Raw genomic sequence first — 229,208 nt, 5'->3', positions numbered from 1 at the left:
GCGAACTTCTCCGGGTCGTCCGGGTTGAACCGGGCGATCTTCAGCGTCACCATCACCGCGCCGTCCGGGACCGGCGGCAGCGGGGGTTCGAGCGTTTGGACCTCTGGCTCGGCAGTCATCAGTACTTCCGCTCCTTCGGCTCATACCGGGTCTGCACCACCGGCTTGAAGTCCAGCCGGATGTCGCTGATCAGGTCGGCACCTTCTTTGTAGGCCATGGTGTGGCGCATGTAGTTGATGTCGTCGCGGTTGGGGTAGTCCTCGCGGGCGTGTCCGCCGCGCGACTCCTTGCGGTTCAGCGCACCCACCACGGTGACCTCGGCGAGCTCCAGCAGAAAGCCGAGCTCGATAGCCTCCAGCAGGTCGCTGTTGAACCGTTTCCCCTTGTCTTGCACGGTGATTCGGGAGTACCGCCCTTTGAGCGCATGGATGTCGGTGAGTGCCTGCTTGAGCGTTTCCTCGGTGCGGAACACCGCGGCGTTGTTGTCCATGGTCTGTTGCAGGGCACCGCGGATGTCGGCGACCCGCTCGTTGCCGTGCTCGGAGAGGATGTCGGCGACCCAGCCCTGCACCATCGCCGCGGGTTCGGGCGGCATGTCGGAGAAGTCATGCCCCCGCGCGTACGCGGCGGCGGCCAGGCCCGCGCGGCGCCCGAAGACGTTGATGTCCAGCAGCGAATTGGTGCCCAGCCGGTTGGCGCCGTGCACCGAGACGCACGCGCACTCGCCGGCCGCGAACAGTCCGGGCACGGTGTTGGTGTTGTCGCGCAGCACCTGGCCGGTGACCGTGGTCGGAATGCCGCCCATCACGTAGTGGCAGGTCGGGTAGACCGGGACCAGTTCGTGCACCGGGTCCACACCCAGGTAGGTGCGGGCGAACTCGGTGATGTCGGGCAGCTTGGCTTCCAGCACCTCCTCGCCGAGGTGACGGACGTCGATGTAGACGTAGTCCTTGTGCGGGCCGGCGCCCCGGCCTTCCAGCACCTCGAGCACCATCGACCGGGCGACGATGTCGCGCGGCGCCAGGTCGACGATGGTCGGGGCGTAGCGCTCCATGAAGCGTTCGCCCTCCCCGTTGAGCAACCGGCCGCCCTCGCCGCGCACCGCCTCGGAGATCAGGATGCCCAGACCGGCCAGGCCGGTCGGATGGAACTGGTGAAATTCCATGTCCTCCAACGGGAGTCCCTTGCGGAACACGATCCCGATGCCGTCCCCGGTCAGCGTGTGCGCATTGGAGGTGGTCTTGTACATCCGGCCGGATCCGCCGGTCGCCAGCACGACCGCCTTGGCGTGGAAGACGTGGATCTCACCGGTGGCCAGTTCGTAGGCCACCACCCCGGTGGCGACCGGCCCGGTGGGGGTCTGGGTGAGCACCAGGTCCAATGCGTAGAACTCGTTGAAGAACTGCACATCGTGCTTGACGCAGTTCTGGTACAGCGTCTGCAGGATCATGTGGCCGGTGCGGTCGGCGGCGTAACAGGCCCGCCGGACCGGGGCCTTGCCGTGGTCGCGGGTGTGCCCACCGAACCGGCGCTGGTCGATGCGGCCCTCCGGGGTGCGGTTGAACGGCATCCCCATCTTCTCCAGGTCCAGCACCGCGTCGATGGCCTCTTTGCACATGATCTCCACGGCGTCCTGGTCGGCGAGGTAGTCGCCGCCCTTGACGGTGTCGAAGGTGTGCCACTCCCAGTTGTCCTCTTCGACGTTGGCCAGCGCGGCGCACATGCCGCCCTGGGCGGCGCCGGTGTGGCTGCGGGTGGGGTAGAGCTTGGTCAGCACTGCGGTGCGGACGCGGGGGCCGGCCTCCACCGCGGCCCGCATCCCGGCTCCGCCCGCCCCGACGATCACCACGTCGTATCGGTGTTGCTGGATCAAGGCGCCCCTCTCAGGAGATGTTCGGGTTGAAGGTCACGATCACGTAGGTGCCCAGCACCAACGTGAACCCCATCGACAGCAGCAGGATGCTGTTCAGCCAGAAGCGGGTGACGTCCTTGCGGGTGTAGTCGTCGATGATGTTGCGCAGACCGTTGCCGCCGTGCAGTTGCGCCAGCCACAACAGGGCCAGATCCCAGAACTGCCAGAACGGCGACGCCCAGCGCTGGGCGACGAAGTTGAAGTCGATGCGGTAAACACCGTCGTCCCACATCAGCATGATGAACAGATGCCCGATCGCCAGGAGCACCAGCGCGATCCCGGAGAACCGCATGAACAGCCAGGCGAATTTCTCGAAGTTGGGGATGCCGGCGCGACGCCGCGGCGAGCGCGGGTTGTCCAGGCTGGCCGGCCGGTCGTAGCTGCGTTGCCGCACCGGGGCGACCTGGCCCGGGCCGAGCTGCAGATCGGGTGTGCTCATCGCAGGTGATCCCAGGCGTGAATGCCGATGACCACCCCGGCCATCACGAACGGCACCAGGAACCCGACGGCGACGATCCACAGCATGGTGCGCTGGTGGCGCGGACCTTCGGCCCAGAAGTCGATCAGGATGATCCGGATCCCGTTGAGCGCGTGGAAGAGCACCGCCGCCACCAGACCGAATTCCATCAGCCCGACGATCGGGGTCTTGTAGGTCGACAAGACCTCGTTGTAGGTCTGCGGGCTCACCCGGAGCACGGCGGCGTCCAGCACGTGCACGAACAGGAAGAAGAAGATCGTGGCGCCGCTGATGCGGTGCAACACCCACGCCCACATGCCGGGGTCGCCCCGGTACAGGGTCCGCGGCGGCCTTCGTTTGCGAGAGGATCCCAGCGGTGCCGGGTCCGCGGTCGTCGTCGTCTGAATCACCCGCCTTCGAAAGAGGCCTGGAAGCGGCCCGGGAAAAGCCTTGCAGAACCGCTACCAAACATAACGCCGCGAGGTGGCCCGTAGTCCCGAACCATCCGATCAGAATCGCATGTTGTTTTCAGGTTAGGGTGGCTTTACCTGAAGGCAGTCATTGGTTGAGCGGGGTTGCGCAGTGCCTGGCATTGATTGGAACATGTTGCGGGACAAAGCAATCGGTGCGGCCGCGCTGGCGTACGCCCCGTACTCGGGGTTCCCGGTGGGGGCGGCGGCGCTGGTGGACGACGGCCGGGTGGTCACCGGTTGCAATGTGGAGAATGTCTCATATGGCCTTGGTCTCTGCGCGGAATGCGGGCTGGTGTGCGCGCTGCACGCCACCGGTGGGGGCCGACTGATCGCGCTGGCCTGCGTCGACGGGCGCGGTGCGCCGCTGATGCCGTGCGGGCGTTGTCGCCAGGTGTTGCTCGAACACGGCGGTCCGCAACTGCTGATCGACCACCCGCGTGGGCCGCGACGCCTGGCGGAGCTGCTCCCGGACGCGTTCGGTCCCGACGATCTGGGTCGGGAATCGTCTTGACAGACTTCGCATTTGACGCACCGACGGTGATCCGCACCAAGCGGGACGGCGGCCGGCTCTCCGGGGCCGCGATCGACTGGGTGATCGACGGCTACACCGGCGGCCGGGTGGCCCCCGAACAGATGTCGGCGTTGTTGATGGCGATCTTCCTGCGCGGCATGGACCGCGGCGAGATCACCGATTGGACGGCGGCGATGCTGGCGTCGGGCCCACGACTGGATTTCACCGAGCTGGGCCGGGTGACTGTGGACAAGCATTCCAGCGGCGGTGTCGGCGACAAGATCACGCTGCCGCTGGTGCCCGTCGTCGTCGCCTGTGGCGGCACGGTGCCGCAGGCGGCCGGACGTGGGTTGGGCCACACCGGCGGCACCCTGGACAAACTGGAATCCATCCCCGGGTTCACCGCGGACCTGTCCGGTCAGCGGGTGCGCGAACAGCTGCGCGACGTCGGCGCCGCCATCTTCGCCGCCGGTGAACTGGCGCCGGCGGATGCCAAGCTGTACGCGCTGCGCGACGTCACCGGGACCGTCGAATCCCTGCCGTTGATCGCCAGTTCGGTGATGAGCAAGAAACTGGCCGAGGGTGCCGGCGCGCTGGTGCTGGACGTCAAGGTCGGTTCCGGGGCTTTCCTGAAGACCGAGGCGGAGTCCCGCGAGCTGGCGCACACCATGGTCGAGCTGGGGCTCGCGCACGGCGTCCCCACCCGCGCGCTGCTCACCGACATGCAGTGCCCACTGGGGCTGACCGTCGGCAACGCGCTGGAGGTGCAGGAGTCGCTGGAGGTGCTGGCCGGTGGCGGGCCGCCCGACGTGGTGGAACTGACCGTGCGGCTGGCCGCCGAGATGCTGGAGCTGGCCGGCCTGGACGGCCGCGATCCAGCACAGACCTTGCGCGACGGGACCGCGATGGACAGCTTCCGTCGGCTGGTCGCCGCGCAGGGCGGAGATTTGGCGAAACCGTTGCCGGTTGGTGGGCATTCGGAAACCGTCGCAGCCACCCGGGGCGGCACAATGGGCGACATTGACGCGATGGCGGTGGGGTTGGCGGCGTGGCGGCTCGGCGCGGGCAGGTCCCGGCCGGGTGCGCAGGTACAGCATGGCGCCGGGATCCGGATCCATCGCCGCCCGGGCGATCCGGTGGCTGCCGGCGAGACGTTGTTCACCCTGCACACCGAGACGCCCGGGCGGCTCGGTCCGGCGCTGGCCGAACTCGACGGCGCCTGGCACGTGGCCGACCACCCGCCCGAGCGCAGGCCATTGATTATCGATCGGATCACACCATGAACCTGGACCTGGAACAGATCCGCACGGCGCCCAAGGCGCTGCTGCACGATCACCTCGACGGCGGGCTGCGGCCGGCCACGGTGCTGGAGATCGCCGCTGAGATCGGCTACGACGGGCTGCCGGTCACCGACGCCGACGCGCTGGCGACGTGGTTTCGCACCCAGTCGCACAGCGGCTCGTTGGAGCGTTATCTGGAACCGTTCTCGCACACCGTGGCGGTGATGCAGACGCCCGACGCGCTGTATCGCGTGGCCCACGAATGCGTGGAAGATCTGGCCGCGGACTCGGTGGTGTACGCCGAGGTCCGGTTCGCCCCCGAGCTGCACATCAACCGCGGCCTGTCCTTCGACCAGGTGGTGGACGCGGTGCTGGAGGGCTTCGCGGCCGGCGAAAAAGCATGTGCCGCAACTGGTCACGGTATCAAGGTGCGCTGCCTGGTGACCGCGATGCGGCACGCCGCCATGTCCCGCGAGATCGCCGAGCTGGCGATCCGGTTCCGGGACAAGGGCGTAGTCGGATTCGACATCGCCGGAGCCGAGGCCGGCCACCCGCCGACCAGGCACCTGGATGCGTTCGAATACATGCGGGATAACAACGCGCGCTTCACAATCCACGCGGGGGAGGCATTCGGCCTGCCGTCCATCCATGAGGCGATCGCGTTCTGCGGCGCCGACCGGCTCGGTCACGGCGTGCGCATCGTCGACGACATCGAAATCGTCGATGGTGCGGTCAGGCTGGGTCGGCTGGCATCACTGTTGCGGGACAAGCGGATTCCGTTCGAGATGTGCCCCAGTTCCAACGTGCAGACCGGTGCGGTCGCCAGCATCGCCGAGCACCCGTTCGACCTGCTGGCCCGCAGCCGTTTCCGGGTGACCGTCAATACCGACAACCGGTTGATGAGCGACACCACGATGAGCGAGGAGATGTTCCGTCTGGTCGAGGCGTTCGGCTACGGCTGGAGCGATCTGCAGCGCTTCACCATCAATGCGATGAAATCCGCCTTCATCCCGTTCGACGAGCGGCTGGCCATCATCGATGACGTGATCAAGCCGCAGTACGCGGTGCTGATCGGCTGAATACGATCAATGGTGTGCAGCTGCCCGAGCGTGTTCGCGTCGACGAGGCGTCGACGTTCACCCTGCCCGACGGACGCAGCTTGGCCTATCTCGAGTACGGCGACACCGCGGGTTATCCCGCGTTCTACTTTCACGGCACCCCGAGTTGCCGGTTGGAGGGCGCCTTTGCCGACGGTGCTGCGCGCCGGCACGGCATCCGGCTGATCGCAGTGGACCGGCCCGGGTTCGGGCAGTCGACCTTGCAGCGTGGGCGCCGGTTCCGGGACTGGCCGGCCGACGTGTGTGCCCTGGCCGACGGGCTCGGACTGGGCGAGTTCGGCGTCGTCGGGCATTCCGGTGCCGGGCCGCACCTGTTCGCGTGCGGGGCGCTGATCCCGCCGGCGCGGCTGAAGTTCGTGGGAGCGCTGGCACCGTGGGGTCCGCTGGTGACACCGCGCATCCGGGCCAGTCTCAGTCGGACCGACGCGCTCTACTTCCGTGCCGCACAACGCGGTATCTGGATCTTCAACGCCGCGTACGTGCCGCTGGGCTGGTGTGCGCAATTCGCGTCGGGCCTGTTCGGCCGGCTGGTGACACTGTCACTGCCCGACATCGACCGGGACCACATGCGCGACGAGCTCTTCCTGCGGCACTTCGGCGCCGTCCAGCGTGAAGCGTTCCGGCAGGGCGGCCGGGGCGCCGCGTACGAGTCGTTTCTGATCTACCGGCCGTGGGGGTTCGAGGTCGGTCAGGTCGCGGTGCCGACGCATATCTGGCAGGGCGACGAGGACTCCTTCATCCCGCGGGCGATCGGCGAATATCTCGAGGACGCGATCCCCGAGGTGGATCTGCACTGGGCCCCCGGCAACGGTCATTTCGCACTCAAATACTGGGACGACATCCTGGCGGCGTGCGTCGCCGGTCTAGATCCCCAGTAGCGACCCCAGGTAGGCGAAGGGCAGATAGATCGCGAGCGCGGCGTAGATCGGGATCAGCATCAGGAACAACACGTAGTAGAGAGCGGCCGCGAGCTGGAAAAACAGCGACGTCACGTCGCCGATGATCGAGGTCACGACGTCGGTCAACGTGGCGGCGGGCAGCGGCTGCAGCGATGCCGCGCTGGCGGACTCGGCGCCCGCGTAGGCGCCGGCTGCCGCCCCGAGCTGCTGCACGAACTTCTCGTGATAGGCGGCAACCTGCCCGGCCACGCTCTGGTAATCCCGGCCGAATTCGGCGAACAGTTGCGCGACGGCGCCGGACACTTCGTCGGCGGCCGAGGGAACAATGCCCTGGGTGGGCGCCGTGGCGGTGAGGTGCGCTGCGCGCAGCGCCGAGTCGATGGCCGCCAGATCGGTCGCAGCCTGCGCGATGAGCTCCGGCGCCGCAACCACCACGTCAGCCATACCGGTCTCGTCCTATTCGCGCCGCAGCCGCGAATCCACGAAGGACTCCAGCTTTTCCCAGCCCCGCACCGCCGCGGCGTACGGTCCGGCGGGTTTGCTCACCGAGTCCGGCTCCAGCACGTAGGCGATCAGCTTGCCCAGCGGCTTGTTCGTCTCCAGCGCTTTGTCGACGGTGCTCTCCTCGGAATAGTCCCCGATGTCGCGCAGCAGCTCGACGGCGAGGTCGAGCTGTTCGCGGTCCACCGCTTCCGGTCCGTCGGTGAAGTCGTCGGCCAGTCCGCTGAGCACGTAGACGTTCTCGTCGGTGATGTCGACTTTCAGCGAGCCGTCGGTGGCGGCGGTCCGGATGTCGTCGTAGGTGCTCAGGTCCGACAGGTCGTGATCGTGCTCGTCGGCGAGGTAGCGCGCCAGCGCCCGCTCGGAGCCGAACACGCTGATCCGGCCGTTGCGGCCCAGGAAGATCGGCCGGTCGTCCAGATAACAGCGCAGGGTATAGAAGGTGCCCGAGCTGGTCATGATCTGGATCGGGTCGATGCCGACCTGCGTCCAGAAGTCGTCGGTGCCACCGAGCACCACGGTGTCGCCTTCGGCGCGGCCTTCTTCTTCTTCGTCGTCGTCGTCTTCTTCGGCTTCGTCTTCGTCTTCGTCTTCGTCGGCCGCAGCCTCGTCGGCCTCGTCTTCCGGCTCGGCGGCCTCGTCGGCGTCCTCCGTGACGGCCGGCTCTTCGTCTTCTTCGATCTCCTCGTCGAGTTCTGCAGCCGCCTTGGCCGAGAGGTCCTCGTCGACCTCGGGGACGGTGGCGATGTCGTCGACGGCCTCGAGCACGTCGTCCCAGCTACGTGCGATCACCTCTGCGATCGTGTTCCACCGCTTCTGACCGGCTTTCCCGGCGAAGTGGTCGATGCCGCCCGAGACCGTGCCCAGCATCGGGTTGCCGTTGAAGAACTTCGAGATCGCCGGCAACTCGCAGACCGACCCGATGGACGAGACGATGGCCAACGCTCCGGCCAGCGCCGTCACCGATTTCTCGGTCGGTTTCTCGGCGACCAGCTCCTCGACCGCCACCAGGTCGAACTGGTTGTCCTCGGCGGGTTCCAGCTTCTGGGCGTGCGCCTCGGTGACGCTCTGCCAGCCCGGGTGGTCGGTCAGGTCGTTGTCGGCGTCGCTGCGCACGAAAGCGACCAGGTCGGCGACGCTCTCGAAAACGTACAGGTCGTCGTCCTTGCCCAGAAACGCTTCCCACTCGTCCCCGGAGTCGCGCCAGCGGGGCGCCCACAGCGTGTAACGGTCCCCCTCGGACAGGCTCAGGCGGATGGGCACGAGGTCAGCAGCCATGCGGCACACAATAGCGACCCGGCCCGACCCGGCTTATCCGCCCCAAATAGTTGCGATGGGTGCGGCGGTGGCCGCCAGGCCCGTTTTGGGCAGCCCGTACATCTCCTCGAGCGTGGCCAGCAGGTTGTAGTGATTGATGGTCTCGTTGTAGCTGCCCGGCTGCACGTGCGCGCCGTAGAACACCGTCGGGATCTGGTTGCGGGGACCGCCGTCGTCCTCGTCCCACGTCACGATCAGCAGGCTGTTGTTGGTCCTGGCCCAGGTGGCGTACGCGGCGAGGTGGGTGTTCAGCCAGGCGTCGCCCTGGGCGATCGACCCGTCGTGCATGTTGTTGTCGTTGTTGGGGATGACGATCGAGAGGGTGGGTAGGTTCGCGTAGCCGCCCGGCTGCGGGAACGCCGAGAACGGCACCGAGACATTGGCCGGCACATTGCTGAAGTTCACCCACGGCACGTGCTTGCGGGCGTACTTGCCCGCGCTGCACACCGGCGAACCGACCGCGGGCAGGTCCTCGGAATAGCCGCCGAAGGTGCGGCCGGAGGCCAGCAACTCCGACGCCAGGTTCGGGGCGGCACCCGCGTTGAGCGGGCAGCTGTCCTTGGTGACGCCGAAGGTGCTGCCCGCGAACAGGGCCAGATAATTGGGTTCGCTGGGGTGGGTCTCGGCGAACGACTGCGCCATCATGGCGCCGCCGGCCGCAAGCGCGTTGAGGAACGGTGCCGCCTTGTTGCCGACGATGTCGGCCTGCGAGCGGTTCTCCTCGATCACCATCACCACGTGCGCATACCTGGGCAGGGTCGCGGCGGCCAGGCTCACCCGCGCCGCGGGCAGCGGCAGCGCGCAGAGCACCGCCATAGCACAGAAAAGGCTGGTCAGATGGCGTCGCACGCCCGGAGTATAGGGCTGGGAATGGCCGGCCGGCCGCACGACGACGCGCGTGTCAGCCGGCCTGCACCCGATCGTTATATAGGGTCGGGCCGATGGACGTGCACGTCATCGATCACCCGCTGGCCGCCGCCCGGCTGACCGTGCTGCGTGATGAGCGAACCGACAATGCCACGTTCCGCGCCGCGTTGCGCGAACTCACGGTGATGCTGGTCTACGAGGCGCTGCGTGAGGCGCCCAGTGTCCCGGTGCCGATCCGCACGCCACTCGCCGAGACGACGGGGTCCAAGCTGGCGCGTCCGCCGCTGCTGGTGCCGGTGCTGCGGGCCGGCCTGGGCATGGTCAACGAGGCACATGCCCTGCTGCCCGAAGCGCACGTCGGGTTCGTCGGTGTGGCCCGCGACGAGCAGACCGCCCAGCCGGTGCCCTACCTGGCGTCGCTGCCCGACGACCTGTCCGGGCTGCCGGTGCTGATCCTGGACCCGATGCTGGCCACCGGCGGCTCGATGGCGCACACCATCGAGCAGCTGCAGGAGCGTGGCGCCACCGACCTCACCGCGCTGTGCGTGGTGGCGGCGCCGGACGGGGTGGTGGCGATGGAAAAGGTGGCGCCGGACGCGCGCCTGTTCACCGCGGCCATCGACGACGGGCTCAACGAGATCGCCTACATCGTGCCCGGACTCGGAGACGCCGGCGATCGTCAGTTCGGTCCGCGCTGAGTCACCAGCGGGCTATCGCAGCCACCAGTTCGTCGCGCACCGAACGCGCGCGGATGCGGGCAGCCTCCAGGTCTGCGCTGGGTGTGCAGCGAATCTCGAGGTAGCACTTGAGTTTCGGCTCGGTACCCGACGGCCGGACCACCACCCGTACGGACGTCTGGTCGGCACCGCCGGTGAAGATCAGCGCGTCGGCGCTGGCGGTTCTGTCGAAGCCGGCCAGCTCGGGCGGCGGTGCCTCGCGCAGCCGACGCAGCAGCGCGGCGGCCTCGTCGGTGTCGGCGACCCGGCGCGGCACCGCGGCGACCTCGTGCACGCCGTGGCGACGGGCCAGGTCGTCGAGCGCGTCGGAGACCGTGCGGCCGCGCAGCGAGGCCACCAGATCGCAGCACAACACCGCGGCGCTGATGCCGTCCTTGTCGCGGACCGCGGCCGGGTCGACGCAGTGCCCGATCGCCTCCTCGTAGGCGTACACCAGGCTGCCCGGCTCATCGGCGTCGGCGCGGGCCAGCCACTTGAACCCGGTCAGGGTCTCGACGTGCCGCGCGCCACGGTGCGCGGCGATCGCGGCCAGCATCCGGGACGACACCACGGTGCTGGCCACCGTGGGAGGGTCGCCGCGGTGCCGGGACAGAATGTAATCGCCCAGCAGCCACCCGGTTTCGTCACCGGAAAGCATCCGCCAGCCACTCGGCCCGGGTATCCCGACAGCGCACCGGTCGGCGTCGGGGTCCAGCGCGATCGCAACGTCGGCGCCGACGTCGGCGGCCAGCGCGAGCAGCGCATCGGTGGCACCCGGCTCCTCCGGGTTGGGAAAGGCGACGGTGGGGAAGTCGGGGTCGGGGTCGAACTGCGCGGCGACGGTGTGCACATCTGCGAAGCCGGCCCGGCGCAGCGTCTCGACGGCCACCGCGCCGCCCACCCCGTGCATCGGCGTCAACGCCACCCGCACCGTGCCGTCGCCGCGCCGCACTGCGGCCGCCCGCCGGATGTAGCGCTCGACCAGATCGGTGTCGGCGGGCGGCACCGGGGTGCGGGCGATCTGGTCGGCCGGGGGAGCGTCGGCCATCGCGGCTTCGATCCGGCGGTCGGCGGGGGAGATGATCTGCACACCGCCGTCGAGGTACACCTTGTAGCCGTTGTCGCCCGCCGGGTTGTGCGAGGCGGTGATCTGCACGCCGGCGACCGCTCCAGTGGCGCGCACCGCGTAGGCGACCACCGGCGTAGGCACCGGAGCGCTGCATAGCAGCACTGAAAAACCCTGAGCGGCAAGCACTTCGGCGGCAGCAGTGGCGAACGTCGCCGAGCCGTGCCGGGCGTCGCGTCCCACGATCACGGTGCCGGGCCGGTCGAGCACCCGGGCCAGCGCCCAGGTCGCGCGCAGCACCACGGCCAGGTTCATCGCGTCGGGGCCGCCGCGCACCGGCCCGCGCAACCCGGCGGTGCCGAACCGCAGCGGTCGGGCGAAGCGCGCGGCCAGCTCGTCGGGATCCAGCGCGGCGAGTTCGGCGGCCGTCTGGGGGTCAGGGTCGTGCGCGATCCAGGTTTCCGGGGTCACGGCACCCGGCGGATCACGTCGGCCAGCAGCGACCCCATCCGGGCGGCGGCCGCGGCGCCGGTGGCCAGCACCTCGGCGTGACTCAACGGCGCACCGGAGATCCCGGCCGCCAGATTCGTCACCAGCGACACGCCCAGCACCTCCGCACCCGCCGCCCGCGCGGCGATCGTCTCGTGCACGGTGGACATCCCGACCAGGTCGGCGCCGAGCACCTGCAGCATCCGGATCTCGGCGGGGGTCTCGTAGTGCGGCCCCGGCAGGGCGGCGTAGACGCCTTGCGTGAGCTGCGGATCGCAGTCGCGGGCCAGCGCCCGCAGCCGCGGCGCGTAGGCGTCGGTGAGGTCGACGAAGTGCGCACCGACCAGGGGTGAGCGCGCGGTCAGATTCAGGTGGTCACTGATCAGCACCGGCTGGCCGACCGCCATGTCGGCCCGCAACCCGCCCGCCGCGTTGGTCAGCACCACGATCCGGGCCCCTGCGGCGCACGCTGCCCGCACCGGGTGCACGACGTGCTGCAGGTCGTGTCCTTCGTAAGGGTGGATGCGGCCGGCCAGCACCAGCACCCGGTGCGCGCCGACCGGCACCGACAGCAACTCACCCGCGTGACCGGCGGCCTGCGGCGGGGCGAAGCCGGGGATCTCGGCCTGGGGCAACACGGCGGTCGGGGCGCCCAGCGCGGTGACCGCCGGTGACCATCCCGACCCCAGCACCACCGCGACGTCGTGCCGGTCGATACCGGTGCGTTCGGCGATGACGCGAGCAGCCTGCGCCGCGATCTCGTCAGGACGGGGCGCCATGCTGGTCACATTGCGCGAGCCTAGCTCGTCGCGCCCCGCACTCCGGAGGTGTGTGATGATCGGCTCTGTGAGATTGCGCGAACCGTCCTGTGTTGTGCTGGCCGCCGTAATTTTCGCTGCCGTCCTCGCGCTGCTGATCGCCCCCCCGCCCCGCGCGATCGCCGACGAGTGCCCCGACGTCGAACTCGTCTTCGCCCGCGGCACCGCTGAACCGCCCGGCCTGGGCCGGGTCGGGGACGCGCTGCTGGCCGCGCTGGGCCCCGCCCTGGGCGGCCGCAGCCTGGGCGTGTACCCGATCAACTACGCGGCCAGCTACAACTTCCTCACCACTGGCGACGCGGCCAACGACGCCCGCGACCACATCGCCTTCATGGCCGAACAGTGCCCCAACACCAAGATCGCGCTCGGCGGCTTCTCCCAGGGTGCGGCCGCGATCTCGATGCTGGCGGGGGTGCCGCCGCTGGGTGAGCGGATCGGCACGTTCGGCTCGGCTGCGCCGCTGGATCCGTTCCTGACCGGGCGCGTCACCGCCGTCGCGGTGTTCGGCAACCCCGGCAACCGGTTCAACACCCCGCTGTCCACCTCCGGCGGGTTCGCGGGCCGGGCGATCGACCTGTGCAGCGAGAACGATCCGGTCTGCGTGGTCGGGGGTCGCGACCGCGAGGCGCATCACGCCTACGAGAACCCGCCCTGGCCGGGCCAGGCCGCGCAGTTCCTTGCCGCACGGGTCTGACCGATGGCATGGGCACCGATGAGATACTGCCGAGATGCCCGTAGCACTGGACCGCGTCGAAGAAGTGGTGCGCCGGCGCGGCGGTGACCTGGTAGCGCTTTCCCACGCCATCCACGCCGAGCCCGAGCTGGCGTTCGCCGAGCACCGCAGCTGTGCCAAGGCCAAAGAGCTGATCGCCCAGCGCGGGTTTCAGATCGGCCCGGTCGCCGGACTGGACACCGCGTTCCGGGCGGAGTTCGGCAGCGGCCCGCTGGTCGTCGGGGTGTGCGCGGAGTACGACGCGCTGCCCGAGATCGGGCACGCCTGCGGACACAACATCATTGCGGCCGCGGGGGTGGGCGCAGCGCTGGCGTTGGCCGACGTCGCCGATGAACTCGGCCTGACGGTGGCCCTGCTGGGCACGCCGGCCGAGGAATCGGGCGGCGGCAAGGCCTTGATGCTGCAAGCCGGGGCGTTCGACGACGTCGCGGTGGCGGTGATGGTGCATCCCGGGCCCACCGACATCGCCGGGGCGCGGTCGCTGGCCCTGTCCGAGGTGACCGTGCACTACCGGGGCAAGGAATCGCACGCCGCGGTCGCCCCGCAGCTGGGGGTCAATGCCGCCGATGCGGTCACCGTCGCGCAGGTCGCGGTCGGCCTGCTGCGCCAGCAGTTGGCGCCCGGACAGCTGTTGCACGGCATCGTCACCGACGGCGGACAGGCCGTGAACGTGATCCCCGGCCGCGCCGCGTTGCAGTACGCGATGCGCGCGATCGACTCCGATTCGCTGCGCGAGCTGGAAGGCCGCGCCTACGCGTGTTTTTCCGCGGGGGCGCTGGCCACGGGCTGTGAATACGAGATCGACGCGGCCGGCCCGGCGTACCTGGAGTTGCAGCCCGACGAGTGGCTGGCCAACGTGTTCCGTGCGGAGATGCGGCGGCTGGGTCGCGAGCCGGTGCCCGCCGCGGTCGAGGTGGGACTGCCGATGGGCAGCACCGACATGGGCAACGTGACGCAGGTGATGCCGGGCATTCATCCGGTGATCGGCGTCGACGCCGGCGGCGCCACCGTGCATCAGCGGGCCTTCGCCGCCGCGGCCGCGGGACCCAGCGCCGACCGGGCCGTCGTGGAGGGCGCGATCATGCTGGCGCGCACGGTGGTCGCGCTCGCATCCGACTCCGGTCAACGCGAGCGGGTGCTGGAGCTGCGGGAACGCCGGGTGGCGTCATGAGTCTGGTCGACAGCGCCGAATCCTGGCTGGCCGCGCACTACGACGACCTGGTGGACTGGCGCCGACACATCCACCGGTACCCCGAGCTGGGCCGACAAGAGTTCGCCACCACGCAGTTCGTCGCCGAGCGGCTGGCCAACGCCGGGCTGAACCCTAAGGTGCTGCCCGGCGGCACCGGCTTGACCTGCGATTTCGGCCCCGAGCACCAACCCAGGATCGCGTTGCGCGCCGATATGGACGCGTTGCCGATGGCCGAGCGGACCGGCGCGCCGTACGCCTCGACCGTCGCCGACGTCGCACATGCCTGCGGTCACGACGCGCACACCGCGATCCTGCTGGGCACCGCGCTGGCGCTGGCGTCGGTGCCTGAGCTGCCGGTGGGGGTGCGGCTGATCTTCCAGGCCGCCGAGGAGCTGATGCCCGGGGGTGCGATCGATGCGATCGCCGCCGGTGCGCTGACCGGGGTGTCGCGGATCTTCGCGCTGCACTGCGATCCCCGGCTCGAGGTGGGCAAGGTCGCAGTGCGGCTGGGGCCGATCACCTCGGCGGCCGACCAGCTCGAGATCACGCTGCATTCGCCCGGCGGGCACACCTCGCGCCCGCACCTGACCGCCGACCTGGTCTACGGGCTCGGCACGGTGATCACCGGCCTGCCGGGTGTGTTGTCGCGCCGCATCGACCCGCGCAACAGCACCGTGCTGGTGTGGGGGGCGGTGAACGCCGGCAACGCGCCCAACGCCATTCCGCAGTCCGGGGTGCTGGCGGGCACGGTGCGCACCGCCAGCCGGCAGACGTGGGTCGATCTCGAAGCGATCATCCGGGACGCCGTCGCGGGCCTGTTGTCGCCGCTGGCCATCGAGCACACGCTGCAGTACCGGCGCGGCGTGCCGCCGGTGGTCAACGAAGACGTCTCGACCCGCATCCTCACCCACGCGATCGAGGCCGTCGGCCCGGACGTGCTGGCCGACACCCGGCAGTCCGGCGGCGGCGAGGACTTTTCCTGGTACCTCGAGGAGATACCCGGGGCGATGGCCCGGTTGGGGGTCTGGTCGGGCGAGGGGCCGCAGCTCGACCTGCACCAGCCCACCTTCGACCTCGACGAGCGCGCCCTGGCCATCGGCGTGCGGGTGATGGCCAACATCATCGAGCAATCCGCTCCCTTCTGAGGTACTTCGGTCTGCTTGTTACTGCCGAGCGGCCCCATATGTGCGCGAAAACGGCTCTGCGACCGGCATTTTGAGGACGCTCGCGCGGTGAATTGTGGGTGCGTTACGTGGTGCCGAAGATGGGCCGCGTGCATGCCGGACTCGGTCAGCTGCTTAACGAACAACAGGGCGTCGTCACCGCGGCCCAGGCCTTGGGCATGGTCAGCCGCCGCAACCTGGAGACCTGCGTCCGGCGCGGCGAGCTGCGCCGGATCTGGCACGGCGTCTACGGCAGCGGCCGCGACACCGCTGCTCTGCGACTGCGCGGGCTCGACCTGTTGGCGGGCACGACGGTCGCCATCTGCCTGCACACGGCCGCGGCCGGTTACGGGTTTGCCACCGAACGCGACACCGACCTGCACGTGCTCAACCCCGACCAGGGCCACCTGCACTCCACGCGGGGTCTCGTGGTGCACCGCCGCGAGGACGCGCCACTGGTATCAGTGCGCGGCCGGCCGACGACGACGCCCGCGTGGACAGCGATCGAGGTGGCGCGCAGCCTGCGCCGGCCGCGTGCGCTGGCTACTCTGGACGCGGCCCTGCGCAGCGGTCGCTGCCGGCCCGACGAGCTGGCCGAAGCCGTCGAGTCGCAGGCCGGGCGTCGCGGCATCTGCACCGCCCGGGCGCTGCTTCCGCTGGCGTCACCGCTGGCCGAGTCGCCGATGGAGAGCGAAGCCCGCCTGGTCATGATCGACGGCGGACTGCCGGAACCGGTGCTGCAGTACAACATCGTCGACCTGACCGGGCGGCTGTGGCGGGTCGACTTCGCCTGGCCGGAATGTCGTGTCGTCGCCGAGTACGACGGCGTGGACTCGCACAGCAGTCCCGAAGCGTTCAGATACGACCGACTCCGGACCGCGGCGCTGCAGGATCTGGGCTTCATGGTCGTGGCGATGGTGGCCCAGGACGTCAGGTGTGAACCCTGGCATCTCGTGCACCGGCTCAGAACGCGACTGGACCGAGGTCGCGCGGCGGGACCGTCACCAGCGGCCTGAAAATGCCGTCACAACGGGCATTTCGCCGCACCTATGAGGACGCTCGGCGCACCAGGGCGCACCAGGGCGCACCAGGGCGCACCGGAAAGCCTCAGGCGCTGGTCCCCGGACCGATGTTGCGGGCCGGGCGGGTCCGCAGATCGTGCACGTAATCGGCTGGGGCGCCGGCCTTTTCGGCTGCATCGGCCATCACACCGAGGTAGCGCGCCGACGGCAGCCCGCCCTCCCAGGCATCCAGCACATAGAGCCACGCCAACACCGGGTCGATGTCGGTGTCGGAGGATTCCCGCTGCACGCGGCAGCGGATCTTCTTGTGCACGCCGAACTCCGAGCCCTCCCACCGGTCCAGGTTCATTTCGTCGGCCGGCGTCATGTCGTAGAGCACCACGAACACCTGCGAGGTGGGCTCCTCGACGACGGTGGCCAGCGCACCCTCCCAGCCGATGTCCTCCCCGCCGAACGTCAGCCGCCAGCCCGGCAACCAGCCGGTTCCGGCCATTGGCGAGTGCGGTGCGCGCTTGAGCATCTGCTCGGGATCCATGTTCGAGCCGTACGCGGCGTAGAGCGGCACGGGGAAAGCTTAGACGCTAGGTTTGGTGGCTGTGACGACGCGCATCGTGATCCTCGGCGGCGGCCCGGCCGGATACGAGGCGGCCCTGGTGGCCGCCAACTCGCGCCCCGATGCCGAAGTCACGGTCGTCGACTCCGAAGGCATCGGCGGCGCGGCCGTCCTCGACGACTGCGTGCCGTCCAAGACCTTCATCGCCTCGACCTGGCTGCGTACCGAGCTGCGCCGGGCGCCGCGACTCGGCTTCGAGATCGACATCGACGACGCCAAGATCGACCTGCCGCAGATCCACGCGCGGGTCAGGAACCTCGCCGTCGAGCAGTCCGAGGACATCGCGGCGCAACTGCGCGATGTGGGCGTGCACCTGGTGGCCGGGCGCGGTGAGCTGATCGACCCGGCCCCCAACCTGGCCCGGCACCGGATCAAAGCTACGGCCGCGGACGGGACCGTCACCGAGCACGACGCCGACGTCGTGCTGATCGCCACCGGCGCCAGCCCGCGTGTCCTGCCGTCGGCGCAGCCGGACGGCGAGCGCATCCTGACCTGGCGGCAGCTCTACGACCTCAAGGAGCTGCCCGAACACCTCGTCGTGGTGGGCTCGGGGGTGACCGGCGCGGAGTTCGTGCACGCCTACACCGAGCTCGGGGTGCCGGTGACGGTGGCGGCCAGCCGCGACCGGGTGCTGCCCTACGAAGACGCCGACGCCGCGGCGGTGCTCGAAGAGTCGTTCGCCGAGCGCGGCGTGAAGTTGTTCAAGAACGCGCGCGCCGAGTCGGTCAAGCGCACCGGCAACGGCGTCCTGGTCACCATGACCGACGGACGCACCGTCGAGGGCAGCCACGCGTTGATGACCATCGGGTCGGTCCCCAACACCAGTGGTCTCGGGCTGGAGCGGGTCGGCATCGAGCTGGGCCCCGGCGACTATCTGAAGGTGGACCGGGTGTCGCGGACGTCGGTGCCGGGCATCTACGCCGCGGGCGACTGCACCGGCCTGCTGTTGCTGGCGTCGGTGGCGGCGATGCAGGGCCGCATCGCGATGTATCACGCGCTGGGCGAAGGTGTCAGCCCGATCCGGCTGCGCACGGTCGCGGCGACGGTGTTCACCCGGCCGGAGATCGCCGCCGTCGGGGTCCCCCAGTCGGCGATCGACGACGGCGAGTTCAGCGCCCGGACCATCATGCTGCCGCTGCACACCAACGCCCGCGCCAAGATGTCGGGGCTGCGGCAGGGCTTCGTCAAGATCTTCTGCCGCAAATCCACCGGCGTGGTGATCGGTGGGGTGGTGGTGGCGCCGATCGCCTCGGAGCTGATCCTGCCGATCGCGGTCGCGGTGCAGAACCGGATCACGGTCAACGAGTTGGCCCAGACCCTGGCCGTCTATCCGTCGCTGTCCGGTTCGATCACCGAGGCCGCCCGGCGGCTGATGGCCCACGACGATCTGGACTGATCGTCGAATTCACAGAGTGAAGACCGACTCGAGGACCGGCAACCCACTAGCCTTGGCTGAGTACCGCTACTGACGAGTAACCGACAGGAGTCTGTGGTCGTGAGCAACCCGATCGAGAGCGAACCCGCCGCGTCGGCCCTGGGCCCCGAACAGCGGGCACTCGCCTGGGAGCGTCTCGGTACCGAGCAATTCGACGTCGTGGTGATCGGCGGCGGGGTGGTGGGCTCGGGCTGCGCCCTGGACGCGGCCACCCGCGGGCTGAAGGTGGCGCTGGTGGAGGCGCGTGACTTCGCCTCGGGCACCTCGAGTCGCTCCTCGAAGATGTTCCACGGCGGCCTGCGCTATCTGGAACAACTCGAGTTCGGCCTGGTGCGCGAGGCGCTGTTCGAACGCGAGCTGTCGCTGACCACGCTGGCGCCGCACCTGGTCAAGCCGCTGCCGTTCCTGTTCCCGCTGACCAAGCGACTGTGGGAACGGCCCTACATGGCTGCGGGCATCTTCCTCTACGACAGTCTGGGCGGCGCGAAATCGGTGCCGGCGCAGAAGCATATGACCCGCGCCGGGGCGTTGCGGCTGAGCCCGGGCCTCAAGCGCAACTCGCTGATCGGCGGCATCCGCTACTACGACACCGTGGTCGACGACGCCCGGCACACCATGATGGTGGCGCGCACCGCGGCGCACTACGGCGCGGTGGTGCGGTCGTCCACCCAGGTGGTGGCGCTGCTGCGGGAGGGCGACCGGGTCACCGGGGTGCGGGTGCGCGACTCCGAGGACGGCGAGATCACCGAGGTCCGCGCGCACGTGGTGATCAACGCGACCGGAGTCTGGACCGACGAGATCCAGGCGTTGTCCAAGCAACGCGGCCGGTTCAAGGTGCGCGCCTCCAAGGGCGTGCACGTGGTGGTGCCGCGGGACCGCATCGTCAGCGACGTCGCGATCATCCTGCGCACCGAGAAGTCGGTGATGTTCGTTATCCCGTGGGGCAGCCACTGGATCATCGGGACCACCGACACCGACTGGAACCTCGATCTGGCCCATCCAGCGGCCACCAAGGCCGACATCGACTACATCCTGGGCACGGTCAACACCGTGCTGGCCACCCCGTTGACGCACGCCGACATCGACGGTGTCTACGCCGGGCTGCGGCCGCTGCTGGCCGGGGAGAGTGAGGAGACCTCCAAGCTGTCCCGGGAGCACGCCGTGGCGGTGCCCGCGGCCGGCCTGGTCGCGATCGCCGGCGGCAAGTACACCACCTACCGGGTGATGGCGGCCGACGCGGTGGATGCCGCCGCCGAGTTCATTCCGGCCCGGGTCGCGCCGACGATCACCCAGAAGGTGCCGTTGATGGGCGCCGACGGCTACTTCGCCCTGATCAACCAGACCCAGAACGTCGGCGCGATGCGTGGCCTGCACCCCTACCGGGTGCGCCACCTGCTGGATCGCTACGGGTCGCTGATCGACGAGGTACTGGCGATGGCGGCCAAAGACCCCAGCTTGCTGGGGCCGATCACCGACGCGCCCGGGTACCTGAAAGTGGAAGCCCTCTACGCCGTCGCGGCTGAGGGGGCGCTGCACCTCGAGGACATCCTGGCGCGCCGGATGCGGATCTCGATCGAGTACTCCCACCGCGGCGTCGACTGCGCGCGCGAGGTGGCCGAGCTGGTGGCGCCGGTGCTGGGCTGGAGTGCGGCCGACGTGGATCGCGAGGTCGACAACTACAAGGCGCGGGTGACCGCCGAGATCCTGTCGCAGGCCCAGCCCGACGACGTGTCCGCCGACGAGTTGCGCGCCAGCGCACCCGAGGCGCGCGCGGAGATCCTCGAACCGGTGCCCCTGAATTGAGGGCCGCCCCGCTGCCGGTTCGCGACGGGCTGGGTCCGGCACGGGTCCGGATGTACGGCGGGCCGGTCCTGGCGGAGTTGACCGCGCGGTTCGGCGCGCCCGCGCGCGCCAAAGTCCTGGCCGGCGAAGTCGTCGACGCCGACGGCACGGTGATCGACGACGCGACCGTGCTGCCCGGCGGCGCGCACGTCTACCTGTACCGCGACCTGCCCGACGAGGTGCCGGTGCCGTTTGACATCCCGGTGCTCTACCGCGACGACAACATCGTCGTCGCCGACAAACCGCACTTCCTGTCGACCATGCCGCGCGGACGCCACGTCGCGCAGACCGCGCTGGTGCGGTTGCGGCGCTCGTTGGACCTACCCGAACTCAGCCCCGCGCACCGGCTGGACCGGCTGACGGCCGGCGTCCTGCTGTTCACCACCCGACGTGAGATCCGGGGCGCCTATCAGACGCTGTTCGCCCGGGGCGAGGTCAGCAAGGTCTATCTGGCCCGAGCGGCGGTCGACCCGGCGGTGACGCTGCCGCAGCTGGTGCGCACCCGCATCGTCAAGTATCGAGGCCAACTGCAGGCAGTCTGCGAACCGGGACCTGCCAACGCCGAGACACTGGTGGAGCTGCTGTCGCCCGACGGTCTCTACCGGCTCACGCCACGCACCGGACGCACCCACCAGTTGCGGGTGCACATGGCGTCGCTGGGGCTGCCGATCTTCGCAGATCCGTTGTACCCCAACGTCATAGCCGTCCCCGACGGCGACTTCACCACGCCGCTGCAGTTGCTGGCGCAGCGCATCGAATTCGACGATCCGGTGACGGGCGCGCACCGGGAGTTCGTCAGTCGCCGAGAGCTCCCGGCAACCCGGCAAGACCGTCCTTGATCCCTGCGCTGACCGGGTCCCCGGAGGCGATGGCCTCGCTCGGCACCACGTCGCACGTGCAACTGAGCTCGGTGAACATGTTGGGCTCGGCCTCATCTTCGGCGCCGACCGCGGTGGCGGTGACCAGGGCGGCGCACAGCGCGGCGACGACGACGGAGAACACTCTGCTGATCAGTTCGACTCCCGGTGAGGCGTATCGCCAGAGTGTATGTGTGCCGAGCCCGCGAATCCGAGACGGACACACAAACTTAATTTGACGCGTGATGCCTGGGGCAGAACGCGGCGATGCTCAAGCCGACGAAGAACCCCGCGTGATAGCCGTCGAGGTTGCTGCTGGTGGACACGTCGTTGGCGACGTCGCTCTTCTGCTTGCCCTGGTCGAGTTCGTTGCACACCTGATGGCCGGCGAGCAGAGCTGCTTGCGACGAGCCGAAATGGATGTCCTTGGACCGCATCGCGTTGAGGAACTGGTCGTCGACAGCGTCGGCGTGCGCGCGTGGGGCGGCTACGCCGGCACAGCTCAGCAGTCCCAGCAGCACGAGAAAGCTCGTACGCAGCCGGCGGATCGCCATCGCTGAACCCCCTCGCCTGTGCTGGTCGCGTCATGTCCTGCTGACATGCTGATCATTGCATGTGAAGTTGGTATGAGCTAACAGCTTAGGTGTCCGGACCGTGTACCCAAACGGAACTGTGGCTGAATTGGCGACCCCGGACCGCCGCAACGATGGCCGATCACATTTCCCTGCTGGATGATCTGTACCGGACCCGATGATCGTTGGGACGCCCACCACCTGCCGTCCGAGGAATCACCGTGAAAATTAGTCGGTTCGGTGCCCTCCTGAGCGCGCCCGCCCTCGCCGCCGCGGCGGTTTCGGCCTGCGGGACGCAGCAGCACCCGAGCCCGGCGTCGAGTGCGACCACGCGGTCGGCGAACGTCGCCTGCGGCGGCGAGCCGACCGTGCGCGCCAGCGGGTCCACCGCGCAGGAAAATGCCATGACCCTGTTCGTCAAGGCGTTCGAACAGGCATGTCCGGGCCAGACGCTGAAGTACACGACCAACGGATCCGGCGGCGGGATCAGCGATTTCCTGGACAACCGGACCGAGTTCGCCGGCTCCGACTCACCGCTGAGCAGGAGCGAGTACGACCGGGCCACGCAGCGCTGCGGGTCACCGGCGTGGAACCTGCCGGTGGTGTTCGGTCCGATCGCGATCGCGTTCAACATCAAGGGCCTGTCGTCGTTGAGTCTCGACGGCCCAACCGCGGCCAGAATCTTCAACGGCGCCATCACCACCTGGAACGATCCGGCGATCGCCGCGCTCAACGCCGGCGTCGCGCTGCCGGCGGCGCCCATCCGGGTGGTGTTCCGCAAGGACGAGTCCGGGACTTCGGACAACTTCCAGCGATACCTCGACACCGCCGCCAACGGCGCCTGGGGCAGGGGCGCCGGAAAACAGTTCAAGGGCGGTGTGGGCGACGGATTCGCCGGAAGCGACGGCGTTGCCGCCGCCGTCGGTGCCACCGAGGGGTCGATCACCTACCTGGAGTGGTCCTTCGCGCAGCGGCAACGGCTCAACACCGCCGGGATCATCACGTCGGCCGGTCCTGAACCGGTATCGATCAGCGGTGACTCGGTAGGCAAGACCATCGCCGGTGCCTGGTTCACCAGGGAGGGCAACGATCTGGCGCTGGACACGATTTCGTTCTACCGGCCGAACCAACCGGGCTCCTACCCGATCGTGCTGGCGACGTACGAGATCGTGTGCTCGAAGTACCCGGATGCCCAAGCGGGCCGCGCGGTCAAGGCATTTCTGCAAGCCACGATCGGTCCTGGTCAGGCCGGGCTGTCGGACAACGGCTACGTTCCCGTGCCGGCCGATTTCGGTTCTCGGTTGGCCGCCGCGGTGAGCGCCATCGCGTGATCGGGGCTTGGCCGACGCGCAATGTTTCGGGGTTCTTCCCGCTGCGGTCGACATAAAGTTTCCAAAAATTCCTTCACTACGTCATATAAAGGTGCTATGGAATACATAGGTCTGCCTCCCGAGGTCATCTCGGCGCTGATCCACGCCGGTCCCGGCGCCGGATCGCTGCTCGAGGCTTCCAGCGCGTGGCAGGCGCTCAGCACCGACCTGGATGAGACGGCCGGCAATTACTCCGCCGTGCTGTCGATGCTGGCCGCGGAATGGCGCGGCACCTCCACCCTGGCGATGATCCAGTCCGTCGCGCCTTATCTCACCTGGCTGCGCACCACTGCAGCGCAGTGTCACCAGCTGGCCGCCTCGGCGCAGGTCGCTGCCGCCGCGTTCGGATCCACTCTCGCCTCGGTGGTCCCTCCCGCAACGGTGGCGGCCAACCGCGCCCAACTCGCGCAACTGCTGGCCACCAACACCTTCGGCCACAATCTCGCGGCCATCGCCGCCACCGAGACCCAGTACGAGCGCATGTGGGTCAACAACGCGACAGCGATGTACAGCTACGAGTCGACCACCGCACAGGCCGCCGTGCGGCAGCTGTTCTCGACGCCGCCGTCCATCGCAGACCCGGGCAGCTCAGCGGCGCAGGCGCAGGCCGTATCGGTGGCGCAGGCGGAGGCCGTACCCGCCGCGGCGGCCGCCGCGACGCTGGTCCTGCCCGCCGATGCGGTCGCGCCGCCGGTGTCTCCGCTGGATGCGCTGCTGCAGGCGGTGGGCGTCACGTTCGACCCCAATCAGGGCTGGTTCGGCCTGACCAACACCTATCTGAACCAGTTCGTCTCGTCCGGGTTCCCGATCAACCTGCTCAGCTACTTTGCGCAGACCACCTCGGCCCAGGCGCTGCAGGGAATCGCTCCGGATGTTTTCTCCGGCCTGTCGGAAGGGGAGACGGCGCTGGGCGGTGCGGAGGCCAGTCTGGCCGAGGCAGTCGGAGCCTTCAGCGCGGCGGGGACCCCGACGGGAGCGATGGGCGTCGCAGTGTCGATGGGCAACCTGTCCGCGCCGCCCGCCGCGACGGGCGTGCTGACCGCCGCCCACCTGCCGGTGCAGCTCGCTTCGGCGGCATCGCCGCTGCCCGCAGGCGACGTCGACGCCGGATTCCCGATGCTGCCGCCGCTGATGGCGCCACCGATTGCCGCGGGCAGCGGCTGGCGTAAACGCAAGGACCAGAAGTACGAAGACCTGGCCATGGGTCTGGAGGTCGAGGGGAAGTTCATTCCACGCTCGCCGTCGGCGGGATGAGTGTTCACCCCGCCGCCGTACCGCTCCACTCGCTGCGATCGGTACTTTTGACTGATGCCTTGGGCGCGATTGCTCTCCCTGGCCGTTCTGCTGGTCTGTCTGGCCGGGTGCAGCGAACGGCAGGTGCAGGCCGCCGGTGCCCGGAATCAGGCCGGGATGCTCCAGTACGGCGGCCTGAACCGGACCTATGTGGTGCATGTGCCGCCCGGGCCGACCGTGGGCCTGGTGCTGAACCTGCACGGTGGCGGCGGCACGGGTGCCGGCCAGCGCGGGCTTACCGACTTCGACTCCGTCGCCGACGCCAACGGCCTGCTGGTCGTCTATCCCGACGGCTACGACAAGAGCTGGGCCGACGGCCGGGGGGCGGCTCCGGCGGACCGCCGCCGGCTCGACGACGTCGGTTTTCTGGTGACGCTGGTGACTAAATTGCGCGATGAATTCAATGTGCCCCCCGGGCACGTCTTCGCGACCGGCATGTCCAACGGCGGGTTCATGTCCAACCGGTTGGCCTGCGACCGCGCCGATGTGTTCGCCGCGATCGCGCCGATTTCGGGCACGTTGGGGGTAGGTGTGGCGTGCAATCCGTCGCGGCCGGTGTCGGTGCTGGAGGCGCACGGCACCAGCGATGCGGTGGTGCCGTACAACGGCGGCGATGTCCGTGGTCGCGGCGGACTGAGCCACGCGATCTCGGCCAACAGCATCGTCGACCGGTGGCGGGTCGTCGACCGCTGCCCGGGCAACCCCACCGTCGAGCAACTGCCCGACGTGGGCGACGGAACTGCCGTGCGCCGGTTCGATTCCCGCAACTGCGCCGACAACACCGAAGTGATCCACTACCAGATCGAGAAGGGTGGCCACACCTGGCCGGGCAGCAAGCAGTACCTGCCCAAGACGGTCATCGGGTCCACCACGCGGGCGTTCGACGGCTCGCAGGTGATCGCCCAGTTCTTCCTGTCCCACGGCCGGGACGGCTAGCGCTAGCGCTGGCAGGACGGGCACCAGTACTGCACCCGATCGGCGCTGCCCGGCGCCGGGTCCTGGGATGCGATGGGCGTGCCGCAGCGCCGGCAACCCTGCCCGGCGCGCCCGTAGACCCACATCAACCGGCCACCCCGGGTGTCGCCGGTGGTGCAGCGGTTCCAGCGAAACCTGTTGGCCCACAACATGTCCCGGGCCCGGGAGACGAGCCGCAGCGGGTCGGCGACAGCGCTGACCGGCGCGGTCGGCAGGTGTCCGCTGACGAAACACAGTTCGTTGGCGAAGACGTTTCCGACCCCGGCCATGACTCGCTGGTCCAGCAGCGCCTCGGCGACGGGACGGTCCGGGTCGGCGGTCAGGTTGGCGGCGGCGCGGTGCGGGTCCCAGTCGTCGCCCAGCAGGTCGGGTCCCAGATGCTCGACGGCAGCCGCATCGGTGGCTCGGTCGAGGATTTCCAGCACCCCCAGGTCGACTCCGACGGCGCGAGTGTCACCGGCTTCCAGGACGATCCGTGCCCGGTAGTCAATGCGCGGCTTCGGCCGGCTGCCGACTCGCCAGCTGCCGTCCATCTTCATGTGTGAGTGGATGCTGGCCCAGCCGACCCGGATGAACAGGTGCTTGCCGCGGCTGAGCACTTCATCCACCACCTGCCCGGTCAGGTCGATGGTGGCGTACCGCGGCACCCGGATATCGCAGCGCGTCAGCGTCTGCCCGGCCAACTGGCGGCGCAGCGCGTCCGCGGTGTGAAAGACCGTGTCCCCTTCAGGCATGGCTCAACGCAGTCGCAGTCCGCGTGGGGTCCGGGCGAATCCGGCTTCCACCAGCGCTGCCAGCACGTCCTGGGGTCCGTCGGGCTGCAGCACCGAGACGCCGTCGACCCGCTCGACCAGGATCGACGACACCCGCCGGCCGGCCACCAGATCGGCGAGCGCGGCGGCCGCCGCGCGCGCGGCCCCGGGGTCCTCGGTGAAGGTCAGCAGGGACCGGCCGCCCCGCTCGAGGAACCAGGCCAGCGCGCCGTCCACCAACACCACCAGTGCGCCGGCCTTGCGGCCGGGCCGTGCCCCGTCAGTACGCGCGGCGGGCCACGGCAGCGCCGCACCGTAGGGGTTGGCCGGGTCGGCGGCGGCCAGCACGACCGCGTGGTATTCGGGCCGTTGCGGATCGACACCGTCGAGGTAACTGCGCAGCCGGTCGACGGTTGAGGCGACCGCGAACTGGGCGCCACCCAGCGATTCGACGAAGTAACCGCGCTGGCAGCGACCGGCATCCTCGAACGCGCGCAACACTTTGTAGAGGGTGGCGAAACCGCCGGGCACGCTTTCGGCGGCCACCCCGCCTTTGGTCAGCACGCCGTGTCGATTCAACAGCAGCTCGGCCTGGAAGTGCGCCCGCAGGGTGGAGTCCGGCTCGGCCACCGGCAGCGCCGACCACCGTCCGGCCACGGAGGGGTCGTTGGGCCGGGTTTGCGCGTGCGCGACGCTGTAGCGGCTCAGCCGCGGCGCGCGTGGGGTGCGGTGCGCCGGAGCCGAGCGTTTGCGGGCACCCGCGCCGCCGCCCAGCAATGCCCGCACCGGCGCGAACGTGTCGCCGGTGACGCGGCCGGCCCAGATCAGTTCCCACAGCGCCGCTTTGAGCGCTGCCTCGGCGTGGCCACCCTGGGCGAGCTGGCGGAAGAAGTACGCGCCGCCACCGGCCAGAGTGTCCAGAATCGCCTGGTGGACGTCGGTGACTTCGATGGCGACCGGGGTGGCCAGCGTCAGGGCCGCGGAGTCCGCGACATGCAGTGCGATCCAGCCGTCGCTGCCCGAGATCGACCCCGCACCCGACCAGGTGACTTCGCCGGTGGCGAGCAGCTCGTCGAGCAGGGCGGGGGAGTAGTCGCGCACCCGGGGCGCCAGGACCAGCGGTTCCAGTGCGGAAGCGGGGATCCGCACCCCGGCGAGCTGATCGACGACGGACGCCAGGCCGTCCAGGCCGGCATGCCCCGACGACCTGTCCCCGACGTGGTGCCAGGCCGGCAGGAATCGACCGTAGGCGGCGGTGCTGACCGGTTCCACCTGCGCGCGCAGCGCTGCCAGCGACCGTCGCCGCAGGATGCGCAGCACGTCGGCATCGCACCACTGTTCGGCGCCGGCGCCCCCGGCGCTCTCGACGAACTCCCCGCGCACCAGCCGGCCGTCACCGGCCAACCGTCCGAGCACGTCGGCGCTGACCCGCAGGCCCAGACCGAACCGGGCGGCGGCCTCGGCGGTGGTGAACGGCGTGCGGGTGCGTGCGTAGCGGCCCAGCAGTTCGCCCAGCGGGTCGGCCACCTCCTCGGTGAAGCTCGCGGGCAGGCCCACCGGAACCGCCGCGCCGACACCGTCGCGCAACCGGCCGATGTCCTCCACGGCCACCCACCAGCTGCGTCCGGCGAACGACACGGTCAACGCGCGCCGGGCGGCGTGCAACCCCTCCAGCCAACCATTGAGGGCGGGGCCGTCGGGGGCCGTCGAGCGGGCGGCGATTTCCGCCGCGGTCAGCGGCCCCAGCAGTCGCAGCAAGTCGGCGACACCTTCGGCGTCGCGGGCGGCCCGGTCTTCCGACAGGTGCTGCAACTGGCGCCCGGTACCGGCGATCACTTCGGGGTCCAGCAGCTCGCGCAGCTCCACCCGGCCGAGCAGCTCAGCCAGCAGCGTGCTGTCCAGCGACAGTGCCGCGGCGCGGCGCTCGGCCAGCGGGACATCGCCCTCGTACATGAACGCGCCGACGTAACCGAACAACAGCGACGCCGCGAACGGCGAGGGTTTGGCGGTCTCCACCTCGATCACCCGCACCCGGCGCTGCGCGATCTGCGCCATCAGCCCGGTGAGGGTGGGGACGTCGTACACGTCCTGCAGGCATTCGCGGATCGTTTCCAACACGATGGGGAAGTCCGGGTATTTGCGTGCTACCTGCAGCAACTGCGCGGCGCGCTGGCGCTGCTGCCACAACGGCGAGCGACGTCCGGGATTGCGGCGGGGCAGCAGCAGGGCGCGGGCCGCCGACTCCCGGAACCGCGAAGCGAACAGGGCGGACTCGCCGACTTCAGCGGTGACGATCGGGTCGATCTCGTCGGGGTCGAACACGAACAGCTCGGCGCCCGGCGGGGCGTCGTCACCGGAGAAACCGGTGTCGGGCAACCGCACCACGATGCCGTCGTCGGAGGCGGTCGGTTTTTCGTCGAGGCCGTAGCGCTCGCGCAGCCGACGCCCCACGGCCAGCGCGAGCGGGCCGTGCACCTGCAACCCGTAGGGCGAATGCAGGATGATCCGCCAGTCGCCCAACTCGTCGCGAAAGCGCTCGATCAGCAGCGTGGTGTCGGTGGGCACCACCCGGGTTGCGGTGCGCTGTTCGTCGAGCAGCCGCCACAGGTTCTCGGCGGCGTAGTCGTCGAAACCCCAGTTCGCGCAACGGTTGCCGAACGCGTCGCGGTCCAGGCTGGCCAACTCGCCGGTCAGCGCGCCCAGCGCGGCCCCGAGTTCGGCGGGCCGGCCCACGTCGTCGCCACGCCAGAACGGCAACCGGGCGGGCTGGCCCGGAGCGGGAACCACCAGCACCCGGTCATGGGTGATCTCGACGATGCGCCAGCTGGTGGCGCCCAGCGAGATGACGTCGCCGGGCCGGGATTCGTAGACCATTTCCTCGTCCAGCTCGCCCACCCGCGACGGTTTCTCGGAATCGGTGGCCAGGTAGACGGTGAACAATCCGCGGTCGGGGATGGCCCCACCGGAGGTGACGGCCAGCCGTTGCGCGCCCGGCCGCCCGGTCAGGGTGCCGCGATCGCGGTCGTAGACCAGCCGCGGTCGCAGCTCGGCGAATTCGGTGGACGGATACTTGCCGGACAGCAGGTCCAGGGTTGCTTCGAACACGCTGCGCGGCAGGGTGGCGAATGGCGCGCTGCGGCGTACGGTGTCGAACCAGCGGTCGGCGTCGATCGGCTCGAGGGCCGCGGCCGCCACCGTGTGCTGGGCCAGGATGTCCAGCGGGTTGGCGGGCACCCGCATGGTCTCGATCTGGCCGGTGAGCATGCGCTGCACGCTGACCGCGCAGCCCAGCAGGTCGGTGCGGTGTTTGGGGAACAACACCCCGCGCGACACCTCGCCCACCTGGTGGCCCGCCCGCCCGATCCGCTGCAGGCCGCTGGCCACCGACGGGGGCGCCTCGACCTGGATCACCAGATCGACTGCGCCCATGTCGATGCCCAGTTCCAGGCTGGAGGTGGCGACCACGGCTTTGAGCCGCCCGCCTTTGAGATCCTCTTCGACCAGGGCGCGCTGCTCCTTGCTGACCGAGCCGTGGTGGGCCCGCGCCAGCAGCGTGGGCGCCCCGAAGGTCTGCCCGCTGGCCATCACGTAGGCCGGTGCGCCGCCGGGCACCGTCGGGTTGCCGTCCGGTGCCACCGCGACACCGGAGCGTTCGGCGTGGATCTCGTTGAGCCGTGCGGTCAAACGCTCGGCCAACCGCCGCGAATTGGCGAACACGATGGTGGAGTTGTGCGACTCGATCAAATCCACCAGCCGCGCCTCGACATCGGGCCAGATGGAGTTGTCGGCCAGATTGGTCATGTCCGGCACCGGCACCTGAACGGAGAGCTCGACGGTCTTGGTCGACGCCGGCGCCACGATGGTGGTCGGGGACCCGCCGGAAAGGAAGCGCGCCACCTCCTCGGGCGGACGCACGGTGGCCGACAACCCGATGCGCTGGGCCGGGCCCCGCTCGGACAGATCGCGCAGCCGTTCCAGCGACAGCGCCAGGTGTGCGCCGCGCTTGGTGGCCGCAATGGCGTGGATTTCGTCGACGATGACCGTCTGCACCCCGGCCAGTGTCTCCCGGGCTGCTGAGGTCAGCATCAGAAACAGTGACTCGGGAGTGGTGATCAGCACATCGGGCGGGTGGGTGATGAGTTGGCGGCGCAGTGCCGGCGGGGTGTCACCGGACCGGACGCCCACGCTGATCTGCGGTGCGGGCAGGCCGCGGACGTGCGCGAGGCGGGTCAGTCCGGCCAGCGGGGTGCGCAGGTTGCGTTCGACGTCGACGGCCAGCGCTTTGAGCGGCGAGACGTACAGCACCCGGGTGCCTGCCGGCCGGTCCGACGAGGCCAGTCTGGCCAGGTTGTCTAACGCCCACAGGAAGGCCGCCAGTGTCTTGCCGGACCCGGTGGGCGCCACCACGAGCGTGTGGTCACCGTCGGCGATGGCATTCCAGGCGGCGTCCTGCGCGTCGGTGGGCGCGGCGAAGGTGCTGGTGAACCAGTCACGCGTGACCGCACTGAACCGGGCCAGCGCCCCAGGTGGATTACTCACCACACCATCGTGCCAACAGGCACCGACAACACCGGTGGAGCCGTGTCAGGCCTGCGGCTTGAAGCGCGCGGTCGACATCGCCTCGGCCAACTCACCCGGGATGTCCGGGACCCGCGCGATCGCCTCGAGCAGCGTATGCGCGCAGGCGTCGGCCAGCCGGTCGGCCTCCAGGGTCATATCCATGATGCGCTGCCGGCAGATCTCGAAGGTGAACGCGAGCCAGCCGTGGATGATCACCCGCAGGTCGCGCTCGACGTCGGGTTCCAGCACCTGTGTGCCCGGCATGCCGCTGACGACCTCGCCGATCCGGGTCATGATGTGTTCCATCTGCCGGTTCTTGGCTTCGTCGTCGATACCCAGCAGAACCGGGTCGGACCGGCCCAGACCGACGTATGCCGCCCAGGCCGCCTCCGGGTTCTGCTCGTGGTAGGCCATGTAGGCCAGCACGCCGGTGCGGATCTCCTCGAACATCGTCATACCGGACGTCGGCTGGATGTTGGTTGCCGAGTAGAGCCGGTCCGCCTCGTCCTTGACGACCGCGGCGAAGAACGCCCGCTTGTCCGGGAAATAGTGGTACATCAGCGCGCGCGAGACACCGGCACGCTCGGCGATCTCGTCGATCCGCACCTCGTCATAGGGCCGCTTACCGAAGACTTCCGCCCCCAGGGCAAGCAGTTCCGCACGTCGATCCTCAGGCGATAACCGCCTCCTGGCTGTCGCCATAAGCAGTGATACTACTCACGGTCGGGGTGGGCTCCGCCATACCGGCGGGATAGCGGACTTGCCCGGGCCCGGTGGTCGGCCGGCGCGGGCGGGCGTTCTAGGTGCTCCAACCGGCCCCGCGACGGGTGTGAGCTGCGCTTCGAACCGGGCGCAGCGGTTTGCTGAGTGGTACCGCGGGGTACTGAACGACAACGGGTTCCAAGTTGGTTCAGCCAGCAGATACGAGGTGCTCCGATGCATACGGCAGACGAGAGGGTGCGTGGTGACCGCATAGGTCACGACGACAGGGAAGTCCACGTTGCCATCAAATTCGCCGTCCTGGCGACGCTGGCCGGCATCGGATTCGTGGTGATGGCCGCGATGTGGGTCAGCACATGCGGCGGGGGCAGCATCGACACGGTGGCGTGTGGTCCACCCGAACGCACCATGCTCGCGCTCGGCGGCCCCCTGATTCTGCTGCTGGCCGGCCTCTGGGCGTTCTTCCGCACCTACCGGGTCTGGCACGAGCAAGGGATCTGGTGGGGCTGGCACGGCGCTGGCTGGTTCCTGCTCACGTTGATGGTGATCACGGTGTCGATGGGAGTTCCGCCGATCGCCGGCCCGGTGCTGGGCCTGTAACGGCAACGCTTTTCCGCGGCGGTAAAGTTCGAGGCCGACGCGGGGGGTGCTGGCCATTGGTAACTCCGGATGTCGTAGTTTTACCCGCGCTGACGACTGGGTATCAGGAGGAGACCATGATGAGCACCGGCACGAGTCCAATAGCGTGTGCGCCGCATCATGCGGGACAGAATCACCAGCGCTACCACCCCCACTCCAACTGGAACCACGATCACCCCGACCTACCCCCCGGCAATCACCGCGATGCTCTGTTGTCAGCGCGCGCAAGTCGTGTCGGAACGGTCTGTCTCGCCGGCAACTGGCGGCGACCATGACCAACCGTCTCGATCCATTGGTCCACGGCGGGTCTCAACCCGGCGCCACAGGCCGTGACCATGCCAGGAGTAGTGTCGGTCGAATATTGCCGGGAGGCCACATGACCGATGCGGATCTACGCGCTGACGGGCGTCAACGCGGTTATCGCGCCGTCGAACTCAAGGTAGCTGCACGGCTGGAAAACTTGGCCATGCTACGCACCCTGGTCGGCACCATCGGCACCTTCGAAGACCTGGATTTCGACGCCGTGGCGGACCTGCGGCTGGCCGTCGACGAGGTGTGCACCCGACTGATCCGTTCGGCAACCCCCGGCGCCTCGCTCACCCTGGTGGTGGATCCGCGAGACGACGAGCTAGTGGTCGAGGCTTCCACGGCCTGCGACACCCACGACGTCGTGTCTCCTGGAAGCTTCAGTTGGCACGTGCTCACCTCGCTGGCCGATGACGTCCAGACGTTCCATGACGGTCGCGAGCCCGATGCCACGGGCAGTGTCTTCGGCATATCGTTGACCGCACGACGGGCGGCCCCCGGTAAGTGACGGCCAGTTGACACAGCAAACTGCCGGCGGTTCAAATTCTCGACCGAATGAATACGCCGATGTCCCGGACATGTTCCGCGAGCTGCGGGTCTTTGCTGCCGGCTCAGCGGAGTTCCAGCGTCACCAGGACAAGATCGTGGAACGCTGCCTGCCGTTGGCGGATCACATCGCGCGGCGCTTCGAGGGTCGCGGCGAACCACGCGACGACCTGATCCAGGTGGCGCGGGTCGGGCTGGTCAACGCGGTCGTCCGGTTCGACGTGGAAACCGGTTCGGACTTCGTCTCCTTCGCGGTGCCGACCATCATGGGTGAGGTCCGGCGGCACTTCCGCGACAACAGTTGGTCGGTCAAAGTGCCGCGCCGGCTCAAGGAACTGCACCTGCGGCTGGGTACCGCCACCGCCGAGTTGTCCCAGCGACTCGGCCGCGCTCCCACCGCCACCGAGCTGGCCGTCGAACTCGGCATGGACCGCGCCGAGGTGGTCGAGGGGCTGGTCGCCGGCAGCTCCTACAACACGTTGTCCATCGACAGCGGTGGCGGCAACGAGGACGACGACGCCCGCGCAATCGCCGACACCCTGGGCGACGTCGACTCCGGTCTGGACCGGATCGAAAATCGCGAGGCGCTGCGCCCGCTGCTGGAGGCGCTGCCGGAACGCGAACGCATGGTGCTCGTGCTGCGGTTCTTCGAGTCGATGACGCAGACCCAGATCGCCGAACGAGTCGGCATCTCGCAGATGCACGTGTCGCGCCTGCTGGCCAAATCGCTGGCCAGGCTGCGCGATCAGCTGGAGTGAACCCGCCTACTTGATTTCGGCGAGCACCGTGCCCTGAGTGATGGCGGCGCCCTGCTCGACCGCCAGGCCGGTGATCACACCGTCCTTGTGCGCGGTGACCGGGTTCTCCATCTTCATCGCCTCCAGGACCACCACGAGATCGCCGGCGGAAACCTCCTGGCCTTCTTCGACGGCGACCTTCACCACGGTCCCCTGCATGGGGGCGGTCACCGCGTCACCGGAGGCCGCAGCGCCGCCGTGGCCGCCGCGCTTGCGTGGCTTGGGCTTGCGGCGCACCACCCCGACCGCGTCGGGAGCGCCGCTGGCCAGCGCCAGATCGCCGGGCAGGGAGACCTCGACGCGACGGCCGTCCACCTCGACGACCACCTTCTGCCGGGGCCGGGTCTCCTCCTCGTCGATGGGCTCACCGCCGGTGAACGGCTCGACGGTGTTCTCCCACTCGGTCTCGATCCAGCGGGTGTGCACCGTAAAGCCGTTCTCGTCGCCGATGAAGGCCGGATCGGACACCACGGCGCGGTGGAACGGGATCACGGTGGCCAGACCTTCGACGTGGAACTCGTCCAACGCGCGCCGCGAGCGGGCCAGCGCCTCGTTGCGGTCGGCGCCGTAGACGATCAGCTTGGCCAGCATCGAGTCGAACTGGCCGCCGATCACCGAACCGGCGTGCACCCCGGAGTCCAGCCGCACCCCGGGCCCGCTGGGGGTGTCATACCGGGTGACCGGGCCCGGCGCGGGCAGGAAGCCGCGCCCGGCATCCTCGCCGTTGATCCGGAATTCGATGGCGTGTCCGCGCGGCGTGGGGTCTTCGGTGATGTCCAGTTTCTCGCCGTTGGCGATCTTGAACTGCTGCAGCACCAGGTCCAGGCCAGCGGTCTCCTCGGTGACCGGATGCTCGACCTGCAGGCGGGTGTTCACCTCCAGGAACGAGATCAGCCCATCCTGGCCGACCAGGTATTCGACGGTTCCGGCGCCGTAGTACTGGGCCTCTTTGCAGATCCGCTTGGCCGACTCGTGGATTTCCTTGCGCTGGGCGTCGGTGAGGAACGGCGCCGGGGCTTCTTCGACCAGTTTCTGGAACCGGCGCTGCAGCGAGCAGTCCCGGGTACCGGCCACGACGACGTTGCCGTGCTGGTCGGCGATCACCTGGGCCTCGACGTGGCGGGGCTTGTCCAGGTAACGCTCCACGAAGCACTCGCCGCGACCGAACGCGGCGACGGCCTCACGGGTAGCGGACTCGAACAACTCGGGTATCTCTTCGAGCGTGCGGGCCACCTTCATGCCGCGGCCGCCGCCGCCGAAAGCGGCCTTGATCGCGATCGGTACGCCGTGCTCCTTGGCGAAGGCCACCACCTCGTCGGCGTCCTTGACCGGGTCGGGGGTGCCGGGCACCAGCGGCGCCTGCGCGCGGGCCGCGATGTGGCGCGCAGTGACCTTGTCGCCGAGGTCGCGGATCGACTGCGGGCTGGGCCCGATCCAGATCAGCCCGGCGTCGATCACCGCTTGGGCGAAGTCGGCATTCTCCGACAGGAAGCCGTAGCCGGGGTGAATGGCGTTGGCGCCGGACTTGGCGGCCGCGTCGAGCAGCTTGCCGAAATCCAGGTACGACTCGGCCGAAGTCTGACCGCCCAGCGCGAACGCCTCGTCGGCCAGAGCGACGTGCGGAGCGTCGGCGTCAGGCTCGGCGTAGACGGCCACGCTGGCCAGGCCGGCGTCCTTGGCCGCCCGGATCACCCGGACTGCGATCTCGCCGCGGTTTGCGACCAGAACCTTGGCGATTCGCGAGCTGGCGTGACTGGGCACTGCGCCTCCTGTTTTAGGCTTGGTCGTCTCTAAGAGAATTTCTTACAAGTCTTGTGCGGGAAGTTTATGCGGCGCGCCGAAGCCGGTGGAAACCGGTCTACCGTCACGCGGATTCGCGCAGCCGGCGCTTGATCCTGGCGAGCATCGCCGACATGCCGCGCAGCCGCAACGGGCTGATCAATTCGCCCAGCCCGAGGTCGGTGTAGAAGTCCTCCGGCACCGCCAGGATGTCGGCGGCGGGCTGTTCGTCGAGTCCGGTCGCCAGGATCGAGGCGAAGCCACGGGTGGTCGGAGCCTCGGCCGGCGCGCTGAAGTGCAATCGCACCCGATCCGGATCGCTGGCGTCGACATGCAGAAACAACGGCGACTGGCACTCGGGCACCGGCTCCATCGCAGACTCGGCCAGGTGCGCCGGAAGCGCCGGGAGTTCATTGGCGAACTCCAACAACAGCTGCAGCTTGTCCTGACCGTGCACGTCGGCGAAGTCGGACACCACCTCCGCCAGGGGCGCAGGCATGCTCATCCGGCGGGCGTCGTTGCCGGAGCCCGCCCAGGCTCGGGACCGCCGACGATCGGCACCCGCACGGTGTTGCCCCACTCGGTCCACGAGCCGTCGTAGTTGCGGACACCCGACTTGCCCAGCAGGTAGGTGAGCACGAACCAGGTGTGGCTGGACCGTTCACCGATGCGGCAATAGACGATGGTCTGGTCGTCCGGGTTCAGGAAACCGTAGAGCTCCTGGAGTTCCTCCGGACTGCGGAAGCGGCCGTTGTCGTCGGCTGCCTTGCCCCACGGAATCGAGCGCGCCGTGGGGATGTGGCCGCCTCGCAACGCCCCCTCCTCCGGGTAGTCGGGCATGTGGGTGCGCTTGCCGGTGTACTCGTCGGGAGAGCGCACGTCAATCAGCGGCTGGCTGCCCAGCGCCGCGAGGACGTCCTCCTTGAAGGCCCGGATGGGTGCGTCGTTGCGTTGCACGACGGGGTAGCCGGTCGAGGTCTTGGTCGGCACGTCCAGGGTGGTGTCGCGGCGTTCGGCGAGCCAGAGGTCGCGGCCGCCGTTGAGCAGGCGGACGTCGGGATGACCGAACAGGGTGAACACCCACAGCGCGTAGGCGGCCCACCAGTTGCTCTTGTCGCCGTAGATCACCACGGTGTCGTCGCGGGCGATGCCTTTGCTGTCCATCAGCGCGGCGAACTGCTCGCCGTCGATGTAGTCCCGGACCCGGGGATCGTTGAGGTCGGTGTGCCAGTCGATCTTGACGGCTCCGGGAATATGCCCGACGTCGTAGAGCAGCACGTCCTCGTCGGATTCGACGATCGCCAGGCCGGGTGCGCCGATGTTGGCCGACAACCAGTCGGCGGTGACAAGCCGTTCGGGATGGGCGTAGCCCGACAGGGTGGGGCTGGGATCTGGGGGAAGTGGCACGTCATCGAGCCTACCCAGTGCCTGGCTACGACGGGTTGGCCGACCACAACGCAGCCACCGACACCCCGCACCGGGTCAGCAGGGTGCGCAGCAGCGGCAGGCTGACCCCGATCACCGTCGACGGGTCGCCGTCGACGCCGTCCACGAACCAGCCGCCGAGTCCGTCCACCGTGAAGGCGCCCGCGACCCGCAGCGGCTCCCCGCTGGCCAGGTACGCCTCCAGATCCGCACTCGTCGGGGTGCCGAAATGCACTGTGGTGACCGATGTTTGGGCCTCGATCTGCATGACGGCATGGTTGCGCAGCCGGACCAGGCAATGCCCGGTGTGCAGGTGCCCGGCACGCCCGGCCATCGACTGCCACTGTCGGCGGGCGTCCTGGACCGACGCGGGCTTGCCACACAGCCGACCGTCGAGGTAGAGCATCGAATCGCAGCCGATCACCACGCAATCCGCGGTCACCTCAGGGTCGGTGAGCCGCGTCGTGACGTGTTCGGCCTTGGCGGTCGCCAAGGCTCGCACCACCTCGTCGGGTGCGGCGGCCGGACCCAGCGCCGCGATCAGCGCGTCCTCGTCGATGCCGGAGACCACCACCAGCGGGTCAACGCCCGCCTGGCGAAGCACCTGCAGCCGGCCGGAGGAGGCCGACCCGAGCACCAGCCGGGTCATCGACGCATGTGCGTCAATTCCTGCAGGGTGATGCGTTGCCAGCTGAAGACGGGGTAGCGCAGCTTGTCCACCGGCAGGCCCCAGCGGGCCGGCTCGGGTTTCGGCGGCGCCGTCTGACCGCCGATGCTGCCCAGCAGGGCGATCAGCGCCGCCAACTCCTGGTCGGTGGGGTGGCCTTTGACGATCCGGATGTGCGGCTCGTGCAGCAGCTGCGGCGCCTCGGGTGCCTCGGTCACGTCGCTCACCTCGCTCACAGGGGGATGTTTCCGTGCTTCTTCGGCGGCAACTGCGCGATCTTGCGCTCCAGCAGCCGCAGCGCCGTGCCGATGTACCCGCGGGTGTACGACGGCGGGATCACCGCGTCGACGTAGCCGCGCTCGGCGGCGATGTACGGGTTCACCAGGGTGTCCTCGTACTCCTGCTGCAACTGCAGCCGCAACGCGTCCACGTCCTCACCGTTCTGGGCCGCTTCCTTCAGCTTCTGCCGGTAGACGAAGCCCACCGCGCCGGAGGCGCCCATCACCGCGATCTGCGCCGTCGGCCACGCCAGGTTGACGTCGCAACCCATGTCCTTGGAGCCCATCACGCAGTACGCGCCGCCGTAGGCCTTCCGGGTGATGACGGTGATCTTGGGTACGGTCGCCTCGCCGTAGGCGTACAGCAGCTTGGCGCCGCGGCGGATGATGCCGTTGTATTCCTGACCGGTGCCGGGCAGGAAGCCGGGAACGTCGACCAGCATCACGATGGGGATGTTGAAGCAATCGCAGGTCCGCACGAAGCGGGCCGCCTTCTCCGAAGCGTTGATGTCCAGGCAGCCGGCGAACTGGGTGGGCTGGTTGGCCACGATCCCGACCGGCCGGCCGTCGATGCGGCCGAACCCGACGATGATGTTCTGCGCGTAACCCGCCTGGACCTCGAGGAACTCGTCGTCGTCGAGGATCCGGACGATCACCTCGTGCATGTCGTAGGGCTGGTTCGGTGAGTCCGGGATCAGGGTGTCCAGCTCGAGGTCCTCGTCGGTGAGGTTGTCCTCGATGGCCCCGACCGGCAGCGGGGCCGGCTCCCGGGGGGCGTCGGTGGCATTGTTGGGCGGCAGGTAGCTCAGCAGGTCGCGGACATAGTCGAAGGCGTCGTGCTCACCGGACGCCACGTAGTGCAGCGTGCCCGATTTCGCCATGTGGGTGTGGGCGCCGCCGAGTTCCTCCATGGTGACGTCCTCGCCGGTGACGGTCTTGATGACGTCGGGCCCGGTGATGAACATCTGGCTGGTCTGGTCGACCATGATCACGAAGTCGGTCAGGGCGGGGGAGTAGACGTGGCCACCGGCCGCGGCGCCCATGATCAGTGAGATCTGCGGGATCACGCCGGACGCCAGGATGTTGTTGCGGAAGATCCGGCTGTACAGACCCAGCGAGACGACGCCTTCCTGGATGCGGGCGCCGGCGCCGTCGTTGATGCCGATCAGCGGCCGGCCCGTTTTGATCGCCAACTCCTGGACCTTGACGATCTTCTCGCCGTAGACCTCGCCGAGGCTGCCGCCGAACACCGTGGCGTCCTGGCTGAAGATGCACACGTCGCGGCCCTCGATGGTGCCGTAGCCGGTGACCACACCGTCGCCGACCGGACGGTTGGCTTCCAGGCCGAAGTTCTTGCTGCGGTGTTTGGCCAGGGCGTCGAGTTCGACGAAGGATTCATCGTCGAGCAGCGCCGTGATGCGTTCGCGCGCAGTGAGTTTGCCCTTGGCGTGCACCTTCTCCACGGCGGTCTCGCCGACCGGGTGCAGCGACTCTTCGCGGCGCTTGTGCAACTCCGCGAGCTTGCCGGCGGTGGTGTGGATGTCGATGACGTGCTCGGCGGCGGGCTCGGCAGTGTGGTCGGCAACGCTTGTCATGGGAGTCGATGCTATCGGCAGACTCAGCCCGCCCGGTGGGAGGCCCTTAATATGCCCTTAAGTAGTCTCCGCTGATGGGCGACCATGCGGCGATCGAGTGGGCAGCCGAGACCGACGTAGTGGTCGCGGGCTCCGGCGGCGGGGGAGTGACCGGCGCGTACACCGCCGCCCGCGAGGGCCTCGACGTGCTGCTGGTCGAGTCCACCGAGCGGTTCGGCGGCACCACCGCCTACTCCGGCGGCGGCGGGGTGTGGTTTCCGTGCAATCCGGTGCTGCAGCGCGCCGGAACGGACGACACCATCGAGGACGCGCTCGCCTACTACCGCGCCGTCGTCGGCGACCGGACCCCGGTCGAGCTGCAGGAGACCTATGTGCGCGGCGGTGCGCCGCTGATCGAGTATCTGGAGCAGGACCCCGCCATCACGTTCGTGCCGCTGCCGTGGCCCGACTACTACGGCAGGGCGCCCAAGGCCCGGTTGGACGGCCAGCGGCACATCGCGGCCAAGCCGCTGAAGGTGGCCGCCGCCCCGGAACTGCGCGACGCCATCCGCGGGCCGCTGGACACCGACCGGCTCGGGGCGGCTACCCCGGCGGACTACTACGTCGGGGGCCGGGCGTTGATCGCGCGGTTCCTGACGGCGATCAAGCAGTACCCGAACGCGTCGCTGCGACGCGACACGGCGCTGGTCGAACTCGTGGTGTCCGACGGTGAGGTGGTGGGGGCCATCGTGGACAGCTGGGGCGAACGCACGGCCATTCGCGCCCGGCGGGGAGTGTTGCTGGCCGCCGGTGGTTTCGAAGGTAACGACGAGCTGCGCCGCCGGTACGGCGTGCCCGGCCACGCCCGGGACACGATGGGCGGGCCCGGCAGCCTCGGGCAGGCGCTGCAGGCCGGCATCGCCGTCGGCGCCGACACCGACCTGCTGGACCAGGCCTGGTGGTCGCCGGGCATGACGCACCCCGACGGCCGTTCGGCGTTCGCGCTGTGGTTCACCGGCGGCATCTTCGTCAACCAGGACGGCAACCGCTTCGTCAACGAGTCCCGGGCCTACGACCGGGCCGGCCGGGAGATCATCGCCCAGTTGCAGGACGGCTCGATGACGCTGCCGTACTGGATGATCTACGACGATCGGGAAGGCGAGGTGCCGCCGGTCAAGGCGGCCAACGTGTCGATCGTCGAGACGCAGAAGTACGTCGCGGCCGGGTTGTGGCACAGCGCCGACACCCTGGCGGAGCTGGCCGCCAAGATCGGGGTGCCACCGGCCGCGCTGGTGGCGACGGTGGCCCGGTTCAACGAATTCGCCGCGGCGGGTGTCGACCAGGACTTCGGACGCGGTGACGAAGCGTTCGACCGCGCCTTCTCCGGCGGGGCCTCGCCCTTGGTGCCGATCGACACGCCGCCGTATCACGCTGCGGCCTTTGGCATCTCGGATCTGGGCACCAAGGGCGGGTTGCGCACCGATGCCGCCGCGCGGGTGCTCGACACGGCGGGCAACCCGATCCCGGGCCTGTACGCCGCCGGCAACACGATGGCCGCGCCGAGCGGCCTGGCCTACCCCGGCGGGGGTAACCCGATCGGGACCAGCATGCTGTTCAGTCACCTCGCGGTGCGGGACATGCTGCAGCGCAGCGGGAGCCTGCGGCGTTGAGCGTGAGCTCTGGGCGGCAATTTCACGTTTTTCCCGCCCAGGCTGCACCCGCGACGCCCACGATTCACACCAGATGGCGCGGTGCGGGACATGCTGCAGCGCGCCCGGAGCGGACCGGCCGCGTCTTAAGCTGAGCCGATGACCGACTCCGATCAGCCGGCCCTCGACGAAGCCGCCTTGCGCGCCGACGTGCTCGGCGACTCCTACTGGCGGCACCTCGACGTCGTCGCCCAGACCGGGTCCACCAACGCCGACCTGCTGGCCCGCGCGTCGTCAGGCACCGACATCGACGGCGCGGTGCTGATCGCCGAGCAGCAGACCTCCGGACGTGGCCGCCACGGCCGGCAATGGTCGGCCGCGCCGCGCGGACAGATCGCGCTGTCGGTGGGAGTGCGGGTGGACGACGTGCCCACCGCCGGGTGGGGTTGGTTGTCGCTGGCCACCGGGCTGGCGGTGGTTGATGCGGTGGCCTCCGTCAGCCCCGTGGAAGCGGGCCTGAAATGGCCGAATGACGTGCTGGCCGGCGGCGGCAAACTGGCCGGCATCCTGGTCGAGGTGACCCAGCCGTTCGCGGTGATCGGCATCGGCGTCAACGTGACCGAGGCGCCCCCGGACGTCGGGGCGACCTCACTGCGGGCTGAGGGCGTCGCGCAGCCCGACCGCGACCTCCTGGTCCGCCGGCTGCTGCGGGACCTCGGGGAGCGCATCGCCGCCTGGCGCGAAGCACGGGGAGCCGACCCCCGGCTGGCCATTGACTACCGGGCCCGCAGTCTCACGCTGGGATCCCGGGTGCGGGCCGAACTCCCCGGTGGCAGCGACGTCGTCGGGATCGCGCGGGATATCGACGACCACGGCCGGTTGATGCTGGAAACCTGGGACAGCAATTCCGGCAAATCGGGTCAGCTGGTCGTGGTGTCGGCCGGCGACGTCATCCATTTGCGCTGACGCAGCGATAGGTTTGTGCCATGGGCTATCCGGACAATGCACTGGCCAAGGGCGAGAAGGTGGTCCTGCACCGCCATCCGCATTGGAAGCGACTGATCCTCCCGGTGCTGGTGCTGATCCTGGTGACCGGCCTGGCCGCGCTGGGGTCCGGCGCCCTGGAGTCGACGCCGTGGCAGCCGCTGACCAAGAAAATCATCTACGGCGTCATCTGGGGCGGCTGGCTGATCATCGTCGGCTGGCTCACGGTGTGGCCGATCCTGACCTGGCTGACCACTCATTTCGTGGTGACCAACCGGCGGGTGATGTACCGGCACGGCGTGCTGACCCGAAGCGGTATCGACATTCCGCTGGCCCGGATCAACAGCGTGGAGTTCCGGGACAGGGTATTCGAGCGGATGTTCCGCACCGGGACGCTGATCATCGAGTCGGCGTCCCAGGACCCGTTGGAGTTCTACAACATTCCGCGGCTACGCGAGGTGCACGCGCTGCTGTATCACGAAGTCTTCGACACCCTGGGGTCCGAGGAATCGCCCAGCTGAGCTGTCCTCGACCGGCGGTTGCGCCACGACTTCAACAACGTGACGTTGCCGTCTTCCAGCTCGTCCTCGAACACTTCGGCGATCCCGCCCGCGGTCAGCGCCGACTCCAGCGCCTTCTCCGGGTCGCGGGCGAACGCGTCCGGGAACACCCAGCGCCGGAAAGCCCAGAACCGGAACGCCATCTGCAGCAGATTGCCGATGATGTACGCCGAGAGAAAGTCGGCGAGGTTCTCCATCGTCAGGGACACGTTCGGCACCCGCAGTTCCAGCACGTAGCTGGAGAACCACAGTGGCGCCATGCTGAGCAACACACCTACGCCGCTGAACGCGAAGAACAGCAGCGCCTCGTGGTGCCGTTCGCGCCCACCGCGGTTACGGAAGCTCCATTCGCGGTTCAAGATGTAGGACGCGATGACCGCTACGATGCCTGCGATCACTTTCGCCGTCACCGGCTTGGACTCGAGGATGGTCAGCTTCAGCGTGTAGAAGATCGCCGAGTCGATGATGAACGTGGTGCCGCCGACAATGGCAAATTTGATCAGCTCATGGTGGCGCATCGCAAAGGGCTGGACCACCCCGGGGAGGCGCGCAATTGTGGCATCGGCGAAGGACACAGCACGCCAGTCTACGGATGATCTCGAAATAGGCGCAAAATGATACATAACAATTTGGCACAACTCCCGGTAAACACGCCGGTCAGGTGCCATGACAACATGATGGCCGTGTCCAGACCCCGCACCCCGCTGGTAGCCATGGTCGGCGGTGGTCAACTTGCCCGGATGACGCACCAGGCCGCCATCGCGCTCGGACAGAGTTTGCGCGTGCTGGCTAATTCGGCGGACGACCCGGCCGCCCAGGTCAGCCCCGACGTGGTGATCGGTTCGCACACCGACCTGGCAGACCTGCGCCGGGTGGCCGCCGGCGCGGCCGCGCTGACGTTCGACCACGAACACGTGCCGAATGAGCTGCTGGAGAAGCTGGTCGCCGAGGGCGTGAACGTGGCGCCACCGCCGCAGGCCCTGATGCACGCCCAGGACAAGCTGGTGATGCGGCGACGGTTGGAGCTGCTGGGCGCGCCGGTGCCGCGGTACATCGGCATCGAGACCGCCGAGGGTCTGGCCGAGCTGGACCGGTTCGCCGCGCGGATCGGAGGTCCGCTGGTGGTGAAGGCGGCCCGCGGCGGTTATGACGGCCGCGGTGTGGCGATGGCGGCTGATCTTGCGCATGCCCGCGAGTTCGCCGCTGAGTACCTGGCCGGCGGGGTGCCGGTGCTGGTCGAGGAGCGGGTGGCGCTGCGCCGGGAACTGTCCGCGCTGGTGGCCCGCTCACCGTTCGGGCAGGGCGCGGCATGGCCGGTGGTGGAGACGGTGCAGCGCGACGGCATCTGCGTCCAGGTGATCGCGCCCGCGCCGGACCTGGCCACCGGCGTGGCGTCCGCCGCCCAGCAGTTGGCGCTGCGGTTGGCCGGGGAACTGGGTGTGGTCGGGGTGCTCGCGGTGGAGCTGTTCGAGACCACCGACGGTTCTCTGGTGGTCAACGAGCTGGCGATGCGGCCGCACAATTCCGGGCACTGGACCATGGACGGCTCCCTGACCAGCCAGTTCGAGCAGCATTTGCGGGCGGTGCTGGACTACCCGCTCGGTGACACCGACGCCGTGGCGCCGGTGACGGTGATGGCCAACGTGCTGGGGGCCGCCCAGACACCGGCCATGTCCATCGATGAGCGTCTGCATCACCTGTTCGCCCGGATGCCGGACGCGCAGGTGCATCTGTACGGCAAGGCCGAGCGCGCCGGCCGCAAGGTCGGGCACATCAACTTCGTCGGCCGGCGCGCGACCGGTCCCGATGGCGTGGCCGGCCTGCGGGAACGCGCCGAGCTGGCAGCACACTGGTTGGCGCACGCGCAGTGGACGGACGGATGGGATGGGCACGCCGATGACTGAGCAACCCCGGGCACCCAGGGTCGGGGTGATCATGGGCAGCGACAGCGACTGGACGGTCATGCAGGAGGCCGCCCAGGCGCTGGCCGAGTTCGACATCCCGCACGAGGTACGGGTGGTCTCGGCGCACCGCACGCCCGCGGTGATGTTCGATTACGCCCGGCAGGCCGCGGACCGCGGCATCGAGGTGATCGTCGCGGGTGCGGGCGGTGCCGCGCATCTGCCGGGCATGGTGGCCGCGGCCACGCCGCTGCCGGTGATCGGCGTCCCGGTGCCGCTGGCTCGGCTGGACGGGCTCGACTCGTTGCTGTCGATCGTGCAGATGCCGGCCGGGGTCCCGGTGGCGACGGTGTCGATCGGCGGCGCGCGTAACGCCGGGTTGTTGGCGGTGCGGATGCTGGGTGCAGCGGACCCGCAGCTGCGGGCGCGGGTGGTGGCGTTTCAGGATCAGCTGGCCGAGACGGTCGCGGCCAAGGATGCGGCGCTGCAGAGTAAAGTTACCGATCAGTAGCAAGAGGTCTTAGGAGGCTGGCGATGGCTGGATGGGCCGGAAATCCGTCGTTCGATCTGTTCCAACTACCCGAGGAGCACCAGGAGCTGCGCGCCGCGATCCGCGCGCTTGCGGAGAAGGAAATCGCTCCGCACGCCGCCGATGTGGACGAGAACTCCCGGTTCCCGCAGGAGGCGCTGGACGCGCTGAACGCCTCGGGCTTCAACGCCGTGCACGTCCCGGAGGAATACGGCGGTCAGGGCGCGGACTCGGTGGCGGCCTGCATCGTCATCGAGGAAGTCGCCCGCGTCGACGCGTCGGCGTCGCTGATCCCGGCGGTCAACAAGCTGGGCACCATGGGCTTGATCCTGCGTGGATCGGACGAGCTGAAGAAGCAGGTCCTGCCGTCCATCGCCGCCGGGGAGGCCATGGCGTCCTACGCGCTGAGCGAACGCGAGGCCGGCTCGGATGCCGCCTCGATGCGGACCCGGGCCAAGGCCGACGGCGACGACTGGATCCTCAACGGCGCCAAAGCGTGGATCACCAACGGCGGCAAGTCATCCTGGTACACCGTGATGGCCGTGACCGACCCGGACAAGGGGGCCAACGGCATCTCGGCGTTCATGGTGCACATCGACGACGAGGGCTTCGTCGTCGGCCCCAAGGAACGCAAGCTGGGCATCAAGGGCTCGCCGACCACCGAGTTGTACTTCGAGAACTGCCGCGTCCCCGGCGACCGGATGATCGGCGACCCGGGTACGGGATTCAAGACCGCGCTGGCCACCTTGGACCACACCCGTCCGACCATCGGCGCCCAGGCCGTGGGCATCGCGCAGGGCGCGCTGGACGCGGCCATCGCCTACACCAAGGACCGCAAGCAGTTCGGTCAGTCGATCAGCAGCTTCCAGGCCGTGCAGTTCATGATCGCCGACATGGCGATGAAGGTGGAGTCCGCGCGGCTGATGGTGTACAGCGCCGCCGCCCGCGCCGAGCGCGGCGAGGGAAATCTGGGTTTCATCTCCGCGGCGTCGAAGTGCCTGGCATCCGACGTGGCGATGGAGGTGACCACCGACGCCGTACAGCTTTTCGGCGGCGCCGGGTACACCGTCGACTTCCCGGTGGAACGGATGATGCGCGACGCCAAAATCACCCAGATCTATGAGGGCACCAACCAGATTCAGCGGGTTGTGATGTCCCGGGCGTTGCTGCGCTGAGCGTTATCCACCGGTGCGCATATAGTTTGTCCGAACTGGGCAGAAAGCCCGTCGCCATTGCATAGGATCCACTGACGATCGAGTCCACGCGATTGAGAAGCCAGTCGTGGTGGACGCGCCAACGTGTAGGCCTGTGTCGGCGCGCCGGCCGGGTGCCGATGCGTCGTACGACGACCACATGACGTGGTGCCACTGTTGCCCTGGGGAGCCGAATTTGGTGAGAAACGTAGGTCCGCGCCCGCCGGGGGCGGGGACTTGACGGTGCCGGGTTCCCTGCCGGGCTCTATGGTGCCGGCGGACAGCTGGCAGGCCCTGTCCCTGCTGCTGGTCGAAGACGACCGGGCCGACGCGGTACTGGTCGAAGAGCTGATCACCGATGCGGTCGCCGACATCGAAGTGGTGTGGGCCCAGTCGATGGCGCACGCCGAACGCGAGTTGGCCGCCGCCCGGCCCGACTGCGTGCTGCTGGATCTGAACCTGCCCGACGCCAACGGGATCGACGCGCTGGACCGCATCCTGCGCAGTGATGCCACCGTCCCGATCGTGGTGCTCACCGGACTGAACGACGAGTACTTCGGCGCCTCCGCGGTCGCCGCCGGCGCCCAGGACTACCTGGTCAAGGGGCGCGTTGAGCCGGAGATGCTGCGACGCGCGCTGCTCTATGCGATCGAGCGCAAACGCGCCGAGCTGATCGCCGCGGACCTGCACGCCAGCGAACTACGGGCGCGGGAGAACGCGCTGCTCGAACGCGGCTTGCTGCCGTCCCCGCTGCTGCTGGAGCGGCCCTGCGTGGAAATCGTGACCCGGTACCGGCCCAGCCGGGAGAACGCGTTGCTCTGCGGCGACTTCTACGACGTGGTCCAGACGCCCGACGGCGTCACCCACGTGCTGATCGGCGACGTCGCCGGGCATGGCCCGGATGAGGCGGCTCTGGGTGCGGCGCTGCGGATCGCTTGGCGCACATTGACTTTCACCGGCATTCACGGTGTGGACCAGATGCGCCAGCTGGAGCGGGTGCTGCACGCCGAGCGCGCCGAGAACGGTGTCTTCGCCACGGTGCTGAGCCTGGCGATACCGCCCGAGCCTGCACCGATCACCGCGGTCCGGGCCGGCCATCCGGGGATGCTGCTGCACGGCCCGGGATCGGTGGAGTGGATCGAGCCGCCCTACGGTCCCGCGCTGGGACTGCACAGCACCGACTGGCCCTTGCACGAATTGACCCTGCCCGCCGGGCACGGCCTGCTGCTGCTGACCGACGGCCTCTTCGAGGGCTATGCGGGGCCGGGCGGGCGGCGACTCGGCGAGGACGGCCTGCTGACGCTGGCGCGAGGACATGCGGGACTGTCGGGCCCGGAGTTCGTCGACGCCCTCATCGACGGTGCGGAAGAACTCGCCCGCAGCATGGGCGGCTTGAGCGACGACATCGCGGTGGTGCGCGTCGAACGGACGACCCGGTGACGGCCTCGTGAGGAACGACGCGCGGGGCACGCTGCCCAAGGCGCAGCTCACCGTCCGGGGCTGGCTGGTGTACGTGCTGGCCACGATGGGCGTGCTGGTGCTGGTGGGTGCCGTGATCGGCAGCTTGCTGCTGGACCGCACCGACGAGGTGTCGCGTTCGCTGCGCGACGACATCCAGCCGTCGCGGGTGGCGGCCGCCCAGTTGCAGTCGGCGTTGCGCGATCAGGAGACGGGCCTGCGGGGCTATCTGATCTCCGCCGATCCGCAGTTCCTCACCCCGTACTACGACGGGATACGCGCCGAACAGGCGGCCTCGCAGGACATTCGGCAGCGCCTGGTGCGACGGCCCGATCTGATCGCCGACCTGGAAGCCGTCGAGACGACCGCGGCCAGGTGGCGTCACGACTACGCGGAGCCACTGATTTCCCGGGTCACTCCGCACGTGGCGGCGGTGGTGCCCAATGCCACGGCGGCCCTGGGCAAGTCCGACTTCGACCACCTGCGCGCTCTCTTCGATGCGCAGAATGCCCATCTGACCGCGGCCCGCGACGGCGGCGCCGCCCGACTCGAGCGCATGAACGACTGGCGGGACCGGGTGCTGGGCGGGATGGTGCTGGTGTTCATCGCCACCGCCGCGTTGTTGGGCCTGCTGGTGCAGCGTGCGGTCACCCGTCCGCTGGCCGCGCTGGCCGCCTCGTGCCGGTCTATCACCGACGGCCATTTCACCGAGACCATCGAGCCGCCGCGTCGGCCCGCCGACATCCGCGGCATGGCCGTCGATGTGGAGAACATGCGGCAGGGAATCGTGCTCGCGTTGGAAGATTCCCAGATCGCCCAGGCCCAGCTGGACGAGCAGGCCAGCGATCTGCGCCGGTCGAACGCCGAACTGGAGCAGTTCGCCTATGTCGCGTCCCACGATCTGCAGGAACCGCTGCGAAAGGTCGCCTCGTTCTGTCAGTTGCTCGAGCGGCGGTATGCGGACAAGCTCGACGCCCGCGGTGTGGAATACATCAACTTCGCTGTGGACGGCGCCAAGCGCATGCAGGTGCTGATCAACGACCTGCTCAGCTTCTCCCGGGTGGGCCGGCTCAACACCAAGTACACCGCCGTCGAGCTCGACACCGCACTTGATTCGGCGGTGGCCAACCTCGCGGTCGCGATCGAGGAATCGCAGGCCGAGATCGTCCGGCTGAACCCGCGTCTGCCCCAGGTGTACGGCGACCCGACGCTGCTGACCATGCTGTGGCAGAACCTGATCGGCAATGCGGTGAAGTTCCGCCGGGAAGACCTCGCGCCCCGGATCGTCATCGACTGCCAACGCGGCACCGGCAACCGGCAGGGTTTCTGGCTGCTCAGCGTCGCCGACAACGGCATCGGTATTCCGCCGGAGTTCGTCGACAAGGTCTTCATCATCTTCCAGCGCCTGCACGGTCGCGACGCCTATGGTGGAACGGGACTCGGGCTCGCGTTATGCAAGAAGATCGTCGAACATCACGGCGGCACCGTGTGGATCGACACCTCGTATACCGAAGGGACACGGTTCGAGTTCACCCTGCCGATCGTCGAGTCCAACGGGGGGGCCGGCGCGGCGGTCCAACAGAGCTTGGTCACTGCAGAAGGAGCACGCGAATGATGATGATGGCACCCGGTCGGGCGATCGACATCCTGCTGGTCGAGGACGACCCGGGAGACGAACTCATCACCCGAGAAGCCTTCGAGCACAACAAGCTCAACAACCGGTTGCATGTGGCGCGCGATGGTGAGGAAGGGCTGAACTACCTCTACAAGCGCGGCGCCTACGAGCACGCGCCGCGGCCCGACCTCATCCTGCTCGACCTGAACCTGCCGAAATACGACGGCCGGCAACTGCTGCAGAAGATCAAGTCCGATCCCGAGCTGTGCCGGATTCCGGTCGTGGTGCTGACCACGTCTTCGGCGGAGGAAGACATCCTGCGCAGCTACAAGCTGCACGCCAACGCCTACGTCACCAAGCCGGTGGACCTCGACCAGTTCATGAACGCGGTCCGGCAGATCGACGAGTTCTTCCTTCAGGTCGTGCGGCTGCCCAACGGCTGAGCCATCGCGTCGGCGGACTCGGCGGCGTGCACGATGCCGTCCCGGTCGATCACGTGCACGTGCACCGTGGCGAAGTCGAAGAAGATGCCGACCACTTGTATCGCGCCCGACTCCAGCGCGGGCACCAGGATCGGGTTCCGGCTCAGCCGGTCCACCTGCATTGCGATGTTCACGATCGCCAGCTGGTCGACGTCGCTGAACCGGAAGCCGTTGGACGTGCTGCTCACCCGGGCCGTGTGATGGTTGCGGTAGGCGTCCAGACTCTCCTGGGCGTACTCCAGCCAGCGGCCGATCGCAGTGCCGGGGTCGACAGACGTGCCGTCCAGCAGCACCTGCATCGCGCGGCACGACGAATGACCGCAGACCACCACCGATGTCACGCCCAGCCGGTTGACCGCGAAGTCCAGCGCGGCGTCCACCGAGCGATCGGCGGGATCGTCGGGCACCAGGTTGCCGACATTGCGGACGATGTAAAGGTCCCCGGGCCGGCTGGCGGTGATGGTGTCCGGCAGAATCCGGGAATCCGCGCAGGTCAGGAACAGGGTGTCCGGGTTGGTCGAATCGGTCAACTCCGAGACGTGGTGGTGCAGGTGCGGCACGCCGCTGCGGTGATATTCCTCGACGCCGTCGAGGATCGACACGTCGGACCGATCTCCGTTGCGGTCCCGGCGTGACGTCCACGGGACTTCCCGCAACGAGCCCGACTTGAAGTGGCGTTTCGGTGGCCTGGTGTGCGCGGTGGACAGGTTCGCCGGTGAGATCTCATTGATTCGGACCCGCCCGCCGGTGGCTTCGTGGCTGGTCTTCCAGTCTGAGATGGCCTCCGAGATGGAATGGTCGATGTAGTCGGCGTTGAGGTTCAGCGTGACGTCAGAACCCTTCGGCAACGTGGACAGCACGCCCGTCAGGCGCGGCATCAGCAGGAAGCTGAGCGTGCCGTCGATGTCGACGCGCCACTCTTTGGTCTCGTCGCCCACCGGGCGGGCTTCGATGGGGGCCCGTACCACGCGCACCAGCAGGAAGCCGATCGCCACGGCCAAGCCGATCGCCACACCCTCGAGCAGGTTGAGGAACACCACGCACACGATGGTGATGCTGTAGATGACGGCGTTCCCGGTGCGCCAGGCCAACTGGACGTGGGCCAGTTTGACCAGCTGCAAACCGATCACGATGAGCAGGCCGGCCAGGGCAGCGGTGGGGATCAGCTTGACCAGGTCGGTGAACAGCGAGGCGAACAGCAACACCCACACGCCGTGCAGGATCGCCGACATCCGGGTCCGGGCACCGGCGGCCACGTTGGCCGAACTGCGCACGATGACGCCGGTGATGGGCAATCCGCCGAGCAGACCGGACAGCATGTTTGCGCTGCCCTGCCCGATCATCTCCCGGTTGAAGTTGGTGCGCGGACCGCTGTGCAGCTTGTCGACCCCGACCGCGCAGAGCAGCGACTCCACGCTGGCGATCAGCGCAATGGTCAGGACGCCGAAGACGATGGTGCTGATCTCGGTGGTCCAGGTCGGCCTGCCCGGTTCCGGAAGCTGGGGCAGGCCGATGGCGTCGAAGAAGCTGCCCTGCAGATTGATGCGCTCCACATCGAGGCCGACCACCCTGGCCAGGATCGTCGCAGCCACGATGGCCACCAGGGCGCCGGGAACCATCCGCACTTTCGGCGGCAGCTTGCCCCACGCCAACAGGATGACGATGACCGTGCCGCCGACGATCACCTCGTGCAGTTCGTGGTGCAGGATCCCGTTGGGGATCGCGATCAGGTTCTGCCACGCCGAGCTGAACGATTTGCCGCCGATCAGCACATGGAACTGCTGCAGCACGATGGTGATGCCGATACCCGCGAGCATGGCGTGCACGACGACGGGAGCGATCGCCAGCGCGGCGCGCGCCATCCGGCTCACGCCGAACAGGATCTGCAGCACACCGGCCGCCAGGGTCATCATGCACAACATCTCGAACCCGAGATGTTCGATCAGCTCGGCGACCACCACGGTCAGGCCCGCAGCCGGGCCGCTGACCTGAACCGAAGAACCACCCAGCGCGCCGGCGACGATACCGCCGACCACCGCGGCGATCAGCCCCGCGGCGAGCGGGGCGCCGGAGGCGATCGCGATTCCCAGCGACAGCGGCAGCGCGACCAGGAACACGACCATGGATGCCGGGAGGTCATGGCGCAAATTAGTCAGGAGGCCGCCGGACTCCGGCGCTGCAGCGGAACCGGTGGTGGTGCTGCTCATAGGACTCCTCGGAACCCGGCCGTCTGGACAGTCAGCGGACCGATGCGACCGCCGCTCGCCGGCGACCTTTCACGACCGGGGTGAACACGGCCTGTCCGTACCGTGTCCACCGGGCGGCGGACCGGCGGGAAACGTCATATCTGCCGGCAGCAAACATGTGAATCCCGCTATGATTTCCGCCGGAGGCGGACGCCCAAATCGTCCCTCGCGGCACGCGGAATCGGTCGGCCGAGCACCGATTCATGGCGTATTCAAAGAAAGACACCGATTGGCGAACCGCGCTTAAGAACCGCCGGTGAGGTACAGCTCGTTGTGTTGACCGACCGCCGGCGGCGGGTCGGTGACCGTGGCGTCGAAGCTGGCGAAGCGCGCCGGGGTGCGGATCACGGTGACCGCGGCCTCGCCGTCGCCGACGACCAGGGCGAGGTCGTTCTCCGCGAACAGCGGGGTGTCCACCACCTGTTTCCAGCTGTAAGCCAGGCAGGCCATCAGGCCGCCCTGCTGCAGCAGCTCGACCCATTCGGCCGCAGTCTTGGTGGCCAGCGCCTGCTCGAGTTCGTCGGTCAGTTCCGGATAGTTGATCGCCCGGGACCGCTGGTCGGCGAACCGCTCGTCGTCGATCAGGTCGGGTCTGCCGATGATCTCGCACAGTTTGGTCCAGTGCTTGGGCACGTAGGCGCTGATCACCAGGTAGCCGTCGGAGGCGCGGAAGGCGTCCGACGGCTGGGTGGCAAAGCCGACGCCCTTACGTTTCTTGACCGGCGCGTCGGATTTCGGGGCCGGCGCCGGCGCGCCGGTCTTGTTCAGGTGAATGGTCAGCTGATTGGCCTGCAGGCCGACCGCGACGTCGTACATCGCGACCTCGACGAGGTCGCCGACGCCGTGCCGTTCCCGATTGAGCAGGGCGGCCAGCACCGCCTGGGCCAGCACGTGACCACTGGCATTGTCGACCAGCTGGAACGGGATGATCTGCGGCTTGCCGCTGGGTGTCGGCATGCCGGTGCTCATGCCCGCTTCGGCGGCGACCATCAGATCGACGCCGGGGCGTGAGCCGTGGGGTCCGTTGCCGCCGTAAGCGCTCAGCCGGGCATAGATCAATGTCGGGTTGCGGGACCGCAGTTCGTCCGGACCGAGGCCGAGCCGTTCCATGACGCCGGGCCGGAACCCTTCCAGCACCACGTCGGCGGTGTCGGCCAGCTGCAGGATCTGCTGCTTGGCCCGGTCGTCGGTGAGGTCGACGGCCACCGACTTCTTGCCGCGGTTGTTGGGCAGGAAGTAGGTCGCCAGTGGGGGCCGGCCGGGCAACACCGAGGTGAGGCGCCGGGACTGTTCGCCGCCAGGCGCCTCGATCTTGATGACTTCGGCGCCCAGGTCGGCCAGCACCTGTCCGGCCAGCGGTCCGGCCACGTTCTGGGTGAAGTCCAGTACCCGGAAGCCGTCCAGAGGTTTGGCGGCGGCGTTGTTCGGCATGGTTAGACAGATTAACGAGGCGCCGACAAGCGGGCGCGCATGGCACGGTCGCAGCCGGCGCACCGCTAGCATCGACGGGATGGAGACTGCGGCCACCTCCCACGTGCACGCGGCGCCTGCGCTGCACGACTCCGAATGGCAGCGCAACGCGCGGTGGGCACACCGGCTGGCCTGGGTCAGCCTCGCGGTGTTGCTGATCGAGGGTGGCATCGGTGTGTGGCAGGGCTTGGCGGTCGGGTCGGTCGCATTGACCGGCTGGGCCCTGGGCGGGGCATCCGAGGGCCTGGCCAGCGCCATGGTGGTGTGGCGGTTCAGCGGTGACCGGGTGCTGTCGGACACCGCCGAACGACGTGCCCAACGCGGTGTCGCGGTGTCTTTCTGGCTGGTGGCTCCGTATGTCGCCGCCGAATCCATCCGTCACCTGTTCGTCGGCGAGCACGCGGAGACGTCGGTGATCGGGATCGGCTTGACCGCACTGGCCCTGATCCTGATGCCGGTGCTCGGCTGGGCGAATCGCCGGCTGGGCACGCGTCTGCGGTCCGGGGCCACCGCGGGAGAGGGCACGCAGAACTATCTGTGCGCGGTGCAGGCCGCCGGGGTGCTGGTCGGGCTGGCCGTCACCGCGGCCTGGCCCGCCGGATGGTGGATCGACCCGGTGATCGGACTGGCCGTCGCTGGGATCGCGGTGTGGCAGGGAGTCCGCGCTTGGCGCGGCGAGGACTGCTGCTGATCCCTCCGGCAGCCGTCGGCTATTGGCCGGGGGAGCCGTCCGTTCCCTGCTGGGGGTTGATTCCGAAGGCTTTGCCGCCCTTGCCGCCGGCGCCGCCCGTGGCGAGGCCGTCGCCGCCGTTGCCTCCGTTGCCGCCGACGGACTTGCTGGTCGACGGGAGGGTGGCAGAAATCGTCGAATCGCCGCCGGTGCCGCCGGCGCCGCCGGTACTGCCGACATCGGTGCCGGCGCCGCCCTGACCGCCCGCCCCGCCGAAGCCGCTGCCCAGACCCGCGTTCTGCGCGCTGCCGCCGGCGCCTCCGTTGCCACCGGCGGCACTGCCGGCGCCACCCTGACCGCCGTTCCCGGCGGTGGCGGAAGCAGTCGAGGTGGTGGAGCCGATCGACGCGAAACCACCGACACCCCCGTCGCCGCCCTTGCTAAACGTGCTGGTCCCGCCGGGTGCGCCGGCAGTGCCTGTCGCCGCACCCAAGCCGTTGTTCTCAGCCGATCCGCCTTCGCCGCCGACACCTCCGGTGCCGCCGGAACTGTTGCCGGCCGCGCCGGCTTTACCGCCGACGGCATTTGCCGTCGAGTTGGGGTTGTCGATCTGCGAATGGCCGCCGGCGCCCCCGGTGCCGCCATTTCCGATGCTGCCTTTGCCACCGGCACCGCCCGCCCCGGCGACGTTGTTGCCCAGTCCGCCGTTCTCCGCCTCGCCGGCGTTACCGCCGTTGCCGCCGGCGAATCCTGAGCCGCCGTTGCCGCCGGAACCGCTGGTTGCGGTCGCGGTGGAGGTCGTGGAGTCGATCATGCCGCCGCCGCCGTCGCCGCCGTCGCCACCTTGTCCGGCAAAGCTGGTCCCACCGGCTGCGCCGTCGGAGCCGGTGACGGTGCCCAGGCCGGAGGTGTAAGCCAGGCCGCCGTCGCCGCCACGGCCGCCATCACCGGTGCCGCCACCGTTGCCGCCCGCGCCGGCTACGCCACCGACGAGATCGGCCGTCGAGTTGGGGTTGTTGACCAGTGAGCTGCCGGCGGTGCCACCGTCACCGCCGTCGCCGGTGGCGCCCTGACCGCCGCTGCCACCGCCACCGGCGAAGTTGGCGCCGAGACCTTCGTTTTCAGCGTTGCCGCCCCGGCCGCCGTTGCCGCCGGAGGCGCCGTTGGTGCCGTCGCCACCCGTGCCGCCGGTGGCGGTCGCCGTCGAGTTCGCGTTGGCGATCAGTCCGGTGCCGCCGTCACCACCATCGCCTCCGCCGTCGCCACCGCGGCCCCCGTTGCCGCCGGTCGCGTTGCCGGTGCCGTGGGCCGTGGCCAATCCGCCGTCGCCGCCGCTGCCGCCACGGACGGTGCCGGCGCCGCCGTCGCCGCCGCGACCGGCGGTGGCATTCGCGGTGCCGGCACCGACTGCGTCGCCACCCTTGCCGCCGTCGCCGCCGTGGACGCCGTCGCCGCCGTTGCCACCCGTCCCGCCGATGCCGGCGTCACCCGCGCTCCCGCCTGTCCCACCGCTCCCGGCGCTGCCGCCCTGACCAGCGGTGCCGCCGTTGCCGCCGTTGCCACCGGTACCGGCCGCCAGGTGACCGCCCCGGCCACCCAACCCGCCGTCGCCGCCGCGGCCGCCGTCGCCGTTGGTGCCGCCGAACAATCCTGGCGCATTGCCTCCGGCTCCACCGGACGCCCCGGTGCCGCCGCGTCCGCCCAGGCCGCCGTCCGTCCCGGCCCCGCCGGTGCCGCCGGTTCCACCGATCCCGCCGGCTCCGCCGTCGCCCCACAACAGGCCGCCGTTCCCGCCTGCCCCGCCGACGCCGCCGATCCCGCCGGGCCCGCCGAACTTGGTGGTGCCACTGGCCCCCGGCACACCTTGGCCGCCGGCGCCGCCGGCACCGCCGCGGCCGAACAATCCGGCATCGCCACCACGGCCGCCGGCCTGCCCCACTCCGCCGGACCCGCCGTTGCCGCCGTTGCCCCACAACAGGCCGCCGGCGCCGCCGTTGGCGCCGGTGCCGGCCGCACCGTTGGTGCCGTCGCCGATGAGCGGGCGGCCCAGGAGCAGGTTGGTCGGGGCGTTGATCGCCGCCAGCACTGCCTCTTCAAAGCTCTGCACCGACGCGACATTGGCCGCCTCGGCCCAGCCGTAGGCGCCCCCGGCCCCGGACAGGGCGCGTACGAACTGTTCGTGCAACGCCGCCGCCTCCGCTTGCATCGCCTGGTATTGGCGGCCGTGGGCGGAAAACAACGCGGCGATGGTCGCGGAGATCTCATCCGCGGCAGCGGCCGTCATCGCCGTCGTGGCGCCCGCGGCAGCCTGGCTGGCGCCGCTCACCGCCGAGCCCACTCCCGACGCCTGCGCGGCCGCAGCGGCAATTGCATCGGGCACTACGGACACATAGGACATGGTCTTCTCCTCGCCGCCAGATGGCTTACGGCCAGTTGGGCTGCCACCGGTGAGCGCATCGTATCGGTCACCCACCGCACGTTGGCCGATTTTGGCCAATTGGGTGGACCAAATTTCGTTGTCCGATGAAAGATATTGCCGCACACCAATATTGGCGATCTATGTGCGGCTCAGTCCAGTCGGTAGCGGATCAGTCGCGAGCTGTTGGCCACCACCGCGACCGACGACGCGTTGTGCAGGATCGCGGCCAGCACCGGTGACAGCGCGCCGCCCGCCCCGATCAGCAGCCCGGCGGCATTGACGGCGATCGACATGCCGTAGTTCTGTTGGATGACGTCCACCGCACGGGCGCCCAGGTCCCGCACGTCCAGCAGTCGGTGCAGGTTGTCGTTGGCCAGCGCCACATCAGCGGTCTCCACCGCGACGTCGGTGCCGGCCAGTCCCATCGCGATGCCGATGTCGGCGGCAGCCAGGGCGGGGGCGTCGTTGATGCCGTCGCCGACCATGCCGACCACGTATCCTTCGCCCTGTAGTTGCCGCACGGTCTCGAGCTTGTCCTCAGGCATCACCTCGGCGCGCCACTCGTCGATATTCAATTCGGCGGCCACCACCGCGGCGATGTCCGGGTGGTCTCCGGTCAGCATCACGATCCGGCGAATGCCGTTGGCTCGCAAGAGCTTCAGCACGTCGGCGGCCTCGGGTCGCACTTCGTCGCGCAGGCTGATCAGGCCCACCAGTTTGCCGTCCACCGCGAGCAGCAGCGGGGTCTCCGCCTCGGCGCGCAGCTTGTCGACCCACTCCTGTGCCTTCTTGGACACCCGGACGTGCTCGGCGCGCAGCAGTCCCGGACTGCCGAGCAACAGGGTGCGCCCGTCGGCCCAGGTCCGCATGCCCAGCCCCACCAGCACCTCGCACTCCTCGTGCGGCGGAATGCTGATGTGGCGTTCCTCGGTGGAGCGGATCACCGCCTCGGCCAGCGGGTGCCGTGAGTGGATCTCCGAGCTGGCGGCGTAGGCCAGCACCTGCTCGGGTTCCCAATCCTTGTGCAGCGAAACGATATTGGTCACCACCGGACGTCCGACGGTCAGCGTGCCGGTCTTGTCGAAGACGATCGCGTCGACCCGGCCGGCCTGCTCGAGATGCGAACCGCCCTTGATCAGGATGCCGCGCCGCGCGCCGTTGCCGATGGCCGCGCTGATGGATGTCGGGGTGGACAGCCCCACCGCGCACGGGCAGGCGATCAGCAGCATCGTCATGGCGCGCCGCACGTCGCCGGTGACCAGCAGGGTCAAGGCGGAGACGACGAACGACGTGGGCACGAAACGGCGGGAGAAATTCTCCCCGACCGTTTGGATCGGGGCGCGGTCGTGCTGCGCCTCTTCGACCCGGGTGATGATGCGGCCGATGGTGGTCTGGTTGCCGACGGCCTGCGCGCGCACCACCAGCCGGCCGCGCACCACCACCGACCCGGCGTGCACATGTGCTCCGGCTGTGATCGAGACCGGCAGGTTCTCCCCGGTGATCGCGGACTGGTTGACCACGGCCTCGCCGGCCACCACCTCGCCGTCGACCGGGATCGCGACGTGGTCGTGGACCACTACCTCGTCGCCGATCTGGACGGTGTCGATGGCGACCTGCACCTCGGTGCCGTCGGGCAGCCGCAACCAGGCGGTGTCCTGGTTGCCGCGCAACAACTCCGAGATGGCGCGCCGGGTTCGGCGCAACGTCAGGTCCTGCAGATATTCGCCGATGTTGAGTAGCCACAACACCGTCAGCGCCACCACATTCTCGCGCAGCACCAAGCTGGCCACGGTGGCCGCACTGACCAGCGCATCGGTGCCGAGCCGGCCCGAGCCCACCGAGCGCAGCGCGCCGCGCAGGAACGGGTAACCGGTGAAGATGGTGACGCCGGTGGCGACCACTCGCCCGCTCGGGCTGAGCAATGGGGGGCGGGTGAACACATAGCGGCGTATCCCGAGCAGTGCCAGCGCGGCGCCGCCGATGACCATGCGCAGCACGTCGGTGTTGCGGATCTCCGACGAGTGCGGGGCCCGAGCCGCAATCAGTTCCGCCGCAGTGCTTTTGGCGCCCGCTACGGCGTCGAGCACCGCGGCGCGGTCACAGCGGCTGGGGGAGTACCAGACGACGACCGACCCGGTCCGTGGGTAGGCGTGCACCACCCGCACGCCGTCGCACCCGGCGACGGCGTCCTCCACGGCGACGGCGCGCCGGGCATCGGAGCGAACCCAGTCGACCTTGATTCGCATCCGACCGGCGGCGTCGGAAACGACTTCCGGCGTCATGTGCTGGTCAGTGATCGTGGTCGTGGACTTCGCCGACGGCCGGGGTGGGTGCCTCTTCGCCGATGCGTTCGCGCGCTTCGGCCATCACATCGGCGATCTTGAGGCGGGCCGATTCGGCGGCTACTTCTGCCTTGCGGGTGCCGCGCAGACCCAGTTCGGCGCTCTTCACCGCGGTCTCGTGCAGGGGTGCTTTCCTGGCGGCTTTCTTGAGCACTTCGTAGGCGGTCACCCCGGCAAGCCCGGTGATCACCGTCGAAGCCGCCTTGGCCAAAAGCACCTGCACCGCCATCATCCGCACCTTTCTACAGGGTTTTCCCGACGCTAACATCCAAATATTGCGATATCAACATGAATCGTCGTGCCGGCGCTCGTCTAATTCGGTTCAGGCTGCGGCAAAATATGCGCGGCCTATGTATATGCCGCATCGCGGGGCGCGATGTGCGGCGGCCGAAGTACCCTGGCTTGTCCACTGATTCCGTCCTCGGGTCCCTGCGCCACGAGCGGTGCGATGAGTTCAACCCGGACACGGTGCTTCGAGGAGCAACGAGTCATGAATTTCGGGAGCTACCCGCCAGAGGTCAACTCGGCCCTCATGTTTGCCGGTGCTGGGTCGGGACCGTTCCTGGCCGCGGCCGAGGCGTGGGGTGCGCTCGGCACGGGACTGAATTCGGCGGCGAGTTCGCTCCAGGCCGTGGTGTCGGCGTTGACCGCTGGTCCCTGGTTGGGGCCGTCGTCGGCGTCGATGAGCGCAGCGGCGGCGTCATATGCGGCGTGGTTGCGAGCCACCGCTGCACAGGCCGAAGAAACCTCCGCCCGGGCCAAGGTCGCCGTCGCTGCCTACCAAACCGCGTTCTCGGCGACGGTTCCGCCGCCGATCGTGGCGGCCAACCGCAGTCAGTTGTCGACCCTGGTCGCGACCAATGTGTTCGGCATGAACACCCAGGCGATTGCGGCCACCGAAGCCGAGTACGGGGAGATGTGGGCCCAGGACGCGGCGGCGATGTACAGCTACGCAGCCTCCTCGGCCGCAGCGACCGAGCTGACGCCGTTCGAACCACCCCCGCAGATCACTGACCCGGACGGCGTGGCCAACCAGGCTGCAGCCGGACGGGCCGCGACGGAGAGCGCCGTCCAGCGAGCCTTTGCCGCGGTGCCTAGCGCGCTGCAGAGCGCGGCGACCCCGGCGGCGGCCGCGGAGGACCCATTGCTCCTGCTCGCCGTGCTGGGCGATCTGTCCACCATCACCTTCGGCCTGTCAGCGGCCATCGCCACCCTTGGGCTCGGCGTGCCTGCCAGTGTGCTCGGGGTGGTCAACCTTCCGGTCGCCATCTACAGCACCATGGTGGGTCTGCACAGCGACGAGATCCTCAGCGGCTGGGATGGCGTTATGCCCTTTCCGAGCACGGAGCCGGCGCCGGTGGAGCCGTTTCCGGCGCCGCTGCTCAACTTGCCGGCGGGCACGGTACCGCCGCCGAAGTTGTCGGCCGGTCTGGGTGAGGCCAACACGGTCGGGGCGTTGTCCGTGCCGCCGACGTGGACCGTCGCCACCCCTTCGGTGCGCCCGGTCGCGTACACGCTGCCGGCGCTGGCTGGATCCGCAGCGGAAGTCGCCGCCGTACCGGTGGCGGGAGCCGGCTCGGCCGGCACGCTCGGTCAGCTGGCACTGGCGGGCATGGCCGGACGAGCCATGGCCGGAACCGTGGGCGCCGGACGGCGCGTCGGCAAGGATGCCGGGAAGGCGGTGGGGGCCGCTCGCGCCAGAACTGCTGGGACCCCCGGCGACAACGCGGCACCCGGCGAAACCGGTGAGCCGACCAACGACAAGCCCCGGGCTGTGGTCACCGGAGTCGCGGCCGAGCTACGTGAATTCACCAAGCTGCGCGACGAGGGGATTTTGACCGACGAGGAATACACCGAGCAGAAGAACCGCTTGCTGGGTCGCTGAGGCCCCGGTAGGGCGACTGCATCAGTCATCGAGAACGAACGAGACGAGGTATGCGCTGCAGTGGATTTCGGCATCTATCCGCCGGAGATCAACTCCGGTCGGATGTATACCGGTCCAGGACCGGGGCCGATGCTGGCCGCTGTGCAGGCTTGGGCCAGCCTGGCGGACGAGCTGCACAGGGCGGTCAACGGATATCAGTCGGAGGTGTCGGAGCTCACCGCAGGGACTTGGACGGGTCCGTCGTCCGCGGCGATGAGCGCAGCGGCCGCGTCATATGTGGAATGGCTCCGCGCTACCGCCGCCCAAGCCGAGCAAACCGCCGCCCAGGCCCGGGTGGCGGCCGCCGCTTACGAGGCCGCGTTCGCGTCGACGGTGCCGCCTGCGGAGGTCGCCGCCAACCGCAGCCTGCTGGCAGCGCTGGTGGCGACGAATTTCCTGGGACAGAACACTCCGGCGATCGCGGCAACCGAGGCGCTGTACGCCGAGATGTGGGCGCAGGACAGCCTGGCAATGTACAACTATGCAGCTTCGTCGGCAGCCGCAACGGTGCTGACACCGTTCACCCCACCGCACCAGAACACCGATCCGGGCGGGACGGCCGGCCAAGCCGCCGCGATCCGTTCGGTTGTGCCGCAAGCGTTGTCCGCAATGGCGGTCCCGGCCCAGTTCGAACAGTTCGAACTCCTGGTCGGCCTGGTCGGACTCTTTCTCGTTGCGCCAACCGAAATAGTGGCCCTTTTCGGGGTCTTACCGGCAGACGTGATCGGCAACTTCGGGGATTTTCCGCTGGCCGGGTTCACCGCTGCCTCGGGAGTCGATGACGACGAGACATTCAGCGCCTGGGACGGGGTGGAGCCGTGGCCCGGTACCGGACCGGCACCCGTGGAGCCGTTTGTGGCGCCGCTGGCGAAGCCGCCCGCGGGCGGGCTGCCAGTGCCGACGATGTCTGCGGCGGTGGCCCGCGCGAACGTGATCGGGGGCTTGACGGTGCCGCCGAGTTGGACCCGGACCGTCGCAGCCGAAATACGCCCGACCGCACTGACCACTCCGTTGGCTGGTGCGAACACGGCAGCGGCGGCAGAACTCGGCGCAGCGAACTCGGTCAATCAGATGGGAGCTGGCGTCATGGCCGCGCAGGCGATGGCCGGCCCGCCGGCCGGCGCGGACGGCCCGAAGAATGGCACGCCGGCGCGGCCCGCCGGCCCCCCCGAGCAAGCACCCACCGAGGATGTCGAGGTAGTGCCCGCTCCGCGGACCGTGATGACCGGCGTGGCTGCCGCGATCCGCGAGATCGCCGTACTGCGCGCCGCCGGACTGCTGAGCGAACAGGAATACACCGAGCAGAAGAAGAGCCTGCTGGAGATCTCGTTCGGCCAGTAGCTCAGCTGGCGGATGCCGGCCCGACTGATCACGCCGGTCCAGATCTGGAGGACGCGGGTTCCCAGGCCAGCTCCAGGCGACGCCGGTACCCAGTACGACCAGGACGGCGCCTACGGCGTCCCCGGCGCACCCGGGGAACCCGGCGGCGTGCCGGCGCCGCCGCCACCCCCGGGCCCACCGTGGGCCACTCCGAAGATCGAGCTGGCGTTGCCGCCCTTGCCGCCGTTGCCGCCCGGGCTGCCCGGCTGCGTCGCAGCACCGCCGGTGCCCCCGGTACCGCCGTCAGCGATCCCGGCAGCCTTGCTGATCGCCTCACCGCCGACGCCACCGGTCCCACCGCCGGCACCACCATTGCCGCCCGTGCCGCCGACGCCACCGGTGAGGTGGTTCGAGCCTTCGCTGTAGGCGATCCCGCCCGTGCCGCCGATACCACCGGTGCCGCTGAGGCTGGAGCCACCCACTCCGCCGGTGCCGCCGACCGCGTCTACCGACGAAGTGGGGTCGTAGATCATCACCTGGCCGCCGGTGCCTCCCTTTCCGCCGTTGCCGGTGGTGGCGTTGCCGCCCGCCCCGCCAGTGCCTGGGTCGACACTGCCGGTGCCGAACGAGTGCGTCCAACCGCCCTCGCCGCCCGCGCCGCCGGTGGTTCCTGCGCCGCCCGCGCCGCCGTCCCCGCCGACTGCCGTCGCCGTTCCGCCGACCAACTGCACTGCGCCGCTGCCACCATTACCGCCGGTGCCGCCGGTTCCCGTACCGGCGTCGCCACCCTGCCCGCCGGTGCCGCCGATCGCGTTCGCGGTGCCGTTGGTGATGGCCACGCCCGCGTTGCCGCCGGCGCCACCGTCGGCGCCACCGGAGCCGCCGGCGCCGCCGTCCCCGCCGTAGGCGTTGCCGGTCCCGCGGGTTGCGCCGTACGCGCCTTCCCCACCGCTGCCGCCGGTGCCCGTTTCGCTGGTGCCGCCGTCCCCGCCGCTGCCGCCGAACGCCTCGGCGTCGGCTGTCGCGCTGTCGCTGCTAGCAGTGGCACCGTCCCCGCCGGCGCCACCGGTCCCGGAGGTGGCGGTGCCGCCCGCACCGCCACTGCCGGCCCAGACGCTGCCCTTTCCTTCATGGGTGGCCACCCCGCCGGCTCCGCCGGCACCACCTGAGACACCGGCACCGCCCGTGCCGCCGTCGCCACCGACGGCAGCCCCTGCTGAATCGACCTTGGCGTAGTACACGTCACCACCGATGCCGCCCTTGCCACCGGTGCCGCCGGAGGCATTACCGCCGGCGCCGCCGCGGCCGGCGAGCGCGTCGCCCGTCCCTTGGCCGACCACACCGCCACCCCTGCCGCCTTCCCCGCCGGCGACGGCGCCGCTGCCGCCGTCCCCGCCGGTTCCGCCGATACCGTCGCCGGCTCCGTACTGGAATACGACGTTGACCGAGCCGCCCTTGCCGCCGGCGGCTGCCTCGCTGCTGCCACCCGCGCCGCCGTTGCCGCTGCTGGCGTTGGCGGTGCCGGTGGGGTTGTAGCTTTGGGCCCCGCCGCCGTCACCGCCGTCGCCACCGTTGCCGCTGGAGCCGGCGCCCCCGGCGCCACCGTCGCCGCCTGCGGTGAATCCGATGCCTTCGCTGTAGGCATCGCCGCCACGGCCGCCGGTGCCGCCGGTGGTGCCCGCACCGCCGGCGCCGCCCTGACCACCGGTGTGGGGGCCGGCAACGGAGGAGAAGCTGGAGGCGTCGCCGCCGAGGCCGCCGTTGCCGCCGGGCCCGGTGCTACCGCCGTCTGCGCCCGCTCCGCCGGCACCACCGAACGCCGAGCCGGCGCCTTCACTGCTCGCGTTGCCCCCGGCCCCGCCGTGGCCGCCGCCGGCCGCACCGCTGCCTCCGGTGGCGCCCGCGCCTCCGGTGGCGCTGCCCGGCGCAGATGTCGCCGCCTGACCGCCGTCCCCGCCGGTCCCGCCGCGACCGGTGATGCTGTCGCCGCCGAGGCCGCCCATTCCGCCAACGGTGTTGTGGGTGGATCCACTGTTTTCGATAATCGCCATGCCCCCGGTTCCACCGGTGCCGCCGTCACCGGTGGTGCCGTCACCCCCGGCACCGCCGGTGCCTGCCGAGACCTGCCCGATGCCCGCGGTGTAGGCCGAACCGCCGTGCCCGCCGTCGCCACCGGTAACACCATTGCCGCCCACACCGCCGGTGACACCGGTGGCGGTTGCCATCGACCCCTCCAGGAAGATCACCGCGTGGCCACCATCGCCGCCTCGGCCGCCGGTGGTGGCGCCGTCGCCGCCGGCTCCCGCTGCGCCGCCGGTGGCCGATCCGGTGCCGTGGTTGTACGCGATGCCGCCGGCCCCGCCGCCGCCGCCGGTCGCGGTGTCGCTGCTACCGCCGGCGCCGCCGGCGCCGCCGACGGCATTGCCGGTGCCATAGCTGTACGCGTCCCCGCCGTAGCCGCCATAGCCGCCGATCCCGGTAGCCCCCGCCACGCCCTGGCCGCCGGTGGCCGTCCCGGCGCCGTAGACGTAGGCCTTGCCACCGATTCCGGCCGCGCCGATCCCTGCGGGACCCATTCCGCTGGTTCCACTGATTCCTCCGGTCGCGTCGGCAGTGCCGTAGCCGGTGGCGGTCCCTCCGAAGCCGCCGTCGCCGCCCACCTCGGTGCCTTCGCCGCCTGCACCGCCGGCACCGCCGACGGCGTGGCCGGTGTGCGTGGTCGACTCACCACCGGTGCCACCGGTGCCGCCGAAAACGCCGGTGCCGCCGGTGCCACCCTGCCCGCCGACACCGGAGCTGCCTGCCGTGCCGCCGGTGCCGCCGCTCCCGGCGGCACCCCCCTGGCCCGCGATGCCGCCGGTCCCGCCCATGCCACCTTTTTCGATGAGGTTGGTTCCGCCCTGGCCGCCTTTACCGCCGGTACCGCCCCGGCCGCCGTCGCCGTTGGTGCCGCCGTTGCCGGCGCCGCCGGTGCCGCCCTGGCCACCCTTTCCGCCGTCGGTGCCGACCAGGCCGGGGGACATGGCCGAATCGCCCTGCATGCCTGCGCCGCCCTCACCGCCCGCACCGCCTTCGCCGCCCGTGCCCGCCGCACCGGACGCGGCGCCGGCGTAGCCCGCCCCACCGATGCCGGCCGCCCCGCCGGTGCCTCCGTTGCCGCCGGTGCCCGCGCCCGAGCCGGTGTCGACCGCCCCGGTGCCGCCGGTCCCGCCGGCGCCGCCGGTGCCGCCGGTCCCGCCCGCGCCGCCGACGCCGTGCGCGCCTGCCGTCCCGCCGAACAGCGCCCTGGACTGTCCGCCGGCCCCACCTGCGCCGCCGGTGCCGCCGAAGCCGCCCTGTCCACCGTCGCTACCGGTTTCGCCGACACCGCCGCTGGCGGCGGTGCCGGTCGCACCGGCCAGGCCCGCGCCGCCGGCACCACCGGTCCCGCCAACGCCACCAGCCCCGCCCGCCCCACCGTTGCCCCACAGGATGCCGCCATTGCCGCCGGCCCCGCCGGCCGCGCCGGCGCCACCGGTGCCGCCGATCACCCCGCTCGGCCCGGTCGCGCCGTTGGCCCCGATGCCGCCGGCCCCGCCGGCACCGCCGTGACCGAACAACCCGGCGTCGCCGCCGCGCCCACCGGCCATCCCGGCCGCCCCCGAACCGCCGTTACCGCCGTTACCCCATAACAGCCCGCCGGCCCCGCCGTTGGCACCGGTCCCGGCAGCGCCGTCGGCACCGTTGCCGATCAGCGGGCGGCCCAGCAACGCATTGGTAGGCGCGTTGATGACACCCAGCACGGCTTCTTCGAGACTCTGCAACGGTGCTGCGCTGGCCGCCTCGGCCAGGGCATAGGCCGAACCCGCCCCGAGCAACGTCTTGACGAACTGCGCGTGCGATGCGGCCGCCTGAGTGTGCAGCGCCTGGTACTGCTGGCCGTGGGTGGAAAACAGGGCGGCGATCGCCGCCGAGACCTCGTCCCCGGCGGCGACTGCCACCGCGGTCGTGGCGCCTGCCGCCGCGTGGCTGGCAGTCTGCACCGCCGATCCCACCCCGGACACCTCGCGGGCGGCGACGGCCATGATCTCGGGCACGGCGAACACATACGACATTCGTGGACTCCTTCGACGCGCGGCAACGGGAGACGGCTGGCACGTCGACTCCCGACCGGTCAGTCGCCATCGATCCAGCCGCATCGTATAGCTGGGCCATCGATAATTTGCTGTTTTCGCGCATTCGCAGTTGCGTTTCAATTCGGCACATAGGAGTCTCAAATGATCTTCGAACAATTCAAGTGATAGATGCATTTCTCGCAGGCCAGCGCGGCCCTCAGCGTGCGCAGTCTCGTCGGCCTGGGTGAATTCGTTGTGCCGCATCGTTTGCCGACCCGGCGGCAGCGCCGGGCCGTGCCGACAGGTGGTGACCGGTGCTCTATACGACTCGTGGCGAACGAATATTGCCGACCGGGCGGTTTGGTTGAATCGGGGCACGCGGAAAAGACTTCGAGCAATTTGCTGAATAGTATTCCACTACCTGGCTGTCACATTCACCGACACCGGCCGTCGGCGCCGAACGACGTGGTGGGCGCCCCCGACGCGGCGCCCGACGGCCGTCCCTGCGAATTGACGAGTCAGTTAATTCGATTTTGCCGTCCGAAAGCTCTCGTCATTTGTCCAGCACCCGGGTGACCTTCTCCGTTTCGACCCGACGCGGCAACGCGCCTGGGTCGGGGTTGGCCACCTGGACCAGCGACCCGCCCACCGACAGCACCGTCAGCAATCGGTCCACCAGGTGCTCGGGCCGGTCCCAGGCCAAGCTGGACAACACCCGATCCTCGCCGGTCAGACTCTGCAACGCCGCGGATTGTGCACAGGCGGCCAGCACCTGGGCCGCAGACTGACCGGCCAGCGCCGGGCCGGGGGTGCGCGCGGGGACGACCTGATCGCCATGCACCCGCACCGCCGTGGCGTAGTCGGTGACGCCGATCGGCAGATCAGGCACCGGCTTGCCGAAGGGATCCAACGACAGCACGGCGACCTCGCCACCATTGGCCGCGTCGTCGGCCTCGTCGAGCCGGTCGATCGTGCACAGCGCGACCTCGGCCGGTCCGTCCCGCACCGCTTCGGCGCCGATCCACCACACCCCGAACAGCACCGCCGCCGTCTGCCAGTGCGCCGGCAGCAGAACGGCGACCCGACTGCCCGGCCCGGCGCCCAGTTCGTCGCGCAACAGATTGGCCGTCTTGGCCGCCCAGTTGGCCAGCGTCACCGCGGACAGCTCGATCCGCTCGCCGGTGGCGTCGTCGTAGTAGGTGATGCGCGGGCCGACCGGGTCGGCGCGCAGCATCGGGTCCAGGATCGCTGCGGACAGCGTGGTCAGGGCAGACACGGCACGGTCAGTTTATGCACTCGGGGTTCTCGGAGCCCGCGGTCAAGATCGGTGACGGCGCCGGGACCGTGCCACCCGTGCTGTTGCCGGCCGCCGCACTCGAGACCCGCGCGGACGTCGCTGTCCCACCGTCGAGTCCGGATCCCGGGCCGGTGTAGTCGTTGGCCAGCACCACCCGCACCGATCCGGCCGGTATCGAGGTGTCGGCGACGACGGGCAGCCCGCCCAACAGTTTGGCGACCTCCTGGGCGCCCAGGTCGTCGGTCTTGGCGACCCGCACCTGACTGCCCTTGACGTGGCCACCCTCGTTGTTGCCCACCGAGCCGGCGGTAAAGCCCTTGGCGCTCAACGCATCCGACACCGCCGACGCGAGGCCGTTGATGTCGGTGTCGTTGACCACATTGGCGGTGGTCTTGGCCGGCGTGTAGGCCAGTTCCTCGGTTTTGCCCTGATCCTGTTCGTGCAGCAGGCCGCCGACCCACTCCTGAACCTGGTGGGCGTCCACCCGCACCACGCTCTGCATGCCGTCGTCGCTCCAGCCGGCACCGTCGAGCACCGGGATGGTCGCGAACGCCACGTTGCCACCGGCCAGCTGCTGCAGCTGCCGCACGAAATCCATGATGTCCCAACCGGAGGACAACACCACCGAGCGCTGCACGGCCTGCTCGAGTCGTCGCAGGGTGGCGGGACTGGACAGCGTCTTCCCGGAGATCACCCGGTGGGCCAGCGAGGCCATCACCGCCTGCTGGCGCACCACCCGGTCCAGGTCGCCGCGCGGCAGTTCGTGACGCTGGCGCACGAAGCTCAGCGCCTGGGGGCCGTTCAGCTTCTGCCGGCCGGCGGGGAAGTCGGCGCCGGAAAGAGGTTCGTAGACAGCGTCTTTGAGGCACACCTCGACGCCGCCGAGCGCATCGGCGATCAGGGAGAAGCCCAGCAGTCCGATTTCGGCGTAGTGGTCGACGGTGACGCCGGTCAGGTCGGCCACCGTCTTGATCAGCGCTTCGCGGCCCGCCTCGGTGCCGACCGCGGCGGCCTCGCCGGCCGAGGCGCCGGCTTTGACCAGGCTGACGCGCTTGGTCTCGCGGGTCTGTCCGTACACGCCGTTGATCTTGGTCTTGCCCAGGTTGGGGGCCTGGACGTAGGAGTCGCGGGGGATCGATATCGCGGTGGCCGACTTCCCGTTGTCGGGGATGCGGATCAGGATGATGGTGTCGGTGTTGGTGGCTTCCTCGTCGCCGGCGCGCAGCGATGCCAGCTCCTCAGCGGAGAGCGGGTTGCCGTGCGCGTCGGTGCGGCTGTCCAGGCCCACCAGCAGGATGTCGATCGCGCCGTCGTCGGCTCCGTGGCCCAGCGAGGGTGCCGACATGTGGAAGATGCCGTCCTCGAACGACTTCACGTTGCTCCAGGCGACGCCGGTACCGAGTACGACCAGGACGGCCATTGCCGTGCAAACCACACGCATCACACGAGTCACACTCTGCTCAAACACCACTGTAGGTTACTTGCGCAACACCGGCTTTCCGGGTAGCCAGGCTCGGCGTGCCAGACTCAAGACATGTCAGCCAGGCTCGTGATCACCGGTGCGGGCGGTCAGCTCGGCAGCCTGATACGCGCACAGGCCACCCGCGCCGGGCGGAACGTGCTGGCCAGGACGTCATCGGAATGGGACATCACCGACCCCGCCGCGGCCGCGGTGATCGAGCCCGACGACGTGGTGATCAACTGCGCCGCCTACACCGACGTCGACGGCGCCGAAACCGACCAGGCCGGCGCGTACGCCGTCAACGCCGCCGGTCCCGAGCATCTGGCGCGTGCCTGTGCGCGCACCGGTGCCCGACTGATCCATATCTCGACCGATTACGTGTTCGACGGCGCGCAGTCGCGGCCCTACGAGCCGGGCGACCCGACCGCGCCCCAAGGTGTTTACGCGGCCAGCAAGCTCGCCGGGGAACAGGCGGTGCACGCCGCGCTGCCGGACGCCGTCGTGGTGCGCACCGCCTGGGTCTACACCGCTGGGGTGCACCGCAACGACTTTGTCGCGGTCATGCAGCGGCTGGCCGCCGGAGACGGACCGGTCAAGGTGGTCGACGACCAGACCGGATCACCGACCTACGCCGCCGATCTGGCTGCCGCGCTGCTGGAGTTGGCCGACAGTGACGTTCGTGGGTGCCTACTGCACGCCGCCAACGAGGGTGTGGTCTCCCGATACGAGCAGGCCCGGGCGGTGTTCGAGGAAAGCGGCGCCGACCCGCAGCGGGTCAATCCGTGCGGCACCGACGAGTTTCCGCGGCCCGCCACGCGCCCGTCGTATTCGGCGCTGTCCAATCGGGCCTGGGTGGCGGCGGGCCTGGCCCCGCTGCGTCCGTGGCGCAGTGCGCTGGTCGCGGCGTTGACCGCGGCGACCGATCGACCGTTACCCTCAACGCGTGACTGACGTTCTGCCGGTCGTTGCGGTGACCTATTCGCCGGGCCCGCACCTGGAGCGGTTCCTGGCGTCGTTGTCGCTGGCCACCGAACGTCCGGTCAGCGTGCTGCTGGCCGACAACGGCTCCACCGACGGAACACCGCAGGCCGCCGTCCTGCGCTATCCCAATGTGCGGTTGCTGCCCACCGGGTCCAACCTCGGCTACGGGACGGCAGTCAACCGCACCGTCGCCAAGCTCGACCAGCGCGACGAAAACTGGATGGACGACTGGGTGATCGTGGCCAACCCGGACGTGCAGTGGGGCCCGGGCAGCATCGACGCGCTGCTGAACGCCGCTGCCCGGTGGCCGCGGGCGGGTGCGCTGGGCCCGCTGATCCGGGACCCCGACGGGTCGGTGTACCCGTCCGCGCGTCACCTGCCCAGCCTGGTCCGCGGCGGCATGCACGCGGTGCTCGGCCCGGTCTACCCGCGCAACCGGTGGACCCGTGCGTACCGGCAGGAACACCTGGAGCCCAGCGAACGCCCGGTGGGCTGGCTGTCGGGGTCGTGCCTGCTGGTGCGGCGCGCGGCGTTCGACCAGATCGGTGGTTTCGACGAGCGCTACTTCATGTATATGGAGGACGTCGACCTCGGCGACCGGCTCGGCAGAGCCGGCTGGCAGTCCGTGTACGTCCCCACCGCTGAGGTGCTGCACCACAAAGGCCACTCCACCGGCCGGGACCCGGCCAGCCACCTGGCTGCGCATCACCGCAGTACCTATATCTTCTTGGCGGACCGGCACTCCGGATGGTGGCGCGCCCCGCTGCGCTGGACGCTGCGCGGTTCGCTGGCGGTGCGTTCGCGCCTGATGGTGCGCAGCGCGCTGCGCCGGTCGCGCAGATCGTTGCAGCGGGAACTGGCAGAAGGGCGGCACTGAGTTGGCAACCCACCACGTCGATGCGGTGGTCCTGGTCGGCGGCAAAGGCACGCGACTGCGGCCCCTGACGCTGTCCGCGCCCAAACCGATGCTGCCGACGGCCGGGCTGCCATTTCTCACCCATCTGTTGTCGCGGATCGCCGCCGCCGGCATCGAGCACGTGGTGCTGGGCACGTCGTACCGGGCCGAGGTGTTCGAGGCCGAGTTCGGCGACGGATCCAAGCTCGGCCTGCAGATCGAGTACGTGACCGAGGAGAACGCGCTGGGCACCGGCGGCGGCATCGCGAATGTCGCCCCCAAGCTCCGCCACGACACCGTCATGGTGTTCAACGGCGACGTGCTCTCCGGCGCCGATCTGGGCCAGTTGCTCGAGTTTCATCGCGGGCATCAGGCCGACGTGACGCTGCACCTGGTCCGGGTCGGTGATCCGCGCGCGTTCGGTTGCGTCCCCACCGACGACACGGACCGGGTCGTCGCCTTTCTGGAGAAGACACAGGACCCGCCGACCGACCAGATCAACGCCGGCTGTTACGTGTTCGGCCGCGACATCATCGACCGCATTCCGCGCGGGCGCGAGGTGTCGGTGGAACGCGAGGTATTTCCGTCGCTGCTGTCGGCGGACGACGTCAAGGTGTGCGGCTACGTCGACGCCACCTACTGGCGCGACATGGGCACCCCGGAGGACTTCGTGCGCGGCTCGGCCGATCTGGTGCGCGGCATCGCGCCGTCGCCGGCCCTGCACGGGCAGCGCGGCGAGTCGTTGGTGCACGACGGCGCGGCGGTGGCGCCGGGCGCGCTGCTGATCGGCGGCACCGTCGTGGGCCGGGGCGCCGAGATCGGCGCGGGGGTGCGGCTGGACGGCGCGGTGATCTTCGACGGGGTCAAGGTCGAGGCGGGCAGTGTGATCGAGCGCTCGATCATCGGGTTCGGTGCCCGCATCGGGCCGCGGGCGCTGATCCGCGACGGCGTGATCGGCGACGGCTGCGACATCGGTGCGCGCTGCGAACTGCTGCGCGGGGCGCGGGTGTGGCCAGGGGTCTCGATTCCCGACGGTGGGATCCGCTACTCGTCGGACGTCTGAGCTTCCTCCGGGCGGCGGGCCCGATCCACCAGGTACGCCAACGCGTGATCGGTGCCTTCGGGCAGCGCGTCCGCCGGCCACCAGCGCAGGTCGTCGGACTCGTCGCTGATGGCGATCCGGGCACCGCTCGGCGCACGCGCCACGAACTGCAGGTCCAGATGCCGGGTCGGCTTGCCCAGCGAGCAGGTCAGCGCGTGGACGTGCACGGCAACGAGTTCCGGGTCCAGCGCCAGGTCGGGGATGCCGGACTCCTCGACGGCCTCGCGCAGCGCGGCGGCCTGGATGTCGGCATCGACATCCTGCTCGCAGTGTCCGCCGAGTTGCACCCAGCGGCGCAGCCGGGGATGCAGGGTGAGCAGCACCCGCTCGCCGCTGTCGTCGAGCACCAGGGTCGAGGCGGTGATGTGCCCGGGCTCGCACTCCCGCAGGCACGCGTCCGGGCGGGCCAGCACGAACCCGAGCACGGCCTGGCGCAGCGCGTCCTGGGCGGGTTCGGGCGCCTGCCACCCGGCGAGCAGGTCGATCACCGAATCCCGCAAGCTCATCGGTGGATCAACAGATCCGCGACCGGCGCCGGCTCGCGCGGTTCGATCGCCTCGGCGGGGTAGCCGATTGCGATGGCCCCCAGCGGCTCCCAATCACGGTGCAGGCCAAGCTCTTCGCACACCAGGTCGGCGGCGAAGATCGTCGACCCGATCCAGCAGCTGCCCAGGCCGCGGACCGCCAGCGCAACCAGCAGACCCTGGACGGCGGCGCCGACGGCGACGGTGAACATGGTGTGCTCGGCCTCGGTGCGGGCGGCGTCCGGGTAGCTGTGCGCGCCGTCGGGCACCAGAAAGGGTATGACGACTTCGGGCGCGTCATAGAGAATCTGGCCGCGCGAGACGCGGCGCTCCACCGCATCGGCGGGCTTGCCGTCACCGCTCAGATCGGTCCGCCACTTGTCTTTCATCCGGTCCAGCAGCCGATTTCGGGTGGCCTGGGTCTGCAGCCACACGAACCGCACCGGCCGGGTGTGGTGCGGCGCCGGGGCGGTCAGCGCCTCGGCGACCGCGGCTTCGACCAGCTCCGCCGGCACCGGTTCGCTGCTGAACTGCCGCACCGAGCGGCGCATCAGCTGGGCCTGGCGGTGACCCAGGTCGAGGGCCTCGGCGGTGCCGAGCCAGAACAGGTCTTCGGTGCCTGCGCGCACCAGGTGCCGCGCGGTCGTGCCGTTGTCGGCGGGTTCGAGCCCCCGGATCACCGCCACCGGCATCGCGGTCAGCTTGCCCTTCACCAGGTCGGCTGCCGCCGCGATCTCGTCGGCGACGGCGATCTCGGTGACCACCAGATCATTGCCGTGCTGATCGACGGCGCCCGAATAGTTGTGCAGCACAGCTATTCCCGCACTTCCCACCGCAGCGTCGATCTGGCCGTTACGCCAGGCCCGGCCCATGGTGTCGGTGATCACAACGGCGACGGTGACCCCGAGCAGTTCACCCAGCCGCGCCCGCAGCGCGGCGGCACTGCCGTCCGGGTCCACCGGCAGCAGCGCCAATTCCGATGTCCCGACGTTGGATCCGTCCACCCCGGCCGCGGCCTGGATCAGGCCCAGCCGGTTCTCGGTGATCAGGGTGCGTCCCTTGCGGGCCAGCACCCGGACCGCCTCGCCGTCAATCAGCTTACGGCGCAGGGTATCTCGCTGCTCAGGATCCGGGGGAGCCGGCACCAGGCGGCCTTCACATTTGGACACCACCTTGCTGGTGACCACCACCACGTCACCGTCGCGCAGCCATGGCATGGCGGCGGCCAGCGCGGCGCCCAGGTCGTCACCGGGACGGAACTCGGGAAGCCCGGGAGCGGGCAGGATCTCGATCCTCCCGGCGGTGCCGTGTTCGCCCGTCGGCGGCAGCGTGGGCTGCCCGGTCATACTGTCACGCCAGCCAGTTCCAGCCCGGCGCGCACCATCTCAGCCGTGGTCGCCGGGTCGCTCATCAGAAGCGGGATGGATCGCACCGCCACAGCGTCGATTTCGGCGCGATCACCCTCGTGGATCAGCCAGCAGTCCAGTATCCCGGTGGTGCCGCGCGCACCGTAATGCCGCCCGACGGCCTCAGCGGTGGAGTCCACGCCGATCACCGATAGACAGGCATCGGCCATGCCGCGCAACGGTTTTCCACCGATGATCGGTGAGTACCCGACCACCGGGGCGGTCGCGGTGCGCAGGGCGGCGCGGATGCCGGGTACCGCCAGGATGGCCCCGACGCTCACCACCGGATTGGACGGTGCCAGCATGATTACGTCGGCTTCGGCGATGGCCGCCACCGCTTCTGTTGTGGCGCTAGCCTTTTCGGCTCCGACGAAGGCGAAACTGTGGGTGGGGACTTGGGCGCGGTAGCGAACCCACCACTCCTGGAAGTGGATCGCTTTGCGCGAACCGTCGGACGGATCGGTGATCACCACATGCGTTTCACAGCGGTCGTCGCTGGCCGGCAGCAACCGCGCGCCCGGCTGCCAACGATCGCACAGTGCGGCGGTGATCTGCGACAGCGGGTAACCGGCGTTGAGCATCTGAGTTCGAATCAGGTGGGTGGCCAGATCGCGATCGCCGAGCCCGAACCAATCGGGTTGCACCCCGTAGCGCGCCAGTTCCTCTTTGGCATGCCAGGTTTCGTCCCGATGGCCCCAGCCGCGCTCCGGGTCCACCCCGCCGCCCAGGGTGTACATGCAGGTGTCCAAGTCCGGGCAGATGCGTACGCCGTGGATCCACGCGTCGTCGCCGATGTTGACGACGGCGGTCAGTTCATGACCGGTTTGGTCCGACCGAGCAAACTGTCCCAGGCCGAGGAAGTGTTGTGCGCCGAGCAGGAAGCGGGCGCCGCCGACGCCGCCGACCAACACGGTGACCTTCACACCGCAGGACAGTACCCGTCGCGCGCGGACGGGTTGTTATCGGTAACCACTGTGGCACAAGGGACTTGTGATAATACTGTGTTCGACACGCCCGAGTGCCGAAACAACAGAAACGCCGAAATTCGGTTACGAGATGGTATGGAAATGCGCCGAAGTGCTTGACCAGGGTCACCGGCACGTGTCTAATCACATCAGTGTCATTTCCCGGTTGGCCGGCCGGTTCCGGTGTCGCAGACCGAGATTCGATCACTTGTTCGAATTGGGTATCTGTACATCAGAACAGTGGTAAACCATTCACTCTCTATCAGTGAGGAGGCGGAGTCATGTCCTATGAATACCTTCGGGGCGTAATGGGGGGCACACCGCACACCACGTCCGGCTCGGTCGTGACGTCTCTGCCGACACCGAAAGCACCCGTCCGTCCTCATCTCAGCGTGGTTCCGGATGCGCCCGCCGCATTCGAGCCCGAGCCACTGCCGGAAGTCCCCGCCGACCAATGGCAGGACAAAGCGCTGTGCGCCCAGACCGACCCCGAGGCCTTCTTCCCGGAGAAGGGTGGCTCCACCCGCGAGGCGAAGAAGATCTGCCTGGGGTGCGAGGTCCGTCATGAGTGCCTCGACTACGCGCTGGCCCACGACGAGCGGTTCGGCATCTGGGGTGGACTGTCCGAGCGCGAACGTCGCCGCCTCAAGCGCGGCGTCATCTAGTCCGCCGCACAAAGTTCAGTCGTCGATCGTCGGGTCGATGACCGACGGCTCCACGTCCAGGTAGATCGCCACCTGGGCCACCAGGATCTCGTGCAGCAGGTCACCGAGTTCGACGGTGTCTTTCGCCCGTCGCTCAATCGGCTTGCGGAACAATACAATTCGCGCCCGCGTCGCGTTGCCGCGCACGTCGACCCCGGCGGGTATCAGACGGGCCAGGGCGATCGGTCCGTCCGCGATCACCTCAGGTGGCCACTGCACGCTGTCGGGATCCTTGGCCGCGATGCGGGGGATCTCGTCGACGGCGACGTCGAGTTCGGCTACCCGCTCACCGACCCGTCGCTCAATGGGTTCGTAGGCCTCCAGCACCGCCATGTCGAACCGCTCGGCGCGGCTGCGCCAGCCCGGCACGGTGGGCGGCAGCAACGGGCCGCGCAGATCGCGGCCCCTGCGCCGGGATCGGTGCCCGAACGTCCCGGCCCACCTGCCCGCAGGCCGACCGCTGCGGCCGGAGCCGCGGGAATCGCTCACGCGCCGATGGTAACGGTTGTACATCGTGGCTAGAACCGATGCGCGTGTCCGGCGCTTGAGCGGCGTTTGCGCACGATAGCCTTTCGCTCGTGAACGTACCCCGTCGCTGCTGCCGGCCCGGGTGTCCGCACTATGCAGTGGCAACGCTGACGTTCGTTTACTCGGACTCCACGGCGGTGGTCGGACCACTCGCTACCGCGCGGGAACCCCACTCCTGGGATCTGTGTGTCGGTCATGCCGGCCGCATCACCGCCCCGCGTGGCTGGGAGCTGGTGCGCCACGCCGGACCGCTCAACGCCGAGCCGACCAATCCCGACGAGGACGACCTGGTGGCGCTGGCCGATGCGGTGCGCGAGGGCGGGGTGCGTGCGAGTGCGGTCGTGAACGGCTTCACCGCGCGGGTCGACGGATACGACGGGTACGACGACATCCCACGCGCCGCTGGGGTAGGGGATCCGGTGCATTCGGCGGGAGCTCACGCCACCGGTGTGCTGGCGCCACCCGAACATCGGTCCGGACGCCGGCGCGGACACCTGCGGGTCCTGCCCGATCCTGCCGACTGAGCGCGCCGAACCGTCGATCGCCAACCGGACCGTTCCGGTCCGCAGTGTCGGCGGGCCGATAGGCTGACGGCGAAGAGTTCACGTCGTCAGGAGCACCCCACATGTCTTGGCCCGCCGCGGCTGTCCACCGTGTGATCAAGGCCTACGACGTCCGTGGGCTGGTCGGTGCGGAAATCAGCGAGCCCTTCGTCGCCGACGTCGGTGCCGCCTTCGCCCGGTTGATGCGCAGCGAGGGCGCCGGCCGGGTGGTGATCGGTCACGACATGCGCGACAGCTCCCCGTCGCTGGCGGCGGCGTTCGCCGACGGCGTCACCGGTCAGGGCCTGGACGTGGTGCGCATCGGTCTGGCCTCCACCGATCAGTTGTACTTCGGCTCGGGTCTGCTGGACTGCCCCGGTGCCATGTTCACCGCCAGCCACAACCCGGCGGCCTACAACGGCATCAAGCTGTGCCGCGCGGGTGCCAAACCGGTCGGTAAGGACACCGGTCTGACCGTCATCAGCGAGGACCTGATCGCCGGCGCGGCGGCCGGCTACGACGGCCCGGCCGGATCGGTGACCGACCAGGATGTGCTGGCCGACTACGGCGTGTTCCTGCGCTCGTTGGTGAACACCGCCGACCTGCGCCCGCTGCGGGTGGCCGTGGACGCCGGCAACGGCATGGCCGGCCATACCGCCCCGGCGGTGCTCGGTGCCATCGACTCGATCACGTTGTTGCCCTTGTACTTTGAGCTCGACGGCACCTTCCCCAACCACGAGGCCAACCCGCTGGACCCGGCGAACCTGGTGGACCTGCAGCACTTCGTGCGCGAAACCAACGCCGACATCGGCCTGGCGTTCGACGGCGACGCCGACCGTTGCTTCGTGGTCGACGAGCGTGGCCGGCCGGTCTCGCCCTCGACGGTCACCAGCCTGGTCGCCGCGCGCGAGCTGACCCGCGAGATCGGCGCCACCGTCATCCACAACGTGATCACCTCGCGCGCGGTGCCCGAGCTGGTGGCCGAGCGCGGCGGCACGCCGCTGCGCTCGCGCGTCGGGCACTCCTACATCAAGGCGCTGATGGCCGAGACCGGCGCGATCTTCGGTGGGGAACACTCGGCGCACTACTACTTCCGGGACTTCTGGGGCGCCGACTCCGGAATGCTGGCCGCGTTGTACGTGCTCGCGGCGCTCGGTGAGCAGCAGGACCGGCCGCTTTCCGAGCTGACCGCCGACTACCAGCGCTACGAGTCCTCCGGCGAGATCAACTTCACCGTCGCCGACGCGGCGGCGTGCGTGGATGCCGTGTTGAAGGCGTTCGGTGGCCGGATCCACTCCATCGACCACCTGGACGGGGTGACCGCGGACCTGGGCGACGGCCGCTGGTTCAACTTGCGCAGCTCCAACACCGAGCCGCTCTTGCGGCTCAATGTCGAGGGGCGCAGCATCGAGGATGTGGACGCGGTGGTCGCACAGATCAGCGAGCAAATCGCGGCCCGGGCCGACCCACCCCAGGCGGGACCGTGAGCACCGTCGGAGCTGTCGATCTCGAGGACGCCGAGGGTCTGCTGGCCGCCGACCGGGACGGCCTGCTGCGGGCGGCGTCGATGGCCGGCGCCCAGGTGCGCACCGTGGCTGCCGCGCTGGAGGAGGGCGAGCTCGAGTCCCTCGGCGGCAACGACCGGCCGCGCAGCGTGATCTGGGTGGCCGGGCGCGGCCCCGCGGAAACGGCCGGGGCTCTGCTGATCTCGACGCTGGCCACCGACGCTGCGGCGCCGATCGTGCTGGCCACCGAGGCTCCGTCCTGGATCGGTCCGCTGGATGTGCTGGTGGTGGCCGGCGACGATCCCGGGGACCCCGTGCTGGTCGGCGCGGCCGCCACCGGGGTGCGCCGCGGAGCGCGGGTGGTGGTGGCGGCGCCGTTCGAAGGTCCGCTGCGTGACTCCACCGCGGGCCGGGTCGCGGTGCTGGCGCCCCGGTTGTGGGCGCCCGACGAATTCGGGCTGTGCCGGTATCTGGCGGTCGGTCTGGCGGTGCTGCAGACCGTGGACTCCCGGCTGCCTCTTGATCTGGGGGCGCTGGCCGACGAACTGGACGCCGAGGTGCTGCGCAACAGTGCCGCACGCGAGTTGTTCACCAATCCGGCCAAGATGCTGGCGGCGCGGCTGACCGGGTGCCAGGTGGCGCTGGCCGGGGACAGCGCCGCAACGCTGACGCTGGCCCGGCACGGCAGTTCGATGGTGCTGCGCAATGCGCAGCAGGCGGTCGCAGCCACCGGCCTGGCGGACGCGGTGGCTGCGCTGCGCGGTGGGCCCGGCGGCCACCCCGCGACGGAACACGACCTGTTCCACGACGAGCAGATCGACGGGCCGCTGCCCCAGCGGTTGCGGGTGCTGGCGCTGACGCTGGCCGCTGAGCGCACGGTGGTCGCCGCCCGGGTGGCCGGGCTGGACGACGTCTACCTGATCGGTGCCCAGGACGTGCCGGAAGCGCCGGCGCCCACCGCTGCTCAGCGCGTCGAGCAGCAACTGGCGGTGCTGGCCGTTCGGCTCGAGATGGCGGCGGTTTACCTGCGATTGGCACGGGGATAGATACAGGGTGGAACTGCTACGCGGAGCCATGCGCACCTACGCCTGGGGGTCGCGCACCGCACTCGCCGAATTTACCGGGCGGCCGGTGCCGGCCGCCCATCCCGAGGCCGAACTCTGGTTCGGCGCTCACCCGGGCGACCCGGCCTTTCTGCACACGCCGCACGGCGAGACCTCGTTGTTGACGGCACTGAGCGCCGACCCCGAGGGCCAGCTGGGCGCGGCGTCGCGGGCACGGTTCGGCGACGTGCTCCCGTTTCTGGTCAAAGTGCTGGCCGCCGACGAGCCGCTGTCGCTACAGGCCCATCCCAGTACCGCGCAGGCGGTCGAGGGGTATCGGCGCGAGGAGCGGCTCGGCATTCCGGTGAATTCGCCGGTGCGCAACTACCGCGACATCAGTCACAAACCCGAACTGCTGGTGGCGTTGCAGCCGTTCGAGGCGCTGGCCGGGTTCCGGCAAGTGGCCCGCACCAGCGACCTGCTGCGGGCGCTGGCCGTCTCCGACCTGGACCCGTTCATCGACCTGCTCGGCGAGGGGTCCGACGACGAATCCGATGCAGCCGGCCTGCGGGCGTTGTTCACCACCTGGATCACCGCCCCCCAGCCCGACCTCGACGTGCTGGTGCCCGCCGTACTCGACGGGGCCATCCAGTATCTGAGCTGCGGGGCCACCGAGTTCGCCGGCGAAGCGCGCACGGTGCTGGAACTGGGGGAGCGCTATCCCGGTGACGCCGGCGTGCTGGCGGCGTTGCTGCTCAACCGCATCAGCCTGGCCCCCGGCGAGGCGATCTTCGTGCCCGCCGGCAACCTGCACACCTATCTGCGCGGATTCGCGCTGGAGGTGATGGCCAACTCCGACAACGTGTTACGCGGCGGCCTGACCCCCAAGCACGTCGATGTGGCGGAACTGCTGCGGGTGCTGGATTTCACCCCGTCCGCCGAGTCGCAACTGCGTCCGCCGATCCGCCGCGACGGCCTGGCCCTGGTGTACGAGACCCCGGCCGACGAGTTCGCGGTCGCGCTGCTCGTCCTCGACGGTGAGCAGCTGGGCCACGAGGTCGACGCGCCGTCCCGCCATGACGGACCGCAGATCCTGTTGTGCGCCGAGGGGGAGCTGACGGTGCACGGCAAGACCGGGTCGCTGACGCTGGAGCGCGGGGCGGCGGCCTGGGTGGGCGCCGACGACGGTCCGATCCGGCTGTGCGCGCGCCAGCCGGCCAAGGTGTTCCGGGCTACGGTCGGCTTGTAACCGCCCGCCGGGCCAACCGGCGCTCGCGTTTCTCGCCTACCCACAAGCGCATGTTGTGCGCGATGGTGCGGCCCAGGATGGACGGTGTCGGCACCATATACAAGCTGTCGAGCAGCGAGAAGCGGCGCAGAAACCATTCGCCGAGCACGGGATTGGTCTCGGCGGCGCCCAGGAACTGATCGAACAGCCCGCCCGCCGCGCGGTACCAGCGCGGTTCCGGGTCGGCGACGGCGTGGTGAAAAGTCACGTCGCCGATCGCGTTCATCATCCACACCGGGAAGGTGGTTTTGGCGGTCAGCCGACTCAGCTCGGTGGCCAGGTCCACGTCGGGGGTCTGCAGGGCTTGGCGCAGATTGCGGGCCTGCAACGAGGTCATGGTCATGCCCTGGCCGAAGGTGGGGTTGAAGCTGGCCACCGCGTCGCCGAACGGGATGATTCCGCCCGGGAAGCGCTCCACCTTGTGGTAGCGGCGCCAGCGGCTCACCGGGAAGGCGTGATAGGAGGGGTCGCCGACGGGTTCGGACTGCGCCAGCGCGGCGTTGAAATGGTCCGGCAGCATTTCTTTGGCCAGGCCCAGCATGTCCGGGAAGGTCCGCGGCGGTTTGGTGTGGCCCACCCCGAACGTCGTCAGCACCCAGGTGCGGTCCTCGTAATACAGCATCCCCAGCCCGAGCGGCTGGTCGTGGGAGGCCCCGGCGACCACCACCTTTTCCTGGATCAACCCCTCAGGCATCCGGAACCGGTGGGTCGCGTAGTTGATGCCGATGTCCACCGTCGTCTCCGGTGCGCGCTGGTAACCCCACTGCGTCAGCCAGACCGGCAGCCGGGTGCCGCGCCCGGCAGCATCCACCACCAGGTCGGCCGGCACGAACTCGGGATCCTGACCCGGGGTTTCGGGGTCCAGCAGCACGCCGGTCACCCGCTGTGTGGCAGGTTCGAATCGCGGTTCGGCGACGGGACGCTGCACGATCTCGACGTTGGCCAGCTCGAGCACCCGGCGTCGGAGCTGCCATTCCAGGTGCGGGCGGCTCGGCACGTAGGCGGTGAACTCGTCGCGCAGCGTGTGCCCGGTGCCCAGGACGTGTCCGGCCGCCCCCAGGTGGATACAGTCGGGCCGGTTCTCCAGCATCGGCACGCCCGCGGCGACCATGTCGTTGAGCAGGCCCGGAAACAGGCTCTCGAACTCGTTGGCCCCGCGGGCCATCAGCATGTGCAGGTGCCGGTCCTGCGGGACGGCGGCCCGGCTGGCCGGCTCGCCGGGCAGCTCGTCCCGCTCGAACACCGTCACCTGCGTATAGAAGTCCGACAGCACCTTCGCCGCGGACAATCCGGCGATGCTGGCACCGATGACTATTGCGTGATTCTTGTTCTCCGCGCTCCCCACCATCTGGGCAGAGTACCCAGTACTGTCCGGTCCATAAGTGATTGAAGGGGCGTGCTCGGATGGCAGATCGCTGGCGCAGGAAAACGGTCGAGCAGTCGATCGCCGACACCGACGAGCCGAGCACCCGGCTGCGTAAGGACCTCACCTGGTGGGATCTCGTCGTCTTCGGTGTCTCGGTGGTGATCGGGGCCGGCATCTTCACCGTCACCGCGTCGACCACCGGTGACATCACCGGCCCCGCCATCTGGATCTCGTTTCTGATCGCGGCGGGTACCTGTGCCCTGGCGGCGCTGTGCTATGCCGAATTCGCCTCCACGCTGCCGGTGGCCGGCAGCGCCTACACCTTCTCCTACGCCACCTTCGGCGAGGTGCTGGCCTGGGTGATCGGCTGGAATCTGGTGCTGGAACTGGCCATCGGCGCGGCGGTGGTGGCCAAGGGGTGGTCGAGCTACCTGGGCACGGTCTTCGGGTTCGCCGGCGCGGTCCAGCACTTTGCGTGGTTCACCTTCGACTGGGGCGCGCTGCTGATCGTCACGCTGGTGGCGGTCCTGCTGGCGCTGGGCACCAAGTTGTCGTCCCGTTTCTCCGCCGTGGTGACCACCATCAAGGTGGCGGTGGTGCTCCTGGTGGTCGTCGTCGGGGCGTTCTACATCAAGGGCGCCAACTACCGGCCGTTCGTGCCCGAACCCGAGGTCCAACACGGCGGCAACGGACTGGACCAGTCGGTGCTGTCGCTGATCACCGGGGCGGGCGGCAGCCACTACGGCTGGTATGGCGTGCTGGCGGGTGCTTCGATCGTGTTCTTCGCGTTCGTCGGCTTCGACATCGTCGCCACCATGGCCGAGGAGACCAAAGACCCGCAGCGCAACGTGCCGCGCGGCATTCTGGCGTCGCTGGGCATCGTCACCGTCCTCTACGTAGCGGTCTCGGTGGTGTTGTCCGGGATGATCTCCTACACCCAGCTCAAGACCGTCGATCACCACTCGGCCAATCTGGCCACGGCGTTCCAGGCCAACGGCGTGCACTGGGCCAGCGGCATCATTTCGGTCGGTGCGCTGGCCGGCCTGACCACGGTGGTGATGGTGCTGATGCTGGGTCAGTGCCGGGTGCTGTTCGCGATGGCCCGCGACGGTCTGTTGCCGCGCGGACTGGCCAAGACCAGCGCCCGGGGCACCCCGGTCCGCATCACCGTGCTGGTGGCGGTCGTGATCGCGGCCACGGCTGCGGTGTTTCCGATCGACAAGCTCGAGGAGATGGTCAACGTCGGCACGCTGTTCGCGTTCGTGCTGGTCTCGGCCGGTGTCATCGTCCTGCGCCGCTCCCGCCCGGACCTGCAGCGCGGGTTCAAGGCGCCGTGGGTGCCGTTGCTGCCGATCGCCTCGGTGTGCGCGTGTCTGTGGCTGATGCTCAACCTCACCGCCCTGACCTGGGTGCGCTTCGGGGTGTGGCTGGTGATCGGGGTGGTCATCTACGTCGGATACGGACGGCGGCATTCGCTGCAGCGGGGTCGTGCGGCGCAGGTGGAGGTCAGCACGCCGTAGACAAATGGGATGTCTTTGAGCATTTGATTTACAATCATGGCCTCTTTGTCTAGACAAGAGACGCAAACTGCCGTAATGTCCAATCTCATCGTGGTGTGACACACAAGGAGGTTTGGCATATGACCACCCAGATCGACGCCCAGGCGACGGGAGCTCCGGCAACGGAGTGGCGCGACAAGAAGCGCTACCTGTGGCTGATGGGACTCATCCCCCCGACGGCGCTGTTCGTGATGCTGCCGATCAGCTGGGGGCTCAACCGGCTGGACTGGCACTTCGCGGCGCAGGTGCCGCTGTGGATTGGCCCGATCCTGCTCTACATCCTGCTGCCGCTGCTGGACCTGCGGTTCGGCCCCGACGGCCAGAACCCGCCCGACGAGGTGATGGAGCGGTTGGAGAACGACAAGTACTACCGGTACTGCACCTACATCTACATCCCGTTCCAGTACCTGAGCGTGGTGCTGGGCGCCTACCTGTTCACCGCGTCGAACCTGCACTGGCTCGGCTTCGAAGGCGGCCTGGGCTGGTTCGGCAAGATCGGCGTGGCGCTGTCGGTGGGTGTCCTCGGCGGCGTCGGGATCAACACCGCCCACGAAATGGGCCACAAGAAGGACTCCCTGGAGCGCTGGCTGTCCAAGATCACCCTGGCCCAGACCTGGTACGGCCACTTCTACATCGAGCACAACCGCGGGCACCACGTGCGGGTCTCCACTCCGGAGGACCCGGCGTCATCCCGCTTCGGCGAGACGTTCTGGGAGTTTCTGCCGCGCAGCGTCATCGGCAGCGCCCGCTCCTCGGTGCACCTCGAAGCGCAGCGGATTCGCCGGCTCGGCAAGAGCCCGTGGGACCCCCGCACCTACCTGTCCAACGACGTCCTGAACGCCTGGGCCATGTCGGTGCTGCTGTGGGGCGTGCTGATCGCGGTCTTCGGGGTGAGCCTGATCCCGTTCATGATCATCCAGGCGGTGTTCGGCTTCGGCCTGCTCGAAGCCGTCAACTACCTCGAGCACTACGGGCTGCTGCGGGAGAAGAAGGAGAACGGCCGCTACGAGCGGTGCGCCCCGGTGCACAGCTGGAACTCCGACCACATCGTCACCAACCTGTTCCTCTACCACCTGCAGCGGCACAGCGACCACCACGCCAACCCGACCCGGCGCTACCAGACGCTGCGCAGCATGGCCGGCTCGCCCAACCTGCCCAGCGGGTACGCCTCGATGATCACGCTGACCTACTTCCCGCCGCTGTGGCGCAAGGTGATGGACCACCGGGTGCTCGAGCACTACGACGGCGACATCACCAAGGTCAACCTGCACCCGCGGCTGCGGGCGAAGCTGCTGGCCAGGTACGGGGCCGCCCACGAGGTGGCCGCATGACCGCCACCTACCAGTGTCCGGTGTGCGATTACCGCTACAACGAGACCAAAGGCGATGCCCGCGAAGGCTTTCCGGCCGGCACGCCCTGGGAGCAGATTCCCGAGGACTGGACCTGCCCGGACTGCGCCGTCCGCGAAAAGCCCGACTTCATCGAGATAGGAGGAAAGTGACATGAACGACTACAAGCTCTACCAGTGCGTCCAGTGCGGTTTCGAGTACGACGAGGAGCTGGGCTGGCCGGAGGACGGCATCGAGCCGGGCACCCGCTGGGCGGACATCCCCGAAGACTGGAGTTGCCCGGACTGCGGTGCAGCCAAAGCCGACTTCGTGATGGTGGAGGTGGCCCGGTCATGATCGGCACCAATGTCGCGACGAATACGGCTATTGTCGCGCCTGTGAAGCGGATTCCCTACGCCGAGGCATCTCGCGCCCTGCTGCGGGAGTCGGTGCTGGACGCGATGCGGGACCTGCTGCTGACCCGCGACTGGTCGGCCATCACGCTCTCGGACGTGGCCCGGGCCGCCGGCATCAGCCGGCAGACCATCTACAACGAGTTCGGCTCCCGCCAGGGCCTGGCCCAGGGGTACGCCCTGCGTCTGGCCGACCGGCTGGTCGACACCGTCCGAGCTGCCCTGGACGCCAACGTCGGCAACATCTACGAGTCGTTTCTGCAGGGTTTTCGGGCCTTCTTCACCGAGTCGGCCGCCGACCCGCTGGTGATCTCGCTGCTGACCGGCGTGGCCAAGCCGGACCTGCTACAGCTCATCACCACCGACAGCGCGCCCATCATCACCCGGGCCTCGGCCCGGTTGTCGACGGCGTTCACCCAGACCTGGTTGGCCACCAGCGACGACGACGCGCAGGTGCTCTCCCGCGCCATCGTGCGGCTGTGCCTGAGCTACGTGTCGATGCCACCGGAGTCCGACCACGACGTCGCAGCGGACCTGGCCCGGCTGTTGACGCCGTTCGGCGAGCGTCACGGGGTGAGTGCCGTTTCCTGAGGGCTCCCGCCGGGCGGCTACAGTGACTGAGGACCATACCTCGGGCGCAGTAGCCGCCCGGTTTATTCCATCAGTCCCCGTAAGCCCTGAGTAAGGATGAAACACGACCATGACCACGACCGAAAATTCGCTGACCCCCGACGTCCTCAACGGCATCGATTTCAAGGTTGCCGACCTGTCGCTGGCGGATTTCGGCCGTAAAGAACTGCGCATCGCCGAGCACGAGATGCCCGGGCTGATGTCGCTGCGCCGCGAGTACGCCGATGTCCAGCCGCTGAAGGGGGCCCGGATCTCGGGATCGCTGCACATGACCGTGCAGACCGCGGTGCTGATCGAGACGCTGACCTCGCTGGGTGCCGAAGTCCGGTGGGCCTCCTGCAACATCTTCTCCACCCAGGACCACGCGGCCGCGGCCGTCGTCGTCGGCCCGCACGGCACCCCGGAGGAGCCCAAGGGTGTCCCGGTCTTCGCGTGGAAGGGCGAGACGCTCGAGGAGTACTGGTGGGCCGCCGAGCAGATGCTCACCTGGCCGGACGAGGACAAGCCGGCGAACATGATCCTGGACGACGGCGGCGACGCCACCATGATGGTGCTGCGCGGAATGCAGTACGAGAAGGCCGGCGTGGTGCCGCCCGCCGAAGAGGACGACTCCGCGGAGTGGAAGGTCTTCCTCAACGTCCTGCGCAACCGGTTCGAGACCGACAAGGGTAAGTGGACCAAGATCGCCGAGTCGGTCAAGGGCGTCACCGAGGAGACCACCACCGGGGTGCTGCGCCTCTACCAGTTCGCCGCCGCCGGCGACCTGGCCTTCCCGGCCATCAACGTCAACGACTCGGTGACCAAGTCCAAGTTCGACAACAAGTACGGCACCCGGCACTCGCTGCTGGACGGCATCAACCGTGGCACCGACGCGCTGATCGGCGGCAAGAACGTGCTGATCTGCGGCTTCGGCGACGTCGGCAAGGGCTGCGCGGAGGCCGCCAAGGGCCAGGGCGCGCGCGTCTCGGTCACTGAGATCGACCCGATCAACGCCCTGCAGGCGCTGATGGAGGGCTACGACGTGGTGACCGTCGAGGACGCCATCGGCAACGCCGACATCGTGATCACCTCGACCGGCAACAAAGACATCATCATGCTCGAGCACATCAAGGCGATGAAGGACCATTCCATCCTGGGCAACATCGGTCACTTCGACAACGAGATCGACATGGCCGGCCTGGAGCGCTCCGGGGCCACCAAGACCAACATCAAGCCGCAGGTCGACCTGTGGACCTTCGGCGACACCGGTCGTTCGGTCATCGTGCTGTCCGAGGGCCGGCTGCTGAACCTGGGCAACGCGACCGGGCACCCGTCCTTCGTGATGAGTAACAGCTTCGCCAACCAGACGATCGCGCAGATCGAGCTGTGGACCAAGAATGACGAGTACGACAACGAGGTGTACCGGCTGCCCAAGCACCTTGACGAGAAGGTGGCCCGCATCCACGTCGAGGCGCTCGGCGGCAAGCTCACCAAGCTGACCAAGGAGCAGGCCGAATACCTCGGCGTGGACGTCGAGGGCCCCTACAAGCCGGACCACTACCGCTACTGAGCGGCGGCGGGCCCGGCGTTGCCCCCGTCTGCCCGCCGAGCGTCACGCCACCGTGGCTGTGGACGTCGAGCGTCACGCCAGCGTGACGTGCAGGCGTTAAGCTCGCGCGCCGGCCCCCGTCTGCCCGCCGAGCGTCACGCCAGCGTGGCTGTGGACGTCGAGCGTCACGCCAGCGTGACGCGCAGGCGTTAAGCTCGCGCGCCGGCCCCCGTCTGCCCGCCGAGCGTCACGCCAGTGTGGCTGTGGAGGTCGAGCGTCACGCCAGCGTGACGCGCAGGCGTTAAGCTCGCGCGCCGGCCCCCGTCTGCCCGCCGAGCGTCACGCCAGTGTGGCTGTGGACGTCGAGCGTCACGCCAGCGTGACGCGCAGGCGTTAAGCTCGCGCCGTGCTGATCGCGATCGAAGGCGTCGACGGCTCGGGCAAGCGGACGTTGACCGAGGGTCTGCGCACGGCGTTCGAGGCGTCCGGCAAATCGGTGACCACCTTGGCGTTCCCGCGCTACGGGCAGTCGATCACCGCCGACCTCGCGGCCGAGGCGCTGCACGGACAGCACGGCGACCTCGCCGACTCGGTGTACGCGATGGCGACGCTGTTCGCCCTGGACCGGGCCGGCGCGATCGACGAGATCGCGCGGCTCGGGCAGCAGCACGACGTGGTGATCCTGGATCGCTACGTGGCCTCCAACGCCGCCTACAGCGCGGCGCGGTTGCACCAGGGTGCGTCCGGCCCGGCCGCGGCGTGGGTGCAACAGCTCGAATACCGCCGGCTGGCGCTGCCCGCGCCGGACTGGCAGATCCTGCTCGCGGTGCCGGCCGAACTCGCCGACCAGCGGGCGCGCAGCCGCGCCGCGAGCGACCCGGGCCGGGCCCGCGACAGCTACGAACGCGACGACGGACTGCAGCGACGCACCGGTGCGGTCTACGCCGAACTGGCGGCCGCGCACTGGTGCGGGCGGTGGCGGGTCGTGGACGCGGACGTCGATCCGGACGGTCTGGCCGCCACTGTGGTGGCCGAATAGTGCATTTTGGGCGCCATTTGCGCTTATCAATCACGAAACGCCCGTGTGGTGCGACGGTTTTGTCCTGATCTGGTGACACCATGGACACCATGAGGCAAAGGATTCTCGTCGTCGACGACGACGCTTCGCTGGCCGAGATGCTCACCATCGTGTTGCGTGGGGAGGGTTTCGACACCGCGGTCATCGGCGACGGTACTCAGGCCCTGACCGCGGTGCGCGAGTTGCGCCCCGATCTGGTGCTGTTGGACTTGATGCTGCCGGGCATGAACGGCATCGACGTGTGTCGGGTGCTGCGGGCCGACTCCGGTGTGCCGATCGTCATGCTGACCGCCAAGACCGACACCGTCGACGTGGTGCTCGGCCTGGAATCCGGCGCCGACGACTACATCATGAAGCCGTTCAAGCCCAAGGAACTGGTCGCGCGGGTGCGGGCGCGGCTGCGCCGCAACGACGACGAGCCCGCCGAGATGCTGTCCATCGCCGACGTCGACATCGACGTGCCGGCGCACAAGGTCACCCGCAACGGCGAGCAGATCTCGCTGACGCCGCTGGAGTTCGACCTGCTGGTCGCGTTGGCGCGCAAACCGCGCCAGGTGTTTACTCGTGATGTGCTGCTCGAACAGGTGTGGGGATACCGGCACCCGGCGGACACCCGCCTGGTGAACGTGCACGTCCAGCGCCTGCGCGCCAAGGTCGAGAAAGACCCCGAAAACCCGACAGTGGTTTTGACCGTTCGAGGAGTGGGATACAAGGCCGGACCTCCGTGATCCCGCGCGATGAGTGAGCGTTACGCGTGATCTGGCGCTCACCGCGACGTAGTCGAGGTCGTTGGGGGCGTTCGGGTCCCCTGCCGCGGGGCATGAGCGCCGTCAGTCGCGCCGTTGCCGTCGTCTGGCGCCGGTCGCTGCAGCTGCGCGTGGTGGCGCTGACCATCGGCCTGTCGCTGGCGGTCATCCTGGCGCTGGGTTTCGTGTTGACCAGCCAGGTCACCAACCGGGTCCTCGACATCAAGGTCAAAGCCGCGATCGATCAGATCGAGCGCGCCCGCAACACCGTCACCGGCATCGTCAACGGTGAGGAGACCCGCTCGCTGGACAGCAGCCTGCAGCTCGCGCGCAACACGCTGACATCGAAGACCGACCCCGCCTCCGGCGCGGGGCTGGCCGGTGCCTTCGACGCGGCGCTGATGGTGCCCGGCGACGGGCCGCGCGCGGCGTCCACCGCCGGGCCGGTCGATCAGGTGCCCAGCGCGTTGCGCGGCTTCGTCAAGGCGGGCCAGGCCGCATACCAGTACGCGACCGTGCACACCGAGGGCTTCTCCGGGCCGGCGCTGATCGTCGGCAGTCCGACGTCGTCGCGGGTGGCCAACCTGGAGTTGTACCTGATCTTCCCGCTGGCCTCCGAGCAGGCCACCATCTCGCTGGTGCGCAGCACGATGGCGACCGGCGGTGTGGTGCTGCTGGTCCTGCTGGCCGGCATCGCGCTGCTGGTTTCCCGGCAGGTGGTCAATCCGGTGCGCTCGGCATCGCGGATCGCCGAGCGCTTCGCCGAGGGGCACCTGTCCGAACGGATGCCGGTGCGCGGCGAAGACGACATGGCCCGGCTGGCGCTGTCCTTCAACGACATGGCCGAGAGCCTGTCCCGCCAGATCACCCAGCTCGAGGAGTTCGGCAACCTGCAACGCCGCTTCACCTCCGATGTCAGCCACGAACTGCGCACCCCGCTGACCACGGTGCGCATGGCTGCGGACCTGATCTACGACCACGCCGACGACCTCGATCCGGCGTTGCGACGATCCACCGAGTTGATGGTCAACGAGCTGGACCGGTTCGAGAGCCTGCTCAACGACCTGCTGGAAATCTCCCGGCACGACGCCGGTGTCGCCGAGTTGTCCGTCGAGGCCGTCGATCTGCGCACCACCGTCAACAGCGCCCTGGGCAACGTCGGCCACCTGGCCGAGGAAGCCGGCATCGAGCTGCTGGTGGACATGCCCACCGAAGGCGTGATCGCCGAGGTCGACGCCCGCCGGGTGGAACGGATCCTGCGCAACCTGATCGCGAATGCGATCGACCACGCCGAGCGCAAGCCGGTGCGCATCCGGATGGCGGCTGACGAGGACACCGTCGCCGTCACCGTGCGCGACTACGGCGTCGGGTTGCGGCCCGGCGAGGAGAAGCTGGTGTTCAGCCGGTTCTGGCGCTCCGACCCGTCGCGGGTGCGCCGTTCCGGCGGCACCGGGCTCGGCCTGGCGATCAGCATCGAGGATGCGCGCCTGCACCAGGGCCGGCTGGAGGCCTGGGGGGAGCCCGGCGAGGGCGCGTGTTTCCGGCTGACCCTGCCCCTGGTGCGGGGGCACAAAGTGACCACCAGCCCGTTGCCGATGAAACCGATCCCGCAGACCAGCGGGCAGCCGACGGCGCAGCCGCTCACCCCGACCGGCCCGCAACCGATCACCCGGCACCGTGAGCACGCGGAGTGGAGCGGTTGATGCGGGGACTGCTGATGCTCGTCTTGGCGGCTCTGCTACTCGCCGGTTGCGCAAGTGTGCCCAGCTCGTCGGCGCCGCAGGCCATCGGCACGGTGGACCGTCCGGCGCCGTCGAACCTGCCCAAACCCACCCCGGGCATGGATCCCGACGTGCTGTTGCGCGAATTCCTCAAGGCCACCGCCGACCCGTCCAACCGGCACCTGGCGGCGCGGCAGTTCCTCACCCAGTCGGCGTCCAACGGCTGGGACGACGCCGGCAGCGCCCTGCTGATCGACCATGTGGTTTTCGTCGAAACCCGCGGCGCCGAACGGGTTTCGGCTAATATGCGGGCCGACATCCTGGGCTCGCTGTCCGACATCGGGGTGTTCGAGACCGCGGAGGGCAAGCTGCCGGACCCGGGTCCGATCGAGTTGGTCAAGACCTCGGGCGGCTGGCGCATCGACAAGCTGCCCAACGGCGTTTTCCTGGACTGGCAGCAGTTCCAGGCCACCTACAAGCGCAACACCCTGTACTTCGCCGACCCCACCGGCAAGACCGTGGTGCCCGACCCGCGCTACGTCGCGGTGTCCGACCACGACCAGCTGGCCACCGAACTGGTCTCCAAGCTGCTGGCCGGACCGCGCCCGGAGATGGCGCACACGGTGCGCAACCTGTTGGCCCCGCCGTTGCGGTTGCGCGGACCGGTGACCCGCGCCGACGGCGGCAAGAGCGGCATCGGCAAAGGTTACGGCGGCGCCCGGGTCGATCTGGAGAAGCTGGCCACCACCGATCCGCACAGCAGGCAATTGCTTGCCGCGCAGATCATCTGGACGCTGGCCCGGGCCGACATCCGCGGTCCGTATGTGATCAACGCCGACGGCGCCCCGCTCGAGGACAGGTTCGCCCAGGGTTGGACCACCTCCGACGTCGCGGCCACCGATCCCGGGGTCGCCGACGGCGCCGGCGCGGGGCTGCATGCCCTGATCAACGGCTCGATGGTGGCCCTGGACGGGCAGCACATCGCCCCACTGGCCGGCGCGTTCGGCCGGATGGGCGATCAGACCGGTGCTGCGCTGTCGCGCAACGGTCACCAGGTCGCCTCGGTGGTGACGCTGCGTCGCGGCGCACCGGACATGGCCGCGTCGCTGTGGATCGGTGACCTCGGCGGTGAGGCGGTGCAGTCCGCCGACGGGCACAACCTGACCCGCCCGAGCTGGTCGCTGGACGACGCGGTGTGGGTGGTGGTCGACGCCAACATCGTGCTGCGCGCCATTCAGGAGCCGGCGTCCGGTCAGCCGGCCCGCATCCCGGTGGATTCCACCGCGGTCTCGGCCCGCTTCCCGGGACCGATCACCGACCTGCAGCTGTCCCGCGACGGCACCCGTGCGGCGATGGTGATCGACGGACAGGTGATCCTGGCCGGTGTCGAGCAGACCCAGGCCGGCCAGTTCGCGCTGACCTATCCGCGCCGGCTCGGCTTCGGTCTGGGCACCTCGGTGGTGTCGCTGTACTGGCGAACGAGCGACGACGTCGTGGTGACCCGCAACGACGCCACGCACCCGGTGTCCTACGTCAACCTCGACGGGGTGAACTCCGACGCGCCGTCGCGCGGCCTGCAGATCCCGCTGTTCGCGATCGCCGCCAACCCTTCCGCGGTGTACGTCGCCGGGCCGCAGGGGGTGCTGATGTACTCGGCTTCGGCCGCCGAGAACCAGCAGGGTTGGACGGAGGTGGCCGGTCTGATGGTCGGCGGAGCCGCCCCGGTATTGCCGGGTTGAGCGCCCTGCCATAGCTTTTGAGGCGATGCCGAAGGTTCCGTTCCTGCGTTGGGATGAAGCGTTCCGCGCGTTGGAGGCGCTGACTTCGTTGTGGTCGTCGACGGGCCTGCCGTCGGTGGGCGCCGGTGCCGCGCAGGCGGCCGCGGTGCCCTACCGGACGCTGTTGGCGACGTTGCAGCAACTGCTCGTCGGCAACGAGGTGACCGTTCGCATCGGTGATCACGACGTGGTGCTGACGGTGACCGAACTGGAGTCGGAGCTGGACCCGCAGGGCCTGCCGGTCGGCCAATTGGGCGAGGTCCGGGTGGCCGCACGCGACATCAGATGGGACGAGAACCGGCTGCAGAGCGCCGTCGCCGTGCTGCGCAACGTGCACATCCGCCCGGGTGTCCCGCCGCTGGTGGTGGCGGCTCCGGCAAACCTGTCGACGGCGCTTTCCGAGGAGGTTTTGGACGGAGTGCTGCGGCAGGTGGCTCCACAGCTGCGCAGCGAGTTGGGCAAGGACGGCACGGCCCGCCTGCGGTGGGCCCGGCAGCCGGCCTGGGGCGGGCTGGAGGTCGACGCCGACGTCACGGGCCGCACGCTGTGGCTGCGGCCGCGTGCGGTGGTGACCGGCCGGCACCGGTGGAAGCTGCCGGTGCGAACGCCCGCCTACCAGGTGCCGTTGCCCGAGCTGCCGCTCGGTCTGATGATCACCGGCGTCGAGCTCTCCTCGGACACCCTGCAGGTGTCCGGGTTGCTGCCGGAATGGCGGATGCAGTTGCCGCTGCGCGCGCTCGAGGAACTGCTCACCCGGCTCAGCCAGGGCGCGTTCAGCTTCAGCTGGCCCTCGCTGTGGTGGGGCTCCGACTAGCGGACGGATCTCCGGCCGGGAACGGCCGGATCACGGCACGGCACGAGCTCCGTATCGGTTCGGCAACGCGTGTTTGCCCGGATCGTATGCGCCGATACCGTTCGAAATCGTCACGCAGAAGCGGGCATTGATGAGGGGATACGGCGTTGCGGCACTTGGAGCGTTTCAGCGTTGCGGTTGCGGTCAGCGCGGGCCTGTGCGGGGCTGCGCTGGCGTTGAGTCCCGACGGTGCCGCCACCCCGCTGCGAACGGGCGGCGCGGGCTGCGTCGACCAGCTCGCGGCGGCCGCGCCGGTAGCGCCGATGGCGTTGCCGGGCCCCGTCGCAGCACCGGTGCCGCTGGCGCCGGTCGTACCCGCGGTGCCGCTCGCGCCTGTCGCGCCGCCGCTGCCGGTCGCGCCGATCGTGCCGATCGCCGGGGCGGGCGCGCTGCCCGCCGACGGTCTGGCGGCCGCACCGCTGAGCAAGGCCGCGGGTGCGGGCAAGGGGGTGCCCACGAGTGCACCGCCGGCGCTGGCCGCCGATCCGGTGGTGTTGCCGGGCCCGCCGGTGCCGGTGGCCCTCGCCCAGGAACAGCCGATCTCCGCTGTGCTGACCGGGTCGACCCTGACGGCGACCGGGTGCGCTGCCATCGCCGGTCCGACCCGGTGACGGTTACGACGGTTTGAGCTGGCGCACGGTGTCGGCGACCTTTTCTTCCCTGACCTCGCCCGCCTGCACGATCACCGGGTCGCCGACGTTGACGGTGTCGTAGTACCACTCGGCGTCGGCCGGGCTCAGGCTGATGCAGCCGTGACTGACATTGTCCAATCCCATCGACTGGACCGCCCACGGAGCCGAGTGCACGAACAGACCGCGGCTGGTGATGCGCACCGCGTAGTCGACTTTGAGTTGGTAGCCGTCGGGGTCGTCGACCGGGATGCCCACCGAACTCGAATCCATCAGCACCGAGCGGTCTTTGGCGAGCACGGTGTAGTTGCCGACCGGGGTCGCGAACTCGGGTCTGCCCATCGAAGCCGGCAGCACCCCGTCCTCACCGAAATGCGGCCGGTGGTGCGGTGCCGGCCGCGGTGGCGGGGGTCCCGTCTCGACGCCGTCGATGCGCACGGTGAAGGTGTGATTCGCGATGTCGGCAACACCGACCACCTTCGGTCCGGTGGCGAACTCGGTGCGCAGCCCGCCCACCGACAGCGCGATGGTGCTGTGCGCCGGCCAGTATCGGTCCGGAACCCACTGCACGACCCGGCTGTCGACCCATTCGAACCGTCCCGTCATCGCCGGGGTCGCCGTCACGTCCAACGCGCGCTGCGCGGCCTGGCGATCGGTGACGGGATGCCCGAAGGTGACCACCACCGGGTGTGCGACACCCACCACCGCCCCGCGTGCCGGTAGCACCGAGGCGATGTCGAACACGCTGTGCGGTGTGCTGACCGCCGTCAGCGTGACGCCGGCCGGACTGGTGAACACCGTCGCGGAAATCCCGATCGCCACGAACAGAGACCGAATTGCCGCCCGCATCGCGCACTCCCGATTGGTTGCTGCTGTGTTGTCGGTCGGATCGTAGGATGCGCGACACCGGCGAACGGGTAAGCGCGCGTTGGTAAGTCGGTCAGGGTTTGGTTACAGCTCGGTCTCCGTCCGAACATGTCAGTCTTCGGCGCCACACTGGGACCATGCTTGATCTGATGCTGCCGCTGCAGTGCGGCGGGTGCGGGGCCCCCGCGGTGCGCTGGTGCGACGGGTGTGCCCGCGAGCTGGCGGTGTCGGCGGGGGAGCCCGTGGTGGTGAGCCCCCGCGTGGACCCCGGGGTGCCGGTGTTCGCGCTGGGCCGGTACCGCGGTGCCCGGCGGCAGGCCATCCTGGCGCTCAAGGAGCGCGGCCGCCGCGATCTGGTGGCACCGTTGGCGTACGCGCTGGCCGTCGCGGTGCACCGGCTGCTGAGCTGGGGGATGGTGGACATCCCGGTGACGGTGGTCCCCGCGCCGACGCGGCGGTCGGCGGCCCGCCGGCGCGGCGGCGACCCGGTCGCCCGGCTGGCCAGGGTGGCGGTGGCCGGTCATCCCGGCATCCGCGTCGCCGAGGTGTTGCGGCTGCGGGCGCTGGTGCGCGACTCGGTGGGCCTGGGCACCTCGGCGCGGGAACACAACATCGCCGGCCGCGTGGTGTTGCGTGTGCCGCCACCGCGCGGTGAGGTGTTGCTCATCGACGATGTCGTCACCACCGGGGCCACCGCGGCCGAGTCCGTTCGGGTGCTGCAGGCGGCCGGGGTTGCGGTGGTGGCGGTGCTGGCTGTCGCGGCGGCCTGACCGCTGCGCCGGGCGTCACCGCAGGGCGAACGTGAAGAACTCGCAACAGGTCTGCGAATTGGGTGGCACGGTAAGGCGAACACGGGCTAACGTCGAAAGCAGATTCCCGACTCACAGTCGCTGTATTGCCAGGTTGAGCAACACCCGCGGGAGGAGGTGAGTATTCGACTTCTAGCTCCGGCGGGCAGCCTGCGACGGTGGCTTCTCCAGAACCGTTCTAACCCCGTCGGCGCGTAGCTGAGTGCCGGGCACGCAGAGTGCGTGTGACGTGAAAAGAGAAACGAGTTGTCAAGAATGTCAAGGCTTTCCGTGGATTCCCAGCAGGTTCTGGACAAGGCTGATTCTGCAGGAACTGAAGACCAGGCCGAACCGACCGCCACTGCCGAGATCGTGTTCGAGGGCCGCAACGTTGAGATCCCCGACCATTTCCGCCTTTACGTGTCACAGAAACTCGCCCGCTGCGAGCGGTTCGACAAGTCCATCTACCTGTTCGATGTTGAACTCGACCACGAACGCAACCGCCGCCAGCGCAAGGCATGTCAGCGCGTGGAGATCACCGCCCGCGGCCGCGGCCCGGCGGTGCGCGGTGAGGCCTGTGCCGACAGCTTCTACGCCGCACTGGAATCCGCGGTCGTCAAACTGGAGAGCCGGCTGCGGCGCGGCAAGGACCGCCGCAAGGTGCACTACGGCGACAAGACCCCGGTGTCGCTGGCCGAGGCCACCGCGGTAGTGCCGCCGGAAAACGCCTTCAACTCGGCTCCGGCCGAGCCGCACGACCACGACGGCGTCGATCCCGAACCCATCGAGCACCTGCCGGGTCGGGTGGTGCGCACCAAGGAGCACCCGGCCACGCCGATGACGGTCGACGACGCGTTGTACGAGATGGAGCTCGTCGGGCACGACTTCTTCTTGTTCTTCGACAAGGAGACCGAGCGACCCTCCGTGGTGTACCGACGGCACGCCTACGACTACGGCCTGATCAGATTGGCCTGATCACCCCGTCACCTAGGATGGGGGTCGCTCAAGACGAACGACTCCCACCCAATAGGGGAACAAGCTGTGCTGTCGCGATTGCTGCGCCTCGGTGAAGGCCGCATGGTCAAGCGCCTCAAGAAGGTCGCCGACTATGTCAACACGTTGTCCGACGACGTGGAGAAACTCACCGACGCCGAATTGAAGGCCAAGACCGACGAGTTCAGGAAGCGTCTGGACAAAGACGAGACCCTCGAGGATCTGCTGCCCGAAGCGTTCGCGGTGGCCCGCGAAGCCGCGTGGCGGGTGCTCGACCAGCGGCCGTTCGACGTGCAGGTGATGGGCGCGGCCGCGCTGCACCTGGGCAACGTCGCGGAGATGAAGACCGGGGAAGGCAAGACGCTGACCTGCGTGTTGCCGGCGTACCTGAACGCGCTGGCGGGCAAGGGTGTGCACGTCGTCACCGTCAACGACTACCTGGCCAAACGCGACAGCGAGTGGATGGGCCGGGTGCACCGTTTCCTGGGCCTGGAGGTCGGGGTGATCCTGGCGCAGATGACGCCCGAGGAGCGCCGCGTCGCCTACAACGCCGACATCACCTACGGCACCAACAACGAGTTCGGCTTCGACTACCTGCGTGACAACATGGCCCACTCGCTCGACGACCTGGTGCAGCGCGGGCACAATTTCGCCATCGTCGACGAGGTCGACTCCATCCTGATCGACGAGGCCCGGACCCCGCTGATCATTTCCGGTCCGGCCGACGGCGCCTCCAACTGGTACACCGAGTTCGCGCGGCTGGCGCCGTTGATGCAGAAGGACACCCACTACGAGGTGGACCTGCGCAAGCGCACCATCGGTGTGCACGAGAAGGGCGTGGAGTTCGTCGAGGACCAGCTCGGCATCGACAACTTGTACGAGGCGGCCAACTCGCCGCTGGTCAGCTACCTCAACAACGCGTTGAAGGCCAAGGAGCTGTTCAACCGCGACAAGGACTACATCGTCCGCAACGGCGAGGTGCTGATCGTCGACGAGTTCACCGGCCGGGTGCTGGTCGGCCGGCGCTACAACGAGGGCATGCACCAGGCCATCGAGGCCAAGGAGCATGTCGAGATCAAGGCCGAGAACCAGACGCTGGCCACCATCACGCTGCAGAACTACTTCCGGCTGTACGACAAGCTCGCCGGCATGACCGGTACCGCCCAGACCGAGGCGGCCGAGCTGCACGAGATCTACAAGTTGGGCGTGGTCCCGATCCCGACGAACAAGCCGATGATCCGCGAGGACCAGGGCGACCTGATCTACAAGACCGAAGAGGCCAAGTACATCGCGGTGGTCGACGACGTCTCCGAACGCTACGAGAAGGGTCAGCCGGTGCTGATCGGCACCACCAGCGTGGAACGCTCGGAATACCTGTCTCGCCAGTTCACCAAGCGGCGCATCCCGCACAACGTGCTCAACGCCAAGTACCACGAGCAGGAAGCGGGCATCATCGCCGAGGCGGGCCGGCGCGGCGGCATCACCGTGGCCACCAACATGGCCGGCCGCGGTACCGACATCGTGCTGGGCGGCAACGTCGACTTCCTCACCGACAAGCGGCTGCGCGAGCGCGGCCTGGACCCCATCGAGACGCCTGAGGAGTACGAAGAGGCCTGGCACCAGGAGCTGCCGAAGGTCAAGGAGGAAGCCTCCACAGAGGCCAAGGAAGTCATCGAGGCCGGTGGTCTCTACGTGCTGGGCACCGAACGCCACGAGTCGCGGCGCATCGACAACCAGCTGCGTGGTCGGTCCGGTCGGCAGGGTGACCCCGGGGAGTCGCGCTTCTACCTGTCGTTGGGCGACGAGTTGATGCGCCGGTTCAACGGCGCGGCGCTGGAGAGCCTGCTGACCCGGTTGAACCTGCCCGACGACGTGCCGATCGAAGCCAAGATGGTCACCCGGGCGATCAAGAGCGCCCAGACCCAGGTTGAGCAGCAGAACTTCGAGATGCGCAAGAACGTGCTGAAGTACGACGAGGTGATGAACCAGCAGCGCAAGGTCATCTACGCCGAACGAAAGCGGATTCTGGAGGGCGAGAACCTGCAGGAGCAGGCGAAGGAGATGCTGACCGACGTCATCACCGCGTACGTGGACGGTGCCACCAGCGAGGGCTACGCCGAGGACTGGGACCTCGACGCGTTGTGGACCGCGCTCAAGACGCTCTACCCGGTGGGCATCGACCATGAGTCGCTGATGCACCCCGACGACGACTCCGACCGCGACGACCTGACCCGCGAAGAACTGCTCGAGGCGCTGCTCGCCGATGCGGAAAAGTGTTATGCGGCAAGGGAAGCCGAGCTGGAACAGCTAGCCGGCGAGGGCGCTATGCGCCAGCTGGAGCGCAACGTGCTGCTCAACGTCATCGACCGCAAGTGGCGCGAGCACCTCTACGAGATGGACTACCTCAAGGAGGGCATCGGCCTGCGCGCGATGGCTCAACGCGACCCGCTGGTGGAATACCAGCGCGAGGGTTACGACATGTTCATGGCCATGCTCGACGGCATGAAAGAGGAGTCGGTCGGTTTCCTGTTCAACGTCAGCGTGGAGGCGGTGCCCGCCCCGCAGGTCGAACTGACCCCGGTCGACGCGCCGGAGGGCTTGGCGACTCTGGGCAGCCCGGAGGCCGCGGACGAAGCTGCGGGCCAACCGGCGCCGGCCGTCAAGGAACCGGTGAGCACGTTGCGGGCCAAGGGAATCGACAACGACGACGACCGACCCGCGCTGACCTATTCAGGTCCGTCGGAGGACGGGTCGGCGCAGGTGCAGCGCAACGGTGGTGCGGCGGCCAAGACGACCGCCGGCGCCGCGAGTGGCGGCAGCCGTCGGGAACGGCGGGCTGCTGCGCGCCAGCAGGGACGCGGTGCCAAGCCGCCCAAGTCGGTGAAGAAGCGCTGAGCATCCGGAAAAGTTGTTGCCCGGCACTGACTCTCACGGGTGGCCCGGTCAGCCGATCTGCAGGGCGACCACCAGCCACTGTCCCGGCGCGGACACCCGTTCCACCCGACCGGCGATCGCGTGCAGCCGTTCCCCACGGCTGTAGCAGCCGAACACCTCGGCCGCGGAGCCCCCGGTGGGCTGTAGCCGCATCTTGCGCAGCACCGCGGCGCCGGCCTGTCCGGTAACCGTGCGGCTCACCGCCTGTACGGCGTCGACCAGATCCGGTGTCAGCACCGCACGCAGCTGCCCAGCCGGGCGGCGCCGGTCGATGACTTCGAGCACCCGACGCAGCGCGGCGTCGGCGAACACCGCGGCCTGACGCATCTGCGCGTCCAGCGGCACGCCGTCCGGCTGGCGCTGCGGGCGCGGACGGGCCGGCCGCGGCGGCGCGTGCGATGATGGTCCACACCGCGGGAGGCCGCGGGTCGGGGGTTCGTAGTCGATCACCGGTGTGACGGCGACAGTGGGCAATGGGGCATCTCCAGACGCTTGTGACCGAGCAGCGCCTGAAGAGTGTCAGACGGTCGGGCCGTTGGGTATTCACTCGTCGGTCCTCATCCACAGGCCCGCTCGGCGCAGACGCCCGCCAGCCGATAGCGTGACCTGATATCCAGAATGCGAAACAGGAGGGCGTTGCGGCAATGGTGACCCGGTTGTCCACCGCGGACGCGTCGTTCTATCGACTGGAGAACACCGCGACCCCGATGTATGTCGGGTCGCTGTCGATCCTGCGCCGGCCGCGATCGGGTCTGAGCTACGAGACATTGCTGGCCACCGTCGAGAAGCGCTTGCCGCAGATACCGCGCTACCGGCAGAAGGTGCGCGAGGTCAAGGTCGGCATGGCCCGGCCGGTCTGGATCGACGACGCCGATTTCGACATCACGTATCACATTCGGCGCTCGGCCCTGCCGTCGCCGGGCAGCGACGAACAACTGCATGAACTCATCGCCCGCCTGGCTGCCCGGCCGCTGGACAAGTCGCGGCCGCTGTGGGAGATGTACCTGGTCGAGGGCCTGGCCAAGAACCGCCTCGCGCTCTACACCAAGTCGCACCAGGCGTTGATCAACGGCATGGGCGCCCTGGAGATCAACCACGTGATCGCCGACCGGACGCGTCGGGCACCGCCGTTCCCCGAAGACATCTGGGTGCCGGAACGCGACCCGGGGCACAGCCGGTTGGTGCTGGGTGCCATCGGGGAGTGGCTGGTGGGTCCCGGTACCCAATTGCAGGCCGTCGGCTCCGCGGTCGCGGGGCTGGTGACCAATTCCGGTCAGCTCGTCGACTCTGCCCGCCGGGTTTTCGACGTCGCGCGCACCGTGGCACGTGGCACCGCGCCCAGCAGCCCGCTCAACGCCACCGTGTCCCGCAATCGCCGCTTCACCGTCGCCCGGGGCAAGCTCGACGACTACCGGACGGTGCGGGCCCGCTACGAATGCGACATCAACGATGTGGTGCTGGCGGTGATAGCCGGTGCCCTGAGCAACTGGTTGATGTCGCGCGGTGAAGCCGTGACGCAGACCGCGGTGGTGCGGGCGATGGCGCCGCTGTCGGTGTATCCCGACGACCAGCTCGACCCGTCCGGACCGGGCCAGGCGATGAGCGAAGTGACCCCGTTCCTGGTGGATCTGCCGGTGGGGGAGGGCAACGCGGTGGTCCGGCTCTCCCAGATCGCGCACGCCACCGAATCGAACCCGACGGCCGCCAGCCTGGTGGACGCCCGCACCATCGTCACGCTGTCCGGTTTCGCGCCGCCGACGCTGCACGCAATGGGCATCCGGGTGGCGACCAGTTTCCCGACGCTGTCGCGCCAACCGTTCAACCTGCTGATCACCAACGCCCCCGGCGCCCAGTCGCAGATGTACATCGCCGGCACGAAGCTGCTGGAGACCTATGCGGTGCCGCCGCTGTTGCACAACCAGGCGCTGGCCATCAGCGTCACGTCCTACAACGGCATGCTCTACTTCGGCATCAACGCCGACCGCGACGCGATGAGCGACGTGGACCTGCTGCCGGGGTTGTTGCAGCAGTCGCTGGACGAGCTGCTGGGCGCTTCCCGCTAGTTTCGGCCGGAATCGGCGGGTACCGATAACATCCGTTGATGTGAGCACCCCGAACAAGGCCGGCGCGTCGCCGAAGACGAAGAAGAAGAAGTCGGCCGCACCCACCGTGCAGAAGATCCCCAACGACATCTACGAAGCCGAATTGTTCAGGCTGCAAACCGAATTCGTGAAATTGCAGGAATGGGTGCGGCACACCGGTGCCCGGCTGGTGGTGATCTTCGAAGGCCGCGACGCCGCGGGCAAAGGCGGTGCGATCAAGCGGATCACCGAATACCTCAGCCCCCGCATCGCCCACGTCGCCGCGCTGCCGGTGCCGACCGGCCGGGAACGCGGACAGTGGTATTACCAGCGCTACATCGCCCATCTGCCCACCAAAGGCGAAATCGTGCTGTTCGACCGCTCGTGGTACAACCGCGCCGGCATCGAAAAGGTGATGGGATTCTGCACACCGCACGAGCATGCGCTGTTCCTGCGGCAGACCCCGATCTTCGAGCAGATGCTGATCGACGACGGGATCCTGTTGCGCAAGTACTGGTTCTCGGTGTCGGATACCGAACAGTTGCGCCGGTTCAAGGCCAGGCTCAATGACCCTGTGCGGCAATGGAAGCTGTCCCCGATGGATCTGGAATCGGTGTACCGGTGGGAGGACTACTCGCGCGCCAAGGACGAGATGATGGTGCATACCGATACCCCGGTCAGTCCCTGGTACGTGGTGGAATCCGACATCAAGAAGCATGCACGGCTGAACATGATGGCCCACCTGCTCTCGACCGTGAACTACTCGGAGGTGGAAATCCCGAAGGTCACCCTGCCGGACCGTCCCGTGGTGACCGGCAACTACCAGCGGCCGGCGCGTGAGCTGCAGAAGTTCGTCACCGACCACGTGGCGACTCTGATGTCATGACACGGGTCCACATCCCGGCGACCCTGGGCATGCTGCAGCAGCTCGTCGCCGGCGGGTCGTTGCGTCCGGTCAACGGCACCGCCTTTGCGGTCACCCCGGCGTTGCGCGAGTCCTATGCCGAGGGCGACGACGACGAGCTTGCCGAGGTGGCGCTGCGCGAAGCGGCGCTGGCCTCGCTGCGGCTGTTGGCCGCTGCGGAGGACGGCGCGCTGCCGCTGCGCCGGGTGGTGCTGGAGGCCGACGTGGATGAGGTGGCCTTCCGTCCCGATCTGGACGACGCGGTCGTCAGGATCGACGGGTCGATTCGGCTGGAACGGGTAATCGCGGCATATGTGGACAATGCGGACGCGGAGCCGGCCGTCAGGGCGGCGATGGCCGTGATCGATGCCGCCGATCTCGGGGACGAGGATGCCGAGCTGACCGTCGGCGACGCCCAGGATCATGATCTGGCCTGGTACGCCAACCAGGAGCTCCCGTTCCTGCTCGAGCTACTGTGACGCCGCTCTGGCTACGGTACCGTAACTTACGGTACCGTAGGTTGGGTCAGACGCGGCCGGAGCACGAGCAGGAGCTTCTTTTCATGAGCACAAAGCACGCGGCGCTCACCGCCAGGGTCGTCAACACCACCCGGGCGAGCGTTGCCGGGGCCGAGCAGCATCCCGGCTGGCACGCGCTGCGCCAACTGGCCGCGCGCATCACCACCCCGCTGCTGCCCGACGACTACCTGCACCTGGCCAACCCGCTGTGGTCGGCTCGCGAGCTCCGCGGCCGCATCCTGGAAGTCCGCCGCGAGACCGAGGATTCGGCCACCCTGGTCATCAAGCCGGGGTGGGGCTTCAGTTTCGACTACCAGCCGGGCCAGTACATCGGCATCGGGCTGCTGGTCGACGGGCGTTGGCGCTGGCGGTCGTATTCGCTCACCTCGAGTCCGGCCGCGGGTTCCGATTCGGCCCGGACGATCACGATCACCGTCAAGGCCATGCCGGAAGGCTTCCTGTCCACCCACCTGGTGGCCGGTGTCGAACCGGGAACCATCGTGCGACTGGCCGCACCGCAGGGCAACTTCGTGCTGCCGGATCCGGCGCCGTCGTCCATCCTCTTCCTCACCGCCGGGTCCGGGATCACGCCGGTGATGTCGATGCTGCGCACGTTGGTGCGCCGCGACCAGATCACCGATGTCGCACACCTGCATTCGGCGCCCACCGGCTCCGACGTGATGTTCGCCGACGAGTTGGCCGGGTTGGCCGACGATCATCCCGGCTATCGCCTGTCCGTGCGCGAGACCCGCTCGCGGGGCCGGCTCGACCTGTCCCGGCTCGACGACGAGGTACCGGACTGGCGCGACCGGCACACCTGGGCCTGCGGCCCCGAGGGCATGCTCAGCCAGGCCGAGAAGGCGTGGTCGGCGGCCGGCGTCGGTGATCGGCTGCACCTGGAGCGGTTCGCGGTGTCCAGGGCCGCGCCGGCGGGAGCGGGTGGGACCGTGACCTTCGCCCGCAGCGGCAAGAGTGTCGCCGCCGATGCGGCGACGTCGGTGATGGATGCCGGGGAAGGTGCCGGCGTGCAGATGCCGTTCGGCTGCCGCATGGGCATCTGTCAGTCGTGCGTGGTGGAGTTGCTGGACGGGCACGTCCGTGACCTGCGCACCGGCGTCGAGCACGATCCGGGCCATCGCGTCCAGACCTGCGTGTCGGCCGCATCCGGCGACTGCGTGGTCGATATCTAGAGTTACCGACAGGTAACCTACGGAGTCGTAGGTTACTATTGCGTAGGCCCGGGTACGCCCTAAGCACAACAGACGCAGGGAGAACTTATGGCGATCACCGACGTCGAAGAATTCGCACATCTGACCGACGCCGACATCGAAAACCTGGCTTTCGAACTCGATGCCATCCGCCAGGACATCGAAGACTCGCGCGGGCAGCGCGACGCCCGCTATATCCGTCGCACCATCGCCGCGCAACGCGCGCTCGAAGTGGCCGGGCGGGTGATGCTGGCCGCCAGCAAACGGCGGTCGGCATGGTGGGCGGGCACCGCCACGCTCGGTGTGGCCAAGATCATCGAGAACATGGAGATCGGCCACAACGTCATGCACGGCCAGTGGGACTGGATGAACGACCCGGAGATCCACTCCTCGACCTGGGAGTGGGACATGAGCGGGTCGTCCAAGCACTGGCGCTACACGCACAATTTCGTGCACCACAAGTACACCAACATCCTGGGTATGGACGACGACGTCGGCTACGGCCTGCTGCGGGTCACCCGTGACCAGCGCTGGAAGCGCTTCAACCTGATGAATCTCGTCTACAACACCTTGCTCGCGCTGCTGTTCGAATGGGGTGTCGGCCTGCAGCACGTGGAAATCGGCAAAATCGTCAAGAAGCGAATGGAGCACGGCGAGGCCCGCCAGCGCATCGACGAATTCCTGGCCAAGGCAGGTCGCCAGGTGCTCAAGGACTACCTCGCGTTCCCAGCGCTCACCTCGCTGTCGCCCGGCGCGACCTACACCTCGACGCTGAAGGCGAACGCGACGGCGAACGTGATTCGCAACGTGTGGGCCAACGCCGTCATCTTCTGCGGGCACTTCCCCGACGGCGCCGAGAAGTTCACCAAGACGGACATGGTCGGCGAGACCAAGGGCCAGTGGTACCTGCGGCAGATGCTGGGTAGCGCCAACTTCGAGGGTGGCTGGTTGCTGCGCTTCATGAGCGGCAACCTGTGCCACCAGATCGAGCACCACCTGTATCCCGACCTGCCCAGCAACCGGCTGCACGAGATCTCGCTGCGCGTCAGCGAGATCTGCGACAAGTACGACCTGCCCTACACCACCGGGTCGTTCCTGGTGCAGTACGGCAAGACGTGGCGCACCATCGCCAAGCTGTCGTTGCCGGACAAGTACCTGCGCGACGACGCCGACAACGCGCCGGAGACCCGCAGCGAGCGGATGTTCGTCGGCCTGGAACCGGAGTTCACCGGGACCGACCCGACGACCGGCCGCCGCCGCGGGCTGAAATCCGCCATCGCGGCCGTGCGCGGGTGGCGGCAATCCAAGCGTGCCGCCGCAGCGGCGGTCAACGGTGAGTTGGCCGCATAACCGGTAGGCGCCGCCATACTGGAGACCGTGCAGGTCTTCGCCGGACAGCAGGTGTCGCACTGGGACTTCCCGCGCAACACCGGCAGCGTCGCGTTGATGACCGAGTTCGGTTGCGCGAACGGGCTCGTCGTCGAGGATGTCCTGCGCGGGTCCGGGCTGACCGAGGCCGACCTGCACGACCCGGGCCGGATGATCGTCGGCCGCCAGGAGCTGGCGGTGGTGACCAATCTGGTGAGCCTGCTGGGCAACCCGGCCGGCCTCGGGGTGCGGGTGGGCGGAAGTTACCACGTCGGCTCGTTCGGGATCTTCGGGTTCGCCTGCCTGACCAGCTCGACGCTGGGCGACGCGGTCCGGTTCGCCGCCCGGTTCTACGAGCTCAGCTACGGCTTCGGCCTGCCCAGCGTGACGGTGGAGGGACCGGTTGCGGCGCTGCGGCTCGACCTGCCCGATCTGACCGGTCCCGTCGCCGAGTTCCTGGTGCGCCGCGACCTCGCGGCGATCGGCCGGGTGATGGCCGAGCTGCTGGGCGGTCCGCTGCCGCTGATGTCGATCGAGTTCGCCGGTGCGGCCCCGCCGTCCGGGGACACCGCGGTGCGGGAGGTATTCGGGGTGGTCCCGCGATACCAGGCGCCCGCCAATGTGGCGCGCTGGCCGGCCGCGCTACTGGAAAACCGGTTGCCCCAGGCCAGCGAGATGAGCGTGACCATCTGCGAGCAGCAGTGCACCGCTCTGCTGGAACGCCGACGGCAGCGCACCGGGGTGGCCCGGCAGGTCCGGGACCGGTTGGCATCTCTGGACGACAAGATCGACGGTAAAACCCACACCATCGCCAGCGTCGCCCGGCAGCTCGCCATGAGCGAGCGCACCCTGCGCCGCCGGCTGGCCGAGGAAAACACCACCTTCCGGGACCTGGTTGAGGAAGTGCACCGGGTGCTGGCCGAAGAGCTGCTGGCCACCGGTGCGCTGTCGGTGGACGATGTCGCGCTGCGGCTGGGCTACGCGGAGGCGACGAGTTTCATCGCTGCGTTCAAACGCTGGACCGGCACCACACCTGCGCGCTACCAGCGTTCGGTGGCGCCCCGGGAACGGTTCGTGGCCGGAATTATGGATTCAGCGTCCGCGATCGCCTTCCGGTGACGTGCCATAGCTCGTAATTTCAAAGCATGCGATTTCGTCCCCGTGTCCTGGTAATCGGCGCCGGCTTCGGAGGCCTGGCCGCCGCATACGAACTCTCCCACGACGGTCTCGCCGACGTCACCGTGCTGGAGAAGGCCGACGACATCGGCGGTGTGTGGCGGGAGAACACCTATCCCGGCGCCGCCTGCGACGTCCCGTCGAATCTGTACTCCTATTCCTTCGCCCGCAAGAACGACTGGGGGCGCCGCTACGCCGAGCAACCCGACATCCTGGGCTACATCCACGACACCGCCGAGCAGTTCGGCCTGCGCGAGCTGGTCCGGACCGGGGTCGAGGTCACCTCCGCCGAATACGACGACGGCACCGCCACTTGGCGGGTGACCACCGCATCCGGCGAAGTCCTGGAAGCCGAGGTGCTGGTACCGGCAGTGGGCCAGCTGTCGCGTCCCTCGCTGCCGAACATCCCGGGACTGGACTCGTTCACCGGGCCGTCCTTCCACTCCGCGCAGTGGCGCCACGACGTCGACCTGACCGGCCGGCGGGTCGCGGTGCTCGGCACCGGGGCGTCGGCCATCCAGTTCGTTCCGCGCATCCGCCAAACTGCCGGACAGGTCACCATCTTCCAACGCTCCGCGCCCTACGTGGTGCCGAAGGTGGACCGGGCCTACACCGACCGGCACCACGCCGCGTTCGAGAAGGTGCCCGGCTGGGCTGCCGCCATGCGTGGCGTGATCTGGGAGACCACCGAACTGCTGGGCCTGGCCCTGACCAGGGCCAAACCCCTGGCCCGGATGCTGCAGGCGCTGGCGTCGTCGAACCTGAAGCGGCACATCAAAGATCCGGAGCTGCGGGCCAAGCTCACCCCCGACTACCCGATCGGGTGCAAGCGGGTGCTGTTCAGCAGCGACTGGTATCCGGCGCTGGCCAGCGACAACGTCGACGTGCAGACCGAAGAGATCACCGAGGTGACGCCGACGGGGGTGCGTACCGCCGACGGCCGGCTGCACGAGGTGGACGTGATCATCTACGGCACCGGCTTCAAGGCCACCGAGTTTCTCGCGCCGATGACGATCACCGGCCGCGGCGGACGGGACCTGAACGCCGAGTGGGCCGACGGTGCCCGCGCACACCTCGGCATCGCGGTCACCGGCTTCCCGAACATGTTCCTGATCTACGGCCCCAACACCAATCTCGGCAGCAGCTCGGTCATCCTGATGATGGAGCAGCAGGCCGGCTACATCCGTCAGATCGTGACCGAGCTCGCCCGCCGCGGACCCGGGCGCGCCTTCGAAGTCCGGCCCTCCGTCGAGCGGGCCTACGACGCCGAAGTCCAGGCCCGCCTCGACAAGGGTGTGTGGACCGGTTGCGACTCGTGGTATCGCACCGCGTCCGGCCGGGTAACCACCAACTGGCCCGGGCTGGTGCACGAATATCAGCGTCGCACCCGGACCGCAGCCCTCGGCGATTTCCAGGAGGTGTTGTCGCGTGAGTCAAGCCTCGTTTGACTATGACGTGCTGGTCATCGGATCCGGTTTCGGGGGCAGCGTCACCGCGCTGCGGCTCAGCGAAAAGGGTTACCGGGTAGGCGTTCTCGAGGCCGGACGCCGGTTCCGGGACGAGGACTACGCGGTGAACAGCTGGCACGTCCGCGATTACCTGTTCAAGCCCTCGATCGGGTGTTACGGCATCCAGCGCATCGACGTGCTCACCGACGCGGTGGTGCTCAGCGGCGCCGGGGTCGGCGGCGGCTCGCTGGTATACGCGAACACGCTCTACCAGCCCGGCGACGGGTTCTTCGCCGACCCGCGCTGGAGCGGCATCACCGACTGGAAGGACGAACTGCTGCCCTGGTACGACCAGGCCAAGCGGATGCTGGGCGTCGAGACCTACCCGCGGACCACGCCGTCGGACAAGGTGATGCTGAAGATCGCCACCGATCTCGGCGTCGCCGACACGTTCCACGCCACCCCGGTCGGGGTGTGTTTCACCGGGTCCGACGGCAAGCTGGCCGAGCCGGGCGCCCCGGTGGGCGACCCGTACTTCGGCGGGGCCGGCCCGGACCGCAACGCCTGCCGGCACTGCGGCGAATGCATGACCGGGTGTCGGCACAACGCTAAGAACACGCTGGTCAAGAACTATCTCTACCTGGCCGAGAACCTCGGCGCGACGGTCCACCCGCTGACCACCGTCGTCGACGTGCGGCCCCGCGCCGGCGGCGGGTACGACGTGGTGACCCGCCGCACCGGCGGCAAACTGCGGCGCCGACGGCGTGTTTTCACCGCCGAGCAGGTGGTGTTCTCCGCAGCTGCCCTGGGCACCCAGCGGCTGCTACACAAGCTGCGCGACCGCGGCAGCCTGCCGCACATCTCGCCCAAGCTCGGCGAGCTGTCCCGGACCAATTCCGAGGCGATCCTGGCCGTGCGGGCCCGTCGCGACGACGTGGACTATTCCGAGGGTGTCGCGATCACGTCCTCCATCCACCCGGACGACCACACCCACGTCGAGCCCTGCCGTTACGGCCACGACTCGAACCTGATGGGGCTGATGGGCACCGTCCTGGTCGACGGATTGGACGGGGGGAGGCGATGGCGGACCGGGATGAAAGAGCTTGTCCGCCAACGTCGGGACCTGCGCCGGCTGCTCAACCCGAAGCGCTGGTCGGAGCAGACCATTCCGCTGCTGGTCATGCAAACCCACGACAATTCGCTGACCACCTACACCCGCCCCTGGCTGTTCGGGCGCCGGATGAAATCCCGGCAAGGCGTGGGCGAGCCGAACCCGACCTGGATCCCGGTCGGTCACGAAGTCGCCCGGCGCGCGGCCGAGCACCTCGACGGCATCGCCGGCGGCGCTTGGGCGGACCTGGCGGACATCCCGATGACGGGGCACTTCATCGGCGGCTGCGTGATCGCCGAATCGGCGGACTCCGGCGTGGTGGACCCCTACCACCGCATGCACGGCCACCCCGGGTTGCACGTCATCGACGGGTCCACGATCACCGCCAACCTGGGCGTCAACCCGTCCCTGACCATCACCGCGCTGGCCGAGCGGGCCACCTCGCTGTGGCCGAACAAGGGCGAGTCGGACCCGCGGCCGCCGCTGGGGTCACCTTACGAACGCATCGCCCCGGTGGCGCCGGTCCGGCCGGCCGTCCCGGTGACCGCGCCCGGCGCGCTGCGCTCCGAGCGGGACTACGCTCGCTGACATGCTTGCCGCGTTCGGATTCGAGAACCTGGGTGTGGTCGTCGGGGACATGTACTTCGTCGACCCGAACCCGCGCACCGGCCAGGAGACCCCGGAACGGGGAGTCAGGCTGGAGCTGCGCATCGTCGACCGGGCCGACCCGCACGGATCGATCTACGCCGGCATCCCGATCGCCTTCAACCGCCCGGTGTGGCGGGTGGACCTGTTCGGCTCCACCGAAAGCCCGCCCGGCACGCTGGACCGGGCCCATCACCACCCCCGGTTCGACGGCTGGGAACCCGGCGGCCGGCACTTCGTCCCGGAGCTGTCCGCCGACCCCGTCGCCTGGCTGGCCGAGGAACTGGCCGACCCGCCCGCCGTGCTGGCCCGGGCCGGCATCGGTGCGGACCAGGTCAGCGGGGCCGACGTGGCCGGAATCGCCTCGGCGGCACCGGAAATCGTGGCCGCGGTGCAACGGATGCTCGACGGGGTGCGCGACGGGCATTTGGCGCCGTCGCCCCCCGAGCCGGTACCCGCCGCCCGCACCGGCTGGCTCTGACTGCCTCGAAATGACTCCGGTCATCATCGAATGCGCCATCAACGGCGTCACCCCCAAGTCGGTCAATCCCCAGGTGCCGGTGACGCCTTCGGAGATCGCCGCGGACGCGCTGGCGTGCATCGAGGCGGGCGCGGCGATCATTCACAACCACATCGACCTGCATGGGGTCGGCGTGGCAGAAGCGGCCGAACGCTACCTCGAGGGATGGCGGCCGGTCCTGGCCGCCCGACCCGACGCGTTGCTGTACCCGACGGTGCATTTCGGTGCGGAGCTCTCGATCTCCTACGAACACCTGGTGCCGCTGGCCGCGGCCGGGCTGCGCGTGGGGCTCACCGACCCCGGATCGGTCAATCTCGGCGGCACCGACGCTGACGGGGTGCCGGCCGGAGATTTCGTCTACCGCAACTCATTTGAGACGATCGAGCGTGCTTTCCAGATCTGCCGCGAGGCCCGGCTCGGGCCCAGTCTGGCCATCTACGAACCCGGGTTCCTGCGGGCCGCGCTCGCGTGGTGGCGGGCGGGCCGGCTGCCGCAGGGGACGATGATCAAGCTCTACTTCGCCACCGAATCCGGTTACCTGGGCGCCCCTTTCGGGTTGCCGCCCACCGAGCGCGCACTCGACGCCTACCTGGAACTGCTCGACGGGTGCGACATTCCGTGGGCTGTTTCGGTGGTCGGCGGGGACTTGTGCGCTTGTCCGATCGCTGAGCTTGCGCTCGCACGCGGCGGCCACCTGCACCTGGGACTGGAGTTCTACCGCGGCGACCGGTCGCCGTCCAATGTCGAATTGGTGGCGGAAGCCGTTCGCCTGTGCGAACGTTCGGGCCGCTCGGTCGCAACGCCAGCGCAAGCGGCACGAATTCTGGCGCTAAGGTAGGTGTTCCGTGGCTGTATATGACTACATCGTCGTGGGAGCGGGATCAGCCGGATGTGCGGTGGCCGGAAGGCTTGCTGCGGAGTCGACGTCCCGGGTGCTGCTGGTCGAGGCCGGCGGTTCGGACCGGCGACTGGAGGTGCGCGCGCCGCTGGCGAACGTCCGGCTATTCGGCACCGCGCTGGACTGGTGCTACGAATCCGAGCCGGAGGCCGCCTGCGGCGATCGCCGGATGCCGTTGCACGCCGGTCGGGTGCTCGGCGGAACCAGCGCGATGAACATGATGGTGTGGGTCAAGGGCAGCCATCTCGACTACGACGACTGGCAACTGCCCGGCTGGTCGTGGACGGACGTGGCGCCGGTGTTCGCCCGAATTGAGCAGGGCCCGATGCGGATTGGGCGAAACCCCTGCCCCGACGAACTGTCGGGGCGGTTCGTCGCTGCGGCACGGGCGGCGGGCGTCTGCGCAGACGACGACGTCAGCGGACCCGAACTCGACGGAGCGGCGATCGCCCCGGTCAACATCCACCGAGGCCGGCGCTGGAGCACGCCGCGCGGCTATCTGCGCCGGCGGCCCAATTTGACCGTCCTGACCCGGGCCGAAGTCGGCAGGGTGATCATCCGTAAGGGCCGCGCCGTCGGCATCGAATACCGCCGTCAGGGACGGGGGAGTCGGGTCCAGCAGGCCTTCGCCGGCCACGTCGTCGTGAGCGCGGGCGCCTACCGCACGCCACACTTGCTGCAGCTGTCCGGTATCGGTCCCGCCGACCATTTGCGAAGCGTTGGAATCAATCCGGTCATCGACAATCCCCTGGTCGGTCAGGGCCTCACCGACCACCCGCACGCCTGGGCGATCTGGTCCCTCGCGCCGGGCTACGTCGGCCTATCGGACGCGTCGCACCCGAAATGGTTGCTGCAGTGGGTATTCGGCCGCAGCGGCAAGCTCGCGAACAGCGGCGTCGAGGCGGTCGCCCACATCCGGTCGACACCAGAGCTGCCGGCCTGCGACTTTCAGTTGATGACCATCCTCGCCGACACCACGGCCGATCCAGCAGCGGACACGCTGAAACCCGCTCTGTCGATTGGACATTCGTACTGGACGCCGAAGAGTCGTGGCGAGGTGTTGACACGCTCATCGGATCCCGCGACGCCACCGGTGATCCGGATGAATCTGCTCTCCGAGCGCGAGGATGTCGAAGCGCTGATCCGCGCTGTGCGGCGCACGCGCGAAATCATGGCCACCGAACCGATCGCGTCCGCCCTCGGACCGGAGCTGCTGCCGGGTCCCGGTACGGACCTCGAGTCGTGCATCAGGCAGACCGCGATCACCACCTACCATCCGGCCTGCACTGTTGCGATGGGCACGCACCCCGAGAGTCCCCTCGACGAGCATCTGCGGGTGCGCGGCGTCGACAATCTGCGGGTCGCCGATGCATCGGCGCTACCCCGGATTCCGCGCGCGAATACCAATGCTGCCGCCATCATGATCGGCGAACGCTGCGCGGACTTCCTGCTCGCCTGATCAGACGCGTCGGATCCGTCCGAGTGGTGCGCTGATTGCGGGGTTCCATTCGTTCGCGCGAGCGACCCCACATGCACGGTTTTCGCGGCGTTTTACCGTACTTGTGGGGCCGCTCGGCAAGGGAAACTCACCGCGCGACGTCTCACCCCTCCCTCAGGGTGGCCAGCAACCGCCGGGCCGCACCGACACGGCGCACCGCGGTGCCGGTGAGCAGGTCCAGCGCGCATTCCGGATCGGCCGGCGGACCCATGTGTCCGCAGCCGCGCGGGCAGTCCTCGATGGCCTCAGCGAGATCGTTGAACGACTTCAGCACGTCGTCGGGTTTGATGTGGGCCAGGCCGAACGATCGAATGCCGGGGGTGTCGATCACCCACCCCCCGTTTTGCAGCGGCAGTGCGACCGACTGGGTCGAGGTGTGCCGGCCCCGCCCAATGTCGGTGACGTTGCCCACCGCCCGATCCGCCTCGGGCACAAGGCGATTCACCAGTGTCGACTTGCCGACTCCGGAGTGCCCGAGCAGCACTGTGATCGTGTCGTCGAGCAGGTCTGCCACCGCGAGCAGAGGGTCGTCGACGCCGGCGACGACCACGGTGAGGTCCAGGTCGACGTATTGTTCGGCGAACGGTTCGGGTGGGGCGAGGTCGGTCTTGGTCAGGCACAGGATCGGCGTCAGCCCGCCGGTGTAGGCGGCGATCAGTGCGCGATCGACCAGGCCGGTGCGGGGTGGCGGGTCGGCGAGTGCCACCACCATGAGCAGTTGGTCGGCGTTGGCCACGATCACGCGTTCGGTGGGGTCATCATCATCGGCGGTGCGCCGCAACACCGTTCGCCGCGGACCCCGCCGCACGATGCGGGCCAGGGTGTCGGTGCGCCCGGACAGGTCGCCGACGATGTCGACGTCGTCACCGACCACGATCGGGGTGCGGCCCAGTTCGCGCGCCCGCATCGCCGTGACCCTGCGATCGGGTTGCCCGCCCAGCACGCACCCCCAGCGGCCGCGGTCGACGCTGACCACCATGGCGGCCTCGGCGTCGGCGTGCTGCGGACGGGTCTTGGTCCGGGGCCGCGATCCCTTGCCGGACCGGACCTTGACGTCGGACTCGTCGTAGTCGCCAGTTCTCAAGCGCTGCTTACCATTTCGGTCCACAGTTGGGGAAACTCCGGCAGCGTCTTGGTGGTGGCGCCGATGTCGTCGACCGTCACGCCGGGGACCCGCAACCCGACGATCGCGCCAGCCATTGCCATCCGGTGATCGGCGTAGGCGCGCCAGAGCCCGGGTTGCAACGGACCGGCGGTGATCACCAGGCCGTCGTCGGTCTCCCGGCAATCACCACCCAGGCGGTTGATCTCAGTGCTCAGGGCGGCCAGCCGGTCGGTCTCGTGCCCGCGCAGATGCGCGATCCCGCTCAGGTGCGACACCGATCCCGGCGCCGCCAGCGCCGCCAGCGCCGCCACCGAAGGCGCCAGTTCGCCGACGTCGCGCAGGTCGATGTCGAACCCGTCGTATCCGGGGGAACCCTGCACCTCCAGAGCCGAATCACCCTGCTCGACAACCGCATTCAGCTTGGCCAACACGTCCAGGATGTGCTCGGCGGGTTGCACGCTGGTTGCCGGCCAGCCGGTGATGCGCACGGAACCTCCGGTGACCACGGCGGCGGCCAGGAACGCGACCGCGTTGGTCAGGTCCGGCTCGACCTGCCAGTGCCGGGCCTGCACCGTGCCCGGATGCACGTGCCAACGATTGCCCACCGAGTCGTCGACGTCGACGCCGGCCTGGCGCAGCATCGCCACCGTCATCGCGATGTGCGGCGCCGAGGGCAGCGACTCACCCGTGTGCTGCACGGTCAGGCCGTCGGTGAACGACGCCCCGGACAGCAACAGGCCCGAGACGAACTGCGAGGACGCCGAGGCGTCAATGGCCACCGTCCCGCCGGCCACCGAACCACTGCCCTGCACGCGGAACGGCAACCCGGTCCCGTCGACCGGCACGCCCAGACCCCGCAGCGCATCCAGCAGGGGCGCGATGGGTCGGGAACGAGCCTGCTCGTCGCCGTCGAACGTGACCGGGGTGGCGCTGAGTGCGGCCAGCGGGGGGACGAAGCGCAGCACGGTGCCGGCCAGTCCGCAGTCGATGCGGGTATCGGGGCCGGGTTCGATGCGGCCGTCCACCGTCAGGTCGGTGCTGGTGCCGTCGACGCGCAGGCCCAGGGCTCGCAGCGCCCCGATCATCAGGTCTGTGTCACGGCTGCGCAAGGCTCCGGCAATGGTCGACGTGCCGGCGCCGAGCGCCGCCAGAATCAAGGTGCGATTCGTTTGCGACTTCGAGCCCGGGACGGTCACGGTCGCGTGCACCGGGGCCGGTGCGGACGGGGCCTGCCATGCGCTCACCGCTCCATCATCTCGTGTCGGTGGCTTCTGCCAACATGGAGATATGTGTGGACGTTTTGCAGTCACCACCGATCCGGCACTGCTGGCCGAGAAAATCAAGGCGATCGACGAAGCGACCGGTACCTCCGAGCGCAGTTCGGAGCCCAATTACAACGTGGCACCCACCACTGCCATCGCGACCGTGGTGACCCGGCACGACGAGCCGGACGACGAGGCCACCCGCCGGGTGCGGTTGATGCGCTGGGGCCTGCTGCCGCCCTGGGTGAAAGCCGGCCCGGACGGTGCGCCGGACACCAAAGGCCCCCTGCTGATCAATGCCCGCGCCGATAAGGTCGCCACGTCGCCGGCCTTCCGCGGCTCGGCAAAGAGCAAACGCTGCCTGGTCCCGATGGACGGTTGGTATGAATGGCAGCCCAATCCGGAGACCGGCAAGTCGCCCAAGACACCGTTTTTCATGCACCGCAACGACGGTGAGCCGTTGTTCATGGCTGGGCTGTGGTCGGTGTGGAAGCCAGACAAGCAGGCGGATCCGCTGCTGAGTTGCACGATCATCACCACCGACGCGGTCGGTGAACTGGCTGAAATCCACGACCGGATGCCGCTGATCCTGGCCGAGGACGAGTGGGATGCCTGGCTGGATCCGGACGCACCGCTGGACCCCGACCTGCTGGCCCGTCCGCCGGACATCGGCGGCATTGCGGTGCGCCAGGTGTCGACGCTGGTCAACAGCGTCCGCAACAACGGGTCGGAGCTGTTGCAGCCGGCCGAGTCGCAGCCTGGGCAGATGACTTTGCTGTAGGCGCGTCCTCGAGACCATGCGGCGCCTCCTGGCGGGCTCAGGATTGCCGATCAACGCAGCACCGTGCCACCGTCGATGTTGATCACCTGCCCATTGATCCACTCGCCTTCCGCGGATAACAGAAAGGCGACCAAGGCCGCGATGTCATCGGGAGCGCCGACGCGGTGTCCTCGAATCCGTTTGAGTGCACCGGCTTGCAGTTGTGACCACTGCGGGGCGGCACGGATCGCGTCGGTGGCGGTGAAGCCCGGTGCGACGGCGTTGCAGCGGATCCCCTCCTTGCCCCACCGGGCAGCGACGTGTCTGGTCAGTGCGCCGATGCCGGCATTGGCGGTGGCATAGGCCGGACGCGCGGGCTCGCCCTGGAAGGCCGCCGCCGACGACATGTTCACGATCGCCCCGCCGCCCCGGTCCAGCATGTGCGGGATGGCGTACTTCATGGCAGCGACGTACCCACGCAGGTTGACCGCCATGACGCGATCCCACACGTCGAACTCGATGTCGACGACGTCGGTGTCGGCGCGCAAGGTCGACATGTCCGCGCCCACGTTGAACAACAGGTCGACACCACCGAAAGTCGTTGTTGCGCAGTCCATCAGCGCGGCCACGGAGTCCGTGTCGGACAAGTCGAAGACAACATGCGACGCCGTACCGCCTGCCGCGACGATGCGCTCGGCGGTCTGCCGGGCGGCACCGGCGGCGACGTCACCCACCACCACCGGGCATCCTTCGTCGCCCAGCCGTGCCGCCGTCACCGCCCCGATGCCCGTGGCGCCGCCCACCACGACAGCGACCCGGTCGGCCAGGCCGCGCAGTCCCATGGTTACCCCTCTCGGGTCTTGACTTTCACCTTCAGGACTGTAAAGGATCGCACCTCATGGCTGAGATCGATCGAGCGCGGCCCGGGTTCGGCGACTGGAGGACGACCGAGTGAATTCAGTCAAGTTCGACTTCACCGGGGCCCACGTCCTGGTCACCGGCGGCACCAGCGGGATCGGCAACGGTATCGCCGCGGCCTTTGCCCAGGCCGGCGCCTCCGTCACAGTCACCGGAACACGCACTGCACCAACCGAATACGACGCCGACCTCAGCTCCTTCGCCTACCGGCAGTGCCGCATTCAGGAGGCCGACTCCGTCGACGCACTGGTGAACTCACTGAACGAATTGGACATCCTGGTCAACAACGCTGGCGGCCCCTACCCGGCGGGTGACGAATACGATCCCGACGGCTACATCGCATCGGTGGCGCAGAACATGTTCGGTCCCATGCGGCTCACCATGGGTTGTCACGAAAAGCTCAAGTCCAGCAACATGTCCGGCGGTGCCAGTGTGGTGAACATCGTATCGATGTCCGCCTTCCGTTCAGCGGTGTTCGTTCCCGGTTACGCCTCAGCGAAGATGGGCCTGCTTGCTTTGACGATGAATCTGTCCCGCCGCTGGGCCGACGACGGCATTCGCGTCAACGCGGTCGCGCCCGGGCTGATCGATACCCGGATCACGCAGCCGGCGATACAGATCCCGCAAATCCGGGACGTCGAGATCGGCTTTCACACCCCGCTCGGCCGGCCGGGGACCCCCCGGGACTGCGCAGGTGCAGCGCTGTTCCTGTGCACCGATGCCGCTTCGTACATCACCGGCAGCACCATCGCCGTCGACGGCGGATACCTGACAGTGTGAACGGCATCATTTGCTCAGATCGCCAGATCCCAGGTGATCGCGTCGGTCAATCGGAGCAGATCTGCCGGCGCGACCACCAGATCCCAGCCCCGTCGGCCCGCGCTGCACAACACCCGGTCCCACTCCACAACTGAACTGTCCACTGCGGTCCGCAGCCGCCTACGCTGACCGAACGGCGAAATCCCGCCGACGACATAGCCACTCGAGCGCTCGGCCGCAGCGGGTTCGGCCATCTTGGCCTTGGCCACCCCGAAAGCGGCCGCGGCAGCCTTCAAAGACAACTTCGCCGGCACCGGCACCACCGCGACCGCCAGCTCAGCGGGCAGCGCGATGATCAGCGTCTTGAACACCTGCGCCGGCGCGATCCCGGTGCCCCGCGACAGGTCGGCAACCATCTCGAACTGCCGAACCTCATGCCGCACACCGGCTTTGACCAACGCCGCAATCGCAGGCGTGGCGGCGCTCAGGAGCCTGAGTACCCCGGCGGGTTGACCCCGTCCACCCAGAAGTCCACACCCAACTGCGAACCCGGTACGCAGTCGTAGACCGACAGGTCGCTGACGCCGGACTCGACCAGCACGTCCTCACACAGCAGCATGTTGCCGGTGTACTCCCGCGACGGCTTGTTCAGGATCACGTATGCGGCATCGGAGTACACCTCGGGCTTGCGGGACCGGGCCATCGCCTCGTCGCCGCCGAGCAGGTTCTGCACCGCGGCGGTGGCCACCATCGTGCGGGGCCACAGCGTGTTCGACGCGATGCCCTCCTCCCGCATCTCCTCGGCAATGCCCAACGCGCACAACGTCATACCGAACTTGGCCATCATGTATGCGGTCGGCTTCAGCCATTCCTTGCCCAGCAGCACCGGCGGCGACAACGTCAGCACATGCGGATTCTCGCGGCCCTTCATGTGCGCCAGACACGCCTGCGAGACCGCGTAGGTGCCGCGCACCTGGATGCCGTTCATCAGGTCGAAGCGCTTCATCGGCACCTCGGTGATGGATCCGAGGTTGATGGCCGAGGCGTTGTTGACGCAGATGTCGATGCCGCCGAACTGCTCGACCGCCTTGGCCACCGCGGACTCGACGGACTCCGGGTCGCGCACGTCGCCGACGATCGGCAGCGCCTGGCCGCCGGCCTCCTCGAGTTCCTTGGCGGCGGTGTAGACGGTGCCCGGCAGTTTCGGGTGCGGGTCGGCGGTCTTGGCGATCAGCGCGATATTGGCGCCGTCCTGCGCGGCGCGCTTGGCGATCGCCAGGCCGATACCGCGGCTGGCGCCGGAAATGAACATGGTCTTCCCATTCAGCGACATGGCGTCACACTAACCTCCGCTTCGACCGGCCATTTCTCCGGTGCGTCGCTCCCGTGATGCGCGCAGCGTCACCGCGGTCCGTACCGTTCGCTGATCTCCGCGTCCAGGCGGCGTTCGTGCGTCGGCAACCCGTCGGGCACGTTGGCGCCGCGCAGGACGACGAGTTCCGCGGCGAACGGGCCCAGTTCGTTGATTTCCCGCACCGCGAGCACCGCTGCTTCGGCCTGCATCGATCGCAGCATCCGGCAGCTCCTGCTGGACATCGGCGATCACCGGATTCCGCTGCGCAACGTCGACCCACCCCCGTGCATCCACCTCCAGCGCCAGGAAGCGGGCCGTTTGTTCGGCCGCCTCGGCCCTTGACCATCCGCTTCGACGAGAAAAGTGGTGCTCAACGTGCCGGGAGCACCTTGCGGGCGCAGGGCGGCCGGAGTGAAGCCATCCCAGAACTCGCTGCTGACGCTGAGCGCCCATGGCCCGCGGACCTGCCGGGAGACGGTGTGCGTGCCAACTGGCACCACTCGAGTCTTGCAGGATGGCCGGACAACTGCCGACCGGAAATACCTCGACCGATAATGCCGTTGACTGAAGCGACGTTCACATCGGCGTCGGTGAAATCCGTGCCGAGCGGTCCGAGGCAGACACTGTCGGTGGCGGCCTTTAGATTGGGAGAAAGGAACCTGGTGTCAACTGCGACGAGCCTGTTGTGCGACGCGCGGTTGGATCGCTTCCTTGCGAGTCCGGCGGCGCTGGCCGCGTTGCCCGGTCACACCGCAACCGAAGGGACCGTGGTAATCAACATGGCCGACACCGATGGCGAGACCGGACCCTCGGTCGCCGAAAACGGGCCGCCCGCGCGCCAGGAGACCGACGCCGAACTGACGGCACGCTTCGAGCGTGACGCGATTCCGCTGCTCGACCAGCTCTACGGCGGTGCGCTGCGGATGACCCGCAACCCCGCCGACGCCGAAGACCTGCTGCAGGAGACGATGGTCAAGGCCTACGCCGGGTTCCGCTCGTTCCGGGAGGGCACCAACCTCAAGGCGTGGCTGTACCGCATTCTGACCAACACCTACATCAACAGCTACCGCAAGAAGCAGCGGCAGCCGGCGGAGTACCCGACCGACGAGATCACCGACTGGCAGCTGGCCGCCAACGCCGAGCATTCCTCCACCGGGCTGCGCTCTGCCGAGGTCGAGGCACTCGAAGCACTACCGGACACCGAGATCAAGGCGGCCCTGCAGGCCTTGCCGGAAGAGTTCCGGATGGCCGTCTACTACGCCGACGTCGAAGGTTTCCCTTATAAAGAGATCGCCGAGATCATGGGCACCCCGATCGGTACCGTGATGTCTCGGCTGCACCGCGGCCGACGTCAGCTCCGCGAACTGCTGGCCGACGTCGCCAAGGACCGCGGCTTCGTCCGTGGGCAGGCGCACGAGGAGGTGTCGTCATGAGTGAACAACCCGGCGCCGCCGGTTCGTGCTCGAGTAGCCACGACTCCGACCGTCATCTGGGCTGCGCGCAGGTCATCGCCCAGATCTGGACCCTGCTCGACGGCGAATGCCAGCCGGACGAGAAGGCGATTCTGCAACGGCACCTCGATGCTTGCCCCGGCTGCCTGCAGCACTACGGCATCGAAGAGCGGATCAAAGAACTGATCGCGATGAAATGCAGCGGTGAGAAGGCTCCGGACGGCCTACGGGAGCGGCTGCGGATCCAGATCAGCCGGACCACGATCGTCCAGGGCGAGTTCTGATCCTCAGGCGTTGGGCCGCTTGCCGTGGTTGGCCTTGCTGTACTTGCGGTCGCGCTTCTTCCGGCCTCGCTTGGCCATGTCTGAACCTCGTTTCGTGAAGCTTCTGGGCAGCTGCTGGGCGGCCAGCGGCCGCTCGATTACCGTCCAGTGTCTCATGCGGACACCGATGCGCTGTCCACCGCCCGCGCGCCGCGGTCGCCAACGGCCTTATGGTTCGATATACAAAGCCGAGAGCAGCATGCGCAGTTGGCCGAGACGAGTGGGGTGATGATGTCCGAGGAGGTTCGCGCCGAGATCGTGGCCAGCGTGCTCGAAGTCGTGGTCAACGAAGGCGACCAAATCGGCCAGGGCGACATCGTGGTGCTGCTGGAGTCCATGAAGATGGAGATCCCGGTCCTGGCCGAAGTCGGTGGAACCGTCAGTCAGGTGAGCGTGTCGGTCGGTGACGTGATCCAGGCCGGCGACCTGATCGCTGTCATCAGCTGACCGAAGCCCATGTCCACTCTCGGTGATCTGCTCGCCGAACACACGGTGCTGCCCGGCAACGCCGTCGATCACCTGCACGCGGTCGTAGGGGAGTGGCAGCTACTGGCCGACCTGTCGTTCGCCGACTACCTGATGTGGGTGCGTCGCGACGACGAGGTGCTGGTCTGCGTCGCGCAGTGCCGGCCCAATACCGCGCCGACGGTCCTGCAGACCGACGCGGTGGGCAGCGTCGTGCCCGCCGACCAGTTGCCGCTGGTCTCCCAGACCTTCGCGGCCGGCGTCGGCGTGCAGGAGAGCGACGTGGGTGAACCACACTCGTGGCCGCTGCCGGGGCCGCACGTCGTCGCGTCGCCGGTGCGGTTTCGCGACAACGTGGTGGCCGTGCTGACTCAGCACCAAACCGACACCGCAGCCGAGCGGATGTCCGGCCACTTGGAAACGGCCTACCGGGCCTGCGCCGACGATCTGCTGCACATGATCGCCGACGGCGCCTTCCCCGACGTCGGCGACGTCGCCATGTCGCGGTCCACGCCCCGCGCCGGGGACGGCTTCATCCGCCTCGACGTCGACGGCATCGTGGCGTACGCCAGTCCCAACGCGCTGTCGGCCTACCACCGGATGGGCCTGACCAGCGAGTTGGAGGGCCACAACCTGATCAAGATCACCCGGCCGCTGATTTCGGATCCGTTCGAGGCGCAGGAGGTGGCCGAGCACATCCTCAACCTGCTGGCCGGCGGATCCAGCATGCGCATGGAGGTCGACGCGGGCGGCGCCACCGTCCTGCTGCGCACGCTGCCGCTGGTAGTGCACGGGGAGAACGCCGGGGCGGCGATCCTCATCCGCGACGTCACCGAGGTCAAGCGCCGGGACCGCGCGCTGATCTCCAAGGACGCCACCATCCGTGAGATTCACCACCGGGTGAAGAACAACCTGCAGACGGTGGCGGCGCTGCTGCGGCTACAGGCCCGCCGCACCGTCAACGCCGAGGGGCGCGAGGCCCTGATCGAATCGGTGCGCCGGGTGTCGTCGATCGCGCTGGTGCACGACGCGCTGTCGATGTCGGTGGACGAGCAGGTCAACCTCGACGAGGTGATCGACCGGATCCTGCCGATCATGAACGACGTGGCCTCGGTGGACCGCCCGATCCGGATCAACCGGGTCGGCGACCTGGGAGTCCTGGACTCCGACCGGGCGACAGCGCTGATCATGGTGATCACCGAACTGGTGCAGAACGCGATCGAGCACGCGTTCGATCCGACGGCTGCGGTCGGGTCGGTGACGATCCGGGCCGAACGCTCGGCCCGCTGGCTGGACGTCGTGGTCCACGACGACGGGCGCGGCCTGCCCGACGGGTTCAGTCTGGAGAAGTCCGACAGCCTGGGGCTGCAGATCGTCCGGACGCTGGTCTCCGCGGAGTTGGACGGTTCCCTGGACATGCGGGAGAGCGCCGATCGCGGCACCGACGTGGTGCTGCGGGTGCCGATCGGTCGACGGGGCCGGTTGCTGCTGTGACTGTGGTCGCACGCAGCAATGCGGCCCCGGAAATCTCCGGGGCCGCATTAGCTGTGAAGTCTGGGTTCAGACTCCGCTTCGGGCTTTCGTCCGGGCGTTGCGGCGCTTGAGTGCGCGCCGCTCGTCTTCGCTCATTCCGCCCCACACGCCCGAGTCCTGACCGGTGTTCAGAGCCCATCCGAGACATTCCGTGGTCACCGGACACCGATTACAGACCAGTTTCGCGTCAGCGATCTGCGCGAGTGCCGGGCCGCTGTTCCCAACCGGGAAGAACAGTTCCGGATCTTCGTCGCGACACACCGCCCTATGGCGCCAATCCATTAGTCTCTACTCCTCACTATGTGCGCAGCACTGCACACGGGCATTTTCTTCTTGGCTGTTAAAGCGTGCGCAAGAAAGGGATTTTCCGTACCTCTGCATATCTCTGTGCATGCAACCTTTTGATCGTTTCACAGGCTCAACAGATGTCAATAGTGTTACGCGGGCTCGTGGGCTATCTCACTTCACCGATCTCTTACCCATACCCTTAACCAGTTGTACTACACTACTCGGCGAATTTCGCCCCACATTTTCGTCGCGAGCTCGTCACAGCTTGATCTGCGCAGGTCACGGACCTGAATTCGGTGGCGGAGCAACCACCGCCAAGGCGCTCGGAACGACCCGGCACGTGATGGAATCGCGTAGACCGAGGTACTCACCGTCGCACTGGAAGGCGGCGGGCGTGGCCATCTTGGTGACGGTCACGTAACTCACATCGTCGTCGCGGATGAGTTGCTTGCCCCGCGGATCGGGACGCTTAGCGAGCAGTTGGCGCAACACCTTGATGGTCGGAATCAGCTTCATGCTGGTGAGCGCGAAGATGCCCAGGCCGGAGTCGAAGCTGCAACCCGGGTTGGTCACCATCGGCCGGTCGTCGCTGTAGGTCCATACGTTGGTGTTGCACACCCAGACGAAGTGCACGCCGGAGACGGGCTCCTTGTCGGGCAATTCCAGGATCAGGTTGGGGTCACGCCGGCTGAACCGCACCGAGACGGGCACCGCGATCCGCCAGTAGTTCATCGGCGTGACCTTGACGCCCCGCTCGCGCGCCGCTTCGACCGCCTCCAGCACCTCCGCGTCGACGCCCATCCCGGCGTTGACCAGAGCCCACATCTCGCCGCAGTCGATCAGGGAGATGCGCCGCCACTGCCGGTGCTGTTCGTACGCGTCGAGCAGGTCGATGAGCTGGTTGGTCGCCTCGGTGGGGTCGCGGTGCATGCCCAGCGCCCGGGCCAGCACGTTGGCTGAGCCGCCGGGCACGATCGCCACCGCCGGCACCGGCCCGGCCGGAGTGGAACCGGGACGGCCGAGCATGCCGTTGACCACCGCGCTCACCGTCCCATCACCGCCGTGCACGACGACCAGGTCGTACCCCTGCGCCGCTGCGGTGTGCCCGAGTTCCTCCGCGTGACCGGGGTGTTCGGTGTTGGCGATGGTGAGCTGTACGCGACTTTCCAGTGCGTGCGTCACCAGCGCCCGGGCGGCCGGAGTGATGCTGGTGGCGATCGGGTTGGCGATCAACATGGCACGCATGAGCCATGAGCTTAAGCGGTATGCGGTGCGGATCACGCTCTACGCTGGCTCTGTGCGCATCCCCGTCCCGCCCACCGTCCGTCGCGCCGGCTTCGTCGTGGCGGCCCAGGGCGCGGCAGCGCTGGTGGTGGCCGCGATCCTGGTGGTCCGTGGTCTGGCCGGGGCCGATCAGCACGTCGTCAACGGGCTGGGCACCGCGGCGTGGTTCGCCGTGGTGGGTGCCGCGGTGCTGGCCGGGGGCCGGGCCCTGGTGACCGGCAAGCGGTGGGGCCGTGGGCTGGCCGTGTTCACCCAGCTGTTGCTGCTGCCGGTGGCCTGGTATCTGGCGGTGGGATCCCACCGGCCGGTGTACGGCATCCCGTTGGGGCTGGTGGCACTGGGCACCCTGGGATTGCTGTTCAGCCCGCCGGCGGTGCGCTGGGCCGCCGGCGACGATCAGCGGGGTCCGGCCAGCGCGGCCAACTCCGGACCGGACAACCGGTAGGTCGTCCACTCGCGCTGCGGCGCCGCCCCGATCCCGTCGTACAGGGCGATCGCGTCCGCGTTCCAGTTGAGCACCGCCCACGCCAGTCGTGTGTAGCCGTGGGTGCGGCATTCGGCGGCCAGGGTCCTCAGCAGGTCGCGGGCCAGACCGCGGCGCCGGAACGCCGGCCGCACGTAGAGGTCTTCCAGGTAGATCCCCGCCGCGCCGTCCCAGGTGGAGAAGTTGAGGAACCACAACGCCATCGCGGCGAGTTGTCCGTCGACATCGACGACGTGCGCGTGCACCGTCGGCGTGTCATCGAAAAGTGCTGCGGTTATTTGCTTTTCGGTGACGGTGCAGTGCTGGGCGGCATGTTCGAAGGCAGCGAGTTCGTGGATCATGGCGGTGATGTCGGCGACATCGCCCGGTGCGGCGCGACGGATGGTCACTGCGCGACTCCCAACGCATTGAGGATGGTGGCGAATTTCGTGGTGGTTTCCAGGACTTCGTCGTCGGGGTCGGACTCGGCCACGATGCCGCCGCCGGCGTGGGCGAGCGCGGTACGCCGGTCGGCCGAAAGTTGTGCGCACCGAATCGACACCACCCAGTCACCGTCCCCGCGGGCATCGCACCAGCCGACCGCGCCGGCGTAGAAGCCGCGGTCGCCTTCCAGCGCGGCGATCAGCTGGGCGGCCGCGTCGGCCGGCACCCCCCCGACCGCCGGGGTGGGATGCAACGCCAACGCCAAATCGATTGCAGTGGTTGAGGTATCGCGAAGCCGGCCGGTCACCGGGGTGCACAGGTGCCAGACCGCCGCGGTACGACTCAGCTGCGGCTCTGCGGCGATGGTCAGGTCGGTGCACAGCGGCTCCAGCGCCGCCCGCATCACGTCGATGACCAACCGGTGCTCGTGTCGGTCCTTGGCCGATCCGGCCAGCGCGGCGGCGTTGGCGGCATCGGTGTCCGGGTCGGGGGAGCGCGGTGCCGAGCCGGCGAAGGGCCGGCACACCACCCGCTCGCCGGAACGCGCGACCAGCAGTTCCGGGCTGGCGCCCACCAGCGCGGACCCGACGTAGTCGCCGCCGGCTGCGCTCAGGTCGACCAGAAAACTGTAGGCGTCGGCGTCGGCGGCGACCAGCCTGCGCAGCACCGCGCGGGGGTCGAGCGGCGCGTCGGCGGACAACTGCAGCGCCCGGGCCAGCACCACCTTGTGCAGCGGGTTGTCGTCGGCGGCCAGCTGCTCGCGGGCGCGGCTGATCCGGGAGCGGTGCTCGGCGGGGGGCGGCACGGCCGAGTCGATGCGAACCGTCGGCAGCGGACCCGTCGGCCAGTCGGGAAGCGCGCCGACGTGTTCCGGGACCACCAGCGCGGCCGGTCGGCTCACGTCGAATGGCAACGCGCCCAACACTATTGGTGCGGCACCGCAACGCAGGGCCGCTTGGGCCGCCCGCAGATCGTCGTAACGTGCCCGTACGCCGTCGGCAACCAGGGTCCCCCGCGGTCCGATCAGCGCGAAAGGCGGTTCCGGGTTCACGTCAGCGCATTCGGTCGGGGATGACAGCTCAACCCGAGCTGACTGAGCTGCCGGATGCCGTGCTTGAACCCGCACACGGCGATCGTCGCGGTGGGCATGCCGAAGCGGCTGCCTTCGCGCACCGGCAGTTGTACCCACCGGGTGATCACCGCGCGGGAGAAGTGGCCGTGGCTGACCAGCAGTACGTCCCGGTTCTGCATGTTCTCCAGCGCCAGAGCTACGGCCCGGTCGGCGCGTTCGCTGACCTGCGCGACGCTTTCCCCGCCGGGGCATCCGTGCGTCCACACCAGCCAGTCGGGGTCCGATTCGTGGATCTGCGGGGTGGTCAGACCCTCGTACTCGCCGTAGTCCCATTCGGCGAGCAGCGGGGTGACCTGATCGATGATGAGGCCGGCCAGGTCGGCGGTGGCCAGCGCGCGGCGCCGCGGGCTGCAGATCACGAACGGGTCCGTCAGGCCGAGGTCGCCGAGTACCACCCCGGCGAACTCCGCCTGCTCCCGGCCGGCGTCGGTCAGCTCGATATCCGTGCGCCCGGTGTGCTGGCCGGATTTCGACCATTCGGTCTCGCCGTGGCGCAACAACAACAGCCGGTGGTTCTGCACGCCCATGCCAGCGATTGTGCCCGAGACACGCCGGAACCCCGCCGGGCCCGCCACCCGAACCAGACGATCTGATACATGCCAGTATGGGCACCATGAGCGACATGCGCGTGCTGGCGGTGGCCAATCAAAAGGGCGGGGTGGCCAAGACGACGACGGTCGCGTCGCTCGGTGCGGCGATGGTGGACAAAGGAAAGCGGGTATTGCTCGTCGACCTCGACCCTCAGGGGTGTCTGACCTTCTCGCTGGGCCAGGACCCCGACAAGTTGCCCGTGTCGGTGCACGAGGTGTTGCTCGGCGAGGTGGAGCCCGACGCGGCGCTGGTGGCGACTTCGGAGGGCATGACGCTGCTCCCGGCCAACATCGACCTGGCGGGTGCCGAGGCGATGCTGCTGATGCGGGCCGGCCGCGAATACGCACTCAAGCGGGCGCTGACCAAACTCGCCGACGCGTTCGACGTGGTGATCATCGACTGCCCGCCGTCGCTCGGTGTGCTCACCCTCAACGGGCTCACCGCCGCCGACGAGGTGATGGTGCCGCTGCAGTGCGAGACCCTGGCGCACCGCGGCGTCGGCCAGTTCCTGCGCACCGTCGCCGACGTCCAGCAGATCACCAACCCGAATCTGCGGCTGGTCGGCGCCCTGCCGACGCTGTACGACTCGCGGACCACCCATACCCGGGACGTGCTGCTCGACGTGGCCGACCGCTACGAGTTGCCGGTGCTGGCACCGCCGATCCCGCGCACGGTGCGCTTCGCCGAAGCCAGTGCGTCGGGCTGCTCGGTGCTGGCCGGGCGCAAGAACAAAGGGGCGATGGCCTACCGCGAGCTGGCCGAGGCGCTGCTCAAGCACTGGAAGACCGGTAAGCCGCTGCCCACCTTCAGCGTGGAGTATTAGCCCAGCGCGACCACGGTGTCACCGCGCTGCTCGATCACCCGCGAACCGGACACCACCGGGATCACCGCGGCACTGCTGGGCGATCGCTGCACGTCGATATAGCGACTGGGCTGCCCGCTGACCGGGTCGTAGACGCCGATCGCACCGGTGATCGGCACCAGCAGCCGGCCCGCCATCATCACCCCGGGCCCCACCGGAACCGCCGAATCTCCTGCGGCGATGGTGTAGCGCAGGGTCAGGTCGCCGGCTTCGAACACCAGCAGCGCATCTCCGGTCCACCAGGTGACCAGGCTGCCGGTCGTGGACACCACCGACGACGCCGACGGCGGACCGTCCAGCGGCAGGCTTACCACCCTGGCGCCCGTCTCATCGACCACGTCGACGTGCGGCTGCGGGGTCGGCAGGTACACCGCGGTGCGGTTCTGCGAGACCACCAGCACCCGCGCCCCGGTGCCCGGCCGCACGCCGGCTTCCTGCACCACCTGTTGCTGGGGTTCGTCGTCGTCCTTGCCGGGACGCAGCAGCAGCAGGCGCAGGTCGGCCTGGTCGGCGCACGATTCGAGGACCGACACCGCCGATGAACTCGCCGCGGCGGATTCCAGCGTGCAGCCCGAGTGCAAACCCCGCGCCGACGGTTTGACCCGGGCGTCGGTCTCGCCGTACGCCAGCATCCGGACCATGTCCGAGCGCCACATCTCCAGCCGGGTGCTGCCCGCCGACAGGATGGCGGTGCCGTCGGAGGACAGCCGCACCTGCGGATCGGCATAGCTGCTGCGGGCAGGTCCGCGGCGGCCGGTCGATCCGTCGATGGTGCTGACCTGACCGCAGCCGCGGTCGTCCCGGTAGACCGCGACGGCGTAGCGATAGATCCAGGTCACCCCGCACAGGTCGGTATCGCGCGAGTAGCTCCACAGTGGCTGACCGGTGGTCAGGTCGCGCCCTTCGACCAGGCGTCCAGCGGCGGTGGTCACCGTTCCACCCACCACCACCGGAACCCGGGTCGCCGCACTGGGTGCGCTCCAGAGCTCATGCAGCGTGGTAGGAACCTCACGGACGGGCGTGGGCGCGGTTGCGGGGGTGGCCGCCGGCCGGCTGACGGTGGCCCGCGCGTCGCTGGTCCACCAGATCAGCGCCGCCGCGACCGCGACGACGATCGCAATGGTCGCGGCAGCCACGATGTCGGCCTTGGTTCGGCGCTCAGGTCGGACCATGCGCTGAGTATGGCTGTGCTGGTCGGCTAGATCGTCGAAGGGGCGGCATCGGCCGGCTTGCGACGACGCCGCCGCCGCCGGGCCGGCGAGCTGGACGTGGCACCGGAGGTCGTCCCGGGTGCCGCGGGCGTGCCCGGGTCGTCAGCAGCGTCACCGCTCGCGACGGGATGCCCGGTGACCGGCTTGCCGCCGCGGGTGCGCTTGCGTTTGGTGGTGCGACGGGGGGGACGGCTGGAACTCTCGTCGCCGGCTTCGCGGCGCTTGACCGGGGCCTTGCGCGGTTCGCCGACGGCGCCGCCCGTCTCGGCCGGGATGGACAGCTCGGTGTACAGGTGCGGGGAGTTGGAGTAGGTCTCGGCCGGGTCGGGCGAGCCCAGGCCCAGTGCCCGGTCGATCGCGGACCAGCGTTCGAGCTCGTCCCAATCCACCAGGGTGACCGCCACGCCGGTGCGGCCGGCGCGGCCGGTGCGTCCGATCCGGTGGACGTACATCTTCTCGTCCTCGGGGCACTGGTAGTTGATGACGTGCGTGACGTCGTCGATGTCGATACCGCGGGCCGCGACGTCGGTGGCGACCAGCACGTTGATGTCGCCGGAGCGGAATGCCTTGAGGGCCTTCTCGCGCGCGATCTGTCCGAGGTCACCGTGCACGGCGCCGACGGCGAAACCGCGCTCCTGCAACTCGTCGGACACCTTCTGGGCGGTGCGCTTGGTCCGGGTGAAGATCATGGTCGCGCCGCGGCCGCCGGCCTGCAGGATGCGGCTGACGAGTTCGATCTTGTCCAGCGCGTGGGCGCGGTAGACGAACTGCTCGGTGGTGTCGTGCACGGCCAGCGAGTGCGGCGCCTCGGCGCGGATGTGGGTGGGCTGGACCATGAAGGTGCGGGCCAGCGTGATGATCGGATCCGGCATGGTCGCCGAGAACAGCATCGACTGCCGGTCGGCCGGGATCTGCCGCAGAATGCGTTCGATGTCGGGCAGAAAGCCCAGGTCAAGCATCTCGTCGGCTTCGTCGAGCACCAGGACGGACAGTCCGCCCAGCTGCAGGTGACCCTGCTGGCACAGGTCGAGCAGCCGGCCCGGCGTGCCCACCACGACGTCGGCGCCCTTGTGCAGCGCTTCGATCTGCGGCTCGTAGGCCCGGCCGCCGTAGATTGAGACCACCGCCAGCGGGCGCTGCGCCCCGTCGGCGACCTCGGGGTCTTTCGGCGCGGTCAGATACTTCGCCGCGGACGCCAGGTCGTTGGTGACCTGCAGGCACAGCTCGCGGGTGGGCACGACCACCAGGGCGCGCGGGGCGCCGGTAAGCGGTCGCGTCGCGGTTTCGGAGGTGACGCGCTGCAGCAGCGGCACGCCGAACCCGAAGGTCTTGCCCATGCCGGTACGGGCCTGGCCGATCACGTCTTCGCCGTCAAGCGCGAGCGGCAGGGTCAGTTCCTGGATGGCAAAGGGCGTCTCGATGCCTTTCTCGGCGAGTGCGCGAACTATTTCGTCGCGCACTCCGAGCTGGGCAAAGGTGAGTTCAGGGGCATTTTTGAGTGCGGTCATACGCGGGTTGAAGCCTTCCGGTGAAGTAATCGAACTGGTTCGGATTAGTTCGTGCTCTGTCTGTGTCGCGGTTCACGCGCGCACGAAATCCGATTCCGACTACTTCGCCGGGCCCGCGCTCCTGGTCGATCTTTGGGCGGGCGGCTACGTGCACGCACATTTCCTCGGCGGTGGCAGCACAGATTCAGCCACTACCAGTTATCCATGATACCTGCTCATCCGGCGTGACCCGTACTCTTCGGAGCCGGCCTATTAGAGTGTTGCCATGCCTCCACCTTCATCTGCCGACGAGGTGGCGGATTCGCCCGGATCCCAGCTCTCCGCCGATCATCCCGGCGTCAACGAGCTGTTCGCGCTGCTCGCATACGGCGAGGTGGCGGCGTTCTACCGGTTGACCGACGAGGCGCGGATGGCGCCGAATCTGCAGGGCCGCATCTCGATGGCCAGCATGGCTGCCGCCGAAATGGGGCATTACGAACTGCTGCGCGACGCGCTGGAGAGCCGTGGTGTCGACGTCGTCCGGGCGATGTCGAAGTACGTGTCCGCGCTGGAGAACTACCACCGGCTGACCACTCCGAGTACGTGGCTGGAAGCTCTGGTGAAAACCTATGTCGGGGATGCGCTGGCCGCCGATCTGTATCTGGAGATCGCGGGCGGCCTGCCGGACGAGATCGCCGACGTGGTCCGCGCGACGTTGTCCGAGACCGGGCATTCCCAGTTCGTGGTGGCCGAAGTGCGCGCCGCGGTGACCTCCAGCGGCAAACAACGCAGTCGGCTGGCGCTGTGGTCCCGCCGGTTGCTCGGCGAGGCGATCACCCAGGCTCAGTACCTGCTGGCCGACCACGATGAGCTGGTTGACCTGGTACTTTCCGGCGGAGGCGGGCTGGGTCAGCTCGGCGCGTTCTTCGATCGGCTGCAGAAGACGCACGATCAGCGGATGCACGAACTCGGCCTGAGCTGAGCGGGTTCAGCGGGTGCAGGTGGCCAGCGCCGAGTTGTTGGCCGAAGCTTTCACCAACTGACCCTGGGCGTTGACGATCGAGCAGTTCAGCTGGCCGTAGATGCTGGTCGCGATCACCGATTCGGTCTGCACGCCCGGGTTGAGCACGACCATCTTGGACCAGGGCAGGGCCACGTTGAACTCGGTGACCGGGAATCCGCGCGCGTCGGTATAGACGATGTTCACCAGGTCGAACATCTGCTTGGTGCCGGTGACGCTGTAGATGACGGTGCGCGGACTCAGGGCGGCTCCCGGCGGGGTGGTGGTCGGCAGCGGCGCCGCGGTGGGCAGCCTGGTCGGCCCGATGCTGGGCGGCGCCAAGGTGGTGACGGTCTCCGGCGGCAGTTGTCGCGTCGTCGGCGGGTTGGTCGGTGCCGGGGACATGGTGGGCGGGGAGGGCCGGGATGTGGTGGAAATCACCGACTTCGGTGTCGGGGCCCCGACGGTGGCCTTGGTGGTCGCGCTGTCGCCGCTGTTGATGATGACCGCGGTGGCCACGGCGCCGACAGCTGCCACCGCGCCGACCAGCAGAGCGGCCGGACGCCACCGGTTGTCGGCCGGCCAGGCCCACTCGTCGTCCCAGGTCTCGTCGGCGTCCTCGTCTTCGACGTATCCGTCGCCGTCTTCGACGTAACCGTCGTCGTCGGCCGGGTAGCCTTCCTCGTCCGGGAAGTCTTCGAGGTCCCGGAAGAAATCGTGGAGGGTGTTACGTATGGTACTGATGTTGCCGATGGTATCGATGTGATTCGGGTGCGGCCCGGATCCGGGCGCGGTTAGACCGAATCGTGACGGGTTCGTTCGCTTACCGCGAACTGCGAGTCGGGGGGCGCGGGGCGGGGTAGGTCAGACCCGTCCACTAGCCTGCTGCAGAGAGACGCCTGCGACGGATACGCCAACGGAAGGGGCCTGCGTGGAGGTCAAGATCGGAATCACGGACAGTCCGCGCGAGCTGGTGTTCTCCAGCGCGCAGACGCCGGCTGAGGTGGAAGAACTGGTCGGCGCGGCGGTGCGCGACGAAGCGGGTGTACTGGCCCTCAACGACGAGCGCGGACGCCGGTTCCTGGTCACCGCGGCCAAGATTGCCTACGTGGAGATCGGGGTCGCCGATGCGCGGCGGGTCGGCTTCGGCGTCGGCGCGGAGGTCGCGGCCAAGGCGGACAGCGGGGCCAAATCCTAGGAGCGGGTGAGCGGCACGTGCGACAGACCACCCCAGGCGAACTGCACGGTCCCGTCCACGGCAGCTGACTTCGAAATCGGTCGATCGGAGTCCAGCCAGTACCGCGCGCTGTCCACGCTCATGCCGACCAGGCCGACGGCGATCATCCGGGCGCGGTGCGGGTCCAGTCCCGAGTCCTCAGCGATCAGCGCGAATACCGCGTCGATGCACGACTCGGTCGCCACCCGCACCTGCGCGGCCACCTCGGGCTCGGTGACGTAGTCGTTCTCGAAAATCAGTCGATAACCCTGACTGTCGTGTTCGATGAAGTCGAAGAACGCCTGCACCGCGGAATGCAGCCGCTGCCGGTTGTCGGTGGTCCGGTCCAGCGCCTGCTGCACGCCGGACACCAGATTGTCCACGTGCCGGTTCAGCACCGCCAGATACAACTCGAGCTTGCTGGAAAAGTGCTGGTAAAGAACCGGTTTGCTGACGCCGGCGCGGTCGGCGATCTCGTCCATCCCGGCGGCGTGGTAGCCGCGGTCGACAAACACGTCGCTGGCGACGATCAGCAGCTGACCGCGACGTTCGTCGCGCGGCAGCCGGCTGCCCCGCCGGTTGGAGGGGGCTGCGCCTTCGCCCGGCCGGACACCGTCGGCCGATCGGACAGCGCGTCGCGGCGCCGCCTTGGCGAGATCGCTCATCACTCCCTCAATCCATTGGTGGTGCGCCCATTTTGCCATCCCCGAAGGCGCGCAGTGTTTCGCAAGAAGACTACTACCTGCGGCGTCCGGCCGATCCGAACCGGTGTCACAGTGCGTCCCAGCACCTGACCGAGGGCGGTTTTCGGGCGCGCCAGGGCCGGATGCCACCGGCAGCTGTGCCATTCTGGGGAAATGACGTCGCCGCGGCCAGATCGCAATACCGGTCGGGTGCCGGTGCTGCGTGACGACTGGCGCGAGCCGCTGCGGGCTCAGCGCGACCCGCTGGGTCAGAGCGCCGGACGGGTCCGCGCCGACCGCGACCGTCCGCGCCAATGGCGCAAGCAATCCTGGCTGGGGCGGTTCGTATCGACCTACGGTTGGCGCGCCTACGCGCTGCCGTTTCTCACGGTGCTCACCCTGGTGGTGGCCTACCAGACGGTGACGGGTACCAATACGCCGAGGCCGTCGGCCAGTTCGATCCACAAAGACCCGCCGACCATCGGCGCGGTCGGCACCTCGATTCTGGACATGCCGCCGCGGGGCCTGGCCGCTTTCGACGCGAACCTGCCGACCGGCACGCTGCCCGAGGGTGGTGCGTTCACCCAGGCCGGCGACAAGACCTGGCGGGTGATTCCCGGCGCCACGCCGCAGATCGGGCAAGGCACCGCCAAAGTCTTCCGCTACACCGTCGAGGTGGAGAACGGTCTGGACCCCACCATGTACGGCGGGGACGACGCGTTCGCCCAGATGGTCGACCGGACGCTGGACAACCCCAAAGGCTGGACACACAACCCGCAGTTCGCGTTCATCCGAATCGACAGCGGCAAGCCGGACTTCCGGATCTCGTTGGTCTCGCCGATGACGGTGCGGGTGGGCTGCGGATACGAATTTCCGCTGGAAACGTCGTGTTACAACCCGTCATTCGGTTCAGACCGCGAATCGCGCGTCTTCATCAACGAAGCCCGCTGGGTGCGCGGGGCGCTGCCGTTCGAGGGTGATGTGGGTTCCTACCGGCAGTACGTGGTCAACCACGAAGTCGGTCACGCCATCGGATACGTGCGGCACGAGCCGTGCGACCAACAGGGCGGTCTGGCGCCAGTGATGATGCAGCAGACGTTCTCCACCGCCAATAACGACGGGGCCAAGTTCGATCCCGATCAGGTCAAGGCCGACGGCAAAACCTGCCGGTTCAACCCCTGGCCGTTCCCCATCGCTTGAGTCGTTTTCCATCGTCGGCCATGGGGACGCGCCTAATCTGAGTCATGTGTCGTCATCGCTGCCGCCATTGGTCGAACCCGCCGCTGAGCTGACCCGCGAGGAGGTGGCCCGCTACAGCCGCCACCTCATCATTCCCGAGCTAGGGGTGGACGGACAGAAGCGGCTCAAGAACGCCCGGGTGCTGGTGATCGGCGCCGGCGGGCTCGGGTCGCCCACGCTGCTCTACCTGGCCGCGGCCGGCGTCGGCACCATCGGCATCGTCGACTTCGACGTGGTCGACGAATCCAATCTGCAACGCCAGGTCATTCACGGCACCGCCGATGTCGGGCGCCCCAAGGCGCAGTCGGCCCGCGAATCGATCGCCACCATCAACCCACTGATCGACGTGCGGCTGCACGAATTCCGGCTGGAGGCCGACAACGCGCTCGAGCTCTTCGCCCAGTACGACCTCATCCTGGACGGTTCGGACAACTTCGCCACCCGGTATCTGGTGAACGACGCCGCCGTGCTGGCGGGCAAACCCTACGTCTGGGGGTCGATCTACAGGTTCGAAGGCCAGGCGTCGGTGTTCTGGGAGGACGCGCCGAACGGACTGGGCCTGAACTACCGCGACCTGTATCCGGAGCCGCCACCACCGGGGATGGTGCCGTCCTGCGCCGAAGGCGGTGTGCTGGGCATCATCTGCGCATCGATCGCATCGGTGATGGGGACCGAAGCGGTCAAGCTGATCACCGGGATCGGTGAGACGCTACTGGGCCGGTTGATGATCTACGACGCGCTGGAGATGAGCTATCGCACGATCAGGATCCGCAAGGACCCGTCGACGCCGAAGATCACCGAGCTGATCGACTACGAGTACTTCTGCGGCGCGGTGTCCGACGACGGCGCTGCCGCCGTCGCGGGCTCGACCATCACCCCGGCCGAGCTGCGCACGATGCTGGACTCCGGCACCTCGCTGGCCCTGATCGATGTGCGCGAACAGGTCGAGTGGGACATCAACCACATCGACGGCGCCACGCTGATCCCGAAGTCGCTGATCATGTCCGGGGAGGGCCTGTCGCAGCTGCCGCAGGATCGCAAGGCGGTGCTGTACTGCAAGAGCGGCGTGCGGTCGGCCGAAGCGCTGGCCGCGGTGAAGCGGGCCGGTTTCTCCGACGCGGTGCATCTGCAGGGCGGAATCATGGCCTGGGCGAAGCAGATGCAGCCGGACATGGTCATGTACTAGGGCCAGAGTTCGTGCTCACTGAGACGGAGGCCAGGAATGACAGACACATCGCCAGCGCCGGACGCGGGCTCCTCTGACGAGTTCTGCGAAGAATTCGGGTACGAGCCAGAACTCAAACGAACGCTGGGCTCTTTCCAGGTGTTCGCGGTGTCTTTCGCGTTCATCTCGGTGGCGGTGGGCATCTTCGGTACCTACGACGACCTGCTGCGTAATGCCGGGCCGGTGGGAATCTGGACATGGATCGTCGCTGCGGTCGGCCAGTTGCTCATTGCGCTGGTGGTCGCGCAGTTCGCTGCCCGCATCCCACTCAGCGGCTCGTCCTACCAATGGGGTTCGCGGCTGGCCAACCCCAAGATCGGCTGGTTCTTCGGCTGGCTCACCTTTTGCTACCTGATCACCGGGCTGATGGCGATCGACAGTGCGATGTCCAGCACCTGCCTGATGCCGTTGTTCAACATGGCGCCCGACGAGCACACGGCGCGATTGATCGCCGCAGTGGTGATGGTGATCCAGGCCGTGCTTGCGATTGTCTCGACAAAGATTGTCGCGCTGATCAATTCGGCGGCGGTTGCCGTCGAGCTGACGATCGTTGTGGTCCTCGTGGTCGCGCTCCTGGTGGCGGTGGCCGTAACCGGAGACGGCTCGGTCGGCAATCTCACTTCACGAGGCATCACCGCGAACACGACGGACTACTTCGCCTTCGGAGGAGGGTTGATGGCGGTCATGATCGTGGGACTGGGAACGTTGGTGGGCTTCGACTCGGCAGCGAACATGGCCGAGGAGGCCAAGGACCCCTTCCGAAGCGTGCCGCGCGCGATCGTGGGATCGGTGTTGGCGGCCAGTGTGCTGGGCATGCTGTTTCTGATCGCACTGACCATTGCCATCGACAACATTCCCAGGGTCTCGGCCGCAGACTCGCCCGTCGCGATGATCATGCACGACCAACTGGGAGCGGCGACCGAGCGAATATTTCTGTCCGCCATAGCGATTGCCTTCTTCGGCGGGGGGATGGTCACGCTGACCAGTTGCTCGCGCATGATCTTCGCGATGGCGCGCGATGACCGGTTTCCCGCACACCGACTGATGCGACGGGTGAATCCCCGCACGCAGACGCCGATACCAGCCACCATCGTGCCCGTCGTCATCGGGATTGCGGTACTCGCCGTCCTGCCGGGCAACGCTCTGCTGGAGTTGATCACCTCCGGGACGGTTTTCCCGGCGCTGACGTACGGCATGATCGTTGTTCTCTACCTCGTGGTGCGCAACAAATTGGGCCGGCAGGAAGGGGCATTCGACATCGGCCGGTTCGAGCTGCCGGTGGCGATCTTCGCGCTGATCTGGTCGATATGCGCGCTGGTCATACTGCTCTCGCCCGCCGACGCGGTGGTGCCGCTGATTATCGTGACGAGCCTGCTCGGGGTGGGCGGGTTGTACTTCGGTTACCTGATGATCTTCAACCGCCGGGTTCTCGACCACGAACCCGGTGAAGCCACCGTTTTCTCACACTGATCTGCCGGCGGACCCGCCGGAAGATCCGTCCTTCTTGCCGGCGGCCAGAATCAGCTCGGGTGCATTCGGGTGTTAGCTGTGGTAGCTGTGCCAGGCTCTACTAGGCTGACCGGCGTGAGTGTCGAGCCGCCGCCGGAGCACGTGCTCGCGGCGTTCGGCTTGACCGGTACGGAGCCCGCGGCGCTGGGTGCCGCCTGGGAGGGCGGCTGGCGGTGCGGCGAGGTGGTGTTATCCATGGTTGCCGACAACGCCCGTGCGGCGTGGTCGGCCCGGGTGCGCGAGACCTTGTTCGTCGACGGGGTGCGCCTGGCCCGCCCGGTCCGGTCCACCGACGGGCGCTACGTGGTGTCTGGCTGGCGGGCGGACACCTTCGTCGCCGGCACCCCCGAAGCCCGCCATGACGAGGTCGTCTCTGCGGCGGTCCGGCTGCACGAGGCCACCGGCAAACTGGAGCGGCCCCGCTTTCTGACCCAGGGTCCCACCGCCCCCTGGGCTGACGTCGACGTCTTCATCGCCGCCGATCGCGCCGCCTGGGAGGAACGTCCGCTGCAGTCGGTGCCGCCGGGTGCGCGGACCGCCCCGCCGTCGGCGGACGCCGAACGATCGGTCGAGCTGATCAACCAACTCGCGACGTTGCGCAAGCCGACCCGCAGCCCCAACCAGCTGGTACACGGCGACCTGTACGGCACAGTGCTGTTCGCCGGCACCGCCCCGCCCGGCGTCACCGACATCACCCCGTACTGGCGTCCCGCCTCCTGGGCGGCCGGGGTCGTCGTCGTCGATGCATTGTCGTGGGGGGAGGCCGACGACGGTCTCATCGAACGGTGGAACGCACTGCCCGAGTGGTCGCAGATGTTGTTGCGCGCGTTGATATTCCGTTTGGCCGTTCATGCGCTGCACCCGCGTTCCACCGCCGAGGCGTTTCCCGGGCTGGCCCGCACTGCGGCACTGGTCCGGATGAATCTCTAAGTCCTGGAATCGAACTCGTAGCGGACCTCGCTCAGCGCGATCCGTCCCTCGACCGACAACACCCCTTCGGCACGCAGCAGTTCCAGCTGCCGAGACGTCAGATGCCGGGCCGGTCGCCCGGACGCGGTGATCACCCGGTGCCAGGGTAAGTCCGCGGAATCGGTGCGCATGATCCAACCGACAATGCGTGGACTGGAAAGCCTTGCGGCAGCGGCAATATCACCATAGGTGGCGACCCGGCCCGGGGGGATGGCAGCGACCAGCGAGCGCACCCGCTCGATCTGCTCGTCGGTGATCTGCGTCATCGCTACCGCGTTGTCAACAGCCTGCGCACCAGCACGGCGACCGCATCGGGCTTGGCGTGCGGCACCATGTGATCGCATTCGTAGTCCACCAATTCGAACTCGCCGCCCAGCCGGTCACGCAATGCGGCGATCAACCCGTCGCTGACGTAGGGCGGTGCGGTCCACGTGGCCCGCACCACAGTCGTGGGAATCCCGGCGGGTGGCAACACGACGTCGCGAGCCAACTCGCTCCAGTAGGACATCATTGCCGGCAGGCTGATCCGCCAGCCGTATCGTCCGTTGGGTAGTCGGATCAAGTGCTCGGCCAGGTCGGCTTCGAGTACGGCCGGGTCCACGTCGGCCCAGGAACCGCCGGCCTTCTCCTGGCGGGCCTCATCGCGGTCCGGGTAATCGGGGGCGGCCAGCATCGCCTCGGCGATCTGCGACATCCACTGGCCGTCCAACCCGATCGCCGGGTCGAGCAACAACAGGGCGCCCACCAGATCCGGTCGCGCCGCAGCCAGATGCATCGCCACCGCGCCGCCGAAAGAGTGGCCCACCACCAGCACCGGCGCGTCGGCTTCGGCGTCCAGCAATGCGGCCACCGCCGCGACGTTGGCCTCGATCGTCCACGGCGCGGCCCACGACGACCTGCCGTGCCCGATCAGATCGGGTGCGGCCACGGCGATCTCGGGCACGTAGTTGGCAAAGTGTCGCCAGCGTTCGCCGTGACCGGTCAGCCCGTGCAGCGCCAGCAGCCGGACCGGGCCGGGCGGTCCGAACCGGTGCGCATGAAGGACGGTGGTCACGCGTCGATGATGCCAGGCGGTCTCATCCCGGCATCCGGGCTGGTCAGCGCTACTTGTCGGACCTGCGTGGTTGCATGCCGGTATGTCATACAGCTGGGGCGGGGCGCAGCAACTGGTGCACCCGGATTGGCGCGGCCTGGTGCGCGTGCTGGGTGGCCCCGGAACCGGCAAGAGCTGCCTGCTGGTTGAGGCGGCCGTCACCCGGATCTCCGCAGGCGTAGATCCGGAAGCTGTTCTGCTGCTTACCGGTTCGGGCCGGCTCGGCACGCGGGAACGCAGCGCGGTGACCACCGCCTTGCTGCGCTCGAGCCACGGTCGGCCCGTCGTGGGCGAGCCGTTGGTACGCACCGTGCACAGCTACGCCTACTCCGTGCTGCGGCGGGCGGCCGAACGTAGCGGCGGGCCACCGCCGCGGTTGCTGACCGGCGCCGAGCAGGACGCTATCGTCCGCGAACTGCTGGCCGGTGACCTCCAGGACGGCGCGTCCTGGCCCGCTCATCTGCTGCCCGCGCTGCCCACCGCGGGATTCGCCAACGAACTGCGAAACCTGCTGGCGCGCTGCGCTGAACGCGGGGTCGAGCCACTCGAGCTCGAACGGTTGGGTCGCTCCTGCGGCCGGCCGGAGTGGGTCGCGGCCGGTCGATTCGCCCGGCAGTACGAGCAGGTGATGTTGTTGCGCGCGGCGGTCGGGACGGCCGCCCCGCAGGCCACCGCACCTGCACTGGCCGCCGCCGAACTGGTCGGGGCGGCACTGGAGGCGTTTGCGGTCGATCCTGAGCTGCTGGCCGCTGAACGTGCCCGGCTCCGAGTGCTTCTGGTCGACGATGCCCAGCAACTCGATCCGCAGGCCGCGCAGCTGGTGCGCGCGTTGGCTGTCGGTGCCGATGTCGCGCTGATCGCGGGTGACCCGAACCAGGCGGTGTTCGGGTTCCGGGGCGGTGATCCGGGGCTGCTGCTGGGCGGTGACCACCCAGCGGTGACGCTGAGCGCCTCACATCGGTGCGCGCCGGGCGTCGCCCGCGCGGTGAGCGGCATCGCGAGTCGGTTGCCCGGTGCTTGCCCCGGCCGGCGCATCGACGGCACCGGGGACGATGGGCGCTTCGGTGGAGTGAGCGTCCGCTTGGCCGCTTCGGCGCACGCCGAAGGCGCGCTGATCGCCGATACCCTGCGACGTGCGCACCTCGTCGACGGTGTGCCGTGGTCGCAGATGGCGGTGATCGTCCGGTCGGTGCCACGCGCCGGCGGGCGGTTGCCTCGAGCGCTGGCCGCCGCCGGTGTTCCGGTCGCGATCCCCGCGACAGGCGGGCCGCTGGCTGAGAAACCCGCGGTGCGCGCGCTGCTCACCGTCCTTCTCGCCGCCGCCGACGGACTCGACGGCGACGACGCGCTGGCACTGCTCACCGGACCGATCGGCCGGGTCGACCCCGTCTCGCTTCGCCAGTTGCGCAGGACGTTGCAGCGCAGGCAGGACGGCACGTTCGCCGATCTGTTGGTGCAGACGCTCACCGGGGACAAACCACCCGCTCCCGGAGCGCAAGCCGCTGCGCTGCGGCGAGTGCGCGCCGTGCTGGACGCGGCAGTCGATTGCCACCGCAACGGCCAGGATCCGCGCTACACGCTGTGGGCGGCCTGGCACCGGTCGGGTCTGCAGCGGCGCTGGCTGACGGCAATCGAGCGCGGTGGGCCGGCGGGGGAGCAGGCCGCGCGGGACCTCGCAGCGGTGACGGCGCTATTCGACATCACCGACGACTTCGTGTCCCGCACGTCGGGGGCGTCGCTGCGCGGACTCGTCGAGCATGTCGCGGCGTTGCAGCTGCCGCAATCCACCGCCGACCTCACGTCGCCGTCCGAACAGGTCAAGGTGCTCAGCGCGCACGCCGCCCTGGGTCACGAATGGGACCTGGTGGTGATAGCCGGACTGCAGGACGGATTGTGGCCCAACATGATTCCGCGGGGTGGCGTGTTGGCCACCCAGCGACTGCTCGATGAACTCGACGGGGTGGGTGACCATGCGTCGGTACGGGCGCCGCTGCTGGCCGAGGAGCGCCGGCTGCTGGTGGCCGCGATGGGCCGGGCGCGGCGTCGCCTGGTGCTGACCGCCGTGGACAGCGCCGACGGCGGTGGACACGAAGCCGCATTGCCGTCACCGTTCTTTTTCGAGGCCGCTCAGTGGGCGCACGGTGAAGTCGAGGAGCCGCAACCTGTTTCGGCGCCGCGCGTGCTGTCGACGCCCGCGGTGGTGGGCCGGTTGCGGGCAGTGGTGTGTGCACCCGACGGCACGGTCGACGAGACCGCACGGGCCTGCGCGGCAACCCAATTGGCGCGCCTGGCCAAAGCTGGCGTGCCGGGCGCGAATCCGGCGGACTGGCACGGTCTAACCACGGTCAGCACCGACGCGCCGCTGTCCAAACCCGACGACACCGTGACGTTGACGCCGTCGACCCTGCAGACGCTCAACGACTGTCCGCTGCGCTGGCTGGTTGAGCGGCACGGCGGGACCAACCCGCGGGAGCTGCGCTCCACTGTCGGCTCGGTGATGCATGCGCTGGTCGCCGAGTCCGGCCGCACCGAGTCGCAGCTGCTGGCGGAGCTGGACCGCGTCTGGCAACACCTTCCGTTCGAGGCGCCCTGGCATTCGGCCAACGAGCTGGCCCGCCACCGCGCCATGATCCAGGCGTTCGTGCAGTGGCGTGCGCAAACACGCGGCGAGCTGACCGAGGTCGGTGTCGAGGTCGGTGTCGACGGGATGCTCGACAAGGAGCACGGTGGGGGCCGCGAGATCCGACTGCGCGGCCGCATCGACCGGCTCGAGCGTGACGCCGCCGGTCGGCTGGTGATCGTCGACGTCAAGACCGGCAAGTCGCCGGTCAGCAAAGACGATGCGCAGCAGCACGCGCAGTTGGCGATGTATCAGCTGGCCGTGGCCGAAGGCATGATGTCCGACGGCGACGAGCCCGGCGGCGCCCGGTTGGTCTATCCCGGCAAGACCGGGGCCTCGGGCGCCACTCAACGCGAGCAGGATCCGCTGACGCCGCAGGCTCGGGAGAACTGGCGCGACCTGATCGGCCGCGCCGCCGAAGCGACGGTCGGGCCGCATTTCGTCGCCCGGCGCAACGACGGCTGTTCGCATTGCCCGGTCCGACCCTCCTGCCCCGCACACGCCGACGGGCCGGCGCAGTGACTCCGCGCTACAGCCCCGCCGAATTAGCTGGTGCGCTGGGCGTTTTACCACCCACCGACGAGCAGGCCGCAGTGATCGCGGCACCGCCGGGGCCGCTGGTGGTGATCGCCGGCGCCGGCGCCGGCAAGACCGAGACCATGGCTGCCCGCGTGGTGTGGCTGGTCGCCAACGGGTATGCCGAACCCGGCCAGGTGCTCGGCCTGACGTTCACCCGCAAGGCTGCCGGTCAGCTGCTGCGCCGCGTCCGGACCCGGCTGGCCCGCCTGTCGAGCCTCAACGCCGACTCGGGGCAAACGCCCCAACCCGCAGCCACCCCGACGGTCAGCACGTACCACGCGTTCGCCGGTTCGCTGTTGCGCGAATACGGGCTGTTGCTGCCGATCGAACCCGACACCCGGTTGCTCACCGAAACCGAGATGTGGCAGCTGGCGTTCGACGTGGTCAACCGATACCGCGGCGAACTGCACACGGAGAAGACGCCGGCCGCGGTCACCTCCCTGGTCTTGCGGCTGTGGGGTCAGCTCGCCGAACACCTCGTCGACACCGGTCAGCTCCGTGATACCCACATGGAGCTGGAGCGGCTGGTGCACACGCTGCCGCCCGGTCCGCGCCAGCGGGACAGCGGCCCCAACCAGTCGTTGCTGCGGATGCTGGCCACGCAGACCGACCGCGCCGAGCTGGTACCGCTGCTGGACGCGCTCCAGGACCGCCTGCGGGCCGACAAGGTCATGGACTTCGGCATGCAGATGGCCTCCGCTGCGCAGCTGGCGGCCGAGTTCCCGCAGGTGGGTCAGGAGTTGCGCAGCCGCTACCGGGTGGTGTTGCTGGACGAGTACCAGGACACCGGCCATTCCCAACGCATCGCGCTGTCGTCACTGTTCGGTGGCGGCTGTGATGACGGACTGGCGCTCACGGCGGTCGGCGACCCGATCCAGTCGATCTACGGGTGGCGCGGCGCCTCGGCGACCAACCTGCCGCGGTTCACCACCGACTTCCCGCTCGCCGACGGGTCGCCGGCGCCGACCCTGGAACTGCGCACCAGCTGGCGCAACCCGCCCAGCACGCTGCATCTGGCCAACGCCATATCGGCCGAGGCCAGACGCCGGTCGGTCGCGGTACGGCCACTGCGCCCGCGCCCGGATGCCCCGCCCGGAACTGTCCGCTGTGCCCTGCTTGCCGACCTGCAAACCGAGCGCGACTGGATCGCCGACCACATAGCGCAGCGGTACCGGCAGGCCCGCGACGACGGCAGCGCACCACCCACCGCGGCGGTGCTGGTCCGCCGCAACGCCGACGCCGCCCCGATCGCCGACGCGCTGCGCGTTCGCGGAATCCCGACCGAGGTCGTCGGCCTGGCCGGTCTGCTGTCGGTCCCTGAGGTCGCCGACCTGGTGGCCATGCTGCGCCTGGTCGCCGACCCGACCGCCGGCGCGGCCGCCATGCGGGTGCTGTCCGGTCCGCGCTGGCGTCTGGGCGGACGGGATATCGCCGCGCTGTGGCGCAGGGCGCAGGAGTTGGGCGACGCGCCCACCGCACCGGTGAATGCGACCGAACCTGCCTGCGCCGAAGCCATCGCGATGACGGCCGGCTCAGCTGCCGACTCGCCCTGCCTGGCCGACGCCATCTGCGATCCGGGTCCGGCCACCGGTTACTCCCCGGCCGGCTACGAGCGCATCAACGCCCTCGCCGGCGAGCTGACCGGGCTACGCGGCCACCTCGGATACTCCCTGCCCGATCTGGTCGCCGAGGTGCGCCGGGTATTGGGGCTCGACTGTGAGGTTCGTGCCCGGGCCGCTCTGCCGTGGTCGGGCACCGAGCACCTGGACGCCTTCGCCGACGAGGTCGCCGGCTACGCCGAGCGCACCGGCAACTCGAACACCGCGTCGGTCGCCGGCCTGCTGGCCTACCTCGACGTGGCCGGCGAGGTAGAGAACGGTTTGGCGCCGGCTCAACCCGCCGTCACCCGCGACCGGGTCCAAGTGCTCACCGTGCACGCCGCGAAGGGCCTGGAATGGCAGCTGGTGGCGGTGGCACACCTGTCGGGCGGCACCTTCCCGTCGACCGCGTCGCGCAGCAGCTGGCTCACCGACCCCGGTGAGCTGCCGCCGCTGTTGCGCGGTGACCGCTCCCGAGCCGGCGCACTCGGCATCCCGGTACTGGACACATCGGCGGTGACCAATCGAAAGCAGTTGTCGGACAAGATCGCCGAGCATCGCGCCGCACTCGACCAGCGACGCATCGACGAGGAGCGCCGCCTGCTGTATGTCGCTGTCACCCGGGCCGAAGACACTCTGTTGGTGTCCGGTCACCAGTGGGGTGCCACGGGAATCAAGCCTCGGGGGCCTTCGGAATTCCTCTGCGAGGTCAGGGAGATCATCGATCGTTCCGCCCAGCACGGCCAACCCTGCGGCACGGTCGAACAGTGGTCGCCCGCGCCCGCGGACGGGGAGCGAAACCCGTTGCGGGACAACGTTATCGAGGCAGTATGGCCGGTCGACCCGCTGGCTTCGCGCCGCAGTGACGTCGAACGCGGCGCGGCACTGGTGTCCGCCGCCATCTCCGCCGGGAACCTCGAGACCGGACCGGCCGATGCTGAGGGCTGGGCCGCCGACGTCGATGCACTGCTGGCCGAGCGGGCCCGCGCCGCACAACCCCCCAGCCATCGGCTGCCGAACCAGGTCTCGGTCAGCGGACTGGTGGAACTCGCGCGCGACCCCGATGGCGCCGTGCTGCGGCTGATTCACCGGCTGCCCACCCGCCCTGACCGGCATGCATTGTTGGGCAACGCATTTCACGCCTGGGTGCAGCGTTTCTACGGTACCGAGCTGCTGTTCGACCTCGGAGATCTGCCGGGGGCTGCTGATTCCGACGTCGGCGAACCCGCCGAGCTGGCCGCCCTGCAGACCGCGTTCGCCGCGTCACCATGGGCGGCCCGCACCCCGATCGCGATCGAGGTGCCCTTCGAGATGCCGATCGCCGACACCGTGGTCCGCGGCCGCATCGACGCGGTGTTCGCCGACGACGACGGCGGCACCACCGTGGTGGACTGGAAGACCGGGGAACCACCGCGCGGCCCGGAAGCCAAACGCCAGGCCGCCGTCCAGCTCGCCGTCTACCGGATGGCGTGGGCGGCCCTGCACGGTTGTCCGCAAGAGTCGGTACGTACCGCATTCCACTACGTGCGCAGCGGAACCACCGTCGTCCCGGACGAGCAACCCGGCGCCGACGAACTGGCGGTTCTGCTGACCGACTCCAGTCGCCCCCGCAGCCCCTGATCGTGGTTTCATGATGGACGTGCGGGTGACGTGCGCTGGGACCAGTACGGGTTTCCGTGGCGAAAGGTAGCTGGCGGCGGCTGAGGCGTCTCGACGAAAGGTTGACCGCCCAGCCCAGTTACGCCCTGGTCGGTGTACTGCGTATTCCGCAGGGTCGATCCAGCCCTGCCCGCATCATCTCCCGCCGCATCGCCATCGCCCTGGCGGCATTGTTCGTCGGCGCAACGACTGTCTACCTCGACCGCGACGGCTACCACGACGTGCAGGGCGATCGCCTGACCTTCCTGGACTGCCTCTACTACTCGGCGGTGACACTGTCGACGACCGGATACGGCGACATCACGCCGATCTCGGAGTTCGCGCGCGCGGCGAACGTGCTGATCATCACGCCGCTTCGCATCGCGTTCCTGATCCTGTTGGTCGGCACCACGCTCGAGGTCGTCACCGAAACGTCGCGGCAGGCATTCAAAATCCAGCGTTGGAGGAGCAGAGTGCGCAACCACACCGTCGTCATCGGATACGGGACCAAGGGCAAGACCGCGATCGCAGCGATGCTCGGCGACGACGTGGCACCCGGCGAAATCGTCGTCGTCGACACCGACCGCACCGCCCTGGACCGCGCCGCGTCCGCCGGCCTGGTGACCGTGCACGGCGACGCCACCAAATCCGACGTGCTGCGGCTGGCCGGCACCCAGCACGCGGCCTCGATCGTGGTGGCCACCAGCCGCGACGACACCGCGGTCCTGGTGACGTTGACGGCGCGCGAGCTCTCGCCGAAAGCCAAGATCGTGGCGTCCATCCGGGAGACCGAAAACCAGCACCTGCTGCAGCAGTCCGGAGCGGATTCGGTGGTGGTGTCCTCCGAGACCGCCGGCCGGTTGCTCGGCCTGGCTACCACCACCCCCAGCGTCGTACAGATGATCGAAGACCTGCTGACCCCGGAAGGCGGATTGGCGATCGCCGAACGCGAGGTGGAGCAGGCCGAGGTCGGCGGCTCGCCGCGGCACCTGCGCGACATCGTGCTCGGCGTGGTCCGGGACGGAAGGTTGCTGCGCATCGACGCACCCGAGGTCGACGCGGTCGAGGCCAGCGACCGGTTGCTGTACATCCGCCACGGGGGGCATTGATGCCCCTCGATTTCCAGCTGCGCGACGTCCCGCTGTTATCCCGCATCGGTGCCGACCGCGCCGACCAGCTGCGCACCGACATCGACGCGGCAACGGCGGGGTGGGCCGAGGCCGCCCTGCTTCGGGTCGACAACCGCAACCAGGTGTTGGCCGCCGACGGCAAAGTGGTGTTGGGCGCTGCCGCCGCACTCGGCGAGAAACCACCCGCTGAGGCGGTCTTCCTGGGCCGCGTCGAGGGCGGCCGCCACGTCTGGGCCATCCGCGCCGCACTTGAGCCGCCCGATGACGCCCCCGACGACGTCGAAGTGCTCGACCTACGCAGGCTCGGTCGCATCATCGATGACACCAGCAGTCAACTGGTCTCCGCCGCACTGGCATTGCTGAACTGGCATGACAGCGCCCGCTTCAGCCCGCTGGACGGCACGCCCACCAAGCCGGCCCGGGCCGGGTGGTCGCGGGTCAATCCGCTCACCGGGCACGAGGAGTTCCCCCGGGTCGACCCCGCGGTCATCTGTCTGGTGCACGACGGCGGCGACCGGGCCGTCCTGGCCCGCCAGGCGAACTGGCCGCCACGCATGTTCTCGCTGCTGGCCGGTTTCGTCGAGGCCGGCGAGTCGTTCGAAGTGTGTGTAGCGCGGGAGATCCGGGAGGAGATCGGGCTCACCGTCCGCGACGTCCGCTACCTCGGCAGCCAACCGTGGCCGTTTCCCCGCTCCCTGATGGTCGGGTTCCACGCGCTGGCCGACGCCGACGAGCCGTTCTCCTTCAACGACGGCGAGATCGCCGAGGCGGCCTGGTTCACCCGCGACGAGGTGCGCGCGGCGCTCGACGCCGGCGACTGGACCAGTGCGTCGGACTCCAAACTGCTGCTGCCCGGGTCGATTTCGATTGCCCGGGTGATCATCGAATCGTGGGCCGCTATGTGATGCGATCGGTGATGTTGTCCAGGATGGCGGACGCGATCCGTTCGGCGGGCTCGATGCCCAGCACGCCGACCGACATCAACACCGCGTTCTTGACCCGGTACTGATGGCTCCACCCGTTGTCGGTGATCCAAAGTGACGATGTGTCCGGTTTGTCCAGCTTGAAGTCGTATTTCGGGTCGTGCAGGGCCACGCACGCGTTCAGCGAGGCGTGCAGCTGGTCCAGTGCGCTGCGCGCGGCATGCGCGTCCGGATAGATCGCGACGGCCTGATTGACCGAGTCGACCATGGCCAGCCCGCCCGGGTCGATGTCATCGGTGACCCCGCTGTAGCCGGCACTACGGAATTCCGTCCAGCCGCCGGCGAACGTCAGGTCACTGGTTCCGGCTGCCCGGCACGGCCCCGGGGCATTGACGTCGCCGACCGGCGGATGCCGAAGATCGGCGTGCGCATGGGCGGTCAGTTCCTCGTAATTGGCGATGCGCCGCACGTCGTCGATGCTCACGATCAACGCGTCGGCTCCGGTCGCGGCGGAAGTCGGCGTGGCCGAGGTGTTGCTGTCGGAGCATCCGGCGACCAGGGTCATCGCGCAACACACGGCCAGAACCGCTCGTTGGAGCAGCGCTGACGCCATGGTCCTCATCGTAAAGCCCGGTACTACCGGGCCTGCGCATCAACGACGCCGGAAACCGCTGTGTCTAGCCGGCGGCCAGCTTCGCCTTGACCTCACCCGCACTCGGGTTGGTCAGGGTGGACCCGTCGGCGAACTTCACCGTGGGAACCGTGCGGTTGCCGCCGTTGACGGAACTGACGAATTCCGCTGCTGCCGCGTCGCGTTCGATGTCCACCTCGTCGTAGGGGATGCCCTGGGCCTTGAGCGCGGTCTTCAGCCGGAAGCAGTACCCACACCAGGTGGTCGAATAGACGGTGAGCGCAGCGTTGGTCATGACTCGTTAACGTAACGAAGCGATGAACCGTTCCGAGCGTGGCCCCGCCGAAAACCGCGACACGCCAGGTTTGTCGGCCCGCGCTGCGAAGATGGACGCCATGTCTGTGGTGACCGACCCGTTGACCGCGGGCCTGGACGACGAGCAGCGCGAAGCGGTGCTGGCCGCGCGCGGGCCGGTCTGTGTGCTGGCCGGTGCCGGAACCGGCAAGACGCGCACGATCACCCACCGCATCGCTCACCTCGTCGCCGACGGGCATGTCGCCCCCGGCCAGGTGCTGGCGGTGACGTTCACCCAGCGCGCGGCCGGTGAGATGCGGTCCCGGCTGCGCTCGCTGGATGCCGCCGCCCAGCTGGGTGCCGGTGTCGGCTCGGTGCAGGCACTGACTTTCCACGCTGCGGCGCGTCGCCAGTTGCGCTATTTCTGGCCGCGGGTGGTCAGCAACACCCGCTGGGAGTTGCTGGATACCAAATTCGCCGTGGTGGCCCGTGCGGCCAGCCGGTCCCGGCTCAACGTCAGCACCGACGACGTGCGCGACCTGGCCGGCGAGATCGAGTGGGCCAAGGCGTCATTGATCGGCCCCGAGGAATACCCGGGTGCGGTGGCCGCCGCCGGCCGCGACACCCCGCTGGACGCCGAGCAGGTCGCGGCCGTCTACACCGCCTATGAGGCGCTCAAGGTTCGCGACGAGGACGTCACGTTGCTCGACTTCGACGACCTGCTGCTGCACACCGCCGCGGCGATCGAAAACGACGCCGCGGTGGCCGGCGAATTCCGGGACCGTTATCGCTGCTTCGTCGTCGACGAATATCAGGACGTCACGCCGCTGCAGCAACGGGTGCTCTCGGCGTGGCTGGGCGACCGGGACGATCTGACCGTGGTCGGCGACGCCAACCAGACCATCTACTCGTTCACCGGCGCCTCACCGCGCTTCCTGCTGGACTTCTCCCGCCGATTCCCGGGTGCCACCGTGGTGCGGCTGGAACGCGACTACCGGTCCACCCCGCAGGTGGTGTCGCTGGCCAACCAGGTCATCGCCGCCGCCCGGGGCCGCGTCGCGGGCAGCCGACTGCAGCTGATCGGCCAGCGCCCACCGGGTCCGGCGCCGTCCTTCCGGGAACACCCCGACGAGGCCACCGAGGCTGCCGCGGTGGCCGCCAAGATCGCGGGCCTCATCGAATCCGGCACCGCGCCAAGCGAAATCGCGATTCTGTACCGGGTCAACGCGCAGTCTGAGGTGTATGAGGAAGCGCTGACCGAAGCCGGTATCGCCTATCAGGTCCGCGGGGGTGAGGGGTTCTTCAACCGTCAGGAAATCAAGCAGGCGCTGCTGGCCCTGCACCGCAGCGCCGAACGCGGTGCCGATGGTCCGCTGCCCGAATTGGTCCGCGCCGTCCTCGAGCCGCTGGGATTGACGGCCGGCGAGCCCGCCGGTACCAAAGCCCGCGAACGCTGGGAGGCCCTCACCGCGCTGGCCGAGTTGGTCGACGACGAAGTCGCCCTGCGTCCGGAGCTGCAGCTGCCGGAGTTGGTGGCCGAGCTGCGCAAGCGTGCGGACGCCCGGCACCCACCGGTGGTGCAAGGTGTCACGCTGGCGTCGCTGCACGCCGCGAAGGGCCTGGAGTGGGATGCGGTGTTCCTGGTCGGGCTGGCCGACGGCACGCTGCCCATCTCGCACGCGCTGGCGCGCGGCCCCGACAGCGAGCCGGTCGAAGAAGAGCGCCGTCTGTTCTACGTCGGAATCACAAGGGCACGTGTGCATTTGGCGTTGAGCTGGGCGCTGTCGCGGACCCAGGGCGGACGTCAGACGCGTAAGCCGTCGCGGTTCCTCAACGGCATCGCGCCTGAGCTGCGCGGCGATCCGGCGCCGGCCAGGTCGCGGCGCAACCGCGGCCCGTCGCGCTGCCGGATCTGCAACAAGGACCTCACCACGCCGGCGGCCATCATGCTGCGGCGCTGCACCACCTGCGCCGGTGACGTGGACGAAGACCTGCTGCTCAAACTCAAGGCGTGGCGCTCGGACCGGGCCAAGGAACACAAGATCGCCCCGTTCATGGTTTTCAGCGACAACACCCTGGTCGCGATCGCCGAGATGCTGCCGACCGACGACGAGGGCCTGATCGCCATCCCCGGCATCGGCGCCACCAAACTCGCGCAGTACGGGCCGGATCTGCTCGAAATGGTCCGGCACCCGCGCTGACCGGTAAACCCGCAGGTCAGAAAATCGGTTGTCGCAACAGGCTGGGACGCATTACCCTCGAAACGCATTCTGCCGGCCGGTATCGAAGGCTGGTTCGCAGAGCAACCTGGAAGGAGGGTGGCCCGCGATGTTCAACACGATCGACGTAACTGCGTCCGGCGTAGGCGTGGCTGCCCGCATGCTCTCGAGCACCATTGCCGCCGCCGCTGCGGCGGCCGCGGGTAAGCACCGCGTCGCCGCCGCGACTGAAGCGTCCATGGATTGGGGCTGCATATAACGACGTAGCAAGCCCAGTTTCGCCAAATGGCCACGGACCCGAAGTCACCAGGATCCGTGGCCATAGCTTTCGGGAAGCCCGATTCCCGACCTGGCCCGGATCGCCGAGAAGACAGCCAAACCGACCAGGAAGCAGGTGAACAGGACATGTCGGCTCTGACAGTCCCCAGACAGACGCTGCCGTGTCACGGCGGCGATCCCGACCTGTGGTTCGCCGAGACACCGGCGGACCTCGAGCGCGCCAAGACGCTGTGCACGGACTGCCCAGTCCGGCGGCAGTGCCTGACCGCCGCACTCGACCGGGCCGAACCGTGGGGGGTGTGGGGCGGCGAGATATTCGAGCGGGGCTCGATCGTCAGCCGCAAGCGCCCGCGCGGACGTCCGCGCAAGCAGGCCGCGTAGGCAACGTCAACTCAGACGGGTACCGCGTCCGGTTCGCTGAAGCCCGGGATCAGCTCCTCCGAGAGCGCCTTGATCGGCACCCGGGCGTCCAGCTGACACAGGATCGCGGCCACCGACGCGATCACCCGCATCGGGATCGCCAGCTTGGGCGGCAGGTCCATCTGCCGTGCCGTCTTGATCTGCGCGACGGACCGGTCGAACTGGCTGACCGTCATCCGCTGCAGCCACTTACGGGTGTAGTGGAAGACCTCGACCTCGATGGGTTCGACGTACTGGCGCAGCATCTCGTCGATCTCGCGGACCGACACGTCCTGGCCCCGCTGGATGAACCCGACCTTCTCCATGGTGGGCAGCAGCAGGTCGTAGTTCTTGTCGCGGGCCAGCCGGATGGTCATCCCGAGTTCGATGGGATAGCCGCCCGGCAGCGGTGCCACCGCACCGAAGTCGATGACGCCCAGACGCCCGTCGGGCAGCAGCATGAAGTTGCCGGGGTGGGCATCGCCGTGCAGCATCTCCAACCGGCGTGGCGCGTCGAAGGTGAGTTCGAGCAGCCGGACGCCGATCAGGTCGCGTTGCTCGGTGGTGCCGTGCCGGATGATCTCGGCCATGTGCAGGCCGTCGATCCACTCCTGGATCACCACCTTCGGCGCGCTGGCCACCACATGCGGCACCAGGAAGTGCGGGTGACCCTCGTAGGCCTTGGCGAAGGCCCGCTGATTGTCGGCTTCCAGGCGGTAGTCCAGTTCCATCTCGGTGCGTTCGATCAACTCGTCCACCACGCCCTGGACGTCGGCGCCGGGGGCGAGTTGTTTGAACACGCCGACCAGCCGCTGCATGGTCTTGAGGTCGGCGCGCAGGGCTTCGTCGGCACCCGGGTACTGGATCTTGACGGCGACTTCGCGACCGTCGTTCCAGATCGCCTTGTGCACCTGGCCGATGCTGGCCGACGCCACCGGGGTGTCGTTGAATTCACGGAAACGTTCGCGCCACTTGGTGCCGAGCTGGGCGTCGAGGACCCGGTGCACCTTGGCGGCCGGCAACGGGGGGGCGTCTTTCTGCAGTTTGGTCAGCGCTTCGCGGTAGGGCTCACCGAACTGCTCGGGGATGGCGGCTTCCATCACCGACAGCGCCTGGCCGACTTTCATCGCGCCGCCCTTGAGCTCGCCGAGCACGGTGAACAGCTGGTTCGCCGCCTTTTCCATCAGCTCGGCGTTGACTTCGTCCCGCGACTTGCCGGTTAACCGCTTGCCGAAGCCCAGAGCGGCCCGGCCGGCCATGCCGACCGGCAGGCTGGCGAGTTTTGCATTGCGGGCCGCACGGCCACGCTTGATTTCTGACACTCCACCATCATCCATCACGGCCAGGGCATCCGTTGCATCGATTCCGCACAGTCAGCGGTGGTTCGTCAGCGATATGTAGTCTCTTCGGGTCGCACTCGAACACTTCCCCAGATTCCCTGTCCCGGAGGGTGGACCGACCGTATGTCAGCCAAACAAACCCAGCACGACGCCGCCGACGCCTTGTTCCGGGCCATCATCGAAACCCTGGACAAGCACCGCAATGAGCGGACCCTGACCGAAGACGTGCTGGACTCCCTGGCCCGGGCCTACGCGTCGATCTCGACGAACGTCCCCGAGCAGGGCCGGTTGGGCTAACACTGGCACAGCGGGTGCCGGGTCCACTGGCGCGCGACGATGGCGCTGCTGTTCAGGTCGAATTCCAGCGTCGCGTTCAGGGCCGACGGGGGAGCGGGCCGCTGGCCGCGGACCGCAGCGATGACCTGGTTCACCTGGCCGAGCGCCAGCGCCGCGGTCGCCAGCAGGGTGGCCCGGTCCGCGACGCCGACGGTGTCGCGCAGTTGCGCGGCGATGGCGGGCCACGCCGCGTCGCGGTCGCGGCGGTGCAAGTCCGCGCAGCTCAAGCAGCTGGTGACGCCCGGGATGACGAGCGGTCCGACCAGCCCGGTGCCGTCGCGTACCCGTACCGCCAGGTGTGGGACACCCGTGCTGTGCAGATCGCGCAGGATCCGCGGATCGGCAACCAAATAATCGGCCAACACCACCAGGTCGACGGTGCTGGACACCGTCGCGTGCGGTTGGCTGCTGTGCCCGATCCGGACCCCCGAGCTGCGCAGGGCCGGCACCAGTAGGTCAGACAGCGGACCCCGTCCGTGCACCCTGATCGACGCCGCGCGGGCGGCGGTGGGTCGCGAACCTCGGGTCGCGACCCCGTGGTTGACCAGCTGGGTGACCAGGTCGGTCAGGTCCTCGCCGTCGGCCTGGCGCTGCAGCTCGGTCATCGGCGTCGGTGACCGCATGGACCGCAACACGGCGGCCAGTTTCGTCGCGGTCAATTCACCGGGCGGGCGGACCAGCACGGCCCGGCGCGGATCCCAGCCCACCTGGACCGCGCCGTCGGGTCGCAGCAGCACCGGCATGGCCGGGTCCAGGCAGTACAAGCAAGGTGCGGGCCGCGCCATGACGTGTCACGCTGCCACGCCGGCGGGGACCGTCGTACTCAGTTATCCACAGGACCGGTGTCGTGGCCGTCGTCGTCGAGCTTGGCCTGCAGGTCGGAAAGCGCCTTGTCGATCCCGCTGGTGTCGCCGCCGATCACCGCGTCGATGAAGGCCGCCGGGTCGTCCAGGTCATCCGCGCCGGGCAGTAGGTCAGGGTGTTGCCAGACCGCGTCGCGCGCATCCATGCCCGCAGCCTGCGTCAGGCGCTCCCACAACGCCCCGGCCTCGCGCAGTTTGCGCGGGCGCAGTTCCAGCCCGACCAGCGTGGCGAACGTCTGTTCGGCGGGTCCGCTGCTGGCCCGGCGTCGGCGCAACGTCTCGCTCAGCGCAGCTTCGCCGGGCAGGCGGTCACCGACGGCGGCGGTCACCACCGTCTGCACCCATCCCTCGATCAACGCGAGCAGCGTCTCCAGCCGTTCCAGCGCCTGAGTCTGCGCCGGGGTGGCCTTGGGCTCGAACACCCCCTGGCTCAACAGCTGTTCCATGGCGGCCGGGTCGGCCAGCGACGCCGGGTTGAAGTCGCGGGCCAGCTCCTCGATTCCGCTCATATCGATCTGCATGCCCTGGGCGTAGGCCTCGACGGCGCCCAGCAGCTGGCTGGACAACCAGGGCACGTGACTGAACAACCGGTGATGGGCGGCCTCGCGGGCGGCCAGAAACGTCATGATCTCGCTGCGCGGCTGCTCGAGCCCGGCGGCGAAGGCCTCCACCGCGTCGGGCATGATCGCGGCAATTCCTTTGGGCCCCAACGGTAGACCGATGTCGGTGGAGGTCAGCACCTCCTTGGACAGCCGGCCCAGGGCTTGGCCGAGCTGAGAGCCGAATGCGATGCCGCCCATCTGCGACATGACCTGCAGCAGTGGCCCCGCCATACCCTTGGCTTCCTCCGGCAGCGAGGACACCCACACCGACGAAATCTGTTGCGCCATCGGGTCACACAGCCGTTTCCAGGTGTGCAGGGTGTTGTCGACCCAATCGGTGGGGCTCCAGCCCGTGGCCCTGGTGGTGCCGGCCGGCAGTGCCGTGGCGCCGTTCAGCCACGTCTCGGCCAGGTGCACCGCGTCGGAGATCGCCGAATTGGTGGTGGCCGGAATGGGAGCGACGAACCCGAGCGAACCGGACGCCACCTGGCGGGCCAGGTCGTAGTTGACCGGGCCGCTGTCCTTTCCCGATGCCCCCGACGCCATCGCGCTGCCGACACCGCCGAACATCTCACCCAGCCGGGTGAACAGCTGGCCGAGGTTGGCCATGTCGAAGTCGCCGCCCAAACCGAACGGGTTCGCGCCCGATCCGGAGTTGGGATCGTTCTTCCCGCGCTTCTCGTGCTCGGGGTCGTCTCCCGAGGAGAAGCCGAAGGGCAGGTCAGCCATGGGGTCAACGGTACCCACCGGGGAAACAGAAAGCGCGGTGCGCCGTCACGCTCGCAGCTGAATCGGTCGTGGACGGCGCCGATTAGTGTGTTCTGCGTGAACAGGCGGATTTTGACGTTGATGGTCGCGCTGGTGCCGATTGTGGTGTTCGGCGTGCTGCTGGCGGTGGTGACGGTTCCGTTTGTGTCACTGGGCCCGGGACCCACCTTCGACACCCTGGGGGAGGTCGACGGCAAGCAGGTGGTCCAGATCGAGGGGACCCAGACCCACCCCACGACCGGTCACCTCAACATGACGACGGTGTCCCAGCGCGACGACCTGACCCTGGGTGAAGCCATCACGCTGTGGATCTCGGGTCAGGAACAGCTGGTTCCGCGCGATCTGGTCTACCCGCCGGGAAAGTCGCGCGACGAGGTCGACAAAGCCAACAACGCCGACTTCAAGAACTCCGAGGACAGCGCCGAGTACGCCGCCCTGGGGTATCTGAAGTACCCCGAGGCGGTGACGGTGGCCACGGTCACCGGGGACGGGCCGTCCGCGGGCAAGCTCAAGCCGGGCGACGCCCTCGATGCCGTCGACCGCACGCCGGTGGCCACGGTCGAGCAGTTCACGGCGCTGTTGAAGAACACCAAGCCGGGCCAGGTGGTCACCATCGACTTCCGGCGCAAGAACGAGCCACCCGGCGTCGCGGAGATCACCCTGGGCAGCAATAAGGACCGCGACTACGGGTTCATGGGGGTCGGCGTGGTGGACGCGCCGTGGGCGTCGTTCAGCGTGAACTTCAACCTGGCCAATATCGGCGGCCCGTCGGCCGGGCTGATGTTCAGCCTGGCTGTCGTCGACAAACTCACCACCGACGACCTGGCCGGTTCGACGTTCGTGGCGGGCACGGGAACCATCAGCGTCGACGGCAAGGTCGGGCCGATTGGGGGCATCACGCACAAGATGGCGGCCGCCCGCGCGGCCGGCGCCACCGTCTTCCTGGTGCCGGCGAAGAATTGCGTCGAAGCGGTCTCCGAGATCCCGTCCGGGTTGCGGCTGGTGAAGGTCGAAACGCTGAGCTCGGCAGTCGACGCGCTGCGCGCGATGAAGGCGGGGGCGGCCACCCCGAGTTGCTAGCCCCGCGGGCAGGCCGGGCCGGTCGGCGCGATGCGTACAGTTGTGACCGTCGGGAAACTAGAGCAGGGAGCGTAGCCAGTGGGAATGCGGCCCGCCGCAAGGATGCCGAAGCTGACTCGGCGTAGCCGGATTCTGATCCTGATCGCACTCGCGGTGATCGTGTTGCTGCTGGCCGGCCCGCGCCTGATCGACGCCTACGTGGACTGGCTGTGGTTCGGCGAACTCGGCTTCCGATCGGTGTTCACCACCGTGCTGGTCACGCGCATCGTGGTGTTCCTGGTGGCCGGGCTGCTGGTCGGCGGCATCGTGTTCGCCGGTCTGGCGACGGCTTACCGCACCCGCCCGGTGTTCGTCCCGAGCAACGAAAACGACCCGGTGGCGCGGTACCGCGCGGTGGTGATGAGCCGGCTGCGGTCGGTGGGCATCGGTGTCCCGGCGTCGTTCGGCGTGCTGGCCGGCATGGTGGCGCAGAGTTACTGGGTGCGGGTGCAGCTGTTTCTGCACGGCGGCGACTTCGGCATCACCGATCCGCAGTTCGGCAAGGACCTCGGGTTCTACGCATTCGAGCTGCCGTTCTACCGGTTGGTACTCAGCTACCTGTTCGTCGCGGTCTTCCTGGCGCTGCTGGCCAATGTGGTCGCGCATTACCTGTTCGGCGGCATCCGGCTGTCGGGGCGCGCGGGGGTGCTGAGCCGCTCGGCACGGATCCAGTTGGTCACCCTGGTCGGTGTCCTGGTCGTGCTCAAAGCGGTGGCCTACTGGCTGGACCGGTACGAGTTGCTGTCGCACACCCGCGGCGGCAAGCCGTTCACCGGCGCCGGTTACACCGATATCAACGCCGTACTGCCGGCGAAACTAATCCTGATGGCGATCGCGCTGATCTGTGCGGCCGCGGTCTTCTCCGCGATTACGCTGCGCGACTTGCGGATTCCGGCCATCGGCTTGGTGCTGCTGTTGCTGTCCTCGCTCATCGTGGGTGCCGGGTGGCCGCTGATCGTCGAGCAGATCAGCGTCAAACCCAATGCCGCGCAGAAGGAAAGCGAATACATCAGCCGAAGTATCGCGGCGACCCGGCAGGCGTACGGTCTCACGTCAGATGTGGTGACTTACCGCAACTACACCGGCGACAGTCAGGCGACCGCGCAACAGGTCGCGGCCGACCGCGCCACCACCTCCAACATCCGGTTGCTCGATCCCACGATCGTCAGCCCGGCGTTCACCCAGTTCCAACGCGGCAAGAACTTCTACTTCTTCCCCGAGCAGCTGTCCATCGACCGCTACAAGGACCGCACCGGTGCGCTGCGCGACTTCGTCGTCGCCGCCCGCGAACTGAACCCGGACCGGTTGATCGACAACCAGCGCGACTGGATCAACCGGCATACGGTGTACACCCACGGCAACGGGTTCATCGCGTCACCGGCCAACACCGTGCGCGGCATCGCCAACGACCCGAACCAGAACGGCGGCTACCCGCAGTTCCTGGTCAACGTCGTCGGCGCCAACGGCAGCATCGTGTCCGACGGTCCGGCCCCGCTGGACCAGCCCCGGGTCTACTTCGGACCGGTCATCGCCAGCGCGACCGCCGACTACGCGATCGTCGGTAAGACCGGGGCGGACCGCGAGTACGACTACGAGACCAGCAACGAAACCAAGAACTACACCTACACCGGCGGTGGTGGGGTACCGATCGGCAGCTGGCTGACCCGGTCGGTGTTCGCGGCGAAGTTCGCCGAGCGAAACTTCTTGTTCTCCAACGTGATCGGCTCCAACAGCCGGATCCTGTTCAACCGCGACCCGGCGCAGCGGGTGGAGGCGGTGGCGCCGTGGCTGACCACCGACAGCGCGGTCTACCCGGCCATCGTCAACAAGCGGCTGGTGTGGATCATCGACGGATACACCACCCTGGACAACTATCCGTACTCCGAACTCACGTCGTTGTCGTCGGCGACGGCGGACTCGGCCGAGGTGGCGTTCAACCGGCTGGCCCCCGACAAGCGGGTCTCCTACATCCGTAATTCCGTCAAGGCAACCGTGGACGCCTACGACGGAACCGTCTCGCTTTACCAGCAGGACGAGAACGATCCGGTGCTCAAGGCTTGGATGCGGGTGTTCCCGGGCACCGTGAAGGCCAAGAGTGAGATCTCCGCCGAACTGGCCGATCATCTGCGGTACCCCGAGGACCTGTTCAAGGTGCAGCGCATGCTGCTGGCCAAGTATCACGTCAACGACCCGGTGACGTTCTTCTCCACCTCGGACTTCTGGGACGTGCCACTGGACCCCAACCCGACCGCCAGCAGCTATCAGCCGCCGTACTACATCGTCGCCAAAAACCTTGCCAAGAACGACAATTCGCCGTCATATCAGTTGACCAGCGCAATGAACAGGTTCAAACAGGACTTCCTGGCCGCCTACATCAGCGCCAGTTCGGACCCCGCGACGTACGGCAAGCTCACGGTGCTCACGATTCCGGGCAACGTCAACGGACCGAAGCTGGCCAACAACGCCATCACCACCGACCCGGCGGTGTCCCAGGACCTCGGGGTGATCGGGCGCGACAACCAGAACCGCATCAAGTGGGGCAATCTGCTCACGTTGCCGGTGGGGGAGAACGGTCTGCTCTACGTCGAACCGGTCTATGCATCGCCGGGGGCCAGCGACGCCGCGTCGTCGTATCCGCGGTTGATCCGGGTGGCGATGATGTACAACGACAAGATCGGTTACGGGCCGACGGTCGGCGACGCGCTCACCGGGTTGTTCGGGCCGGGTGCGGGTGCCGCGGCGACCGGAATTCAGCCCACCGATGCGGGCTTGCCGCCCAACTCGCCAGGCACGCCACCGCCGGCGTCCGGACCGGGCGCGCCGCCGCCGACGGCCGCGATCCCGTCACCCCCCGATGGTGCGAGCACCTTGTCTCCGGCCAAAGCCGCTGTGCTGCAAGAGATTCAGGCTGCGATCGGAGCGGCCCGGGATGCGCAGAAGAAGGGTGACTTCGCTGCGTACGGGTCGGCGCTGCAGCGGCTCGACGAAGCCATCACCAAGTTCAACAGCACGAAGTAGGGAGGCGGGTCGCCCGACCCGCGCGCACCGCTCCGCGGGCGTCGTGCCCCGCCCTGCTCGCCGCCGCCCGCCCGCCCCGCTCCGCCCCGCTCCGCCCCGCTCCGCTCCGCTCCGCTCCGCGAGCGTCGTGCCCGCCGCGAGCGCCCTCATATGTGCGCTGAACGGCCACTTTCTGCGGCATTATGGGGACGCTCGCCGCGGTCTCAAGCATCCTTCGCGTCGGCCATACACTCGGCGCGACACGTAACACTCAATAAGAAGAAGGCGACCATGCCCGAACCTGCGGTCCTCGTCGAACGTGACGGCCACGTATTGACGCTCACTCTCAACCGTCTCGAGAAGCGCAACGCCTTCAACCCGGAGATGTTGTGTCGCTTGGCCGATGCCTGGGATCTGCTCGACAGCGACCCGGAACTCAGAGTCGCCATCATGACGGGGGCGGGCGGAAACTTCTCTGCCGGTGCCGATCTCGACCGTTTAGTCGGTGCGCTGCTGTCCGGTGAACCGGCTCAGAATGAGTACGAAGAGCGTGTGCGGCAGGACTTTTCGTTGATCTATAAGGGTTTTCTGAAGGACCACTACGTCAAGAAGCCCATTGTCGCCGCGGTGGAAGGCTACTGCTACGCGGGCGGCATGGAGATCCTGCAGGCGTTCGACATTCGGGTCGCTGCCGAGGACGCGCAGCTCGCGGTCAGTGAGGTGCAGCGCGGACTGTTCCCGATGAGCGCGTCGACGGTGCGGCTGCCGCGTCAGATCCCGTACACGGTCGCCATGGACATGTTGATCGTCGGCGACCCGATCACCGGTCGACGGGCTTATGAAGTGGGGTTGGTCGGGCACGTGACCCCGAGCGGCGGTGCGCTGGTGCGGGCCCGCGAACTGGCCGAGAGGTTGGCCGCCAACGGCCCTCTGGCGGTGCGCAACATCAAGGCGTCGGTGGTCGAGAACCTGACCAAGGCCGAAGCCGACGCGTTTCCTCGGGAATTGGAGTTGGGGATAGAGGTGATGGGCTCGCACGACGCCCAGGAGGGCCCGCGCGCCTTCCTGGAGAAACGCCCGCCGAACTTCACCGGAGTCTAGGGTTCGCCGAGCCTGCCAGGCGATTTGGTGGGCTCCCCGACGTTGGGTAACCTTGCGTTTACCGACGCGGGGTGGAGCAGCTCGGTAGCTCGCTGGGCTCATAACCCAGAGGTCGCAGGTTCGAATCCTGTCCCCGCTACCAACGTGAATGGTCCTCAGGCAGCAGCCTGGGGGCCATTTTCGTGCCTATCGGGAAACACTGTGGCGACCTCCGCAAAGCTAACGGTCGCAAGGGAACGCTTCGGCGCTACGCAGCGAGTCAGCAGGGGTGTTCTGGACCGTTCGGTCCGATCAAGCCAGTCGCGCTCTGGCCTACGTCGGCCTGACCCGCGGCCGCGACGCAAACATCTCGCCATCTACCCCGTTGTCACCATCGCAGCCCACCAACTCCACGAAGCCGGCGCAGGCATCCGCGAGATGCGCCTGGGCATCAAATACGCAGCCCCCCAGCAGCTCCTGCCCTCAGTTGCAGGCTTGGCGCCGGCGCGAGGCCCAGCCCCCCGCAAGTGACATCGCCTACCACGCATCACCGCCACCACCTACCAGCGTCGTCACCGCAAACGCAATGGGTACGGTCTCGAACTCTAATTGCCTACCGCCTGAACCCGTTCTGCTGCCCTCGTCACTGCGTGGCGTTGACTTCGGTCAACACCAGCGCCGCTTCGTTGTACGGAAACAGGCGGTAGAACACGCGAGAGGCGCCGGTAACGAGGGCTGCCGCCTCAGCCTTGCTGACGAGGCGCGGATCAGCGAGCGCGATACTCTTGCCGCGCTTGTGAAGCACCGCCTGTCCAGCAGCGAAAACATTCTTCAGCCAGTCCGATTTCAGCCCGTACCCGACGAGAACGACGAAGCCGTCGCGGATGGGAAAAACCAACAGCGGCGTTCGATAACGCTTGCCTGACTTGCGTCCGACATGTTCGAGTGTTCCTTGACCTGGAAGCCACGGCGTGATCGACCGAGCCGTTGGGTTGGTGACTCGATTATTGAACTTTGCCACGGCCCTTGGCACCCGCATGGACCCTCCCCGTTCCTATCCGAGCTTGAAATGATCAGTATCTGTGGGAACGCTACGGCCCGGAGCGGATCGCCGTCACTAGGGAGTTAGCTGGTGCCATGTCGCGGAGGTCCGGTGCGATGGGCCCACCGAGGCGCGACATCATTGACGCCGTAGCACTGGCATCGTGGTTCTTGATGTCGGCCGTTACATCCGCGTCTGCTCCCAGTACGTCGTCGATCTCGGCCGCTGTGTCGCGCCAGGCGTTCCTGCGCCGCTGATCCCAAATCGGTGGCAATGTCCCTACTCATGCCGGCATGGGCACCAGCGCGCTGATGTCGTCACCTTGCATGAGCTTCATGATCAGGTTCAGGTCAAAATAGGTGGTCCAGCGAGCAATCCGCCCCTCGCCGTCGACGACGAAGGTCCCCATGACCGGAATGGCCGGCTTGCTTCCCTCGGGAGTCGAGTCAATCAACGGAAGGATTACCGACAGGTTCTCCTGTCCCCGCTACGAGCGTGAATGGCCCTCCGCGAGCCCCTTCAACCGCTTCAACGTATCCGCCAGGGTGCGCCCCACCTGCCGCACCGCAATCCGGTCCGCGATATAGCCCAGCAACCCCCCGGGTGCTTGGTATGACAGCCGGAACGTCACTTTGGTCTCGCCGTCGCCGGCGTCGCGCAGCCGGATCCGGCCGCGCAGTGTGATACCCGTGATACCCACGAAAGCCACATCGCGGCCCTCGTCGAATTCCACCACCTCGATCAACCCGCCGATGGGGACCGAGCCGATCTTCCAGTGCACGATGTACCGCGCACCCACGCCGGCGGCCTGTTCGCTGGCCGTCTCCCAGCGCTCGAGGTTGCTCATGAAAGACGGGTAGCTGTCCGGGTCGCCGACCAGCTTCCACACCGCATCCCGGTCCGCGTCGATCACGCACTGCCGTTCGACGCGCATCAGCCCAGCACCGGGAATCGACGTTCGGCGGCCAACCGATCGACGCCGCCCTGCAGACTTTCTATGACCTTGTCGTGCACCGCCTGATCGTCCCCGTCGACCTCGATCGGTTCCTGCACCTCGATCACGATCTTGCTGGGCAGCGGTATGTGGCCCGCGAGGTCGCTGATGTTCAACCCCCAGGGGAACGCCAGCGATATCGGAATACTCTTGAGCCGCAACAACTTATCCGCCATGAGCAGCTTGGCCAGCCATTGGCCGCGGTTGAGGAACAGCGCACTTTCCTGGCCGCCGACGCTGGCGACCGGAACGATCGGCACGCCGGCATCACGGGCCAGTCGCACGTATCCCATCCGGCCGCCGAAGTCGACCTTGTGCCGTTCCCATGATGGCCGGAACACCTCGTAGTCGCCGCCGGGGTAAACCAGCAGCGCGGCTCCGGATTCCAGTGCCAGACGGGCATTTTCGTGGTTTGCGGCGACGGTGCCGAACTTGCGTAGCCAGCCCAGCGGCGGCGCGGAGACGACAAGATTGTGCGCCAATTGGTAGAAGGGCCGCTCGACACCGAAGTACGAGCAGAACGCAAGGGTGAAGACGAACGTGTCGGGCGGGACATTCCCGCCGCTGTGGTTGCCGACCAGCAGCACCGGCCCGTCGGCGGGAATGCGGTCCAGCCCGCGTACGTCGGCCCGGAAGTAGAGCGACGCGATGAGCCACGTTCCCGGCAGTTGATCGCGGATGTAGTCCGGGTCGCGTTGGTCGAGATCGGCTTTGGGGACCCGGGACGCCACTTGCTTGCGGGTCCAGTCCATGACCTCGCCGATGACGCCCATGTTCGTCCTGTCCCTCGGTCCGCGTCGATGCGGGCAATCGTCTCGTGTGTAGCAACCGACTACCCGCAGGGCTTTGCTTTCACACCAGCGAATCGACACCGGAAAATCAGCATCTCGCCCCCTGCTTGCAAAGACCATCGGCAACCGGAAATGACTGCGGCACAACCGAGTCCAGATACATCAGACCAGCTTTCACGCGACCCCACTCGAATGAACGGCGTTGTCGGCAGAGCGCGGTAGGGTCCGGTCCATGTCGGACAGTAGAAAGCGCAGGAAGGCCAAGCAGGCGCGGCGCGCTGCGCGTCGGAAGCGTCGCGAGCAGCAGCAGGAAGAAGAGTTCTCGCTTGTTGACGCGGTGCGGGAGGCGCTCGCCGACGAACATCCGTTGGCCCTGCTGCACACGGTGAGTTTCCTCATCCAGGCGACGTTGCCTCGATATTGCGCCGATGAAGCCGATGAAGCCGATGAAGAGGTGGTCGGCCTCGACGAACTCATCGACAGCTTCATCGCTACCGAGCTTCGCGAAACGACGGCGCTCCTAGCGGTGCTGGCCGCGCTGCTCGATGACGAGGAGCAGCGGACGCGTTGCCAACGAGAAGTCGCCGCGCGCGACCACGACCTGCCTCCGTGGATCATCGAGCTACCTGACACGCAGGTCGATCGGGCGGTGCGGATGACGCACGTGCTCGGTGACGGCGACGAGGTGATGCTCGCTGTGCGCCTGCCCTCCGGACACGAGATTGCCTGCGCGGCCTACGTCGATCACGCCAGTTCGACCGAGGTGACGGAGGCGTTCTTCGTTCCCTCGTCGCTGCAGGAAGTTCTCGACGTCGCGACGCGCAGCCGCACCGATACCGACAGCACGTTCGTCGAGATGAGCCTGGCCGACGCCCGCGCCTGGTTGCGACGGGGTGTCGAGGTAGAGGGCGTGACGTCGATGTCCGACGAGTCGGACACGTGGCCGGCAAGTCGTCCGCTGCTCCGGTGGCTGGTCCGGCGGCTACCGGAGGGAGGCAGTGACTATCAACCGCCGTTTTACAGCGCGGCACAGGTCAACGAGTTGTTGGACAGGTTCTTCGCCACCGCGCCGGGCCGGGGGTTCGACGACTACGACCGGGAGTTGTTGCGCGCGTGCATCAAAGACGGCACCGGGGATCCGTTGCGCTGGAGTGCCGGACGCCTACGTGGCCTACCGGAGCGACTGCCGGACCTCGACGACTATCCCTGCGGTCGGTCCGGCACGGTGCAAAATCTGCCGGATCTGCTGCGGGCGTACGTTCCGTTCGCGCACGCCGAAAGCGGCATCCGCGCGGAACTGACTACCGAAGCCCTGGCCGCCATCGACGAGCTCGAGCCAGAGCTTCGCCGCGGTCAACCGCCCCCGCCGCCCAGCCGCGATATGGATTCAGACCTGCGCAAATGGGTAAAATCGTAGGCGCCTTCACAAACTAGGGCTACCGGTATTCGGGCCTCGCGGCAAAATCAGTGCCGAGCTTGGTTCTTGGAGGGGATATGGCGTCGAAGCGGATCACCAGACAGGTCGAGGAGCAATCCGCCCAGGTCAGGTGGTTGTCACCATGTTGAGAACCGGTGCGGGGTACCCCAACGTGGTCGTGACGGCAGTGGCGTCCACGACCGCGCTCGCGGCGGACGCCGAAGAAACGTGGCAGCGACTGCTCGGGGGCCACAGCGGCATCCGGGAACTGGACAAACCGTTCGTCTCAGAATTCGACTCCCCGGTCCGCATCGGTGGGACGTTGCGCGAGGACTTCGATGAGCATCTCAACCGCGTCGAACTGCGTCGGTTCGCCTTCATGCAGAAGATGGCGGCGGTGCTGAGCCGACGGCTGTGGGAGCAGGCCGGATCCCCGGAGGTCGACACCGATCGGCTGATGGTGGCGGTCGGTCTCGGCCTGGGCAGTACCGAGGACATCCCGCTCTGGCACAACGTCTGGAAGGTCAAGGGGCTGCGCGCGGTGACGCCGATATCGGTGCAGAAGCACATGCCGAACGCGCCGGCCGCCGTGATCGGGCTCGACATGAAGGCCAAGGCAGGCGTGATGACGCCGGTGATGGCCGACGCGTCCGGCACCGCGGCCATTGCGCATGCCTGGCAGAACATCGTGCTCGGAGAGGCCGACGTCGCGATTGCCGGCGGCGTCGAGACAGTGATCGAAGCGGTGCCCGTTGCCACCTTCTGGCAGCTCGGCATGCTTTCCACCAGCAATGACAATCCTGCCGGCGCCTGCCGCCCCTTCGACGTGACCCGGGAAGGCATGGTGTTCGGCGAAGGGGGCGCACTGCTGCTGATCGAAACCGAGGAGCACGCCAAAGCCCGCGGGGCAACGATCCTGGCCCGGTTGATGGGCGCGGCCACTACCTCGGACGGATGCGATCTGGTGCGCCCGGATCCCAGTGGCGAGCGGGCTGGCGACGCCATCGCCCGCGCGATTGACGTCGCCGGGCTGGAGCCGGCGGACATCGATCACATCAACGCGCACGCCGCCGGCACGACGTTCGGCGACGTCGCCGAAGCGCGCGCGATCCGCCGAGCGCTGGGCGGTCACGCGCCCGCGGTGTACTCGGCCAAAGCGGCGCTGGGGCACTCGCTCGGCGCGGCGGGTGCCATCGAGGCGGTGCTGACCGTACAGGCGCTGCGCGACGGGATCGTGCCGCCCACGTTGAACCTCGACACCGTCGACCCTGAGATCGACCTCGACATCGTCACCGGCGAGCCGCGTCGGGGTAATTACCGTTATGCCGTCTCGGAGTCGTTCGGGCTGGGCGGGAACAACGTCGCCGTGGTGTTCGGCGCGGCCTGATCACGTGCCCGGCGAGTGCCACTCCGGCGGTCGAAGGGGTATAGGAGTGGATGTGAAGCGACTCAACGGTGTGGACGCCTTGATGCTGTACAGCGAGACACCGGAGATCCACATGCACACGTTGAAGATCGGCGTGCTCGACATCTCTAATTTCGAGCAGGACTTCAGTTTCGAGGCATTCCGGCAGATCGCCTATCCGCGGCTGATGGCGCTGGAGCCGCTGCGCTATCAGTTGGTGGACATTCCGCTCCAGCTGCACCACCCGATGTGGCGGACCAACGAGGACATCGACGTGGACTACCACCTGCGCCGGGCCCGCGTACCGGCGCCGGGCGGCCGACGTGAACTCGACGAACTGATCGGTCACATCGCGGCCACACCGCTGGACCGCTCTCGTCCGCTGTGGGAGATGTACGTTGCTGACGGCCTCGAACAGGGCCGCATCGCGATCATCCACAAGGTTCACCATGTGCTGGCCGACGGCGTCGCCTCGGCCAACCAGATGGCCCAGGCGATGGCGACTGAGCACCCGGACGCCGTGCACCGCACCGGCACCGGCCACCTGCCGACGCGCACACACCTGCTCGGCACGGCCGCACGGGACCACGCCGGGTTGATCCGCAAGCTGCCCCGGCTGGTCAGTGAGACGGCCGGCGGCGTGCAACGGGTGCGACGCCGAGCCAAAGAGCGGGGCACCCACCCCGACCTGGCCCGCAATTTCGCGCCGCCGCAGAGTTTCATCAATCACCGGGTGACTCCCGGGCGCCGGTTTGCAACCGCGCCGCTGGCGTTGGCCGATGTGAAGGAGACGGGTCGGCATCTCGGCGTCACGCTCAACGACGTCGTGCTGGCCACCGTGGCCGGTGCGTTGCGCCGACTGTTGCTGCGCTACGACGGGCTGGCCGACGCCCCGTTGATCGCCGGCGTTCCGGTGAGCTTCAACACCTCGCCGGAACGCTTGGCGGGCAACGAGTTCACCTACATGACTCCGTCGTTGCCGGTCCATGTCGACGATCCGCTGGAGCGGGTGAGGTTGACGTCGGTCGCGACCAAGATCGCCAAGGAGAACCACCAGCTGCTCGGCCCCACGGTGCTGCCGGCGTGGTTGTCCTATCTGCCGCCATCGTTGGCGCCGAGGTTGTTTCGGACGCAGGCCCGCCGCGTGGAGTCGGCCAGTGTGATGAACCTGACCGTGTCGAATGTGCCCGGCCCGCGGGAACGGGGACACATCCAGGGCGCCGTTGTCAGCGAGATCTACTCTGTCGGACCGATTGTCGCTGGCAGCGGCATGAACATCACGGTGTGGAGCTACGTTGATCAGCTGGCCATCTCGGTGCTGACCGACGATGTGACGCTGGCCGATCCGCACGAGGCCACCGATGCGTTGATCGATTCGTTCATCGAACTGCATAGTGCTGCAGGACTTTCCGATAGTCTGACGCCGGTGGGCACGGCGCTGCCGGTGGCCACGGCGGTGCCGGCGGCCGGGTGAACGCCGGGATTTCAGCGTTACCCTCAATATCATTGTCGCACTGAGCGACTCATGAAAGGACGCCATGACGGACCCCGGTAGGCTGGCACGCCGCAAGGCGACCGTCATCGAGCACATGCAGAGCGAGAACGTCCAGGAATGGGACCGGACGATGGCGACGTTCAGCCACCCCCGCTACGAGTTGCCGGACGGGACGGTGTTCGACGGCGCCGACGAGGTGATGCGGTACTGGATAGATGGCCGCTCCATGGTGCCTGATCAGCGCAACGAACTGATCGAACTGACTCACTTGGACGGTGACCAGGTCCTGATCGAATTCTGGTTGCGTGGCACCCCGTCGGCGACGGGTGAACCGTTCGAGGTGCGGTTGTGGGCAGTCTTCGATTTCGACGACGCGGACCTGATCACCGGCGAGCGGGTCTATGCCAGCTGTCCACTCGGTGCGGAATGATTCCGCCCCGGCCGCCCACAGATGTTTTCGTCCACCCGGTGACGGGAACCTCAACGTGTGCCGAATCGCGAGGAGCCGATCACAGCTATGCCCGGTGAGGTGACGGAATCGGTCCGCAGCCTTATTCCCGCCCGCATCGACCGCCTGCCCTGGTCTCCGTTCCACACTCGCATGGTGGTGGCGCTCGGGGTGGCCTGGATCCTGGACGGCCTGGAGATCACCGTGGCCAGCGCGGTGGCCGAGACCCTCACCGAACCTGCGACGCTGCACCTGTCGCCGGCGTCGGTCGGTTTCCTGGCGACGGTCTATCTGGCCGGCGAGGTGTTCGGCGCGCTGTTCTTCGGCCATCTGTCCGACAAGCTGGGCCGACGCAATCTGTTCACCATCACCTTGGGTGTGTACCTGATCGGCAGCGCCCTGACTGCGTTCACGCTGGGCAACAACTTCGGCTGGCTGCTGTTCCTCTACATCACCCGGTTCATCGCCGGAATGGGCATCGGCGGCGAATACGCCGCTATCAACTCGGCGATCGACGAACTGATCCCGGCCCGTTACCGCGGCCGGGTCGACATCGCGGTCAACGGCACCTATTGGGCCGGGGCCATCCTCGGCACGCTGGGCACCTTCGTCTTCCTCAAGATGATCGACCTCAGCCTGGGCTGGCGGCTAGCTTTTCTGATCGGGCCGGTGCTCGGCCTGGTCATCGTGTTCGTCCGGCGGAACCTGCCGGAAAGCCCCCGTTGGCAGGTGATGAACGGCCGCGCCGAGGAGGCCGAGCAAACCATCACCCTCATCGAGCACGCCATCAAATCCACCGGCGTCTCGCTGCCCCCCGTCGATCCGGCGAAGGCGATCGACCTGCTCCCCGCCGAGAAGATCGGATATCTGACGCTGACCCGGGTGCTGTTCCGGCTCTATCCGAGCCGGGCCGTGCTGGGCGCCTCGTTGATGATCAGCCAGTCGTTCCTGTACAACGCCATTTTCTTCACCTACACGCTGGTGCTGGGCAAGTTCTACGACGTTCCGGCGCAGTCGACGCCGTTGTATCTGATCGCGTTCGCGGTGGGAAACCTGTTGGGACCGTTGACACTCGGACATTTTTTCGACACGATCGGCCGGCGCAAGATGATCGCCGGCACCTACCTGCTGTCCGGATTGCTGCTGGCGGTGAGCGCTGTCCTGTTCAAGGCGGGCGTGCTCAGTGCGCTGACTCAGACCGTGGCCTGGTGCGCAATTTTCTATGTCGCGTCGGCCGGGGCGAGTGCGGCCTATCTGACGGTCAGCGAGATCTTCCCGCTGGAGGTCCGGGCGAAGGCGATTGCGGTGTTCTTCGCCATCGCCCAGTGTTTCGGCGCCCTGGGCCCGGTCATCTACGGTGCGCTGATCGGCGACGGCTCTGAGTCGATGCCGCTGTTCCTGGGCTACCTGCTGGGCGCGGGGGTGATGATCGCCGGCGGGTTGATCGCCTGGTTCCTGGCCGTTGACGCCGAGGGTAAATCGCTGGAAGACATCGCCACCCCACTGGCAGCTGCCACCGAATGAGGTGTATGTATGTCTTCGACCGCATTAAGCAGCTAGTGCGGGTTTGCTGCGGATAATGTCAGATGATGAGCGATCGCTCGGTGGGGCCGGACAGAGCTCGAGAGGGATACCAGTGGTCTTCCGTGCAGACCAGGAGATCGGCAGAGATCTCGCCGCTGTCGATTGGTCCTCCACCCCACTAGGGCCCGTCGACGAGTGGCCGCAAAGTCTGCGTACGGCGGTCAGTATCCTTTTGTCGTCCCAGTTTTCGATGTGGATGGGGTGGGGACCCGAGCTCACTTTCTTCTGCAACGCCGCGTACCGCCGCGACACCCTGGGACGCAAATATCCGTGGGCGCTGGGCCGGCCGGCCAGTGAGGTGTGGGCCGAGATCTGGCCGGATATCTCGCCGCGCGTGGAGCGCGTGCTGGATGCCGAGGAGTCGACCTGGGACGAGGCGTTGCTGCTCATCCTGGAGCGGTCCGGCTACCCCGAGGAGACCTACCACACGTTCTCCTACAGCCCGCTGCGTGACGACGACGCGCGCGTGGTCGGTTTGCTGTGTGTCGTCAGCGAGGACACCGGCCGGGTGATTGCGCAGCGTCGTATGGCGACGATGCGCGACCTGGGTTCCGATCCCAGCGTGGGACGCACGGAGCGGCAGATGCTGGATTTCGCCGCTCAGCAACTCAGTCTCAACCCCTACGACCTGCCCTTCACCATCACCTATCTGTTCGACGACCGGGGTGACGCGCAGCTCGCCGGTGTCAGTGGGATCGCTGCCGGGCACCCGGCGGCACCGGAGATCGTGCCGCGGTCCGGTACGTCGGTGTGGCCCGTGGAACGGGTATCGCACGGTGAATCCGAACTCGTCGAACTGGACGGCGCCGCACTGCAGCTGCCGTCCGGCGCCTGGCGCGAACCGCCCACCCGCGCACTGCTGGTGCCGCTGCTGCAACAGGGTGGCCCACCGGTCGGATTCCTGGTCGCGGCGCTGAACCGGCACCGTGAGTTCGACGACGGTTACCGCGGTTTCGTGGAGTTGGTCGCCGGCTACCTGGCCACCGGCGTGAGCGATGCCCGCAGCTATGAGGCGCAGCAACAGCGCGCCGAGGCACTCGCCGAGCTCGACCGCGCCAAGACCACGTTCTTCTCCAATATCAGCCACGAATTCCGCACTCCGCTCACCCTGATCCTCGGGCCCGTCGAAGAGCTGAGCGGCCGAGCGGTCGGCGTCGACGACTACGCGCGCCAGGAACTGGAGCTGGTGCACCGCAATGTCCTGCGGCTGGCCAAGCTGGTCAACACGCTGCTGGACTTCTCGCGCATTGAGGCGGGCCGGATGCGCGCCCGGTTCGAACCCGTCGACCTCGCCACGGCCACCGCCGAACTGGCCAGCGTGTTCCGCTCGGCGATCAGCCAGGCCGGTCTGACGTTCGTGGTGGACTGCCCGCCGCTGCCCGAACCGGTGTACCTGGACCGTGAGATGTGGGAGAAGGTGATCCTGAACCTGCTCTCCAATGCGCTGAAGTTCACCTTCGAGGGCTCCATCACCGTCCGGGTGGCCCGGGAGGACGACCACGCCGTCGTCACGGTGACCGACACCGGGATCGGCGTGCCGGCAGCGGAGATGCCCCGGCTCTTCGAACGCTTCCACCGGATCGAAACGGCCCGCGCCCGGTCCACCGAGGGCAGTGGTATCGGCTTGGCGCTGGTCAAGGAACTCGTCGGATTGCACGAGGGCACGATCACCGCGGAGAGCCAGGAGGGCGTGGGCACGTCGTTCCGCGTACGGTTGCCGTTCGGCGCGAGTCATCTGCGCACCGACGAATTGAGCACGGCACCCGCCGCGCCCCCGGCCACCGGCGCGGTGGCCGCACCGTTTGTGCAGGAAGCGTTGCGCTGGCTGCCCGGCCCGCCGGACCAGCCCGACGCCGCTCCGGTGGCAGGGGCCCGGGCCCGCGTCCTGGTCGCCGACGACAACGCCGACATGCGTGAATACCTGGCCAATCTGCTGGGCGCGGCGGGCTATGCGATCAGCACATTCAGTGACGGCGTGACGGCGCTGGAAGCCATCCGCACCCAGCTTCCGGATCTGGTGATCAGCGACGTGATGATGCCGGGCCTGGATGGTCTGCAGCTGCTGGCCGCGCTGCGCAACGATCCACGTACCGCGGCGCTGCCTGTCCTGCTGCTGTCCGCGCGCGCCGGTGAGGAGGCTTCTGTCGAGGGTCTGCTGGCCGGTGCGGACGACTACCTGGTCAAGCCTTTCGTCGCCGCGGATCTGCTGGCCCGGGTGCGTACCAACGTCGATCTCGCGCGCCTGCGGACCCACCACGCCCGGTGGCGCACCGCCCTGGTGGACTCCTTGCAGGAAGCCTTCTTCATCTGCGACGAGCACGGCGCGGTCATCGAAATCAACACTGCCTTCACCGATATTCTCGGCTTCGGCCCCGAAGATCTGCCTTATGAGCCCCTGCACCCGTGGTGGCCGGACGCCGAGACCGACCCCGAGGGTCACCGACTGGCCGGAGAGGCGTTCGCGGCGCTACTGAGCCAGAACCAGGGTGGCTACACCATCCCGGTCGTGCACCGGGCCGGGCACCGGGTGTGGGTGGCGGTCAGCTTCAACCATGCCGCCGATCCGGACACCGGGCGCCAGGTCATGGTGGGCACGATGCGTGACGTCACCGCCGAGCACTATTTCGTGCAACGGCAGACGGCGCTCGCTGCGCTCAATCAGCAACTGGCGCAAGCTGATACATTGGATGAGGCGCTGCGTGGCGCGGCCGAGGAGTTGCGCCGGGTGTGGCAGGCCCGCACTGTGCTGGCGGTGACGTTCCCCAGCGACGCCCCGCGCGGGAGTGCCCCCCAGCTCGTGTGCGCCGGCGACGCGGTCAAGTGGACCGATCTGCCACCGGCCCGGCGCGAACTGATCGAGTCACTGCGCGGCGCCGACCTGCTCACCACCGTCAGCGACGAGGCGGGCAGCGCGGGTATCGCGCTGCAGCAGCCCCGCGGGATCCTGGTCGTCTGGATTCAGCTGGCCGAGAACCGGGAGTTCACCCCCGCCGACCACACGTTGCTCACGGTGCTGGCCGGGCGGCTCGGACAAGGGCTGCAGCGGGTCTACCAATTGGACGAGCAGCGCGAAACAGCGGTGGCGCTGCAGCACGCCATGCTCGGTCCGGCGCACCCGCCCGGCGGCATCGCCGTGCGCTACCACCCCGCGAGTCGTCCGCTTCAGGTCGGTGGCGACTGGTACGACGTCGTCGACCTCGACGACGGGCGGGTCGCCCTCATTGTGGGTGACTGCGTCGGGCACGGGTTGGCGGCCGCCACGGTGATGGGCCAGCTGCGTAGCGCATGTCGCGCGCTGCTGCTCGAACAATCAAGTCCCAGTGCGGCTCTCGCGGGTCTGGACAGGTTCGCCGCACAGTTGCCCGGCGCCCGGTGCACCACCGCGTTCTGCGCGGTACTCACGCTCGACACCGGAGAACTGTTGTACGCCAACGCAGGTCATCCGCCGCCCATCCTGGTGCATGCCGACGGCACCAAGGTGTTGCTGGACGGTGAACACGGCCTGCCGCTGGCGCTGCGGCCGCAGTGGCTGCGGCCGGAAACGCAGATCACGATGCCGCCGCGGGCGACGTTGTTGCTCTACACCGACGGGCTGGTTGAACGCCGCGGCGCATCGCTCGACGACGGGATGGCCCGCGCTGCCGATCTGGTGCAGGACAGTCGCTCGCAGGAGCTCGACGAGGTAGCCGACCACCTGATGGCCGGCCTGGAACCCACCGGTGGTTATCCCGACGACGTGGCCGTGCTGCTTTATCGCCAACCTGCCCCGCTGACAATGGAATTCACCGCCAACACCAACCACCTGGCCGGCAGCCGAGCTGCCCTGCGCGGCTGGCTGACCCAGGTCGGCGTCGACCCGCACCAGATTCAGGACGTGCTCACCGCCACCGGAGAGGCGGTCGCGAACGCGATCGAGCACGGTCACCGCGACCGTCCCGAGGGCACCGTCTCGCTGCGCGCGAGCGCAGTGGTCGACCGCCTGCAGGTCACGGTCACCGACACCGGAGTGTGGAAAACTCCGACGGCCACCCCAGGGATGAGCCGTGGTCGCGGAATCTCCCTGATGCGAGTTCTGATGGAAGACTTCAGCATTCACTCCACCGACGCCGGCACGACCGTTCACCTGTACTCGAGGATCGCGTAATGGCTACACCGCTCAGCCTCAACACAGACCGTGCCGCAGACGGGACGCCCCGGGTGGTGGCGACGGGTGAGATCGACCTCAGCAACATCGTGGTGTTCAAACGGGCGCTCACCGCCGCCAACGGCGGCACCCGCGGGCCCATCACGATCGATCTCAGCGCGGTCAGGTATGTGGACAGCGCCGGCATCAACGCGCTCTTCGATCACGCCGACGCTGTCGACGATCTGCATGTGATCGTCCATCCGCTGCTCGTCCGGGTGCTCACCGTCAGTGGTTTCAGCAAGATCGCGACCGTCGAGTCGGCCGGTGTGGACGGCGCCCGCTGACTACCGGCGGGAAGCCTGAGTCGCGCGGGTTATGGTTCGGTGATGGGTGATTCCGCGAACCAACACGTGGTCGTCGTCGGCGGTGGTCTGGCCGGCCTGGCGGCGACGGTGTGGCTGGCCGAACTGGGCTACGCGGTGACGCTGCTGGAGAGCAACGGTTCGTTGGGTGGTCGCACCATTGGTCTGACGTCGGGCCACGGCGATGCCATCGAAAACGGCCAGCATGTCCTGGCCGGCTCGTACGACTGCATCTTCCGCTACCTGGAATCCATTGGCACCCGGCAGTTTTTGACGTTTCCCGACGAGTTCGGCGTACGTTACCCGGGCGGGCATGTCGAGACGTTCGGCCTGCGCCCGGCCCACGCGCGACGCATGCTGCTCGGCCGGGTCCGCGGGCTGGGCATCCCCACCCTGCTCAAGACAGCACCGGCGTGGGGCCGACTCGTTCGCGAGGTCATCCGGTTCGACGACGCCCTGGACGACATCACCGTCGAGGAGTGGTTCGACCGCCTCGGCTTCCCGGCCGCGGTACGGCGAATCATGCTCAACTCCATGGTGATCGGGCTGTTGAACGAACAGCCGCAGCTGGCCTCCGCGCACGCGTTCGCGGCACTGCTGCGCACCGGCGCCGACCGCGTCCGTCGGGGTGGCAGCGCCGCAGCGCGAATCGGTTATCCGACAGTCGATCTGGAGACGCTGTACCTCGAGGGTGCGCGGCGGGTGATGGCCGAACGGGGGGTGGACGTGCGGCTGCGCACCCGGGCGGTGTCGGTCACCGTCACCGACGGTCGAGCCGACGGGGTGCAGGTGTCCGACGGTTCGACGATCGACGCCGACGCGGTGGTGCTCGCCGTGCCCTCCTGGAACCTGCGTTCGTTGCTGGACGAGGTGCCGGGTTCGGAGGATGCCCGACTGGCGGCCAAGCAACTCGAGCCGATCCCGATCATGAACGCCTACGTGCTGCTCGACCGTCCGTTGGAAACCGTCGCTCCCTGGGAGTCGTTGCTCGACAGCGATATCGGCTGGGTCTTCGACCGGGACCGCATGCACGGTCCGCGCGAAGACGGCAACCACCTCTACGCGCTGACCACCTGTGCCGCCTACGACCTGATGCCGCTGAAGAACCGCGAGGTGGCTGACCGCCTGGTGGAGGCGCTCAAAGCCAGCTATCCGGCCGCCCGGGACGCCCGGGTGCTGGACGTGACCGTGGTGCCGTGGCCCAAGGCCACCTTCTCCTCACGGGTCGGGATGTCCACCATCCGCCCGGGAAACCGCACCGCGCTGCCCAACCTCGCGCTGGCGGGGGACTGGACGCACAACGACTGGCCGACCACCATGGAGGGTGCGGCTCAAAGTGCTGCTCGGGCAGTCGATCTCGTTCATTCAGCGCTCACGCCCGGGAGGTGAGCGGTACCGGCCGTCGGCGATATGACAGGCTGAACCCCATGGCTCGACTGCAGGGACGACGGGTTGCCATCACCGGTGGCGCGCAGGGCATCGGACGGGCTATCGGTGAGGCGCTGATCGCCGCCGGCGCCCGGGTGGTGCTCGGCGATGTGCAGGAGGCCGCCGTGCAGGCGACCGCAACCGAACTCGGCAGCGCGGCAACGGGTTACCACCTCGACGTGATGGACGAGGCCGCGTTCGAGACGTTTCTGGATCGGGCGACCGAGCAGCTCGGCGGCCTCGACGTGTTGGTCAACAACGCGGGCATCATGCCGATCGGGCCGTTTCTGCAGGAGAGCCCCGGGGTCACCCGGCGAACCATCGAGATCGACGTCCTTGGTGTGCTGACCGGAACCCGGCTGGCGGGTACCCGCTTCGCGCAGCGCGGATCGGGCCACATCGTCAACATCGCGTCGGTGATGGGCACGCTGGCGTCGCCGAACGCGGCGACCTATTGTGCGGCCAAGTACGCGGTGGTCGGTTTCAGCGAGGCGCTGCGGCAGGAGTGGCGTGGCAGCGGGGTCAACATCTCGGCGATCTGCCCGGGCTTCGTGCGCACCGAGCTGATCGCGGGGATGGCCGCCCCGGGATTGCTGGAGCGGTTCCTGGTGATCGACCCGGAGGACGTCGCGACGGCCGTGGTCGACGAACTTCGCAAGGGCGCGTCCCGGACGGTGTTCGTCCCCAAGCTGGTCGGTCTGGTCTCCCGCGGAACGGCCTCGATGCCCAGCGCCATCGTCGACACGGCCTTCCGGCTGTCCGGCGGCAACAAGGTCACCTCGGGGTTGGATCGCCAAAAACGGGCGGCCTACCAGGCAAAACTCGAAGGGCGACCGGAGAAGGAGCAGGAATGAGCCGTATCGAATTGACCGGATTGCGCGGCGTGCCGGAGACAGCGCTCAGTGCGGCGCTGGTGGCGACGTTGCCGGACAACGCGGCGCCGGCCCCCTGGGAGTGTCGCTGCTCGGCGTTGCTGTGGCTGGGACGCGGAGGGCGCGCCGCAGCGGCGGCTCTGCCGCCGGCCATGGCCGGCAGCCCGGCGCTGGCCACGGTGGGAGCCTTCGTCCGTTACACCGACACCCCCGTCGGCGCGTACGACGAGGTGCTCGGCATGGTCGCCTCCCGCACCGGCCTGCGGCCGTGGGGCAACGTGGCCTTCATGTCGGTGGATTCGGAGTCCAGCCTGGTCGGGGGCCGCACCAACTGGGCGATGCCCAAGACGCTGGCCCGCTTCAAAGGCGAGCTGGCCGACGGCGAGCTCATCACCGGCGAGGGCAGCGACGAGGTGTCCTGGTCGGTCAGCGCCAAGCCGCGGGTGAAGGGTCCGGCGATACCTCTGAAGCTCAAGGCGTCGGCGCGCCAGCAGTTCGCCGACGGCCGGGTCGGTGACTCGGAGCTGATCTTCGCCGGCCGGGTACGGCCCGCGTTGGTGACGGTCGGCGTCTCCTCGGCCGGACCGCTACCGACCTGGCTGCGCCCCGGTCTGCATGCCGGCGTCTACATCCACGACGCCACCTTCACCCTCGGCGAGCCACGCTTCTAGTCGATCTCGCCGTACTCGTCGAACCAGTGCGCGAGTTTGCCGCGGCGGCTGACCGCGCGCAGCCGTGCTTCGGCGGCCGCCCTGGTCTTGCTGGTGGTGACGATCATCAGTTCGTCGCCGGCCGCGATCCGGGTATCGGGCTCCGGGACGAAGGTGTGGCCGTTGCGGATGATCAGTGTGATCACCGCCGGGTCGGGCAGGCGCAGCTCCAGGATGGTCACGTTGTGCAGCCGCGAGGGCCGCTGCACGGTCATGGTCAGCAGCTCGGCGTCCAGCATGTCCAGCGGGGCGGCCTCGACCTGGATTTCCCGGGTGGCCTCCCGCGAGATCAGACCCAGGATGCGGGCGATGGGGCGCAAGCTGGGACCCTGGATCAGGGTGAAGACCACGACCAGCACGAAGACAACGTTGAGTAGGCGCTGACTGCCCTGGACCCCGGCCACGATCGGGAACGTCGCCAGCACGATCGGCACGGCGCCGCGCAGCCCCGCCCAGGACAGGAAAACCTGGTCGCGCCACGGCACCCGGAACCAGACCAGCGACCCCACCACCGACAGCGGCCGCGCCACCAGCAGCAGCACCAGTCCGATGACGATCGCCGGCACCACGTCCACCGCCAGTTCACTGGGGTCCACCAGCAACCCGAGCAGCACGAACAGCCCGATCTGCGCCAGCCAGCCCACGCCTTCGGCGAACGACCGGGTCGCCGAGCGGTGCGGCAGTCCCGAGTTCGCCAACACCACGGCGGCCAGGTAGGCGGCGATGAATCCGCTGGCGTGGGCGTCGCCGGCGGCGGCGAATGCGACCATGCCCAGTCCGAACGTCGCGATCGGATACAGGCCCGATGCGGGCAGCGCGATGCGGCGCAGCCCCAAGGCCCCCAGGTAACCGACGACCACCCCGATCGCCGATCCGCCAAGCAGTTCATAGACCAGGTGGCTCAGCGCGCCCTCCGGTTCGAACACGAAGGGCACCACGCTGAACATCAGCACCAGGATCACGCCGGGCGCGTCGTTGAATCCCGACTCGGCTTCGAGCAGCCCGGCAATGCGCCGCGGCAGCGGCAGCACTCGCAGTACGGAGAACACCGCCGCGGCGTCGGTGGAGGACACGATGGCGCCGAGCAGCAGCGCCAGTTGCCAGTCGATGTCCAGCAGCAGATGCGCGCCCACCGCGGTCACCAGCGTGCTGATCACCACGCCGAGGCTGGCCAGGGTGCCCGCCGGCGCCAGTACCTTGCGGATGTCGCTGAATCTGGTGGTCAGACCGCCTTCGACCAGGATCACTGCCAGCGCCGCAGTCCCCACGTTGCGGGCCAGCACCACGTTGTCGAACTCCAGCCCCAACCCGTCCTCGCCGATCGCGACACCGACCAGCAGGTAGAGCAGCAGGCTGGGGAAGCCCACGACGGTGGCCACCCGGGTGCCGACAATGCTGGCCAGCAGCACCAGGCCGCCAACCGACACCGTCAGGTACAGCTGTTCCAGAGTCATTCTTTCCCGTTCAACACGACCGGCGCTTACCGCGGTTGGTACGACGAGGATGCCGATTCCGGCGTCATGTCAGTAAATCAGTCCGAGGCCGTTCGTCGCTCACCTCGCCGCGGGACGTGCTCACCCTCACGCCATACGCAAAGATGATTGCGTGACGACACGGAAACTGCGGATCGGTATTGCCGGGGCGGGCAATGTCGGCCGTTCGGTCGCACAGGAGCTGCTCGACGCCGGCCAGAAGGTCTTGCTGATCGAACGCCAGCGGCGGGCCTTCGAGCCGCACAAGGTCCCGGATGCGGACTGGCTGAACGCCGACGCCTGTGAAATGGCCTCGCTGGAGGAGGCGGGGGTGCACCTGTGCGACGTGGTGATCGCCGCCACCGGCGACGACAAAGCCAACCTGGTGGTGGGCCTGCTGGCCAAGTCCGAGTTCGGCGTGCCCCGGGTGGTGGCGCGGATCAACGACGTTCGCAACGAATGGCTGTTCGGCCAGGCCTGGGGGATCGACGTCGCGGTCTCGACGCCGGGCGCCATGGTCGCCGGCATCGAGGGTGCCATCGACGTCGGACACCTGGTGCGGCTGATGGGACTGCGGGAAGGCCGGACCGCCCTGACGAAGCTGACGTTGCCTGACGACAACCCCACCGTGGGCCAGCGGGTCGAGGAGCTGGACCTGCCGCACAACACCGCCCTGGTCACCGTGGTCCGCGGCGATCAGGTCATCGCACCCGGTCCTGACGACGTGCTGGAGGGGGGCGACGAATTGTTGTTCATCGCCGACAACGCCCGGGAACGTGCCCTGTGGGCCGCCGTCAACAGGATCAAGCCGTCACCGCGGATGCCGATGCGTCACGACGCCTGGTGAGGACCCCCGATGTCCGTTGCCGCGCTGCGTGAGATGTTCGAGCGCATGGTCGTCGCCAAGAACGCCGACCTGGTCGAGCGCTACTATCACCCCGACTTCGTGATGTGCTCGGACGGGATGACCCAGGGTTACGCCGAGTTCCACGAAAGCCACCGGCACCTCTACCAGACCGCCATCAGCTACGCGGTCGAGTATGACGAGCAAGCCTGGGTGGAAGCGCCCGACCGGGTCGCCGGCCGGGTGTGGATCACCACATCGCGTCCGGGCGAGCGGCCGACCCGCATCGAGGTGGTGCTGATCGCGGCCTATCTCGACGGGCGCATCCACCGGGTCTGGGAGACCACCTGGCCGAGCTGGCGTGGCGTCGCCGCGCTGGAAGGGTACTGAGCGTCCGTGGATACCGAGCGCGCCGTCGTGCGCCGGTTGCTCGACGACGTCGGCCTGGCCGCCATCATCGACGTCCACACCCATTTCATGCCGAAGCGGGTGCTCGACAAAGTGTGGGCGTACTTCGACGGAGTCGGCCCGTTGACCGGCCGGCCGTGGCCGGTCGCCTATCGCCTCGACGAGCAAGCGCGGGTGGCGACGTTGCGGGACTTCGGGGTAGCGGCGTTCTCCTCGCTGGTGTACCCGCACAAGCCGGACATGGCCGCGTGGCTCAACGCCTGGTCGGCCCAATTCGCCGCCATCACACCGGATTGCCTGCACACCGCGACTTTCTACCCCGAACCCACCGCCGCCGAGTACGTGACACGCGCGATCGGTGACGGAGCGCGGGTGTTCAAGGCCCATGTGCAGGTCGGTGACTATGCGCCGACCGATCCGCTGTTGGCGCCGGTCTGGGCGGCGTTGGAGCAAGCGGGGATCCCGACGGTGATCCACGCCGGATCCGGCCCGGCGCCAGGCACTTTCACCGGTCCGGGCCCGGTGGCCGAGGTGTTGGAGCGCCACCCGTCGTTGCGGTTGATCATCGCCCACCTGGGCATGCCCGAATATCGGGAGTTCCTTGACCTTGCCCAGCGGTTCTCCGGGGTCTATCTCGACACGACGATGGTGTTCACCGACTTCACCGAGCAGCTGCACCCGTTTCCGCGCCGGGAGCTGCCACGGCTGGAGGAACTGGGCGACAAGGTGCTCTTCGGTAGCGATTTTCCCAACATCCCCTACCCGTACCACCACTCCATCGAGTCGATCACCAGGCTGGGTCTGGGTGACCAGTGGTGCCGAAAAGTGCTGCACGACAATGCGTTCGAACTGTTCAGCTGAGTGTTCAGCCCAGCCGGCGCAGCAATTCGGTGGCCGCCCGGCGCCCGCTTTGCAGCGCCCCGTGCACCGTGCCGGGGTTGTCCACCCCGATCGCCTCACCGGCCAGGTAGAGCCGGTCGCTGACGGGCTCCTGCAGTCGGCGGCGGTCATCGGGCCCGGACCCGGGTGCGTGGTAGGAGTATGAACCCAGGGCGTAGGGATCACGCGTCCAACCTGAGCAGCGGACCTCGGTCACGTCGGCGCCGAACAGCCGACGTCCGATGGGCATCGCGCCGGCCAGCAACTCGGTGGGGGAGGCGGACTCCACCCGGCGGCCGCGCTCACCTGGGTTGAAGGCCAACACCACCGGGCCGGCGCTGGCCGGCAGCGTGAACCACTGCGCCCACATCCCCTGCTCGGAACCCAGATACTGAAAGAAGGCGTTCTCCTGATCCCAATTGCGTTGTGAGAAAAGGAAATAGCTCTTGGACAAGACGCCGAATCCCAAGGCGCTCACCGCGTGGGCGTGTCCGTCGGGCAGGGGCGGCTCGAAGGTGATGCTCCCGGCTTTCAGGACGCCGAGCGGAACGGTGACGATGGCGGCCGGCCCCTCGAACGTCTGGCCGGCGGCATGTATCGTCACCGAATTACCCTGTCGGGTAACAGATTTCACTGGTGACCGCAAGGTGATGTGGAGTCCGTCGGCCAGTTGCCGGGGCAGGGCGTCGTAGCCGCTGGTGATCACCGACTGCGGACCGCGTGTGTAACTGCCCAGGTCGAACGTCGCCGCCGAGAGCTGGTCGGCGTCGGCGGCGTACTCGTCTTCGATGTCGGTGGTGACGTAGTAGGCCAACTCGGCGCGCTCGACGTCGGAGAGTCCGTGGGCCGCAGTGCTGATCGCGGCACCCAGGCTGCCCCCGTCGGCGTCGTCGCGGGCGTCGGAGACCAGCGTGCGCCAGGTCGTCGCGTCGTACGTCAACGGCGGCAATCGGGGATCGATGGTCAGCTTCGAAGCGTGGTCGTAGTCGGTCGGCACGACGTGCGCGTGGGCCTGCTGGGCCAGTTCAACCAACGGGTTGTTGGTGGTCCCGTGGATCCACGAAGCCCCCATTTCCAGCGGCACACGCCAGTCGCGAATGGTGCTGACCCGCCCGCCGATCCGGTTACGGGCTTCGATGACCCGGACCGGCCGGCCGGCGTCTTGCAGGGTGCGCGCCGCAGCCAGGCCGGCCATCCCGGCGCCGACGACCAGCACTGACTTGGAGTCGGGGGAAGTCGGGTGCCGATGCGGCGCGCAACCCGCCGCTACCAGCGCCGTCGCCGCCAAGAACTCCCGCCGGGACATCCGGGACACGACTGTGAGGGTCTCACGCCGTTACCCGATTGTGTTCTGCGAATGTGACAGAGCGCACATTACGGTCAGGTAAACTCGCCAGGACCGGAGGGCGGCAACGGTGCCGCCGCCAAGGGGGGAGCTGCGATGAGTGCTCGAAGGAACACCCAGTCCGTAGCTGATGCGATGCCGCCGGGCCGTCCCCTGACGGTCCGCGCGGCAGACGGAACCCGGTTGCACGCTGAGGTGTTCGGGCCCGAGGACGGCTATCCGATCGTGCTGACGCACGGATTCGTGTGTGCCATCCGCGCCTGGACTTACCAGATCGCCGACCTGGCGGGCGAATACCGTGTGATCGCCTTCGACCACCGCGGTCACGGCCGCAGCGGCGTGCCCCGCCGCGGCGGGTACAGCCTCAAACACCTGGCGTCCGACCTCGACTGCGTGCTGGAAGCAACCCTGGCTCCGCACGAGCGTGCGTTGATCGCCGGGCACTCGATGGGTGGTATGACCATTCAGGCGTGGTCGCAGCGGTACCGCCACAAGGTCACCCGGCGTGCCGACGCCGTCGCGCTGATCAATACGGCCAGCGGTGATCTGTTGTCCAAGATCAGGTTGCTGTCGGTGCCTGCGGGTCTCTCACCTGCCCGGGTGATCGCCGGCCGGACGCTGATCAACGCCATCGGCGGCTTGCCGCTGCCGAATGCGGTCCGGATTCCCAGCCAATACATGGTCGCGATGATGGCCACCGGCGCCGACGCCGACCCCGGGATCGTCAAGCTGGTCTACGAACTGTTCGCCCAGACCACGCCCGCCGGTCGCGGCGGCTGCGCGCGAATGCTCATGCACGAGATGGGTTCTCGCCACCTCAGCCTGGACGGCCTGACGGTGCCGACGCTGGTCGTCGGCAGCAAGCGGGACCGGTTGACGCCGATCAGCCAGTCCCGGTTGCTCGCGGCCACCGCTCCGAATGTCGTCGGTCTCGTGGAACTGCCCGGCGGTCACTGCTCGATGCTCGAACAGCCCGACGAGTTGAACCGGCAGTTGCGCGGACTCGCCGAATCGGTGCGGGCGCGGCACGATCGAATTCGACTGATCAGCTCATAACAGCGCGGCGACCGCTGCGGCGGCCCGCTGGCCGGAGCTGACGGCGCCGTCGAAGTATCCGGTCCATGCGTCGGCGGTCTCGGTACCGGCCCAGTGAATGGGGCCGACCGGCTCCCGCAGCAACCGGCCGTACTTCGTCCACGACCCCGGCGGCACCGCGGCGGTAGGACCCCCTGGAGCGAATTCTTCTGTGCCCCAACGGTAGTCGGCATAGTCCAGCGGCTTGAGCGCTTCGTCGCCGTAGAGCGAGGCGAAGCAGCGCAGGGTGTCGCGGCGGCGCTGGTCGGTGGTCAGGGAGTCGAAGGCGCGGGCGTCGACGAAACCCATCAGAATGCCCGGTCCGTCTTCGTGCGGGCTGACGTCGAATGTGATGAACACCGGACCCGTGTCGAGCAGCGCTGAGCCGGAGAAACCCTGCGCCCGCCAGAATGGCGTCTCATACGCTGCATAAGCCTTGCTCAGGCGGCCCTGCGGCCAGTGCTGGGCGAGTTCGGCGTAGTCGGGCGGCAGCGGCGGGGTGAATTCGATGTGGTGGCGGTGCGCCGGCGGGATCGCCACGATGACGAAACCGGCCTCGGCCTGGCCCTGATCGGAGGTGACGGTGACCCCCGACCCGTGTCGTTCGATGCGCCGGACGGGTGCGTCCAGGACGACGCGCGAGCCCAATTCGGCCGCTGCGAATTCCGCGACCTGCTGGGTGCCGCCGGGAAACCGGTCCTGCTGCGCACCGTTCTCGGTGTCGAGCAGCCGGTTCAGTCCGCCGGCGGCCCGCACGTACCGGGTGGCGTGCAGCATCGAGACGTCGTCGGGTTCGCACCCCCAGGTCACCCGGGACATGATCGCCATCAGGTCGCGCGAAGATTCGGTGGCGTGCACCATGCGCAACCATTGGCCCAGGGACACGCTGTCCAGTTGGCGTGCCCGCTTGGCCTCCCACGGCCGGGAAACCGGGACGGTACGGGAAAGTCTCCCGAACTGCCATTGCAGGCGGCCGATGTCGAGCAGGCCGAGCAACGACAGTCGCGGGATGGTGCCGCTGTAGGCGCGCGCTGCGCCGCGCCAGTGGATGACGTTCTTGCCTTCGTGGAAGGTCGGGATGGTCGGCAGCCCGAGTTCGGCGACCAATCCCAGCACCGCGTCCTGGGTGGGGCCGACGAACGAGCCGCCCATATCGACGGGCAGACCCGCGACGTTGCCGGTGAAGGAGCGGCCCCCGACACGGTCTCTGCCTTCGAATACCAGCACATCGTGGCCCTGCTGGGTCAGGTCACGGGCAGCAGCCAGTCCGGCAAAGCCGGCGCCCACCACCACAACGTCGACATTCCACGGTGGGTTTGTCACGTTGTCCAGTGAACCGCACGCTAGGGGGCAACCGTCAACCAGTCGGCGAATCCCGACGGGTCATGGCGTCCGAGCGCGCCGTGCTCGTAGAGGCCCCACCCTTCCACCGGATCTCCGTCACCGTCGCGGCACACCGCGCGCCCGACGTGGTCGATGACACCGAAACCGGACCGGGCGATGATGGCGGGGTCGGTCATGTCGTAGGTCAGTCGCTCGACGAACTTCTCGCCTTTCCACGTCCCGTGCAGCCAGTCCGAGTCGCCCCCGTAGCCGCCGCCGACGTGGATCGGGACCGGGAGTTTGGACTCCACGTCGACGTGGACCGGGGTGCCGTCCGGGGCGGTCGCGTCGATGGAGGCGCCAGTCGGGATCCGGGTGCCGGAGCGGTAGTGAATTTTCACCCGCGGCCAGCCCAGCTGCTCGACCCGCCCGTCGCGCCATACCCGGGTGCAGTCGTTGAGCGAACGGAACCCGTTGGGCTCCTCCTGGATGATCAGCACGATCGCGAAGTCCTCGAACGCGATCGGAACGTAGAGCCACCACATGCCTTCGAACGGCGGGTCGGCCGGGCGCCCCGCCGGTTCGGCCTCGCCGATCGGCCGGATACCCCAGGACCGGTCTCGGCTGCCGATCCACACCGAGGGGTCGACGGTGATCTCGTCGCCGTCGATCGACAGCTGTCCGCTCCAACTGCCCAGCTGGGCGAAGCGCTGTGCGTTGAGCGTGACGCGGTTACCCGTCCGCAGAATGTGCGGCTGCTCCTGTACGACGTCGAATAGGCCTTCCCAGGTGAGATCGGCTGCGACGCCTTCGGTTTCGTCGAGCACGATCCGGATCTTGCGCAGCGGTTCGACGACCTCTACCCGGTAGCCGTTGACATGCTGATGCAGCCTGTCCTGGTCGATGGCGTCGGACACGTGCACCGCCGTCTGGATGTCGCCGCGCCGGATGAGCAGGAACGCGTCTTTGACACCGAGGTTGGGGTAGTAGCCGATGCCGGTGATCACGAAGATGTCACCGGTCCGGTCGTGGGCGTTGAAGTAGGAGCGATCGTAGAAGTTGCGGTCCGAGGAGCCCGGCCAGGCGATCGGCTGGGGAATCTGGTGTACCGGGTACTCGTCGAGCGGGCCGAGCATCAGTTGTCCTCTCCGATAAGGCGTTTCATCAATCCGGCGTGGTAGAACAGCGATTCGACATCATCGGGCTTTTCGGCCTCGCCGAAGTGAATGCGCCGGGCTCCGGTGCGCATGAAGACACAGGCCCACATGATGCCGGAATACACGTAGAACCAGTGCAGGTCGTCGAGGTGTACGCCGGTGAGCCGACCATAGGTGTCGCGGACGTCTTCCTCGCGCATCACCTGCGGTAGTCCCGGCAGCGTGGCCAGGCCGGCGAGTTCCTCGAAAACCTTGTGCGCGAAGATCATCCAGGCGACATCCAGTTCCCGCGGGCCCAGCGTCACCATCTCCCAGTCCAGCACCGCCACCGGAGTGAAGTCCCGGTACAAGACGTTGCCCACCCGGGCGTCGCCCCACAGCAAGACAGGCTCACGCGTGTCGGCCTGTTCCGGCCAATTGTCTTGCAGCCATTCGAAACTGCGCTCCACCAAGGGCGAGCGGCCGATATCGGGGACAGCGAACTCATACCAGGACCTGACCCAGCTGAAATGTTTGCGCAGAGCGGTATCGCCGGTGAGACCCTCCGTCAGGAAGCCAAACGTCTTGTCCGCCTCCGGGATCGAGTGCAGCGTTGCCAGAATCCCGACCGACGCATCCTGCAGTTTGCGTTGCTGCTCGGCCGGCGCGTCAGCGAACCAGTTGCCGCCGAACGTGTAAGGCATGACGTCGGGCGGCACCTCGCCCTCGACGTAGTCCATCAGGAAGAAGGGTGCTCCCAACACCTCCCCGGTGTTCTCGATCCAGCGCATCCGCGGAACCGGGACGTCGGTCAGTTCGCCGACTTTGCGGATCACGTCGAATTGGTGGTCGAGGCGATAGGTCGGAAACACCGGGACGTCTTGGTTGGTGGGTGCGACCCGGGCCACCAGCTTCTGCTCTTGGTCCGCCCATCGCGCGGTCAAGATGATGGTCTCCGAGGACATGCCGGTGGAGTCGACACCGCTCTCCACGGTGATGTCCGGTGCCACCGGCAACACGGTCGACAGCCACTGCGAGATCAGTTGCGGGACGGTGGTGGTGTCGCGGCTCGAGCGTTGCATGCGGCCGACATCTTCGACCGCCGGTTCATTGGCCACGAGGCTTCCTTCGCGAGATAATTACGATACGGTAGGTAGCGTTATGAAAGCAGACCTGCCATCCCTTGACAAGGCCTCGGGCGCCGGGCGGCCGCGCGATCCGCGCATCGACTCGGCCATCTTGTCGGCGACCTCGGAACTGCTTGTGCAGATCGGGTATTCGAATCTGAGCCTGGCCGCGGTCGCCGAACGGGCGGGAACCACTAAGTCGGCACTGTACCGAAGGTGGTCGAGCAAGGCCGAGCTGGTTCACGAGGCTGCCTTTCCGGTTGCGCCGACTGCCCTGGAAACGCCGGCGGGGGACTTCGCCGCCGACATTCGGATGATGTTCGAAGCCACGCGCGACATCTTCACCACACCCGTGGTGCGCGCTGCGCTGCCCGGGCTCATGGCGGACATGACCGCGGACCCGGAACTCAACGCACGGGTGATGGCCCGGTTCGCCGGCCTTTTCGAGGCGGTCCGGGTGCGACTGCGCGAGGCCATCGAACGCGGCGAAGCCCATCCCGACGTCGATCCGGGCCGGCTCATCGAGTTGATAGGGGGAGCCACCATGCTGAGGGTGCTGCTGTATCCGGAGTTGGACGACGCCTGGGTCGACCAGACCACCGCCATCGTCGTGCACGGGGTCAACCGGTGACCGCGATCGTCACGGGTGCCAGTCGCGGGCTGGGACGGGCGATCGCGCTGGCGCTGGCCGCCGACGGCGCCCCGGTGGCCGTCGTCGGGCGCACCGAGGCGGTTTGGGACGAGCGGCTGCCCGGCACCATCGGCGAGACGGTGGCCGAGATCGAATCGGCCGGGGGCCGGGCGGTGGCGGTGCGGGCCGATCTGACCGACCGTGACGACATCGGCCGGGTGGTCGCCGAGGCGCGGGACGCCCTCGGGCCCATCACGACCCTGATCAATAACGCCGCCTTCACCGCTCCCGGCCGGCCGGGAGCGCAGCGTCGCGCCAAAGCGGCCAACACAGCGCCCAAGCCCGATTGGCCGGGCTTCGTCAGTGTTCCGCTGGCTGCCTATCGCCGGCACTTCGAGATCTCGATCTTCGCCGCATACGAACTCATGCAACTGGTCTGCCCGGACATGATCGAGGCTGGCGGCGGATCGATCGTCAACATCACCTCGATCGCCTCGCGGCTGCCCGGCGACGGACCCTACGCCGACCGCGGCGCCGGGGTGCTGCCGGGATATGGCGGCTCCAAAGCCGCCCTCGAACACCTGACCCAGTGCGCGGCGTTCGACCTGGCCGACTACCACATTGCGGTCAACACCCTGGCGCCGTCCAAGCCGATCATGACGCCGGGGCTGTCTTATTACGCGCGCGGTTTCGACGACGTGAGTTCCGCCGAGGAATTCGCCCAGGCCGCTGTGCAACTGACGCACGTCGACCCCGGCGAGGTCACCGGCCGCACCATCGGTCACCACCAGGTGCTCGATGGCAGCTTCACACCGTTCACAGTCTGAATCCACGTCAGGCGGCATGTCGGTCGATCAGCGTGATCTTGACAGCTGCTTCGATTTCGCTGAGCTCGATTCGTGGGCGGCCGACCGGCGGCGGGGCGGTGGATTGGTAGCGGGCACCGGTGGGGGTGGTGTAAGTGGCGGTGTGGGTACCGGTGTCGGTGCTGGTTTCGACGCTCCAGCCAGGTGCTTCCTTGGCGTAGTTGCAGTGTTCGCAGGTGCCCAGGCCGTTATGCGCGGTGGTGGGTCCGCCGCAGTGATGGGGTTGGGCGTGGTCGCGGTGGCGGATGGGGGCGTCGCAGTAGGGGGTGCGGCAGGTTTGGTCGCGTAGCCCGATGAAGTGGGCCAGCCCGCGGGGGAAGGTGCGGGAGCGGGACTCCATGGCGAGCAGGGCACCGGTTTTGGGGTGGGTGTAGAGGCGGCGCAAGGCGGCCCGCGAGCGGGCGTCGGCCAGGGCGCTGCCGATCAGATTGCGGGCAACCGCGGCGGGGATGGGTCCGTAGCCGTCGAGTACGGCTGGTTCGTTGCCGTCGCCGAGCAGTGTCTCGTCGGAGATGACCACATTGACGTCGACAGGGGCAGGTACGTCGGCGGGGGTGCCGGTAATGCGTTCGATCAGGGTGTCGGCCATGACTTGGCCGCGGGAGCGGCCGTCGAACGTGGTGTCGGCGGCGCGGCGCAGCGCAGCGTAGACGCCGACACCTTTGGCCACCGGAAGCAGGGCGCTGACCCAGGTCATGGTGTCGGGAGCGGGCCGGATGGTCACGGTGCGCTCATGCTCGGCTTTCGCGGCGCGCTCGACGACGGCATGCGGGTCGAGACGGTAGGCGATGGCCTTGGCCGCTGCGGTCACCCGTTGATCACCCATCCCGTGCAGTGCCGTGACATCTGCACACAGTTCGCGGTCCAGCGTTTGGCGGTCCTGAAGGTCCAGGCAGGCTGATTCGCGCACGATCAGGGTGGCGCGCCACTCGGACAACGCACCGGATTCCAGTGCGGCCAGGGTGTGCGGCATTTCGTGGACCAGGGCGTTGGCGAAGCCGAGGTGGCGGCCGCCGCGGGCGGGGGAATCGTGCCGGGCCAGGGCGATCTCGCTGGCCAGTCCGCGTCCCTGTTTGCGGGCGGGTACTCCGGTGGCGGCTTCGGCGCTGCACCGCACCACAGCCAGGGCGGCGGTGGCGCGGGCCTGTTCGGCGGCTGCGACGCTCTTGGCGTGTTCGCAGGCGGTGATCCGGGCGATCAGTTCAGCTTCCATGGCCCGTTGAGCAGCGGGAATATCGTGCGACTCGAACATATGTTCGACTATACCCCGTATTGCTGGCCGGTGCTCTGGCACGGTCGCGAGTTGTGGAGCACCACCGTTCTGGACCGCGGCACGCCGCCACGGCTAGCCTTCGGCTATGGGGCGAGTCGACAAGCCCACCGCACGCGTTGTCCTGATGATCGCCCTGCTGATCGTGGTCGCCGCGGCTTTGCGCGGTTACCTACCCGCTCATCACGGTTCCAGCGTGCGGGAATCGGGCGGCAGTCCGGCGGCACTGATGTTCCTGACCGCGGCGCTCGCGGGCACGCTCGTGCTGGTGGCGTTTTCGATCGTCGCCCGGCTACGCGACCCGCGTGCCGCAGCGCCCAGTGCCGGTGAGTTGTCCCAATTGCTTGGCCGTGGCAGTGCTCGACCTAGTTGGCGCGTCGTCCTGATCGGACTGGGGGTGATCGTCGCGTGGCTGTTGACCGCAATCCTGCTCTCCCGGCTGTTCGTCCCACCTGATCTGGGACTCGATGCGGCGCAACAGAACTCGACCACAACGCCGTCAACCGGTTCGGGCACCGGACAGCCACCGAAACAACCGCCGCAGCACAAAGACTCCACCGACACGCTCGGAATCCTGCTCGCGAGTGCGCCTGTGCTGCTGATGTTGTTCATCGGCGGTGCCATCGCGTCGCGACGTCGACGACCCACGCCGACCACGAAAACCACCCGCGATGGTGACAGCGATGCGCCGCCGCCCCAGACCGCGTCCGAAACGCTGGTGCGCGCAGCCGAAGTCGGTCTCGCCGAAATGACCGACCTTAGCCGCGAACCCCGCGAGGCGATCATCGCGTGCTACGCAGCGATGGAACGTGAGCTGGCCAACGTCCCCGGCGCGGTCCCCCAGGATTTCGACACGCCGACCGAAGTGCTGGCCCGCGCCGTCGAACACCATGCGCTGCATGCCGAAAACGCCGTCCAGCTGGTCAATTTGTTCGAGGAAGCGCGGTTCAGCCCCCACGTGATGAACGAGGTCCACCGGGAGACCGCGGTTCGTGTGCTCGAACTCGTCCTCGAAGAAATCACACCGCGGTCAGGTGCGCGACCATGAAAAAGCTTATCGTGCTTGGCATTTTGCTCATCCTCGGCACCGAGGCCCTGGCGCTGATCCTGCAGGACCGGCGGTTCGTGCTCGCCGCGGCCGGGGTGGGTCTGGCTTTGGTGCTGCTCAATGTTCGCCGTGTCCTGGGACACCCGAACGAATCGGTCGCCGAACCGGACTCCGACGATCCCGGCGAGGGATTGCGCCGTTGGCTGGCCACGACCGAGACCACGATCCGATGGTCGGAATCGACCCGCGCGGACTGGGATCGTCACTTGCGCCCGATGTTGGCGCGGCGCTACCAGATGGCCACCGGCCAACGGCAGGCGAAGGATCCGGCGGCTTACAACGCGACCGGCGAGATGCTGTTCGGAGCTCAGCTATGGGAATGGGTTAATCCAAATAACGTCGGGAATACCGATAGCCACCGGCAATCGGGTCCCGGACGGGCGGCGCTGGAAGAGATTCTGCGAAAGTTGGAACAGGTATGACGATGCCGGCCGAGAAGACCACCGCCAATTGTGAAGCAGTACTAGATGAAATCGAACGCGTCGTGGTCGGGAAACGTTCGGCTCTGACGCTGATCTTGACCGCCGTCCTCGCGGGCGGCCATGTGCTGATCGAAGACCTGCCCGGTCTCGGCAAGACTCTGATCGCACGTTCGTTCGCCTCGGCACTGGGACTGGAATTCACCCGGGTGCAATTCACTCCGGACCTGCTGCCGGCCGATCTGCTCGGTTCGACGATCTATGACATGCAGTCCGGCCGTTTCGATTTCCGGCGCGGACCGATCTTCACCAACCTCCTGCTCGCCGACGAGATCAACCGCACGCCGCCCAAGACGCAGGCCGCCCTGCTCGAGGCGATGGCCGAGGGTCAGGTCAGCATCGACGGTCAAACCCACCGCCTGCCAACGCCGTTCATCGTCCTGGCTACCGACAATCCGATCGAGTACGAAGGCACCTATCCGCTGCCGGAGGCACAACTGGACCGGTTCGCGATCCGCCTGGAACTGCGCTATCTGTCCGAGCAGGACGAGGCGGCGATGCTGCGCCGACGGCTGGACCGTGGCTCGGCCCAACCGACGGTGAACCAGGTTGTCGACGCGCACGATCTGCTGACGATGCGCGAATCGGTCGAGCAGGTCACGGTGCACGAGGATGTCCTGCACTATGTGGTGTCGCTGGCCACCGCCACCCGACATCATCCGCAGGTTGCGGTCGGGGCCAGTCCGCGTGCGGAACTCGACCTCGTTCAACTCGCGCGCGCCCGGGCGCTGTTGCTCGGCCGCGACTTCGTGATTCCCGAGGACGTGAAGGCGCTTGCCACAGCCGCTGTCGCACACCGTATTACGTTGCGACCCGAGATGTGGGTGCGCAAGATCCAGGGTGCTGACGTGGTCGGGGAATTGTTGCGACGCCTGCCTGTGCCGCGGGCTAACGGCGGATCGGCGTGATCCAGACTCGGGAAGTCGAGTTGCGCTGGCGCGCATCGCCATTGACGCTGGCAATCGCCACCTGTGCGGGCGTCGCGCTGGTCGCTGCGGTCATCAGTGGACGCTGGCAGCTCATCGCCTTCGCCGCGCCGCTGCTCGGGGTCTTGTGCTCGCTGGGTTGGCAACACCCAGTCCCGACCGTGCAGGTGCATGGTGAGCCAGATGCCCAGCGATGTTTCGAGCTCGAAGAGGCACGGATAAAGGTCTGGACAACAACGGATTCCGTGGAGGCGACGGTCGAGCTGGCGGTATCCGCGCTTCCCGGCATGGAACTCGAGGTTGCGGATGCCGGTGAGGGAAAAGCGGTGACCGCGGTGGCGCAACGTTGGGGCCGCTATCCGATCACGGCCCGCGTCGACGTCCTCGCCCGCGGCGGTCTGGTGCAGGGCAAGGGGACCGCCGATGTATCCAACGTCATCGTATTCCCTTTGACGCCACCACAGTCCACGTCCATTCCGCAGACCGAGTTGCTCGACCGGTTGGGTGCCCACCTGACCCGGCACATCGGCCCGGGTGTCGAATATGCCGATATTCGGCCCTACGTCCCCGGCGACCAACTGCGCGCGGTGAACTGGGCGGTGAGCGCGCGGCGGGGACGATTGCACGTCACGCAACGGCTGACCGACCGCGCGGCCGACGTGGTGGTGCTGATCGACACGTACCGTCAGCCCGCGGGTCCGGCGACCGCCGCCACCGAACGCGTAGTGCGGGGCGCCGCGCAGGTGGTACAAACCGCGTTGCGCAACGGAGATCGCGCCGGCATCGTCGCGCTGGGCGGCAACCGGCCGCGCTGGCTGGGCGCCGACATCGGCCAACGTCAGTTCTACCGGGTGCTCGACACCGTGCTGGGTGCCGGCGAGCAGTTCGACAATGCCACCGGCACGCTGGCACCTCGTGCCGCGGTACCGGCGGGTGCGATCGTCTTTGCGTTCTCCACCCTGCTCGACACCGAATTCGCCCTGGCACTGATCGACTTGCGCAGGCGCGGCCATGTGGTGGTAGCTGTCGACGTCCTCGACAACTCCCCATTCGAAGGCGAGCATGATCCGCTGATCATCCGTATGTGGACGTTGCAACGGTCTGCCATGTACCGCGACATGGCGACGGTGGGCGTGGATGTGCTGTCCTGGCCGGGGGATCGCTCACTGGAACATTCGCTGGGTGGACTGCCGGACCGCCGGCGTCGGGTCCGGGGACAGGGCAGGCGTTGAGATGCCGACAGTTCTTGGGCTGCTGATGGTTGGACTGGCCGCCATCGACACGCACGGGCCTGCGTTGGCATTTCCGGCGATCGCGGTGCTGGCGGTGGGAGCGGGACTCGTCATACGCGCCGCGGCAACGGTTGCCGTGTTGTCGGCGGTCGCGGCGATCGTCGTCGCGGATAGCTCACCGGTACTTGCTGCGCTGTCCGGGCTCTGCGCGGTGGGCTACCTGACGAGCCGACACCTCGCTCAATCCTGGACGACGGTTGTTGGTGCTGTGGGGTTTACCTTCGTCGGGTTGGTTGCGACGTCGTTCCCGCTGCAGGTGCCGTGGCTGCCGCTGTTGGCCCCGTTCGCGGTGGTGGCCATTTATGTACTGGCCACCCGGCCCTTTCTGAATTGATCGGAGCGCGTGTTCCGTTCAGGCGAGTCGCTATTGCATGAGGTTTGTGCATTTGCCGGATAGCCACGAGGAAAAGTCATACAGTGTGTGTCCGGTGGGTCGGTTGCGGCCTGTGACTCAACGAAGGGGAGCGTCTGATGAGTTTCTTCGGACTACCGCCGGAAATCAACTCCGTGCGGCTACTTTCCGGCGCAGGCCCGGCTCCGCTATTGCAGGCAGCGGCGGCCTGGAATGGTTTGGCCGACGAATTGTCGACGGCGGCGCAGTCGTTCTCGTCGGTGACGTCTGGGTTGGCGGCTCAAGCGTGGCAGGGCGCCGCGGCGGAGGCGATGGCGGCTGCGGCGGCGCCGTATGCGGCGTGGTTGAGTGCGGCGGCGGCGCGGGCGGTGGGCGCCGCCGGATCGGCGCAGGCGGCGGTGAGTGCGTTCGAGGCGGCGCGGGCCGCGACCATACACCCCCTGGCGGTGGCAGCGAACCGAAATGCGTTCGTGCAGTTGGTGATGTCGAATATCTTCGGCCAGAATGCGCCGGCTATCGCGGCCGCCGAGAGTATCTACGAGGAGTTCTGGGCTGCCGACGTGGCGGCAATGGTCGGCTACTACAGCGGGGCATCGGCGGCTGTGTCTGCGCTCGCGTCGTGGGGTTCGTCGTTGGCTGGATTGACTGGCCTCGGCCAGGTGGCGGCGAGCGCGGCGGCGGCCACGATCCCGGAGTTCAACACCGGTCTGGGAAATATCGGGTCCTGGAACCTCGGCGGCGGCAATATCGGTGACTTCAACCTGGGCGGCGGTAACTCCGGGAATGCGAATGTCGGTAGCGGGAACACCGGTGCCACGAACTTCGGCTTCGGAAATCTCGGTTACAGCAATTTCGGATTTGGGAACATCGGTTCCACCAATTTGGGACTCGGCAATTCCGGTAACGTGAATATCGGGCTCGGCAACAGAGGTAGCGGCAACTTCGGTCTGGGCAACCTCGGCAGTGGGAATCTGGGTTTCGGAAACACCTTCCATCCGTCCACCTTCGTCGGTGGCACGAACTTCGGCAGTGGCAACGCTGGCGCCTTCAATCTGGGCAGCGGCAACCTCGGCTTGCACAACGTCGGCTTCGGAAACAACGGCAATTTCAACTTCGGTTTCGGCAACTCCGGCAATAACAATATCGGCTTCGGTCTCACCGGCGACAATCAGTTCGGTATCGGCGCGTTGAACTCCGGCCTCGGGAACATCGGTTTCGGGAACTCAGGTAACAACAACATCGGGTTCTTCAACTCCGGCGACGGGAACGTCGGCCTCTTCAACTCCGGAAACGGAAACTTTGGGTTCTCGAATGGCGGAAGCACCAACACCGGGTTCTGGAACGCGGCAAGCACGAACACCGGCTTCGGCAACGCGGGCAGCCTCAACATGGGCTTCGGCAATGCCGGTAGCTCCAATTTTGGATCGGCGAATGCCGGTTTCGATAATGCCGGGTCCGGCAATTCGGGATTCAACAACTCCGGATTCTTCAATTCCGGGCAGTACAACACGGGCTTCTCGAATTCGGGTTCAATCAATACCGGAATCTGCAACGCAGGCGACACCAACACGGGTCTGCTCAATTCAGGCGACTTCAACACCGGAATCGGTGGTTCCACGACGCCGCTCGGGGCGACCTCGTCTGGGATCGGCAATACCGGCACCGGCAGCTCCGGGTTCTACAACTCGGCGAATAACTCCTCCGGCTTCAACAATTCCGACCCCATCATGGGGTGGGGTCAAGTGTCTGGCTTCAACAACAGCAACGCCTACACGTCGGGTTTCAACAACTCGGGCTTTGCCAGCGTAGGGATTGGCAATACGGGTGACTCCGGCGTCGGCTTCTTCAACTCCGCGCTGTTCGCATCAGGCATCGGCATCAGCGGTAACAACAGTTCGGGAGTCGGCAACGCGGGCCAGTTCAGCGCCGGCCTCTTCAACCAAGGCGACAACCAGTCCGGCATCTTCGGCCCCGCCGCCACCCCGGCGTTCCTGCTCGACCTGGGCCCCTTGGCTCCGATCGTCGGCACAGTGTCTGCGCCAGCGGCAATCACATTCCCGGATATCAACACCGGCCTGGGCAACATCGGTGCCTGGAACCTCGGCGGCGGCAACTTCGGCGACCTGAACCTGGGCAGCGGCAATGCCGGAAACGTGAACTTCGGTGGCGGCAACGTCGGCAACCTGAATATCGGCAGCGGAAACGAGGGCTTCTTCAACCTGGGCAGTGGCAACCTCGGACACACCAACCTCGGCAGCGGAAACATCGGCAGCCTCAACCTGGGCAGCGGCAACTTCGGCAACAGCAACTTCGGGTTGGGTAACAGCGGCGACGGGAACCTGGGTGGTGGCAACATCGGTGACCGCAACGTCGGCAGCGGCAATCTCGGTTGGTTCAATCTCGGTAGCGGCAACAATGGCTGGAACAACGTCGGGTTCGGCAACAACGGTAGCTACAACTTCGGATTCGGCAACAGCGGTAACAACAACATCGGATTCGGACTCAGCGGCGACAACCAATTCGGCATCGGTGCTCTGAACGGTGGCATCGGAAACCTCGGTTTCGGGAATTCCGGCAACAACAACATCGGGTTCTTCAACTCCGGCAACGGAAACGTCGGGTTCTTCAACTCCGGCAACGGGAACTTCGGCTTCAGTAATGCCGGCAATACGGACACCGGCTTTTGGAACGCAGGCTCGTTCGGCACCGGCGTCGGAAATGCGGGTTACGCCAACTTCGGCGTCGGCAATGCGGGCGACTTCAACATGGGTATCGGTAACGGCGGCTACGGCAACATGGGGCTCGGTAACGCCGGTTCGTCCAATACCGGCAGTTTCAACGCCGGCAACGCCAATACCGGTGACTTCAACTCGGGTTACTTCAACACCGGCTACGGCAACTCGGGTGACTCCAATACCGGCGTGATGAACTCGGGCGATCTGAACACCGGTATAGGCAGCTCCACGACCCCGGTGGGCGTGACGTGGTCGGGATTCGGCAACAGCGGAATAGGCACCTCGGGCTTCTTCAACACCGGCGACCACACGTCGGGATTCCAGAACACCGAGGTCGGGGCGAGCCTCTACATGTCCGGATTCAACAATGTGGGTGGCGGCAACGTCGGGATCAGCAACAACGGATCAGGACTGGTGGGTTGGTTCAATGCCGCAGAGGGCTCGGTTGGCGTCTGGAACTCCGGAAGCGCCAGCACCGGCATCGGGAACGTTGGCAGCCAGAGCAGTGGCGTGTCGAACTGGGGCAACGGCAGTGCGGGCGCGTTCAACCGGAGCGACGACGTGGCCGGAATCTTCCGCTGACCCGGACCGGGCCCATGCCCGGCTGATCTGAATTCTGTTTGGTGACAAGCCAATCTGGTGATTTCCCGGAATCCGGCTGCGAAGTCGCCTAGATTCGCGGGTGGCCCGAGAGGGCGGACCACGGCCCGACTGGAACCCTCGAAGGGGATACCACCTTGAGTTTTTTCACGCTACCGCCCGAGGTCAACTCGTTGCGAATGCTGGCCGGTGCGGGTTCGGTGCCGATGTTGGCCGCGGCCGCGGCCTGGGACGGGCTGGCCGTCGAATTAGCGGGATCCGCACAGTCTTTCGCGACCGTGGTCTCGGATCTGACGGGTCAAGCGTGGCAGGGTGCGGCGGCGCAGGCGATGGCCGCCGCAGCGACGCCGTATGCGAGCTGGCTTTCGGCGGCCGCTACTCAGGCGTCAAGCATGTCGGCTTCGGCTCAGGGTGTTGTCAGCGCGTTCGAAGCGGCCCGCGCGGCAATTGTGCACCCGGTGGCGGTGGCAGCTAACCGAAATGCGTTCGTGCAGTTGGTGTTATCCAATGTGTTCGGGCAGAACGCGCCCGCGATCGCGGCGGCGGAGAGTGTTTATGAAGGGTTCTGGGCTGCCGATGTGGCAGCGATGGTCGGTTATCACGGCGGCGCCTCGGCAGCGGCGGCCGCATTGTCGCCCTGGACTGCCATGCTGGAAACGTTTCCCGCCCTCAACACCGGCCTGGGAAACATCGGGAACTGGAATCTGGGCGGCGGAAATCTCGGGGACCTGAACCTGGGCAGCGGCAACGGTAGCCGCAACTTCGGCGGTGGCAACCAGGGAAACCTGAACTTCGGCGGCGGAAACCGGGGTGATTACCACGTCGGGTTCGGCAACTACGGGGCCATCAATATCGGTTTCGGCAACGACGGCCAGCTGAATATCGGCTTGGGCAACCACGGCCAAGGCAACTTCGGCATCGGCAACAACGTCAACGGAAACCTCGGCAGCGCCAACAGTTCTCATCCGACCGAAGGCAACTTCGGTAACAACATCGGCAGTGCGAACCGGGGAGCCACCAACTTGGGTGCCGCCAACATCGGCTCAGACAACGTCGGTTTCGGCAACTTCGGGAACAGGAACTTCGGGTTCGGCAACACCGGGAACAACAACATCGGCTTCGGGCTCACCGGCGACAATCAGATCGGCATCGGTGCGCTGAACACCGGGATCGGCAACATCGGCTTCGGCAACTCCGGCAACGGCAACATCGGGTTCGGCAACTCCGGCGACGGCAACGTCGGCTTCTTCAATTCAGGTAACGGCTCCTTCGGCTTCGGCAATTCCGGAAACTTGAATACCGGGTTCTGGAACTCAGGAAGTGACAATGTCGGTATCGGCAACTTCGGTACCAGCAATTTCGGCATCGGCAACGCGGGCAGCCTCAACTTCGGCTCCGGAAACGCCGGCTTGTTGAACTTCGGCTTCGGCAACGCCGGCGACAACAACACCGGGTCGGCCAACACCGGTGAATACAACACCGGCTTCTCGAATGCCGGTGACCGGAACACCGGTTGGGGCAGTTCGGGTGGTACCAATACGGGATTGTTCAACGCGGGCGGCCTGAACACGGGGATCGGCAGCTCAACCACTCCGGTCGGAGCAACGACGTCGGGTTTCGGTAACACCGCACCCAATACCTCCGGGTTTTTCAACTCGACCCATAATTCGTCCGGCTATGGCAACTCCGACCCGTCGTGGTTCAACGGCCCCAGCTCCGGCGTGGGTAACACCGCACCGTTCACCACGGGGCTCTTCAACTCCGGCGGCAGCGCCGTCGGAATCTGGAACACCGGAGGGGCGAATATCGGCGCTTTCAACCCTGGCTACGGCAACACCGGCGTCGGCAATCTGGGCATGTTCAGCTCGGGATTTTTCATTATCGGCGACTTCCAGGCCGGGTTCTTCCGAGGGGTACTCGGCCGGAGTTAGCTCCTCTTAATGCAGCAACTGCCCGGCCTGGTCGGCCAGGTCCAATACCGGCTGCGGGAAGATCCCCAACCCCACAGTCACCAACGCGCACACCGCAATTGCGGCTTTGCTCAGTACGCCGGGCTCCACCACCCGCGGCGTGTCTTCGGTGGGCTCGGTGAAGAACATCGACACGATCACCCGCACATAGAAGTAGGCCGCGATCGCGCTGAACGTCACACCGATGATCACCAGCGGAACCGCACCGCCCTGGGCGGCCGCCCGGAACACCGCGAACTTGCTGATGAAGCCGCTCGTCAGCGGAATGCCGGCAAACGCCAACAGGAACATCGACAGCATCACGCCGACAATGGGGGAGCGCTGGCCCAGGCCGGCCCAGCGCGCTAAAGACGCCTCTTCCACACCGTCGGCGTCGCGGATCAGGCCGACGATCGCGAACGCGCCCACCGTGCTGAAGCTGTAGGCGACCAGGTAGAACAACGTTGCTGACAGGCCGGCGGAATTGTCGGCGATCACGCCCGTGAAGATGAAGCCGACGTGTGCCACCGACGAATAGGCCAGCATCCGCTTGACGTCGGTCTGGTTGATGGCGGTGATGGTGCCGACGGCCATGGTCAGGATCGCGACCCCCCACAGCACCGGACGCCAATCAGCATGCAAGGGCGGCAGCGCGACGTAGATCACCCGCAGCACCGCCCCGAAGGCCGCTACCTTGGTGGCCGCCGCCATGAAGCCGGTGATGGGCGTGGGTGCGCCCTGGTATACATCGGGAATCCAGGAATGGAAGGGGACGGCGCCGACCTTGAACAGCAGGCCCACCGACAGCAGGGCCACACCAGCCAGAGCCATCGTCGTATCGTTCTGGGCCGCAAGCGAATCGCGGATACCGTTCAGGTTCAGGGTGCCGGTCGCCCCGTACAGCAACGCCACACCGTAGAGGAAGAACGCCGACGAGAACGCGCCCAACAGAAAGTATTTCAGCGCCGACTCCTGCGACAGCAGCCGGCGGTGCCGGGCCAGTCCGCACAGCAGATACAACGGCAGCGACAGCACTTCCAGCGCGACGAACATGGTCAGCAGGTCGTTGGACGCGGGGAACACCAGCATGCCGCCGACCGACAGCGTCAGCAGCGGAAACAGCTCGGTTTGGGCGGCTCCGGCGCGCTGCGCCTCCTGCTCGATGTCGCTACCGGGCACCGAGGAGGCTTGCGGGGTAAAGGAATCCAGGCCCGCGAAGACCTTCGTCTTCGTCACGACATGGCTGCGCTCGGCGACGAAGATGGTGGCCAGTACCGCCACCAGCAGCACGGTGCCCTGCAGGAACAGCGCCGGACGGTCCACCGCCATCGCGCCGAGCACCGCGCGCTGACCATCTGCGGGTACCGACCGCGCCACCAGTACGACCGCGACGAACGCGGCGACGAAGCCGCCGAGAGTCAAGATCACCTGCGCGCCATAGCGACTCCGGCGCGGTACGAACGCTTCGACCAGCACGCCGACCACCGCGACGCCGAACACGATGAACATCGGCGACAGCAGGAAGTATTCGACGCTGATGGTGGACAGGTTCATCGGTGCGGTCCTTCGGCTCTACGGGGTACGCCGTTCATCGGCACGACGGGCTTGGGATCGTGCTGCCCGATCGTGCGCATCGTGTTGGCGACGGCCGGATTGACTACGTCCAGTATCGGTTTCGGGTAGACCCCGAGTACCAGCAGCAATGCGATGAGCGGTGCGACGACGATCATTTCGCGGCCGGCGAGATCACGGATCTTGTCGTTGCCGGCGGCCACCGGTCCGGTCATCACGCGCTGGTACAGCCACAGCATGTAGATGGCCGCCAGCACCAGCGCGGTGACTCCGAACGCCGCGGCCAGCCAGTACCGGTTGAAAGTGCCCAGCAGCACCAGGAATTCGCTGACGAACGGTGCCAGCCCGGGCAGCGACAGGGTGGCCATACAGGAGACCAGGAAGGTGCCGGCCAGGACCGGGGCCACCTTCTGCACCCCGCCGTAATCGGCGATCAACCTGCTGCCGCGCCGGGAGACCAGGAAACCGGCGATCAGGAACACCGCCGCGGTGGAGATGCCGTGGTTGAGCATGTAGAGCGTGGAGCCGCTCTGACCCTGGGTGGTCATCACGAAGATGCCCGCGATGATGAACCCGAAGTGCGAGATCGAGGTATAGGCGATCAAACGCATCATGTCGGCCTGTCCGATTGCCACAATGGCGCCGTAGATCACCCCGATGATGGCCAGCGTCACGATCACCGGACGGAAATAGGTTGAGGCGTCCGGGAACAGCTGCAGGCAGTAGCGCAGCATGCCGAAGGTACCGACCTTGTCCATCACCGCGGTGATCAACACGGCGGTGGCCGGGGTCGACTCCACCGCAGCGTCGGGCAGCCAGCGGTGGAACGGCCACAGCGGTGCCTTGACGGCGAACGCGAACATGAAGCCCAGGAACAGCGCCTTGAAGACGGCGGGATCGACGTCGCTGTAACGGCCCCACTGCACGCCGGTCACGATCTCGCGGAAGTCGAAGGTGCCGGCCCCACCACCTACCGAGTGCTGGGCGGTCACCACGTACAGCCCGATCACCGCCGCGAGCATGATCAACCCGCCGAACAGGTTGTACAGCAAGAACTTCACCGCTGCCTTCGACCGCCCGGCCCCGTGGCCGAAGCCGCCGATCAGGAAGTACATCGGGATGAGCATGGCTTCGAAGAAGACGTAGAACAGCAGCACGTCGAGGGCGACCACCGAGATCAGCACCATCGATTCGATCGCGAGCGTCAGGGCGACGTAGGCGTGCACGCCCCGGGGGCTGCTTTCTTTCCCATCGTTCCAGCCCGCCACCAGCAGCAGCGGGACCAGCACCGTGGTCAGCAACACCAGGATCAGCGCGATACCGTCCACGCCCAGCGTGTAACCGGCCCCGAAAGCCGGTATCCAGGTGCGCTTTTCGACGAACTGGTAGGTATCTCCGCCGGCCTTGAATCCGACCGTGACCACCAGGGAAACCGCCAGCGTCAGGATGCTGACCACCAAGCCGGTCCACTTGGCCACCCTGCGCAACCCCGGCGGCAGCAGGATGATGAGCACCGAGCCGGCCAGCGGCAGCAGCCACAGCACGCTCAGCCAGGGGAAGTTCACCACAGGTTCACCGCCAGCAGCGCACCGGCCAGCACGGCGGCACCGAGCAGCATCGACAACGCGTAGTTACGGGCGAAGCCGGTCTGCAGGCTGCGCAACCGATTCGACGTCCGGCCCACCAGCGCGGCGAGCCCGTTGACCGAGCCGTCCACGCCGGCGTCGTCGACCTCGACCAGCGCGTGTGTCAGTTGCGCACCGGGGCGCATGAAGACCTCCTCGTTGAAGGCGTCGCCGTAACCGTCGGCGCGTGCAGCGGTGGTCAGCACCGAGACCCGAGCCGGGGCCACCCGTGGGATCTCGGCCTTGCCGCCGTACATCCGGTAGGCGACCGCGATGCCGACGACGACGACACTCAAGGCCGCGGCACTGACCGCCCACGCCGGGATGCCGTGCGCGGACTCCTCGTGCACTCCGACAACCGGTTCGAGCCAGCGCCGCAGGGAGTCGCCATAGGTGAACAGGAAGCCGGAGAACACTGAGCCGAACGCCAGCAGGATCATCGGCGCCGTCATCAACGCGGGTGACTCGTGCGGATGCGAGCCGGGCGCCCAGCGTTTCTTGCCGAAGAACGTCATCAGCATCACGCGGGTCATGTAGAACGCGGTGATTCCCGCACCCAACAGCGCGGCCCCGCCCAGCACGTAGCCACGGATGCCGCCGGAACCCAGCGCCGCCTCGATGATCGCGTCCTTGGAGAAGAACCCGGCAAAGGGCCAGACCCCGATGATCGCCAGGTAGCCGAGCCCGAACGTGGCGAACGTGATCGGCAGGGCTTTGCGCAGCGCACCGTAGCGGCGCATGTCCTGTTCTTCGTGCATGGCGTGGATGATCGACCCGGAGCCGAGGAACAGGCCGGCTTTGAAGAAGCCGTGGGTGAGCAGGTGCATGATCGCGAACGGGTAGCCGGCCGGGCCGAGGCCGGCGGCCAGCACCATGTAGCCGATCTGGCTCATTGTCGATGCGGCCAGGGCGCGCTTGATGTCGTCTTTGGCGCAGCCGATGAAGGCCCCCAGCATCAGGGTCACGGCGCCGACGATGACGACGGCCAGGCGCGCGTCGGGCGCCAGGTTGAACACCGGGTTGGACCGCACTATCAGGTACACACCGGCGGTCACCATGGTCGCGGCGTGGATCAGCGCCGACACCGGGGTCGGGCCCTCCATGGCGTCGCCCAGCCAGGCTTGCAGCGGAACCTGGGCCGACTTGGCGCATGCCCCCATCAGCAGCAACAGGCCTATCGCGTTCAGCACGCCGGTGCTGGCGGCGGGCGCACCGGCGAAGACGCCGCTGTAGGAGACGGTGCCGAAGGTGGCGAACATCAAGAACATGGCCAGCGCCAGCCCGGCGTCCCCGACCCGGTTCATCACGAACGCCTTCTTGGCCGCCGTCGCCGCCGTGGGTTTGTGGTACCAGAAGCCGATCAGCAGGTAGGACGCCAGGCCCACGCCTTCCCAGCCGACGTAGAGCAGCACGTAGTTGTCAGCGACCACCAGCAGCAGCATGGAGGCCAAAAACAGGTTGAGATACCCGAAAAACCTGCGGCGGTCCTCGTCTTCGGCCATGTAGGCGATCGAGTAGATGTGAATCAACGATCCCACGCCGGAGATCAGCAGCACGAAACACATGGACAGCTGGTCGATCTGCAACCCGAAGTCGACCTGCAGCCCGCCGACCGGGATCCAGCTGAACAGGGTCTGGCGAATGGTGCGGTCGCCCTCGGCGCTGCCGAGCATCTCGGCGAGCAGCGTCGCACCCACGCCGAATGCCGAGAGCGCGGCCAGGGTGCCTAGCCAGTGCCCCCACGCGTCGGTGCGCCTGCCGCCGAACAACAGGATTGCGGCACCCGCCAGAGGCAGTGCCACCAGCAGCCAGGTGTAGTGAATCATGTTGGCGTCGTTAACCCTTGAGTAGATTTGCGTCGTCGACCGACGCCGATTTGCGGGCCCGGAAAATGGTCATGATGATGGCCAGGCCGATCACGACCTCACACGCGGCCACCACCATGGTGAAGAACGCGATCATCTGTCCGTCGAGCCTGCCGTGCATGCGCGCGAAGGTGACGAACGCCAGGTTGACCGCGTTCAGCATCAGCTCGACGCACATGAACATGACGATGGCGTTGCGCCGCAGCAGCACTCCGGCGGCCCCGATGGTGAACAGCAGCGCCGACAGGTACAGGTAATTGGCCGGATTCATGACCGGTCCCCTTTGCGGCCACCCGAAACCGCTTCCGCGGACGGGGTTTCGAGACCGTCGGCCCCGCGCGTGCGCAGGATCCTGGAGACCGACAGCTCCGAATAGGAGCCGTCGGGGAGCAACGCGGCCACGTCGACGGCGTTGTGCCGCGCGTAGACACCGGGGTTGGGCAGGGGGGTGGGGTGTCCACCCGGACGGAAGCGTTCCTCGGCGAGCTCGCGTTGGGTCTTGCGGCGCTCGAAGCGCTCGCGGTGCGCCAGGATCATCGCCCCGACCGCTGCGGTGATCAGCAGCGCACTGGTGAGTTCGAAGGCCCACAGGTAGCGGGAGAAGATGAGCGCCGCAAGGCCTTCGACGTTCCCGTTGCCGTTGGCCGCACTCAGGCCGGAGAAGCCGCCGGTCGCTACGTTGCCGATGGCGGCGATCAGCAGGATGCCGAACCCGATGCCGGTGGCGACAGCGGCGACGCGCTGACCGCGCAGCGTCTCCTTCAGCGATTCCGCCGAGTCGACGCCGATCAGCATCAGCACGAACAGGAACAGCATCATCACCGCGCCGGTGTAGACCACCACCTGGACGACACCCAGGAAGAGCGCGTCCTGGGCCATGTAGAAGACCGCGAGAATGAGCATGGTCATTGCCAGGTACATCGCCGAGTAGACGGCGTTGACGGCCAGCACCACTCCGAGGGCGCCGATCAGCGCCGCGGTGCCGAGCACCCAGAACATCACGGCCTCGCCGGTGGAGGTGCGCACCAGCACGTCCGCCGCCAGATTGGCAATCATCGCCGATCCCCGGCTTCCTGGGACTTGCGCAGGCCGGTGGGGGTGATGTTGCCGAGGTAATAGTCCTTGTCGGTGGCGCCCTCGGCGCGGGGGTGCGGGGGTGCCAGCATGTCCTGCAGCAGCGGGGCCAGCAACCGGTCCTTCTCGTAGATCAGGTCGGCGCGATTGTCGTCGGCCAACTCGTAGTCGTTGGTCATGGTCAACGCCCGTGTCGGGCAGGCCTCGATGCACAGACCGCAGCCGATGCAGCGCAGATAGTTGATCTGGTACACGCGGCCGTACCGTTCACCCGGCGAATACCGTGCCTCCTCGGTGTTGTCCGCGCCTTCGACGTAGATCGCGTCGGCCGGGCAGGACCAGGCGCACAACTCGCAGCCGATGCACTTCTCCAGCCCGTCGGGGTAGCGGTTGAGCTGGTGACGGCCGTGATAGCGGGGCGCCACCGGCCCCGGCTTCTCCGGGTACTCCTCGGTGATGTTCTTTTTGAACATCGACCCGAATGTCACCCCGAAGCCGGCCAGGGCGTCCAAGAATTTAGCCACGCGCCTTCTCCTTTACCGCGCCGACGGGTTGGTCGAGCTTCTTCATGGGCAGCGGCGGGACGGGGAATGCCGGTTCGACACTGCCCGCTTCCTGCTGTTGTTTGCTGCGCTGGCGGGCCCGTGCCCGTGCGCTGGGCGCACTGAACGGTTTTCGCAGGGTGGCGATCAGTACCCCGGCCACGACCAGGCTGCTGATCACGAGCACCGTGGTCCAGTGCTGATAGCCCTGGTTCTTCAGGGTGCGGATGACGGCCGCGATCATGATCCACACCAGCGAGGCCGGGATCAGCAGCTTCCAGCCCAACGACATGAACTGGTCGTAGCGAAACCGGGGCAGCGTGGCGCGCAGCCAGAAGTAGATGAACAGGAACGTCCACACCTTGGCGGTGAACCACAGCAGCGGCCACCAGCCGTGATTGGCGCCTTCCCACAGGTTCAACGGCCACGGCGCGTGCCAGCCGCCCAGGAACATCGTCGCCGCCAGCGCCGAAACGGTGGTCATGTTGACGTATTCGGCAAGCATGAAGATCGCGAACTTCAGTGACGAGTACTCGGTGTGGAAACCGGCGACCAGCTCGCCTTCGGCCTCGGGCAGGTCGAACGGCGCCCGGTTGGTCTCGCCGACCATCGAGATCAGGTAGGTCACGAAGGACGGCAGCAGCAGGAAGATGTACCAGACGCGGTCTTGCGCGGCCACGATCTGCGATGTCGACATCGAGCCGGCGAACAGGAACACCGCCGCGAAGGACAACCCCATCGCGACCTCGTAGGAGATCACCTGGGCGGTCGAGCGCACCCCACCCAGCAGTGGGTAGGTGGACCCCGACGCCCAGCCGCCGAGCACGATGCCGTAGACGCCGATGGCCGACAAACCCAGGATGAACAGCACCGCGACCGGGAGGTCGGTCAGCTGCAGCGGCGTCCAATGACCGAAGATCGACACCTCCGGGCCCATCGGGATGAAGGCGAAGGCGGTGAATGCGGGAATCGCCGAGATGGCCGGTGCCGCGAAGTACACGAACCAGTCGACGCCCTTGGGGGTGATGCTTTCCTTCAATGCCAGCTTGACGCCGTCGGCCAGACTCTGCAGCGTGCCCCACGGCCCGGTGCGGTTCGGGCCCGGCCGCAGCTGCATGTAACCCAGGATCTTGCGTTCGGCCAGGATTCCCACCAGGACCGTCAGCACCAGGTAGCCGAAGATCCCGACGGCCTTGATGAGCACCAGCCACAGCGGGTCGTGTCCGAAGGCGGTCAGACCGTTCATACGCCCAGCTCCTGCACATCGCTGCCCGCCGCAACCTGCACTGATAACTGCACGACGGCGCCTATCGTCACGCCCAGTTGCTGGTGCACCGCCGAACCCGGCGAATTGAGTGGCAGCCAGGCCACCCGGTCGGGCATGTCGGTGATGTTGAGCGGCAACGTGATTGAGCCGCGGTCCGTGCTCACGGTGACGTCGGCACCGTCGACCGCCCCGATTTCGGCAGCGGTGCCGGCCGACAGCCGAACCGCCGGTTTGCGTGCGGTCCCGGCCAGATGCGGTTCGCCGTCCTGCCCGCGACCGGCGTCCAGCAGCAACCGCCAACCGGTCAGCACCGCTTCACCCGAGCCGGGCTGACCGGGCGGCGCGGCCTCGACCTGCGGGCCGGCCGCGCGCTTGCCGTCCCAGGTACCCAGCGCGGACAGTTCCTCGCGAGCCGATTCCACCGTCGAGCAGTTCAGGTGGATGCCCAACTCGTCGGCCAGCGTGTCGAGCACCCGGTGGTCGGACTGGCGGGCCTGCAGCGAGGTGCCGCGGAACGCCGGTTCGAAACCGCGGTAGCGGCCTTCCCAGTTGACGAAGGCGCCCGACTTCTGCGTGGTGGGCGCGACCGGGAACACCACATCGGCTCGTTCGGTGACGGCGCTGTGCCGTAGTTCCAGGCTGACTACGAACGGCGCCGCGTCCAGCGCGGCCAGCACCGCGTCGGGATCGGCGAAGTCGCCGGGTTCGATCCCGCCGACGAGCAGCGCACCCAACGTCCCGTCGGTCGCGGCGGCCAGAATGCCGTCGGCGTCACGTCCTGTCTCGGCAGGCAATTCGTCGACATGCCAGGCAGCGGCCACCTGCGCGCGGGCGGCGTCGTCGGACACCGGACGGCCACCGGGCAACAGCCCGGGCAGCGCCCCGGCTTCCAACGCTCCGCGCTCACCAGCCCGCCGCGGCACCCACGCCACCCGCGCCCCGGTCGAGTCGGCCAGCCGCGCCACGGCGGAGAACCCGCCGGGCACGGTGGCCAGGCGTTCACCGACCAGGATCACTGCGCCGGGGGTGCTGAGCAGGTCGCCCACCTCGCCGGTGGCCAGACCGTCCAGCGCCGACGGCTCATCCCCGGGCGCGGTCTGCACCAGCCGACCCGACATCTTCTTCAGCGCTCGGGTGGCGAACGGGGCGATCGCGTACACCGGGACGCCGTTCTTGCGCGCCGCCTTACGCAACCGCAGGAACACTCCCGGCGCTTCGTCCTCGGGTTCGAAGCCCACCAGCACCACCACCGGTGCGGTCTCCAGATCCGAGTAGCTGACGGTGACCGGCCGGCCCGCCACCCGTGCCACCAGGAAGTCCGCCTCCTCGGCGGAGTACGGTCGGGCGCGGAAGTCGATGTCGTTGGTGTTCAACACGATTCGCGCAAACTTGGCATACGCGTAGGCGTCTTCCCAGGTGCCCCGGCCGCCGACCAGCACTCCGGTCCGGCCGCGGGCAGCAGTCAGTCCCTGGACCGCGGCCACGATGGCGTGCGACCAGGACGCGGGTTGCAGGGTGCCGTCGGCGTCCCGCAGTAGGGGAGTGGTCAGCACGTCGGGCTGGGTCGCGTACGTGAAGGCCCAGCGGCCCTTGTCGCAGACCCACTCCTCGTTGACTTCCGGGTCGTCGCCGGCCAGTCGACGCATCACCTTGCCGCGGCGGTGGTCGGTGCGCGTCGCGCAGCCGCCCGCGCAGTGCTCGCAGACGCTCGGGCTGGACACCAGGTCGAACGGGCGGGCCCGGAACCGGTAGGACATCCCGGTCAGCGCGCCCACCGGGCAGATCTGCACCGTGTTGCCGGAGAAGTAGGAGTCGAACGGTTCGTTGGCGTAGATGCCGACCTGCTGAAGGGCGCCGCGCTCCTGCATGTCGATGAACGGGTCGCCGGCGATCTGTTCGGAGAACCGGGTGCAGCGGGCGCACAGGATGCAGCGCTCGCGGTCCAGCAGCACCTGCGAGGAGATGTTGATCGGTTTGGCGAAAGTGCGCTTGGGGTCGGTGAAGCGGGACTCCGCGCGACCGTTGGACATCGCCTGGTTCTGCAGCGGACACTCGCCGCCCTTGTCGCACATCGGGCAGTCCAACGGGTGGTTGATCAGCAGCAGTTCCATCACGCCGTGCTGGGCTTTGTCGGCCGCCGGCGAGGTGAGCTGGGTGCGCACCACCATGTCGTCGGTGCACACGGTGGTGCACGACGCCAGCGGTTTGCGCTGACCCTCCACCTCGACCAGGCACTGCCGGCAGGCACCGACCGGGTCGAGCAGCGGGTGGTCACAGAACCGGGGAATCTGGATACCCATCAGCTCGGCCGCGCGGATCACCAAAGTTCCTTTGGGGACGCTGATTTCGGTGTCATCGATGGTGAGGGACACCATCTCCGGCTGAGCGACGCGGTTTTCGGTGTCGGCAGTTTGGGTCACGCGCTTACTCCATCCAACGTGAGCATCGAATCGCGGGGGTCGAACGGGCAGCCGCCCGTCTCGACGTGGGCGAGGTATTCGTCGCGGAAGAGTTTCAGGGACGACATCACCGGACTGGCGGCGCCGTCACCCAACGCGCAGAACGACTTTCCGAGGATCGCGTCCGCGATGTCCTGCAGCTTGTCCAGGTCTTCGCGGGTGCCGCGCCCGGTTTCCAGGCGGGCGTAGATCTTGTCCAGCCAGAAGGTGCCCTCCCGGCACGGCGTGCACTTGCCGCAGGATTCGTGCTTGTAGAACTCCGTCCAGCGCCGCACCGCCCGTACCACGCAGGTGGTTTCGTCGAAGATCTCCAACGCCTTCGTGCCGAGCATGGAACCGGCCGCGCCGACCCCTTCGTAGTCCAACGGCACGTCGAGGTGTTCGTCGGTGAGCAGCGGCGTCGACGACCCACCCGGGGTCCAGAACTTGAGCCGGTGCCCGGCCCGGATCCCGCCGGCGTAGTCGAGCAACTCGCGCAGCGTGATGCCCAGCGGCGCCTCGTACTGACCGGGGTTGGTGACGTGTCCGGACAGCGAATACAGCGTGAAGCCGGGCGATTTCTCGCTACCCATGGAACGGAACCACTCGACTCCGTTCAGGATGATCGACGGGACGCTGGCGATGGTCTCGACATTGTTGATCACGGTCGGGCATCCGTAGAGACCCGCCACAGCCGGGAACGGCGGACGCAGCCGAGGCTGGCCGCGGCGCCCTTCCAGCGAGTCGAGCAGTGCGGTTTCCTCGCCGCAGATGTAGGCGCCCGCACCGGCGTGCACCACCAGCTCCAGGTCATATCCCGAGCCGCCGATGTCCCGGCCCAGATAGCCGGCGGCGTAGGCCTCGGCCACTGCGTTCTGCAGCCGTCGGAGCACCGGCACCACTTCGCCGCGCACGTAGATGAAGGCGTGGGTGGCCCGGATCGCGTACGAGGCGATGATGACGCCTTCGACCAGGACGTGCGGGGTGGCCAGCATCAGCGGAATGTCTTTACAGGTACCGGGTTCGGACTCGTCGGCGTTGACCACCAGGTAGTGCGGTTTGGCCGCGGCGCCGGAATCGCCCTGCGGGATGAACGACCATTTGGTCCCGGTGGAGAAACCCGCGCCGCCGCGCCCGCGCAACCCGGAGTCCTTGACCGCGCCGATCACGTCGTCGGGCGCCATGGCCAAGGCCTTCTTCATGGCCCGGTATCCGTCGTGGCGTTCGTAGGTCTCGATGGTCCAGGACTTGGGATCGTCCCAGTAGCGACTGATGACCGGCGTCAGCGGTGTGGTCATGACTGGCCTCCCGCAGGGGTCGGCGCTTCCATGTCGTTCTCCTTGGCCACCCGCAGCCCGGCCAGCGTGGCCGCTCCCGCGCCGCCCTGCCCTTCGTCCGGACGCTGATCCGGCAGGCCCGCCAGGATTCGTGACGTCTCACGGAACTTGCACAACGGTGCGCCCCGGGTGGGCGCGACCGGTTCACCGGTGCGCAGCGAATCGACGAGTTCGCGCGCGGACTGCGGAGTCTGGTTGTCGTAGAACTCCCAGTTGACCATCACCACCGGTGCGAAATCGCAGGCGGCGTTGCATTCGATGTGCTGCAAGGTGACGGTGCCGTCGGGTGTGGTCTCGTCGTTGCCGATGCCGAGATGCTCTTTGAGGTCGTCGAATATCGCGTCGCCGCCCATCACCGCACACAGCGTGTTGGTGCACACACCCACCAGGTAGTCACCGGTCGGACCGCGCCGGTACATGGTGTAGAAGCTGGCCACCGCCGAAACCTCGGCACCGGTCAGATCCAGTTGCCGCGCACAGAATTCCAGACCGGCCGGCGTCAGGTAGGAGTCCTCGCCCTGCACCAGATGCAGCAACGGCAGCAACGCCGAACGCTTATTCGGGTACTTGGCGATGATCTCCTTGGCCTCGACCTCCAGGCGCGAGTGCACTTCCGGCGGGTACGACTGCGGCGCACCCTCAACGACGAACTGGCTCGGCTCCTCCGGCGGCGGTCCGAGCCGGAGGAAAACCCTTTCGCCACCGTTACTTCCGACATTCGGAACTGTCATCGGTCCACTCCGCCCATGACCGGGTCGATGCTCGCGACGGCGGTGATCAGGTCGGCGACCATGCCACCCTCACACATTGCGGCGACGGACTGCAGGTTGGTGAACGACGGGTCCCGGTAGTGCACCCGATAGGGGCGGGTACCGCCGTCGCTGACCATGTGCACGCCGAGTTCGCCGCGCGGTGACTCCACCGCCACGTACACCTGGCCGGCTGGCACCCGGATGCCCTCGGTCACCAGCTTGAAGTGATGGATCAGAGCCTCCATCGAGCTGCCCATGATCTTGGCGATGTGCTCGGGTGAGTTGCCCATCCCGTCAGGGCCCACGTAAAGGTCTGCGGGCCAAGCGATTTTGCGGTCCTCAACCATGGTCGGGCCGGGCTTGAGCTTGTCCAGACACTGCTCGACGATCTTGACCGACTCCCACATCTCGTTGACGCGGATGATGTAGCGCCCGTAGGCGTCACAGGTGTCTTCGGTGATGACGTCAAATTCGTAGTCCTGGTATCCGCAATACGGTTCACTCTTGCGCAGGTCGTGCGGCAGTCCGGTGGCACGCAGAATTGGACCCGTGATGCCCAGTGCCATGCAACCGGTCAGGTCCAGGTAACCGATGTCCTCGGTGCGGGCCTTCCAGATGGCGTTCTCGTTGAGCAGCTCGCCCATTTGGCGAAGCGGGACCCGCAGCTCCTTGAGGGCGGCGGCGATCTCGTCAATTCCGTTGGGCGGCAGGTCTTGTGCCAGTCCGCCCGGCCGGATGTAGGCGCTGTTCATCCGCAGGCCGGTGATCTTCTCGAACAGGGTGAGGACGATTTCACGGGCCCGGAAGCCGACGAACATCGGTGTCATGGCGCCCAGTTCCATCCCACCGGTGGCCAGCGCGACCAGGTGCGAAGAAATCCGGTTCAGTTCCATCATCATCACCCGGATGACGTTGACCCGTTCGGGGATCTCGTCGGTGATGCCGAGCAGCTTCTCCACGCCCAGGCAGAACGCCGTCTCGTTGAAAAACGGTGCCAGATAATCCATCCGGGTCACAAAGGTGACGCCCTGCGTCCAGTACCGGTATTCGAGATTCTTCTCGATTCCGGTGTGCAGGTAGCCGATCCCGCACCGGGCCTCGGTCACCGTCTCGCCTTCGATCTCGAGGATCAGCCGCAGCACGCCGTGGGTGGACGGGTGCTGGGGGCCCATGTTGACGACGATGCGCTCCCCGGGATCGGCGTTGCGCGCGGCGTCGACGACCTTGTCCCAGTCCTGGCCGCCGGCGACGACGAGGGTTTCCGTGGTGCTCATCAGTTGTAACCCCTGCGCTCGTCGGGCGGCGGAATCTGCGCGCCCTTGTACTCGACCGGGATACCACCCAGCGGGTAGTCCTTGCGTTGCGGATGCCCGTGCCAGTCGTCGGGCATCTCGATGCGGGTCAGCGACGGGTGTCCGTCGAAGATGATCCCGAAGAAGTCGTAGGTCTCGCGCTCGTGCCAGTCGTTGGTCGGGTAGATACCGAACAGTGACGGGATGTGCGGATCACTGTCTGGCGCAGACACTTCCAGTCGCAGCCGACGGTTGTGCGTGATCGATTTGAGTGGGTACACCGCGTGCAGTTCCCGGCCCGTCTCGTTGGGGTAGTGCACCCCGCTCACACCCAGGCACAGCTCGAACCGCAGCTCGGGCTCGTCGCGCAGGCGCTGAGCCACCTGCGGCAGCAGGTCCCGGTGCACGTGCAACGTGAGTTCGTCGCGGTCGACCACCACTTTCTCGATAGCCTCGTCGAACTCGACGCCGTCGCGCGACAGGGCCTCGCCCAGTCGGTCGGCGATGTCGTCGAAGTAGCTGCCGTAGGGGCGTGGGCTGCCACCGGGCAGTGTCACTTTGCGGACCAGCCGACCGTAACCGGAGGTGTCGCCGGTGCCGGACACCCCGAACATGCCGCGGCGGACGTCGATCACTTCGCCGCCCACCGGCACCTGGACGCCCGGGGTGACCGCTGCGCCCTGCGGATCCTTGTCCGGTGAGCTCATCGCAGCATTCCGCGCATCTCGATCGTGGGCCTGGCCGCCATGGCCGCCTCTTCGGCCTCGGCGATGGCACGCTCCCGGTTGACGCCCAACGGCATCTCCTGAATCTTGTCGTGCAGCTTCAGGATTGCGTACAACAGCATCTCGGGCCGCGGCGGACAACCGGGCAGGTAGATGTCCACCGGCACCACATGGTCCACGCCCTGCACCACGGCGTAGTTGTTGAACATCCCACCCGAAGATGCGCACACGCCCATCGCCAGGACCCACTTGGGTTCGGCCATCTGGTCGTAGATCTGGCGCAGCACCGGCGCCATCTTCTGGCTGACCCGGCCCGCGACGATCATCAGGTCGGCTTGGCGCGGCGTCGCTGAAAAGCGCTCCATGCCGAACCGGGCGATGTCGAACCTCGGGCCGGCCGTCGCCATCATCTCGATCGCACAACAGGCCAATCCGAACGTCGCCGGCCACAGCGAGTTCTTGCGGACATAGCCCGCGACCTTCTCGACCGTCGACAGCAGGATCCCGCCGGGCAGCTGTTCTTCGAGTCCCACGTCCTACCTCAATCCCACGTCAGGCCCCCGCGGCGCCACACATATGCGTAGGCCACGAAAACCGTGAGCATGAATATGACCATCTCGACGAGGGCAAAGGTCCCCAGCGAGTCGAAGCTGACCGCCCACGGATAGAGGAACACGATTTCGATGTCGAAGACGATGAACAACATCGCGGTCAGGTAATACTTCACCGGGAAGCGCTGACCGGTGGGTGCGTTCGGTCCGCTGAACCCGGTCTCGGTGGGCTCGATGCCGCATTCGTAGGCTGCCAGCTTCGACCTGTTGTAGCGAGTCGGACCGGTGATGCTCGCCAGGAATACCGAGCCGATGGCAAAGGCTGCGCCGATGCCCGCGAGCACGAAAATGGGTATGTAGGGATTCAACTCGCTCCGCCATCCGTCGTTTGGGCCGCCAGCGCAGCGGCCGCCGGTGACATCCGGGCTGGCCCAGCGCATGACACGTGTGACGGACCGGGCATGTGGACCGTCACAGTGACCTTCAACATAGTCGCGCGGCGCCCGGGGCACATGTCCGGGGTCAAGCTCTTGGACATGTCATAAATCCTTGCCTGTCAACTCGGATCGCGCCGGGACGGCGCCCAGTGGTACAGGACTGTCGAAAAGCTCGAATTCAGGCGTGTAGCCAGGCAAGATGCGGTTGATTCCGGCGACCGGCAGACGTCTCGGAGCGCTTGTTGTTACCCTTGCCACTGGACTGCTGCCGGGATTTGCGGCGTTCGCAAAAGCCGCCGACGGCCGATCTGGGAGGACGCGACCTGTGAACTTTTTCACACTACCGCCGGAGATCAACTCCTTGCGCATGTTCCTCGGCGCGGGTAGCGCGCCGATGTTGCAGGCGGCCGCCGCATGGGACGGCCTGGCCGCGGAGCTCGGGTCGGCTGCCGAATCGTTCGGGTCGGTGATCTCGAACCTGGCCGGACAGGCGTGGCAGGGCCCGGCGGCGGCGGCGATGGCGGCCGCCGCGGCGCCGTACGCGGGCTGGCTGGCAGCGGCGGCATCTCAGTCCTTGGGGGCGGCCGGGCAGGCGAGAGCGGTCGTGAGCGCGTTCGAGGCGGCCCGCGCGGCGACCGTTCATCCAGCAGCTGTGGAGCAGAACCGCAATGCCTTCGTCCAGCTCGTGATGTCGAACCTGTTCGGTCAGAATGCGCCATTGATCGCGTTGGCCGAAAACATCTACGAGGAGATGTGGGCCGCGGACGTCACCGCGATGGCCGGCTACTACGCCGGTGCCGCGGCGGCCGCCGCGCAGGTGGTGCCGTGGCAGACCGTGCTCGAGAGCTTCCCGGCGCTGACCGGCGGCTTGGCCGGCGGACTCAGCGCGCTGGCCGGATCGGGTGCGGGTAGCGGTAACGGTGCGGCCGCCGGTGGCGGCGGTGGCGCCCAGGGCGGGGCGGGCCCGGTCAGCACCGGCGCTGCCAGCGCGGCGGGCGGCGGTGGTGCTGCCGGTGGCATGGGCGGCACCGATCCCGGGATGGCGTCGGCCGGTGCCGCAGCCGGTGACCCGTCGGCGTACAGCGACGGCGGTGCGGCGGCCGCGCCTGCCGCGGCGAGCAGCGCAGGCGCCACGACCGCCAACCCCGGCGTCGCCAGTCCCGGCGTGGTGAGTCCCGGCCTCGGCGGCTTCGCCATGATGCCGATGGCGGTCGGCGGGCTGGCCATGGCCGGATTGCTCGGCGACAGGCCGTCGGTGCCGGTTCCGACGAAGTCGGCGGAATCAGAGCAGGACAAGCAAGCCGAGAAGGCCGAGAAAGACGAAGCGCCGGTGGCGGAGGAGTCGGTGACCCCGGAGGCCGAGGTTCCGGCGATGAGCGTGCTGCCGACGGCCGCGCCCGGTATCGCGGTCGCCGCTGCCCCGGGCGAAGCGACGCGCGCCGCCGCGGCGAGCGGATCCGGCATCCCGGTGTCGACTTTCCGGGCATCGGAGGCCGCGCCGGAAGCAGATGCGGAATCGGCGGAGGCCCAGTTCCGTCCCCGGGCAACCGAGCCGGAGCGCATTCAGGTCCGCGGCGCCTGAGCTGTACCGGATCAGTGCGCAGGCGCGCGCAACAGGTTGAGCACCGTGCGGCCCAGCACGATCGGGTCGAGCGGGTGAGGCACTGCGGCCTCGGCGCGTGACCAGTTGGCCAGCCATGCATCGTCGGGCCGGCCGGTCAGGACCAGGATCGGCGGGCAGCTGGACAGTTCGTCCTTGAGTTGTTTCGCGATGCCCATGCCGCCGGTCGGTGCCGCTTCGCCGTCGAGAATGGCCAGGTCGATGCCGCCTTCGTCCATCGTCCGGATCACCATCGGGCCGGTCGCGACCTCGACATAGCTCAACTCGGGCAGGTCCGGGTGCAGCCGTTTACCCAGCGCCTGCATCACCTGCTCGCGGGTCTGCACGTTGTCGCTGTAGACGAGGATCTTCAGGGGGCTGCTCGAGTCAGGCACGGTCCAGATCGTAATTCACGCGGTCCCGGAGGATCGCACGAAGACGGCTTCTGCTGACACGGTGACGGTCTCGGACATGACACCCATCTTGTTCCAGTCCACGTTGAACCGGGTCCGGTCGAGCTGCGTCTCGCCGCGGATCTGTACCGAACCGTCGTCCTGCTCGGTGATGGTCACCGGCAGCGTCACCGGTTGGCTGACGCCTTTGATGGTGAAATCGGTGCGCAGCTCGGCGCTCTTGCCCGGGCCCGGCTGCAGTTCGTTGACCAGGACGGTGATCGTCGGGAAGCGTTGGGCGTCGAAGAAGTCAGCGGACAGCAGGTGCCGGTCGCGACGGCCGATGCCGGTGTGCAGGGACGTGACCACGAGGGTGAACCGTCCCGCAACGGTGCCGTCAGCGGCGAGCCGGCCGTCGCCGCTGAATTTGGTGAACTTGCCTTTGACGGGCAGCGCGCCCCACATGTTCCTGATCCGGAAACCCACCGACGAGCGGTCCGGCACCAGAGTCCACGATCCGGTGCTCTCCGGGTCGGCGAGCAGACTCTCCAGCGTTGTCATCCTTATTCCCCCTGCCGATCCAGTAAGGGTGCGAGGTCCCCGGGGTCGAAGTATTCCTCGATCCGATCGATGAGGCCTGCTCTGTCCACCTTGATGACTATGCAGACCCGCATCGCGATGGATTGCCCGGCATGGCCGGTGGCATGCAGGAGGTGCTGCTGCACGAACCCGCCGTCGAAGACCTGTCGATCCAGCACTTCGTAGCTGCGCTCGGCGGTGATCGAGAGGAACCAGCTGATCACCCGCAGCGCCCGGGACTTGTCGTCGTATGCGGTGGGGCCGCGCCGCCCGCCCGTCCGCCATACCGCGATGTCGTCGCTCCACAGGTTCGCTACGGCGGTGTGGTCGCCGTTGGTGATCGCGGTGAACAACCGCTCGGCCGTCTCGACGATGGTTGCGGACGCGGTGTCGGTCATGAACCGGGCTCCTCGTGGTTCTCGTATCCGGGATGCGCGACGGCCAACCGGTGGCGGACCAGCTCACGCAGGACGGGGACGACGGCGTCGTCCGGTGCGTCCAGGTCGCCGGCCCGGATGGCGGCGGCCAGGGCGGCTTCGTCGGCAAATCCCAGCCCGGCCAGTGCTGCCCGGATGTCGGCCGCTCCGGTCTCGAGCAGTTGGCGTTCGACCATGCGCAGGGCGTTGGCTGCCACCCGTGCGTGGAAATTGACCGACCCGGTGGTCGCCTCCCGGACTTCGGTTTCCAGGAACTCGGCGACCGCGGCGACCAGTTCGGCGGCCGTGGGACGCCCGTACAGGTCGGCGATCATGACACCTCCTCGAGCAGGTCCAGCAGGTCCCATTCGTTCTCGCACACCCGCCTGCCGATGGTGGCCAGCTCGACCGAGCGGGTCTGCCCGCTCAGATGACGCTCGGCCTGGTACCGGCAGATGACGCCCCAGCGCAGCGTGGCCAGCACCAGCCACCAGTGAAACGCCACCCGGTCGACGCTGGTCGCGCCGGCTTCTTCGTAGTCGCGCAGGAAACTCTCGATGCTGCCCAGCCCACCGGCGCCGCGCCCGGCCGGTGCGCCGAACCGCCAGGCGCGCACACAGAACCAGGCCAGGTCCTCATACGGCGCGCCGGTGTGCACCAATTCCCAGTCCAGCACCGCTGCCAGGTCCGACCCGTCGACGATGAGGTTGCCCATCCGGAAATCTCCGTGCACCAGCACGGTGGGCCACGGCGCGGACGGTCGGTTGGCCTCGAGCCAGCGAAACGTCCATTCGAAGGTGGCGGTGGTGTCGCCCATCTCGTCGAGCCGTTCGCGCCACTGACCGATCGGGTCCTCGCCGGTCAGGCCGGGGATGTCCGGGTCGGCCCGGTGTACCGCGGCGATGGCCTGCGCACACTGGCGCAGCAGCCGCCGGCGGGATTCCTCGTCGGTGAGCTGACGCTGAATGCGTCGAACAATGGTCTCGCCCTTGATCTCGTCGCAGATCAGGAACGGATTACCCAGGGCCGCAACCGAATCGTCGGCGATCAGCACATGTGGGACGGGCGCGCCGGCCGCCGCCGCGGCGGCCTGGACGCGGGCCTCCAACTCCATGCCGGCGTGCACGTCGTCGGGCGGGCCGGTGCGCAGGATCAGCGCCCGGCGATCGGCGTCGGTGACGGCGTCGAATGCCCAGGTGGTGCGGCTGGCGCCGCCGGTGAGCGGGCGCAAATTGTCGATCCCCACCCGGCTGCCCGTGACATCGGTCAGCAGGGTGCCCAGGTCCTCAGCCAGTGTCACTTTTTGCCGAACTTGAACAGCCGCTGGGCAACTCGGCGGATCTGGATCTCCTCGGCGCCCTCGGTGATCCGGTAGCGCCGGTGGTGTCGGTAGATGTGTTCCAGCTGCTCGTGCCGGCTGTAGCCGATGCCGCCGAGCACCTGCATGGCCCGGTCGGCGGCCTCGCAGACCAGCCGGTTGGCCCGGTAGTTCGCCATCGACACCTTGTCGGAGACCTGCATGTGATGGTTCTGGTCCAATTGTGTTGCGGCGTAATAGACCAGCAGCCGCACCATCTGCGCCTCGGTCTGCAGTTCCACCAGCGGCCACTGTACGGCCTGGTTCACCGCCAGCGGTTTGCCGAACACGATGCGTTCGCCGGCGTAGGTCACCGCCCGGTCGATGCAGTACTGCGCGGCGCCCAGGCTGCTGGCCGCTTGCCGAATTCTGTTCTCGTGCAGAAACGTTTGGCCTACTTCCAGGCCGCGGTCCACGTCACCCAGCACCGCGTCGTCGGGAACCCGGACGTCTTTGAGTTCCACTTCGGCGTGATCGGTGGGCATGTTGAAGGTCCACCAGTAGTACGGGATGGTGAAGCCGGGCGAGTCGCACGGCACCAGGAACGCCGAAATGCCGCGGGCCTGGCCGGGTTCGCCGGACGTGCGGGCGAACACCAGGTCGTGCGTGGCCCGGTGCACGCCCGTGTTGAATCGCTTGGCGCCGTTGATGATCCATCCGTCACCGTCTTTGACCGCGGTGGTCTCCAGCCAGGTGGCATCCGATCCGTGGTCGGGTTCGGTGAGTCCGAACGCCATCGAGCGTTCACCGGTGATCAGCGCCTCGGTCCATTCCTTCTTCTGCGCGTCGGTGCCGAACCGGTCCATCATGATGACCTGTGGGAAATTACCGACGATCGAGGACTCGTCCTGCAGGTCGTTGTGCAGCCCGAGTCCCTTGTGCGCCAAGTGTTCCCGGATAACGGCCATGTCGATATTGGAACCGTCGCGGCCACCGAACTGGGCGGGCAGCCCGTACCGCAACCAGCCTGCTTTGTCCGCCCGCTTACGCATCTCCCCGAGCAGATCTTCCCACTCCCGGCGCGGGATGCCGCCGTTGTCCCAGTCGGTACGGGCATTCTCCCGACGATGATCGAAGTACTGGATGTGCTCGCGTTCCAGCGGCTTGATCTCCGCCTCGATGAAGGCGTCCATCTCGGCCAACACGCCGGGAAGGTGTTCGGGAAGGGTGAAATCCACGTTGATCTCTCCTTGGAATAGGTCACGCGCCGTAGAGTGTCTTTTTCCAGATCAGGGACAGCATGGCAATGGCGTCCTCATCGCTGACAGTAATGCCCAGGTCCGACTTGCCGACGATGACGGTGGTGAAGTTCTCGAAGAGCAGCGCGATGGCCGCCGCGGTGTGTTCGGGGTTGAGTTCGGTGCCGTAACCCTGCTCCTGGGCTCGGCGCACCGAAGCGGCCACGATGTCCATGCCGAAGCGCCGGAACTGGTTCTGCACATCGGCGAAGCGTTGCTGGGTCGCGGCCAGTTGAGCCACCGCGATCATGATGCCGATGTGCTGCTTGAACATGTTCCAGTAACCGGTGACCACCGAGGTGAAGAACGCGTCACCGGGCGCCTCCGGTAGCTGCACGCTCAGCCCGGACGGCTCGACGACGTCGTGCAGGAAGGACTGCGCCAGCGCGGCCAGCAGATCCTCCTTGTCGCTGAAGTACCGGTAGAACACCGCCGGGGACTTGCCCGCCGCCGAGGTGATGTCGGCCAGGGTGGTGCCGTGAAAACCGCGTTCGGCGAACAGTTTCCGGGCGGCCAGCTCGATGGATTCGCGGGTCTGGCGGCCCTTGGCGGTGAGCAGTTCGGCGGGCATCAGCCGCGGATCCGATCCCCCGCACGCAGCAGCGCGCTCGGCAGGTCGTGGCCGACAGCTTCTTGCGCGACCCGCGCCGCGGCGATCGCGGCCGGCAGATCCACGTCGACCTCGAAACCGCTGTCGGTGAGCAGGTACACCAGATCTTCGGTCGCGATATTGCCGGTGGCACCCGGGGCGAACGGGCAGCCACCCAGCCCCCCGGCCGACGCGTCCAGCCGGGTAACCCCGGCGCAGACCGCGGCGTAGGCACTGGCCAACCCGGACCCGCGGGTGTTGTGGAAGTGCGCACCCAACGGCAGCTCGCCGAGCACCGGACGCAGTTGGGCGATCAGCGAACTCACCCGGCCCGGGGTGGCGGTGCCGATGGTGTCGGCGATGCAGAACCGGTCCGCGCCCCTGTCGCGCGCCGCGGCGGCAATGGCCAGGACGCGCTGCGGGGGAGTAGGGCCTTCGAACGGGGAGTCCCATGCGGTGGCGACGATGACTTCGACGGTGACGCCGCTGTCGCGTGCGATGGCGACGATCTCACCGATCTGGGCGGTTGCCTCGGCGCTGGTGCGACCGACGTTCTTCTGGCTGAAGGTGTCGTCGGCGGCCACCACGTACTCGATGGACCGCAGGCCCGCGGCAATCGCGCGGTTGGCCCCGTTGGGGCTGGCCACCAGCGCGGAGAACTCGATGCCGGGGAAGTTGTGCAGTTCGGCGGCCAGTTCGGCGGCATCGGCCATCGACGGCACCTTGGTCGGCGACACGAACGCCGTGGCCTCCACCTCGCGTACCCCGGTCGCGGCCACCGCGCTCAGCAGGTCCAGCTTGGCCGACAACGGGATCGGCGCCTCGATCTGCAGGCCGTCGCGCAACGCCACCTCCCGGATGGCGACGTAGGTCATAAGACCGCCTCCCTGCGCAGGGCTGCCAGCTGTGCTGCGCTCTTGCCCAGCAGCCCGCCGTAGACGTCGTCGTTGTGTTGTCCGGGCCGGGCGGGACCGGCACTGCGCACCCGACCGGGGGACTCGGAGAGCACCGGCACGATGCCCGGGCCGAGCACGTCGCGGCCCACCCGTTCGTCGTGATGCGGCACCAGCATGCCGCGGGCGCGCAGCTGCGGGTCGTTGACCACCTCGGCGACCGTGTTGATGGGCCCGGCGATAACCCCTGCGGCGGACAGGGTTTCGATGATGTCGCCGGGTTGGCGTTGGGCCGCCCAGGCGCCGATGATTTCGTCGAGTTCGTCCTGGTTGCGGCCGCGGGCACCGTGGTCGGCGAAGCGGTCGTCGGTCGCGAGTTCGGGGCGGTCCATCGCTGTGCACAACCGGGCGAAAACGGTGTCCTGGTTGGCGGCGATCACCACCCAGGAGCCGTCGGCGCTGCGATAGATGTTCGACGGCGCGATCCCTTCCAGCCGGGTACCCGAGGGGCCCCGCACCACGCCGCCGACGTCATAGTCGGGGATGGTGGATTCCTGGACGGCCAAACATGATTCGGTGAGCGCGACGTCCACGACCTGACCCTGCCCGGTCACGCTGCGTCGGTAGAGCGCGGCCAGTGCGCCCTGGGCGCCGAACATGCCGGCCAGGGTGTCGCCCAGCGACAGCGCGAGGCGTGGTGGCGGGCCACCGGGGAAACCGTTGAGGTGTCGCAGCCCGCTGGCGGCTTCGGCCACCGACGCATAGCCGGCTTTGTGGGCGTCGGGTCCGGTTTGTCCGTATCCGGAGACCCGGACCAGGATGATGCCCGGATTGCGTTCGCTGAGCACGTCATAGCCCAGGTTCCACTTCTCCAGGGTGCCGGGCCGAAAGTTCTCCACCACCAGGTCGGACTTTGCGACCAGATCCAGGAACAGCTCCCGGCCGGCCGGCTTGCGCAGATCGAGGGTGATCGCGCGCTTGTTGCGCGCATGCACCGTCCAGAAGACGCGGTGCCCGTCGACCTCGGCCTGCCCCCAGGTGCGCAGTGGGTCCGGCGCACCGGGTGGCTCCACCTTGATGACATCGGCGCCCATGTCGCCCAGCAGGCGACCGACGAATGGTCCGGCGATCAGCGTGCCGAGTTCCAGCACCCGGATGCCGTCCAGCGCGCCGTGAGTCACTGCGCGAACCCGTGCCGGGTCAGCCAGTCGGTGACGATTTCGACCGCCTCCCGCAGCTTGTCTCGCTGGTCGGGACCCGCGTAATAGTGTGTGGCGCCGTGGATTTCGTACATCTCCTTATCCGGGTGCCCGATAGCCTCGAAGAGCCGCCGGGTGTGGCTGGGCGTGCAGGCGTCGTCGCCCAGATTACCGATGACCAGAGCGGGAATGGCGATGTCCTTGCCGCACTTCACGCCGTCGCCGCGAGCGTCGTCATAGCTCCACTGCGACAACCAGCCGCGCAGGGTGGAAAACCGGGCCAGTCCGACCGGGCTCATGTTCACCACCTGCGGATCGCCCAGGTAGCAGGTGCCGGGCTTGCGTTCGTTGGGGTCGACCGTCGGGTCCAGCCAGCGGGGATCGGCCATGGTGCCGTGCACGACGAAGCCGAATTCGGCAACATCGCTGCCGGGCCGACCGCTCGCACGCAACTCGGCCAGTTTGTTCTTGACCCACGCGGTGATTCGGCGGTTGCGGTCAATCTGCGCCTGCCGGTAGCGGGCCAGGAATTCCTCGGTGTAGGGCGGCTGGTTCGGGTTGTCCGGGTTGTAGAGATCCAACTCGGGATCGCGCTTGGTGGGGTCGGACTCGTCCAGGATGGAGGCGTCCAGCCACTCGGTCAGGGTGCCGTGCCGGCTGATGTGTGCGGCCAGCAACATGATCCCGTCGGCGGCCGGCAGATCCAACGTGGTCAGGTCGGGGCCGTCACCGGTGGGGCTGGCGGTGATGGTCGCGTGCTGGGCCTGCTGTTGGTAGAACACCGACAGCGAGCCGCCGCCGCTCCAGCCCGCCAGCACCACCTTCTGGTAGCCCAGCCGGTTCTTAGCGTCCTTGATGCATTCGCCGAGGTCTTCGACCACCTTCTCCATCTGCAGCGCGGAGTCGGTGCCGCGGAATCGGCTGTTGCAGTAGATGACATGATGGCCGGCGCGGGCCAGCGCATTAATCATCGGCAGGTAGGCGCCGCCGCCGATCGGATGCATGAACACCAGCACGGTGTCGCTCGGCTTGTCCTTCGGCTTCAGCAGGTAGCTCTCCAGCACGTTGATGTCGGCCAGCCCACCGTAGACGTCGCGAACCCCCGAATTGTTCTGGAAGGCAACAAGATAGGGAATGCGCTCGTAGTCGTGTTTCACCGCAGTCTGCGTCATGTCAGTGTTGTCCTCAGTGTTGGGCAAGGTCGTTGGCCAGTATTTCCGGGGAAGGGGTCAGCCGACGTCGGGTGTCGATGGCGATCACCTGCCAGTCCACCCGGGTGTAGTCGTCGAACTTGCGGCGGGCGCGCTCGCGGGCCTTCTCCGGCGCGCCGTGGTGAACCCCTTGCGGGGCATGGGAGATCAGGCCCGGTGGCATCGGAATGCCGTAGAGCGAACCGCCGTGGAAGAACGCGATCTCGTCGTAGTCGACGTTGCGGTGATACCAGGGGGTGCGTTCGGTGCCGGGCACCCCTTCGGCGGGCTTGGGCAGGAAGTTCATCACGTAGACACCGGTCGCCTGCATGAACAGGTGCACGGTCGGCGGCAGGTGCATGCTGTCGGAGGTGACGACGTTGTAGTCGGCGATGTTGAAGGTGAACGCGAAGTTGTCGCCGCGCCAGCCTTCGACGTCCAGTGGATTGTGTTGGTAATGAAGGGTAGTGGGCCCACCCTCATGAATGAGGCGGACCAGGTACTCGTCGCGGCCGTCGTCGTCGATGGGTGCCGGGTCGGGGATGACCGCCTGGGACGGGTCGAAGGGGAAGTGCCGGCCCAGGGCGCCCGGTGGCGGGACGCGGAATTCGTCGGTGGCCTCGATCATCAGCAGAATCGTTTCGCTGGACGGGATTTGGCGCCAGGTGCAGGCTTTGGGGATGTACACCCAGTCACCCGGCTGGTAGGTCAATGGCCCGAATTCAGTTTCGAGCAGGCCGGTGCCCTGGTGCACGAAGCAGAGCAGGTCGCCGTCGACGTGCCGGGCGTAGAACGGCATTGCCTCGCTGCGCCGACTCAGCAGCACCCGGCAGTCGGCGTTGCTGAACATCAGCAGCGGGCCGCCGTTCGCATCGGTGGCGTCGTCCGGTTTGAGTTGATCGGCCAATACGTCGGTGGGGCGCAGCGGGCCGACCGCGCGGTAGGCGGTGGGGTCGTTGCGGCGGTACATGTTGGCAGTGCGGCCGATGAACCCGCCACGACCCAGTTCGTCGTCCTTGAGGCCGTCGAGGTCGGCATGAACCCGGCGCGGCGTTTTCCCTTTGCGCAGGTGGACGAAGGATTCCATGACAAGGCTCCCGAAGTCGTAGGCCAGAACTGAAAGTGACGTTACTTTTGTTTCTGGCGGAAGGCAAGCGCCGGCGGCGTCCCTTCGGAGTCAGCCTCGCGCAGCGGCGGATTGGCCTGGGCTCAGCGCACCACTGCGCGTATTAGGTGCCAGTCCGGGTCGCAGCGCCGCCTGCCCGGCCTCTTTGGCCAGCATGACCCCGACGATGCGTCGGGCGCGCAAAGCTGCCGCATCGGCCTGGAATTCGACGCCGCTGCGCCAGCGGTCGTACCCGGAATGACTGGCAGCCATCTCCAGGATCGCGGAGTCGCGTTCGGCGACGCCGGCCAGGAAGGACCGGAGTCCCGCGGTCACTTTGTCGTTATCGGCTCCGTAGTTGCGCGAACCCTGCATGAACACGTGGGTTGACGCCTCGGTCTCGGGGGTGATCGCATGCGTACGGGTGGTGATGTACAGGTCTCCGTCCGCGGTGGTGATCTCCCAGAACTGCCGATGCATTGCCGGGGACACGAAAGTGCCGCTCTCGCGGCGCTTGTAGCGCGGCTCGCGATCGAGTCCGGTGCCGTCGGCCTCCCAGTCGGTAAGTCGGGCTTCGGGCAGATGCCGGGTGTAGGACACCGTCGTTTCCGTGACCTCGACAGCGCTGAATGCCGGCATGGCCGCGATGTCTTCGGGGATGTCATGCCGATGCAGGATTGGGGCGTAACTGAAGTCGAGGTAGTGCTCGTGAACCATCATGTAGTTGGCGGTGATTCGCCAGGCATCGGCAAAGGTCGTCCAGGCCGGGTCGTTGATCCACGGTGTGCTCGGCGGTTGACTGCTGGCCGCCGCGGCGGCCGGTCCCAGCCAGATCCACACGAACGGTGGCCGTTCGAGAACCGGGAAAACCCCCACCCTCATCCCGGTGGGGACTTGAGTCTGGGACGGGATGTGCACACACCTGCCGTCGGTGTCATAGGTGCACCCGTGGTAACCGCAGATCAGTCGGTCGCCGTCAACGCGGCTGTGGGATAGCGGGAATGCCCGGTGCGCGCAACGGTTTACGAATGCGCTCACCTGGCCGCTGAACCCACGCCAGAGCACGACTTCTTGACCCAGCAACCGTCGGCCCAGCGGGGAATGCGTCACTTCGGCGCTGGTAGCCGCGACATACCAGCACTTCTTCGGGACATTGGTCTTGACGGCTCTCAAAGGTCCAGCACCAGCCTCTCGGTGCGCGAGCGCGACACGCAGCACAGCATCACTTCGCCGGCACTTCGCTCGGCGTCCGACAGTACTGAGTCGCGATGGTCGGGCGTTCCCTCCAACACCCTTGCCTCACAGGTGCCGCAGACACCTTCATAACAGCTGCCCAGAATCGGGATGCCCGCGTCTTCGAGCACTTCCAGGATCGACTGATCGGTCGTCACCTCGAAGCTGACGCCCGAGCGTTGGCACACCACCTCGAACTGCTCGTAGGTTGTCGCCTGATCCGACGGAGCCTTGGCGGCGAACCTTTCGATGTGCAGGATGCCCGGGGGCCAGTGCGCACTGTGTTGCTCCACGGCCGACAGCAACGCCTCGGGCCCGCAGCAGTAAACCAGCGTGTCGTCCTCAGGATCTTTGAAAAGTGTTTCCAGGTCCAGCAATCCACATTCGTCCTGGGGCCACACCGTGACACGGTCGGGATAGCGCTCGACCAGGTCGTCGGCGAAGGCCATCGAAGCTCGCGTGCGCCCGCCGTAGAGCAGTGTCCAATCGCCGCCGGAGCGTTGGACACTCTCGATCATCGCCATGATCGGGGTGATGCCGATTCCGCCGGCGATGAACCGGTAGTGCCCGGCGTCGACCAGCGGGAAGTGATTGCGCGGACCACGCACGCGCACGGAACTGCCTTCGCGGAGGTTGTCGTGCACGTAGCGCGATCCGCCCCGCGAGTGGGGATCGAGCAGCACCGCCACCCGCCACATGGCCGACTCGCGCGGATCGCCGCACAGCGAATACTGGCGCGTCATGCCGTCCAGCATCAAGTCGATATGTGCGCCCGGTTCCCAGCGCGGCAGATCGCCGTTGTCGGGATGGGCGAGGTCGAGTACGGCCACACCCTCGGCGGCAGGGCAGCGTCGCCGCACGATCAGATCGGTCGCGAATTCGTGGACGCTGGCGTTGTGCGTGGAAACCACTGCGGCGGACAAGGGTTCATTACTCCGATCCGGGTCACATCACCCGGCCGGGGGCGGCAGATAGACCGTCTTGAACACCTGGAAGGGGTGCAGCCCTTCCGGACCGAGTTCCCGACCGATGCCGCTCTGCTTGATCCCGCCGAACGGCGCGACCGGATCGTTGAGGTAGTGGTTGACGCCGACGGTGCCCGAGCGGACCCGGCGCGCAACCTTGACGGCGCGATCGGCATCAGCCGACCACACGGTTCCGCCGAGGCCGTAATCGCTGTCGTTGGCGATCGAAATCGCCTCGCGCTCATCGGTGTACGGGATCACCGACAGCACCGGCCCGAAGATCTCTTCGCGAGAGACGGTGGCATTGTTGTCCAGGTCGGCGAAGACGGTCGGTTCCAGGAACCAGCCACGGTCGAATCCTTTGGGCCGCGACCCGCCGGTGGTCATGCGTGCGCCTTCGCTCTGCCCTTTGGCGATGTAACCCTCCACGCGTTCGCGCTGCCGCGCGGACACCAGCGGACCGATCTTGGTCTCGGGGTCCAGTGGATCACCGATCTTGAGGGTCCGGACCAGATCGGTGATGGTGTCGACGATCTCGTTGTACCGGTTGCGCGGCGCCAGCACCCGGGTGCTGAGGTAGCAGACCTGTCCGTTGTTGAGCATGGTGGCCGCGAAGAACTGCTCGAGACAACCGGCCAGGTCGGCGTCGTCAAGGATGATGGCGGCGGACTTGCCGCCCAGTTCCAGGGTCACCGGCCGCAGCAGCCTGCCGCACGCCTCGGCGATCCAGCGGCCCGCAATGGTGGATCCGGTGAAGGACACCTTGTCGATTCCGGGGTGCTCGACCAGATACTCACCGATATCCCGGCCGCCGGGAACAATATTCAGGACGCCCTCGGGTAGGCCGGCGGCCGCGGCGGCCTCGGCCATGAGGAACGCGTCCAGCACTGTTTCCTCGGCGGGTTTCAGCACGACCGTGCATCCCGCTGCCAGGGCAGGGCCGAGCTTGAGGAACGAAATCCCCTGCGGCACATTCCAGGGCACGATCGCAGCCACTACGCCTACCGGCTGTCTGGAGACCAGTGTGGTGCCGCCCAGCATGCCGGGGCGTGTCTCCTCCACCGCCGCGCTGGTCATCAGGTCGCTGTAATAGCGCAGCAGCAGCGCGGGAAAACCTGCTTCGAACTGCTGGGCCATCCAGATCGGCATCCCGTTCTGCATCGACACCCGGCGCGCGGTTTCCTCACCGCGGGCTTCCAGTTCGGTTGCGAAGCGTTCCAGCACTT

At 68.1% G+C, this 229,208-nt stretch carries 208 protein-coding genes, 1 tRNA gene and 2 pseudogenes (2 of these 211 only partly in view); 113 read left to right on the top strand and 98 right to left on the bottom strand.

The features are described 5' to 3' along the window. The 4 genes in view from AC5Y3Z_RS03840 to sdhC are tightly spaced (at most 10 nt apart) and all read right to left on the bottom strand, a layout consistent with a single transcriptional unit that may run on beyond the window. A protein-coding gene (locus AC5Y3Z_RS03840; RefSeq protein ID WP_473139738.1) for a succinate dehydrogenase iron-sulfur subunit crosses the window boundary here: on the bottom strand, nt 1-119 show its start. Its footprint begins 673 nt before the window's first position; 119 of the gene's 792 nt are visible here — the first part of the coding sequence; it begins with the start codon at nt 117-119; its stop codon lies beyond the left edge, outside the window. Next, entirely contained in the window at nt 119-1,873 is a 1,755-nt protein-coding gene (gene sdhA / locus AC5Y3Z_RS03835; protein WP_473139737.1) for a succinate dehydrogenase flavoprotein subunit, read from the bottom strand. The genes AC5Y3Z_RS03840 and sdhA overlap by 1 nt, the downstream gene beginning before the upstream one ends. Nucleotides 1,874-1,883: 10 nt before the next feature. After that, nucleotides 1,884-2,351 (bottom strand): succinate dehydrogenase hydrophobic membrane anchor subunit, encoded by a 468-nt coding sequence (locus AC5Y3Z_RS03830; protein WP_463828333.1) that lies wholly within the window; start codon nt 2,349-2,351, stop codon nt 1,884-1,886. Further along, the gene (gene sdhC, locus AC5Y3Z_RS03825; RefSeq protein WP_463828332.1) at nt 2,348-2,686 is read right to left on the bottom strand and encodes a succinate dehydrogenase, cytochrome b556 subunit; all 339 of its coding nucleotides are present in this window, start codon (nt 2,684-2,686) and stop codon (nt 2,348-2,350) included. The genes AC5Y3Z_RS03830 and sdhC overlap by 4 nt, the downstream gene beginning before the upstream one ends. Nucleotides 2,687-2,951: 265 nt before the next feature. Here sdhC and AC5Y3Z_RS03820 point away from each other — a divergent pair, with 265 nt between their 5' ends. Genes AC5Y3Z_RS03820 through AC5Y3Z_RS03805 form a run of 4 tightly spaced genes read left to right on the top strand, consistent with a single transcriptional unit; the run spans nt 2,952 to nt 6,629 of the window. Then, nucleotides 2,952-3,353, top strand: coding sequence for a cytidine deaminase (locus AC5Y3Z_RS03820; protein ID WP_473139736.1), 402 nt, complete (start codon nt 2,952-2,954; stop codon nt 3,351-3,353). Beyond that, the gene (locus AC5Y3Z_RS03815) at nt 3,350-4,636 is read left to right on the top strand and encodes a thymidine phosphorylase (protein WP_473139735.1); all 1,287 of its coding nucleotides are present in this window, start codon (nt 3,350-3,352) and stop codon (nt 4,634-4,636) included. Before AC5Y3Z_RS03820 ends, AC5Y3Z_RS03815 begins: the two co-directional genes overlap by 4 nt. Next, nucleotides 4,633-5,712: an adenosine deaminase gene (locus AC5Y3Z_RS03810; RefSeq protein WP_473139734.1), complete on the top strand. Its 1,080-nt coding sequence runs from the start codon at nt 4,633-4,635 to the stop codon at nt 5,710-5,712. The genes AC5Y3Z_RS03815 and AC5Y3Z_RS03810 overlap by 4 nt, the downstream gene beginning before the upstream one ends. A 20-nt stretch (nt 5,713-5,732) precedes the next feature. After that, nucleotides 5,733-6,629, top strand: a complete 897-nt coding sequence (locus tag AC5Y3Z_RS03805; protein WP_473139797.1) for an alpha/beta fold hydrolase — start codon at nt 5,733-5,735, stop codon at nt 6,627-6,629. Here the strand turns inward: AC5Y3Z_RS03805 and AC5Y3Z_RS03800 are convergent. From AC5Y3Z_RS03800 to AC5Y3Z_RS03790, 3 genes are read right to left on the bottom strand one after another with little or no spacing between them, the layout of a single operon-like run. After that, on the bottom strand, nt 6,615-7,094 hold the full coding sequence (locus AC5Y3Z_RS03800; RefSeq protein WP_473139733.1) for a PE family protein: 480 nt from the start codon (nt 7,092-7,094) through the stop codon (nt 6,615-6,617). The two genes, AC5Y3Z_RS03805 and AC5Y3Z_RS03800, sit on opposite strands and share 15 nt — an antisense overlap. A 12-nt stretch (nt 7,095-7,106) precedes the next feature. Further along, entirely contained in the window at nt 7,107-8,429 is a 1,323-nt protein-coding gene (satS, locus tag AC5Y3Z_RS03795; RefSeq protein WP_473139732.1) for a protein export chaperone SatS, read from the bottom strand. Between the two features lie 33 nt (nt 8,430-8,462). Further along, on the bottom strand, nt 8,463-9,284 hold the full coding sequence (locus AC5Y3Z_RS03790) for an alkaline phosphatase family protein (protein WP_473139796.1): 822 nt from the start codon (nt 9,282-9,284) through the stop codon (nt 8,463-8,465). A 125-nt stretch (nt 9,285-9,409) separates the two neighbouring features. On the opposite strand from AC5Y3Z_RS03790, the gene upp reads away from it, so the two are divergent. After that, entirely contained in the window at nt 9,410-10,033 is a 624-nt protein-coding gene (gene upp / locus AC5Y3Z_RS03785) for a uracil phosphoribosyltransferase (RefSeq protein ID WP_473139731.1), read from the top strand. Nucleotide 10,034: 1 nt separating this feature from the next. On the opposite strand, the gene AC5Y3Z_RS03780 is transcribed toward upp, so the two are convergent. After that, a complete protein-coding gene (locus AC5Y3Z_RS03780) occupies nt 10,035-11,588 on the bottom strand; it encodes a phospho-sugar mutase (RefSeq protein WP_473139730.1) in 1,554 nt (517 codons plus the stop codon). Further along, on the bottom strand, nt 11,585-12,385 hold the full coding sequence (locus AC5Y3Z_RS03775) for a purine-nucleoside phosphorylase (protein ID WP_473139729.1): 801 nt from the start codon (nt 12,383-12,385) through the stop codon (nt 11,585-11,587). The genes AC5Y3Z_RS03780 and AC5Y3Z_RS03775 overlap by 4 nt, the downstream gene beginning before the upstream one ends. Nucleotides 12,386-12,452: 67 nt before the next feature. Between AC5Y3Z_RS03775 and AC5Y3Z_RS03770 the strand changes: the two genes are divergently transcribed. The 4 genes from AC5Y3Z_RS03770 to AC5Y3Z_RS03755 all read left to right on the top strand — a co-directional run bounded on the left by AC5Y3Z_RS03770 (nt 12,453) and on the right by AC5Y3Z_RS03755 (nt 16,528). Next, complete coding sequence (locus AC5Y3Z_RS03770; RefSeq protein ID WP_473139728.1) at nt 12,453-13,118, top strand: cutinase family protein; 666 nt, start codon at nt 12,453-12,455, stop codon at nt 13,116-13,118. 34 nt (nt 13,119-13,152) lie between these two features. Next, the gene (locus tag AC5Y3Z_RS03765; protein WP_473139727.1) at nt 13,153-14,328 is read left to right on the top strand and encodes a M20 family metallopeptidase; all 1,176 of its coding nucleotides are present in this window, start codon (nt 13,153-13,155) and stop codon (nt 14,326-14,328) included. Beyond that, nucleotides 14,325-15,494 carry a M20 family metallopeptidase gene (locus tag AC5Y3Z_RS03760; protein ID WP_473139726.1) on the top strand — a complete coding sequence of 390 codons (1,170 nt, stop codon included), beginning with the start codon at nt 14,325-14,327 and terminating at the stop codon, nt 15,492-15,494. Before AC5Y3Z_RS03765 ends, AC5Y3Z_RS03760 begins: the two co-directional genes overlap by 4 nt. Nucleotides 15,495-15,622: 128 nt before the next feature. Beyond that, nucleotides 15,623-16,528 (top strand): type IV toxin-antitoxin system AbiEi family antitoxin, encoded by a 906-nt coding sequence (locus tag AC5Y3Z_RS03755; RefSeq protein ID WP_473139795.1) that lies wholly within the window; start codon nt 15,623-15,625, stop codon nt 16,526-16,528. 91 nt (nt 16,529-16,619) lie between these two features. Here the strand turns inward: AC5Y3Z_RS03755 and AC5Y3Z_RS03750 are convergent, their stop codons facing one another. Then, entirely contained in the window at nt 16,620-17,099 is a 480-nt protein-coding gene (locus AC5Y3Z_RS03750) for a gamma-glutamylcyclotransferase family protein (RefSeq protein WP_463828320.1), read from the bottom strand. Nucleotides 17,100-17,130: 31 nt separating this feature from the next. On the opposite strand from AC5Y3Z_RS03750, the gene AC5Y3Z_RS03745 reads away from it, so the two are divergent. From AC5Y3Z_RS03745 to AC5Y3Z_RS03735, 3 genes are all read left to right on the top strand, one after another. Next, complete coding sequence (locus tag AC5Y3Z_RS03745; RefSeq protein WP_463828363.1) at nt 17,131-18,543, top strand: NAD(P)H-quinone dehydrogenase; 1,413 nt, start codon at nt 17,131-17,133, stop codon at nt 18,541-18,543. A 99-nt stretch (nt 18,544-18,642) separates the two neighbouring features. Further along, nucleotides 18,643-20,385 carry a glycerol-3-phosphate dehydrogenase/oxidase gene (locus tag AC5Y3Z_RS03740; RefSeq protein WP_463828319.1) on the top strand — a complete coding sequence of 581 codons (1,743 nt, stop codon included), beginning with the start codon at nt 18,643-18,645 and terminating at the stop codon, nt 20,383-20,385. Nucleotides 20,386-20,435: 50 nt separating this feature from the next. Then, a complete protein-coding gene (locus AC5Y3Z_RS03735; RefSeq protein WP_473139794.1) occupies nt 20,436-21,263 on the top strand; it encodes a pseudouridine synthase in 828 nt (275 codons plus the stop codon). Here AC5Y3Z_RS03735 and AC5Y3Z_RS03730 read toward each other — a convergent pair. Together AC5Y3Z_RS03730 and AC5Y3Z_RS03725 are read right to left on the bottom strand one after the other, a co-directional pair. Next, entirely contained in the window at nt 21,220-21,426 is a 207-nt protein-coding gene (locus tag AC5Y3Z_RS03730) for a hypothetical protein (RefSeq protein WP_463828318.1), read from the bottom strand. The genes AC5Y3Z_RS03735 and AC5Y3Z_RS03730 overlap by 44 nt on opposite strands. 85 nt (nt 21,427-21,511) lie before the next feature. Then, nucleotides 21,512-21,835: a DUF732 domain-containing protein gene (locus tag AC5Y3Z_RS03725; protein WP_463828317.1), complete on the bottom strand. Its 324-nt coding sequence runs from the start codon at nt 21,833-21,835 to the stop codon at nt 21,512-21,514. A 239-nt stretch (nt 21,836-22,074) separates the two neighbouring features. Here AC5Y3Z_RS03725 and pstS point away from each other — a divergent pair, with 239 nt between their 5' ends. The 3 genes from pstS to AC5Y3Z_RS03710 all read left to right on the top strand — a co-directional run bounded on the left by pstS (nt 22,075) and on the right by AC5Y3Z_RS03710 (nt 25,452). Next, nucleotides 22,075-23,184 carry a phosphate ABC transporter substrate-binding protein PstS gene (pstS, locus tag AC5Y3Z_RS03720; protein ID WP_463828316.1) on the top strand — a complete coding sequence of 370 codons (1,110 nt, stop codon included), beginning with the start codon at nt 22,075-22,077 and terminating at the stop codon, nt 23,182-23,184. Nucleotides 23,185-23,280: 96 nt separating this feature from the next. Next, on the top strand, nt 23,281-24,477 hold the full coding sequence (locus tag AC5Y3Z_RS03715) for a PPE family protein (RefSeq protein ID WP_463828315.1): 1,197 nt from the start codon (nt 23,281-23,283) through the stop codon (nt 24,475-24,477). Nucleotides 24,478-24,531: 54 nt separating this feature from the next. Continuing rightward, entirely contained in the window at nt 24,532-25,452 is a 921-nt protein-coding gene (locus tag AC5Y3Z_RS03710) for an extracellular catalytic domain type 1 short-chain-length polyhydroxyalkanoate depolymerase (RefSeq protein WP_463828314.1), read from the top strand. Between the two features lie 2 nt (nt 25,453-25,454). Here AC5Y3Z_RS03710 and nei2 read toward each other — a convergent pair whose 3' ends face one another. Genes nei2 through AC5Y3Z_RS03695 form a run of 3 tightly spaced genes read right to left on the bottom strand, consistent with a single transcriptional unit; the run spans nt 25,455 to nt 31,505 of the window. Further along, the gene (gene nei2, locus AC5Y3Z_RS03705) at nt 25,455-26,225 is read right to left on the bottom strand and encodes an endonuclease VIII Nei2 (protein WP_473139725.1); all 771 of its coding nucleotides are present in this window, start codon (nt 26,223-26,225) and stop codon (nt 25,455-25,457) included. Nucleotides 26,226-26,228: 3 nt separating this feature from the next. Continuing rightward, complete coding sequence (locus tag AC5Y3Z_RS03700; protein ID WP_473139724.1) at nt 26,229-30,782, bottom strand: ATP-dependent helicase; 4,554 nt, start codon at nt 30,780-30,782, stop codon at nt 26,229-26,231. Between the two features lie 45 nt (nt 30,783-30,827). Continuing rightward, nucleotides 30,828-31,505, bottom strand: a complete 678-nt coding sequence (locus AC5Y3Z_RS03695; protein ID WP_463828311.1) for a TetR/AcrR family transcriptional regulator — start codon at nt 31,503-31,505, stop codon at nt 30,828-30,830. Between the two features lie 234 nt (nt 31,506-31,739). Here AC5Y3Z_RS03695 and AC5Y3Z_RS03690 point away from each other — a divergent pair, with 234 nt between their 5' ends. The 3 genes from AC5Y3Z_RS03690 to AC5Y3Z_RS03680 all read left to right on the top strand — a co-directional run bounded on the left by AC5Y3Z_RS03690 (nt 31,740) and on the right by AC5Y3Z_RS03680 (nt 33,772). Next, on the top strand, nt 31,740-32,123 hold the full coding sequence (locus AC5Y3Z_RS03690; protein WP_473139723.1) for a hypothetical protein: 384 nt from the start codon (nt 31,740-31,742) through the stop codon (nt 32,121-32,123). Nucleotides 32,124-32,538: 415 nt separating this feature from the next. Continuing rightward, a complete protein-coding gene (locus tag AC5Y3Z_RS03685; RefSeq protein WP_463828309.1) occupies nt 32,539-32,976 on the top strand; it encodes an anti-sigma factor in 438 nt (145 codons plus the stop codon). 7 nt (nt 32,977-32,983) lie between these two features. Beyond that, entirely contained in the window at nt 32,984-33,772 is a 789-nt protein-coding gene (locus AC5Y3Z_RS03680) for an RNA polymerase sigma factor SigF (protein WP_463828308.1), read from the top strand. Between the two features lie 6 nt (nt 33,773-33,778). Here the strand turns inward: AC5Y3Z_RS03680 and AC5Y3Z_RS03675 are convergent, their stop codons facing one another. The 6 genes and pseudogenes from AC5Y3Z_RS03675 to AC5Y3Z_RS03650 all read right to left on the bottom strand — a co-directional run bounded on the left by AC5Y3Z_RS03675 (nt 33,779) and on the right by AC5Y3Z_RS03650 (nt 39,555). Continuing rightward, nucleotides 33,779-35,572: an acetyl/propionyl/methylcrotonyl-CoA carboxylase subunit alpha gene (locus AC5Y3Z_RS03675; RefSeq protein ID WP_463828307.1), complete on the bottom strand. Its 1,794-nt coding sequence runs from the start codon at nt 35,570-35,572 to the stop codon at nt 33,779-33,781. 103 nt (nt 35,573-35,675) lie between these two features. Further along, entirely contained in the window at nt 35,676-36,095 is a 420-nt protein-coding gene (locus AC5Y3Z_RS03670) for a SufE family protein (RefSeq protein ID WP_463828306.1), read from the bottom strand. Further along, on the bottom strand, nt 36,092-36,997 hold the full coding sequence (locus tag AC5Y3Z_RS03665) for a sulfurtransferase (protein WP_473139722.1): 906 nt from the start codon (nt 36,995-36,997) through the stop codon (nt 36,092-36,094). The genes AC5Y3Z_RS03670 and AC5Y3Z_RS03665 overlap by 4 nt, the downstream gene beginning before the upstream one ends. Before the next feature lie 25 nt (nt 36,998-37,022). Further along, on the bottom strand, nt 37,023-37,664 hold the full coding sequence (locus tag AC5Y3Z_RS03660) for a Maf family protein (RefSeq protein WP_473139721.1): 642 nt from the start codon (nt 37,662-37,664) through the stop codon (nt 37,023-37,025). After that, nucleotides 37,661-37,939: pseudogene (locus AC5Y3Z_RS03655) on the bottom strand (acyl-CoA carboxylase subunit epsilon); the annotation flags it as partial. The gene AC5Y3Z_RS03660 and the pseudogene AC5Y3Z_RS03655, both read right to left, overlap by 4 nt. Then, nucleotides 37,915-39,555 (bottom strand): acyl-CoA carboxylase subunit beta, encoded by a 1,641-nt coding sequence (locus AC5Y3Z_RS03650; protein WP_463828303.1) that lies wholly within the window; start codon nt 39,553-39,555, stop codon nt 37,915-37,917. The pseudogene AC5Y3Z_RS03655 and the gene AC5Y3Z_RS03650, both read right to left, overlap by 25 nt. Before the next feature lie 74 nt (nt 39,556-39,629). Between AC5Y3Z_RS03650 and AC5Y3Z_RS03645 the strand changes: the two genes are divergently transcribed. The 3 genes from AC5Y3Z_RS03645 (at nt 39,630) to AC5Y3Z_RS03635 (ending at nt 42,688) form a co-directional block, all read left to right on the top strand. Further along, nucleotides 39,630-41,204, top strand: coding sequence for an FAD-binding protein (locus tag AC5Y3Z_RS03645; protein WP_463828302.1), 1,575 nt, complete (start codon nt 39,630-39,632; stop codon nt 41,202-41,204). A 138-nt stretch (nt 41,205-41,342) separates the two neighbouring features. After that, nucleotides 41,343-42,149: a biotin--[acetyl-CoA-carboxylase] ligase gene (locus tag AC5Y3Z_RS03640; RefSeq protein ID WP_463828301.1), complete on the top strand. Its 807-nt coding sequence runs from the start codon at nt 41,343-41,345 to the stop codon at nt 42,147-42,149. A 20-nt stretch (nt 42,150-42,169) separates the two neighbouring features. Beyond that, entirely contained in the window at nt 42,170-42,688 is a 519-nt protein-coding gene (locus AC5Y3Z_RS03635; RefSeq protein WP_463828300.1) for a PH domain-containing protein, read from the top strand. On the opposite strand, the gene AC5Y3Z_RS03630 is transcribed toward AC5Y3Z_RS03635, so the two are convergent. Then, entirely contained in the window at nt 42,643-43,302 is a 660-nt protein-coding gene (locus tag AC5Y3Z_RS03630) for a GtrA family protein (RefSeq protein ID WP_463828299.1), read from the bottom strand. The two genes, AC5Y3Z_RS03635 and AC5Y3Z_RS03630, sit on opposite strands and share 46 nt — an antisense overlap. A gap of 99 nt (nt 43,303-43,401) precedes the next feature. Here AC5Y3Z_RS03630 and AC5Y3Z_RS03625 point away from each other — a divergent pair, with 99 nt between their 5' ends. From AC5Y3Z_RS03625 to AC5Y3Z_RS03600, 6 genes are all read left to right on the top strand, one after another. Then, nucleotides 43,402-44,631 (top strand): 5-(carboxyamino)imidazole ribonucleotide synthase, encoded by a 1,230-nt coding sequence (locus AC5Y3Z_RS03625; RefSeq protein ID WP_473139720.1) that lies wholly within the window; start codon nt 43,402-43,404, stop codon nt 44,629-44,631. Beyond that, the gene (purE, locus tag AC5Y3Z_RS03620; protein ID WP_463828297.1) at nt 44,624-45,139 is read left to right on the top strand and encodes a 5-(carboxyamino)imidazole ribonucleotide mutase; all 516 of its coding nucleotides are present in this window, start codon (nt 44,624-44,626) and stop codon (nt 45,137-45,139) included. Before AC5Y3Z_RS03625 ends, purE begins: the two co-directional genes overlap by 8 nt. Nucleotides 45,140-45,162: 23 nt before the next feature. Then, a complete protein-coding gene (locus AC5Y3Z_RS03615; RefSeq protein ID WP_473139719.1) occupies nt 45,163-46,332 on the top strand; it encodes an acyl-CoA dehydrogenase in 1,170 nt (389 codons plus the stop codon). A 285-nt stretch (nt 46,333-46,617) separates the two neighbouring features. Further along, the gene (locus tag AC5Y3Z_RS03610) at nt 46,618-47,790 is read left to right on the top strand and encodes a PP2C family protein-serine/threonine phosphatase (RefSeq protein WP_473139718.1); all 1,173 of its coding nucleotides are present in this window, start codon (nt 46,618-46,620) and stop codon (nt 47,788-47,790) included. An 85-nt stretch (nt 47,791-47,875) separates the two neighbouring features. Further along, on the top strand, nt 47,876-49,423 hold the full coding sequence (locus AC5Y3Z_RS03605) for a sensor histidine kinase (RefSeq protein WP_463828360.1): 1,548 nt from the start codon (nt 47,876-47,878) through the stop codon (nt 49,421-49,423). Between the two features lie 2 nt (nt 49,424-49,425). Then, nucleotides 49,426-49,866, top strand: coding sequence for a response regulator (locus tag AC5Y3Z_RS03600; RefSeq protein WP_463828359.1), 441 nt, complete (start codon nt 49,426-49,428; stop codon nt 49,864-49,866). Here AC5Y3Z_RS03600 and AC5Y3Z_RS03595 read toward each other — a convergent pair. Together AC5Y3Z_RS03595 and AC5Y3Z_RS03590 are read right to left on the bottom strand one after the other, a co-directional pair. Next, entirely contained in the window at nt 49,839-52,112 is a 2,274-nt protein-coding gene (locus AC5Y3Z_RS03595) for a SulP family inorganic anion transporter (RefSeq protein WP_473139717.1), read from the bottom strand. The genes AC5Y3Z_RS03600 and AC5Y3Z_RS03595 overlap by 28 nt on opposite strands. A 282-nt stretch (nt 52,113-52,394) precedes the next feature. After that, on the bottom strand, nt 52,395-53,582 hold the full coding sequence (locus tag AC5Y3Z_RS03590; RefSeq protein ID WP_473139716.1) for a CoA transferase: 1,188 nt from the start codon (nt 53,580-53,582) through the stop codon (nt 52,395-52,397). A 79-nt stretch (nt 53,583-53,661) separates the two neighbouring features. Here AC5Y3Z_RS03590 and AC5Y3Z_RS03585 point away from each other — a divergent pair, with 79 nt between their 5' ends. Then, complete coding sequence (locus AC5Y3Z_RS03585) at nt 53,662-54,312, top strand: cation efflux transmembrane domain-containing protein (RefSeq protein WP_463828293.1); 651 nt, start codon at nt 53,662-53,664, stop codon at nt 54,310-54,312. Nucleotides 54,313-54,331: 19 nt separating this feature from the next. Here the strand turns inward: AC5Y3Z_RS03585 and AC5Y3Z_RS03580 are convergent, their stop codons facing one another. From AC5Y3Z_RS03580 to AC5Y3Z_RS03570, 3 genes are all read right to left on the bottom strand, one after another. After that, complete coding sequence (locus AC5Y3Z_RS03580; RefSeq protein WP_473139715.1) at nt 54,332-56,689, bottom strand: PE family protein; 2,358 nt, start codon at nt 56,687-56,689, stop codon at nt 54,332-54,334. A 170-nt stretch (nt 56,690-56,859) separates the two neighbouring features. Beyond that, a complete protein-coding gene (ctpC, locus tag AC5Y3Z_RS03575; protein ID WP_473139714.1) occupies nt 56,860-58,992 on the bottom strand; it encodes a manganese-exporting P-type ATPase CtpC in 2,133 nt (710 codons plus the stop codon). Nucleotides 58,993-58,999: 7 nt separating this feature from the next. Beyond that, nucleotides 59,000-59,281 (bottom strand): DUF1490 family protein, encoded by a 282-nt coding sequence (locus tag AC5Y3Z_RS03570; protein ID WP_463828290.1) that lies wholly within the window; start codon nt 59,279-59,281, stop codon nt 59,000-59,002. A gap of 261 nt (nt 59,282-59,542) precedes the next feature. Here AC5Y3Z_RS03570 and AC5Y3Z_RS03565 point away from each other — a divergent pair, with 261 nt between their 5' ends. Both AC5Y3Z_RS03565 and AC5Y3Z_RS03560 read left to right on the top strand, forming a co-directional pair. Continuing rightward, the gene (locus tag AC5Y3Z_RS03565) at nt 59,543-60,937 is read left to right on the top strand and encodes a PPE family protein, SVP subgroup (protein ID WP_473139713.1); all 1,395 of its coding nucleotides are present in this window, start codon (nt 59,543-59,545) and stop codon (nt 60,935-60,937) included. A gap of 60 nt (nt 60,938-60,997) precedes the next feature. Then, on the top strand, nt 60,998-62,317 hold the full coding sequence (locus AC5Y3Z_RS03560) for a PPE family protein (protein ID WP_473139712.1): 1,320 nt from the start codon (nt 60,998-61,000) through the stop codon (nt 62,315-62,317). Nucleotides 62,318-62,427: 110 nt separating this feature from the next. On the opposite strand, the gene AC5Y3Z_RS03555 is transcribed toward AC5Y3Z_RS03560, so the two are convergent. The 3 genes from AC5Y3Z_RS03555 to AC5Y3Z_RS03545 all read right to left on the bottom strand — a co-directional run bounded on the left by AC5Y3Z_RS03555 (nt 62,428) and on the right by AC5Y3Z_RS03545 (nt 69,128). Beyond that, nucleotides 62,428-66,390 (bottom strand): PE family protein, encoded by a 3,963-nt coding sequence (locus AC5Y3Z_RS03555; RefSeq protein ID WP_473139711.1) that lies wholly within the window; start codon nt 66,388-66,390, stop codon nt 62,428-62,430. 553 nt (nt 66,391-66,943) lie between these two features. Continuing rightward, nucleotides 66,944-67,624 (bottom strand): TIGR03089 family protein, encoded by a 681-nt coding sequence (locus AC5Y3Z_RS03550; RefSeq protein WP_463828358.1) that lies wholly within the window; start codon nt 67,622-67,624, stop codon nt 66,944-66,946. A gap of 49 nt (nt 67,625-67,673) precedes the next feature. Next, entirely contained in the window at nt 67,674-69,128 is a 1,455-nt protein-coding gene (locus tag AC5Y3Z_RS03545; RefSeq protein WP_473139793.1) for an LCP family protein, read from the bottom strand. A 93-nt stretch (nt 69,129-69,221) separates the two neighbouring features. Here AC5Y3Z_RS03545 and rfbD point away from each other — a divergent pair, with 93 nt between their 5' ends. Genes rfbD through manB form a run of 3 tightly spaced genes read left to right on the top strand, consistent with a single transcriptional unit; the run spans nt 69,222 to nt 72,088 of the window. After that, entirely contained in the window at nt 69,222-70,100 is an 879-nt protein-coding gene (rfbD, locus tag AC5Y3Z_RS03540) for a dTDP-4-dehydrorhamnose reductase (RefSeq protein WP_473139710.1), read from the top strand. Continuing rightward, nucleotides 70,093-71,007, top strand: a complete 915-nt coding sequence (locus AC5Y3Z_RS03535) for a glycosyltransferase family 2 protein (protein ID WP_473139709.1) — start codon at nt 70,093-70,095, stop codon at nt 71,005-71,007. Before rfbD ends, AC5Y3Z_RS03535 begins: the two co-directional genes overlap by 8 nt. Nucleotide 71,008: 1 nt before the next feature. Further along, on the top strand, nt 71,009-72,088 hold the full coding sequence (gene manB, locus AC5Y3Z_RS03530; protein WP_463828284.1) for a mannose-1-phosphate guanylyltransferase: 1,080 nt from the start codon (nt 71,009-71,011) through the stop codon (nt 72,086-72,088). On the opposite strand, the gene AC5Y3Z_RS03525 is transcribed toward manB, so the two are convergent. The 3 genes from AC5Y3Z_RS03525 to cofD are packed head-to-tail and all read right to left on the bottom strand — an operon-like array spanning nt 72,070 to nt 74,980. After that, entirely contained in the window at nt 72,070-72,633 is a 564-nt protein-coding gene (locus tag AC5Y3Z_RS03525; protein ID WP_473139708.1) for an NUDIX hydrolase, read from the bottom strand. The genes manB and AC5Y3Z_RS03525 overlap by 19 nt on opposite strands. Continuing rightward, nucleotides 72,630-73,997, bottom strand: a complete 1,368-nt coding sequence (locus AC5Y3Z_RS03520; protein ID WP_473139707.1) for a coenzyme F420-0:L-glutamate ligase — start codon at nt 73,995-73,997, stop codon at nt 72,630-72,632. Before AC5Y3Z_RS03520 ends, AC5Y3Z_RS03525 begins: the two co-directional genes overlap by 4 nt. Next, nucleotides 73,994-74,980, bottom strand: coding sequence for a 2-phospho-L-lactate transferase (gene cofD, locus AC5Y3Z_RS03515; RefSeq protein WP_473139706.1), 987 nt, complete (start codon nt 74,978-74,980; stop codon nt 73,994-73,996). The genes AC5Y3Z_RS03520 and cofD overlap by 4 nt, the downstream gene beginning before the upstream one ends. Nucleotides 74,981-75,330: 350 nt before the next feature. Here cofD and AC5Y3Z_RS03510 point away from each other — a divergent pair, with 350 nt between their 5' ends. Continuing rightward, entirely contained in the window at nt 75,331-75,687 is a 357-nt protein-coding gene (locus tag AC5Y3Z_RS03510; protein ID WP_463828356.1) for a WhiB family transcriptional regulator, read from the top strand. Between the two features lie 15 nt (nt 75,688-75,702). Here AC5Y3Z_RS03510 and AC5Y3Z_RS03505 read toward each other — a convergent pair whose 3' ends face one another. After that, nucleotides 75,703-76,122, bottom strand: coding sequence for a metallopeptidase family protein (locus AC5Y3Z_RS03505; RefSeq protein ID WP_473139792.1), 420 nt, complete (start codon nt 76,120-76,122; stop codon nt 75,703-75,705). Between the two features lie 182 nt (nt 76,123-76,304). Between AC5Y3Z_RS03505 and AC5Y3Z_RS03500 the strand changes: the two genes are divergently transcribed. The 4 genes from AC5Y3Z_RS03500 (at nt 76,305) to manA (ending at nt 80,593) form a co-directional block, all read left to right on the top strand. Next, nucleotides 76,305-76,778, top strand: coding sequence for a DUF3499 domain-containing protein (locus AC5Y3Z_RS03500; RefSeq protein ID WP_463828280.1), 474 nt, complete (start codon nt 76,305-76,307; stop codon nt 76,776-76,778). Between the two features lie 101 nt (nt 76,779-76,879). Further along, complete coding sequence (locus AC5Y3Z_RS03495; RefSeq protein WP_463828279.1) at nt 76,880-78,283, top strand: phosphomannomutase/phosphoglucomutase; 1,404 nt, start codon at nt 76,880-76,882, stop codon at nt 78,281-78,283. Continuing rightward, entirely contained in the window at nt 78,280-79,347 is a 1,068-nt protein-coding gene (locus tag AC5Y3Z_RS03490; protein WP_473139705.1) for a TobH protein, read from the top strand. The genes AC5Y3Z_RS03495 and AC5Y3Z_RS03490 overlap by 4 nt, the downstream gene beginning before the upstream one ends. A 7-nt stretch (nt 79,348-79,354) precedes the next feature. Further along, nucleotides 79,355-80,593: a mannose-6-phosphate isomerase, class I gene (manA, locus tag AC5Y3Z_RS03485; RefSeq protein ID WP_463828277.1), complete on the top strand. Its 1,239-nt coding sequence runs from the start codon at nt 79,355-79,357 to the stop codon at nt 80,591-80,593. On the opposite strand, the gene AC5Y3Z_RS03480 is transcribed toward manA, so the two are convergent. Then, a complete protein-coding gene (locus AC5Y3Z_RS03480) occupies nt 80,577-81,947 on the bottom strand; it encodes an FAD-dependent oxidoreductase (RefSeq protein ID WP_473139791.1) in 1,371 nt (456 codons plus the stop codon). The two genes, manA and AC5Y3Z_RS03480, sit on opposite strands and share 17 nt — an antisense overlap. An 89-nt stretch (nt 81,948-82,036) precedes the next feature. Between AC5Y3Z_RS03480 and AC5Y3Z_RS03475 the strand changes: the two genes are divergently transcribed. The 12 genes from AC5Y3Z_RS03475 (at nt 82,037) to AC5Y3Z_RS03420 (ending at nt 94,243) form a co-directional block, all read left to right on the top strand. Further along, nucleotides 82,037-83,518, top strand: a complete 1,482-nt coding sequence (locus AC5Y3Z_RS03475; RefSeq protein ID WP_473139704.1) for an amino acid permease — start codon at nt 82,037-82,039, stop codon at nt 83,516-83,518. Nucleotides 83,519-83,637: 119 nt separating this feature from the next. Continuing rightward, nucleotides 83,638-84,888 carry an alkane 1-monooxygenase gene (locus tag AC5Y3Z_RS03470; protein ID WP_463828275.1) on the top strand — a complete coding sequence of 417 codons (1,251 nt, stop codon included), beginning with the start codon at nt 83,638-83,640 and terminating at the stop codon, nt 84,886-84,888. After that, nucleotides 84,885-85,058, top strand: coding sequence for a rubredoxin (locus tag AC5Y3Z_RS03465; RefSeq protein ID WP_463828274.1), 174 nt, complete (start codon nt 84,885-84,887; stop codon nt 85,056-85,058). The genes AC5Y3Z_RS03470 and AC5Y3Z_RS03465 overlap by 4 nt, the downstream gene beginning before the upstream one ends. 1 nt (nt 85,059) lies before the next feature. Beyond that, the gene (locus AC5Y3Z_RS03460; RefSeq protein ID WP_463828273.1) at nt 85,060-85,242 is read left to right on the top strand and encodes a rubredoxin; all 183 of its coding nucleotides are present in this window, start codon (nt 85,060-85,062) and stop codon (nt 85,240-85,242) included. Next, nucleotides 85,239-85,889 (top strand): TetR family transcriptional regulator AlkX, encoded by a 651-nt coding sequence (gene alkX, locus AC5Y3Z_RS03455; protein ID WP_463828272.1) that lies wholly within the window; start codon nt 85,239-85,241, stop codon nt 85,887-85,889. The genes AC5Y3Z_RS03460 and alkX overlap by 4 nt, the downstream gene beginning before the upstream one ends. Before the next feature lie 109 nt (nt 85,890-85,998). Continuing rightward, on the top strand, nt 85,999-87,477 hold the full coding sequence (gene ahcY, locus AC5Y3Z_RS03450) for an adenosylhomocysteinase (protein ID WP_463828271.1): 1,479 nt from the start codon (nt 85,999-86,001) through the stop codon (nt 87,475-87,477). A gap of 385 nt (nt 87,478-87,862) precedes the next feature. After that, nucleotides 87,863-88,495, top strand: coding sequence for a dTMP kinase (locus tag AC5Y3Z_RS03445; protein ID WP_473139248.1), 633 nt, complete (start codon nt 87,863-87,865; stop codon nt 88,493-88,495). Between the two features lie 80 nt (nt 88,496-88,575). Beyond that, nucleotides 88,576-89,262, top strand: a complete 687-nt coding sequence (gene mtrA, locus AC5Y3Z_RS03440; RefSeq protein WP_015354856.1) for a two-component system response regulator MtrA — start codon at nt 88,576-88,578, stop codon at nt 89,260-89,262. A gap of 26 nt (nt 89,263-89,288) precedes the next feature. After that, nucleotides 89,289-90,983, top strand: a complete 1,695-nt coding sequence (gene mtrB, locus AC5Y3Z_RS03435) for an MtrAB system histidine kinase MtrB (protein WP_473139247.1) — start codon at nt 89,289-89,291, stop codon at nt 90,981-90,983. 14 nt (nt 90,984-90,997) lie between these two features. Continuing rightward, nucleotides 90,998-92,740, top strand: coding sequence for an MtrAB system accessory lipoprotein LpqB (lpqB, locus tag AC5Y3Z_RS03430; protein WP_473139289.1), 1,743 nt, complete (start codon nt 90,998-91,000; stop codon nt 92,738-92,740). Between the two features lie 25 nt (nt 92,741-92,765). After that, nucleotides 92,766-93,593 (top strand): LmeA family phospholipid-binding protein, encoded by an 828-nt coding sequence (locus AC5Y3Z_RS03425; protein WP_463828268.1) that lies wholly within the window; start codon nt 92,766-92,768, stop codon nt 93,591-93,593. Between the two features lie 146 nt (nt 93,594-93,739). After that, on the top strand, nt 93,740-94,243 hold the full coding sequence (locus AC5Y3Z_RS03420; protein WP_463828267.1) for a hypothetical protein: 504 nt from the start codon (nt 93,740-93,742) through the stop codon (nt 94,241-94,243). Nucleotides 94,244-94,246: 3 nt separating this feature from the next. Here the strand turns inward: AC5Y3Z_RS03420 and AC5Y3Z_RS03415 are convergent, their stop codons facing one another. Further along, a complete protein-coding gene (locus AC5Y3Z_RS03415) occupies nt 94,247-95,110 on the bottom strand; it encodes a L,D-transpeptidase (RefSeq protein WP_463828266.1) in 864 nt (287 codons plus the stop codon). Between the two features lie 155 nt (nt 95,111-95,265). Here AC5Y3Z_RS03415 and AC5Y3Z_RS03410 point away from each other — a divergent pair, with 155 nt between their 5' ends. The 3 genes from AC5Y3Z_RS03410 to secA all read left to right on the top strand — a co-directional run bounded on the left by AC5Y3Z_RS03410 (nt 95,266) and on the right by secA (nt 99,804). Continuing rightward, nucleotides 95,266-95,898: a ComF family protein gene (locus AC5Y3Z_RS03410; protein ID WP_473139246.1), complete on the top strand. Its 633-nt coding sequence runs from the start codon at nt 95,266-95,268 to the stop codon at nt 95,896-95,898. Nucleotides 95,899-96,207: 309 nt separating this feature from the next. Further along, a complete protein-coding gene (gene hpf, locus AC5Y3Z_RS03405) occupies nt 96,208-96,891 on the top strand; it encodes a ribosome hibernation-promoting factor, HPF/YfiA family (RefSeq protein ID WP_463828352.1) in 684 nt (227 codons plus the stop codon). 66 nt (nt 96,892-96,957) lie between these two features. Further along, a complete protein-coding gene (gene secA, locus AC5Y3Z_RS03400; RefSeq protein WP_463828264.1) occupies nt 96,958-99,804 on the top strand; it encodes a preprotein translocase subunit SecA in 2,847 nt (948 codons plus the stop codon). 48 nt (nt 99,805-99,852) lie between these two features. Here the strand turns inward: secA and AC5Y3Z_RS03395 are convergent, their stop codons facing one another. Beyond that, nucleotides 99,853-100,317 carry an Rv3235 family protein gene (locus tag AC5Y3Z_RS03395; RefSeq protein ID WP_463828263.1) on the bottom strand — a complete coding sequence of 155 codons (465 nt, stop codon included), beginning with the start codon at nt 100,315-100,317 and terminating at the stop codon, nt 99,853-99,855. A 170-nt stretch (nt 100,318-100,487) separates the two neighbouring features. Between AC5Y3Z_RS03395 and AC5Y3Z_RS03390 the strand changes: the two genes are divergently transcribed. The 11 genes from AC5Y3Z_RS03390 (at nt 100,488) to AC5Y3Z_RS03340 (ending at nt 113,179) form a co-directional block, all read left to right on the top strand. Then, complete coding sequence (locus AC5Y3Z_RS03390) at nt 100,488-101,906, top strand: WS/DGAT/MGAT family O-acyltransferase (RefSeq protein ID WP_473139245.1); 1,419 nt, start codon at nt 100,488-100,490, stop codon at nt 101,904-101,906. A 40-nt stretch (nt 101,907-101,946) separates the two neighbouring features. Then, nucleotides 101,947-102,810 (top strand): polyphosphate kinase 2, encoded by an 864-nt coding sequence (ppk2, locus tag AC5Y3Z_RS03385; protein ID WP_463828261.1) that lies wholly within the window; start codon nt 101,947-101,949, stop codon nt 102,808-102,810. After that, the gene (locus tag AC5Y3Z_RS03380; protein WP_473139244.1) at nt 102,807-103,307 is read left to right on the top strand and encodes a DUF6912 family protein; all 501 of its coding nucleotides are present in this window, start codon (nt 102,807-102,809) and stop codon (nt 103,305-103,307) included. Before ppk2 ends, AC5Y3Z_RS03380 begins: the two co-directional genes overlap by 4 nt. A gap of 83 nt (nt 103,308-103,390) precedes the next feature. Next, the gene (locus AC5Y3Z_RS03375; RefSeq protein WP_463828259.1) at nt 103,391-104,536 is read left to right on the top strand and encodes a ferredoxin reductase; all 1,146 of its coding nucleotides are present in this window, start codon (nt 103,391-103,393) and stop codon (nt 104,534-104,536) included. 87 nt (nt 104,537-104,623) lie between these two features. Beyond that, nucleotides 104,624-105,904, top strand: coding sequence for a fatty acid desaturase family protein (locus AC5Y3Z_RS03370; RefSeq protein WP_473139243.1), 1,281 nt, complete (start codon nt 104,624-104,626; stop codon nt 105,902-105,904). Between the two features lie 27 nt (nt 105,905-105,931). After that, entirely contained in the window at nt 105,932-107,041 is a 1,110-nt protein-coding gene (locus AC5Y3Z_RS03365) for an AraC family transcriptional regulator (RefSeq protein ID WP_473139242.1), read from the top strand. 26 nt (nt 107,042-107,067) lie between these two features. Next, the gene (locus tag AC5Y3Z_RS03360) at nt 107,068-108,546 is read left to right on the top strand and encodes a flavin-containing monooxygenase (protein ID WP_473139241.1); all 1,479 of its coding nucleotides are present in this window, start codon (nt 107,068-107,070) and stop codon (nt 108,544-108,546) included. Next, nucleotides 108,527-110,245, top strand: a complete 1,719-nt coding sequence (locus AC5Y3Z_RS03355) for a GMC oxidoreductase (protein ID WP_473139240.1) — start codon at nt 108,527-108,529, stop codon at nt 110,243-110,245. Before AC5Y3Z_RS03360 ends, AC5Y3Z_RS03355 begins: the two co-directional genes overlap by 20 nt. Nucleotide 110,246: 1 nt before the next feature. Next, complete coding sequence (locus tag AC5Y3Z_RS03350) at nt 110,247-110,783, top strand: hypothetical protein (RefSeq protein ID WP_473139239.1); 537 nt, start codon at nt 110,247-110,249, stop codon at nt 110,781-110,783. Between the two features lie 10 nt (nt 110,784-110,793). After that, nucleotides 110,794-111,660, top strand: coding sequence for a beta-keto acid cleavage family enzyme (locus AC5Y3Z_RS03345; protein WP_473139238.1), 867 nt, complete (start codon nt 110,794-110,796; stop codon nt 111,658-111,660). Nucleotides 111,661-111,667: 7 nt separating this feature from the next. Continuing rightward, the gene (locus AC5Y3Z_RS03340; protein WP_473139237.1) at nt 111,668-113,179 is read left to right on the top strand and encodes a GMC family oxidoreductase; all 1,512 of its coding nucleotides are present in this window, start codon (nt 111,668-111,670) and stop codon (nt 113,177-113,179) included. Between the two features lie 142 nt (nt 113,180-113,321). On the opposite strand, the gene rsgA is transcribed toward AC5Y3Z_RS03340, so the two are convergent. Further along, nucleotides 113,322-114,302 carry a ribosome small subunit-dependent GTPase A gene (gene rsgA / locus AC5Y3Z_RS03335; RefSeq protein WP_473139236.1) on the bottom strand — a complete coding sequence of 327 codons (981 nt, stop codon included), beginning with the start codon at nt 114,300-114,302 and terminating at the stop codon, nt 113,322-113,324. Further along, nucleotides 114,299-115,567: a 3-phosphoshikimate 1-carboxyvinyltransferase gene (gene aroA, locus AC5Y3Z_RS03330; RefSeq protein WP_473139235.1), complete on the bottom strand. Its 1,269-nt coding sequence runs from the start codon at nt 115,565-115,567 to the stop codon at nt 114,299-114,301. Before aroA ends, rsgA begins: the two co-directional genes overlap by 4 nt. 43 nt (nt 115,568-115,610) lie before the next feature. Between aroA and AC5Y3Z_RS03325 the strand changes: the two genes are divergently transcribed. Continuing rightward, nucleotides 115,611-116,366, top strand: coding sequence for an SOS response-associated peptidase (locus AC5Y3Z_RS03325; RefSeq protein ID WP_473139234.1), 756 nt, complete (start codon nt 115,611-115,613; stop codon nt 116,364-116,366). Between the two features lie 50 nt (nt 116,367-116,416). Here AC5Y3Z_RS03325 and AC5Y3Z_RS03320 read toward each other — a convergent pair whose 3' ends face one another. Continuing rightward, on the bottom strand, nt 116,417-117,187 hold the full coding sequence (locus tag AC5Y3Z_RS03320; RefSeq protein WP_473139233.1) for an SDR family NAD(P)-dependent oxidoreductase: 771 nt from the start codon (nt 117,185-117,187) through the stop codon (nt 116,417-116,419). A gap of 109 nt (nt 117,188-117,296) precedes the next feature. Here AC5Y3Z_RS03320 and AC5Y3Z_RS03315 point away from each other — a divergent pair, with 109 nt between their 5' ends. After that, a complete protein-coding gene (locus tag AC5Y3Z_RS03315) occupies nt 117,297-118,043 on the top strand; it encodes an SDR family NAD(P)-dependent oxidoreductase (protein ID WP_473139232.1) in 747 nt (248 codons plus the stop codon). A 14-nt stretch (nt 118,044-118,057) separates the two neighbouring features. Here the strand turns inward: AC5Y3Z_RS03315 and AC5Y3Z_RS03310 are convergent, their stop codons facing one another. The 3 genes from AC5Y3Z_RS03310 to AC5Y3Z_RS03300 form a co-directional block, all read right to left on the bottom strand. Continuing rightward, the gene (locus AC5Y3Z_RS03310) at nt 118,058-118,480 is read right to left on the bottom strand and encodes a YbaK/EbsC family protein (RefSeq protein WP_473139231.1); all 423 of its coding nucleotides are present in this window, start codon (nt 118,478-118,480) and stop codon (nt 118,058-118,060) included. A 26-nt stretch (nt 118,481-118,506) separates the two neighbouring features. Next, complete coding sequence (locus AC5Y3Z_RS03305) at nt 118,507-119,355, bottom strand: SDR family oxidoreductase (protein ID WP_463828245.1); 849 nt, start codon at nt 119,353-119,355, stop codon at nt 118,507-118,509. 68 nt (nt 119,356-119,423) lie between these two features. Next, nucleotides 119,424-119,597, bottom strand: coding sequence for a hypothetical protein (locus AC5Y3Z_RS03300; protein WP_473139230.1), 174 nt, complete (start codon nt 119,595-119,597; stop codon nt 119,424-119,426). 558 nt (nt 119,598-120,155) lie between these two features. Here AC5Y3Z_RS03300 and AC5Y3Z_RS03295 point away from each other — a divergent pair. Then, on the top strand, nt 120,156-120,809 hold the full coding sequence (locus AC5Y3Z_RS03295; RefSeq protein WP_463828351.1) for a sigma-70 family RNA polymerase sigma factor: 654 nt from the start codon (nt 120,156-120,158) through the stop codon (nt 120,807-120,809). After that, complete coding sequence (rsrA, locus tag AC5Y3Z_RS03290; RefSeq protein ID WP_473139229.1) at nt 120,806-121,111, top strand: mycothiol system anti-sigma-R factor; 306 nt, start codon at nt 120,806-120,808, stop codon at nt 121,109-121,111. Before AC5Y3Z_RS03295 ends, rsrA begins: the two co-directional genes overlap by 4 nt. 3 nt (nt 121,112-121,114) lie before the next feature. Here rsrA and AC5Y3Z_RS03285 read toward each other — a convergent pair whose 3' ends face one another. Then, nucleotides 121,115-121,189 (bottom strand): 50S ribosomal protein bL37, encoded by a 75-nt coding sequence (locus AC5Y3Z_RS03285; RefSeq protein ID WP_089025046.1) that lies wholly within the window; start codon nt 121,187-121,189, stop codon nt 121,115-121,117. Between the two features lie 192 nt (nt 121,190-121,381). Here AC5Y3Z_RS03285 and AC5Y3Z_RS03280 point away from each other — a divergent pair, with 192 nt between their 5' ends. Together AC5Y3Z_RS03280 and AC5Y3Z_RS03275 are read left to right on the top strand one after the other, a co-directional pair. Next, a complete protein-coding gene (locus tag AC5Y3Z_RS03280) occupies nt 121,382-121,597 on the top strand; it encodes a biotin/lipoyl-binding carrier protein (RefSeq protein ID WP_463828350.1) in 216 nt (71 codons plus the stop codon). Between the two features lie 9 nt (nt 121,598-121,606). Next, nucleotides 121,607-123,109 carry a sensor histidine kinase gene (locus AC5Y3Z_RS03275; protein ID WP_473139228.1) on the top strand — a complete coding sequence of 501 codons (1,503 nt, stop codon included), beginning with the start codon at nt 121,607-121,609 and terminating at the stop codon, nt 123,107-123,109. A gap of 66 nt (nt 123,110-123,175) precedes the next feature. Here the strand turns inward: AC5Y3Z_RS03275 and whiB1 are convergent, their stop codons facing one another. Next, the gene (gene whiB1 / locus AC5Y3Z_RS03270) at nt 123,176-123,430 is read right to left on the bottom strand and encodes a transcriptional regulator WhiB1 (protein ID WP_036353357.1); all 255 of its coding nucleotides are present in this window, start codon (nt 123,428-123,430) and stop codon (nt 123,176-123,178) included. 285 nt (nt 123,431-123,715) lie between these two features. After that, the gene (locus AC5Y3Z_RS03265; RefSeq protein WP_463828241.1) at nt 123,716-124,681 is read right to left on the bottom strand and encodes a diacylglycerol/lipid kinase family protein; all 966 of its coding nucleotides are present in this window, start codon (nt 124,679-124,681) and stop codon (nt 123,716-123,718) included. Between AC5Y3Z_RS03265 and AC5Y3Z_RS03260 the strand changes: the two genes are divergently transcribed. Further along, complete coding sequence (locus tag AC5Y3Z_RS03260; protein ID WP_473139227.1) at nt 124,680-125,165, top strand: hypothetical protein; 486 nt, start codon at nt 124,680-124,682, stop codon at nt 125,163-125,165. The genes AC5Y3Z_RS03265 and AC5Y3Z_RS03260 overlap by 2 nt on opposite strands. Here AC5Y3Z_RS03260 and AC5Y3Z_RS03255 read toward each other — a convergent pair. Genes AC5Y3Z_RS03255 through AC5Y3Z_RS03245 form a run of 3 tightly spaced genes read right to left on the bottom strand, consistent with a single transcriptional unit; the run spans nt 125,117 to nt 127,286 of the window. Then, a complete protein-coding gene (locus tag AC5Y3Z_RS03255; RefSeq protein WP_463828349.1) occupies nt 125,117-125,545 on the bottom strand; it encodes a GNAT family N-acetyltransferase in 429 nt (142 codons plus the stop codon). The genes AC5Y3Z_RS03260 and AC5Y3Z_RS03255 overlap by 49 nt on opposite strands. A 44-nt stretch (nt 125,546-125,589) precedes the next feature. After that, on the bottom strand, nt 125,590-126,705 hold the full coding sequence (locus tag AC5Y3Z_RS03250) for an isochorismate synthase (protein ID WP_473139288.1): 1,116 nt from the start codon (nt 126,703-126,705) through the stop codon (nt 125,590-125,592). Then, nucleotides 126,675-127,286 carry an acid phosphatase gene (locus AC5Y3Z_RS03245; protein ID WP_473139226.1) on the bottom strand — a complete coding sequence of 204 codons (612 nt, stop codon included), beginning with the start codon at nt 127,284-127,286 and terminating at the stop codon, nt 126,675-126,677. The genes AC5Y3Z_RS03250 and AC5Y3Z_RS03245 overlap by 31 nt, the downstream gene beginning before the upstream one ends. 86 nt (nt 127,287-127,372) lie before the next feature. Between AC5Y3Z_RS03245 and AC5Y3Z_RS03240 the strand changes: the two genes are divergently transcribed. Then, nucleotides 127,373-128,173 carry a ParA family protein gene (locus AC5Y3Z_RS03240; protein WP_463828238.1) on the top strand — a complete coding sequence of 267 codons (801 nt, stop codon included), beginning with the start codon at nt 127,373-127,375 and terminating at the stop codon, nt 128,171-128,173. Here the strand turns inward: AC5Y3Z_RS03240 and AC5Y3Z_RS03235 are convergent. Next, nucleotides 128,170-129,384, bottom strand: a complete 1,215-nt coding sequence (locus AC5Y3Z_RS03235; protein WP_473139225.1) for an Rv3212 family protein — start codon at nt 129,382-129,384, stop codon at nt 128,170-128,172. The two genes, AC5Y3Z_RS03240 and AC5Y3Z_RS03235, sit on opposite strands and share 4 nt — an antisense overlap. Nucleotides 129,385-129,410: 26 nt before the next feature. Beyond that, complete coding sequence (locus AC5Y3Z_RS03230; protein WP_473139224.1) at nt 129,411-130,931, bottom strand: DEAD/DEAH box helicase; 1,521 nt, start codon at nt 130,929-130,931, stop codon at nt 129,411-129,413. A 265-nt stretch (nt 130,932-131,196) separates the two neighbouring features. On the opposite strand from AC5Y3Z_RS03230, the gene AC5Y3Z_RS03225 reads away from it, so the two are divergent. Beyond that, nucleotides 131,197-131,892 (top strand): ferritin-like fold-containing protein, encoded by a 696-nt coding sequence (locus tag AC5Y3Z_RS03225; protein ID WP_463828235.1) that lies wholly within the window; start codon nt 131,197-131,199, stop codon nt 131,890-131,892. A gap of 6 nt (nt 131,893-131,898) precedes the next feature. On the opposite strand, the gene AC5Y3Z_RS03220 is transcribed toward AC5Y3Z_RS03225, so the two are convergent. Further along, nucleotides 131,899-132,645 carry an MmpS family transport accessory protein gene (locus AC5Y3Z_RS03220; protein WP_473139287.1) on the bottom strand — a complete coding sequence of 249 codons (747 nt, stop codon included), beginning with the start codon at nt 132,643-132,645 and terminating at the stop codon, nt 131,899-131,901. Between the two features lie 196 nt (nt 132,646-132,841). On the opposite strand from AC5Y3Z_RS03220, the gene AC5Y3Z_RS03215 reads away from it, so the two are divergent. Continuing rightward, a complete protein-coding gene (locus AC5Y3Z_RS03215) occupies nt 132,842-133,108 on the top strand; it encodes a DUF3107 domain-containing protein (RefSeq protein WP_463828234.1) in 267 nt (88 codons plus the stop codon). On the opposite strand, the gene fasR is transcribed toward AC5Y3Z_RS03215, so the two are convergent. Continuing rightward, nucleotides 133,105-133,791, bottom strand: a complete 687-nt coding sequence (gene fasR, locus AC5Y3Z_RS03210) for an HTH-type transcriptional activator FasR (protein ID WP_463828233.1) — start codon at nt 133,789-133,791, stop codon at nt 133,105-133,107. The two genes, AC5Y3Z_RS03215 and fasR, sit on opposite strands and share 4 nt — an antisense overlap. 192 nt (nt 133,792-133,983) lie before the next feature. Here fasR and AC5Y3Z_RS03205 point away from each other — a divergent pair, with 192 nt between their 5' ends. The 4 genes from AC5Y3Z_RS03205 (at nt 133,984) to AC5Y3Z_RS03190 (ending at nt 138,712) form a co-directional block, all read left to right on the top strand. Further along, on the top strand, nt 133,984-135,009 hold the full coding sequence (locus AC5Y3Z_RS03205) for a DUF3152 domain-containing protein (protein WP_463828232.1): 1,026 nt from the start codon (nt 133,984-133,986) through the stop codon (nt 135,007-135,009). A 46-nt stretch (nt 135,010-135,055) separates the two neighbouring features. After that, entirely contained in the window at nt 135,056-136,234 is a 1,179-nt protein-coding gene (gene moeZ / locus AC5Y3Z_RS03200) for an adenylyltransferase/sulfurtransferase MoeZ (RefSeq protein WP_473139223.1), read from the top strand. A 36-nt stretch (nt 136,235-136,270) separates the two neighbouring features. Then, entirely contained in the window at nt 136,271-137,743 is a 1,473-nt protein-coding gene (locus AC5Y3Z_RS03195) for an APC family permease (RefSeq protein WP_463828230.1), read from the top strand. 114 nt (nt 137,744-137,857) lie between these two features. Further along, the gene (locus AC5Y3Z_RS03190; protein ID WP_463828229.1) at nt 137,858-138,712 is read left to right on the top strand and encodes a TIGR02569 family protein; all 855 of its coding nucleotides are present in this window, start codon (nt 137,858-137,860) and stop codon (nt 138,710-138,712) included. Here AC5Y3Z_RS03190 and AC5Y3Z_RS03185 read toward each other — a convergent pair. After that, a complete protein-coding gene (locus tag AC5Y3Z_RS03185) occupies nt 138,709-139,017 on the bottom strand; it encodes an MGMT family protein (RefSeq protein WP_473139222.1) in 309 nt (102 codons plus the stop codon). The two genes, AC5Y3Z_RS03190 and AC5Y3Z_RS03185, sit on opposite strands and share 4 nt — an antisense overlap. Before the next feature lie 2 nt (nt 139,018-139,019). Then, nucleotides 139,020-139,805: an alpha/beta fold hydrolase gene (locus AC5Y3Z_RS03180; RefSeq protein ID WP_473139221.1), complete on the bottom strand. Its 786-nt coding sequence runs from the start codon at nt 139,803-139,805 to the stop codon at nt 139,020-139,022. 82 nt (nt 139,806-139,887) lie between these two features. Between AC5Y3Z_RS03180 and AC5Y3Z_RS03175 the strand changes: the two genes are divergently transcribed. Genes AC5Y3Z_RS03175 through nudC form a run of 4 tightly spaced genes read left to right on the top strand, consistent with a single transcriptional unit; the run spans nt 139,888 to nt 148,314 of the window. Further along, nucleotides 139,888-142,986: an ATP-dependent helicase gene (locus AC5Y3Z_RS03175; protein WP_473139220.1), complete on the top strand. Its 3,099-nt coding sequence runs from the start codon at nt 139,888-139,890 to the stop codon at nt 142,984-142,986. Beyond that, a complete protein-coding gene (locus AC5Y3Z_RS03170) occupies nt 142,953-146,261 on the top strand; it encodes an ATP-dependent helicase (RefSeq protein WP_473139286.1) in 3,309 nt (1,102 codons plus the stop codon). Before AC5Y3Z_RS03175 ends, AC5Y3Z_RS03170 begins: the two co-directional genes overlap by 34 nt. A gap of 56 nt (nt 146,262-146,317) precedes the next feature. After that, the gene (locus AC5Y3Z_RS03165) at nt 146,318-147,388 is read left to right on the top strand and encodes a potassium channel family protein (protein ID WP_463828225.1); all 1,071 of its coding nucleotides are present in this window, start codon (nt 146,318-146,320) and stop codon (nt 147,386-147,388) included. Next, entirely contained in the window at nt 147,388-148,314 is a 927-nt protein-coding gene (gene nudC / locus AC5Y3Z_RS03160) for an NAD(+) diphosphatase (RefSeq protein WP_473139219.1), read from the top strand. The genes AC5Y3Z_RS03165 and nudC overlap by 1 nt, the downstream gene beginning before the upstream one ends. Here nudC and AC5Y3Z_RS03155 read toward each other — a convergent pair. Further along, nucleotides 148,307-148,945 (bottom strand): sensor domain-containing protein, encoded by a 639-nt coding sequence (locus tag AC5Y3Z_RS03155; RefSeq protein ID WP_473139218.1) that lies wholly within the window; start codon nt 148,943-148,945, stop codon nt 148,307-148,309. The two genes, nudC and AC5Y3Z_RS03155, sit on opposite strands and share 8 nt — an antisense overlap. 64 nt (nt 148,946-149,009) lie before the next feature. After that, nucleotides 149,010-149,258, bottom strand: coding sequence for a mycoredoxin Mrx1 (gene mrx1, locus AC5Y3Z_RS03150; RefSeq protein WP_463828222.1), 249 nt, complete (start codon nt 149,256-149,258; stop codon nt 149,010-149,012). A gap of 100 nt (nt 149,259-149,358) precedes the next feature. Between mrx1 and AC5Y3Z_RS03145 the strand changes: the two genes are divergently transcribed. Both AC5Y3Z_RS03145 and AC5Y3Z_RS03140 read left to right on the top strand, forming a co-directional pair. Beyond that, nucleotides 149,359-151,458, top strand: a complete 2,100-nt coding sequence (locus tag AC5Y3Z_RS03145; protein WP_473139217.1) for an ATP-dependent DNA helicase UvrD2 — start codon at nt 149,359-149,361, stop codon at nt 151,456-151,458. 423 nt (nt 151,459-151,881) lie between these two features. After that, nucleotides 151,882-152,136, top strand: coding sequence for a WhiB family transcriptional regulator (locus tag AC5Y3Z_RS03140; protein ID WP_463828219.1), 255 nt, complete (start codon nt 151,882-151,884; stop codon nt 152,134-152,136). 11 nt (nt 152,137-152,147) lie between these two features. Here AC5Y3Z_RS03140 and AC5Y3Z_RS03135 read toward each other — a convergent pair whose 3' ends face one another. Continuing rightward, nucleotides 152,148-153,491 carry a macrolide-binding ATPase MABP-1 gene (locus AC5Y3Z_RS03135; RefSeq protein WP_463828218.1) on the bottom strand — a complete coding sequence of 448 codons (1,344 nt, stop codon included), beginning with the start codon at nt 153,489-153,491 and terminating at the stop codon, nt 152,148-152,150. 126 nt (nt 153,492-153,617) lie between these two features. Between AC5Y3Z_RS03135 and AC5Y3Z_RS03130 the strand changes: the two genes are divergently transcribed. After that, the gene (locus AC5Y3Z_RS03130; protein ID WP_463828217.1) at nt 153,618-153,791 is read left to right on the top strand and encodes a hypothetical protein; all 174 of its coding nucleotides are present in this window, start codon (nt 153,618-153,620) and stop codon (nt 153,789-153,791) included. Here the strand turns inward: AC5Y3Z_RS03130 and AC5Y3Z_RS03125 are convergent. Then, nucleotides 153,788-154,615 (bottom strand): cyclodehydratase, encoded by an 828-nt coding sequence (locus tag AC5Y3Z_RS03125; RefSeq protein ID WP_463828216.1) that lies wholly within the window; start codon nt 154,613-154,615, stop codon nt 153,788-153,790. The two genes, AC5Y3Z_RS03130 and AC5Y3Z_RS03125, sit on opposite strands and share 4 nt — an antisense overlap. A gap of 38 nt (nt 154,616-154,653) precedes the next feature. Continuing rightward, nucleotides 154,654-156,024, bottom strand: a complete 1,371-nt coding sequence (locus AC5Y3Z_RS03120; protein WP_473139216.1) for a zinc-dependent metalloprotease — start codon at nt 156,022-156,024, stop codon at nt 154,654-154,656. Between the two features lie 96 nt (nt 156,025-156,120). On the opposite strand from AC5Y3Z_RS03120, the gene AC5Y3Z_RS03115 reads away from it, so the two are divergent. The 4 genes from AC5Y3Z_RS03115 to AC5Y3Z_RS03100 all read left to right on the top strand — a co-directional run bounded on the left by AC5Y3Z_RS03115 (nt 156,121) and on the right by AC5Y3Z_RS03100 (nt 161,422). After that, nucleotides 156,121-157,143, top strand: a complete 1,023-nt coding sequence (locus tag AC5Y3Z_RS03115) for a YlbL family protein (protein ID WP_463828214.1) — start codon at nt 156,121-156,123, stop codon at nt 157,141-157,143. A 78-nt stretch (nt 157,144-157,221) separates the two neighbouring features. Further along, nucleotides 157,222-160,200, top strand: a complete 2,979-nt coding sequence (locus AC5Y3Z_RS03110; RefSeq protein ID WP_473139215.1) for a UPF0182 family protein — start codon at nt 157,222-157,224, stop codon at nt 160,198-160,200. 270 nt (nt 160,201-160,470) lie between these two features. Next, on the top strand, nt 160,471-161,280 hold the full coding sequence (locus AC5Y3Z_RS03105) for an enoyl-CoA hydratase-related protein (RefSeq protein ID WP_499917798.1): 810 nt from the start codon (nt 160,471-160,473) through the stop codon (nt 161,278-161,280). Nucleotides 161,281-161,345: 65 nt separating this feature from the next. Further along, nucleotides 161,346-161,422 (top strand) — tRNA-Met (locus AC5Y3Z_RS03100). Between the two features lie 480 nt (nt 161,423-161,902). Here the strand turns inward: AC5Y3Z_RS03100 and AC5Y3Z_RS03095 are convergent. The 4 genes from AC5Y3Z_RS03095 to AC5Y3Z_RS03080 form a co-directional block, all read right to left on the bottom strand. Then, nucleotides 161,903-162,298: a nitroreductase family deazaflavin-dependent oxidoreductase gene (locus AC5Y3Z_RS03095; protein ID WP_473139213.1), complete on the bottom strand. Its 396-nt coding sequence runs from the start codon at nt 162,296-162,298 to the stop codon at nt 161,903-161,905. A 286-nt stretch (nt 162,299-162,584) separates the two neighbouring features. Continuing rightward, nucleotides 162,585-162,755, bottom strand: a complete 171-nt coding sequence (locus AC5Y3Z_RS03090) for a hypothetical protein (RefSeq protein ID WP_473139212.1) — start codon at nt 162,753-162,755, stop codon at nt 162,585-162,587. Nucleotides 162,756-162,788: 33 nt separating this feature from the next. Then, entirely contained in the window at nt 162,789-163,235 is a 447-nt protein-coding gene (locus AC5Y3Z_RS03085) for an SRPBCC family protein (protein WP_463827519.1), read from the bottom strand. Beyond that, on the bottom strand, nt 163,235-164,068 hold the full coding sequence (locus AC5Y3Z_RS03080; RefSeq protein WP_473139211.1) for a lysophospholipid acyltransferase family protein: 834 nt from the start codon (nt 164,066-164,068) through the stop codon (nt 163,235-163,237). Before AC5Y3Z_RS03080 ends, AC5Y3Z_RS03085 begins: the two co-directional genes overlap by 1 nt. A 250-nt stretch (nt 164,069-164,318) precedes the next feature. Between AC5Y3Z_RS03080 and AC5Y3Z_RS03075 the strand changes: the two genes are divergently transcribed. The 10 genes from AC5Y3Z_RS03075 (at nt 164,319) to AC5Y3Z_RS03030 (ending at nt 177,894) form a co-directional block, all read left to right on the top strand. Further along, entirely contained in the window at nt 164,319-165,503 is a 1,185-nt protein-coding gene (locus AC5Y3Z_RS03075) for a hypothetical protein (protein ID WP_473139210.1), read from the top strand. 142 nt (nt 165,504-165,645) lie between these two features. Then, nucleotides 165,646-166,890 carry a KasA/KasB family beta-ketoacyl-ACP synthase gene (locus AC5Y3Z_RS03070; protein ID WP_473139209.1) on the top strand — a complete coding sequence of 415 codons (1,245 nt, stop codon included), beginning with the start codon at nt 165,646-165,648 and terminating at the stop codon, nt 166,888-166,890. A gap of 52 nt (nt 166,891-166,942) precedes the next feature. Beyond that, nucleotides 166,943-168,382 (top strand): WS/DGAT/MGAT family O-acyltransferase, encoded by a 1,440-nt coding sequence (locus AC5Y3Z_RS03065; RefSeq protein ID WP_473139285.1) that lies wholly within the window; start codon nt 166,943-166,945, stop codon nt 168,380-168,382. Between the two features lie 64 nt (nt 168,383-168,446). Then, the gene (locus AC5Y3Z_RS03060; protein WP_473139208.1) at nt 168,447-168,833 is read left to right on the top strand and encodes a nuclear transport factor 2 family protein; all 387 of its coding nucleotides are present in this window, start codon (nt 168,447-168,449) and stop codon (nt 168,831-168,833) included. Nucleotides 168,834-168,932: 99 nt separating this feature from the next. Further along, complete coding sequence (locus tag AC5Y3Z_RS03055) at nt 168,933-170,375, top strand: MFS transporter (protein ID WP_473139207.1); 1,443 nt, start codon at nt 168,933-168,935, stop codon at nt 170,373-170,375. A 55-nt stretch (nt 170,376-170,430) separates the two neighbouring features. After that, nucleotides 170,431-174,579, top strand: coding sequence for a SpoIIE family protein phosphatase (locus tag AC5Y3Z_RS03050; protein ID WP_473139206.1), 4,149 nt, complete (start codon nt 170,431-170,433; stop codon nt 174,577-174,579). Continuing rightward, nucleotides 174,579-174,905, top strand: coding sequence for an STAS domain-containing protein (locus AC5Y3Z_RS03045; RefSeq protein ID WP_463827526.1), 327 nt, complete (start codon nt 174,579-174,581; stop codon nt 174,903-174,905). Before AC5Y3Z_RS03050 ends, AC5Y3Z_RS03045 begins: the two co-directional genes overlap by 1 nt. 42 nt (nt 174,906-174,947) lie before the next feature. Then, a complete protein-coding gene (gene hpnE, locus AC5Y3Z_RS03040; protein WP_463827527.1) occupies nt 174,948-176,312 on the top strand; it encodes a hydroxysqualene dehydroxylase HpnE in 1,365 nt (454 codons plus the stop codon). A gap of 38 nt (nt 176,313-176,350) precedes the next feature. Further along, nucleotides 176,351-177,205: an SDR family oxidoreductase gene (locus AC5Y3Z_RS03035; protein ID WP_473139205.1), complete on the top strand. Its 855-nt coding sequence runs from the start codon at nt 176,351-176,353 to the stop codon at nt 177,203-177,205. Further along, a complete protein-coding gene (locus AC5Y3Z_RS03030; protein WP_473139204.1) occupies nt 177,202-177,894 on the top strand; it encodes an acetoacetate decarboxylase family protein in 693 nt (230 codons plus the stop codon). The genes AC5Y3Z_RS03035 and AC5Y3Z_RS03030 overlap by 4 nt, the downstream gene beginning before the upstream one ends. Here AC5Y3Z_RS03030 and AC5Y3Z_RS03025 read toward each other — a convergent pair. After that, nucleotides 177,891-179,387 carry a potassium/proton antiporter gene (locus AC5Y3Z_RS03025; RefSeq protein ID WP_463827530.1) on the bottom strand — a complete coding sequence of 499 codons (1,497 nt, stop codon included), beginning with the start codon at nt 179,385-179,387 and terminating at the stop codon, nt 177,891-177,893. The two genes, AC5Y3Z_RS03030 and AC5Y3Z_RS03025, sit on opposite strands and share 4 nt — an antisense overlap. 166 nt (nt 179,388-179,553) lie before the next feature. Here AC5Y3Z_RS03025 and AC5Y3Z_RS03020 point away from each other — a divergent pair, with 166 nt between their 5' ends. From AC5Y3Z_RS03020 to AC5Y3Z_RS03010, 3 genes are read left to right on the top strand one after another with little or no spacing between them, the layout of a single operon-like run. Continuing rightward, nucleotides 179,554-180,252, top strand: a complete 699-nt coding sequence (locus tag AC5Y3Z_RS03020) for a potassium channel family protein (protein WP_463827776.1) — start codon at nt 179,554-179,556, stop codon at nt 180,250-180,252. A gap of 9 nt (nt 180,253-180,261) precedes the next feature. Next, entirely contained in the window at nt 180,262-180,639 is a 378-nt protein-coding gene (locus AC5Y3Z_RS03015) for a nuclear transport factor 2 family protein (RefSeq protein WP_473139203.1), read from the top strand. 6 nt (nt 180,640-180,645) lie between these two features. Then, nucleotides 180,646-181,518: an amidohydrolase family protein gene (locus AC5Y3Z_RS03010; RefSeq protein WP_473139202.1), complete on the top strand. Its 873-nt coding sequence runs from the start codon at nt 180,646-180,648 to the stop codon at nt 181,516-181,518. 4 nt (nt 181,519-181,522) lie between these two features. Here AC5Y3Z_RS03010 and AC5Y3Z_RS03005 read toward each other — a convergent pair whose 3' ends face one another. Beyond that, nucleotides 181,523-182,842 (bottom strand): flavin monoamine oxidase family protein, encoded by a 1,320-nt coding sequence (locus AC5Y3Z_RS03005; RefSeq protein ID WP_473139284.1) that lies wholly within the window; start codon nt 182,840-182,842, stop codon nt 181,523-181,525. Nucleotides 182,843-182,977: 135 nt separating this feature from the next. On the opposite strand from AC5Y3Z_RS03005, the gene AC5Y3Z_RS03000 reads away from it, so the two are divergent. Continuing rightward, on the top strand, nt 182,978-183,937 hold the full coding sequence (locus tag AC5Y3Z_RS03000) for an alpha/beta fold hydrolase (protein WP_463827533.1): 960 nt from the start codon (nt 182,978-182,980) through the stop codon (nt 183,935-183,937). Here the strand turns inward: AC5Y3Z_RS03000 and AC5Y3Z_RS02995 are convergent. Genes AC5Y3Z_RS02995 through AC5Y3Z_RS02985 form a run of 3 tightly spaced genes read right to left on the bottom strand, consistent with a single transcriptional unit; the run spans nt 183,932 to nt 187,532 of the window. Further along, nucleotides 183,932-185,278 carry a flavin monoamine oxidase family protein gene (locus AC5Y3Z_RS02995; RefSeq protein WP_473139201.1) on the bottom strand — a complete coding sequence of 449 codons (1,347 nt, stop codon included), beginning with the start codon at nt 185,276-185,278 and terminating at the stop codon, nt 183,932-183,934. The two genes, AC5Y3Z_RS03000 and AC5Y3Z_RS02995, sit on opposite strands and share 6 nt — an antisense overlap. 20 nt (nt 185,279-185,298) lie before the next feature. After that, nucleotides 185,299-186,414, bottom strand: coding sequence for an Rv3169 family protein (locus AC5Y3Z_RS02990; protein ID WP_463827535.1), 1,116 nt, complete (start codon nt 186,412-186,414; stop codon nt 185,299-185,301). Then, entirely contained in the window at nt 186,414-187,532 is a 1,119-nt protein-coding gene (locus tag AC5Y3Z_RS02985) for a phosphotransferase family protein (protein WP_473139200.1), read from the bottom strand. Before AC5Y3Z_RS02985 ends, AC5Y3Z_RS02990 begins: the two co-directional genes overlap by 1 nt. Nucleotides 187,533-187,575: 43 nt before the next feature. Between AC5Y3Z_RS02985 and AC5Y3Z_RS02980 the strand changes: the two genes are divergently transcribed. Both AC5Y3Z_RS02980 and AC5Y3Z_RS02975 read left to right on the top strand, forming a co-directional pair. Continuing rightward, complete coding sequence (locus AC5Y3Z_RS02980) at nt 187,576-188,172, top strand: TetR/AcrR family transcriptional regulator (RefSeq protein WP_463827537.1); 597 nt, start codon at nt 187,576-187,578, stop codon at nt 188,170-188,172. After that, nucleotides 188,169-188,999 (top strand): SDR family NAD(P)-dependent oxidoreductase, encoded by an 831-nt coding sequence (locus tag AC5Y3Z_RS02975; protein WP_473139199.1) that lies wholly within the window; start codon nt 188,169-188,171, stop codon nt 188,997-188,999. The genes AC5Y3Z_RS02980 and AC5Y3Z_RS02975 overlap by 4 nt, the downstream gene beginning before the upstream one ends. A gap of 7 nt (nt 189,000-189,006) precedes the next feature. Here AC5Y3Z_RS02975 and AC5Y3Z_RS02970 read toward each other — a convergent pair whose 3' ends face one another. Next, a complete protein-coding gene (locus AC5Y3Z_RS02970) occupies nt 189,007-190,290 on the bottom strand; it encodes an HNH endonuclease (protein ID WP_473139198.1) in 1,284 nt (427 codons plus the stop codon). A 106-nt stretch (nt 190,291-190,396) separates the two neighbouring features. On the opposite strand from AC5Y3Z_RS02970, the gene AC5Y3Z_RS02965 reads away from it, so the two are divergent. The 7 genes from AC5Y3Z_RS02965 (at nt 190,397) to AC5Y3Z_RS02935 (ending at nt 199,731) form a co-directional block, all read left to right on the top strand. Continuing rightward, nucleotides 190,397-191,356 carry a DUF4129 domain-containing protein gene (locus tag AC5Y3Z_RS02965; RefSeq protein ID WP_463827540.1) on the top strand — a complete coding sequence of 320 codons (960 nt, stop codon included), beginning with the start codon at nt 190,397-190,399 and terminating at the stop codon, nt 191,354-191,356. Then, nucleotides 191,353-191,838 (top strand): hypothetical protein, encoded by a 486-nt coding sequence (locus tag AC5Y3Z_RS02960; RefSeq protein ID WP_463827541.1) that lies wholly within the window; start codon nt 191,353-191,355, stop codon nt 191,836-191,838. The genes AC5Y3Z_RS02965 and AC5Y3Z_RS02960 overlap by 4 nt, the downstream gene beginning before the upstream one ends. Then, nucleotides 191,835-192,803: an AAA family ATPase gene (locus AC5Y3Z_RS02955; RefSeq protein WP_473139197.1), complete on the top strand. Its 969-nt coding sequence runs from the start codon at nt 191,835-191,837 to the stop codon at nt 192,801-192,803. Before AC5Y3Z_RS02960 ends, AC5Y3Z_RS02955 begins: the two co-directional genes overlap by 4 nt. Further along, a complete protein-coding gene (locus AC5Y3Z_RS02950) occupies nt 192,800-194,053 on the top strand; it encodes a DUF58 domain-containing protein (RefSeq protein ID WP_473139196.1) in 1,254 nt (417 codons plus the stop codon). Before AC5Y3Z_RS02955 ends, AC5Y3Z_RS02950 begins: the two co-directional genes overlap by 4 nt. A gap of 1 nt (nt 194,054) precedes the next feature. Next, nucleotides 194,055-194,447: a hypothetical protein gene (locus tag AC5Y3Z_RS02945; protein WP_463827544.1), complete on the top strand. Its 393-nt coding sequence runs from the start codon at nt 194,055-194,057 to the stop codon at nt 194,445-194,447. Nucleotides 194,448-194,584: 137 nt separating this feature from the next. Beyond that, nucleotides 194,585-197,782 (top strand): PPE family protein, encoded by a 3,198-nt coding sequence (locus AC5Y3Z_RS02940; RefSeq protein WP_473139195.1) that lies wholly within the window; start codon nt 194,585-194,587, stop codon nt 197,780-197,782. Between the two features lie 155 nt (nt 197,783-197,937). After that, nucleotides 197,938-199,731: a PPE family protein gene (locus AC5Y3Z_RS02935; protein ID WP_500001796.1), complete on the top strand. Its 1,794-nt coding sequence runs from the start codon at nt 197,938-197,940 to the stop codon at nt 199,729-199,731. 6 nt (nt 199,732-199,737) lie between these two features. Here the strand turns inward: AC5Y3Z_RS02935 and nuoN are convergent, their stop codons facing one another. The 14 genes from nuoN to AC5Y3Z_RS02865 are packed head-to-tail and all read right to left on the bottom strand — an operon-like array spanning nt 199,738 to nt 215,157. Then, on the bottom strand, nt 199,738-201,303 hold the full coding sequence (gene nuoN / locus AC5Y3Z_RS02930) for an NADH-quinone oxidoreductase subunit NuoN (protein ID WP_463827546.1): 1,566 nt from the start codon (nt 201,301-201,303) through the stop codon (nt 199,738-199,740). Beyond that, entirely contained in the window at nt 201,300-202,889 is a 1,590-nt protein-coding gene (locus tag AC5Y3Z_RS02925; RefSeq protein ID WP_463827547.1) for an NADH-quinone oxidoreductase subunit M, read from the bottom strand. Before AC5Y3Z_RS02925 ends, nuoN begins: the two co-directional genes overlap by 4 nt. Beyond that, a complete protein-coding gene (nuoL, locus tag AC5Y3Z_RS02920) occupies nt 202,883-204,772 on the bottom strand; it encodes an NADH-quinone oxidoreductase subunit L (RefSeq protein ID WP_463827548.1) in 1,890 nt (629 codons plus the stop codon). Before nuoL ends, AC5Y3Z_RS02925 begins: the two co-directional genes overlap by 7 nt. Before the next feature lie 10 nt (nt 204,773-204,782). Further along, nucleotides 204,783-205,082, bottom strand: a complete 300-nt coding sequence (nuoK, locus tag AC5Y3Z_RS02915; protein ID WP_067408785.1) for an NADH-quinone oxidoreductase subunit NuoK — start codon at nt 205,080-205,082, stop codon at nt 204,783-204,785. Next, nucleotides 205,079-205,867, bottom strand: coding sequence for an NADH-quinone oxidoreductase subunit J (locus tag AC5Y3Z_RS02910; RefSeq protein ID WP_473139193.1), 789 nt, complete (start codon nt 205,865-205,867; stop codon nt 205,079-205,081). Before AC5Y3Z_RS02910 ends, nuoK begins: the two co-directional genes overlap by 4 nt. Next, nucleotides 205,864-206,409: an NADH-quinone oxidoreductase subunit NuoI gene (nuoI, locus tag AC5Y3Z_RS02905; RefSeq protein ID WP_463827550.1), complete on the bottom strand. Its 546-nt coding sequence runs from the start codon at nt 206,407-206,409 to the stop codon at nt 205,864-205,866. Before nuoI ends, AC5Y3Z_RS02910 begins: the two co-directional genes overlap by 4 nt. Then, nucleotides 206,402-207,664, bottom strand: coding sequence for an NADH-quinone oxidoreductase subunit NuoH (gene nuoH / locus AC5Y3Z_RS02900; protein WP_463827778.1), 1,263 nt, complete (start codon nt 207,662-207,664; stop codon nt 206,402-206,404). The genes nuoI and nuoH overlap by 8 nt, the downstream gene beginning before the upstream one ends. A 5-nt stretch (nt 207,665-207,669) precedes the next feature. Then, nucleotides 207,670-210,114 carry an NADH-quinone oxidoreductase subunit G gene (locus AC5Y3Z_RS02895; RefSeq protein ID WP_473139192.1) on the bottom strand — a complete coding sequence of 815 codons (2,445 nt, stop codon included), beginning with the start codon at nt 210,112-210,114 and terminating at the stop codon, nt 207,670-207,672. Then, entirely contained in the window at nt 210,111-211,430 is a 1,320-nt protein-coding gene (gene nuoF, locus AC5Y3Z_RS02890; RefSeq protein ID WP_463827552.1) for an NADH-quinone oxidoreductase subunit NuoF, read from the bottom strand. The genes AC5Y3Z_RS02895 and nuoF overlap by 4 nt, the downstream gene beginning before the upstream one ends. Beyond that, nucleotides 211,427-212,200, bottom strand: coding sequence for an NADH-quinone oxidoreductase subunit NuoE (gene nuoE, locus AC5Y3Z_RS02885; protein WP_473139191.1), 774 nt, complete (start codon nt 212,198-212,200; stop codon nt 211,427-211,429). Before nuoE ends, nuoF begins: the two co-directional genes overlap by 4 nt. Further along, nucleotides 212,197-213,495 carry an NADH dehydrogenase (quinone) subunit D gene (gene nuoD / locus AC5Y3Z_RS02880; RefSeq protein ID WP_463827554.1) on the bottom strand — a complete coding sequence of 433 codons (1,299 nt, stop codon included), beginning with the start codon at nt 213,493-213,495 and terminating at the stop codon, nt 212,197-212,199. The genes nuoE and nuoD overlap by 4 nt, the downstream gene beginning before the upstream one ends. Continuing rightward, nucleotides 213,495-214,220: an NADH-quinone oxidoreductase subunit C gene (locus tag AC5Y3Z_RS02875; RefSeq protein ID WP_463827555.1), complete on the bottom strand. Its 726-nt coding sequence runs from the start codon at nt 214,218-214,220 to the stop codon at nt 213,495-213,497. The genes nuoD and AC5Y3Z_RS02875 overlap by 1 nt, the downstream gene beginning before the upstream one ends. Continuing rightward, nucleotides 214,217-214,771 (bottom strand): NuoB/complex I 20 kDa subunit family protein, encoded by a 555-nt coding sequence (locus AC5Y3Z_RS02870; RefSeq protein WP_463827556.1) that lies wholly within the window; start codon nt 214,769-214,771, stop codon nt 214,217-214,219. Before AC5Y3Z_RS02870 ends, AC5Y3Z_RS02875 begins: the two co-directional genes overlap by 4 nt. A gap of 8 nt (nt 214,772-214,779) precedes the next feature. Further along, nucleotides 214,780-215,157 (bottom strand): NADH-quinone oxidoreductase subunit A, encoded by a 378-nt coding sequence (locus tag AC5Y3Z_RS02865; protein WP_463827557.1) that lies wholly within the window; start codon nt 215,155-215,157, stop codon nt 214,780-214,782. A 394-nt stretch (nt 215,158-215,551) separates the two neighbouring features. Here AC5Y3Z_RS02865 and AC5Y3Z_RS02860 point away from each other — a divergent pair. Then, nucleotides 215,552-216,050: pseudogene (locus AC5Y3Z_RS02860) on the top strand (PPE family protein); the annotation flags it as partial. Nucleotides 216,051-216,819: 769 nt separating this feature from the next. Here AC5Y3Z_RS02860 and AC5Y3Z_RS02855 read toward each other — a convergent pair. From AC5Y3Z_RS02855 to AC5Y3Z_RS02790, 14 genes are all read right to left on the bottom strand, one after another. Continuing rightward, a complete protein-coding gene (locus tag AC5Y3Z_RS02855; RefSeq protein ID WP_463827558.1) occupies nt 216,820-217,221 on the bottom strand; it encodes an Rv3143 family two-component system response regulator in 402 nt (133 codons plus the stop codon). A 15-nt stretch (nt 217,222-217,236) separates the two neighbouring features. Beyond that, on the bottom strand, nt 217,237-217,779 hold the full coding sequence (locus AC5Y3Z_RS02850) for a YceI family protein (protein WP_473139190.1): 543 nt from the start codon (nt 217,777-217,779) through the stop codon (nt 217,237-217,239). 2 nt (nt 217,780-217,781) lie between these two features. Further along, nucleotides 217,782-218,195, bottom strand: coding sequence for a nuclear transport factor 2 family protein (locus tag AC5Y3Z_RS02845; protein WP_463827560.1), 414 nt, complete (start codon nt 218,193-218,195; stop codon nt 217,782-217,784). Further along, on the bottom strand, nt 218,192-218,548 hold the full coding sequence (locus AC5Y3Z_RS02840) for a DUF6285 domain-containing protein (protein WP_473139189.1): 357 nt from the start codon (nt 218,546-218,548) through the stop codon (nt 218,192-218,194). Before AC5Y3Z_RS02840 ends, AC5Y3Z_RS02845 begins: the two co-directional genes overlap by 4 nt. Beyond that, nucleotides 218,545-219,495: a phosphotransferase family protein gene (locus AC5Y3Z_RS02835; protein WP_473139283.1), complete on the bottom strand. Its 951-nt coding sequence runs from the start codon at nt 219,493-219,495 to the stop codon at nt 218,545-218,547. Before AC5Y3Z_RS02835 ends, AC5Y3Z_RS02840 begins: the two co-directional genes overlap by 4 nt. A gap of 14 nt (nt 219,496-219,509) precedes the next feature. Further along, nucleotides 219,510-220,748: an acyl-CoA dehydrogenase family protein gene (locus AC5Y3Z_RS02830; protein ID WP_463827562.1), complete on the bottom strand. Its 1,239-nt coding sequence runs from the start codon at nt 220,746-220,748 to the stop codon at nt 219,510-219,512. Between the two features lie 22 nt (nt 220,749-220,770). Continuing rightward, a complete protein-coding gene (locus tag AC5Y3Z_RS02825) occupies nt 220,771-221,379 on the bottom strand; it encodes a TetR/AcrR family transcriptional regulator (protein WP_463827563.1) in 609 nt (202 codons plus the stop codon). Then, the gene (locus tag AC5Y3Z_RS02820) at nt 221,379-222,272 is read right to left on the bottom strand and encodes a hydroxymethylglutaryl-CoA lyase (protein ID WP_473139188.1); all 894 of its coding nucleotides are present in this window, start codon (nt 222,270-222,272) and stop codon (nt 221,379-221,381) included. Before AC5Y3Z_RS02820 ends, AC5Y3Z_RS02825 begins: the two co-directional genes overlap by 1 nt. Beyond that, nucleotides 222,269-223,471 (bottom strand): CaiB/BaiF CoA transferase family protein, encoded by a 1,203-nt coding sequence (locus AC5Y3Z_RS02815; RefSeq protein WP_473139187.1) that lies wholly within the window; start codon nt 223,469-223,471, stop codon nt 222,269-222,271. Before AC5Y3Z_RS02815 ends, AC5Y3Z_RS02820 begins: the two co-directional genes overlap by 4 nt. After that, the gene (locus AC5Y3Z_RS02810; protein WP_473139282.1) at nt 223,468-224,646 is read right to left on the bottom strand and encodes an alpha/beta hydrolase; all 1,179 of its coding nucleotides are present in this window, start codon (nt 224,644-224,646) and stop codon (nt 223,468-223,470) included. Before AC5Y3Z_RS02810 ends, AC5Y3Z_RS02815 begins: the two co-directional genes overlap by 4 nt. 28 nt (nt 224,647-224,674) lie before the next feature. Further along, nucleotides 224,675-225,766 (bottom strand): homogentisate 1,2-dioxygenase, encoded by a 1,092-nt coding sequence (locus AC5Y3Z_RS02805; RefSeq protein ID WP_473139186.1) that lies wholly within the window; start codon nt 225,764-225,766, stop codon nt 224,675-224,677. Nucleotides 225,767-225,856: 90 nt separating this feature from the next. After that, nucleotides 225,857-226,957: a Rieske 2Fe-2S domain-containing protein gene (locus tag AC5Y3Z_RS02800; RefSeq protein ID WP_473139185.1), complete on the bottom strand. Its 1,101-nt coding sequence runs from the start codon at nt 226,955-226,957 to the stop codon at nt 225,857-225,859. Next, nucleotides 226,954-227,940 carry a PDR/VanB family oxidoreductase gene (locus tag AC5Y3Z_RS02795; protein WP_473139184.1) on the bottom strand — a complete coding sequence of 329 codons (987 nt, stop codon included), beginning with the start codon at nt 227,938-227,940 and terminating at the stop codon, nt 226,954-226,956. The genes AC5Y3Z_RS02800 and AC5Y3Z_RS02795 overlap by 4 nt, the downstream gene beginning before the upstream one ends. Before the next feature lie 27 nt (nt 227,941-227,967). Beyond that, nucleotides 227,968-229,208, bottom strand: partial view of an aldehyde dehydrogenase gene (locus tag AC5Y3Z_RS02790; protein ID WP_473139183.1) — the 3' portion only. It continues 217 nt past the right edge of the window; 1,241 of the gene's 1,458 nt are visible here — the last part of the coding sequence; the start codon falls outside the window, past its right edge — the gene reads right to left on this strand; it ends in the stop codon at nt 227,968-227,970.

This window comes from Mycobacterium sp. NGS61 (assembly GCF_059812325.1).
This window is presented reverse-complemented; position numbering and strand designations above follow the sequence as displayed.

Excerpts from the sequence above, each read along its gene's own strand:
- AC5Y3Z_RS03230 (WP_473139224.1), bottom strand. The coding sequence starts at position 130,931 with ATGACCGCACTCAAAAATGCCCCTGAACTCACCTTTGCCCAGCTCGGA.
- AC5Y3Z_RS03695 (WP_463828311.1), bottom strand. The coding sequence starts at position 31,505 with ATGGCGACAGCCAGGAGGCGGTTATCGCCTGAGGATCGACGTGCGGAA.
- AC5Y3Z_RS03775 (WP_473139729.1), bottom strand. The coding sequence starts at position 12,385 with ATGGCGCCCCGTCCTGACGAGATCGCGGCGCAGGCTGCTCGCGTCATC.
- fasR (WP_463828233.1), bottom strand. The coding sequence starts at position 133,791 with ATGAGCGATCTCGCCAAGGCGGCGCCGCGACGCGCTGTCCGATCGGCC.
- AC5Y3Z_RS03130 (WP_463828217.1), top strand. The coding sequence starts at position 153,618 with ATGTCAGCCAAACAAACCCAGCACGACGCCGCCGACGCCTTGTTCCGG.
- AC5Y3Z_RS03565 (WP_473139713.1), top strand. The coding sequence starts at position 59,543 with ATGAATTTCGGGAGCTACCCGCCAGAGGTCAACTCGGCCCTCATGTTT.
- upp (WP_473139731.1), top strand. The coding sequence starts at position 9,410 with ATGGACGTGCACGTCATCGATCACCCGCTGGCCGCCGCCCGGCTGACC.
- AC5Y3Z_RS03425 (WP_463828268.1), top strand. The coding sequence starts at position 92,766 with ATGCCGAAGGTTCCGTTCCTGCGTTGGGATGAAGCGTTCCGCGCGTTG.
- AC5Y3Z_RS03075 (WP_473139210.1), top strand. The coding sequence starts at position 164,319 with ATGTCGGACAGTAGAAAGCGCAGGAAGGCCAAGCAGGCGCGGCGCGCT.
- sdhC (WP_463828332.1), bottom strand. The coding sequence starts at position 2,686 with ATGTGGGCGTGGGTGTTGCACCGCATCAGCGGCGCCACGATCTTCTTC.
- AC5Y3Z_RS03475 (WP_473139704.1), top strand. The coding sequence starts at position 82,037 with ATGGCAGATCGCTGGCGCAGGAAAACGGTCGAGCAGTCGATCGCCGAC.
- AC5Y3Z_RS02825 (WP_463827563.1), bottom strand. The coding sequence starts at position 221,379 with ATGCCCGCCGAACTGCTCACCGCCAAGGGCCGCCAGACCCGCGAATCC.
- AC5Y3Z_RS03625 (WP_473139720.1), top strand. The coding sequence starts at position 43,402 with ATGATGGCCGTGTCCAGACCCCGCACCCCGCTGGTAGCCATGGTCGGC.
- AC5Y3Z_RS03185 (WP_473139222.1), bottom strand. The coding sequence starts at position 139,017 with ATGACGCAGATCACCGACGAGCAGATCGAGCGGGTGCGCTCGCTGGTC.
- AC5Y3Z_RS03610 (WP_473139718.1), top strand. The coding sequence starts at position 46,618 with ATGGTGCCGGCGGACAGCTGGCAGGCCCTGTCCCTGCTGCTGGTCGAA.
- AC5Y3Z_RS03120 (WP_473139216.1), bottom strand. The coding sequence starts at position 156,024 with ATGGCTGACCTGCCCTTCGGCTTCTCCTCGGGAGACGACCCCGAGCAC.
- AC5Y3Z_RS03495 (WP_463828279.1), top strand. The coding sequence starts at position 76,880 with ATGTCTTGGCCCGCCGCGGCTGTCCACCGTGTGATCAAGGCCTACGAC.
- AC5Y3Z_RS02850 (WP_473139190.1), bottom strand. The coding sequence starts at position 217,779 with ATGACAACGCTGGAGAGTCTGCTCGCCGACCCGGAGAGCACCGGATCG.
- AC5Y3Z_RS02805 (WP_473139186.1), bottom strand. The coding sequence starts at position 225,766 with ATGGAATCCTTCGTCCACCTGCGCAAAGGGAAAACGCCGCGCCGGGTT.
- AC5Y3Z_RS02955 (WP_473139197.1), top strand. The coding sequence starts at position 191,835 with ATGACGATGCCGGCCGAGAAGACCACCGCCAATTGTGAAGCAGTACTA.
- AC5Y3Z_RS03265 (WP_463828241.1), bottom strand. The coding sequence starts at position 124,681 with ATGCGTGCCATGTTGATCGCCAACCCGATCGCCACCAGCATCACTCCG.
- AC5Y3Z_RS03710 (WP_463828314.1), top strand. The coding sequence starts at position 24,532 with ATGCCTTGGGCGCGATTGCTCTCCCTGGCCGTTCTGCTGGTCTGTCTG.
- AC5Y3Z_RS03235 (WP_473139225.1), bottom strand. The coding sequence starts at position 129,384 with ATGGTCCGACCTGAGCGCCGAACCAAGGCCGACATCGTGGCTGCCGCG.
- nuoE (WP_473139191.1), bottom strand. The coding sequence starts at position 212,200 with ATGACAGTTCCGAATGTCGGAAGTAACGGTGGCGAAAGGGTTTTCCTC.
- nuoL (WP_463827548.1), bottom strand. The coding sequence starts at position 204,772 with ATGATTCACTACACCTGGCTGCTGGTGGCACTGCCTCTGGCGGGTGCC.
- nei2 (WP_473139725.1), bottom strand. The coding sequence starts at position 26,225 with ATGCCTGAAGGGGACACGGTCTTTCACACCGCGGACGCGCTGCGCCGC.
- AC5Y3Z_RS03765 (WP_473139727.1), top strand. The coding sequence starts at position 13,153 with ATGCCCGTAGCACTGGACCGCGTCGAAGAAGTGGTGCGCCGGCGCGGC.
- AC5Y3Z_RS03390 (WP_473139245.1), top strand. The coding sequence starts at position 100,488 with ATGGTGACCCGGTTGTCCACCGCGGACGCGTCGTTCTATCGACTGGAG.
- AC5Y3Z_RS03300 (WP_473139230.1), bottom strand. The coding sequence starts at position 119,597 with ATGCTGCGATCGATGCAGGCCGAAGCAGCGGTGCTCGCGGTGCGGGAA.
- AC5Y3Z_RS02990 (WP_463827535.1), bottom strand. The coding sequence starts at position 186,414 with ATGCTCGGCCCGCTCGACGAGTACCCGGTACACCAGATTCCCCAGCCG.
- AC5Y3Z_RS03015 (WP_473139203.1), top strand. The coding sequence starts at position 180,262 with ATGTCCGTTGCCGCGCTGCGTGAGATGTTCGAGCGCATGGTCGTCGCC.
- AC5Y3Z_RS03255 (WP_463828349.1), bottom strand. The coding sequence starts at position 125,545 with ATGATCCACGAACTCGCTGCCTTCGAACATGCCGCCCAGCACTGCACC.
- alkX (WP_463828272.1), top strand. The coding sequence starts at position 85,239 with ATGATCGGCACCAATGTCGCGACGAATACGGCTATTGTCGCGCCTGTG.
- AC5Y3Z_RS03070 (WP_473139209.1), top strand. The coding sequence starts at position 165,646 with ATGTTGAGAACCGGTGCGGGGTACCCCAACGTGGTCGTGACGGCAGTG.
- AC5Y3Z_RS03595 (WP_473139717.1), bottom strand. The coding sequence starts at position 52,112 with ATGAGCAGCACCACCACCGGTTCCGCTGCAGCGCCGGAGTCCGGCGGC.
- AC5Y3Z_RS03030 (WP_473139204.1), top strand. The coding sequence starts at position 177,202 with ATGAGCCGTATCGAATTGACCGGATTGCGCGGCGTGCCGGAGACAGCG.
- AC5Y3Z_RS03605 (WP_463828360.1), top strand. The coding sequence starts at position 47,876 with ATGGGCGTGCTGGTGCTGGTGGGTGCCGTGATCGGCAGCTTGCTGCTG.
- AC5Y3Z_RS02965 (WP_463827540.1), top strand. The coding sequence starts at position 190,397 with ATGGGGCGAGTCGACAAGCCCACCGCACGCGTTGTCCTGATGATCGCC.
- AC5Y3Z_RS03045 (WP_463827526.1), top strand. The coding sequence starts at position 174,579 with ATGGCTACACCGCTCAGCCTCAACACAGACCGTGCCGCAGACGGGACG.
- AC5Y3Z_RS02840 (WP_473139189.1), bottom strand. The coding sequence starts at position 218,548 with ATGATCGCCGACCTGTACGGGCGTCCCACGGCCGCCGAACTGGTCGCC.
- AC5Y3Z_RS03370 (WP_473139243.1), top strand. The coding sequence starts at position 104,624 with ATGGCGATCACCGACGTCGAAGAATTCGCACATCTGACCGACGCCGAC.
- AC5Y3Z_RS02940 (WP_473139195.1), top strand. The coding sequence starts at position 194,585 with ATGAGTTTCTTCGGACTACCGCCGGAAATCAACTCCGTGCGGCTACTT.
- AC5Y3Z_RS03000 (WP_463827533.1), top strand. The coding sequence starts at position 182,978 with ATGAGTGCTCGAAGGAACACCCAGTCCGTAGCTGATGCGATGCCGCCG.
- AC5Y3Z_RS03635 (WP_463828300.1), top strand. The coding sequence starts at position 42,170 with ATGGGCTATCCGGACAATGCACTGGCCAAGGGCGAGAAGGTGGTCCTG.
- AC5Y3Z_RS03050 (WP_473139206.1), top strand. The coding sequence starts at position 170,431 with ATGTCAGATGATGAGCGATCGCTCGGTGGGGCCGGACAGAGCTCGAGA.
- AC5Y3Z_RS03590 (WP_473139716.1), bottom strand. The coding sequence starts at position 53,582 with ATGCCGAACAACGCCGCCGCCAAACCTCTGGACGGCTTCCGGGTACTG.
- AC5Y3Z_RS03685 (WP_463828309.1), top strand. The coding sequence starts at position 32,539 with ATGACCGATGCGGATCTACGCGCTGACGGGCGTCAACGCGGTTATCGC.
- AC5Y3Z_RS02820 (WP_473139188.1), bottom strand. The coding sequence starts at position 222,272 with ATGACCTACGTCGCCATCCGGGAGGTGGCGTTGCGCGACGGCCTGCAG.
- AC5Y3Z_RS02910 (WP_473139193.1), bottom strand. The coding sequence starts at position 205,867 with ATGATTGCCAATCTGGCGGCGGACGTGCTGGTGCGCACCTCCACCGGC.
- nuoD (WP_463827554.1), bottom strand. The coding sequence starts at position 213,495 with ATGAGCACCACGGAAACCCTCGTCGTCGCCGGCGGCCAGGACTGGGAC.
- AC5Y3Z_RS03735 (WP_473139794.1), top strand. The coding sequence starts at position 20,436 with ATGTACGGCGGGCCGGTCCTGGCGGAGTTGACCGCGCGGTTCGGCGCG.
- AC5Y3Z_RS03085 (WP_463827519.1), bottom strand. The coding sequence starts at position 163,235 with ATGCGCGTCGAACGGCAGTGCGTGATCGACGCGGACCGGGATGCGGTG.
- nuoF (WP_463827552.1), bottom strand. The coding sequence starts at position 211,430 with ATGACCACACCGCTGACGCCGGTCATCAGTCGCTACTGGGACGATCCC.
- AC5Y3Z_RS03545 (WP_473139793.1), bottom strand. The coding sequence starts at position 69,128 with ATGCGTGTGGTTTGCACGGCAATGGCCGTCCTGGTCGTACTCGGTACC.
- purE (WP_463828297.1), top strand. The coding sequence starts at position 44,624 with ATGACTGAGCAACCCCGGGCACCCAGGGTCGGGGTGATCATGGGCAGC.
- AC5Y3Z_RS03760 (WP_473139726.1), top strand. The coding sequence starts at position 14,325 with ATGAGTCTGGTCGACAGCGCCGAATCCTGGCTGGCCGCGCACTACGAC.
- AC5Y3Z_RS03410 (WP_473139246.1), top strand. The coding sequence starts at position 95,266 with ATGCTTGATCTGATGCTGCCGCTGCAGTGCGGCGGGTGCGGGGCCCCC.
- AC5Y3Z_RS03600 (WP_463828359.1), top strand. The coding sequence starts at position 49,426 with ATGATGGCACCCGGTCGGGCGATCGACATCCTGCTGGTCGAGGACGAC.
- AC5Y3Z_RS03555 (WP_473139711.1), bottom strand. The coding sequence starts at position 66,390 with ATGTCGTATGTGTTCGCCGTGCCCGAGATCATGGCCGTCGCCGCCCGC.
- nuoN (WP_463827546.1), bottom strand. The coding sequence starts at position 201,303 with ATGAACCTGTCCACCATCAGCGTCGAATACTTCCTGCTGTCGCCGATG.
- AC5Y3Z_RS03660 (WP_473139721.1), bottom strand. The coding sequence starts at position 37,664 with ATGACCCGGCTGGTGCTCGGGTCGGCCTCCTCCGGCCGGCTGCAGGTG.
- AC5Y3Z_RS03375 (WP_463828259.1), top strand. The coding sequence starts at position 103,391 with ATGAGCACAAAGCACGCGGCGCTCACCGCCAGGGTCGTCAACACCACC.
- AC5Y3Z_RS03280 (WP_463828350.1), top strand. The coding sequence starts at position 121,382 with ATGTCCGAGGAGGTTCGCGCCGAGATCGTGGCCAGCGTGCTCGAAGTC.
- ahcY (WP_463828271.1), top strand. The coding sequence starts at position 85,999 with ATGACCACGACCGAAAATTCGCTGACCCCCGACGTCCTCAACGGCATC.
- AC5Y3Z_RS02875 (WP_463827555.1), bottom strand. The coding sequence starts at position 214,220 with ATGAGCTCACCGGACAAGGATCCGCAGGGCGCAGCGGTCACCCCGGGC.
- AC5Y3Z_RS03790 (WP_473139796.1), bottom strand. The coding sequence starts at position 9,284 with ATGGCGGTGCTCTGCGCGCTGCCGCTGCCCGCGGCGCGGGTGAGCCTG.
- AC5Y3Z_RS02980 (WP_463827537.1), top strand. The coding sequence starts at position 187,576 with ATGAAAGCAGACCTGCCATCCCTTGACAAGGCCTCGGGCGCCGGGCGG.
- AC5Y3Z_RS03080 (WP_473139211.1), bottom strand. The coding sequence starts at position 164,068 with ATGGGCGTCATCGGCGAGGTCATGGACTGGACCCGCAAGCAAGTGGCG.
- AC5Y3Z_RS03125 (WP_463828216.1), bottom strand. The coding sequence starts at position 154,615 with ATGGCGCGGCCCGCACCTTGCTTGTACTGCCTGGACCCGGCCATGCCG.
- AC5Y3Z_RS03645 (WP_463828302.1), top strand. The coding sequence starts at position 39,630 with ATGGGCGACCATGCGGCGATCGAGTGGGCAGCCGAGACCGACGTAGTG.
- AC5Y3Z_RS03640 (WP_463828301.1), top strand. The coding sequence starts at position 41,343 with ATGACCGACTCCGATCAGCCGGCCCTCGACGAAGCCGCCTTGCGCGCC.
- AC5Y3Z_RS03550 (WP_463828358.1), bottom strand. The coding sequence starts at position 67,624 with ATGCTGCGCGCCGACCCGGTCGGCCCGCGCATCACCTACTACGACGAC.
- AC5Y3Z_RS03800 (WP_473139733.1), bottom strand. The coding sequence starts at position 7,094 with ATGGCTGACGTGGTGGTTGCGGCGCCGGAGCTCATCGCGCAGGCTGCG.
- AC5Y3Z_RS03305 (WP_463828245.1), bottom strand. The coding sequence starts at position 119,355 with ATGTCGCTGAATGGGAAGACCATGTTCATTTCCGGCGCCAGCCGCGGT.
- AC5Y3Z_RS03260 (WP_473139227.1), top strand. The coding sequence starts at position 124,680 with ATGAGCCATGAGCTTAAGCGGTATGCGGTGCGGATCACGCTCTACGCT.
- AC5Y3Z_RS03240 (WP_463828238.1), top strand. The coding sequence starts at position 127,373 with ATGAGCGACATGCGCGTGCTGGCGGTGGCCAATCAAAAGGGCGGGGTG.
- whiB1 (WP_036353357.1), bottom strand. The coding sequence starts at position 123,430 with ATGGATTGGCGCCATAGGGCGGTGTGTCGCGACGAAGATCCGGAACTG.
- satS (WP_473139732.1), bottom strand. The coding sequence starts at position 8,429 with ATGGCTGCTGACCTCGTGCCCATCCGCCTGAGCCTGTCCGAGGGGGAC.
- AC5Y3Z_RS03525 (WP_473139708.1), bottom strand. The coding sequence starts at position 72,633 with ATGAGCTTGCGGGATTCGGTGATCGACCTGCTCGCCGGGTGGCAGGCG.
- AC5Y3Z_RS03690 (WP_473139723.1), top strand. The coding sequence starts at position 31,740 with ATGCATACGGCAGACGAGAGGGTGCGTGGTGACCGCATAGGTCACGAC.
- AC5Y3Z_RS03465 (WP_463828274.1), top strand. The coding sequence starts at position 84,885 with ATGACCGCCACCTACCAGTGTCCGGTGTGCGATTACCGCTACAACGAG.
- AC5Y3Z_RS03725 (WP_463828317.1), bottom strand. The coding sequence starts at position 21,835 with ATGGCGATCCGCCGGCTGCGTACGAGCTTTCTCGTGCTGCTGGGACTG.
- AC5Y3Z_RS03460 (WP_463828273.1), top strand. The coding sequence starts at position 85,060 with ATGAACGACTACAAGCTCTACCAGTGCGTCCAGTGCGGTTTCGAGTAC.
- mtrA (WP_015354856.1), top strand. The coding sequence starts at position 88,576 with ATGGACACCATGAGGCAAAGGATTCTCGTCGTCGACGACGACGCTTCG.
- AC5Y3Z_RS03520 (WP_473139707.1), bottom strand. The coding sequence starts at position 73,997 with ATGACCGGGCAGCCCACGCTGCCGCCGACGGGCGAACACGGCACCGCC.
- mrx1 (WP_463828222.1), bottom strand. The coding sequence starts at position 149,258 with ATGACCAACGCTGCGCTCACCGTCTATTCGACCACCTGGTGTGGGTAC.
- AC5Y3Z_RS03225 (WP_463828235.1), top strand. The coding sequence starts at position 131,197 with ATGCCTCCACCTTCATCTGCCGACGAGGTGGCGGATTCGCCCGGATCC.
- rsrA (WP_473139229.1), top strand. The coding sequence starts at position 120,806 with ATGAGTGAACAACCCGGCGCCGCCGGTTCGTGCTCGAGTAGCCACGAC.
- AC5Y3Z_RS03060 (WP_473139208.1), top strand. The coding sequence starts at position 168,447 with ATGACGGACCCCGGTAGGCTGGCACGCCGCAAGGCGACCGTCATCGAG.
- AC5Y3Z_RS03585 (WP_463828293.1), top strand. The coding sequence starts at position 53,662 with ATGGAGACTGCGGCCACCTCCCACGTGCACGCGGCGCCTGCGCTGCAC.
- AC5Y3Z_RS03105 (WP_499917798.1), top strand. The coding sequence starts at position 160,471 with ATGCCCGAACCTGCGGTCCTCGTCGAACGTGACGGCCACGTATTGACG.
- AC5Y3Z_RS03155 (WP_473139218.1), bottom strand. The coding sequence starts at position 148,945 with ATGGCGTCAGCGCTGCTCCAACGAGCGGTTCTGGCCGTGTGTTGCGCG.
- AC5Y3Z_RS03320 (WP_473139233.1), bottom strand. The coding sequence starts at position 117,187 with ATGGGACTGCGCGGCCTGGCCGACCGGGTCGCTGTCGTGGTGGGCGGC.
- AC5Y3Z_RS03650 (WP_463828303.1), bottom strand. The coding sequence starts at position 39,555 with ATGACAAGCGTTGCCGACCACACTGCCGAGCCCGCCGCCGAGCACGTC.
- lpqB (WP_473139289.1), top strand. The coding sequence starts at position 90,998 with ATGCTCGTCTTGGCGGCTCTGCTACTCGCCGGTTGCGCAAGTGTGCCC.
- AC5Y3Z_RS02945 (WP_463827544.1), top strand. The coding sequence starts at position 194,055 with ATGCCGACAGTTCTTGGGCTGCTGATGGTTGGACTGGCCGCCATCGAC.
- AC5Y3Z_RS03345 (WP_473139238.1), top strand. The coding sequence starts at position 110,794 with ATGACTCCGGTCATCATCGAATGCGCCATCAACGGCGTCACCCCCAAG.
- AC5Y3Z_RS03140 (WP_463828219.1), top strand. The coding sequence starts at position 151,882 with ATGTCGGCTCTGACAGTCCCCAGACAGACGCTGCCGTGTCACGGCGGC.
- AC5Y3Z_RS03350 (WP_473139239.1), top strand. The coding sequence starts at position 110,247 with ATGCTTGCCGCGTTCGGATTCGAGAACCTGGGTGTGGTCGTCGGGGAC.
- AC5Y3Z_RS03035 (WP_473139205.1), top strand. The coding sequence starts at position 176,351 with ATGGCTCGACTGCAGGGACGACGGGTTGCCATCACCGGTGGCGCGCAG.
- AC5Y3Z_RS02960 (WP_463827541.1), top strand. The coding sequence starts at position 191,353 with ATGAAAAAGCTTATCGTGCTTGGCATTTTGCTCATCCTCGGCACCGAG.
- nudC (WP_473139219.1), top strand. The coding sequence starts at position 147,388 with ATGCCCCTCGATTTCCAGCTGCGCGACGTCCCGCTGTTATCCCGCATC.
- AC5Y3Z_RS03245 (WP_473139226.1), bottom strand. The coding sequence starts at position 127,286 with ATGGGCGTGCAGAACCACCGGCTGTTGTTGTTGCGCCACGGCGAGACC.
- AC5Y3Z_RS03570 (WP_463828290.1), bottom strand. The coding sequence starts at position 59,281 with ATGGCGGTGCAGGTGCTTTTGGCCAAGGCGGCTTCGACGGTGATCACC.
- AC5Y3Z_RS03380 (WP_473139244.1), top strand. The coding sequence starts at position 102,807 with ATGACACGGGTCCACATCCCGGCGACCCTGGGCATGCTGCAGCAGCTC.
- AC5Y3Z_RS03145 (WP_473139217.1), top strand. The coding sequence starts at position 149,359 with ATGTCTGTGGTGACCGACCCGTTGACCGCGGGCCTGGACGACGAGCAG.
- AC5Y3Z_RS03715 (WP_463828315.1), top strand. The coding sequence starts at position 23,281 with ATGGAATACATAGGTCTGCCTCCCGAGGTCATCTCGGCGCTGATCCAC.
- hpnE (WP_463827527.1), top strand. The coding sequence starts at position 174,948 with ATGGGTGATTCCGCGAACCAACACGTGGTCGTCGTCGGCGGTGGTCTG.
- ctpC (WP_473139714.1), bottom strand. The coding sequence starts at position 58,992 with ATGACGCCGGAAGTCGTTTCCGACGCCGCCGGTCGGATGCGAATCAAG.
- AC5Y3Z_RS03095 (WP_473139213.1), bottom strand. The coding sequence starts at position 162,298 with ATGCGGGTGCCAAGGGCCGTGGCAAAGTTCAATAATCGAGTCACCAAC.
- AC5Y3Z_RS03025 (WP_463827530.1), bottom strand. The coding sequence starts at position 179,387 with ATGACTCTGGAACAGCTGTACCTGACGGTGTCGGTTGGCGGCCTGGTG.
- AC5Y3Z_RS03275 (WP_473139228.1), top strand. The coding sequence starts at position 121,607 with ATGTCCACTCTCGGTGATCTGCTCGCCGAACACACGGTGCTGCCCGGC.
- AC5Y3Z_RS03510 (WP_463828356.1), top strand. The coding sequence starts at position 75,331 with ATGGGGGGCACACCGCACACCACGTCCGGCTCGGTCGTGACGTCTCTG.
- AC5Y3Z_RS03205 (WP_463828232.1), top strand. The coding sequence starts at position 133,984 with ATGACGTCGCCGCGGCCAGATCGCAATACCGGTCGGGTGCCGGTGCTG.
- rfbD (WP_473139710.1), top strand. The coding sequence starts at position 69,222 with ATGTCAGCCAGGCTCGTGATCACCGGTGCGGGCGGTCAGCTCGGCAGC.
- AC5Y3Z_RS03615 (WP_473139719.1), top strand. The coding sequence starts at position 45,163 with ATGGCTGGATGGGCCGGAAATCCGTCGTTCGATCTGTTCCAACTACCC.
- AC5Y3Z_RS03830 (WP_463828333.1), bottom strand. The coding sequence starts at position 2,351 with ATGAGCACACCCGATCTGCAGCTCGGCCCGGGCCAGGTCGCCCCGGTG.
- AC5Y3Z_RS03005 (WP_473139284.1), bottom strand. The coding sequence starts at position 182,842 with ATGTCCCGGCGGGAGTTCTTGGCGGCGACGGCGCTGGTAGCGGCGGGT.
- AC5Y3Z_RS03580 (WP_473139715.1), bottom strand. The coding sequence starts at position 56,689 with ATGTCCTATGTGTCCGTAGTGCCCGATGCAATTGCCGCTGCGGCCGCG.
- AC5Y3Z_RS03135 (WP_463828218.1), bottom strand. The coding sequence starts at position 153,491 with ATGGATGATGGTGGAGTGTCAGAAATCAAGCGTGGCCGTGCGGCCCGC.
- AC5Y3Z_RS03670 (WP_463828306.1), bottom strand. The coding sequence starts at position 36,095 with ATGAGCATGCCTGCGCCCCTGGCGGAGGTGGTGTCCGACTTCGCCGAC.
- AC5Y3Z_RS03175 (WP_473139220.1), top strand. The coding sequence starts at position 139,888 with ATGTCATACAGCTGGGGCGGGGCGCAGCAACTGGTGCACCCGGATTGG.
- AC5Y3Z_RS03810 (WP_473139734.1), top strand. The coding sequence starts at position 4,633 with ATGAACCTGGACCTGGAACAGATCCGCACGGCGCCCAAGGCGCTGCTG.
- AC5Y3Z_RS02845 (WP_463827560.1), bottom strand. The coding sequence starts at position 218,195 with ATGACCGACACCGCGTCCGCAACCATCGTCGAGACGGCCGAGCGGTTG.
- AC5Y3Z_RS03295 (WP_463828351.1), top strand. The coding sequence starts at position 120,156 with ATGGCCGACACCGATGGCGAGACCGGACCCTCGGTCGCCGAAAACGGG.
- AC5Y3Z_RS03360 (WP_473139241.1), top strand. The coding sequence starts at position 107,068 with ATGCGATTTCGTCCCCGTGTCCTGGTAATCGGCGCCGGCTTCGGAGGC.
- AC5Y3Z_RS03415 (WP_463828266.1), bottom strand. The coding sequence starts at position 95,110 with ATGCGGGCGGCAATTCGGTCTCTGTTCGTGGCGATCGGGATTTCCGCG.
- AC5Y3Z_RS03195 (WP_463828230.1), top strand. The coding sequence starts at position 136,271 with ATGACAGACACATCGCCAGCGCCGGACGCGGGCTCCTCTGACGAGTTC.
- AC5Y3Z_RS03470 (WP_463828275.1), top strand. The coding sequence starts at position 83,638 with ATGACCACCCAGATCGACGCCCAGGCGACGGGAGCTCCGGCAACGGAG.
- nuoK (WP_067408785.1), bottom strand. The coding sequence starts at position 205,082 with ATGAATCCGGCCAATTACCTGTACCTGTCGGCGCTGCTGTTCACCATC.
- AC5Y3Z_RS03325 (WP_473139234.1), top strand. The coding sequence starts at position 115,611 with ATGTGTGGACGTTTTGCAGTCACCACCGATCCGGCACTGCTGGCCGAG.
- AC5Y3Z_RS02970 (WP_473139198.1), bottom strand. The coding sequence starts at position 190,290 with ATGTTCGAGTCGCACGATATTCCCGCTGCTCAACGGGCCATGGAAGCT.